We start from the raw sequence: 212077 nt of genomic DNA on the forward strand, positions 1-212077 counted from the left end.
GAGCCGCCTTCGGGGATCTCGGTGCCGGGGGTGCTGGTGGTGCCGGAGGAGGCGGGTACCTCCTGGTCGGCCTCGGGCTCTACGTCGGTGTCGGCGTCGTCCTGGCTGCGGTCGACGTCCTCGCCGGTGTCCTCAGTCGTGGGCTCAGCCGGCTCCTCGGTGGAGTCGTCCTCGTCGACGTCGAACAGCGAGCCGCCGAAGCCGTCGGAGGACTCCTCGTTCTTGGCCTCGGGCTCGGCCTGCGCGTCCTCGGAAGCCTTCGCTTCCTGGGACGGCGCCGGGTCCTCGGAAGGCTCGTCGTCACCGAGGTCGAACAGTGATCCGCCGCTCTTCTCCTCGGTCTTCGCCTCCGGCTCGGCCTTCGCGGCAGGCTCGTCGGAGGAGGACGCGTCGGCGTCGTCGTCACCCACGTCGAACAGTGAGCTGCCGCCCGAGGCCTTGGCGGCCGGGCCGACGTCCTCGGTGTCGGTGACGGTCTCCTCGGTCTGGGTGACGTCGTCGGCGTCGGGCTCGGCCTTGGTGGCCTCGTCGGTGGAGGACTCCTCGCGCTCGATGGTCGCGGTCGCCGTACCACCACCAGCAGCACCGGAGCTCGACGCGGCGGCGGCCTTCTTCGCGGCCGGCTTGGACTCGCCCTTCACGGAGGCGAGCAGCATCTGCGCGACGTCGAGGACCTCGACCTCCTCGCGGGCGTCGCCCTTGCTCTGCGCGGCGGTCAGGCCGTCGGAGAGCATCACCCGGCAGAACGGGCAGCCGACGGCGATCTGGTCGGCGCCGGTCTCGACGGCCTCCATCGTGCGGGTCTCGTTGATCCGCGTGCCGATGGTCTCCTCCATCCACATGCGGGCACCGCCGGCGCCGCAGCAGAAGGACCGCTCGGAGTTGCGCGGCATCTCGGTGAGCTCGGCGTCGGGGATGACGTTGAGCAGCTCGCGCGGCGGGGAGTACACACCGTTGTGGCGGCCGATGTAGCACGGGTCGTGGTAGGTGACCGAGCGCTTGCCGCCGCCGCCGTTGGACGCGACCGGGACGAGCTTCTTCTCGCGCACCAGCCGGTTGAGCAGCTGGGTGTGGTGCACGACCTCGAGCTCGATGCCGAGCTGGCTGTACTCGTTCTTCAGGGTGTTGAAGCAGTGGGCGCAGGTCGAGACGACCTTCTTGACCTTGTGCTCCTTGAAGGTCTCGATGTTCTGCGCCGCGAGGCCCTGGAACACGAACTCGTTGCCGGCGCGGCGAGCGGAGTCACCGGTGCAGGTCTCGCCGTTGCCGAGTACGGCGAACGACACCCCCGCCATGTCGAGCAGCTCGGCCACTGCGCGGGTGGTCTTCTTGGCGCGGTCCTCGTAGGCGCCGGCGCAGCCGACCCAGAACAGCCAGTCGACCTCGTCGAGGTCCTCGACGTCCTCGCCCACGACCTTGACCTCGAACGGGAGGTCCTTGGCCCAGTCCAGCCGGGCGGTGGGCGACATGTTCCAGGGGTTGCCCTTGTTCTCCATGCCCTTGAACAGGCCGTTGAGCTCGCTGGGGAAGTTCGACTCCACCAGCACCTGGTAGCGGCGCATGTCGACGATGTGGTCGACGTGCTCGATGTCGACCGGGCACTGCTGCACGCAGGCACCACAGGTGACGCAGGACCACAGCACGTCCGGGTCGATCACGGCGGCGCCGCTGTCGGGCATGTAGAACCAGTCGTCGCCGGTGTCGCCGACCAGGGGGCGCTCGACCTCGAGCGCGAGCTTCTCGTTGCCCTCGACCATGCTGTCCCGCTTGCCCTCGTCGGCCAGGAGGTACGGCGTCTTGGACAGCGTGTGGTCGCGCAGCGCCATGATCATCAGCTTGGGGGAGAGGGGCTTCTCGGTGTTCCAGGCCGGGCACTGGTCCTGGCAACGGCCGCACTCCGTGCAGCTCGTCATGTCGAGGACGCCCTTCCAGCTGAAGTCCTCGGCCGCACCGACGCCGAGCTTGGCGTCCTCGTCGAGGTCCTCGAGGTCGTCCAGCGTCAGCGGCTTGCCGCCCGACATCATCGGCTTGGCCGCACCGAGCGCCACCGGATCGCGACCGAACATCACGTTGAGCGGGGCCACGAAGATGTGCAGGTGCTTGGAGTTGAGCACGAAGATCAGGAAGACCAGCATCACCCCGATGTGCAGCAGCAGGCCGATGCCGATCAGGGCGGTGCTGTCCGGCAGCACCTTGCCCAGCCCGTAGGAGACGAAGGCCGCCTTGCCGTAGCCGTCGTCGGTCCCCATGTCACGCGCCTGGACGGCTCCGCGGAACAGGAACAGCGTCCAGATGACGTTGAAGATCATGAACAGCGTGAGGTACGCCGGACCGAGGTGCGAGCCGAAGAAGCGAGACTTGCGTCCCTGGTTCTTGGGGTTGTTCACGATCCGGATCCACCAGAAGGTGCCGATGCCGAGCAGGCACATCACCGCGATGAAGTCCTGCAGGAAGCCGAGCACCGCCCAGTTGCCGAAGACGAACCAGCTCCACTCCGGGTCGCGCGAGAGCAGCACGGCGTACGCCTCGAGGTAGACCGTGCCGAGGATCAGAAACGCCCAGAAGACGAAGAAGTGCGCAGCGCCGGGGATCGACCACTTCAGCAGCTTCTTCTGGCCGAGGACCTCGACGAGCTGGCGCTTCACAGTGGTGCCGACGCGGCCGAAGGCGCCGTGGATGCGATCGGGCGCCGGCTGCCCGTGGCTGATCGCGCGGTAGAGGAACAACGCCCGCTGGGCCGCGAGCGACAGGGCGACCACGGTCATCAGCAGGCCGACGATGAGCACCAGAACCACGTGTCACTCCACTCTTGTCGTGCGAAGAGCCGGCCGTCGGGGAGGGTCCGGCGCTCGCAGACTACGGGCAAACCGCCGGGGCGCGGCAGGCGTACTGGGTGTGACAAATGCTACCTACCGGTAACTGTTCGGATCCGGGTGCCCGGGGAAACCCGATGAGCCTGCCCCGGCATGAGGTCGCGTTCTGCGGGAAACGGGATCACGTGCAACAGCCGGTGATCGTCCTCGACGTCAATGAGACCCTCTCCGACCTGCGGCCGCTCGCGGAGCGGTTCGTCGAGGTCGGCGCCGACCCAGGCGCCTCGGACCTGTGGTTCGCCGCCACCCTGCGTGACGGCTTCGCGCTGTCGATCGCCGATGTCCGTCCGGTCTTCGCCGACGTGGCCCGCGAGGCGGCCCGGACGCTGCTCTCGCGCTGGCGGCTCGACCGCCCGCTGGACGACGCGGTCGAGCACGTGATGGCCGGACTGCGCGACCTGTCCCTGCACCCTGACGTCGCCCCGGCACTGCGCCGGCTCTCGGCGCACGGCTTCCGCACGGTCACGCTGAGCAACGGATCGACCAGCCTGGCGCACCGCCTCCTCGAGCGCGCCGGACTCCTCGAGCACGTGCAACAGCTGTTCTCCGTGGAGGAGCAGACGGCCTGGAAGCCGGCGTCCGCGGCCTACGGATATCCCGCGGCGCAGCTGGGAGTGGCGCCGTGGGACATGGTCCTCGCCGCCTGCCACCCCTGGGACGTGGACGGAGCCATCCGGGCCGGGCTGCGCGGAGTCTGGGTCAACCGTGCGGGCGCGGCGTACCCCGGCACCTTCACGTCACCGACCGCCACCGTCACCGATCTCACCCAACTCCTCGACGTCGTCGCCGAGCCCATCCTGGACGACCAGGCTCCAGGGGTCAGGAGCGCACGACCTTGACGACCTTGTCGGCGCTGCTGAACTGCACGGTCACCCGGCCACCGGTCGAGCAGTAGCTGAAGGTGGTGCCGAGGCGCCGGTCGGGCTGGCCCACGGCGGTCAGGGTCTGCCAGGAGGTCATGCCGGGCTTCACCCTGGTGGTGAAGGTCGAAGGCGACAGCTTCGTCCCCGGGTTGGTGCAGGCGTTGGACTTCACGCCGTACGCGCGCTCCCACATCTGCAGGTACGCCTCGGGGCCACGGGACATGTCCTTGACGATGTCGGGGCCGGCCTGCATCTTCAGGTCCTGGATCCAGTCCGGGTAGAGCCCGTAGTGCGCGACGCCGTCCTTGTTGATGTCGTAGACGCGCTGGCCGCTGACCTGCTGGTCGACCTTGACACCGCCCAGCGTGGTGAACGGGTAGGTCACGGGGTTCTTCGCGGCGTCGGGACGCGGGTTGCCCTGGGCGCCGAGGCCGTTGATGTCGGCACCGAAGCCGAAGCCCCAGTAGGTCTTGGGGTTGGTCCAGGTGAGGTGTCGCTTCCACTTCTCGACGAAGCCGTTGCTGTCACCGGCGTACGGCGTGATGAAGCCCTTCTCCTGGTAGATCCGGGGATAGGCGTCCGGCGTCGACCACGAGTGGCTGGACACGACGCCGCTGTAGCCGAGGGCGTCGATCAGGTCGAGCGAGCTCTTGCGGGCCTTCACGCTCATGTGGTCGGGGTCGAAGATCATGTGCCGCTTGGCCAGGCCGCGGATGGTGTGCTCGCCCAGCGAGGAGAGACCCATCGAGTTGCAGTGGTGCTTGGCCGGGTAGACCGGCACTGCCGGGAGCTGGACGCCGGACGCCTTCGCGACGGCACCGAACAGCGCGTCCTGCGCCGGGACCTGGTTGGAGTCGAGCGGCACCGAGTTGTCCTGGTCCTTGTCGTGGACCTCGGGGTCGTTGGGGTTGCAGGTCTGCATCCGCCACGGGGAACCGGTCTCCAGGGCGTTGGCGCTGTTCACCAGGTAGCCGGTCGCGCCGGTGTCACCGGCCACACCCGCGAGCGCGTTGTCGAACTTGTTGACCAGCTCCATCTGGGTGACGCCCATCTTGCGCACCTCGTCGAGCTGCTTGTCGATGGAGGCGTCGGTGCACTTCAGGTCGGGTACGCCGAGCTTCTGGGTGCAGCCGAACGGCACCGAGGTCTCGATGCCCATCACCACGGCCAGCTTGCCGGCGTTGATGACCTTGCGGGCCTGGTCGGGCGTGGTGACGATCCGGTACCAGCCCTGGCCCGGACCGCCGTTCTGGGCGTCGACGTAGTCCTGGAGGGCGTACATGTCCTTGGCCTGCAGGCGGATCGAGTCCATGTCGTCGCAGGAGTTGCGCTTCAGCGGGTAGAGCTCGCACAGCTTGTTGTTCTCGACGAGCAGGTTGACGAGGATCCGCTGGCCGGCGCGCCAGGAGCGTTCCATCCACTTGTAGTAGGTGCCCTCGTGGGTCAGCGAGTCCGGCGCCGGCCAGTCCTTGAAGGTCGGCCAGCCGACCGGGTCGTGGTGGGTGGTCCCGGAGAGGAAGTCCTCCATCACCGCGCCGTAGCCGTTGGTCAGGTAGTGGTCGGGGCAGTCAAGGAGCGCCACCTCCACGCCGTACGGCGACCACGGCCGGCCGCAGTGCACGTCGCCACCGAGGAACTCGAAGGCCATCCCGTGGGTGTGCGCGTCGACGAAGCCGCGGGTCTCCTGCATGCTGCTGACGCCGGCGATCGGGTTGCCCGAGACGTTGGTGCTGACCTCGGGGAAGTCGGTGCAGCCGGTGCGGAGGTGCAGGCGCAGCGGGGTCGGCGTACTCGTGATCGTGGCGTTGGCCGCGCCGTCGGTGAGGTAGCCCTTCCCGGGGATCTGGAAGGTGAACTGGCCGGCCCTGGGCATCTGCACGACCCAGTCGTTGCTCGGTCCGCCCGCGTCGGCGTACGTCGCCGTGGCCGTGCCGCCGTCGAGGTAGCGACGCTCGGGGCTGTACAGCAGGTAGCGGCCGAGCGCGGTCGGCTTGAAGTAGAGCGGGGTGCCGGTGCTCTCCGAGGCAGCAGCGAAGGTGGGGACGTTGGTGTCGGTCAGCCAGCGGCCGGACTTCGTGGACTGCAGGCCGTAGCAGCCGTTGAACATGTTGTAGCGGTTCGTCGGGCTGGCGGCGTGGCCGGCGCTGACTGGCACGTGGGTCAGGGCGGGCTCGGTCTGGTTGCGCTGCGCGGCGGCGTCGTCCTCCGCGAGTCGCGCCTGCGTCGGGGTGGTCGGGTCGGCCGTCTCGGCGTCGGTGGTGGGCGCGGAGCGGGAGACCGAGTTCTTGGTCGCCGGGTCGTTGTGGTTGTGCCCGTCGTCGACCAGGCCGTTGGGGTGGATGTGCGAGCCGTCGGGCAGGTAGACGGTGTCGGCACCCTGGGCGCCGGCCCGGGCCGTCGCCCGGGTGTTCTTCGCCTGCGCGACGTACGCCTTCTTGTAGCCGTCGGCCAGCCCGGAGGAGGGCGAGCCGAAGAACGTGCCGGGCACCACGAACCCCACCACCAGGGCTCCCAGCGTGAGGGCACTGACGACGATGAGCCGGCGGGCAGCGCTCTCGCGCGCGTTCTGTCGGAGCATGGCCGCTCAACGAGCGAACCGCGCAGTCGGTTACTCGGCGCTCGTCGCGTCGCGTCGCGGGACGAGTGGCAGCGCGACCACCGGGCACACCGCGGCCAGGGCGTACGTCGCGGCGTACCCCCAGTGCGTGATGGCCAGACCGGCGATCGGGGCGACCGCAGCCGCGGTGAGGTACTGCGCCGTGTTCTGCACGCCGAGCGCGCGTCCCGACCAGTAGGAGCCGGCCCGCTCGGCCACGCTGGTGAAGGCCAGTCCGTTGTCGGCGACCGTGACCGTCGAGGCGACCACCATCAGCACCACCGCGACCGCCAGCGGCTCGGTCAGCGCCAGCAGCCCCATCGTCACCGCCGCTGCGATGGCGACCCAGCGCAGCGGCCGCACCCGGGACCCGACCATGTCGGAGAGCTGGCCGACACCGATCCGACCCAACGCGCCGAGGACGTGGGTGCCGGCGACGAGCGCGCCGGCTGCGGCGGCCGACCAGTGCCGGTGCTGCACCAGCCAGGTCAGGGAGTAGGTCCACACCAGGAACTGCGGGACCACGAGCAGCACCGAGACGCCGTGCACGCGGGCCAGGAAATGGTCGGCGCGGTACGGGTTCGCGGTGAGCGCGTCGGTCGGCGCCGGCCGGGGCGGGTCGATCACCAGGACCAGCACGGACAGGCACGCCAGCGCGGTCGCGACCACCGGGATCCACAGGGCGGCGGACACGCTCACCCGATCGGCGACGACGGCGATCGTCGCCGCGGCGATGGCCACTCCCAGCGGCTGGGCCATCTGACGGATGCCCATGGCCAGGCCTCGGCGCTGGGGCGGGAACCAGCCGACCACGATCCGCCCGCTGGCCGAGCCGGTGCAGGCAGCGAACATCCCGACGAGGAACAGCACCACCACGAGGGGGAGGGTGCCGTGCACCATCGTTGCGACGATCCCCAGGAGCGTCGTACCCCCCAGGCCGGCGAGGAGCACCGCGCGCTCGCCGATGCGGTCGACGACCAGTCCCCAGAGGAAGAGGGTGAGCATCACCCCGGCGATGGGGGCGGCGGCCACGGTGCCGGCCTGGGCCAGCGAGAGCCCGCGGTCGTCCTGCAGCTGCGGGATCAGGAAGGCCGGTCCGTTGATCGCCACCGAGGCCCCCGCCTGCGCCGCGACGCTGGCCGCGAGCATCGACCACCGCCGCGCCACCGAGATGCTGGAGGCGTCGAGGGAGGTCACCGCCTCACGTTAGAGGGCGACCGAGGCGGCGACTCACGGTGGTCGCGGTGGCGGACACGGCCGCGACCAGCTCGGGCAGGTTGACCTCCTCGTGGCTGTCGTAGGTGGTGGCGATGCCGCCCAGCGGGATGCCGTTGTGGTCGAGGACGGCCACGGCGACCGAGGCGAAACCAGGAGTGATCTCGCCGTCCTCGGTCGCGTAGCCGCGAGCCCGGGCCTCGCTCAGCACGGCGCGCAGCGCCCGGAGGCTCTGCGGCCCCCGACCGTGCCGGTCGACGAACGCGCTCTTGTCGGGGTAGAGGGCGCGTACCTGGTTCTCCGGGAGGGCAGCCATGATCGCCCGGCCGCTCGCGGTCAGGTGCGCGGGCAGGCGTACGCCGACGTCGGTCACCAGTGGTCGCCGGCCCGGGGCTCGCTCCTCGAGCACGTAGAGCACGTCGCGGCCGTGCGGGACGGCGAGGTGGGCCGACTGGCCGATGCGGTCCACCAGCGCGGCCAGGGGCCGGTGCGCGATCCGCTGCAGCGGCGCCTGCCGGGCGTAGCCGATGCCGACCTCGAAGGCGGCCACCCCCAGGCAATAGCGACGGTCCTCGGCGATGTGGGTGACGAAGCCCTGCTCGATCATCGCGTTCACCAGGTGGTACGCCGTGGACCGCGGCAGGTCGAGCGCGGCGGCCAGCCGCTCGAGCGGCACCGGGTCGGGCTGGGCGGCCAGGAAGCGCAGCACCCGGAGCGTGCGGGTGGCGGCCGGGACCTGGCTCATGTCGGAAAACCTAGTCCCACGGGCACCACCAGTGTCAGGATGGCGGGACGAATCGGGCGTACTCGGAGCCCGACCCGATGAGAGGCAGACTTCCCCATGCCCCGACGCGTACTCGCGGCCGCCTTCGTAGCACTGGCCGTGGCCCTGACCCTGGTGGTTCCTTCGACCGCCGATGCGGCCGGACTGCCCAGCAAGAAGCAGTGGGTCTCCGACACCTACAAGGCCCTGAACGGCTCCCGGATCTTCGTGCGCGACCGGGTCGCCCGAGCTGGATCGAACCAGGGTGGCAGGAAGCTCGCGCTCAACCTCGACATCGACAACACCTCGCTGGCGACGTACTACGACACCGGCAAGCCGGTCGCGGCGACGCTGCGCCTGGTGAAGTACGCCAAGAGCAAGGGCGTCTACATCCTGTTCAACACCGGCCGCAACGTGAAGCAGCGCGGGCAGACCATCGCCGCCCTCAAGCGCGCCGGCTACCCGGTCGACGGCCTCTGCGCGCACTACAAGGGTGAGGCCCTACGGCACAGCAAGCAGCGCTGCCGGCAGTCGTTCGTCAACAACGGCTTCACGATCATCGCCAACATCGGCAACCGCAGCACCGACTTCGTGGGCGGCAACTACGAGCGCGCCTACCGCCTCCCCAACTACGGCAACCGGCTCGGCTGAGGCTGCTCTCGGCGTGCGGTGACTGGTCCCGACCATCCGTTCGCTTCGCTCACTGCTCGACCACCTGATGGTCACCGGCCGCGGCAACCGCAAGCTGGTCGAGCAGCGAGCGCCAGCGAGCGATCAGTCGAGACCACCTATGACGTGCTGTCGACCCGGGTCTGGATCTCGCCGACGGGGAGGGTGGTCGCGGCGCTCGGGATCTCCAGGGCGCCGGCCAGGTCCTGACGTCCGCCGCCGGGGATGGTGAAGGACACCGAGATCACGCTGGTGGCGGTGATGGTGTAGCTGCCCTGGGCGGCGTACCCGTGCTCGATCGCGCCGGGCTGGTGGAGCGCGGCGTCCTTGATTCCCGTACCGGTGGCGCCGGCCCCGTCGCCGAAGTCCCAGCGGACGTCGGTGACGGTGAAGGTCACCGGGATCGTCTGGCCGAGCACGACGACCGGGATGGTCTGGCTCGGCGCCTCGGCGTAGTAGTTGTTGGGCAGGTTCACGTACGAGCGGTTCCCCGGCTGTACGACGGCCGTCGGCTTGGGGGCGGCGGCGTACGCCTGGTCGAGCACCATCTCGACGGTGATCTGCGGCTGCTGCTCGACCGGGTCGTCGGCGCCGCGGCACACGTTGCCGACGAAGTCCCAGCCGCCGACCGTCGGCGAGATCTGCTGGCGCCAGTGCTGCATGTACAGGTCACCGTCGTGGCCCTGGGTCTTGCAGACCGACACCGCCGCCATGCACAGGGCGTCGCTACCGCCGTTGGGCGGACCGTTGGTCATGCACGCAGGCGTGTAGTAGTCCTTGTAGACCGGCGGGGGCGGGCCGCTGGAGTGCACGTAGGGCTGCCCGGGGTGGTAGACACCGGGAACGCCGGTCTGCCCCTGGTGCTCACCGCTGATGATCGTCCCGTCACCGGTGTTCTGGCCGCCGATCGGGTCGTCTTTGGCGGCTGCCGGCCCGCCGGCCCACAGCGCCACTGCCAGGACGGCGAGGACGACGAGTATTCGCTTCACTTGTTCTCCCCCGACTTCCAGCCGGTCAGACGGTAGCGGCCGTTCTCCCAGGCGACGCCGACCTCGATCAGGTAGTTCTTCTTCGCGGGGTAGGTCTTCACCGCGTGGCCGGAGGCGTCGACGTCGGCCCGTTTCCCCGCCCGGCTCTGGATGTCGACGACCCAGACGTTGTCCAGGACGCGCGCGGTCTCGAAGGCGCGCTTGACGGGCAGGTCGGCGGGCTCGAGGTGGAGGCCCTTGGCCTGCTGGCCGTCGAGGTAGGTCTTCAGCTCGGTGCACATGGTGCACCTGGTCCGCTTGCCGGTGGCTCCGACCGACGTGATCGGCGTCGCGTCGTTGGTGGCGAAGGCGTAGTTGTAGGCCTTCACGAAGTACGTCGCGAACGCGATCCGCCCGGCCGAGGTGTTGCCGGAGGCCGACGGCAGCTGGGGCGGGGTGGCGGTCGGGCTCGGGCTGGCGCTCGGGGACTCCTCGCGCACCGGGGCGCTGGCCGGTGTCTTGCTGTCGCCGCCACCGCACGCGGAGGTGACGAGCAGGAGCGCGGTCAACGCCGTGACGGCGGTGGCTCGCGCAACGAGTCCGAGACGCACGATCTCCCCCTCGTGGTCGACGTCAGGTCCAGGCAGAGTTCTACTGCCCAGCACGGGGGCGCGCCAAACCAGTCGTTTCGGGCGTGCTGATCCGGGCCGGCCGATCAGTACTGGTGGAACCAGCGCGGCAGCTGGACCGAGGCGCCGGGGCAGGTGACGTTGCGGTCGCGCTGGTCCTCGACCCACTGGCCGAGCACGCCGGCGCCGCCCTGGATCACCCAGTCGCGGCGGCACCGCCGCAGGGCCTCGGCCCGGGAGGTCTGTCCCGCCGCTCGCCACTCCGGCACCCGGAGGGCGAGGTCGCCGACCACCGACTCGTAGAGGTACGGCGTGGAATAGACGCCGACCGCGTAGCCGGCGTCGGTGTAGCCCTGGGCTGCCCCCCGGACGACGGCCGCGTTGGCCTGCTTGTCGGAGCCCCAGTCGAAGTGCGGCACCGACTCGACGTCCAGCCACACGATCGGGGTCTGCAGGCCGGCCTTCTTCAGGCTCGCGATGTTGAACTGCGCCTGTCGACGGCCCAGCTCCTCACCCGTCACCCCGGAGGGGGAGAAGCGGGTCGGCCCGCTGATCACCGAGTACGCCGCCACCAGCAGGTGGTGGCTCTTGGCCCAGGCGACCTGGCTGGCCAGGCACGGGTTGGCCACGAACCCGGGGCCGTTCGTCAGCCCGATCACCACGAAGCGGGCCGAGGAGTCGGGGAGGGGGAGTCCTTCGGACCGCTTCTCCGGGATGCCCATCCCCTTCGGGCACTGCGGCCAGCTGATGTCGCCGCCGAGCAGCGAACCCACGTCGCGCGGAGTGGGCAGCGCCGGGACCTCGATCGACGGGGTCGGCACGGTGGAGGCGGACGGTGTCGCCGCGGTGGGCGTCGGCTCGGAGGCACTGGCGGTTGGCGTCGGTGCAACCGAGGTGGAGGGCGTGGCCGTGGCGTCGGCCTTCTTCGAGTCCGGAGCGAGCGGCGCCTCGCAACCGGCGGTGAGGAGCACGACGAGGGCGAGGACGGCCAGCGGAGTCGGTCCGACGGTCCGTCGTGCTCGACGCATGGTCTCCCTCTGCTGACACGTCTCGGATCCGAGACGAAGCGGTCGGTGCGGGGCTGGCAGCAGGCTCCCGCGCGAGGTTGGATCGTCGCATGAGTACGCCGAGCCCGACCAACTTTCCGGACACCGTCCCGGCCACTGTCGAGGTGGGCATGGGCGCGCTCTCCTTCGACGAGGTCGTCGCGGTCGCCCGCGGAGAGGCCCCGGTCGTGATCGGTGACGAGGCGCTGGCCGCGATCGAGCGGGCTCGCGTCGTCGTCGAGGAGCTCGCCGCGGCCCCCACGCCGGCGTACGGCATCTCCACGGGGTTCGGCGCCCTCGCGACCCGGCACATCCCGACCGAGATGCGCGCCCAGCTGCAGCGCTCCCTGGTCCGCTCGCACGCAGCCGGGTCGGGTCCCGAGGTCGAGCGGGAGGTGGTGCGTGGCCTGATGCTGCTGCGGCTCTCGACGCTGGCCACCGGCCGGACCGGCGTACGGCCCGTGGTGCCGGAGCTGATGGCGGCCATGCTCAACGCCGGGATCACCCCGGTCGTGCACGAGTACGGCTCGCTCGGCTGCTCCGGTGACCTCGCCCCGCTCTCGCACTGTGCCCTCGCGCTGATCGGTGAGGGCGACGTGCGCGACGCATCCGGCGCGCTGCTCCCGGCGGCCGAGGCGCTGGCCGCGGCCGGGCTCAGCCCGGTCGAGCTCGCGGCCAAGGAGGGCCTGGCCCTGATCAACGGCACCGACGGCATGCTCGGCATGCTGGTGCTGGCGCTGAGCGACCTCTCCGTCCTCATGCGTACGGCGGACATCGCGGCCGCCATGTCGGTCGAGGGCCAGCTCGGCACCGACCGGGTCTTCGCCCCCGAGCTGCAGGCCATCCGGCCGCACCCCGGCCAGGCCGCCTCCGCCGCCAACCTGACCGCGATCTTGAAGGACTCGGGCGTGGTCGCCTCGCACCGCGGTCCCGACTGCAACCGCGTGCAGGACGCCTACTCCCTGCGGTGCTCGCCCCAGGTGCACGGTGCCGCCCGCGACACCCTCGAGCACTGCGCGACCGTCGCCGGCCGTGAGCTGGCCAGCGCGGTCGACAACCCGGTGGTCCTGCCCGACGAGGGACGGGTCGAGTCCAACGGCAACTTCCACGGTGCGCCGGTCGCCTACGTGCTCGACTTCGCGGCCATCGTCGCTGCCGACGTCGCATCGATCAGCGAGCGTCGTACCGACCGCTTCCTGGACAAGGCCCGCAGCCACGGCCTGCCGCCGTTCCTGGCCGACGACCCGGGCGTCGACAGTGGGCACATGATCGCGCAGTACACCCAGGCCGCGATCGTCTCCGAGCTCAAGCGCCTCGCCAACCCCGCCAGCGTCGACTCGATCCCGTCGAGCGCGATGCAGGAGGACCACGTCTCGATGGGCTGGTCGGCCGCCCGCAAGCTCCGTCGATCGGTCGACGGGCTGGCGCGCGTCGTCGCCATCGAGGTGCTGACCGCCGCCCGTGCCCTCGACCTGCGTCGTCCGCTGTCGCCCTCACCGGCGACGGGTGCCGTGGTCGACCTGCTGCGCTCGTCGGGGATCCAGGGTCCCGGCCCCGACCGTCATCTCTCGCCCGAGATCGAGACAGCCGTCGAGCTGGTCCGGTCGGGCGCCGTCCTCCATGCCGTCGAAGAAGTGATCGGAGAACTGCAGTGACCACGCCTGTTTCTGGCAACCCCCGTCTCCCCATCCACGCCGCCCACGGCACCCAGCTGACCGCGCGTTCGTGGCAGACCGAGGCGCCGCTGCGGATGCTGATGAACAACCTCGACCCGGAGAACGCCGAGAACCCCGCCGAGCTGGTGGTCTACGGCGGCACCGGCAAGGCGGCGCGCAACTGGGAGTCCTACGACGCCCTGGTGCGCACCCTCACCACCCTGGCCGACGACGAGACGATGCTCGTGCAGAGCGGCAAGCCGGTCGGTGTCTTCCGCACGCACGAGTGGGCGCCGCGGGTGCTGATCGCCAACTCCAACCTCGTCGGCGACTGGGCCAACTGGGAGGAGTTCCGTCGCCTCGAGGACCTCGGGCTGACGATGTACGGCCAGATGACCGCCGGCTCGTGGATCTACATCGGCACCCAGGGCATCCTCCAGGGCACCTTCGAGACCTTCGCCGCCGTCGCGGACAAGCGATTCAACGGAACGCTGGCCGGCACCATCACGCTGACCGCCGGCCTCGGTGGCATGGGCGGCGCCCAGCCGCTGGCCGTGACCATGAACGACGGCGTCGCGATCTGCATCGACGTCGACGAGAGCCGGATCAAGCGCCGCATCGAGCACCGCTACCTCGACGTACAGGCCGACTCGCTGGAGCACGCGGTGGCGCTGGCCGTCGAGGCCCGCGACGCCAGGGAGCCCCTGTCCATCGGGGTGCTCGGCAACGCGGCCGAGATGTTTCCGGCCCTGCTCGAGCAGGACGCGCCGATCGACATCGTCACCGACCAGACGTCAGCGCACGACCCGCTCTCCTACCTGCCGATCGGGGTCTCGTTCGCCGACTGGCACGACGCGGCCAAGCGCGACCCCGAGGGGTTCACCAAGGACGCCCAGGCCTCGATGGCCGCGCACGTCCGGGCGATGGTCGAGTTCCAGGACAAGGGCGCCGAGGTCTTCGACTACGGCAACTCGATCCGCGACGAGGCCCGCAAGGGCGGGTACGCCCGCGCCTTCGAGTTCCCCGGCTTCGTCCCGGCGTACATCCGGCCGCTGTTCTGCGAGGGCAAGGGCCCGTTCCGCTGGGCCGCGCTCTCCGGTGACCCCGCGGACATCGCCGCCACCGACCGCGCCATCCTCGAGCTGTTCCCCGACAACGAGCGGCTGCGCAAGTGGATCACCATGGCCGGCGAGCGGGTCTCCTTCCAGGGACTGCCGGCGCGCATCTGCTGGCTGGGGTACGGCGAGCGCCACTTGGCCGGCCTCAAGTTCAACGAGATGGTGGCCTCCGGTGAGCTGAAGGCCCCGGTCGTGATCGGCCGCGACCACCTCGACGCGGGATCGGTGGCCTCGCCGTACCGCGAGACCGAGTCCATGCTCGACGGCTCCGACGCGATCGCCGACTGGGCGCTTCTCAATGCGCTGGTCAACACCGCCTCGGGCGCCACCTGGGTGTCCATCCACCACGGCGGTGGCGTCGGCATGGGTCGCTCGATCCACGCCGGTCAGGTCTGCGTCGCCGACGGCACCGACCTCGCCGCCCAGAAGATCGAGCGGGTCCTCACCAACGATCCCGGCATGGGCGTCATCCGCCACGTCGACGCCGGCTACGACCGAGCGGTCGAGGTGGCCGCGGAGCGCGGCGTGCGGATCCCGATGCAGGAGGGCTAGGTCCGGCAGCACTACGTAGACCTTCCAGGTGGCAGGTCTAGTTAGTGCCCGGACCCCTGGTCACCCGTCAGCGCCCGGAGAACGCCTCGCGCACAGCTCGCCCGTTCGCGAGCACGCACACGCCGAGCAGGAGCACGCCGCACACAGCCTGCTCGAGCTTCAGCCACAGCGGGAACGGGTCCGGCAGCGACACGATCACCACGATCGCGACCAGCATGATCGCCGAGACGATCCGCAGCCTGACCAGGCCGCCCTTCGAGCCCTGCGCCGCTCGGGTGGCGAAGGCAAACATCAGGATCGAGGTGAGCGCGACGATGCTGCCGCGCACCCAGACCGCGTCGTTGACGGCGGCGTGGTCGCCGTGCAGGAGTGCGACGGCGCCGAGGGTGAGCAGGCTCAGCGCGAGGTAGCAGCCGACGAGCAGCCGAGCCCGGTCGAGGGTCACGTTGGCCTCGGCCGGTAGCGCGGTCGTGGTGTTCATGACGGTCCTTCCGTCGTACGCCGGGCGCGGGAGGGCTTCCCCGGTGGAGACGTGATCATCCGGTCGACCAGGTGCACGAAGTGGTCGATGACGGCGGGCCCGTCGAGCTCGGGGTCCGAGATGAACTGCTCGGCCAGCCCGTCGATGGTGGAGCGGAGCAGCACCGCGAGGGTCCAGGGATCGAAGTCGGCCAGCTCTCCGGCCCGCTGCCCGGTCTCGAGGAGGTCCTGGGCCACTGCGATCAGTGGGTCGTCGTCCTCGGTCTCGAACCACGGGCTCCCGTCGTCGCGACGGAGGTTGCGGGCGACCTCCCGAGCGGCGCGGGCCTCGGTCTGGTGCGACCACGCCCAGCTGACCGCACCTCGCACGTAGGTGAGAACACGCTCGCGCTCGGTCCGTGCCTCCGCGCGCTGGGCTCGCAGGGGCGGGGTGGCATCGGTGTACACCTGCACGACCACGGCCTCCATCAGCTCCGCGCGCGAGGAGAAGTGGTAGAGCACGACGCTCTTGGAGACGCCGGCGCGGCGGGCGACCTCGGCGATCGTGGTCGCCTGGTAGCCGCGCTCGACGAGCGACTCGATCGCGACCTGCACGAACTGCCGACGCCGGGCCTGGTTGACGAAGGTGCCCTGACCATCCGATGGTTTTTTCGACCGCACGGTCGAAATCTATCACGACCGGTCAGGAAGGCCACCGGGTCCCGGCCCCGGAGACTCGGGCATTCGCGAGCGCGACGCGGGGAGCGGCAGGCAGAATGCGCGCCATGTCCGAAACTCCGCTCGGGGAGCAGCTCACGCCTGCGCCGTACCCACCCGGCTGGACGGTGCCTCCCGAGTCGTCGGGCCCGCGGCGTCCCGGCACGGTGCTGGCCGCGGCGATCGTGACCTGGACCGCGTCGGCGGTCACGCTCCTCGGCACCGCCTCGATGTTCACCTTCCTGATGAGCGCGGGCGAACCCATTCTCGACTCGTTCGACGGTTCGCGGCCGCTCCTGGTCGCGGTCGCCGTCGGCATCGCCGTCTGGTCGGTCGCTGCCTGCCTGTTGGCGTGGTGGACACTGACGGGCCGCAACTGGGCCCGGATCCTGCTGGCGCTCTCGGCCGGGGCGACCGTCGTGGTGTCGACCTCGATGTTCTGGCTCGGGGTCCCGTTCGTCTCGCTGTTCGGCGGCATCGCGGTGCTGGTCCTGCTGTTCATCGGCGGTGCCAACGATTGGTACCGCACGCGACCCGCCGCCCGAGAGCCAGAGGGAATGTCATGACCGAGAAGCCCGTCCGCGCCCGTACGCCGCTCCCCGGCATCAGCTCGCGCGCCTGGGAGCATCCCGCCGACAAGGGGGCCCTGGTCGCACTGCGCAAGCTGCGCGGCTTCGACACGGTGCTCAAGGCACTGTCCGGACTGATCAACGAGCGCGCCGTCCGGCTCTCGCTGCTCGGCGACGCGGTGAAGGTCGACGAGCGCCAGTTCACCCGGCTGCACCGACTGCTCACCGACGTCGGGGCGACCCTCGACGCGACCGAGCTGCCCGAGATGTTCGTCAGCGCCAACCCGTTCCTGAACGCCTCCACGATCGGGATGAACAAGCCGACCATCGTGCTGAACAGCGCCCTGGTCGACCTGCTCGACGAGGAGGAGCTGCGCTTCGTGATCGCCCACGAGCTCGGTCACGCGCTCAGCGGGCACGCGGTCTACCAGACCCTGCTCCAGCGACTGCTGGTCCTCAGCGGCGTGCTCGGCACCGTCCCGTTGGGCGGCCTGGGCATCCGTGTGATCGTGGCCGCCCTGTTCGAGTGGTCACGCAAGGCCGAGCTCTCGGCCGACCGCGCCGGACTGCTGGCCACCCAGGACCCGCAGGTGGCCTTCCGGGTGCACATGAAGCTCGCCAGCGGTGGGCACCTCGACGACCTCGACACCACCTCGTTCTTCGCCCAGGGCGCGGAGTACGACGAGTCCGGTGACCTGCGCGAGTCGGTGCTGCGGCTGACGCTGGTCGAGCGGGTGTCCCATCCCTTCGCCGTCGTACGGGCCAAGGAGCTGCGACGCTGGGTCGACAGCGGCGCCTACACCGCGATCCTGGCCGGCACCTACCCGCGCCGCGAGGATGACGCGTCGGCCGACGTGAGCGAGGCAGCGCGCGAGGCGGCGCAGAGCTACACCGAGTCGTTCCGCAACACCTCCGACGCCCTCGGCCGCTTCGTGCAGGAGACCGCCGGCGTGGTGGGCAGCGTCAAGGGCTGGTTCGACGAGACCTTCCGCCGCGGAGAGGCCTAGCGCCTTCGCTGCTCCTCACTACGCCGCCACCAACGACGCCGAGGCTCCTTGGGTGGCACTGGTCGAGGCGAGTCGGCCGTCTTCCGGGTCGGCCGGCGCCGCTCCCGCCAGCGCTCGACCTCGACGTCGACGTCCCGGGTGGGAGTGACCACGGGCGGGCCGCCCTGGAGCTGGCGTCGCGCCTCGACGATGCGCCGGTTGAAGTCCTCGACGATCGTGCGCACTTGCTTCTCGGTGGCCTCCCGGTCGAGCAGGTCGTCGAGCTCGGCGTCGTCCTTGCGCAGCTGAAGAGCAGCCGGGAGGACGCTGATCCGCTCGCGCTCGATCAGCTTCTTCAGCCACCAGTCCCGGTCGTGCGGTGAGCCGAGGTCGCCCAACGGCTTGCCGGCGCCGGGCAGGTTGTCGAACTCGCCGCGCTCCATGGCCCGCTTGACCTGGAGGTCGACCCACTGGGTCTGGTTGCGGATGCGCGCGGCAGCGGAGTCACCGCCGGTGCGCTGGTCTCGCGCACGGTCCGGTCGTCGATCAGGGTCCTCGGCCATGGGAATCACCCCCGCTTCCGGAGGCTAGCCGATGAGTTCGTCTCTCCCCAGAGGTCATAGTGACGACAGGGAGGTACGCACGTGGACGTCTTCGCGACCGGATTGCGGATGGGTGAGTCGCCACGCTGGCACGACGGTCGGCTGTGGGTGTGTGACTGGGTGGCCGGCGAGGTGCTGTCCTACGACGTCGACGGGCAGCGGACCGTCGAGCTGACCATGACGGGCCTGCCGTTCTCCGTCGACTGGCTCCTGGACGGACGCACCGTCCTGACGAGCACCCGAGGTGTGGTGACGGTCGAGGAGGACGGTTCGCTGACGCCGTACGGCGCCATGGACCAGGCCTGGAACGAGATCGTCGTCGACCCGGCCGGAAACACCTTCGTCAACGCGGCCGGCTTCGACCTGATGGGCGGTGAGGAGCCGCGGCCGGGCTTCGTCTGGGTGGTCCGTCCCGACGGGTCCTCGGAGGAGGTGGCCGACGGCGTCTGGTTCCCCAACGGGATGGCCGTCACCCCGGACGGCGGGACGTTGGTCGTGGCCGAGTCCTACGGGCACTGCCTCACGGCCTTCGACATCGGCCCGGGCGGTCGGCTCGACCACCGGCGGGTCTGGGCCGACCTCGGCGACGCCGCTCCCGACGGGATCTGCCTCGATGCGGAGGGAGCGACGTGGTACGCCGACGTGCCGCACCGCCAGTGCGTCCGGGTGGCCGAGGGCGGCGAGGTGCTCGAGGTGGTGCAGGCCGACCGGGGCTGCTTCGCGTGCATGCTCGGCGGCGAGGACGGCCGCACCCTGTATGTGGTCGCCAACGAGTGGGGCGGCACCAGCGGCATCGGCCAGGGCGAGCCGAGCGGGCAGCTGCTGGTGCACCGGGCCCCGGCACCGCACGCGGGACGCCCCTGACCAAGCGGCGTCAGTCGGTGAACGCGTCCTTCGGTACGACGAAGAGACTGAGGGCCGCGACCAGGGCAGTGAGCGAGCAGACGGCCCAGACCGTGATGTAGCCGGACAACGGAGCGTGGCCGGCCTTGGCGTCGGCGATGGACCCGGTGGAGGACAGGGCGATCGCGAAGATGCTCGACGCGATCGCGCCGCCGATCGTCTTGGTGGTGTTGGTCATGCCGGTCACGAAGCCGGTGCGGTCGGCCGGCGCCGCCGCTGCTGCAGCCGCTGGGAGCGCCGCCACCAGCGCGCCCGAACCGAGGCCGGCGATCGCCATGTTGGCCAGCGTCTGCGCGGTCGAGTCGTGCAGCGGGATGAACAGCCCGTAGCCGATCGCCACCAGCACGCACGCACCGAGCATCGCCCCGCGCGTGCCGACGAACCGGGCCACCACCGGTAGCAGCAGGGCGCCCGCCACCAGAGCGATCACGTAGACGCCGATCAACGTGGACACGAAGCTGGCCGAGGCACCGAGGCCGAAGCCCGCCTCGTCTGGATCGGTGCGGGCGAAGGTGGACAGCGGGATCTGCGCGCCCAGCACCGACATGCCGAACAGGAACGCCGTCAGCTGCACCGGCCACTGGGCGGGCGTCGCGAGCAGGCGTACGTCGATCAGCGGCTCCTCGGCCGCCAGCTGGGCGAGCGCGAACGGCCAGAACGCGACGAGGCCCAGCACGAGCACCACCCACGCGAGCGGCGCTCCCGGGCCCTGCAGGCGCACCAGGATCAGACCGCCCATCACCAGCCCGATCGCGACCGAGACCAGCCAGAACCCGCGCATGTCCAGGCGACCCGTCGCGACAGGCGGAGTCGGGGCGACGCCGAACCAGACGACCACGAAGCACAGGCTCACCGCGATCGCCGGGATCATCAGCAGCGCCGTCATCGAAGTGGACTCGACGAGGGCGCCGCTGGTGAGAGCGCCGGCGATCACGCCGAGCTCAAGAGCAGCGACCAGGAACGCGGCGGCCCGCCGGGTCAGGCGTGCCTGCTGGCCGGTGCCGGCCGTGCGGCGGTGGATGATCGAGACCTCGAGCGGCAGCCAGACGACGTAGAAGCCCTGGATCGCCCAGGCGACCAGGAAGGTCGCGAAGGTGGGCGCGAAGGCCACGCCCCACGAGGCGAGGGCGGTGACGGCCGTCGACAGGAGCAGCACCTGTCGGTGCCCGATCAGGTCACCGAGCCTGGCCAGCATCGGCACCGCCAGGGCCGAGACCACCAGTTGCGCCGCCTCGAACCAGTTGACGTCGGCGTCGTGGATGGAGAGGTGGTCGGCGATGTCGCTGAAGATCGGCGTGTAGTAGCCCTGCAGGATCCCGCTCGCGATCTCGACGCAGACCAGGAAGCCGATGATCGTGGCCAGCCCGGGGACGAGGTTGCGTTCGTGGGCGGCGGCGTCCGTGGTGCTCATGCGGGCAACCTCTCGATCAGGCGGGTGTACCAGCGGACACCGTGAAGGAAGTCCTCGACGCCGATGTGCTCGTCGTGGCTGTGGATGCTCTCGCGCTGGGCCTTCGTCATGCGGAACGGCGTGAACCGGTAGACCCGTGGGCAGATGGCGGTGAAGTAGCGGGAGTCCGTGGCCGCCATCACCACGTACGGCGTCGGGACGGCGTCCGCGAAGAGCTCGGTGATCGTGGAGGTGATCAGCTCGAAGGCGGGGTCGTCCGTCGGGCTGACCGGGCTCGGCTCGTTGACGTCGACGAGGTCGAGCTGGATCGAGTCGTCGGCGATGGCCTTGCGCACGTGCTCGGTCGCCGAGGCGACGGTGTCGCCGACCAGGATGCGCAGGTTGACGGCCGCGGTGGCACTCGACGCGATCACGTTGTGGGCCGGTGAACCGGAGAGCATGGTGACCGCCATCGTCGTACGCACCAGGGCGGCGGGTTCGGGGCCGGCCAGCACCAGGGCGCGCTTGACCAGGGGCTGCAACCGCCGGGCGTTGGCGAAGAGCGGGCGCAGCGCCAGTGGGGCGTGCGGCGCGATCCGGGTGAACAGCTCCAGCGTCGGCTCGGGCAGGGACGGGGCGAACGGCCGCTTCTCCAGTCGTACGACGGCCCGGGCGATGCGCGCGGTCGGTCCACCCCGCTCGGGCGTGGAGGAGTGACCCCCACGCCCCTCGGCGCGGAGCTCGATCGTGGTGGTGCCCTTCTCGGAGACACCGACGACCCCGAGCGGCGAGGTCACGCCGGGGAACGCCTCGTGCGCGACGGCTCCACCCTCGTCGAGCACGAACCACGGGGCCACGCCGCGCGAGCGGAGCTCCTCGACCGCGGCGGCCGCGTCGGCTCCGGAGACCTCCTCGCGCGCGCCGAAGGACAGCCAGACGTCACGGGTCGGGACGAACCCCTGCTCGAGAAGCCGCTCGACGGCGGCACAGATGCCGACCAGCGAGCCCTTGTCGTCGAGCGTGCCGCGGCCCCAGATCGCGCCGTCGTGGATCTCGGCCCCGAACGGCGGGTGCTGCCCCGGCGCCGACTCCTCGATCGGGACGACGTCGATGTGAGCCATCAGCACGACCGGGTCGGCCTCGCCGGACCCCTCCCACCGGAACAACAGCGAGTGGTCGCGGACCTGGTGCAGCGCCAGCCGTTCGTGCAGCAGGGGGAACGCCTCGGCCAGAACGCGTCGGAACTCCTCGAACGGAGCCGGGTCGATCAGACTCTCGTCGGTGTGGGAGACGGTGGGGATGCGGACGAGCGCTCGCAGCTTCTCGACGACCTCGCTGTCCCCCACGAGAGCAAAGTAGTGGGTGGAGGTGGGGAGAGGGCCTCGAACCGCGTAGGACGAGGCCCTCTCGAGCGCTGGGGAGGAAAGCACGATAACCCTGCTCGTGCTGGAATGGTCCCTCGATCTCGGATCCGAGACAGCCGCCACCAGGGTCGGCTGGCATCCGACGCCCGGATTGGATGGACTGGTCCCATGTCAGTCGGTCGCACGCCAGTTGCCGCGGTGCACGACCTCGTCGAGGTCCTTGCGTCGCCGCCGGGTGGGGGAGCCCTGGGCGCCCGGTGTCGTGGCGGGGTGGCCGAGCGTGATCGAGCCGACGGGGTCGAACGTCTCGGGGATGGCGAACTCGGCGCGCGCGGCCGGCACCTTCTCGGGCGGGATGCCGAAGAAGCAGGCGCCGAGTCCCTCGTCGACCGCTGTCTGCAGGATCAGCAACGAGGCCATCGCGGCGTCCATGTGCCAGAACGGCACCGGCCACCGAGCCTCGTCGCGGTCGGTCCAACCCTTGTCGGGTTCGGCATAGCGACCGAGGTAGGCCGCCTTGCTCGAGCAGGGCACTATCACGACTGGCGCGCGCATCATCCCGGCCAGCCACTCGTCGGGTTGGTCGAGGTCGTCGGCGGTGGCGGCCCAGTAGCGGCGTACCTCGTCGGGGGTGTCGAGGACCAGGAAGCCCCAGCCCTGGCTGAACCCGGCGCTCGGCGCGCGCACGGCGTTGTCGAGGGCACGGTCGACGACAGCTGGGTCGACGGGCTCGTCGGTGTAGTTGCGGACCATCTTGCGGCGGCGTACGACGTCGGCGAACTCCATGCCGCCCATCATCGTCCGGACCGCGATGCCTGACGACTTCGAGGCCATGTGGTCCGAGCTGGCGCCGCTCGGACGGTCGGCAGCCAGCGGGGGCTACTTCCGGCAACCATTCACCTCGGTGGAGTCCGAGCTGCGCTCGTGGTTCCGCGAGCAGTGCGCCGCCCGCGAGCTGCCCGTCGAGGCCGACGGCAACGGCAACCTGCTGGCCTGGTGGGGCGCAGGTTCTGATGCCGTGCTCGTGGGCTCGCACCTGGACTCGGTGCTCGACGGCGGGGCGTACGACGGCCCGCTCGGTGTGGTCTCGTCGCTCGCGGCGATCGACCTGCTCCGGTCACGCGGTGTGGCGCCGCGCCGACCGGTCGCGGTGGGCGCGTTCGCCGAGGAGGAGGGGTCTCGCTTCGGGCTGGCCTGCCTCGGCTCGCGGCTCGCCTCCGGGACGACGACGCCCGAGTCCGCCCGGGAGCTGCGGGACCGTGACGGCGTACCCCTGCTGGACGCGATGGCAGCGGCCGGCGTGGAACCGTCGCTGGGACGAGCCGACTGGCTGGACCGCATCGGCTGCTTCCTCGAGCTGCACGTCGAGCAGGGTCGCGACCTCGTCGACCGCGAGCGCGTGGTCGGACTGGCCACCGAGATCTGGCCGCACGGGCGCTACCGCTTCGACTTCACCGGCGACGCCAACCATGCCGGCACGACGCGGATGGAGGACCGCCACGACCCGATGCTCAGCTTTGCGATGACCGCTCTGGCCGCCGGCAAGCAGGCCCGCGTCTCCGGCCAGCGAGCGACCTTCGGCCGCGTCGACGTGGCGCCCAACGGCACCAACGCCATCCCCTCGCGCGTGACCGCGTGGCTGGACGCCCGGGGCGAGACCGACGAGTCACTGGTGCGACTGGTCGCGGAGATCAAGCGCCAGGGCACCGAGCGGTCCGGCCGCGATGGCACCCGTCTCGAGGTCACCTCCGAGTCCGTCTCGGGCGCGGTCTCCTTCGACCCCGTCCTCACGGCCGGTGTGCGCTCCCGGCTCGCCGACCGCTGGGGCGACGTACCCGTGATCCCGACGATGGCAGGCCACGACGCCGGCATCCTCGCCGCGGCCGGAGTACCGACCGCGATGATGTTCGTCCGCAACCCGACCGGTGTCTCGCACTCGCCCGAGGAGTTCGCGGAGATGGCCGACTGCCTGGCCGGCGTCGAGGCCCTCGCCGACGCGATCGAGGGGCTGGTCTCGTGAGGCTGCACCTCGAGCACGCCCTGCTCGACGACGGCGTCCACTCCGACGTACTCCTGGAGATCGAGCACGGGCGGATCAAATCGGTCGGGGCTGGCGGGCAATTCTGGAGCCGGGAGGGCGAAGTATCGGACGACCGGCGGCAGTTTCCCCGGGCGCCCGGGGAAACCGCCACCGAAACCGAAACCCTCCCCGGCCTCACCCTCCCCGGCCTCGCCAACTGCCACAGCCACGCGTTCCACCGGGCCCTCCGGGGGCACACCCAGACCGAGCGGGGGTCGTTCTGGACCTGGCGGGAGCAGATGTACGCCGTGGCGGCCGGCCTCACGCCGGACTCCTACTTCGAGCTGGCCCGGGACACCTACGCCGAGATGCGGGCGACGGGGATCACGGCCGTCGGGGAGTTCCACTACCTGCACCACCAGCCGGACGGGACGCCGTACGACGACCCCAACGAGATGGGCAAGACGCTGCTGGCCGCCGCCGACGAGGCCGGCATCCGGATCCGGCTGCTCGACACCTGCTACCTCGCCTCCGGGTTCGGCCGTGCCCCCGAGGGAGTCCAGGTGCGCTACTCCGACGGGCACGCGGAGAAGTGGGCCGAGCGGGTGGCGGCCTTCGACGACCCGCGCGTCGGGATGGCCATCCACTCCGTCCGTGCCGTGCCGCGGGCCCAGATCCCGATCGTGGTCGAGGCGGCGCAGGGCAAGCCGCTGCACGTGCACCTGTCCGAGCAGGTGGCGGAGAACGAGGCCTGTCAGTACGCCACCGGCATGACCCCGACCGAGCTGCTGGCCGAGGCCGGCGCCCTCGGCCCGCTGACCACCACCGTGCACGCCACCCACCTCACCGAGGGGGACATCCGGCTGCTCGGGCGGAGCCGTACCAACGTCTGCTTCTGCCCGACCACCGAGCGTGACCTCGCCGACGGCATCGGTCCTGCGCGCCGGTTGCGCAACTCCGGCGCCACCCTCACGCTGGGCTCCGACAGCCATGCCGTGATCGACCTGTTCGAGGAGATGCGCGCGGTGGAGATGCACGAACGGCTCGCGACCCACAAGCGCGGTCACTGGTCCGCTCGCGAGCTGCTCGCAGCTGCGACGTACGACGGACACCGCTCGCTCGGCTTCGACGACGCCGGTCGGATCGCGGAGGGACAACGCGCCGACCTGGTCACCGTCGATCTCGACACCGTCCGCACGCGCGGGACCGGCGCCAGCCCGGAGACCCTCGTGTTCGCCGCCACCGGCGCCGACGTGGTGCAGCCGTGACCAGCCTGCTGCTGACCGGCATCGCCGAGCTGGTCACCAACGACCCCGCCCACGACGGCACTCCCAGCGGGATCCTCGAGGACGCCGCCGTCGTCGTCGACGGCCACGGGATCGCCTGGGTCGGCCGGCGGGTCGACGCCCCTGCCGCGGACGCTGCCCGCGACCTCGGCGGCCGGGCCGTCATCCCCGGCTTCGTCGACTCCCACTCCCACCTCGTCTTCGCCGGCGACCGGGCGCCCGAGTTCGCCGCCCGGATGGCGGGGGAGAGCTACGCCGCCGGTGGGATCCGTACGACGGTCGCGGCAACCCGGGCCGCCACCGACGAGCAGCTCGCTGCCAACGTGGCCCGGCTCGTCGCCGAGATGCGCCGGCAGGGCACCACGACCGTCGAGATCAAGAGCGGCTACGGCCTGAGCACCCTCGACGAGGCACGCAGCCTGGCGATCGCACAGCAGTACACCGACGAGACCACCTTCCTGGGCGCCCACGTCGTCGCGCCGGAGTACGCCGAGGACCCGGCCGGCTACGTCGAGCTCGTCACGGGACCGATGCTCGAGGCGGCCGCGCCGTACGCGAAGTGGATCGACGTGTTCTGCGAGACCGGCGCCTTCGACGCCGACCAGGCCCGGACGATCCTGGCCGCCGGACACGCGCAGGGCCTCGCCGGACGGCTGCACGCCAACCAGCTCGGTCCGGGTCCCGGCGTGCGCCTCGCCTGCGAGCTCGGCCTGGCCGCGGTCGACCACTGCACCTTCCTCGACGACGCCGACGTCAGCGCCCTGGTCGACTCCGGCACGGTGGCGACGCTGCTGCCCGGCGTCGAGTTCAGCACGCGGTCGCCGTACCCCGATGCCCGCGGACTCCTCGATGCCGGCGTGACCGTGGCGCTGGCCAGCGACTGCAACCCGGGGTCCTGCTACACCTCGTCGATGCCGCTGTGCGTCGCCCTGGCCGTCCGCGAGATGCGGATGACTCCCGCCGAGGCCGTCTGGTCGGCCACCGCAGGTGGTGCCCGGGCACTGGCTCGTGACGACGTCGGCATCCTCGCCCCCGGCAAGCGGGCCCACCTCACCGTGCTCGAGGCGCCGTCGTACGTCCACCTCGCCTACCGCCCCGGCGTCCCCCTGGTGGCCGAGGTGCTGGGCTGACCCCGACTGTCCGTTGCGTCATACGCATGGTGGCCTCGAGGCCTCGATTCGTATGACGCAAGGAGCGGTCGACGGGTCCAACGATGAGTTCGGGCGCGTCGACGGGTCTGACTCCTCGAACAGCTTCCCGCGGAGCTACCTGGCTCCGCGTCAGAGAGGAAACCCGATGAGCGAGCTCACCCTCACCACCCACACCGTCGGCAGCGGTACGGCGACGGTCACCTACGACGTCCGCGGCGATCTCGCCGAGGCCACCGCCGACCGGCCGGTCCTGATGCTCGTCGGCTCCCCGATGGACGCCAGCGGATTCGGCACCCTGGCCAGCCACTTCACCGACCGCCCCGTGGTCACCTACGACCCGCGCGGTGCCGGCCGCAACCCCACGGACGCGACGCCGATCTCGGCCGAGGAGCACGCCGACGACCTCCACCGCGTGATCCAGGACCTGGCCGTCGGGCCCGTCGACCTGTTCGCCAGCAGCGGCGGTGCCGTCAACGCCCTGGCCCTGGTCACGGCCCACCCCGAGGACCTTCGCCGGGTGGTGGCGCACGAGCCCCCGCTCGCCGCACTGCTGGCCGATCGCGACGCGGTCCTGGCCGTCACCCGCGACATGCTCGCCACCTACCAGAGCCAGGGCGCCGGTCCGGCGATGGCCAAGTTCATCCCGTTCGTCATGTACGACGGACCGGTACCCGAGACCTACCTCGACCAGCCGCCGGCCGACCCGGCCATGTTCGGGATGTCGAGCGAGGACGACGGCACCCGCACCGACCCGCTCATGCGCAACATCGCGGGCTGTGTCGGCTACCAGCCGGACCTCGAGGCGCTGGCCGCGTTCGGAGACCGGCTCGTGCTGGCCGTCGGCGTGGAGTCCGGGCAGCAGATGGCCGCGCGAGGCGGACGGTCGGTCGCGGAGGCGCTGGGTCGCCCGGCAACCGATTTCCCCAGCCACCACGGCGGATTCCTCGGTGGCGAGCACGGCCAGAACGGCGACCCCGTCGGCTTCGCCGCCGCGCTACGGACCGTGCTGGACTAAGACGCGCAAGTCCAAGGAGGAGCGCGCTGCGCCCACTCATCACGCACGCTGGACTGCGTTGTCGTCAGTTGCCGTGGCTCCGCCACGGCTCACCTCCTTGGACTTACCGGTCTGGCTCAGCCCGACGCTGCCCTGACCAGTGCGTCGAACAGGCGCTGGTCACGGCCGATCTCCGGGTGCCATTGGACCGCGACGCAGAACCGCTCTCCGGGTGTCTCCATCGCCTCGAGCGTGCCGTCCTCGGCGTGGGCCACGGCGTCGAAGCCCGGGTGCGAGCGCACCGACTGGTGGTGGTGGCAGTGCACGGTCGTCCCCGGACCCAGGATCGAGCGCAGCACGGACGACTCCGCGGTCGACACCTCGACCTCGCCGAACACGTCACCGCCGGGACTGTGCTCCTCGTGCCCGACCACGTCGGGCGTGTGCTGGTCGAGCGTGCCTCCGGCCGCGACCGCCATCACCTGCATCCCCCGGCACACCCCGAGCGTCGGCAGGTTGGCGGCCGCGGCCGACGTCAGGAGGGCGAGCTCCCACGCATCGCGGTCGGGGCGCCACGAGGCCGTCCGCGGATGCGGCTCCTCGCCGTACTGCTGCGGGTCGACGTCCGCGCCGCCGCTGACCACCAGCCCGTCGATGCGGGCGACCACCGAGGCAGCGGCATCGGGGTCGTCAGTGGCCGGCGGCAGCAGCACGGGTACGCCGCCGGCGCGCACGATCGCATCGGCGTACATCACCGGCAGCAGGTCGGCGGGCTGGTCCCACACTCCCCACTTCGCCTGCTCCCGGTACGTCGTGAGCCCGATCAGCGGTCGCATCTCGCGGTCACATCTCAGAGGGGCGTCACGTACGCGCCCGAGATGCCGCCGTCGACCAGGAACGTGCTCGCGGTGATGAAGCTCGACTCGTCGGAGGCCAGGAACAGCACGGCGTTGGCCAGCTCCTCGGGCTCGGCGAACCGACCCATCGGCACGTGCACCAGCCGCCGGGCCGCCCGCTCGGCGTCCTTCGCGAACAGCTCCTTGAGCAAGGGGGTGTTCACCGGTCCGGGGCACAACGCGTTCACCCGGATGCCGTCGCGCGCGAACTGCACGCCGAGCTCGCGGCTCATCGACAGCACGCCACCCTTCGAGGCCGAGTAGGAGATCTGGCTGGTGGCCGCGCCCATCACGGCGACGAACGACGCGGTGTTGATGATCGAGCCGGACTTCTGCTCGAGCATGTAGGGCAGGGCTGCCTTGCAGCACAGGTAGACGCTGGTCAGGTTCACCTCCTGCACCCGCCGCCACGCCTCGAGCTCGGTGTCCAGGATCGAGTCGTCGTCGGGCGGGGAGATCCCCGCGTTGTTGAACGCGATGTCGACCGAGCCCCAGGTGTCCTTGGCCGTCGCGAAGAGCGCGTCGACCTCCTCCTTGCTGGTCACGTCGACGTGGGCGTACGCCGCGAACTCCGCACCGCCGAGCTGACCGACGAGCTCGTGCCCGCGCTGGTCGTCGATGTCGCCGATGAGCACGCGCGCGCCCTCCTCGACGAACCGGTTCACCGTCGCCAACCCGATCCCCGAGCACCCGCCGGTGACCACCGCGACCTTGCCGTCCAGACGTCCTGCCATGTCATGTGCCTTTCTAGGTGGTCGAGCAGCGAGCGAAGCGAGTGGATGGTCGAGACCACCGCTGCTCAGTGGGCGATGAACACGTTCTTCTCCTCGGTGAACGCGTTGGGGGCGTCCGGACCGAGCTCGCGGCCCAGCCCCGACTGCTTGTAGCCGCCGAACGGCGTCCAGTAGCGCACCGCCGAGTGGCTGTTCACGCTGAGGTTGCCGGACTCCACACCACGCGCGACCCGCAGTGCGCGACCGAGGTCGTTGGTGAAAATCGACCCGGACAGCCCGTACTCGGTGTCGTTGGCCAGCGAGATCGCCTCCTCCTCGCTGTCGAACGGCATCACCGCCACGACCGGACCGAACACCTCCTCGCGCCACACAGCCTCGCTCGTGCTCCTCGACTCGACGACGGTCGGCGGCAGCCAGAACCCGTCACCGTCCGGGCGCGAGCCGGTGAACGCGACGTCGGCGCCGTCGATGTAGCGCTGCACCGAGTCGCGCTGCGCGGCCGAGACCATCGGGCCCATCTCGCTGTCGTCCTGACCCGGGTCGATCACCTTGAGTGCTCGGACGGACTGCTCGAGCCCGCTCACGAACTCGTCGTACGCCGAACGCTCGACCAGGATTCGCGACCGGGCGCAGCAGTCCTGGCCGGCGTTGTCGAAGACGGCGTACGGCGCACTGGCCGCGGCTGCTGCGACGTCGGCGTCGGCGAAGACGATGTTGGCGCTCTTGCCGCCGAGCTCGAGGGTCACCCGCTTCACCTGCTCGGCGCAGCCGGCCATGATCTGCTTGCCCACCTCGGTCGACCCGGTGAAGCACACCTTGCGCACCGACGGGTGCGTCACGAAGCGCTGGCCGACCACCGATCCCTTGCCGGGTACGACGGTGAGCACTCCCTCGGGGAGACCGGCCTCGAGCGCGAGCTCGCCGATCCTGATCGCGGTCAGCGGGGTGATCTCGGCCGGCTTGAGCACGACCGTGTTGCCCGCGGCGAGGGCCGGCGCGAAGCCCCAGCCGGCGATCGGCATCGGGAAGTTCCAGGGCACGATGATGCCCACCACGCCGAGGGGCTCGTGGAAGGTGATGTCCACGCCTCCCGGCACCGGGATCTGCCTGCCGAACAGTCGCTCGGGGGCCGCCGAGTAGTAGTTGAGGCAGTCGCGGACGTTGCCCGCCTCCCAGCGGGCGTTGCCGATCGTGTGGCCGGCGTTGGCCACCTCGAGCCGGGCCAGCTCCTCGATGTGCTCGTCGATGACGGCGGCGAAAGCGCGCAGCATCCGCGCCCGCTCGCCGGGTGCCACGTCACGCCAGCCGGGGAAGGCCTCCTGGGCGCGGTCGATCGCCGCGTCGGTCTCCTCCAGGCTCGCCGATCCGACCTCGGCGATCTGCTCGGTGGTGACCGGGTTGATGACGGCAGTCGTCAAGGTTCACATCCTCTCGAAGGTCCGGGCGAGCTCCCAGTCGGTGACAGCGGCGTCGAAGGCCGCGAGCTCGACGTCGGCCATGTTGACGTAGTGGTCCACGACGTCGTCACCCAGGGCTGCCCTGGCCATGTCCGACGCCGCGAACGCCTCGCGTGCGGCCCGCAACGTGTGCGGCACGTGCGGCTTGTCCGAGGCGTAGGCGTTGCCAACCAGCTCGTCCTCGAGCTCCAGCTCGTTCTCGATCCCGTAGAGCCCGCCCGCGAGCATCGCGGCCAGCGCCAGGTAGGGGTTCACGTCGCCGCCGGGCAGCCGGTTCTCCATCCGTCCCGATGCGCCGTGCCCGACCAGCCGGACGGCGCAGGTGCGGTTGTCGGTGCCCCAGGCGACGGCCGTCGGCGCGAACGAGGCGGAGGCGAATCGCTTGTAGGAGTTGATGTTCGGCGCGTAGAGCAGGGTGAAGTCGGTCATCGTGGCGAGTACGCCGGCGACGAACTGGTCGTAGAGCGGCGAGCGCTCGGCGCCCTCCCCGAAGACGATGCTCCCGTCGGCACCGCGCAGCGACAGGTGGATGTGGCAGGAGTTGCCCTCGCGCTCGTCGTACTTCGCCATGAACGTGATCGCCTGACCGTGCTGCGAGGCGATCTCCTTGGCAGCGGTCTTGTAGACGGCGTGGTTGTCGGCGGTGACGAGTGCCTCGGCGTAGAGGAAGCCGATCTCGTGCTGGCCGAAGTTGCACTCGCCCTTCGCGCCCTCGACGTCGAGGCCGGCGGCGTACATCTGGTTGCGGATGTCGCGCAGCAGCGGCTCGACGCGCGAGGTGCCGATGAGGGAGTAGTCGATGTTGTACTGGTTCACCGGTGTCAGGTCGCGCCAGCGCCGGTCGTGCGCGTCCTCGTAGGTGTTGTTGAACGCGATGAACTCCAGCTCGGTGCCGGCCAGCGCCACCATGTCCTTGGCGGCGACCCGCTCGAGCTGGTGCTTGAGGATCGTGCGCGGCGACTGCACGACCGGGGCGTGGTCGAGCCAGACCAGGTCGCACTGCACCATCGCGGTGGCCGGCAGGTGGGGGAGCAGGCGCAGGGTGTCCCAGTCGGGGACGAACTCCATGTCGCCGTACCCCCGCTCCCACGAGGAGATGGAGTAGCCGGCCACCGTGTTCATGTCGATGTCGACGGCCAGCAGGTAGTTGCACCCCTCGGTGCCGTGCTCGAGGGCGAAGTCGAGGAAGTAGCGGCCGTGCAGCCGCTTGCCCTGCAACCGGCCCTGCATGTCGGTGAAGCCGAGCACCACCGTGTCGACCTCGCCCGACTCGATCATCGAGCGCAGCCGGTCGAGGGTGAGATACCGGTCGTTGGGTGTGCTCATCGTGCTCTCCCGTGGGTCTCGCCGTGGTGGGTGTCGTAGCCGTCGTCGTGCCTGGTCATCCGACTGGTCATCCGACTGGTCATCCGAACAGTCATCCGAGCAGTCCTCGCAACAGGGCGGCCGTGTCGTCGCAGTGCTCCTGCATCACCTGGTGCGCGCGGTCCTCCCGACCGCCCAGGATCGCCGCGACGATCCGTGCGTGCTGGGTGTCGGAGTGGGCGATGTTCGCCTCCAGGACCGGGATCGCGCTGAGCATCTCGTGCATCGTCGACTGCACCGACGTCACGGCCTCGATCAGGCGGGAGGAGCCGGTGAGTGCCGCGATGGTGAGGTGGAAGCGAGAGTCGGCCTGCCGGTGCACGGCCGGGCCGCTCGCGGTGGCCACCGCCTCGTGCGCCGCCTCCAGCCGCTCCACCTGCTCCTCGCCGAGCGGGGAGCTGGCGGCCAGGCGCGCGCCGCCGGGCTCCACGATCCGGCGGAAGTCGAGCATGTCCGCCCAGTCGGCCCGCCGTGAGGGAGTACGCCGCGACGCGGCCCGTGCGGACGGGGTGGCCGGCCGCATCGTCACCACGGTGCCCCCGCCGCGACCGCGTGTGGTCTGTACCAGTCCGGCCTGACGCAACGCAGCCATGGCCTCGCGCAACGTCGCGCGGGACACTGCCAGTCGTCCGGCCAGGTCACGCTCCGACGGCAGCACCGACCCTCGGGGGTAGACGCCCAGACGGATGAGCGTCGCCAGCTGCTCCACGCAGGCCTCGAAGGCGTGGTGTCCCCGTACCGGGCGCAGCACCGCCTCGGGCAGCGCAGGGTCGGGAGCGGGGATCACGTCCAACAGTGTTCGAGCCTGCTGACGCGAGTGTCAATGGTCTGGACTCAAACCTTTTACATCCCGGCTATGGACGGGGTCGAGATTTGAGGTCTACCTTGCTGGGCACGGGCCAGATTGTCTTTCCCAGGAGGCGGAACATGGCTACGACCGAACCCGAGCTCAACTCCGACGACCAACTGCTGGCGAAGCTCGGCTACAAGCAGGAACTCAGTCGTTCCTGGTCGAGCTTCTCCAACTTCGCCATCTCGTTCTCGATCATCTCGATCCTCGCCGGCTGCTTCACGACCTTCTACCAGGGCTGGAACAACGGTGGCCCGGTAGCGATCTCGTGGGGCTGGCCGATCATCTCGGCCTTCATCCTGCTCATCGGCTTCACCATGAGCGAGCTGGTCTCGGCGTACCCGACCTCGGGTGGGATCTACTGGTGGGCCTCCAAGATGGGCGGCCCGGCGGCCGGCTTCTTCACCGGCTGGCTGAACCTCATCGGGCTGCTCGCGGTCACCGCCTCCGTGGCGTACGGCGCCGCGACGTTCCTCGACCTCACGATCAGCACGATCAGCGACAGCTGGGCCGGTGACTACTCCCTCACCCGCGTGTTCATCCTCTTCGTGGCGATCATGGTCCTGGCTGCCCTGGCCAACATCTTCAGCGGCCATCTCCTCGCCATCGTCAACAACATCTCGGTGTGGTGGCACGTCGCCGGCGCCACGATCGTGATCCTCATCCTGATCTTCGTCCCCGACCACCACCAGAGCCTCACCTACGTCTACACGGAGCGGATCAACAACTCCGGCTTCAGCAGCGGGTTCTACTGGTTCCTGGTGCTGCCGCTCGGCTTCCTGCTCACGCAGTACACGATCACCGGGTTCGACGCCTCGGCCCACCTCTCGGAGGAGACACAGGGCGCGGCGGAGGGTGCGGCCAAGGGCATCTGGCGGTCGATCTTCTACTCGGCCATCGGTGGCTACGTGCTCCTGCTCTCGTTCGTGTTCGCGGTGCAGGACCCCGACGGCGTCAACAAGGGGTTCGGGAACGTCGACGTGATCTTCACCCAGGCACTGGGCGAGGGTTGGCACTTCACGATCCTGCTGATCTCGACCGCCGGCCAGCTGTTCTGCGCCACGGCCTGCCTGACCAGCGCTTCGCGGATGACGTTCGCGTTCAGCCGTGACGGCGCCATTCCCGGCTCGTCGTGGCTGTCCAAGGTCAACGCCGCCACCAAGATCCCGGCCAACGCGGTGATGTTCGTGGCGACCATCGGGATCCTCATCACGCTGCCCGCGCTGAAGAGCGTCGGTGGAGTGCCGGTCGCCTTCCTGGCGGTTGTCTCAGTGGCCGTGATCGGGCTCTACCTCGCGTTCGCGGTGCCGATCTTCCTGCGGTGGCGGATGGGCGACGCCTTCGAGCCCGGGTCGTGGACCAACGGCAAGAAGTACAAGTGGATGAACCTCGTCGCGGTGATCGAGATCGTGGTCATCTCCATCTACTTCATCATGCCCTTCACCCCGGCAGGCGTACCGGGCAACAAGGACTTCGCCTGGTCGAGCGTCAACTACGCGCCGGTGCTGACCTTCGGGACGCTGATCATCCTGGCCATCTGGTGGAAGGTGTCGGCCAAGAACTGGTTCACCGGCCCGAAGCACACGATCGACCAGGCTGTCCTCGAGGCGTTCGACGAGGGCTGAGTCCCCCCGCGAGTCACAAGCGCGTCACAGCCCCGGCCCGGACCTCGTCGTGAGGCCGGGCCGGTGGCAGGATGCCCCACTATCCCCGTCTCATCATCTGGAAGGACACGCATGCGCAAGACCTCTCGGGTGGCCGCCACCCTGATCGTCGCCTCGATCGCCCTGGCCGGCTGCGGCTCCAACTCGCTGGACAGCGGCAGCGACAAGAAGGGCAGTGACGTCAAGACCTCGGTCGACAAGGCCGCGGCGGCGCTCGTGCCCCAGGAGATCAAGGACAAGGGCACCCTGACCATCGGCACCGACGCCAGCTACGCCCCCAGCGAGTTCTTCGCCGGTGACGGCAAGACCATCGAGGGCTTCGACATCGACCTGTTCACCGCCGTGGCCAAGAAGCTCGGCCTGAAGGTGAAGTTCCAGAACGCCAACTTCGACTCGATCATCACCGGCGTCCAGGGCAAGAAGTACGACCTCGGCATCTCCAGCTTCACGGTCAACGCCGACCGGATGAAGCAGGTCAACATGGTCAGCTACTTCAACGCCGGGACGCAGTGGGCCACGGCCGCGGGCAACCCCAAGAAGGTCGACCCCGCCAAGCCGTGCGGCATCACGGTCGCCGTGCAGAAGGCGACGGTGCAGCAGGAGGAGGACCTGCCGCCGAAGCAGAAGGCCTGCCAGACGGCCGGCAAGCCGCTGAAGGTGCTCGTCTACACCGCCCAGGACCAGGCCACGGCCGCGGTCGTCTCCGGCAAGGCCGACGCGATGCTGGCGGACTCGCCGGTCGTGGCGTACGCCGTCAAGAAGTCCTCCGGAAAGCTGGACGCCGCCGGTGACATCTACGACTCCGCCCCCTACGGCTACGTCGTGCCGAAGGCCGACACCGCCCTCGCCGACGCGATCGTCGCGGGCCTGAAGTCGCTCGACACTGACGGGACCTACGCAAAGGTGCTGAACGACTGGGGCGTCGACCAGGGCGCGATCCACGACTTCACCGTCAACCCCGCGGTGTGATCCCGAGAGACTGACCGAGAGACTGACCGAGAGACTGACGGAGTCCACATGAGTTCTGCTGCCGCCCCCGAGGACACCGGTCCGACCCCGCCCTCGGGGGCGCAGGCAGAACGTCCCGGCACGATCGACGCGGTGCCCGTGCGGCACCCGTGGCGCTGGGTCACCATCGCCGTGATCCTGGCGCTGATCTTCCTGCTCGTTCGTCTGCTGCTCACCAACGACGCCTTCAACTGGTCCTTCGTGTGGCAGGCGATGGTCCAGTCCCCGGTGCTGAACGGACTGATGCTGGGCACCCTGCTGGGCACGGTCGGCGCGATGGTCATCGGCATCACCTTCGGCATCGCACTGGCCGTGATGCGCCTCTCCGACAACCCGGTGCTCTCCGGTGTCGCGTGGATCTACACCTGGTTCTTCCGCGCCATCCCCCGGCTGGTGCTGCTCACGATCATGGGCGCGCTCGGGGTGCTGTTCCCCGACGGGCTGAACCTGATCCCGTTCGGCAACGACCTCGCCCACCTCTTCGGCGCCGACCACCTCGGCTTCGCCACCATCGACGCCAACCGGGTCTTCGTCGGCGTCCTGGGCGGCATCATCGGCCTCGGTCTCTCGGAGGCGGCCTACATGGCCGAGATCGCCCGCGCCGGCATCCTCTCGGTGGATCCCGGGCAACGTGAGGCCGCCTGTGCCCTGGGCATGAGCAACGGCAAGGCGATGCGTCGCATCGTGCTGCCGCAGGCCATGCGCGTGATCGTCCCGCCGACCGGCAACGAGACCATCGCGATGACCAAGGACACCTCCCTGCTCATCGCCATCCCGGTGACCACCGAGCTGTTCTTCCAGCTCAGCTCGATCGGTTCGCGCACCTACCAGACCTTCCCGGTGCTGGTCGCCGCGGTGCTCTGGTACCTCGTCGTGTGCAGCGTGCTGATGGTGGTGCAGTCGCGGCTCGAGGCGTACTTCGGACGGGGCTTCGGCACCTCCGCCCCGGACGAGGGCTTCCGCACGCGGATGCTGTCGATGATCGGAGGCAGCAAGTGAGCGACGTGATGCCCCTCGTGCACGCCGTCAACGTGCACAAGTCCTTCTACGGCGTCGAGGTGCTCAAGGGCATCGACATCGACGTCGCCGCCGGAGAGGTGATCTGCCTCCTGGGGCCCTCCGGATCCGGCAAGACGACCTTCCTGCGCTGCATCAACCAGCTCGAGACGATCCAGGGCGGTCGCATCTGGATCGACGGCGAGCTGGCCGGCTACGAGGAGAAGGGCGGCCGGCTGCACCGGCTCAACGACAAGCGGATCGCCGCCCAGCGTCGCGAGATCGGCATGGTCTTCCAGCGGTTCAACCTGTTCCCCCACAAGACCGCGCTGGCCAACATCATGGAGGCGCCGGTCCACGTGGCCGGCACGGGCAAGGCGGAGGCCGAGAAGCGTGGCCGCGAGCTCCTCGAGCGCGTGGGGCTCGGCGAGCGCTGCGACGCCTACCCGGCCCAGCTCTCCGGAGGCCAGCAGCAGCGGGTCGCGATCGCCCGCGCGCTGGCCATGGACCCCAAGCTGATGCTGTTCGACGAACCCACCTCGGCGCTCGACCCCGAGCTCGTCGGGGAGGTCCTCGCTGTCATGCGCGAGCTGGCCGCCGCGGGCATGACCATGATCGTGGTCACCCACGAGATGGGCTTCGCCCGCGAGGTCGCCGACCGGGTGGTCTTCATGGATGGCGGCGTGGTGGTGGAGCAGGGTCCGCCGGAGGACGTCATCAACAACCCGCAGCACGAGCGCACCCAGGCCTTCTTGTCCCGCATCAAGGAGGAGACCGAGGAGCACGCCGCTGCGCTGAAGGAGCGGGTTGCGGCCGAGGAGCTCTGAGCGCTCGATCTCCTCGAGGACCCCCCGCTGGTGTCCGGCGATTCGATTGGGCAAGATCGGGAACGACAGGCGTACGGCGCGACAGTGCGCCCACCCACCACGAGGAGGCACCAGATGACCAACGACGAGCCCCTGAACGACGACGAGCTGGACACCACGGCAGGCGGTTCCGAGGCCGTTCCGGGCGGCGACGCCGACGGCACTGACGGTGACGGCACCGACGGGACCGACGGCGGCGCCAGCGACGCGGACGGCACCGACGGCGATGGGACCGACGGCACGGACGGCGATGCCACCGACGGCGGCGACGCCGACGGCACCGATGGTGACTCCACCGACAGCACGGACGGCGACGCGAGCGACGGGTGACCGATGCCCTCGAGCTGCTGAGCGGGGACGCCCAGTCCTTCGTCGAGAAGATCTGGGCGTCCCACGTCCACCTGCACCAGACCGACCCCACTGACCTGGTCGGGCTGCTCTCCTTCGACGACGTCGACGAGCTGCTGACGTCGTCGGCCATCCGCACGCCCGCGGTCCGGTTGGCGCAGGACGGCTCGGTGCTGGCCCAGTCGCGCTACACGCGCAGTGGCGCCACCCTGGCCGGCCAGCCCCTGACCGGTCTGGTGGACGCCCGCAAGGTGATCGACCTGTTCGAGGGCGGCGCGACCGTCGTACTCCAGGGACTGCATCGCTACTGGCCCCCGCTGACCCGCCTCGTCGCCGAGCTCGAGCTCGCGCTCGGCCACCCCTGTCAGGCCAACGCCTACCTGACCCCACCCGGGTCGCAGGGCTTCGCCGTGCACAGCGACAGCCACGACGTCTTCGTCTTCCAGACCCACGGAGCCAAGCTGTGGGAGGTCCATCCCGCACCCGGCGAGAGTGCCGAGGTCCGCGAGGTGCTGCTCGAGCCCGGGCTGAGCATGTACCTGCCGACGGGCACCCCGCACGCCGCCCGGGCCCAGGACGCGGTCTCGCTGCACGTCACGATCGGCATCAACCAGGTCACCTGGCGCACCCTGCTCGACCGGGCCGTGGCCCGGGCCATGGATCAGGTGGAGGCCGATGCCCACCTGCCGGCGGGCTACCTCGAGGACCCCGACGCCCTGGTCGCCGGGCTCGACGACCGGCTGACGGCGCTTCGCGAGGCCCTGGCCGAGACCGACCTCTCGCGGGTGGCCGACGAGCAGACCAGGTCGTTCCTGGAGAAGCGCAACGGGCACCTCCGCGGTTCCCTGGTCGACCGGATGGCCCTCGACTCGGTCACCGGCAACACCCGGCTGCGCCGTCGGCCCGGCAAGCCCTGCGTGCTGCGCCCCGACGGCGACCGTCTGCACGTCCTGCTCGGCGACCGCCGGATGACGGTCCCGGCGCGCATCACCGACGCCGTCGAACGCGTCCGCACCCTCGGGGTGTTCACCCCCGACGACCTCGGGCTGGACACCGAGTCCGGCCTGGTCCTGTGCCGCCGGTTGATCCGCGAGGGACTGCTCGAGGTCGTCCGCTGACCCCGTCGGCGCGTGCTGCCGCCCGCGGTGGCGACTTCCGGTGCTCGGTCGCCTCCGAGCAGCGGCAGGACGACCTTGCCGGCACCGCCACCCACGTCACCGCGTTCCTGCTCGTCGAGCACCACGGGCCGTGGGGCACCAGCGCGCCCCGGGACAGCCGGCTGCCCGACACGGTGCGAGCGCACCTGACGACCCACAAGAACATCAAGGTGCTGCTGGCCCGTCGGCACCACCGGGCCCATCGCGGGCCCGACTTCCGCGCCTTCCTGTGCTTCCCGGCGAGGCGGCTGCTGCTCACCTCGACCTTCGTCGACCCCGAGGAGCTGACCCGTCTCGACCTCGACGCTGTCGCGCGCGGTGAGGCACCCGACTGGGACCGGATGGCCGGCCCGCTGTTCGGGGTCTGCACCCACGGACGGCACGACGCGTGCTGTGCCGAGCGCGGGCGTCCGGTCGCGTCCTCGCTGACGGCGAGCCACCCGGCGCAGACCTGGGAGATCTCGCACATCGGCGGCGATCGCTTCGCGGCCAACATGGTGGTCCTGCCCGAGGGGCTCTACTACGGCCGGATGGAGCCGGGGTCGGCCGGCGAGGTCGCTCTGCTGCACGAGGCCGGACGGCTCGACGTCGATCGGCTGCGCGGGCGGTCGTCGTACCCCATGCACGTGCAGTACGCCGAGATCGCGCTGCGCCGACTGCTGGGGGAGGACCGCCTCGACGCCGTACGACTCGTGCGCCGGGAGGGATGGACCGCCGTGTTCGCCCATTCCGACGACTCCGGCTCGCGGGAGTGGGCCGTCACGGTCAGCCGTCGTACGGACGGGGAGGGGCAGCTCACCTGTGGCCTGGAGCGCCTTAGTCCCGTCCCGGTGCACGACGTCGTCTCGATCGAGCAGATCTGAGGCACCTGAGCTCTCCGCCTAAGGCAATGGCCGATGTCCGGTCGGCGTCTTAGCACTGGAATCGAGTCATCGATCCAGTCAAGGAGATGAGCACCATGTACAGCCCCCTCAACGAGGACTACATGTTCCAGGAGATGAAGAACCGGACGGAGAGCCTGCTCCGTCCTCACCGTGAGGACGTCGCCGCACGCGCCGGACGCCGTTGGTGGCGCCGCGCGACGCACCGTGCGGGATGATGACCGATGTGCGGATGGACCGGAGCAGGACCGAGACCCTCGTCGGACGTGACGGGGAGCTCGAGGTCCTGCTCCGCTCTGCCACCGGGACCGAGCACACCCGGATGCTTCTCCTCTCGGGCGACGCAGGCGTCGGCAAGACCCGCCTGCTGACCGAGGCGCTCGACCGCCTCACCGCCGACGGTTGGCGCACCCTCGTCGGCCACTGTCTCGACTTCGGCGAGACCTCCATGCCCTACCTCCCCTTCGCGGAGATGCTCGCCCAGGTGGGCGAGGTCGCCCCCGAGCTCGTCGAGCAGGACCTCCACCCCGCCCTGGCCCGGCTGCGGCACCGCGCGCCGGCCGACGAGCCCACCGAGGGCCTCGACCGGGCCGAGGTGTTCGAGGCGATGTACGTCCTCGTCGAGGACCTCGCCGCGCTCGGCCCCGTCGTCCTCGTCGTCGAGGACGCTCACTGGGCCGATGCCAGCACGCGAGACCTGATCAGCTTCCTGCTCTCCCGTCGGCTCCGGGGCCGCTGCCTGATCGTGGCCACCTTCCGCTCCGACGAGATGCACCGCCGCCACCCGCTGCGCCAGCGGGTGGCCGAGTGGGTGCGCCTCCCCGGCGTCGAGCGGGTCCAGCTCGACCCACTGCCACCGGGCGCCGTGCGCGGCCTGGTCGAGCAGATGATCGGCAGCCAGGGCAACTCCCTCGGCGAGCAGTATGACGACGACATCGAGCGGATCGTCCAGCGTGCCCAGGGCAACGCCTTCTACGTCGAGGAGCTGGTCAGCGCCTTCCTCGGCGGTGGCTGGAGCCTGCCCGAGGACCTCGCCGATCTCCTCCTCGTGCGGCTGGACCGACTCGACGAGTCCGCGCGCGACGTGGTCCGCGTCGCCTCCGCCGCCGGCCAGCGTGTGCCTCACGACCTGCTCGCCCGGGTCGCACCCGTCACCGAGGACGAGCTCGAGGTGGCGCTGCGCACCGCCATCGACGCCAACGTGCTGGTCCGCACCGGCACCTCCGAGTACGCCTTCCGGCACGCCCTCCTCGGCGAGGCCGTCTACGACGACCTGCTGCCCGGCGAGCGGATGCGCCTGCACACGGCGTACGCCGAGGCGGTGCGCGAGCTCCACGGCAGCCGCCAGTCGGCCAACCTGGCCCGGCACGCGCTCGCCTCCCACGACCTGCCCACCGCCCTGCAGGCCAGCGTGGAGGCCGGCGACCAGGCCCTCGCCAGCGGCGGGCCCGACGAGGCGGCCAAGCACTACACGACAGCGCTGGAGATCTACGCGCGCGCCGCACGCCACCTCGACGACCCGCCCGACGAGGCCGAGCTGGTGGCCCGCACGGTCGACGCGCTGTGCAGCTCCGGGCGACCCGAGACGGCGCTCGCGCTGATCGACTCCCACCTGGGCCGGCTCCCCGCCGACGCGCCGCCCATCGCCCGCGCGCGGTTGCTCCTCGCCCGGGTCGAGGCGCTGCGCTCCACCGAGACCGACGCCCAGCCGAGCCTGGTCAGCGGCGAGGCACTCGAGCTGGTCGGCCCCGAGCCCACCCACCTGCGGGCCAGGATCCTGGCGATGCACGCGCAGGCGCTGATCTGGGACGGCCGCTTCGACGAGGCCCGGCACGAGGCCGACGAGGCGATCGAGCTGGCCGACCAGCTGGGGCTGCCGCGCCTGGCCGCCGACGTCGGCGTCACGCTGACCTGGCTCAGCCAGCACCTCGACCTCGGCGAGAAGAGCCGGGCCGAGCTGAAGCGGATCATCGCCGAGGCGCAGGCGCGCGGTGACGTGCTCAGCGAGATGCGCGGCTACCAGCGCTGCGGCGGTCTCGAGTACGACTACGGCGAGCTGGCCGCGGCCCAGGCCAACTTCCTCGAGGCGGCCCGGCTCGCACGCGAGATCGGCCGACCGTGGACGATCCAGGGCATCGCCGGCCGGATGCAGGCCGCCGTGATGGCCTACATGCGCGGCGAGTGGGAGGAAGCCCTGGCCATCGCCGACTACAGCAACGAGGACCCGCCGCCGACCCCGCGCGCCATGCTCGATGCCGTCGCCCTCGCGGTGGCCGCCGGGCGCGGAGACGTCTCCGCGCTGGGCCGGTTCTCCGGCCTGCGCGAGCGGTGGCACCGCGAAGGTCTCGTCGCCGTGGTGGGTGGCGGTGCCGCGATCGAGCTGCAATCCCTCCGCGACGGAGCAGCAGCCGCCGTCGCGACGTACGACGACCTCTGCTGCGTGCTCACCCCGCTCTGGGGCGAGAGCTTCGGTGCTCGTCTCCGGCTGGCGACCCTGGCCCTGTCGGCACTCGCCGACGAGGCGCCGCGCACCTCCACGGCCGCCCGCGACGAGGTGCGCGCGAGCGCAGCCAGGCTGATCGGCGACGCCGACCGGGTGCTGGCCGTGCGCGACGAGGACGAGCGACCGTTCGCGATCGAGGGCCGGGCCTGGGCGGCGCGGCTGCGGGCCGAGGAGCTCCGGCTCGAGTGGCTGCTGGGCGGACGTGTCGACCTCGACGACCTCGTCAGTCGCTGGCAGCGGTCGGTGGAGCTGTTCTCCGACCTCGGCCACGTCTACGAGGAGGCGCGGGCCCGCACCCAGCTCGCTCTCGTCCTTCGGGCCGCCGGCGACGGCGAGGCCAGCCAGGAGCAGGCCGGTGCCGCGCGCACGGTCGCCGCGCGACTCCGCTCCAAGCCGCTGCTCGACGAGCTCGGGTCGACCGGGCGCGCGAGTGGCGCCGACGCGGGTGCGCTCACGCCGCGCGAGCGCGAGATCCTCACCCTCGTCGCCGCCGGACGCAGCAACGGCGAGATCGGCAAGCAACTGTTCATCTCGGCCAAGACCGTGAGCGTGCACGTCTCCAACGTGATGGCCAAGCTCGGCGCCGGCAGCCGCACCGAGGCCAGCGCGCTCGCCCGCCGGGCCGGGCTCATCGACTGACGCTGCTGCCGCTGGTAGCCACCGCCGGGTCCCGTACCTAGGGTCGTCGCATGGTCGTGACCCAGGTGCTGCCGACTCGACTGGGGCCGGTCGAGGTCGCGCACCTGCCCGGTCCGAAGCCGCCGGTCCTGTTCTTCCCGGGCGGACACTGTCCGGCTGCCGGCGACTGTGGCTGGAGCCTCTACACCGATGCCGGGCACGCACTCGTGGCCTTCTCGCGCCCCGGCTACGGCCGCACCGACGTCGGCCGGCTCAACGCCGGCGAGTTCGTCCCGGCCGTGGGTGACTGCTGCGACCTCCTGGGAGTCGAGGAGACGGCTGCGGTCGTCGGAGTCTCGTTCGGGGGACTGCAAGCCATCGAGGTGGCGGTCCAGCTGCCGCAGCTTGCCCCCAGGCTCGTGCTCCACAGCTGCGCACCCTCGACGTACTCCTATCCCGACACCCGCAGGGAGACCCTCGCCGGGCCGGTCGTCTTCGGCCCCACCCTGCAAGGGCTGACCTGGCGTGGCGTTTCGCGACTGGTGGCCACCGAGGCCGGCCTGCGGAGGATGGTCGGCGCCCTGTCGAGGCGGCCCGTCGGCGAGTGGTGGCACACCTGGTCGGAGGATGACAAGCGCCGCAGCCGCGACCTGTTCCTGACCATGGACTCCGGCAGCGGATTCGCCCACGACCTGTGGCAGGGACGGCCGGACCGGTCCGGCCACCGGCGCCTCCTCCAGACCCAGGTGCCGTGCCCCACGCTCGTGACCGCCTCACCATGGGACGGTGGCGTGGGCTTCATCCATGCGCAGGACCTGGCAGCCACCATCCCGGACGCCACCCTCGTGGAGCTCGGCAGCCCCAGCCACCTGTTCTGGGTCGGACCGGAGCGGACCCAGGCGCAGGCGGCCGTCGCCGGTTTCCTGCCCAGCGGCTGAACGGCGGCCTCGTCGCTGCCCCCCGTGCCCGGCATACTCTGCGTATGTCGACCGAGACCGTGACCGCGCGCCGCTTCGCGAAGATGCGGCCCGTCCCGCTGGTGGACGCCCCTCCCGTCGACCGGGCCGAGCTGCCACCCGGGCCCCACCTGCACGGCCTGCTGCAGAGCATCGGTCTGCTGCGCTTCCGGCACCAGTTCGTCCCCTACCTCAGGCGCAGGTACGGCGACGTCTTCTCGATCAAGATCCTGCCGGAGGGTCGGCACCTCGTCGTGTTCAACCGGCCCGAGCACGTCAAGGAGATCTTCGCCGGGGATCCCGAGGTCTTCCACGCCGGCAAGGGCAACGCCATCCTCGGCCCGGTGATGGGGGAGCACTCGCTGCTGCTCGTCGACTCCGCGCAGCACAAGCGGGCCCGCAGGCTGCTGATGCCGGCCTTCAACGGCCACGCGCTGCGTGGCTACGAGGACCTCGTCACCGGCCTGGCCAAGACGGAGGTCGGTCGCTGGCAGGAGGGTGTCGCCTTCGCTTCGCTGGAGCGGATGAATGCGCTCACCCTCGAGGTCATCCTCCAGGTGGTCTTCGGGGTGACCGACGAGGACCGGCTCGGCGAGCTGCGCCCGCTGGTGAACAAGACGGTGAACATCCCGCCGCTGGTCTTCCTGGGCTGGGGCTTCCCGAGGCTGCAGAAGTACGGCCCCTGGCGGCGCACCATCGAGAACCAGGTCGAGCTCGACCGCGTGATGTTCCGGGTGATCTCCGAGCGGCGTGCAGCGTCCGACCTGGCCGACCGGACCGACGTGCTCTCGCGGCTGCTGCTGGTGGAGGACGAGAACGGCGAGGGGCTGACCGACGAGGAGCTGCGCGACCAGCTGGTCACCCTGCTGCTGGCCGGGCACGAGACCACGGCGACCGCACTGGCGTGGACGCTGCACGAGCTCGGCCAGGACCCGGTCCAGGAGCGAAAGGCCCGGGATGCTGCGTCGGCCGGCAACTCGGAGTACCTCGAGGCGGTGCTCAAGGAGTCCATGCGGCTGCATCCCGTGATCCCGATGGTGGTGCGTCACCTGATGGCACCGGCGACGGTCGGCGGGGTCGACCTGCCCCGCGGCGCCAACGTGGCGGCCTCGATCATCCTGGCCCACGAGTCGGAGGAGAGGCATCCCGAGCACCTGCGGTTCCGGCCGGAGCGGTTCCTCGAGGGCGAGGTCGCGATCAACACCTGGATCCCGTTCGGGGGCGGCGTACGACGCTGCATCGGTGCCGGCTTCTCGCTGATGGAGGGCGTGGCCGTGCTGCGCGAGGTGCTCACGACCTACGACGTGGAGCTGCCGCCCGGGACGACCGAGGTGCCCAAGGTCCGCAACATCACGAGCGTCCCGCGCCACGGTGCCCGGATCGTCGTACGTCGACGCGCGGGCGCCTGACCACGGCACCGGCGACCCGGACCTGACGGGTGCGTCGGTCGGGGGAGGGCCGGGCGCCACCCGTCAGGCGACCCGAGGCGCCCCGTCGCCGGGGCCGTCACCAGTCTGCCCCGATTTCCGACATCTGCGGCAGCCCGTCTAGACGGGTGGAATGTGCAAAGAACTCTTTGCAAAGGAATCTTTGCACCCTAGGCTGTCGGCATGAGCAGCACTCCGCACGTGATCGGACCCCCGGCCCTCAAGGGCCTGGCCCACCCGCTGCGACTGCGGCTGCTCGCCGAGCTGAACGCCCGCGGTTCGGCCACCGCCAGCCAGCTCGGCACCGCCCTGGGTGAGTCGAGCGGCTCGACCAGCTATCACCTGCGCCAGCTGCACCGCCACGGGTTCGTCGAGGAGGACGTGGAGCAGGGCACCGGGCGCGAGCGGGTCTGGATCCCCCGCCAGGGCGGCTGGGACCTCCCGGCCCTCGACCTGGCGGAGGACCCTGCCAACGCGGCCGCCGTCGACCTCGTCGTGCAGGCGCAGCTGCAGGGCGACCAGGAGCTGATGCTCGACGTGATGGCTCGTGCGGACTCGTGGCCGCGTGAGTGGCGTGACGCCGCCGTACGTCGCAGCACCTTCATCGCCCTCGACCCCGGGCAGGTCGCGGCCCTGCAGGCCGAGCTCAACGAGGTGATCGACCGCTACCGCGACGGCGAGCCGGGCGCGGGCGCGAGACGCGTCTCGGTGGTCTACCACCTGCTCCCGACCGAGCACGAGGTCGAGGTCGACGGATGAGCACCGAGACCGTGGCGGGCGCGCGACTCGGAGCGCCGTTCTGGCGGTTGTTCACCTCCAGCAGCACCTCCAACCTCTCCGACGGCGTGATGCAGGCAGCCCTCCCCCTGCTGGCGGCGACGCTCACGCGCGATCCGGTCGCCGTCTCGGCGATGGGATCGCTGGCGTTCCTGCCCTGGCTGCTGTTCGCGCTCCCGGCAGGCACCCTCGTCGACCGGGTGAACCGGCGTACGGCGATGGCCGTCGCCAACGTCGGGCGGGCGGCACTGCTCGCCGTCCTGGCCGTGTCGGTCGCGTCCGGCAACGCGTCCCTGCCGCTGCTCTACGTGGTGGCGTTCCTGCTCGGCTGCGCCGAGACCGTCTACGACAGCGCGGCCCGCGCCATGCTCTCCCGCGTCGTCACACGGTCCCAGCTCGAGCGGGGCAACAGCCTGCTCACCACCTCCGAGAGCGTCGGCAACATCTTCCTCGGCGCGCCCATCGGCGCCTGGTTGTTCGCGGTCGCCGCGTCGCTCCCGCTCTGGGCCAACAGCGGTGGCTACCTGTGCGCGGCCCTGCTCGCGCTGACCGTGGGCGGACACTTCGCGGTGGACCGCTCGAGCGGTTCGTCCATGCGGGAGGACATGGGGGAGGGGCTGCGCTGGCTGGCCCACCACCGCCTGCTCCGGGAGCTGATGGCGACCAGCTTCTTCGGCGCAGCGATCCACTCCATGACGCAGGGCATCATCGTGCTGTTCGCGCTGCAGAACCTCGGGCTCGACGTGCACGGCTTCGGCCTGGCCATCGCCGGAGCGGGAGTGGGTGCCGTGATCGGTGCCATGCTCTCGCCGAGGATCACCCGGCTGGTGGGGCGCACCAACGCGATGGGCGCGGCCCAGACCGTCTCCGCGATCGCCCTGCTCCTGATGGCCTTCTGGCAGCACCCGGTGGGCGGGCCGTTGCTGTACGCCGTGTCGGCCGGTGCCATCTCGATGTTCAACGTGCAGATCATGTCGGTGCGCCAGGCCCTCGTCCCCGAGCACCTCTTCGGCCGGGTGCAGGGCGCCTACCGCACCGTGATCTGGGGCGGCATCCCGGTCGGCATGTTCGCGGGCGGGCTGCTCGGCGGGTGGCTCGGCCTGCCCGCGGTCTTCGTGGTCTCGGGCGTGGGCGGCATCGTCGTCGGCACGATCACGTGGGCGGTGCTGCACGCCCACCGCCACGAGATGGCCCGCGCCTTCGACGAGGCCTGAGCCGTTCCGCTGACCGCAATCGGAGCCGACCGCCGGTCTCGACACCGTGTCTAGAGTCGGATCATGACGACCGACGGAGCACGCTTCCTGGACGGGGCCGACTGGGCCGGAAACATCTTCATCGAGGGGACCTGGCGCCCTGGCTCGGCGGGCGAGGCACCGATAGTCGAGCCCGCCACCGGCGAGGAGCTCGGACGCACCGGACGGGCGGGAGTCGACGACGTCGCGACGGCCGCGGGCTCGGCCGCCGACGCCCAGCAGGAGTGGGCGGCCCTGCCGCACCCCGCGCGGGCGGCGGTCCTGCGCAAGGCCGGCGACCTGTTCGGCCAGCACGCCGACGAGCTGGCGGAGTGGAACGTGCGCGAGGTCGGGGCCATCCGCGGCATGGCCGGGTTCGCGCTGCACGTCGCGGCCGAGGAGTGCTACGCCGCCTCGGGGCTGCCGAGTGCGTCGCTGGGTGAGCTGATCCCGAGCGAGGAGCCGCGGCTGTCGATGGTCAAGCGGCTGCCGGTCGGCGTCGTCGGTGTCATCTCGCCGTTCAACGTGCCGCTGATCCTCAGCATCCGGTCGGTGGCGCCGGCGCTGGCCCTGGGCAACGCGGTGCTGCTCAAGCCCGACCCGCGGACGGTGATGACCGGTGGCGTGAACATCGTCCGGGTCTTCGAGGAGGCCGGTCTGCCGCCCGGCGTACTCCAGCTGGTGCCGGGTGGCGCCGACGTCGGCGAGGCGATGGTGACCGATCCGCACGTGCGGGTCATCTCCTTCACCGGTTCCACCGCCGCCGGTCGCGCGGTCGGCGAGCTGGCCGGCCGCCACCTCAAGCGCGCCCACCTCGAGCTGGGCGGGAACTCCGCGATGCTCGTGCTGGACGACGCCGATGTCGAGAAGGCGGTCAACCTCGCGGCGTGGGGGTCGTTCTTCCACCAGGGCCAGATCTGCATGACCACCGGTCGCCACCTCGTGGCCGCACGGATCTACGACGACTTCGTCGAGGCACTCGCCGAGAAGGCCTCGCACCTCCCGGTGGGCAATCCCGCCACCGAGGAGGTCGCCCTCGGTCCGGTCATCGACGAGGGCCAGCGCGACAAGATCCACCACTTGGTCACCTCGACGACCGACGCCGGTGCCACGGCGGCCAGCGGTGCGTCGTACGACGGGCTGTTCTACCGGCCGACCGTGCTCAGTGAGGTGACCCGCGACCACCCGGCCTTCACCGAGGAGATCTTCGGGCCGGTCGCGCCGGTGACCCGGATCAGCAGCGAGGACGAGGCCGTCGAGCTCGCCCGGGCGAGCGAGTACGGCCTCTCGCTCGGCATCATCACCTCTGACGTGATGCACGGACTGGCGCTGGCCGACCGGATCCCGACCGGCATCGTGCACATCAACGACCAGACCGTGAACGACGAGGCCAACGCCCCCTTCGGCGGCCTGGCCGCCTCCGGCACCGGCTCCCGCTTCGGGGGCCTTGCGGCCAACATCGAGGCCTTCACCGAGACCCGCTGGATCACCGCCCGCGCCGAGCCGCCCCAGTTCCCCTTCTGAGTCGCCGGATAGTCCAGAACGTTCGACCGCTTCCGGCGTACGACGCAGCGGCATTTCGTTCTGGACTATCCGCACCCTCAGAACGCCGCCCGCACCTCGTCCTCGGTGAGGCCGTAGTCGGCGAGGTCGTAGGAGTGCTGGGGGCGGCGGCCGCCCTGGCGCGACTCGGCGTCGAGCTTGGTGACGGCCTCGTCGACGGCCGGGGTCCACTCGAGGCCGAAGGCTTCGTAGATGCCCTTGGTCGTGGCGACCGGGTCACCCACGAACTCCTTGTAGTCGATGTCGACGAACTGCTCCGGGGCGTACGCCGCTCGCTCCCGCTCGAACCGGGCGACCGCCTTGCTCAGCATGTCGAGCTGGGTACGGCCGATGGTGTCGCCCACGAAGGTCGTCGACCAGCCCTTGGTCGCCTCGGCCGACAGCGAGCACGCCGACGCGATCGCGACGACCGGCTCGCGGTGGGTGTAGACGATCAGCGCGTCGGGGTAGACCGACATGATCGCGTCCAGCCCGACGAGGTGCGACGGGTTCTTCAGCACCCACTGCTTCTCCGGGTCGTTCAGCCCGATCAGCTGGAGGTTGGCCTTGTGCCGCGCGTAGGCGTCGGTCCAGTCCTGTCGCTCGAGCCAGGCGGAGTACTCCGGCACGTAGGCGAGCGACTCGTAGCCGATCGACTTGCCTGACTGGCGCAGGATCCGCCAGCACTCCTCGACCGACGACGCATCCATGAAGTGGATGCCCATGAACTCCGGGTTGTCGATGTGGTGCTCGGAGAAGGCGGCGTTCAGTGCGCCGAAAATCGGGTTCTCCTCCCAGGTCTCACGCGGCGGACGCGGCTGCGGCACCTCGGTCAGCCACAGCTCCAGTCCCTGGTGCGCCGGGTCGGCGTTGAGCAGGCGGTGCAGTGCGGTGGTCCCGGTCCGCGGCAGGCCGCAGACGAAGATCGGTCGCTCGACCGGCACCTCGGCGTACGACGGGTGCTCCTTGAAGCCGTGCTCGGAGAGCAACCGCCCGACCAGCGCGCTCTTGATGAACGTGCGTTGCATGTAGTTGCCCTCGGGGGTGAGCCCGCCGTTCGTCGCGAGGTCCTCGCACAGCAGGCGCAGGCCCTCCTCGTGCTCGGTGCCCCCGAAGTCCTCCAGGCCGGTCGTCCTGACCGCTGCCGCCAAGATGTCGTCGAAGGAACCGAGATCGGGTCTCGTCCTAGTAGCCATGGAACTCGCCACAGCTGACGTCGAGGGTGATGCCGCTGATCGCCGAGGCAAGGTCGGAGGCCAGGAAGAGAGTCGCGCGGGCGACCTCCTCGGGGGTGGCCAGCCGCTTGAGGTCGGTCAGGTCGGCGGTCTCGCGGTAGATGTCGTCGTGGGTGACACCCCGCTCCTGCGCCATCCAGTCGAAGTAGGCCTTGTTGACGTCCTCGTAGATCCAGCTCGGCGCGACCGAGTTGACGCGGATGCCGCGCGGACCGAGCTCGGTCGCCAGGGCCGACGCGATGTGCACGAGCGTGCCCTTGGTCAGCTTGTAGCCGGCGAACTCGGGCTGCGACTGCCGCAGCACCGCCGAGTTGACCATGATGATGGAGCCCCCCGGCTTGTCGGGCGACTCGGCCAACGCGTCGGCGAACAGCGTCGAGAGCCGCAGGGGCGCGAACGCGTTGGTCTCCAGCGACCCGCGCAGCGCGTCGTGCTTGATGGTGGTCAGCGGCTCCATCGGCGGGATCGCGAAGGCGTTGTTGAGCAGGCAGTCGACGCGGCCGTACTCCTCGAGGGTCGCCTTGACGAGGTTCTCGCACGCCTCCTCGTCGTTGATGTCCGTGGGTACGACGAGCGCGCGGCGCCCGTACGACCGGACCACCTCCGCCATCTTGTCGAGCCGCTTCTGCGTCCTCGAGACGAGCACGAGGTCGGCGCCGAGCTTGGCCGCCTCCTCGCCGAGCGAGCGCCCGAGCCCGGGGCCGACGCCCGACAGGACGACGACCTTCCCCTCGAGCAACTGTGGTGAGTCGGTCACGTCAGGTCTCCTTCAGTTCGCCGGGGGGGTTGTTCTGGTTGGCTGTGGCTCGCCGAGAGGGCGTTTCTGGTTGGGCGTACGCCGCCGAGAGGGCGCTCGTGGTTGGCCGAACCCCACCAGAACTGCCCGGTCGGCGTACTCCTGCCCACCAGAACTGCCCGGTCGGCGTACTCCTGCCCACCAGAACTGCCCGGTCGCGGGTCACGAGATCATCCTTCGGGCGATGCCGACCTGGCGGTCGGCGATGCGGGCGGTGTACTGCTCGGCGGAGATCTGGTTCTCCGCGAAGTGGGGGAGTCGCTCGGCCAGGGAGTCGAACGGCACGACCTCGAACGCGGGTCCGTCGGTGGCGTCCAGCGCACGGGAGAGTCGCTGCCAGCGCAGCATCATCACACCCTGCGGATGTCCACAGGTCTCCAGCCAGTTGGCAATCCCGGGGTTGCGCTCGCTGATGACGTAGCGCAGCCTGCCGTCGGGGTCGGCGTGCGACTGCGCTCTGGTCAGCGAGGTCTGGTGGTGCTCGTAGTCGGTGGAGATGTACCACCGCGAGCCGATCTGGATCGCCTGGTAGTCACAGTCCGACACCGGCACGGTGACCACGAGAGCCTCGTCGTCACCGAGCGAGTAGTGGCCGATCGAGGAGAACTGCGAGGCGAGTCCGCCAGGTGTCGACGCCGGCTGGGTCAGGGTGTTCACCGGCTCCTTGTAGGTGAACCACTCCGGGAAGGCGAACCACGTGTTGATGCGCCCGATGAGCATCTTCGCGGCCACGCCGTACCTCTTGGCGACCCGCTCGGGGGTGAGTGCGGGACGTGGCTGACCGGCCGTGTCGAGGCGCTGGATGCGGATGGTGCCGCGGTCCTCGGCGTTCCAGTCGTCGTACACCTCGCGGATGATCAGCGTCGAGCCCTTCTTCAGCCCGAGCTCGGGTCCGAAGCGCCACTCGAAGCTGCCGTCGTCGGCGATCTCGAGCTCGCGGTCGTCGAACGCGGCGACCGTGCCCGGCGCCCCCTCCGAGGAGTAGGTGCCGTCCATCACCTGGAAGGAGAGGTCGGCGGTGCTGCCGCGCACACCGGAGACGACGTAGGACCCGCCGGCGTCGAGGTAGGCGTTGAAGTAGACGGCGTCGGGGTTGTCGAGGCCCTGGCGGGCGTACTGGTGGGTGGGGTTGATCAGCACCGGGTGTTCGAGGTCGTAGTCGAAGGCCATCTGCAGCGACGACCGGATGCTGCCGGCGAGGTAGTCGAAACCCTCGGCCAGGTCCTGCTCCGAGACCTCGAACGGCGGGTTGGCGACCAGCTTCTCGGCCTCCGCGACTGCCTCGCGGAACGCCGCCGTGTAGTCGGCCGTCACAGGCTCACCTTGCTGATGATCGAGTCGGCGTACTTGTTCAGGTGCTCGATCTTGGTCTCCAGCGGCTCGGTGTCGGGGCCCTTGATGTAGGGCACCCGGAAGCCGACGATGCAGTCGGTCACGCCCTTGTCCTCGAGCCGCTTGATGCCGTCGAGGTCGTAGGCGTCGTAGGAGATGACGTGCACCTCGAAGTCGTCGCGGGTGTCGCCCTCCTCCTTGCGGATCTCGGCCAGTCGCCCGAGCAGGCGGTCGAGCTCCTCGCCGTCACCGCCGGCGTGCATCCACCCGTCCCCCTTGCGTACGGCGCGCCGGAGAGCGGCGTCGGCGTGGCCACCGACCAGCAGCGGCACCTTCTCGGTCGGCGCCGGCGTCTGCTTCAACGGTGGGAACGAGTAGAAGTCGCCGTCGTAGCCGAAGAACTCCCCGGAGGTCAGGCCGCGCAGGATGTCCATGCACTCATCCATCCGCTTGCCACGCTTCTCCCAGGGGACGCCGAGCGCCTGGAAGTCCTCGGGCCAGGGCGAGAGGCCGACACCGAGCCCGAGCCGGTTGTTGCTCAGGTAGGCGACCGAGCTGACCTGCTTGGCGACCAGCACCGGCGGCCGCACCGGCAGCTTGAGCACGAACGGCGTGAACCGCAGCGTGCTCGTGACGGCGGCCAGGTGGGCGCACAGGATCATCGTCTCGATGAACTCCTTGCCCTCGAGGAACTCCCGCTCGCCGGTGTCGGTGTAGGGGTACGTCGAGTCGGACTCCTCGGGGTAGATCAGGGAGTCGGCGACCGTCATCGAGGTGTAGCCCGCTGCCTCGGCGGCCTGGGCCAACGGCGCGTAGAAGTGGGCGTCGGTCATCGCCTCGGCGTAGGTGAAACGCATGCCCGAAGACTAGAACACGTTCCAGTTTTCTGCCAGAGTGAGGCCGTGGACCTCGACCAGATCTCCGACCGCCTCGAGATCGAGGCCCTGCTCGTCCGCTACACCCGCGCCATCGACACCGGCGAGTGGGACCGGCTCGACGAGGTGTTCACCGCCGACGCCGAGATCGACTACACCGCCACGGGCGGCATCGCGGCGTCCTACCCCGAGATCAAGGCCTGGCTGGCCGAGATGCTGCCGATCTTCCCCCGGCGGATGCACTCGCTCGCGCAGGTCGACAGCCACGTCGACGGCGACGCGGCAGAAGTCGCGGCGTACTTCCACAACCCGATGATCCTGCCCGGACGTGACGGCGCGGAGACGATCGTCGAGTTCGGCGGCATCTACCACCACGACCTCGTGCGTACGCCGGACGGCTGGCGCTCCCGACGACTCCTCGAGGAGCTCGTCTGGAAACGCGGGATGTAGCCCCGTGGACAAGAAGCCCGACGGCCTCGACGGTGAGTTCGCCCGTCGCGTGATCAAGGTGATGGCCCGCGTCAACGTGGCCGTCTACAAGCTGACCCGCGGCCGGATCGGCGGGACCTGGCGGGTCGGTGCCGGTTGGAAGGACCCCGTCCCGATCTGCCTGGTCGAGCACCGCGGCCGTCGTACGGGCAAGCTGCGCACCACGCCGCTGGTCTACCTCCGGGACGGCGACAGCGTCGTCGTGGTCGCCTCGCAGGCCGGTCGGCCCCAGCACCCGCTGTGGTTCCGCAACCTGGAGGCCGACCCCGACGTCACCGTGCAGATCAGGGGCGACCGGCGACCGATGAGGGCACGGACCGCAGGGACCTCCGAGCGGGCCGAGCTCTGGCCCAGGCTGGTCGACCTCTACCGCGACTACGACTCCTACCAGTCGTGGACCGACCGCGAGATCCCCGTCGTGATTCTCGAGCCGCGCGCCTGACGCGAGCTCGGCAGCGCCGGAATGTTCCCGTTTTCCACGCTGGACGCGGTCACGATTCGGCAACGGGGCGCATGGTTGCTTGACCAGTGGCAGCCGGTGGACCGAGGTTTGGTCAGATCGCCAGACCGAGGCGGTCTCCAGAGCACCTGACCTGTGACCCGGGGAGGCGATCGACCTGAGCAACCTCGACTCTTCTCCGGCAGAGGCCATGGCCAGTGCCTCGTTGGTCGCCGAGAGTGACAAGGAGATCCAGGGCCGGTCGCTGAGCCAGATCGCCTGGCGGCGGCTGCGCAAGGACAAGGTCGCGCTGGCCGGTGGCTTCTTCATCGTCTTCCTGATCGTGGTCGCGATCTTCGCGCCGCTGATCACCCACATCACCGGCGGGCCGCCCAACGAGTACCACTCCGACCTCGTCGACCCGGCCCTCGGCCCCTACGGCACCTTCGGCGGGATCAGCTGGCAGCACCCGATGGGAGTCGAGCCGATCACCGGCCGCGACATCTTCAGCCGGGTCCTCTACGGAGCCCGCATCTCGCTGCTGATCGCGCTCCTCGCCACGGCGGTCTCCGTGATCATCGGCACGGTCGTCGGCATCACCTCCGGCTTCTTCGGTGGCTGGGTCGACGCGATCCTCAGCCGGATCATGGACATGTTCCTGGCCTTCCCCGTTCTGGTCTTCGCGATCGCGCTCGCGGGCGTCTTTCCGGAGAAGGCGTTCGGGCTCTCCGGCACACCGCTGAAGCTGACGCTGCTCATCTTCGTGATCGGCTTCTTCAGCTGGCCCTACATCGGCCGCATCGTGCGCGGGCAGACGATCTCCCTCCGCGAGCGCGAGTACGTCGAGGCCGCCCGCAGCCTCGGCGCCAAGCGGCCCTACATCCTCCGCACCGAGATCCTGCCGAACCTGATGGCGCCGATCCTGGTGTACGCCACGCTCATCATCCCGACCAACATCCTCTTCGAGGCGGCGTTGTCGTTCCTCGGTGTCGGTCTGCCGCCGCCGACGGCGACGTGGGGCGGGATGCTCTCCGACGCGGTCATCTACTACACGTTGCCGCACTTCATGTTCTGGCCCGGCCTGGCGATCTTCGCCACGGTGATGGCCTTCAATCTCTTCGGGGACGGGCTGCGCGATGCGTTCGACCCCCGGAGCGGCCGGTGATGAGACCGGTTCACCAGCCTGGCCTGGGCTCCCCAGGGCGGTCGAGAAGGAAGGTAAATCAAGATGCGCAGCACGCGTAAGAGAGCAGCGGTGGCGTTGATCGCCGTCGCCGCGCTGGGGCTTGCCGCCGCCTGCGGGACGAGCAAGAGCTCCGACAACGGCGGCAGCTCTGAGCCCAAGCTGGACAACAAGGCCCTCGACTCGGTGGTCAACGCCAGCGACCAGAAGGGCGGCACCCTCAAGATGGGTCTGGGCGGCGCCTGGGGCGACAGCTTCGACCCCGGCGACACCTACTACGGCTACTCCTGGGACCTCGGCCGCAACTACTGGCGCACGCTGGTGATGAACAAGACCGCCCCGGGCAAGCAGGGTCTCGAGCTGGTCCCCGACATCGCCACCGACCTCGGCAAGTCCTCCGACGGCGGCAAGACCTGGACCTACACCATCCAGAGCGGCCTGAAGTTCGAGGACGGCACTCCGTTCACGTCCAAGGACATCGCCTACGCCGTGTCGCGCACCGTCGACCGCGCCGTGCTCAAGCAGGGCCCGAGCTACTTCGCCGACCTGCTGAACTGGCCGGCGAGCTACAAGGGCCCCTACAAGAGCCCGAAGAACGCCGACATCTCCTCGGCGATCGAGACGCCTGACGACACGACGATCGTCTTCCACCTCAAGCAGCCGTTCGCGGAGTTCGACAACCTCGCGTCCCTGCCGGCGACCGCTCCGGTCCCGGCGGCCAAGGACACGGGGGCGAAGTACACCACGCACCCGGTCTCCACGGGTCCCTACATGTGGAAGGGCAACGTCGACGTCGCCACCGGCGGCACGCTGGTGCGCAACCCCAACTGGGACGCCTCGACCGACCCCAACCGCAAGGCGCTGCCGGACCAGATCGACGTCAAGCTCGGCCTGCAGGCCGACGACCTGGACAACCAGATCATCAGTGGTGACCAGGACGTCGACATCGCCGGTACCGGCGTGCAGCCGGCCGCGCTGCCGAAGGTCCTGCAGTCCAAGGAGCTCTCGGCTCGCTCGGACAACCCGGTCATCGCCCGCGAGTGGTACACGCAGATCATCGGCACCGTGAAGCCGCTGGACAACGTCGACTGCCGCAAGGCCGTGATCTACGCGATGAGCCCGACGTCGTACCAGAACGCCTACGGTGGCAAGTTCGCCGGCGGCGAGATCGCGACGACCGTGCTGCCCCCGGCGATCCCTGGCTACAAGGACACCGACGAGTACGGCCTGAAGGCCAACCCGAACGGTCAGGAGTCCAAGGCCAAGGACGCCCTCAAGAAGTGCGGCCAGCCCAACGGCTTCTCGACCACCATCGGCTACCGCTCCTCGCGCGACAAGGAGAAGAAGGTCGCCGAGGCCTTCCAGCAGTCGCTGGGCAAGGTCGGCATCAAGATCAACATCAAGCCGATGCCCGACGACACCTACACCTCCGAGCTGTGCGGCAAGCCGTCGTACCTCGTGGACAACAAGGTGGGCCTGTGCGTCTACGGCTGGGGTGCTGACTGGAACACCGGGTACGGCTACCTGGCCCAGATCGTCGACAGCCGGACCATCAACCCCGAGGGTGGTTCGCCGAACTTCGCGATCCGCGTCCCGGAGGTGGACAAGCTGGTCGACCAGCTCGCTGTGGAGCCTGACGCCGCCAAGCGCGCGGAGATCTCCACGCAGATCGACCAGCTGGTCATGCAGAACGCCTACATCTACCCCGGCATCTACGCCAAGGCTGTTCTGCTCCGCGGGAAGGACCTGACCAACGTGTTCCTCAACGATGCGTTCGGCTACTACGACTACACCGCCCTCGGCAAGAAGCAGTAGTCGCACCATCCCGCTCCAACCACACCGAAGGTAGGTGAAGGCGCGGGTGGCCGGTTCCTCCAGGAGTTCCTGGAGGGGCCGGCCGCCCAGCCGGTGTCTTGGTCAGCTACATCATCCGCCGCCTGCTCGCGGCGATCGGAGTCGTGATCGTGATCAGCATGATCACGTTCGCGATCTTCTACCTGATCCCGAAGCTGGCGGGGGCCACCCCCGAGTCGATGGCGGCACGCTACGTCGGGAAGTCACCGAACCCGGGCCAGCTGAAGGCCGCTGCCGAGTCGCTCGGGTTCAACGACCCGGTGCCGGTGCAGTACTGGCACTGGCTGCACGGCCTGGTCGCCGGGCGCGAGGTCAACAACGGCACCAGCATCGACCACTGCCCAGCACCCTGCCTCGGCTACTCCTTCAGGACCAGCCAGCCGGTCCTTCCCATGATCGAGAAACGCTTCCCGGTCACCCTGTCCCTGGCCGTCGGCGCGGCCATCATCTGGGTGCTGATGGGAGTCACCATCGGCGTGATCTCGGCGCTCAAGCGCGGCAGTGCCTTCGACCGGTTCGCCATGACGCTGGCCCTCGCCGGTGTCTCGCTCCCCATCTTCTGGACCGGCCTGGTCTCGCTGGCCTTCTTCAGCTACAACCTCGGCTGGACACCACCTGGGGCGTCGTACACACCTCTGACGGAGAATCCACTGAAGTGGGCCGATGCCCTGTTGTTGCCGTGGATCACCTTGGCGTTGTTGTTCTCCGCGCAGTACGCACGATTAACGAGAGCAGGCATGCTCGAGACGATGGGTGAGGACTACATCCGCACGGCCCGGGCCAAGGGGCTGCCGGAGAAGACCGTCGTCCTCAAGCACGGCCTGCGCTCGGCCCTGACTCCGATCCTGACGATCTTCGGCCTCGACTTCGGGCTGCTCATCGGTGGCGCCGTGCTGACCGAGACCGTGTTCGGCCTGCCGGGTCTCGGCCAGCTCGCCATCCAGTCCACCAAGAACAACGACCTCCCGCCTGTGCTGGCCGTCGTGCTGATCACGGCCATCTTCGTGGCACTGTGCAACCTGGTCGTCGACCTCTTGTACGCCGTCATCGACCCGAGAGTGCGCACTCGATGAACCACCCCATGAACTCGCGAGCCCGGCTCGCTGCGCTCGATCCCGGCGCGACTCCGCGGGGACCCCGATGAGCACGACGACCTCCGAGCAGCAGCAGCCGTCGTCGCGTGCGGGTGGCGCCTTCCTCGAGGTGCGCGACCTGAAGGTGCACTTCCCCACCGACGACGGGGTGGTGAAGTCGGTCGACGGCCTGTCCTTCCACCTCGAGCGCGGCCAGACGCTCGGGATCGTGGGGGAGTCGGGCTCCGGCAAGTCGGTGACGAGCATGGCGATCATGGGCCTGCACGGGAAGAGCGCCCAGATCAGCGGATCCATCCGGCTCGACGGTGAAGAGCTGGTCGGCGCGCCGCCTGAGAAGGTGCGCCGCCTGCGCGGCAAGAAGATGGCGATGATCTTCCAGGACCCGCTGTCCTCGATGCACCCGTTCTACACGGTGGGCAACCAGATCATCGAGGCCTACCGGATCCACAACGACGTGTCCAAGAAGGCGGCTCGCACCCACGCCATCGAGATGCTCGACCGGGTCGGCATCCCGGAGCCGAACCAGCGTGTCGACGCCTACCCGCACCAGTTCTCCGGTGGCATGCGGCAGCGCGCGATGATCGCGATGTCGCTCTCCTGCGACCCCGACCTGCTCATCGCCGACGAGCCGACCACCGCCCTCGATGTGACGGTGCAGGCGCAGATCCTCGACCTGATGCGCGACCTGCAGAAGGAGTTCAACTCCGCCGTCGTCATCATCACCCACGACCTCGGTGTCGTCGCCGAGCTGGCAGACGACATCCTGGTGATGTACGCCGGCCGGTCGGTCGAGTACGCCAGCGCCAGTCAGCTCTTCAACGAGCCGGAACACCCCTATGCCTGGGGGCTCCTGGGCTCGATGCCGCGCTTCGACAAGCCTCCAACCGAGCGACTGCTGCCGATCAAGGGAGTCCCACCGAGCCTGATCAACGTCCCGGCGGGGTGTCCGTTCAACCCGCGCTGCGACTTCCAGGAGCGGGTCGGCTCTCCGTGCCTGCACGACCGGCCCGAGCTGCTCGACAACGGCGCCGGCCACCGCGTGGCCTGCCACATCCCGTCCGCCGAGCGCCGCAACATCTGGGCGCAGGAGATCACCCCGAGGCTGCAGTGACGACTCCCAGCACCGAGACCACCGCCCCTCGCCACGCGGCCGACGAAGAGCCGCTCCTCAAGGTCGAGGGCCTGGTCAAGCACTTCCCGATCGGCGGTGGCTTCCTGTCGAAGTCGACCAGCGCCGTCCAGGCCGTCGACGGCGTCGACTTCGAGGTCCGCAAGGGCGAGACCTTCTCGATCGTCGGCGAGTCCGGCTGCGGCAAGAGCACCACCGCCCGGCTGGTCACCCGCCTGCTGGAGCCGACCAGCGGTCGGGTCACCTTCGACGGCACCGACATCTCTCACCTGTCGGACGCGAAGATGCGCCCGATGCGCCGCGACATCCAGATGATCTTCCAGGACCCGTACTCCTCGCTGAACCCGAGGCACACCGTCGGCAAGATCGTCGGCGCCCCCTTCAAGCTCCAGGGGGTTGACCCCGAGGGTGGCCGCCGGAAGGCGGTGCAGGAGCTGCTGAAGACCGTGGGCCTGAACCCGGAGCACTACAACCGCTACCCCCATGAGTTCTCCGGCGGGCAGCGCCAGCGCATCGGCATCGCCCGCACGCTGGCTCTCAAGCCGAAGCTGATCGTGGCCGACGAGCCCGTGTCAGCGCTGGACGTCTCGATCCAGGCCCAGGTGGTCAACCTGCTCGAGGATCTCCAGGAGGAGCTCGACCTGACCTACGTGATGATCGCGCACGACCTGTCCGTCGTACGCCACGTGTCTGACCGGGTGGCGGTGATGTACCTCGGCAAGATCGTGGAGATCGGCGAGCGCGACGACCTCTACGACCGCCCCCGCCACCCCTACACGGTCGCGATGCTCTCCGCGGTGCCGGTGCCCGACACCAAGCGTCGCGAGAACCGGGAACGCATCCGCCTCGTCGGCGACGTCCCCAGCCCGATCAACCCGCCCCCCGCCTGCCGGTTCCACACCCGCTGCTGGAAGGCGCAGGAGATCTGCCGCACCGAGGAACCCCCGCTGCTCCAGATCACCTCCGGCCCGGCCGTCACCGGCCCCGGCCACACCGTTGCCTGCCACTTCCCGGTCGAGCCGGGGGAGCTCGCCGAGAAGACCTGACGGAATACCCGGGTAGCCGGGTGCTCCGGCACACTCAGGTTGCGCTTCGGTCTCACCGACAACGAACGGCGCGCGTCAGCCGGCGACTGCTGGGTACATTCGGACCGACAGCCCACCCCGCGACATTTCCGGCCCGACACCACGAAAGACACGTGATGGACGACGACCTGACCGACGAGGAGAGGTCGGACCAGGTGCGCAGCGTGCTGTTCAAGGCACTCGGCGTGCTGGTCGTGATCGGGGTCCTGATCTTCCTCGGTACAACGATCATGGTGCACGCGCTCGGACTGAACGACGACTCCTCGTCGGGGCCGGTCGGCGGCGGGCAGGCCGAGCCACCCAAGGCACTGCCTTCGAGCGCGCTGCCGGTCCCGGAGAAGTCCGACGAACCCAGCGACGAGCCCTCGGCCTCCGACTCGGCCTCTCCCAGCTCCGGCAAGCGCGGGGACATCGAGCTGAGCATCTCGCCGATCATGGCCAAGCCGATGGAGCGGGTGAACCTCACCGGCACCTACAAGGGCGCCGACAACCTGCAGCTCGAGGTGCAGCGTTTCGAGGCCGGCACCTGGAGCAACTTCGGCGTCCAGGCCAACGTGAAGGTCGGCACCTTCGCGACCTACATCACGACCGGCCGTACCGGTGAGAACCGGTTCCGCGTCTTCGACCCGCAGACCAAGAAGGGCAGCAACGTCATCCTGGTGACGATCGACTGAGCTTGCCGCGATTTCACAACACGTGTTGTGAAACTGGGGCTTCGCGAACAAAGCTTCGTTCGCAAAGCCCCAGCTTCGTACGACGTTCCGCGGCTCAGCTCGGGATGTAGTCGAACTCGTCCGGGTTCGGGCCGGTGCGGCCGTCCTCGCCACGGTCGAGGGAGCTGATCGACTCGATCGCCTGGTCGTCGAGCTCGAAGTCGAACAGGGCGGCGTTCTCGGCCATCCGCTCGGGGGTCGAGGACTTCGGGAAGACGATGTCGCCGCGCTGCAGGTGCCAGCGCAGGGTCACCTGGGCCGGCGTACGCCCCACGTGCTCGGCGATCTTGACGATCGTCGGGTCGTCGAGGACGCCACCCTGGGCGATCGGTGACCAGGCCTCGACGAGGATGCCGGCGTCGCGGCTGGCGGCGCGGGCGGTCTCGTTGGTGAAGTACGGGTGCACCTCGATCTGGTTGACCGCGGGCACGACGTCGGTCTCGGCGGCGAGCCGCTCGAGGTGGGCGGGCTGGAAGTTGGAGACGCCGATCGAGCGGGCGCGGCCGTCCTGCTGGAACTCGATCAGGGTCTTCCACGTGGACACGAAGTCGCCGTCGTACTTCGTGGGCAGCGGCCAGTGGATCAGGAACAGGTCGATCTGGTCGAGGCCGAGGTCGCTCATCGTCTGGTCGAAGGCCTTGCGGGCCGCGTCGGGTTCGTGGAAGCCGTTGTTGAGCTTGCTGGTGATGAACAGCTCGTCGCGCGGGATGCCGGAGCTGCGGATCGCCTCGCCGACGCCCTTCTCGTTGCCGTACATCTCGGCGGTGTCGATGTGCCGGTAGCCGGCCTCGAAGGCCTGTCCGGTGATCCGGGCCGTGTCCTCCGGTGGGACCTGGAAGACACCGAAGCCGAGCTGCGGGATGGTGTGTCCGTCGTTCAGGGTCAGGTTCGGAATCTGGGTCATACCCATGCACTACCCGTCGAGCGACCGGGATATTCCCTGCGCCCGGTTCTCAGGCGGCGCAACGCTCCAGCCCGGGTGCCGCCTCCGGCGCAGGAGGTACGACGGGATCCCCGTGGGACCTCTGGCCGTACCGCTGGCCGACCAGCACGCCGCCGAGCACCAGCACCATGCCGAGCGCCTGGACGGGCCCGAACACCTCGTGGGCGAACGCGACCCCGAGCAGGGTCCCGACGGCCGGGTTGACCAGCCCGATGATCGACACCGATCCCGCCGACATCAACCCCAGCCCGCGGAACCAGCACACGTAGGCCAGTCCGGTGCCGACCCCGGCGATCCACAGGAACCCGAGCGCCGCGGGGGCGTCGATCGCGGGCGGCGCGCCTTCGATGAGCAGGGCCACCGGCAGCAGCGCGAGTCCGCCGACGACCAGCTGCCAGGACACCAGCGTGAGCAGGTCGACCGGCGACTTCCAGCGCTTGATGAGCACGAACCCCAGTGCGCTGACCAGCACCGACCCGAACGCACCGACCAGGCCGAGGGTGTCGACGTGGCCCGGGTTGCGGAGCACGAGGAGCATCACCCCGACCAGTCCCACGACGGCGGCCGCGACGCGGACGACGCCGGCGCGCTCGCCGATCACCAGCCAGGCGATGACCATCACGGCCAGCGGTGAGCTGGCCTGGAGGGTGGCGGCCAGGCCACCGGGAAGGTGGTAGGCGGCCAGGAAGATGAGCGGGAAGAACATTCCGATGTTGCACAGCCCGAGCACGATCGCCTTCCACCACCAGTCGCCGTGGGGGAGTCGGCGGCGGTAGGCCAGCAGCACCAGGCCCACGGGCAGGGCGCGAACCGTGGCCGCGAACAGGGGCCGGTCGGGCGGCAGGAACTGCTCGGTGACGAGGTACGTCGAGCCCCAGGCGATCGGGGCCACCGCGGTGACGAAGGGTGTCGACCAGTGAATGCCTTCCATGGAAGACATTTTAGTTTCCAAGGAAGGTAATATCAACTCCATGGGTGACACCAATCGTGACGAGCACGACGCGGTCGACCGGATCCTGGCGCAGTGGGCGCGCGAACGGCCCGAGCTGGACACCGGCCCGATGAGCGTGGTCGGACGCCTGCACCGGGTCGCGGGGCTGCTCGAGGCCGGGCTCCGGCCCGTGTTCGCCGAGGCCGGCCTCGGCAACGGCGACTTCGACGTGCTCGCCAGCCTGCGCCGGGCCGGTCATCCGTTCCGGCTCACGGCCGGCGAGCTCACCGCCAGCACGCTGGTGACCTCGGGCGCGATCAGCAAGCGGATCGACCGGCTCGAGTCGAAGGGCCTGGTCAAGCGGTCGGTCAGCGCCAAGGACGCCCGCGGGCGCGAGATCGAGCTGACCGCGGAGGGGCGGCGACTCACCGACGATCTCGTCGTACGCCACTGGGCCAACGAGGACCGGCTGCTAGCCGCCCTCGACGCCGGCGAGCGCGTCCAGCTGGCCGGGCTCCTGCGCAAGCTGCTGCTCGACGTCGAGGGGCCGGCTGCCGGACCGGTGGACGCTGGTTAGGCGCCGATGATGTTCGGGTCGCGCCAGGTGCGCTCGAACGGCAGCCGCCACAGGTGCGGGGCGATCAGCTGGTGGATCCGGTTGGGTCCCCACGATCCCTGCCCGTAGGGGCGCACCACCGGCGGGTTCTCCAGCAGCGGCGAGGAGAGCTCCCACAGCCGCTCGATGCCCTCGGCCGAGGTGAACAGGGTGCGGTCGCCGCGGGCGGCGTCGTAGATCAGCCGCTCGTAGGCCTCGAGCACCGCCCCGGCCCAACCGGTCTCGTGCATCGCGAACTGCATCGACAGCTTGTCCAGCCGCATGCCGGGTCCGGGGCGCTTGCCGTAGAACGACAGCGACATCTTCGACTGGTCGGCGAGGTCGAAGGTGAGGTGGTCGGGCCCGTTGTCCCCGACGCCGCTCCCCGGCGGGAACATCGAGCGCGGTGGCTCGCGGAACGCGATCGAGATGATCCGTGCCCCTTCCGCCATCCGCTTGCCGGTGCGGAGGTAGAACGGGACGCCGGCCCAGCGCCAGTTGTCGACGTAGCACTTCAGCGCGATGAACGTCTCGGTCTCGGAGTCGTGGGCCACGCCCTCGATGTCGCGGTAGCCGATGTACTGGCCGCGCACCACGTCGTGCGGCTCGATGGGCAGCATCGAGCGGAAGACCTTGTTCTTCTCCTCGCTGATCGCCCGCGGCTCCAGGGCGGTCGGCGGCTCCATGGCGGTGAAGGCCAGCACCTGGAAGAGGTGGGTGACCACCATGTCGCGGTAGGCGCCGGTGGCCTCGTAGAAGTTGGCCCGCTGCGCCAGCCCCAGCTCCTCGGGCACGTCGATCTGGACGTGGCTGATGTGGTTGCGGTGCCAGATCGGCTCGAAGAGCCCGTTGGCGAACCGGAAGGCCAGGATGTTCTGCGCGGCCTCCTTGCCCAGGAAGTGGTCGATCCGGAAGATCTGCTCCTCGTCGAAGACCTGGTGCAGCTCGCCGTTCAGCTTCTGCGCCGATGCCAGGTCGGTGCCGAACGGCTTCTCCATGATGATCCGGCTGTGCTCGACCAGACCGGCGTCGCGCAGCATGTGTACGACGGGGAGGGCGGCCTTCGGCGGCACGCTGAGGTAGTGCAGTCGACGCAGCTCGTCGGTGCCGAACTCGGCCTCGGCCTCGGCGACGGTGCTGCGCAGCGCGTCGACGCCTCCGGCTCCGGGAGCCCAGCGCAGCCGTTTGGAGAACTCGTCCCAGCCCTCGGGGTCCGGTCCCTCACCGCCGTACTCCGCGATCGCCGTGCGGGCGAACTCGACGAACGAGTCCCGGTCGAGATCGTCCAGGGAGGTACCCACGATCTGCACCTCGTTGAGCAGCCCGGACTGGAAGAGGTGCAGCAGGCCGGGAAGGAGCTTGCGCTGGGCGAGGTCGCCGGTCGCACCGAACAGGACGACGGTCGTGGGTGTCGGCATGGGTCCAGACTGCCCGGGTGTGGCACCTCTGACCAGACCCCGCGCAAGGGAGGCGAACGATCGGCGGGCCTCAGCCGTGTGTGCTCGCGCCACCCGCCTCGGCGCGGCGTACCTCCTGTTGGAGCTCGGCGCGACCGCAGAGCAGGTCGCGTCCCATCGACGCGTGCAGCGCTGCAGCGGCCCGAAGGGCGAAGGGCAGGGTCAGCAGCGCGACGACCCCGATGGCGCTGATCACCAGGATGTCGGCCCGCTCACTGGTGCCGAACCCCATCAGCGAGGCGAGCGTGTGGGGGTCCGAGCCGCGGGGAACGGCCTGCTCCCAGATGCCGTACGTCGTGCCGCCGACCGCCGCTGCCCACCAGGTCACGGCGGTCGCCCAGGCGACCGTCGCGGTGAACACCGCGACGACGGTCCAGGCGACGTCGAGCCAGGACTGCGGGTCGCGGGCCGGTGTCGTCACCCGTCGCAGCGCCGACTCACCGGGTGGGGAGGAGAGGTACGTCGGATGGGCCATCGGCGTGCCGAGCAGCCGCCCCAACCGCCGGCGCTCGACGAAGGCGAACCCACGGGCGGTGAGCAGGCCCAGGGCCAGGATGGGCAGGCCGACGAGGAGGACGGCGAGTCCGACGCCGAGCGAGACCAGCACCGCCACCAGGACGACCGCGAGGACGGACAGGGGCAGGCTGGTCAGGGTGTAGGCGCTGTCGCGGCCGAGTCGTCGCCACCAGGCCGGGCCGCCGGCTGCCGGCTGGGTGCCCTCCCCGGACCGACCGCCGTCGGCGCTGTCGATGACCGGGATCGGTGCGGTCGGGGCTGGCGCTCGCGAGGTGTCGATGTCCATGCCTCCACGCTCGCGCCTCGGTCGGCGCCGCCGCGAGGGTGCCAGCACCCCAAGGTGGGGTAGGAATTCTTCCCCCGATCGGGAATCAGTGCGGGGTCGCCTTCGTTGTCACGGGTGAGCGAAGTTGAGTTGATCTGACTCAACTTGTTTGACACAGTCACAGACACTCAACGACGATGCGGTGCGGTCCTGGAGGACCCCAGCAGACGCATCCCAGACGGAGGTAACACAACATGGCACGAGCGGTCGGAATTGACCTCGGAACGACGAACTCCGTCGTCTCCGTCCTCGAGGGTGGCGAACCCACCGTCATCGCCAACGCAGAAGGGGCCCGGACGACACCGTCGGTCGTGGCCTTCGCCAAGTCCGGCGAGGTGCTCGTCGGCGAGGTCGCCAAGCGGCAGGCCGTCACCAACGTCGACCGGACGATCCGGTCGGTCAAGCGCCACATGGGCACCGACTGGACGACGAAGATCGACGACAAGACCTTCACGCCCCAGCAGATCAGCGCCTTCGTGCTGCAGAAGCTCAAGCGCGACGCCGAGGCCTACCTCGGCGAGACGGTCACCGACGCGGTGATCACCGTCCCGGCGTACTTCTCCGACGCACAGCGTCAGGCCACCAAGGAGGCCGGCGAGATCGCGGGCCTCAACGTGAGCCGCATCGTCAACGAGCCGACCGCGGCCGCGCTCGCCTACGGGCTCGACAAGGGTGAGTCCGACCAGACCATCCTCGTCTTCGACCTCGGTGGCGGCACCTTCGATGTGTCCCTGCTCGAGATCGGCGAGGGCGTCGTGGAGGTGAAGGCCACCAGCGGTGACAACCACCTCGGTGGCGACGACTGGGACTCCAAGGTCGTCGACTGGATGGTCAAGAAGTTCCAGGGCAACAACGGCGTCGACCTGAGCAAGGACAAGATCGCGCTGCAGCGCCTCCAGGAGGCCGCTGAGAAGGCGAAGATCGAGCTGTCCTCCTCCAGCGAGACCACGGTGCACCTGCCCTACATCACCCACGGTGAGTCCGGCCCGCTGCACTTCGAGGAGAAGCTGACCCGCAGCGAGTTCCAGAAGCTCACCTCGGACCTGCTCGACCGCACCAAGGCGCCGTTCCAGCAGGTGCTCAAGGACGGCGGCGTGGCCGTCTCCGCGATCGACCACGTGGTCCTCGTCGGCGGTTCCACCCGGATGCCGGCCGTGACCGACCTGGTCAAGCAGCTGCTCGGCGGCAAGGAGCCCAACAAGGGCGTCAACCCCGACGAGGTCGTCGCCATCGGTGCCGCGCTGCAGGCGGGTGTCCTCAAGGGCGAGGTCAAGGACGTGCTCCTGCTCGACGTGACCCCGCTGAGCCTGGGCATCGAGACCAAGGGCGGCGTGATGACCAACCTGATCGAGCGCAACACCACGATCCCGACCAAGCGGTCGGAGATCTTCACCACTGCTGACGACAACCAGCCGTCGGTGGAGATCAAGGTGGCCCAGGGCGAGCGTCAGATGTGGGCGCAGAACCAGCCCCTGGGCAACTTCGAGCTCACCGGCCTGCCGCCGGCTCCGCGCGGAGTGCCGAAGATCGAGGTCACCTTCGACATCGACGCCAACGGCATCGTGCACGTGTCCGCCAAGGACCAGGGCACCGGCAAGGAGCAGTCGATGACGATCTCCGGTGGCAGTGCGCTCGGCAAGGACGAGATCGACCGCATGGTCAAGGACGCCGAGCAGTACGCCGAGGAGGACGCCCGGCGTCGCGAGGCCGTCGAGGCCCGCAACCAGGCCGACTCGCTCGTCTACTCGACCGAGAAGTTCCTCTCCGAGAACGACGAGAAGCTGCCCGAGGACGTCAAGACCGAGGTCCGCGCCGACGTCGACGAGCTGAAGAAGCTGCTCGAGGACGAGAACACCGACAAGGACACGTTCACCGCGGCCATCACCAAGCTGGGCGAGTCCAGCCAGAAGATGGGGGCGGCCATGTACGCCGCCAGCGAGGCGGAGAGCGCCGCCAGCGCCGGTGAGTCGGGCGAGGCGACCAGCGAGGGCGACGACGACGTCGTCGACGCCGAGATCGTGGACGAGGACACCCCGACCGACGGGGAGTCCAAGTGACCTCTGAGGACAAGTTCCCGGACGCGGCGTCGGCTGGGCAGGGAAACCCTGCCCAGCCGGGCCGTCGGCCCGGCGGCGAGCCCGAGGACCACGGACCGGCGCACAGCTTCGGCGACGCGGCCGGCGAGATGGCCAACGAGACCGAGGTCGAGGGGTCGGACCAGGCCGACAGCGACGAGCTGACCCTGGCGCAGACCGCCCTGGCCGAGCGCACGCTGGACCTCCAGCGACTCCAGGCCGAGTTCCTCAACTACAAGAGGCGCGTCGACCGGGACCGCGAGCTGGTCAAGCAGAACGCCGTCTTCGCGGTGCTCAGCGGCCTGCTGCCCGTGCTCGACGACATCGACCGTGCCCGTGAGCACGGCGAGCTCGAGGGCGGCTTCAAGGCGGTCGCCGACTCGCTGGAGCGCACGGTGACCGGGCTGGGGCTGACCAAGTTCGGCGCCAAGGGCGACGAGTTCGACCCCAACGTGCACGAGGCACTCATGCACGGCCACTCGCCCGACGTGACCACCACGACGGTCGACGTCGTGGCCCACGCCGGCTACCGCATCGGTGACCGCGTCGTGCGTGCGGCGAAGGTGACCGTGCTGGATCCTGAGCAGCAGGCACCGGAAGCGGCCGCGGGAGAGCCCGCGGCCTCGGAGCAGGACGAACAGCAGTAACCACCGGACCGACGACCGGACGGGAGGAGGGGTGAACAGATGAGCAACGCAGACTGGGCCAACAGGGACTTCTACAAGGTCCTCGGGGTGGCCAAGGACGCCGACCAGGCGGCCGTCAAGAAGGCCTACCGCAAGCTGGCGCGGGAGAACCACCCCGACTCCAAGCCGGGCGACAAGGCGGCGGAGGAGCGGTTCAAGCAGATCGCCGAGGCCTACGACGTGCTGGGCGACGCCGCGAAGCGCAAGGAGTACGACGACATGCGCTCGATGTTCGCGGGCGCTGGCGGCGGCTTCCCCGGGGGCTTCCCGGGCGGCTTCGGCCAGGGCGGCGGCAGCGCCGGCGGTGGTGGCTTCGACCTCTCCGACCTGTTCGGGGACATGTTCAGCCGTGGCGGAGGCGGTGGCTTCGGCACCCGCACCCGCACCCCCCGCGCCGCCCGAGGGGCCGATGTGGAGGCCGAGGCGACGATCCCGTTCGAGGGGTCCATCGACGGCACCACGATCAGTCTCCGGCTGAGCTCCGACGCCCCCTGCCCGACCTGTTCGGGCACCGGGGGCAAGCCCGGCACCAAGCCGCACATCTGCCCGACCTGCGAGGGCGCCGGCGTCGTGGTGAGCTCGGTGGGCGGCGGCTTCTCGATGAACGAGACCTGCCCGGAGTGCCACGGCCGGCAGCTGGTCTACGACGAGGCCTGCCCGACCTGCCACGGCAGTGGTCGGGGGATGTCGAGCCGCGCGGTGTCGGCCCGCATCCCGGCCGGGGTGAAGGACGGACAGAAGATCCGGCTCAAGGGCAAGGGGGCCGCCGGCGAGAACGGCGGCCCGCCCGGTGATCTGCTGGTGACGGTGCACGTGAAGGGCCACCGGATCTTCGGTCGCAAGGGTGACAACCTGACGCTGGAGGTCCCGGTGACCTTCGACGAGGCCGCCCTCGGCTCCGAGATCAAGGTGCCCACCCTCGGTGGTTCGCCGGTGACGCTCCGCATCCCGCCGGGCACCCCCAACGGCCGGGTGTTCCGGGTCCGGGGGCGTGGAGCACCACGTAAGGACGGCACCAAGGGAGACCTGCTGGTGACTGTCGACGTGCAGGTGCCCGACGCGCTCGATGAGGCCACCAGAGCGGCCGTCACGGCGTACCGTGACGCACGGAGCGGCGCCGACCCCCGGGCCGCACTGTTCCAGGGTGGTGCGTGATGGCCGGTCCTCGCGACGGCGGCACGGGTCGCGGTTCCCGGGTGCCCGGCCCTACCGTCCCGGTCTACGTGATCAGCGTGGCGGCCGAGCTCACCGGCCTGCACCCACAGACGCTCCGGCAGTACGACCGGGTCGGCCTGGTCTCGCCGGGTCGCACCGGTGGTGGTGGGCGACGGTACTCCTTGCGCGACATCGAGCTGCTCCGCGAGATCGCCGAGCTGACGGCCACCGGCATCGGCCTCGAGGGCGTACGCCGCATCCTCGAGCTCGAGAACCAGGTGACCGCACTCCGCAGCCGCAACCGAGAGCTGCGCGCACGCGTCGCCGATCTCCAGAGCGCTCTCGAGTCCACCCTCAGCGCCCTGCAGGAGCAACGGCCCAACCTGCCGGTGCTGCGCCAGAGCGGACCGGTCAGCCCGTTCCGCGACCCGCACTGATCGAGCGCACTGGTCAGCCGGTGCGCGGTCGTGGTCGCGTGCGCAGCATCTCAGTGACCCCCAGGACCACCAGCCGTTAGTGTCAGCGACGGTCCACGGGACCACGCGCTGCCCACAGGACGGTGAGAGATGCTGCTGGAGATCGACTGGTTCTTCCAGCATGCCGACTGGTGGCACGTCCTCTCCATCCCGGTCTTCACCGGGGTCGTCGGCTGGCTGATCAACTGGACCGGCCTGGTCATGCTCTTCTCGCCGGTGCGCTTCCACGGCATCACGATCCCCGGCATGCGACAGCTCTCCCGGGTGCTGCCGCGCAAGATCCAGGAGGTGCCCGGCTTCCTGCAGGGCGGGATCGGCTGGCAGGGGATCGTCCCGGCGCGCGCGGCCAAGATGGGCAGCATCGCGGTGGACAAGGCGATCGCCAAGCTGGGTACGCCGAAGGAGTTCTACCAACAGCTGGAGCCCGACCAGATCGCCGAGCACATCGTGCAGGTCTTCGAGCCCGAGGTCCCGGCGATGGTCGAGCAGATCATCAGGCGCGAGCACCCGAACCTGTGGCGCGACCTTCCCGCCCGCGGTCGCACCGCGGTGATCGCACGGGTACAGGCCCAGCTGCCGGGCGTCGTGCACCAGGTGACCGACGAGATCGGCGAGCACATCGACCAGCTGCTCGACCCGAAGATCATGGTGATCAACCACTTCCAGAGCAACCCGGCGCTGGTGGTGCGCATCTTCCGCGACTTCGGCCAGAAGGAGCTGAACCTGATGGTCGCGTTCGGGTTCGTCTTCGGCTTCGTGCTGGGGATCCCGGTGGCGATCGTCGACCACTGGTTCGGCCAGTGGTGGCTGCTCCCCGTGCTCGGTGTGATCGTCGGCTGGACGACCAACGCCCTCGGCATGTGGCTGATCTTCGAGCCGCCCGAGGAGCACCGGATCCTCGGCATCAAGGTGCACGGGTTGTTCCTGCGTCGCCAGAACGAGGCGGCCGAGGTCTACGCCCAGATCATCGCCGACGACGTGATCACCCTGGAGAACATCGGCGACTTCCTGCTCGACGGCCCCCGCGGTGACCGCACCCGGCAGATGCTCGCCGAGGCGATGCGGCCGGCCATCGACAACGCCGCCGGGCCGGTGCGCGGCGCTGTCCGGATCGCCGTCGGCACCCGTCGCTTCGACAACATCCGCGACGCCGTTGCCGTCGAGGCCGTCGACCGCACCATCAAGCCGTTCAAGGACCCCGAGTTCAGCCGCCGCCAGGCCGAGAAGATCTACGACCTGATCGCCCAGCGCACCAAGGAGCTCCCCCCTCGTGACTTCGTGGAGATGATGCGCTCCGCGATCAAGGAGGACGAGTGGATGCTCTACGCGCACGGCGCGATCATGGGCTTCGCGGGAGGATTGCTCCACCTGGCCATCTTCGGAGTGGGAGGAGCCACGTGAGCGAGCACGACCCGTCACGACGTACGCCGGCCCTGTGGGACGAGGCGGCCGAGGCACTGCCCGGCATGACCCGGATCGCCGCACGGGCCTGGATGCGCTCGGCCGCGTGGGCCGTGGGTTCCGGAGTGCGCTCGGGTCGCCTCTTGGCGCGCTCGCTGACCAATCCCGCGGTGGCCGGTGAGCTGGTCCAGGAGGTGGCTCGTGACGTGGCCGAGGCCTCGCGCGCGGTCAACGACGTCGCCCGGGCGGTGTCGGCCGGCGTACCCATCCCGAAGGCGCTCCTCGACGCGACCGTCTCGCTCTCCTCGGTGGTGCTGGCCGACGTGACACCGAGGGGCACCGAGGCCGAGGAGAGGTCACTGCGCGAGCGAGGGGAGGAGCTGCTCCATCGGTCGCGCGACGTGTGGAGCGAGGAGGGCGAGACCCACCCCGCCTATGCCCGCATGCTCGACGAACTCGCCCCCGACGAGGCCCGGATCCTGCTCCTGCTGCTGCGCGGAGGCCCCCAGCCGTCGGTCGACGTCCGAACCGGTGGACCGATCGGCCTGGTCAGCTCCTCGCTGGTGGCACCGGGCATGTCGATGATCGGCGCCCGCGCCGGGTGCCGTTACCTCGACGAGGTGCCGGCCTACCTGAACAACCTGTTCCGGCTGGGCCTGATCTGGTTCTCCCGCGAGCAGCTCGAGGACCCGATGGAGTACCAGGTCGTCGAGGCTCAGCCCGACGTGCTGGAGGCGATGCACTCGGTGCGCTTCCCCAAGGTGGTACGCCGGTCTATCCACCTGACGCCGTTCGGGGCCGGCTTCTGTCGCGCCTGCCTCGTCGACCCGGAGGAGACCGACGAGCTGCCCGCGCACCAGATCCCCGAGGAGTAGACGCCTCGCCCCGCCCGGGACAGCGATACGCCCACCGGGAACCTGGAGGGGGTCCGGTGGGCGCGACGCTGCAGAACAGTGGGCCTGGTGGCCCGGGGGTCAGCTCAGAGGATGGCCTTGTTCAGGATGGCCTTGTTGAGGATCGCCTTGTTCAGGATGGCCTTGTTGAGGATGGCCTTGTTCAGGATCGCCTTCTGGGTCGGCGCCTTGGCGCTCGCTGCCGTGGCGGCCGGTGCGGCAACGCCGAAGGACAGGGCGGCGATCAGGAGGGCGGCGAAGAGGGTCTTGACCCGGATGCGGATCCTGCTCATTTGTGACTCCTAGTGGTGTTGAAGGGGGTGCGTCCGTTCTATCCGGGGTGCGTTGGTAAGGGCGATGGCTATATCGGGTCATCTATTTCGCCCGAGTCCGAAATATCAGGACAGAGTTGACTGGAACCCCCTCAACTCGGTGTCAGTGGGCTAGACGGATCCGACTCAGGCTTGACGCGCGGCTGGGAGGGTGAGTGTGAATATTGAGCCCTGTGGGTCACGTGGGGCATATGTGACACTCCCTCCCTGTGCTTCGGCCAGGGCCCGGACCACGAAGAGGCCTAGACCAGTTCCGCGTGCGCGGGTCCCCGGAGCCCGCGCGTACTCCTGGAACAGCCGCGGGCGGAACGACTCGGGCACGCCCGGCCCGCTGTCGTGGACGGCGATGCTGACGTGCGAGCCGGTGGCGTCGACGCGCACCTCGAAGGGCGGGTCGCCGTACTTGCGGGCGTTGCTGAGCAGGTTGCCCAACATCTGCTGGAGCCGCATCGGGTCGGTGACGACCATCGGCCGGGCGTCGTTGACCACGGTGAGGTCGAAGGCGTCGTCGATGACCGAGCGCACGATGTCCGCAGGGTCGACGTGCTCGAGCTGGACCGCGAGCACGCCGTGCTGGGCCTGACCGGCGGCGAGGAGGTCGGCCGTGATGTTGTCGAGCAACCGCGTCTGCCGGCTGATGGCGCTGAGCATGCGGGAACGCTCGGCCTCGCTGAGCTCCGGCCCGTGGATGACGAGCGTCTCCGCCACCCCCATCAGCACGCTGACTGGGTTGCGGATCTCGTGCGCTGCCGTGGCGATGGCTCGGCGGAGAAGCTCGGCCTCGTCGCCGCTCTGTGTCTGCAGGTAGACGACCTGGTCGGTGCCGCTGTGCCGGACCGTGACCATCACCCGCCGCGGCGGCTCGCCGAGGTCCAGCAGCGTGGAGGCGTCGTGCTCGGGCTCGTCGACCAGATGCGCGGCCAGCCCCGGGGCGATGAGGGCGAGGTCGGTGTCGGGTGCGGAGAGGTCGCCGAGGAGACGCCCGGCCTCCCGGTTGGCGCGGATCACGTTGCCCCGGCGTACCTGCAGGAACCCGAACGGGGCCAGCTCGAGGTGGTCGAGCACGGCTGGGCGCTCAGCCGGATCGGCCGCACCGTCGTCGCGACCGGCCGACACCGTGGCCACGAGCGTGCGGAGCTGGGCGAGCAGCTTGCTGAGGGGCTGCCCCTTCTGGAGGTAGCCGTCGGCCCCCCCGGCGAGTGCCCGGGTGGTCATCTCCGAGGCGCCGAACCCGGAGAGCATCACCACGATGGCGTCCGGGCGGGCGCTGCGGACCAGGGGCAGCGCCTCGAGCCCGTCCATCACCGGCATGGCGATGTCGAGGAGCACGAGGTCGGGTTCGTGAGCGGCTGCCGCATCGACAGCCTCGCGACCGTTCTCGGCATGGGCCACCACATCGAACTCGCCGGTGCGTTCCAGCGCCATCGTGAGCAGGTCACGCAAGTCAGGGGTGTCGTCGACGATGAGCACCCGCAGTGGTTCGGGGTTCAGCGCGACCCCGCTCACGTGTCCTCACCTGCCCCGGGAGCATCGGTCCGGCCCTCGACCATCCCCTCGACCAACGCCGGGGAGGACCGGAGCGGGCGCTTGCCGAGCTGCCCGCGGTCGTCGCCGAGCAGCTCGGTGATCATCTTGCTGGCCGAGGAGATGCTGCTGTCCAGCGCGTCCATGCCCCGCTGGCGCTCGCCGAGGTCGAGGGCCATCCGGGCGACGACCATGCCCTGGAGCACGGCGTCGTTGAGCTCCAGCGCGCGCTGCTCGCGCTCGACCTGGTCCTTGAACAGCTGGGGGCTGGCGCTGGTGCCGCCGAAGCCACCCCGCAGCGTCCAGTAGTAGACGGCGACGACGGCGCCGACGAGGTCCCAGAGGGCCAGGCCCGGCCCCCACGCCTTGCGCATCGCGAGACCCTGCTCGAGGTCGACCCCGGTGTAGGGCATCAGCATGTGCACGAAGTGGGCGCCGTGGTGGACAGCGCAGGTCAGGAAGATGGCGGCCGTCGCCGCCCCCAGGGCGTTCGTCGTCAGCTGCCGGCTCACCACCAGCGGCCGGGCGATCGCGTAGGAGATCATGAAGTAGGCAATCGAGATCACGGCGTTGCAGGCCGCCCCCAGCGTCCACCACACGGCAGTCCTCCTTCGTCAGTCGTTCAGTGCACCGGGACCGTCAGGGTGAGCACGAGCAGCGTGGCTCCGGACAGGGCTGTCCAGGCCCAGGCCGCGCGTCCCAGGTCGCCCATCACCCGCGCGCGGTCCAGCAGGGGTCGGCGCAGCCCGACGAAACAGGTCGCCGCGACGACCAGCTCCCAGACCGCGCATGCGAGGTCCCACCCGCCGACGGGCTCACGACCCAGGCCGAACGGCAGTCCCGCGGTGCGCGAGACGGTCCACAGCACGATCAGTCCGAGGCTGCCGGCGATGCCGGCCAGGAGCAGTCGGTCGCTGGTCGCGTCGAGGAGCACCAGGACGGCCCAGGCCGCCTGAGAGAGCGTGACCAGCAGAAAGAACAGGCCGAGGTACCACGCCTCTCCGAGGTGGTGGGGGAAGACGGCGGCATGGCCACCGGCGGCGGCGACGCTGCTGCCGACGGCCAGACCCCTCCAGGTGGAGGAGTCCCGGGCGACCCGGCTCGACGCCGCGAGACTCGCCTGGCCGGACGTGGTGAGCCGGCCCCCCAGCAGGGAGGCGCGCAGCTCGGCGACGCGCTGGTCGTGCTCCTGGGCGCTGGCCGGTGGGCGGTGCGTCGTACGCCGGGAGGAACGCGTGGCCGCCTGCACCTGGGGGAACAGGAGGTAGAGGACCCCCGCCAGTCCGAGGACCAGCAGGAGCAGGTGGAAGCCGTGGGCCAGCAGCCCGAGCATCGACGACTCCCCTCCTCTGGACGTACGCCGATCGGTGCGCACAGTCGCGACGGTTCTGACTGTAGGAGGATTCGGGTCCTGGCGCTGGACGACTGGCCACGTCGACCGGTGGCGGGGACCGTGAATTTTCGCCAAAGTTGAGGGGAATGGACTCAACTTTGGCGCCGTTGAGGTAGACAGAACACCAGCCATCCCGGACCTCTGAGGAGAACCACGTGGACGCATCGAAGCTCACCTCGCGCAGCGTCGAGGTGATCAACGCTGCCGGCACTCTCGCCGTCACCGAGGGCAACCCCCAGATCGACCCGGTGCACCTCGCGGTCGCACTGCTGCGCCAGGAGCGCGGCATCACGCCCTCCCTGCTGGCCAAGGCGGGCGCGGACGTCGCGTCGGTGAGCCGGGTGCTCGACCAGGCGCTGTGGAACCTGCCCAAGGCGTCGGGCTCCACCGTGTCCAGCCCCGCGCCGTCACCCGCCTTCACGCGCGTGCTCGCCAAGTCGCTCGACCTGATCAAGGACATGGGCGACGACTACGTCGCCACGGAGCACCTGCTGCTCGCGCTGGCGGTGGTCGACAGCCCGGTGAAGACGCTGCTCAACGAGGTCGGGGCCGACGAGGAGGCCGTGCGGCAGGCGATCACGGCCGTGCGCGGGAACCGGAAGGTCACCAGCCAGGACGCCGAGGCGAACTACGAGGCGCTCGAGAAGTACGCCGTCGACCTGACCGCGCGGGCCGAGGAGGGCAAGCTCGACCCGGTCATCGGCCGTGACGCGGAGATCCGCCGCGTCGTACAGGTGCTGTCGCGTCGTACCAAGAACAACCCGGTGCTGATCGGCGAGCCCGGCGTCGGCAAGACCGCGGTCGTCGAGGGGCTGGCCCAGCGCGTGGTCGCCGGTGACGTTCCCGACTCCCTCAAGGGACGCCGGGTGCTCAGCCTCGACCTGGCTGCGATGGTGGCCGGCGCGAAGTACCGCGGTGAGTTCGAGGAGCGGCTCAAGGCCGTGCTCGAGGAGATCAAGGAGTCGGCCGGCCAGATCATCACCTTCATTGACGAGCTGCACACCGTCGTGGGTGCCGGTGCAGGTGGCGACTCCGCGATGGACGCCGGCAACATGCTCAAGCCGATGCTGGCCCGTGGCGAGCTGCACCTGATCGGTGCCACCACGCTGGACGAGTACCGCGAGCGGATCGAGAAGGACCCCGCTCTCGAGCGCCGTTTCCAGCAGGTCTTCGTGGGTGAGCCGAGTGTCGAGGACACCGTGGCCATCCTGCGCGGGCTGCAGGAGAAGTACGAAGCGCACCACGGCGTGAAGATCACCGACGCCGCGCTGGTGGCCGCGGCGATGCTGTCCGACCGCTACATCACCGGCCGCCAGCTCCCCGACAAGGCCATCGACCTCGTCGACGAGTCGGCCTCGCGGCTGCGCATGGAGATCGAGAGCTCGCCGGTCGAGATCGACCAGCTCCGCCGGGCCGTCGACCGGATGAAGATGGAGGAGCTCGCGCTCGAGCGGGAGACCGACGACGCGTCCCGGGACCGGCTGGAGCGGCTGCGCTCCGACCTCGCCGACAAGGAGGAGGAGCTGCGCGGGCTCGAGGTCCGCTGGGAGCGCGAGAAGGCGGCGCTCGAGGGCTCCGGTGCGCTGCGCAAGGAGATCGACCACCTGCGCGTCGACGCCGAGCGCAAGCTCCGCGAGGGCGACCTCGAGGGTGCCTCGCGCATCAACTACGAGACGATCCCGGCACTGGAGGCGCAGATCGCGCAGGCCGAGTCGGCCGAGCACGCCGACGAGCGGATGGTCAGCGAGGAGGTCGGGCCAGAGGAGATCGCCGAGGTCGTCGAGGCCTGGACCGGCATCCCGACCGGTCGGCTGCTCGAGGGCGAGACCGCCAAGCTGCTCCAGATGGAGGAGATCATCGGCCGGCGCCTGGTGGGCCAGCGGGCCGCGGTCAGTGCCGTCTCCGATGCCGTACGACGCAGCCGGGCCGGCATCTCCGACCCCAACCGACCCACCGGTTCGTTCCTGTTCCTCGGGCCGACCGGTGTCGGCAAGACCGAGCTGGCCAGGTCGCTCGCCGACTTCCTCTTCGACGACGAGCGCGCGATGGTGCGCATCGACATGAGCGAGTACTCCGAGAAGCACTCGGTCTCGCGGCTCGTCGGTGCCCCTCCGGGCTACGTGGGGTACGACGAGGGCGGTCAGCTGACCGAGGCAGTACGCCGTCGCCCCTACTCGGTGGTGCTGCTCGACGAGGTCGAGAAGGCACACCCCGAGGTCTTCGACATCCTGCTGCAGGTGCTCGACGACGGACGGCTGACCGATGGCCAGGGCCGCACCGTCGACTTCCGCAACACCCTGCTCGTCCTGACCAGCAACCTCGGGTCGACCTACCTCGTCGACCCGCTGCTCGACGAGGAGAAGAAGCGCGAGTCGGTGCTGGCCGTGGTCCGGCAGGCGTTCAAGCCGGAGTTCCTCAACCGCCTCGACGAGATCGTGATGTTCGATGCCCTCGGCAAGGAGGAGCTCGCCCACATCGTCGACCTCCAGCTGGCGGCCTTCGACCAGCGGCTGGCCCCGCGCCGGATCACCGTCACGGTGACCGAGGCGGCTCGCCAGTGGCTGACCGACAACGGCTACGACCCGGCGTACGGCGCCCGGCCGCTGCGCCGGCTCGTGCAGACCGCCATCGGCGACCCGCTCGCGCGGATGCTGATCGGTGGTGAGGTGCTCGACGGCCAGGAGATCGCGGTCGACCACGTCGAGGGTGAGGACGAACTGCGGCTGACCGTGGTGTGAAGTTCTCAGACGGCCTTGCTTGAATGAGGCCCATGAGTGACAGCGGATCCACCCGACCTCGCCAGTTGACCCTGGCCGGGTGGTTCGTGGTCGTCGGGTCCGTGATGCTCGTGATCACGGTGTACACCTCCATCGCGACCCTCAACTCGGTCGAGACCCGGGACCGCGTCACCGACTGGCTCTCCACACCGACCGGTCAGGACCTCGGGCTCAGCGTGACCGATGCCCTCTCCGGGCTGCGCGTCGCCCTGATGGTGACCGGACTGTGCGCAGCGGCGTCGGCGGTGCTCGGCTTCTTCGTGCTGCAGCGCCACCGCGGCGCCCGCATCGCGCTCAGCGTGATCGTGGTGCCGATCCTGCTCGCCAACCTGATGACGGCACCGTTGACCGGTGGCCTGCTGGGCGCCCTGATCGCGGCCGCCACCGTCGTGCTGTGGACCGGCCCGGCGCGCGACTGGTTCGCCGGCCGGCCGGTGCGGCAGCCGGCCGCGCCCCAGCCCCCGGGCGAGCGGCCACCGGAGCCGACCCCGCCCGCCTCCCAGCCGCCGGTCGCACCGCCGCCCGCCGACCTCTCCACCCAGCGGCCCTCCGACGCGCCTCCTGCCACCACGGGGTTCGGCGAACGTCCGGCCCACCAGGAGGTGAGCCCGCCCCAGCAGCAGTGGGCCCCGCCGGCCGGGCCGCCGATGGCCTACCAGCAACCAGCTCCCACCTTCGCCGTCCCCACGTCGGTCAAGGTGGCCTGCGTGTTCACCTGGGTCTTCTCGGGCCTGGTCGCGCTGGTGTACGTCGCCCTGCTGTTCGTGCTCGTCGTGGCCAGGGACGACATCGTCGACTACGTGACCGGCCTGCCTGAGTGGCAGCAGTCGAACCTCTCCTCCGACATGCTGACGCCGGTGCTCTGGCTGGGGTCGCTGCTGTTCCTGGCCTGGTCGGTGGGCGCGATGGTGCTGGCGTGGTTCACCTGGCGCCGGCACAACTGGGCGCGCTACCTCCTGGCCGCGAGCGCAGGTGTGTCCCTGCTGGCCTCGGCCTTCGCGTTCCCGGTCTCGCTCCTGCACATCGTCGCGTGCATCGCCACCATCGCCTGCCTGTTCACCGCCCGCGCCCGCGCCTGGTTCGCCATGCCCACGCACGGCTACTGGCCGCCCCAGGGACCACCCCCAGGGCCGCCGCAGGGACCGCCCTTGGGCCCGCCATCAGGACCGTCCTACAGCTCGCCCCCGCCACCCGCGCCGGGACCGCCGCCGGACCAGCAGGGCAAGCCACCGGTGTGGTGACGACCCCGTCGGCCTGAGCCGGTCGTCAGGCCCGTAGGTCGACGCCCCGCAGCCGTCGCACGCCCTCCTCCAGCACGTCCTGCTCCTTGCAGAACGCCCAGCGGATCAGGTGACGGCCCTCGCTCGACTCGTCCTCGTAGAACACCTGGTTGGGGATGGCGACCACGCGCGCCCGCTCGGCCAACGCAGCGCAGAACGCCTTGCCGTCGGCGTGTCCCCACGAGGACACGTCGGTGGTGACGAAGTAGGTGCCCTGCGGCACGTGGACGTCCAGCCCCAACGCAGCGAGCGCGTCGCACAGGTAGTCGCGCTTCTTCTGCAGGTCCTCGCGGAGCTGCTCGTGGAAGGCAGCCTCGTGGTCGAGGGCCTGGGCGATCGCGGGCTGGAAGGGCGCGCCCGAGGAGTACGACAGCCAGTTCTTCGCGCCCTCGACGGCCGCGACGAGGTCGGCCGGACCGGTGGCCCAGCCGATCTTCCAGCCGGTGAACGAGAACGTCTTGCCCGAGCTCGAGATGGTCACCGTCCGCTCGAACATCCCCGGCAGCGTCGCGAACGGCACGTGCTCGTGATCGTCAAAGGTGAGGTGCTCGTAGACCTCGTCGGTCACCACGACCAGGTCGTGGCGGCGGGCCACGTCGGCCACGGTCTCGAGCTCCGCTCGGTCGAAGACGTGCCCGGTCGGGTTGTGCGGGGTGTTCAGCAGCAGCAGCTTGGTCCGGTCGGTGACGGCGGCTTCGAGCTCGTCGGCGGCGAAGCGGTAGTCGGGGGCACGCAGGGTCACCGGACGTCGTACGCCGCCCGCGAACTGGATCATCGCGCGGTAGCTGTCGTAATAGGGCTCCCAGACCACGACCTCGTCGCCGGGGTCGACCAGCCCGAGCAGCGCCCCGGCGATCGCCTCGGTGGCGCCTGTCGTGACCACGACGTTCTCCGGGGCCAGGCCCAGGCCGTAGTGGCGCTGCTGGTGGCGGATGACCGCGTCGACCAGCTCGGGGGTGCCGCGGCCGGGCGGGTACTGGTTGCGGCCGGCCCGCATCGCGTCGTACACCGCCTCGATGACCGTGTCCGGACCACTCTTGTCGGGGAAGCCCTGCCCGAGGTTGACCGACCCCGTGCGTACGGCGAGGGCCGACATCTCCGCGAAGATCGTGCTGCCGACGCCGTCCAACCGGCGGGCTGCCCTGCTGTGCTCAGTCACGCCACGAACCTAACCCCACCGGACGACCCGGCTGGTCTCGGCCACAATGGCCCCCATGGTCACGCGACGGGGGAGCGACGGATGGCAGCGTGCCCGGGTGGCCTTCTGGTCGGGCATCACCCTGATCCTCGCCGGCCTGGTCGTCCTGGGCTACGTCGGCTGGCAGTTCTGGGGCACGACCTGGGTCTCCAAGCGTGACCAGCGCGAGATCACCAGCTCGCTGCAGAAACAGTGGACCGAGGGCGGCGACCGGCTGCAACCGAAGTACGTCCCGAAGGGCAAGGCCTCGGCGTTGATCCGGATCCCGAGGTTCGGCAAGAAGTACGTCGTGCCGGTGCTCGAGGGCACCAGCCCCGGCATCCTGGCCAAGGGCTACGGGCACTTCACGAAGTCGGCCGACCCGGGTGAGGTCGGCAACTACGCGCTGGCCGCCCACCGCGTGACCCATGGCGAGCCGCTGCGTCGGATGCCGGACCTGCGACCGCGCGACGCGGTGGTGGTCGAGACCGTGGACACCACGTTCACCTACCGGCTCGACACCGACCCGCGGAAGCTGGTGATCCCGTTCACCGGCACCTGGGTGCTCGACCCGCTGCCGAGGAATCCCGACGGCGGCCCGCAGCCGGCACAGCGCCAGGGTCAGCGGCTGATCACGCTGACCACCTGCTCGGAGCTCTTCCACACCGACAACCGGATGATCGCCTTCGGGCACCTCGTGAAGGCCACTCCCAAAGCCTCCGGATAGCCTCACGCGCATGGTTGCTGACCACGATCTCGCACGCGACGTCGATGCCTGCTGCCGGTTGACCGGGGAGTTCACCCTCCGGTCCGGGCAGGTGGCGTCGGAGTACTTCGACAAGTACCTCTTCGAGGCCGACCCCGCCCTCCTCGCGCGTGTCGTGGAGCAGATGATCGGGCTGGTCCCCGAGGGCACCGAGCTGCTCGGGGGGCTCGAGCTCGGCGGCGTCCCGATCGCGACCGTGCTCAGCGCTCGCACCGGGCTGCCGGGCCTGTTCGTGCGGAAGAAGGCCAAGGAGTACGGCACCTGCAAGCTCGCCGAGGGCCCGGACGTGGCCGGGCGCCGGGTGACGCTCGTCGAGGACGTCATCACGACCGGTGGCGCCGTACGCGACGCGACCCGGGCACTGCGCGAGGCCGGCGCGATCGTCGAGCACGTGGTGTGCGCGATCGACCGCAGCCCGGAGGGGGAGAACCCGCTCGCGGACGTCGGCCTCGAGGTGCGCCCGGTGCTCACCAAGGCCCAGCTCGACGCAGCGCGCGCCGGCTAGATCGTCCGACTAGGGCGTCCGGGTCTCCTTGCGGATCTCGGGCGTGGCTTCCGGAGTGGCCTGCGTGCCCTCCGCCTCCGCGGTGCGGTGCCGGTTGCGGCGGTGCTTGCGCCACTCGTAGGCGACCGGGATCACCGAGAAGGCCAGGATCACCAGGATCGCCTTGTCGATGTTCGAGCCCAGGCTCGGGAAGGAACGTCCGAGGAAGTAGCCGAGCAGGGTGATGCTGAGCACCCACGCCACCGCGCCGACCAGGCTCCACAGGAAGAACCGGCGGCGGCGCATCCGGGTGACCCCCGCCACCACGGTGATGTAGGTGCGCACGAACGGCACGAACCGCCCGATCACCAGGGCCTTGTTGCCGTGCTGGTCGAAGAACGCCGCGGTCTTCTCGAAGTACTGACGCTTGATGAACCGGCCCTCGCGCTCGTAGAGCGCCGGACCGACCGAGCGGCCTATCTCATAGCCCAGGACGTTGCCGGCGAACGCAGCCAACGAGAGCAGGACCAGCGCCAGGGGCAGGTCGGTGACCGACGGACCGGGGACGATGTTGTCGCGTGAGGAGACGAACAACCCGACCGCGAACAACAGCGTGTCGCCCGGCAGGACGGGGAAGAACAGACCGCACTCGATGAGCACGATCGCCAGGCACACCCACAGGAACCAGGGTCCGAACTGGTCCAGCAGCCAGTTGGGATCCATCCAGGTGATCCCGAACAGCAAGGGGTTGGTCACCCCCCGAGAGTATCGGTCCTCACCTGACCAGAACCTGTCCAGTCCTACCCTGTGCGCTGTGAGTGCTGAGGAGCCACGGGCGCCGTACGACCCGATGCCGCACGGCACGGCCGAAGTCGGGGTCGGGCCGTGGGAGGGCCCGCTGCCCACCGGGGTGGAGTACGACGCCCAGCTGCTGGCCGAGGGTGACCGGCGCAACGTGGTCGACCGCTACCGGTACTGGTCGATGGAGGCGATCGTGGCCGACCTCGACACCCGGCGCCACGACTTCCACGTGGCCATCGAGAACTGGCAGCACGACTTCAACATCGGCACGATCGTGCGCTCCGCCAATGCCTTCCTGGCTCGCGAGGTGCACGTCGTCGGTCGCAAGCGGTGGAACCGGCGCGGGGCGATGGTGACCGACCGCTACCAGCACGTGCGGCACCACGAGGACGTCGAGTCGCTGGCGGCATACCTCCATGGGGAGGGGGTCACCCTGATGGGCATCGACAACCTCCCGGGGTCCGAGCACCTGGAGACCTGGGCGATGCCGCGGTCGGTCTGCTTCCTGTTCGGGCAGGAGGGTCCGGGTCTCTCCGGCGACGCCCGCGAGCGGTGCGACGGCACCTTCTCCATCGCCCAGTTCGGCTCGACCCGCTCGATCAACGCCTCGGCCGCGGCCGCGATCGCCATGCACACCTGGATCACCCGGTACGCCGACCTCGGAGAGGCCTGGCGGGGCTAGGGGGTGGGGGTGGCCGAGGGGGTCGCCATCGGGCTCAGGCACCGGATGAAGCGGTCGCCGGCGTCCCACCCCTGCTGGCTGGGCGGCTGCCAGAAACCGCCGAACGACCCGACGAGCTGGCGGCAGCGCGCCCGGGCGACCGGGGTGTAGGTGGTGGGGTCGGGATAGGCCTTGATGGCTGCCTGGTAGACGGCCTGCACTCGGAAGGCGTGCGGTCTCGCGCAGGAGATGTCGACGCCGGCGTCGCTCTGGCAGATGCGCACCTGCTCGGGCACCCCCTGGGCCAGCATCGGCTTGCCGGTGGGGAGCGGGACCAGCTTGCCCCCGCTGCGCGCGACCACGTCGCAGCGCAGCCACCGGGCGCCGCGCTCGAGCTGTGCCTGGCTGGGGGTGAACAGTGTCCAGGTCACGATCGAGGTCGCCCGGTCGGCGAGCGTGCCGCCGACCGTGCGCTGGTAGGCCGGTCGGCAGAACCTTTTGCCGAGCGTCCTGCGCTGGGCCACGGGAGTCGTCGGCGTCACCGGCTTGCGCAGGTAGCCGACGTAGGCGACCACGCTGGTGTGCTTGCCCCGGCAGCTGGCCTTCCTGCTGGTGTCCACCGAGGCGACCGACTGCTCCGCACTCATCTGGTGGCACTCGCCCACCTTGGCGGCGCCGTACCCGGGATCAGGTGCGGCCTGGTCACCGGACCCGCTGCTCGAGGAGTCGCTCGGCTTGTCGTCGGACTGCTTCTTCTCGGCGTCCTTGCCGCCGCAGCCGCTGACCAGCAGCACGAGCGCGAGCCCCAGCACGGCGAGGACGGTCCGGTGGCGGTGGGCTGGCATCGGCGCGATCCTCCCATGATCTGTCTGGTCTGGTGGGCAGGCAGATCATCTAGGGTTGGGACATGCCGATCGCCACCCCTGAGAAGTACGCCGAGATGCTCGATGCCGCGAAGGCGAAGTCGTTCGCGTTCCCGGCGATCAACGTGTCCTCCTCCCAGACCCTGAACGCTGCGCTCGCGGGGTTCGCCGAGGCCGGCAGCGACGGGATCATCCAGGTCTCGACCGGCGGGGCGGAGTACCTCTCGGGGCCGACCGTCAAGGACATGGTCACCGGCTCGGTCGCCTTCGCGGCGTACGCCGCCGAGGTCGCGAAGAAGTACCCGGTCAACGTCGCGCTGCACACCGACCACTGCCCCAAGGACAAGCTCGACGGGTTCGTCCGCCCGCTGCTCGCGATTTCGGTCGAGCGGGTGCGCGCCGGCCAGGATCCCCTGTTCCAGTCGCACATGTGGGACGGCTCCGCCGTACCCCTCGAGGAGAACCTGCAGATCGCACAGGAGCTCCTCGCCCAGGCCGCCGAGGCCAAGATCGTGCTCGAGGTGGAGATCGGTGTCGTCGGCGGCGAGGAGGACGGCGTCGAGGGCGGCGGGGGCGAGCAGCTCTACAGCACCACCGACGACGCCCTGGCCACCGTCGCGGCGCTCGGCACCGGCGAGAAGGGCCGCTACCTGACCGCGCTCACCTTCGGCAACGTGCACGGCGTCTACAAGCCCGGCAACGTCAAGCTGCGTCCCGAGATCCTCAAGAAGGCGCAGGACGCCGTCGTCGAGAAGCTCGGTCTCGAGGCCGGGTCCAAGCCGTTCGACCTGGTCTTCCACGGAGGCTCCGGATCCACCGCCGAGGAGATCGCTGCCGCGGTGGAGTACGGCGTGATCAAGATGAACGTCGACACCGACACCCAGTACGCCTTCACCCGACCGGTCGCCGGGCACATGTTCAGCAACTACGACGGGGTGCTCAAGATCGACGGCGAGGTCGGCAACAAGAAGGTCTACGACCCGCGTGCGTGGGGCAAGGCCGCCGAGGCAGGCATGGCTGCCCGTGTCGTCGAGGCCTGCACCAACCTGAGCAGCACCGGCCACTCGATCGGCTGACGGTCAGGCCGGTTCGGCCGCCGCTTCGCTGGGCGCCGCGGCCGGCTGCGTCCGGATCTGGTGGACCGGCCGGGCGAAGGAGATGGCGGCCAGGAAACCCAGCACCAGGGCCGCCGCCGGGAGCAGCATCGACTGCGCCATCGCGTCGCTGAACGGCTGGAACACCTGGGCGGGCAGGTTGCCGCCCCCGGCCTCGCTGGGCTCGAAGTTCAGGCCCTGCGCGGCCAGGCGCGAGTCCATGAGTACGGCGATCGCCGCCGAACCCAGCACCGCACCGACCTGTCGCGTGGCGTTGTAGACACCCGCACCCGCACCGGCCTGGCGCATCGGCAGGTTGCGCGTCGCGGTGGCCGACGTCGGGGCCCAGATGAACGCGTTACCGATGCCGAGCAGGGCCATCGGGAGCAGGATCTCCCAGGTCGCCGAGTCGGGTGTCATCACCTGGACGAGCCAGACCAGCGAGACGAAGGCGCTGGCGAAGCCGAAGCCGGTGATCAGGCGCGGGTGCACCGAGTCGGTCAGCTTGCCGACCCAGGGGGCGAGCACGATCGACATGATCGCCATCGGCACGAGCAGCAGGGCCGACTTGGTGGGCGAGAGCCCGCGGACGAGCTGGGCGTAGAGCATGAGGGGGAAGGCCAGGGCCGTGATCGAGAAACCCATCACCGAGATGGCGACGTTGGCGAGGCTGAAGTTGCGGTCGCGGAACAGGGAGAGCGGCACCAACGGCTCGTTGCGGTTGTGGGCCTGCCACCAGATGAAGATGGCGAACACCACGATGCCGCCCACGATGAGAGCAGGCACCGTGACGATCCCGTTGATGGTGCCCCAGTCGTACTGGTGACCCTCCTGGATGCCGAACACGAGCATGAACATGCCGATGCCGGACAGGGCGACCCCGAGCCAGTCGAACTTGTGGGAGTGAGTGGGCAGCCGGGGCACCAGTCGCCAGGCCAGCGCGAAGCCGACGATGCCGACCGGCACGTTGATGAAGAAGATCCACTCCCAGCCGAGGGCGTCGACCAGGACGCCGCCGAGGATCGGCCCGACCAGGGTGGCGACGCCGGCGGTGGCACCCCACAGCGCCATCGCCTGGCCACGACGCTCGGAGGGGAAGATGCGGGTGATGATGGCCATCGTCTGCGGCGTGATCATGGCGGCACCGAGCCCCTGGAAGACCCGCGCGATGATCAGGCCCTCGATGGTGCCGGTCAGCCCGCAGGCCAGCGAGGAGAGGGTGAACACGGTCAGGCCGAGCAGGTAGAGGTTCTTCGGCCCGAACCGGTCGCCGAGCCGACCGGTGATCAGCACCGGCACGGCGTAGGCCAGCAGGTAGGCGCTGGTCACCCAGACCACGGAGTTCACGTCGGCGTCGAGGTCGGCGATGATCGCGGGCGTCGCCACCGAGACGATGGTGGTGTCGACCAGGATCATGAAGAACCCGATGCACAGCGCGAACAGCGCGGGCCACGGGTTGACGTCGGGGACGCCTGGGTCGGCGGGCGCCTGCGGGCGCGCAGAGGTCTCGGCCATGTCAGTAGCCAACACCCGAGGACTGACAGTTCATCCCGCCCGGATGACCTCGACTCCAGCGGTGCGGAGCTCCGCGACACCGCGCTCCGGGGCGTCGGCGTCGGTGAGCACGGCGGTGACCGCGTCGAGCGGCACCACCTCGAAGGCGGAGGCGGCTCCGATCTTCTCCCCGCTGCCGAGCACGTAGGTCTCACCTGCTCGCTGGGTCCAGGCTCGCTTGATGGCGGCCTCGTCGGCGTCGCCGGTCGTCAACCCGGCGGTGGGATGGATGCCGGTGACACCGAGGAAGAACAGGTCGGCGCTGATCCGGCCGATCGCCTCGTGGGCCGCGGCGCCGGCCGCCACGACCGAGTGCTTGAAGAGCCGGCCGCCGACGATGATCACCTCGACCGAGGGGTGGGTGGCGAGCTCCACGGCGATGGTCGGGCTGTGCGTGACCACGGTGGCCCGGAGGTCGGCGGCCAGGTGGCGGACGAGCTGCTGGGCCGTCGTACCGCCATCGACCGCCACCGTCTGTCCCGGCCGGACCAGGCCAGCGGCCAGGCGACCGACCGCGACCTTCGCGTCCTGCCGGATGCCGGTGCGCACGGTGAAGTCGGCGACGGCGGGGGAGGCCGGCAAGGCACCGCCGTGCACCCGGTGCAGCCGGCCGTCGGCGGCGAGCTCCCGCAGGTCGCGGCGGATGGTGTCCTCGGAGAGCTCGAGCTCGGCCGCGAGCTCCTTGGCGACCACGCGTCCCTCGGTGCGCAGGGTGGCGAGGATCAGGTCCTTGCGCTGGGCAGCGAGCACGGCGTCACCTTACATCTGCACGTTTCTTCTTGTCTTTGCACGTTTCTGCACGTTACTGTACCGCCATGACCCCTCCACTGATGATCCTGATCGCCGGTCCCTACCGCTCCGGCACCGGCGACGACCCCGACCTCCTCGCCGCCAACCTTCGTGCCCTCGAGGAGGCGGCCTGGCCGGTCTTCCGCGCCGGCCACGTGCCGATGATCGGGGAGTGGGTCGCCCTGCCGGTGATGCGCGGCGCCGGTTCCGCGGGTGTCGGCGATGCCGTCTCCGAGCAGGTCTTGTACCCGACCGCCGAGCGGCTGCTGCCGCACTGCGACGCCGTCCTCCGCCTGCCCGGCGCCAGCACGGGCGCGGACCAGGACGTGCGCATCGCCCGGGAGCGCGGCCTGCCGGTCTACGAGCGCGTCGAGGACATCCCGGGGTACGCCGCCCCCGTCCTCGAGCAGGCCTGAGGCTGCGTGCGACGATCGGCGCATGACTGACTCGCCCCTCGGCCGCGACCTGATGGCCGGCCCGCCCCCGACGCTGCTTCCCGTCGACCCGGCCGCCGACGAGCTGGCCGCGGGCGACGATCCCCACGACGTCGTACGCCGCCACCCGGAGTCGCCCCTCGCCTGGGCCACCCTCGCCGAGGCAGCACTGGGCGACGGGGCGGTCGACGACGTGACGGCGTACGCCTATGCCCGCGTCGGCTACCACCGCAGCCTCGACCTGCTGCGCCGCAACGGGTGGAAGGGCCACGGTCCGGTGCCGTGGGAGCACGAGCCCAACCGGGGGTTCCTGCGTGCGCTCGCCGCCCTGACCGAGGCCGCCGGTCGCATCGGCGAGGACCACGAGCGCAACCGGTGCGAGCAGTTCCTGCGCGACTCGAGTCCCGAGGCGTACGAGGCGCTGCGCTGACGAGACATTCGCTGCCGCGGATGAGACGGGAGTCACATTCGGTCTAGAGTTGGGTGCCATGTCACACACTCGCTCGGGCGGGGCCGCTGATGGCGTGCCACCGACCAACAAGGGCCTCCTCGTCCTCGCCGGCGTCCTGCTGGCCATCCCGATCGTGGCCCTCTGCTGGGTGAGCAGCTACGCCCGTGAGACGCCCAAGCTCGGCGGGGTCCCGTTCTTCTTCTGGTACCAGTTCCTCTGGGTGTTCATCACCGCCGCGCTCACCTACGCCGCCCACCGCATCGTGCTGGCCGCCCGCAAGCCCCGCGCCGGTACGACGGGCCACGCGCCCGACGCTGACGGGGAGGACGAGCGATGAATCCCCTGCTCGTGCCCCTGGCAGCCGGTGGCGTCGACGGGGTTGCCCTCCTCGTGCTGATCGTGCTGTTCGCCGTGGTGACCGTGCTCGGCTTCATGGCGACCCGGTTCAAGCGAGGCGACAACCTGGACTCGCTCGACGAGTGGGGGCTGGGCGGCCGCAAGTTCGGCACCTGGATCACCTGGTTCCTGCTGGGCGGTGACCTCTACACGGCCTACACGTTCATCGCCGTGCCGGCCGCGATGTTCGCCACCGGCTCGGTCGCCGGCTTCTTCGCTGTGCCGTACACGATCATCCTCTACCCGATCATCTTCATCTTCATGGCGCGGCTGTGGTCGGTCAGCCACCGCCACGGCTACGTGACGACCGCCGACTTCGTGCGCGGGCGCTACGACTCCCGGGTGCTCTCGCTCGCGGTCGCGGTGACCGGGTTCATCGCGACGATGCCCTACATCGCCCTGCAGCTGGTCGGCATCGAGGCAGTCCTCGAGGTGGTCGGGCTCGGGGGCAGCGACAACTGGCTGGCCAAGGACCTGCCGCTGCTGGTCGCGTTCGTGCTGCTGGCGGCGTACACCTACACCTCGGGGCTGCGTGCGCCGGCCGTGATCGCGTTCGTGAAGGACGCGCTGATCTACCTCGTGATCATCGTCGCGATCGTCTACCTGCCTCACAAGTTCGGTGGCTGGGGGCACATCTTCGACGCCGCCCAGGACAAGATGAGCTCGACGAACCCGGCAACGGGCAAGCCCACCGGGACGTTCATCCCCGGTGCCGGCTCGGCGACCGTGCCCGGCTACTGGGCCTACGCCACGCTCGCCCTGGGCTCGGCGATGGCGCTGTTCATGTATCCCCACTCGGTCACGGCGACGCTCTCCTCCGAGAGTCGCAAGACGATCCGGCGCAACTCCGCGATCCTGCCGGCGTACTCCTTCGTCCTAGGGCTCCTCGCCCTGCTGGGCTGGGTCGCCATCGCCGCGGGTACCAAGCCCGTGGGTGCGGACGGCAAGCCCAACCCGCAGCTGGTGATCCCGCAGCTGTTCGAGGACTCCTTCCCGAGCTGGTTCGCCGGCGTGGCCTTCGCCGCGGTCGCGATCGGGGCACTGGTGCCGGCGGCGATCATGTCGATCGCCGCGGCGAACACGTTCACGCGCAACATCTACAAGGAGTGGATCAAACCGAACGCCACCGTCGCGGAAGAGGCGAAGGTCTCCAAGCTCGCCTCTCTGGCAGTCAAGGCGTTCGCGCTGCTCTTCGTGCTGACGCTCGACAACCAGAACGCCATCAACTTCCAGCTGCTCGGCGGCATCTGGATCCTGCAGACGTTCCCGGCCATCGTGTTCAGCCTCTACACGCGGTGGTTCCACCGCTACGCGCTGCTCGCCGGGTGGGCGGTCGGCATGATCTACGGCACCGTTGCGGCGTACCAGGTCGCGAGTCCGGTGACCAAGCACTTCGGTGGCTCGCTGAAGACGATCCCGTCGATCGAGCAGATGGGCTACATCGCGGTCACGGCGTTCGTGCTGAACGTGGCCGTCGCCGTCGTGCTGTCGGCGGTGCTGCGGACGATGAAGTTCTCCAACGGGTCCGACGAGACGACGACGGGCGACTACTTCGCCGACGCCGGCGACCCGCGCGTGGAGAAGGACAAGGCAGCGCGGGAGGTCAACGAGGCTGATCCGACGTCGGCGTAACCGAACGACTACGGGACGAGCAAGGCGTAGGCACCTGGTTCGAGGTGCCAGGAGCGGCGGCGCTCGGGGCCGCTGATCTCGCCGTCGGCGGCGAGGAAGAAGTCCTCACCGGAGATGGTCACCTGCTTGGCCCGCAGGGCGATGACGTCGTCGCGCTCGGTGTGGTCGCCCTCGCGGAGGTGCCAGGCATACCCGAACCGCTCGAGCGGACCGGTCGCCATCGACACCATCACGTCGAGCCGGCCGTCGGAGGGGTCGGCATCCGGGGTGAGCTCGGTGCCGCCGCCCACGCTGGTGCCGTTGCCGATGGCGACCATCAAGATGTGCTTGTCCATGTCCGAGACGACCTCCCCGTCGGCCTCGATCCGCAGCCGGACGAACGGCGGCTTGATCGAGGACAGGGCCGCGCCGATGGGGTAGCCGAGGATCCCGAAGCCGTACGGTCCCAGCCGCTCCTTCCAGCGGGCGCCGCGACGGCTCGCCTGGGCGCTGGCGCCCGCGTGCACGCTGTTGACGACGACCCCGCCCAGCTCGTCGACGATGAGGTCCATCCGGCGTGGTGTGCCGGCCAACAGTGCAGCGGCTGCCTCCGCCGGATCGAGGGGTAGCCCCAGGGCGCGCGCGAAGTCGTTGCCGGTGCCGAGCGGGATCAGCCCGAGGGTGCGCTCGGCGAGCTCGTGGCGCCGGTGCAGGGCACTGACCACGGCGTGCAGGCTGCCGTCGCCCCCGGCCACCACGATCGAGCGGCAGCCGGCGCGGTGCAGCACGCCGTCGAGCTCACCGGGGTTGCTGGTGGTGGCGACCTCGACGTCGGCGTCCTCCCGCAGCACGCCGAGCGCCACCTCGAGGGCGTCGTGCTGAGCGCCACCGGCGTCGGTGTTGGTGATGAGGAGCAGCGGATCCACGCCGTCACCCTAGACGTGCTTCGCCGGATGGAGGTCCAGGCACAGTCCTTGGTAGCGTGTGGTCGCAAGAGCCCGGTGCTGTTGCACCCGGGCTCTCGTCATGGGGGCGCGGGACGTCCGGAATCCATTTGTTGGAGGGCCAGCACTATGCCCGGAATCGTGGTGCTCGGAGCCCAGTGGGGCGACGAGGGCAAGGGCAAGGCGACCGACCTGCTCACCACCGAGGACGCCATCGACTTCTGCGTCCGCACGAGCGGGGGCCACAACGCCGGCCACACGATCGTGGTCGACGGCCAGAAGTTCGCCACCCATCTGCTGCCGAGCGGGATCCTCACGCCCGGCTGCACCTCCGTGATCGGCAACGGGGTGGTGGTCTCGCCGGAGGCGCTGTTCCGCGAGTTCGACGCGCTGATCGAGCGCCAGGTGCCGATGGGCCAGCTCGTGGTCAGCTCGAACGCCCACGTGATCGCGTCGTACCACTCGATCGTCGACAAGGTCACCGAGCGCTTCCTCGGCAAGAACAAGATCGGTACGACGGGTCGCGGCATAGGTCCGGCGTACGCCGACAAGATCAACCGGGTCGGCATCCGGATCGCCGACATCTTCGACGAGGGGATCCTGAGCGAGAAGGTCGAGGCCGCGCTCGAGGTCAAGAACCACCTGCTCACCAAGGTCTACAACCGCCGGGCCATCTCCGTCGACGAGGTGGTCGAGGACCTCCGCGGGTACGCCGAGCGACTGCAGCCGATGGTCGCCGACACCTCGCTGCTGCTCAACCAGGCGCTCGACGACGGCAAGACGGTGCTCTTCGAAGGCGCCCAGGCGACGATGCTCGACGTCGACCACGGCACCTACCCGTTCGTCACCAGCAGCAACCCGGTCTCCGGCGGCGTCTGCGTCGGAGCCGGCGTCGGCCCGACCCGGATCGACCGGATCATCGGCGTCATCAAGGCCTACACGACGCGGGTCGGTTCGGGGCCGTTCCCGACCGAGCTGTTCGACGAGGACGGCGAGAAGCTGTGGCGCATCGGTGGTGAGGTCGGCGTGTCGACCGGCCGCGACCGCCGCTGCGGTTGGTACGACGCCGTGGTCGCGCGTTACTCCGCCCGCGTCAACGGGCTCACCGAGCTGTTCATGACCAAGCTCGACGTGCTCTCCAGCTGGGAGCGGGTGCCGGTCTGCGTGGCCTACGACGTCGACGGGCTCCGGCACGACGAGATGCCGATGACGCAGACCGAGTTCCACCGGGCGACGCCGATCTATGAGTACCTCGACGGCTGGGGCGAGGACATCTCCGGCTGCCGCGCGTTCGACGACCTGCCGAAGAACGCCCAGCGCTACGTGCGCGAGCTCGAGGGCATGTCCGGCGTGCCGTTCTGGGCCGTCGGGGTCGGTCCCGGTCGCGACCAGACCGTCGTGGTCAGCTGACGGCTCAGGGTCGGCGTACGAGGGCGACGAACAGGTCGGCCACCACGTCGGCCAGGCCGTCGGGCTCGAGCTCGACGTCGCCGGAGAGCCACGCGGCGACCAGCTCCGCCAGACCACCGACGAAGATGATCCCCTGCACCCGGGCTCGGTCCGGCTTCCACGCGCGGTCGCCGTAGAGCTCGGCGGCCTCGTGCGCGGCGATCTCCGCGAAGGTGACGACCAGCTCCTTGCGGCGCTGACGCAGGGCCGCGATCGTGCGTGCGTGCATCACCGCGACCACGGCACGGTCGCGGTGGGCCGCCGCCCAGTGGGCGAAGTCGCGGGCCATCGCGAGCACCCGCTCTTCGGTGCTGCCCGGAGTGTCCTGGAGCACCCGGACGGCGTTGCGCGAGATCTCGTCGGTGACCCGCTCGAGTGCGGCGACGAGCGCCGCGTCGCGGTGCGCGAAGCTCTCGTAGAAGTAGCGCTCGGTGAGGCCTGCCTCCTGGCAGATCGCCGTCATGGTGGCCCGTTCGCCCTGGCCGGCCAGCACGGTGATGGCGGCCTCGACCAGCCGGGCGCGGCGGTCCTCGGTGCGCTCCTGGGCCGAGCGACCCCCGTAGCTGCGCTCCACCGAACTCATGGACGGCATCTTGACGCCTCCCGACCGATCCACAAAACTGACAGGGCATTCTGTCAGACGGCTGGGTCGGGAAACGGAGGGCCATGTCGCAGACCGTCCGCCCGGCGCCGTACCGACGCGGCGGCGCGCCGTTCCTGGGCGCCACCCTGGCCTACATCCGTGACCCGCTGCGGCTGATGCGCGAGCAGTACGACGCCTACGGCCCCGTCTCCGAGCTCGAGTTCGTCGGTGGGCGCGCGACGGTGCTGCTCGGTCCCGACGCGTGCGCCGCTGCGCTCCAGAACAAGGACAAGGCCTTCGTCAACGGACCAGGCTGGGGCGAGATCGTCGGACCGTTCTTCCATCGAGGCCTGATGCTGCTCGACTTCGAGGAGCATCACCGGCACCGGATGCTGATGCAGCAGGCGTTCACCCGACCCCGGCTCGAGTCCTACGTGTCGGCGCTCGGCCCGGCGGTCGCCACCGGCCTCGACGCCTGGGAACCACGTCCGGACTTCCGCGTCTACCCGGCCCTGAAGTCGCTCACCCTCGACCTGGCGACGCAGGTGTTCATGGGTGGCGCCGAGCTGGCGTCGCCCGACGAGCTCCAGCGGGTGAACCGCGCATTCGTGGCCTGCGTGCAGGCGGCCACCGGGTTCGTACGCCGCCCACTGCCCGGCACCCGGTGGGGGCGGGCGATGCGCGGACGTCGCCTGCTGGAGGAGTTCTTCGGCCGGCACCTTGCTGCCAAGCGGGAAGGCGGTGGCGACGACCTGTTCTCCGTGCTCGCCTCGCTGCGGGACGACGAGGGGGAAGGGCTCTCCGACAGCGACGTCGTCAACCACATGATCTTCCTGCTGATGGCGGCCCACGACACCTCGACCATCACCGTGACCACGATGATGCGCCAGCTCGGTGCCCACCCGAGGTGGCGCGAGCGCCTCCGCGACGAGGCGGCCTCACTCTCCGACAGCCCGACCCTCGACGAGCTCGACGCGCTGGAGTCGTTCGACCTCGTCATGAAGGAGTGCCTGCGCCTGGTCCCGCCGGTGCCCGTGGTGGCGCGGCGCTCGGTCAAGGAGACCGAGGTGCTCGGCGTACGCATCCCGGCCGACCAGCCGGTCGCGGTGATGCTGCACCTCGGGCACCACATGTCGGAGTACTGGCCGCAGCCGGAGGTCTTCGACCCGATGAGGTTCGCCAGCCACCGGCGTGAGGACAAGGTCCACCGGCACGCCTGGGAGCCGTTCGGTGGGGGCGTGCACAAGTGCCTCGGGATGGCCTTCGCCGGGTCGGAGGTCAAGCTCATCGTGCACCAGCTGCTCCGCCGTTTCGACTGGACAGTGGACGCGGCGTACCGCGACCGGCTGAACTACCACTCACTCCCGTTCCCCTCGGACGGCCAGCCGGTCGCCCTCCGTCGTCTCGAAAGGACAACGCACTCATGAGCAAGCGCGACATCTCCGGACTCACGGTCGTGATCACCGGGGCGGCCCGCGGGATCGGTGAGGCGACGGCCGAGCTGCTGGCCTCCCAGGGCGCCACGGTGGCCCTCGGCGACCTCGACGAGGTCCTGGTCAAGCAGGTCGCGGAGCGGGTGGGGCGGGGTGCCGTCGGCGCCCGGCTCGACGTCACCGACGCGGACTCGTGGCGGGCCTTCCTGGCCGAGATCGGTGAGGTCGGCCCGATCGACGTACTCGTGAACAACGCCGGCATCATGCCCCTCGGCTCGGTCCTCAAGGAGCCCGACGCCGTCACCAAGGCGATCATCGACGTCAACGTGCACGGGCTGATCAACGGCACCAAGGCGGTCGCGCCGGGCATGGTGGAGCGGGGTCGGGGCGCGATCGTCAACGTCGCCTCGGCGGTCGGCCGGGTCGCGGTCGCGGACGGTGCCACCTACTCGGCCTCGAAGTTCGCAGCGGTCGGCTTCAGCGAGGCGACCCGGGCCGAGCTCAGGCCGCACGGCATCGACGTGTCCGTCGTACTCCCCACGATCGTGCAGACCGAGCTGTCCGCCGGCGTCCCGGCCGCCAAGGGCGTCAAGTCCGTCACCGCGCAGGACGTCGCCGAAGTGATCGCCACGACCATCCGTACCGGACTCCCGGAGCTGTGGGTGCCGCGCTGGGTGCTCGGCATGACCAAGGCGACCGGCGTGCTGCCGCGCTGGCTGCAGGACAAGATCGCCGGTGCCTTCGGTGCCGATCGCGTGCTGGCCGACCGTGACGAGTCGAAGCGGGCCGCCTACGAGGCGCGGGTGCGCCCGCCCGCCGGCTGAGTCCGCCCCACGGCCACCGTTAGCATCTGCCAGCGTGAAGGTCCTCGTCATCGGCTCCGGCGGCCGTGAGCACGCGCTCGCGCTGTCCCTCTCCCGCGACCCGGCCGTCGAGGAGGTCCACGCCGCACCCGGCAACCCCGGCATCGCCGCCGTCGCCACCCTGCACGAGGTCGACCAGCTCGACGGCGACGCGGTCGCGACGCTCGCCGAGCAGGTCGGTGCCGACCTCGTCGTCGTCGGTCCCGAGGCGCCCTTGGTCGCGGGGGTCGCCGACGCCGTCCGCGACCGCGGCATCAGCTGCTTCGGCCCCTCGCAGGAGGCGGCCGAGCTCGAGGGCTCGAAGGCGTTCGCCAAGCACGTGATGGCCTCAGCCGGAGTCCCGACCGCCATGGCGCACGTCTGCACCACGACCGACGAGGTGGCCGCGGCCCTCGACGCCTTCGGCCCGCCGTACGTCGTGAAGGACGACGGCCTCGCCGCCGGCAAGGGCGTCGTGGTGACCGACGACCGCGAGGCAGCCGCCGCCCACGCCGCGCAGTGCCTGGGCGACGAAGGTGGCGAAGGTGGCGAAGGTGGCGGGGGCGGCCGGGTGGTGATCGAGGAGTACCTCGACGGCCCCGAGGTCTCCCTGTTCGCGATCACCGACGGCACCACGGTCTACCCGCTCCTGCCGGCCCAGGACTTCAAGCGCATCTCCGACGGCGACGAAGGTCCGAACACCGGCGGCATGGGCGCCTACACCCCGCTCCCGTGGGCGCCGGCGGACCTCGTCGCCGACGTGGACCAGCGGGTCCTCCAACCGACCGTCGACGAGATGGCCCGACGCGGCGCCACCTTCACCGGGTTGCTCTACGCCGGACTCGCGCTCACCTCGCGCGGCGTCCGCGTGGTCGAGTTCAACGCCCGGTTCGGTGACCCCGAGACCCAGCCGCTGCTCGCCCTGCTCGACTCGCCCCTCGCCGCCCTCCTGCTCGCCGCGGCCGAGGGTCGGCTGCACGAGGTCGAGCCCCCCCGGTGGAAGGCGGGTGCTGCCGTCGCGGTGGTGATGGCCAGCGCGGGCTACCCGGAGTCCTCCTCCAAGGGAGACGTCATCACCGGCGCCGAGGCCGTGGACGGGGCGGACGTCATCCACGCGGGAACGGCCCTGCTGGACGGCAACCTGGTGACCGCCGGCGGCCGGGTGCTGGCGGTCACTGCTGTCGGCACGGACATCGCCGACGCGCGGTCCCGCGCCTACGACGGCGTGGGCGCGATCAGCTTCGACGGTGCCCAGTGGCGCACCGACATCGCCGCCGAGGTCTGACCCCTTCGGTGAGCGCTACGTAGTTGGGTCCACGTGGGCCCAACTACGTAGCACTTGTGAAGCAGGCCGTGCTGTCGGTGCCGACGCCTAGCGTCGAGCCATGTTGATGAGCGCTCGGGAAGCCTGCGCGGCGCTGTCTCCCCTCGGGCTCAGCCGCGGTCAAGGGCAGCGGGTCCTGGCAGCGGGTCTAGCGGGCGATCCGCTCCGGACGCGATCTGCCCTGCTCTACGAGGAGCGGCTGGTCCGCGCGCTGGCGGAACGACCGACGATCTCCTGGCCGGAGGTCCATGAGCTGTGTGCCGCTGGAGTGTTCGTCTCCCGACGCACGGTCGACCCGACGCGCTGCCCGGCGGAGCAGATCGAGGCTCTGAGCAGCGGCTGGGGATCGGTCTCGCCCTGGAGCTGGTGGGAGATGGGTTGCCAGATCCGCACGCACGGCAGCATTGCGTTCGTCGCCACGGTGGCCGGTTTCGTCGTGCTCGGCGGCGACATCGTGGGGCTGCGCGACGGCTCCCGGTTGCTGATCGAACCACCCGGTGAGTGGTTCGGGTCCTTCGAGGGGCACCGTCTCCCCAGCGGTCCAGGGCGCCCTTGGGTCCTCCGGCTCGGCACCCTCCGACTGGGGCAGCACGCCGCGACCTGAGAAGATTGCCGGGTGACCGTCCCCAACGTCCTCGCCACGCGCTACGCCGGGGCGGACCTCGCCGAGATCTGGTCGCCGGAGCACAAGATCGTGCTCGAGCGGCGCCTGTGGATCGCCGTGCTCACCGCGCAGAAGGACCTCGGTGTCGACGTGCCCGACGGGGTGATCGAGGACTACGAGGCCGTGGTCGAGAAGGTCGACCTCGCGAGCATCGCCGCGCGCGAGCGCGTGACTCGGCACGACGTGAAGGCGCGCATCGAGGAGTTCAGTGCGTTGGCCGGCCACGAGCACATCCACAAGGGGATGACCTCGCGCGACCTCACCGAGAACGTCGAGCAGCTGCAGATCCGGTCCTCGCTGGTGCTGCTGCGCACCCGGGTGGTGGCGACGCTGGCCCGGCTGGCCCGGCTCGCGACCGAGCACGAGGCGCTGGTGATGGCCGGTCGCTCCCACAACGTCGCGGCCCAGGCGACGACGCTCGGCAAGCGGTTCGCCACCGTCGCCGACGAGATGCTGGTCGCGCTCGACCGGCTCGACGACCTCCTCGCGCGCTATCCGTTGCGCGGCATCAAGGGCCCGATGGGCACCTCCCAGGACATGCTCGACCTGCTCGACGGGTCGACGGCCTCGCTCGGCGAGCTCGAGGAACGGGTGGCCCGCCATCTCGGCTTCGACCGGGTGCTCACGAGCGTCGGACAGGTCTATCCGCGCTCGCTCGACTTCGACGTCGTCTCCGCGCTCGTCCAGCTGGTGGCCGGGCCGTCGAACCTGGCCACCACCATCCGGCTGATGGCCGGCATCGAGCTGGTGACCGAGGGCTTCAAGGAGGGGCAGGTCGGCTCCTCGGCGATGCCGCACAAGATGAACACCCGCTCCTGCGAGCGCGTCAACGGGCTGGCCGTGGTGCTGCGTGGCCAGCTGTCGATGGTCGGCGAGCTGGCCGGTGACCAGTGGAACGAGGGCGACGTCTCCTGCTCCGTCGTACGCCGCGTGGCGCTGCCGGACGCGTTCTTCGCCGCCGACGGCCTGTTCCAGACGTTCCTGACCGTGCTCGACGAGTTCGGAGTCTTTCCAGCGGTCGTGCAGCGCGAGCTCGACCGCTACCTGCCCTTCCTGACCACCACCAAGGTGCTGATGGCTGCGGTCCGCAACGGCGTCGGCCGCGAAGAGGCGCACGAGGCGATCAAGGAGCACGCGGTCGCCGTGGCCCTCGAGATGCGTCAGGGACTGGCCGAGAACGACCTCTTCGCGCGTCTCGGGGCCGACCCGCGGCTGGGCCTCTCCGCACAGCAGCTGGCAGTCCTGGTAGCGGATCCGATCGAGTTCACCGGCGCCGCACGCGAGCAGGTGGCCGCCGTCGTACGACGGGTCGAGGACGTGGTGTCGGGCGATCCGGAGGCGGCTCACTACCGTCCCGGCGAGATCCTCTGACACCACCCGTCCACTGTCCGAAACGTGAGTATTTGGGGCTTGTGACCGGGCTGTCTGTCGCTTAGCGTCGGGGACGTACGAGCCTTGAGTGGACGCGCCGATTCTGCCCGGTGCACCACGCCAGGGACCGCCCCCTTCCGGATCGGGGGTGGTCCCTGTTGGCTGGTTCCATGGACAGCACTGCAGTCGAGGTCGTGGTGACCGGGCACGTCCAGGGCGTCTTCTTCCGGGCCGCGTTGCGCGAGCAGGCCGAGCAGCGGGGTGTGACCGGCTGGGTGCGCAACGAGCCCGACGGCTCCGTGCACGCCCATCTCGAGGGGCCGGTCGATGCCGTTCAGGACCTCGTGAGCTGGTGTGGCCACGGCCCGCCGGCGGCCCGGGTCGAGGCGGTGCGGACCGCCGACGCCGAGCCGATCGGAGCCCCTTCATTCGAGTCCGGCTAGTTCCGATTCCGAATTGTCCGGTTTGTATACTTTAGTCCAAAACGGACGTAGGCTGTCTCACACGTTGGACCATCGGGGTCCAACGATGAGGGGAGGGAACCCATCATCATGAGCTTGAAGAACCGTGGAATCCGTGGAGCGCTCGTAGCTGTCGCCGTGGCATTCGCCGTCGCCTCGATCCCCGCCGGCGGTGGCGCCGCCCAGGCCAAGGCACCGACGAACAAGGCGATCCTGAACCACGCCATCTTGAACCACGCCATCCTCGACAAGGCGATTCTCGACAAGGCGATCCTCTGATCCAACCTGCTCCTCGAGGGGTGTGCCGGCGACCGCCGGTGCACCCCTCGTCGGTTTGTAGGGTGTCGCCGTGCACAACATCCCCGACGCCCCGACCATCGAGGGCGCCACGCACCTCCACTCCGGGAAGGTGCGGGACCTCTACCGTCTCGACGACGGCCACCTGCTGATGGTGGCCAGCGACCGGATCTCGGCCTACGACTTCGTGCTGGACACCAGGATCCCGGACAAGGGCGAGATCCTGACGCGGATGTCGTTGTGGTGGTTCGACCAGCTCGCCGACCTGGTGCCCAACCACGTGGTCTCCACCGACGTGCCCGAGGCCGTCCGCGGTCGCGCGGTCGTCTGCGAGGAGCTCGCGATGTACCCGGTCGAGTGCGTGGCGCGGGGATACCTCACCGGCTCGGGGCTCCTGGACTACCAGTCGACCGGCGAGGTCTGCGGCATCGCGCTCCCACGCGGACTGGTCGACGGCAGCCGGCTCCCGGCGCCGATCTTCACTCCTGCGACCAAGGCCGCGATCGGCGACCACGACGAGAACGTCTCCTACGAGGCGGTCGTCAGCGACATCGGCCGCGACGCCGCCGAGCGGCTGCGCGACCTCACCCTGGAGGTCTATGCCCGGGCCGACGGCCTGGCGCGCGAACGCGGGATCATCCTGGCTGACACGAAGTTCGAGTTCGGCACGCGGCTCCGCGGTGACGCCGCCGGCGACGTCGTGCTGGGCGATGAGGTGCTGACCCCCGACTCCAGCCGCTACTGGCCCGCCGACGAGTGGCAGCCCGGCCGCACCCAGCAGTCCTACGACAAGCAGATCGTGCGCAACTGGCTCACCTCACCCGCGAGCGGCTGGGACCGGGCCTCGGGCGACCGGCCGCCGGCGCTGCCGGCCGAGATCGTCGAGCGGACCCGATCGCGCTACGTCGAGGCCTTCGAGCTCCTGACGGGGGAGACGTTCTGAGGTCGACACGCACCACCACCCTGCGGTACGGCGTCCCGCTCCACGACGCCTTCACCTATCTCGCCGACCCGCGCAACCGGCCTGAGTGGCAGTCCTCGCTGCGACGTGTCGAGCTGATCGACGAGGGCGCCCCGCGGATCGGCTTCCGCTGGCTCGACCACACCGCGGTGGGGATGGCGCCCGAGATGGAGATCACGGAGCTCGAGACCGACGTCCTCTGGGCCGAGTCCGGCCGCTGGCGGGCGATCGAGGCCGACCTCACCCTGCGCTTCGCACGGCACCGGGAGGGGTGCAGCGTCGACGCCGAGTTCGTCGTGCGTGGCGAGGGCTACCTGCGACCGGTCGGGTGGGTGGCGAGCGCGGTCGGGCTGCTCGCCGTACGTTCTGACCTCCGGCGTGCTGGGCGCATCCTCGAGTCGCGGGCGAGCGCCTGACGGCCCGTCGATAGACTGCAGCCGCCTGCATCCCCACTAGAGAGTTGGTGGCCTCCCGTGGCCCGTGTCGTCGTCGACGTCATGCCCAAGCCCGAGATCCTCGACCCCCAGGGCAAGGCCGTGCAGGGTGCGCTGCCGCGCCTCGGCTTCACCGGGGTCAGCGAGGTCCGACAGGGCAAGCGATTCGAGATCGAGCTGGACGGCGACGCCACCGAGGAGCGATTGGCCCAGGTCCGCGAGATGGCCGAGACCCTCCTCTCGAACCCGGTGATCGAGGACTACGCCGTTCGAGTGGTGTCGTGAAGATCGGAGTCGTCACCTTCCCCGGTTCGCTCGACGACGTCGATGCGCGTCGCGCCGTGGCGCTGGGCGGGGCCGAGCCGGTCGCCCTCTGGCACGGCGACCACGACCTCAGGGGAGTCGATGCCGTCGTACTCCCCGGAGGGTTCTCCTACGGCGACTACCTGCGCTGCGGCGCGATCGCCCGCTTCGCGCCGGTGATGACCGAGGTGGTCACCGCGGCCCGCGGCGGCATGCCGGTCCTCGGCATCTGCAACGGTTTCCAGATCCTGTGCGAGTCCCACCTGCTGCCCGGCGCGCTGATCCGCAACGACCACCGCAAGTTCGGCTGCCTCGACCAGCGGATCTCCATCGAGAACAACGCGACGGCCTGGACCTCGGCGTACGCCGCCGGCCAGGAGCTCACCATCGTGCTGAAGAACGGCGAGGGCTCCTACGTCGCCGACCAGCACACCCTCGACCTGCTCGAGGGGGAGGGGCGGGTGGTCGCGCGGTACGCCGGGGCCAACCCCAACGGCTCGCAGCGCGCCATCGCCGGCGTCACCAACGAGGCCGGCAACGTGGTCGGGCTGATGCCGCACCCCGAGCACGCCGTCGAGGACCTGTGCGGTCCCGGCACCGACGGGCTCGGGTTCTTCGCCAGCGTCGTCGCGGCCCTCCAAGCCGCCTAGCTGGTCGAGCAGCGAGCGCCAGCGAGCGATCAGTCGAGACCGCCGTTCACGAGAGCCGGCAGGTCAGGTCCGGCCGCGCTCGAGTGCCGCCCAGGTCGCCGCGGTGACCGTGCCGGTCACGGGGAGACCGACAGCTCGCTGGTAGGCCTTCACGGCGGTCGCCGTCGCGGGTCGGTAGGTGCCCGAGACCGCGAGCCCGCTGGCCAGGGCGGCGTTCATGGCCCGCTGGACCCGCACCGCGTCGGCGTTCTTCATGCCGACCCGCAGCAGGGTGCGGCTGTTGCCGTGGGTGACGAGGGCCGTCCAGACCGGACGCGTCACGACCGCCTTCTTCGGGAAGCCGATGCTGGCCTGGAAGGAGTACAGCGCGGCCGTGGTCTGGCTGTTCCACTTCCCAGTGACCTCGTACTTGTACAGGTGCTGCTGCTTGAGCAGGCACTGGAGCGGGATGACGTACTGCGCCGGCGCCTTGGTGTTGTAGGTCGGGTAGTCCCGGCGGGTGATCGTCGCGGGGGTGCAGTGCGCGTCCGAGGTCGAGCTGCCGGTGTACTTCGGCGCCGTGGGGGCCGGAGTGGGAGCCGGCTGCGGGGCCGGAGTGCTGGCACCCGGGATCTTCGGGGTGCGCAGGTTCAGGTAGTTGCGGTCGATGTTGATCCGTACGCCGCCGTACGTCTCGTTGTGGCCGCCCTGGTACTGCTTCATCCGGCCGTAGGGCAGCCACCCGTCACTGCGGATGTACGACGAGCTGGTGTTGGCCTTGCCGTTCCAGTCCGCGATCCAGACCTGGTCGGGCATGGTCAGCGGGCTGTGCGGAGCCACCCGGTGGTCGTCCATCATCCTGATGCCCGACGCGGCACTCGAGTAGTAGCCCGACGCGTAGCCGAGGTCGTGCAGCTGCCGGGTCCAGGCGGTGAGGTACCACAGCGCCGAGTTCGTGCAGGTCGTGCTCTTGCGGATGTCGAAGGCCTCGAGGTCGTAGAACAGCGTGCTGCCGCGGACGATGCCGAGGCGTTGCGCGGTGGTGACGGCCTTGCGGGCCTCGGCCCGGCCCTGGCTCCGCGCGGCGTAGTAGGTGTTCGCGGCGGTCGGGATGATCGTGGGGTCGATGTTCTTGCCGTAGCGCGGGTAGCGGCTCGAGCAGGCGGCCTGCGGGCCGAGCGTGATCGGCATCAGGCGCCAGCCGGCGGCGAGCTGGTTCTTCACCCAGGTCGGCGTCAGGTTGGCCTGCGTGCGGCAGGCCCGCGAGTTGCCGGAGATGTAGATGCCCGCGGCCCGGAACGGCGACTTCTTGATCCAGGTCGACATCGCGGTCTGGCTCGGGGCGTCGCACTGGTCGAAGCCGTAGCCGGTGAAGTTCCCCGGGGTGACCGGGTTGGCGGCGTACGCCGGCGCGCTGGGCAGGGCGCCGAACAGGGTCGCGATCAGGCCGGCCGCCAACGCGGCGGACAAGGCTCGGGGAAGCATCGGAATCTCCAAGAATGTCGGGAAATGACGATGACTTTAACCCCACTAATCACACCAGTAACAGGGCTTGAATGAATTACAAAGGTGTAATTCAAATTGCTCTGGTGAGGGATAGTCCGATGCGTTCGGACCCTCCGACGGGGCCGCGCCGGGTCCGTGTGCCTCGGACCATCCGTCTCCCAGTAGGTTGATCCCGTGCCCGAGACCAGCACCCTTGCCCACCTCGACACCGTCGCCAACGCCGCCACCGACCCGGGGCACGAGCAGCCGTGGGCCGAGCTGGGCCTGAAAGCCGACGAGTACGCCCGCATCCGCGAGATCCTCGGCCGGCGGCCGACCAGCTCCGAGCTGGCGATGTACTCCGTGATGTGGAGCGAGCACTGCTCCTACAAGTCGAGCAAGGTGCACCTCAAGCAGTTCTCCGAACTGGCCGATCAGCTGGCCCAGGAGGGGCGTACCGGCAAGCTGCTGGCGGGCATCGGCGAGAACGCGGGCGTCATCGACATCGGTCAGGGTTACGCCGTCACCTTCAAGGTCGAGAGCCACAACCACCCGTCGTACGTCGAGCCCTACCAGGGTGCGGCCACCGGGGTCGGTGGCATCGTCCGCGACATCCTCGCCATGGGCGCCCGCCCCGTCGCGGTGATGGACCCGCTGCGCTTCGGACCCCTCGACGCGCCGGACACCCACCGGGTACTGCCCGGGATCGTCGCCGGCGTCGGTGGCTACGGCAACTGCCTCGGCCTGCCGAACATCGGCGGCGAGGCCGTCTTCGACGAGACCTACCTCGGCAACCCCCTGGTCAACGCCCTCTGCGTCGGCGTGCTGCGTCACGAGGACCTCCACCTGGCCAAGGCGAGCGGTGTCGGCAACCAGGTGATCCTCTACGGCGCCAGGACCGGCGGCGACGGCATCGGAGGCGTCAGCGTGCTGGCGAGCGAGACCTTCGACTCGACCGGTCCGGCCAAGCGGCCCAGCGTCCAGGTCGGCGACCCGTTCATGGAGAAGCTGCTCATCGAGTGCACGCTCGAGCTGTTCGCGGCCGGCATCGTCGCCGGCATCCAGGACCTCGGCGGCGCCGGTCTCTCCTGCGCGACCAGCGAGCTGGCCAGCGCCGGTGACGGCGGCATGCACGTCGAGCTCGACCGGGTTCCGCTGCGCGACTCCTCGCTCGCGCCCGAGGAGATCCTGATGAGCGAGAGCCAGGAACGGATGATGGCCGTCGTCGAGCCCGACGATGTCGCCGCCTTCCTCGCCATCTGCGAGAAGTGGGAGGTCGACGCCACCGTCATCGGCGAGGTGACCGACGGTGACCGTCTGCAGATCGACTGGCACGGCGAGCGGGTCGTAGACGTGCCGCCCCGGTCGGTGGCCCACGACGGCCCGACGTACCAGCGGCCCTTTGCCCGCCCCGACTCCCAGGACGTCCTCCAGGCCGACGGCGCCGAGACCCTCCCGCCGCCGTCCTCCGCCGACGAGCTGCGTGACACCCTGCTGCGGCTGGTCGCCAGCCCCAACCTGTGCGACAAGTCCTGGATCACCGACCAGTACGACCGCTACGTGCAGGGCAACACCGTGCTCGCCCAGCCGAGCGACAGCGGCATGATCCGCGTCGACGACGACACCAACCTCGGTGTGGCGGTCTCGACCGACTGCAACGGCCGCTTCGCCCTGCTCGACCCGTACGCCGGGGCCCAGCTCGCGCTCGCCGAGTCCTACCGCAACGTGTCGACCGGTGGCGCCACCCCGCTGGCGATCAGCGACTGCCTCAACTTCGGCTCGCCCGAGGACCCCGCAGTGATGTGGCAGTTCGCCGAGGCCTGCCGGGGCCTGAAGGACGCCTGCCTCGAGCTCGGCATCCCGGTCACCGGCGGCAACGTCAGCCTCTACAACCAGACCGGCGAGACCGCGATCCTGCCGACGCCCGTCGTGGCGGTGCTCGGCGTCATCGAGGACGTCACGAGGCGTACGCCGACCGGCTTCCCGGCGGCCGGCCAGCAGGTGCTGCTGCTCGGCGAGACCCGCGAGGAGCTGTCCGGGTCCGAGTGGGCCCACGTCGTCCACGGCCACCTCGGAGGTACGCCGCCCCGGGTGGACCTCGCCGCCGAACGGGGGCTCAGCGAGCTGCTGGTCGAGGCGACCGGGGTGCTGTCCTCGGCGCACGACCTCTCCGACGGCGGCCTCGCCCAGGCCCTGGCCGAGTCGTGCCTCCGCAACGGTGTCGGTGTCCGGGTCGAGCTCGCCGGTGACCCCTTCGTCGAGCTGTTCAGCGAGTCGGCCGGCCGGGTGCTGGTCACGGTGGACGGCCCCGACGACGAGGAGCGGCTCTTCGACCTGGCCGCCGAGCACGGCGTACCGATCACCTCCCTCGGTCAGACCCGCGGCGACTCGCTGTCGGTGACCGGCCTGTTCGACGTACCCCTCGAGGAGCTGCGCACCGCCTGGACCGTCACGCTCCCCGCCGCCCTGGCCTAGGCAGCTCGCTCGTCCCTCACACGTCTCGGGTGAGGCAGGTCGGCGGTCGGCCTGAGCATGATGCGCCGGGAGGCACTCATGACCACCGGGGCGCAGGGCGGCAACGAGGCGGTGTCGGGCAGTCGCCGGCTGATGCTGCTCCTGGCGGCTGCGATGTTCGTGCTGGTGGTGGACACCTCCTTGATGAACGTGTCCATCTCGGCCGTCATCACCGACCTGGACACGACGGCCAGCGGCGTACAGTCCGCGATCGCACTCGAAGCGCTGGTCTCGGCGGCCTTCATCCTGATCAACAGCAAGGTCGGCGACCTGATCGGCCGCAAGCGGGCCTACGTCCTCGGACTGCTCGCCTACGCCATCGGGGCGCTGGCCATGACGCTCGCCCAGAGCCTCACCGCGATCATCATCTTCTGGGCCATCATCGGCGGCCTCGGCGCCTCGCTGCTCCTGCCGGCCATGCAGTCGCTGATCCACGGCAACTTCTCGGGCTCGGCCCAGACGCAGGCCTATGCGATGGTCGGAGCGGCCGCCGCGATCGCGGCCGCGATCGGGCCCCTGCTGGGCGGGTTCGTCACGACCTACCTGTCGTGGCGGGTCGGGTTCGGGCTCGAGGTGCTCATCATCGCCATCGTGCTGAGCCAGATCGGCCTGGTGAAGGACGTGCCCTACACCGGCGATCGCCAGGTCGACGTGGTCGGCGCGATCCTGTCGGTGATCGGCATGGGCGGCGTGGTGCTCGGGATCCTGGTCTGGCAGGAGGGCGGCGAGTTCGTCGGCCTGCTGATGGTTCTCGGCGCGGTGGCGCTCTGGCTGCTCGCCCGGTGGCTGATCCGGCGCAAGCGGGAGCAGCAGGTGACGCTGCTCGACCCCGACCTGTTCCGGCACCCGACCTTCACCGCCGGGGTCACCGGTCAGATGATGCAGCAGGTCGCCCTGGGCGGGGCGATGATCGCACTCCCGCTGTTCCTCCAGATGACCCTCGAGTACGACGCACTGGAGGCCGGTCTGTCGCTGGCACCGCTGTCCCTGACCATGTTCGCCGCGGCCCTGGTCGCCGGTCGCAGGGCCGGTGGGCGCCGCCCGGCCGCGATCATCCGGATGGGCTTCGTGCTGGTCAGCATCGGGATCGCCGTGATCATCCCGTTCGTGCCTCGGGTGGACAGCGGCTGGTACCTCGTGGTCCCGCTCGCCGTCACCGGCTCCGGCCTGGGCCTGCTCGTCTCGCAGCTGAACAACTACACCCTCGCGCCGGTCGAGGAGGAGCGGGTCAGCGAGGCCGCCGGCGTGAACTCGGCCGCCGGCTCCTTCGGACTCTCCTTCGGCCTGGCCATGGCAGGCGGCCTGATGCTGGCCGCCCTGTCGTTCAGCTTCACCCACATGACCGAGAACAGCGAGGTCATTCCCGCGGCCGAGCAGCAGCAGATCGCCAAGGTGCTGGAGCACGACGCCGAGGTGATGAGCAACTCCCAGCTCGAGAAGAGGATCACCGGACAGCCCGCAGCAGTGGAGGCGGAGGTCGTCTCCATCAACAACGACGCCCGCAACCGCTCGCTGCAGATCGCCCTGCTGGTGCCCCTCCTCGCCGGCCTGATCGGGATCGGCAACTCCCTCCGGATGTTGCGCCTGCCCGACCGGAAACCCTCCGCCCCGCTGGAGGGCATGGACCTCGGCTGACCTGTCGCCCCGGGCGGATAGCCTGCGGGGGTGCCTCGCCTCCAGCCCCAGGACCCGGCTGCGGTCGCCGAGGCCATCTCCCGTGACGAGCGCACCAAGGCCGATCTCAGGCTGCTGACCAAGCACTTCCTCGCCGTGCTCAGCGAGCAGGCTCCGGGTAAGTCGGTCGAGGTCCGGGTGCCGCCGTACGCCGCCGCGCAGGTCGTCGCCGGCGTCCGCCACACGAGGGGTACGCCGCCCGCGGTGATCGAGCTCGACGCGACCACCTGGATCGCCCTGGCCACCGGCGAGACCACCTGGCAGCAGGCCGTCGAAGCCGGCCGCGTCCGGGCCTCCGGCGAGCGCGCCGACCTGACCCCCTACCTGCCTCTCACCGGTCGAGACGGCCCCACTTAGGTTGAACCCATGGACATCGACGAGCTGCGTGCGCGGGTGACCGCCGAGCTGCCCCGCATCCGCCAGGACCTCGAGGACCTGGTGCGGATCGAGTCGGTCAGCGCCGACCCTGCCCGCGCCGCCGAGGTGCAGCGCAGTGCGGAGGCGGTGGCCACCCTGTTCAGCGCAGAAGGCTTCGAGGACGTGCAGGTCGTCAGCGCCCGCGACGACGGGCGAGCCCCGGCCGTGATCGCCCGCAAGCCCGCGCCCGACGGGAAGCCGACGGTGCTGCTCTACGCCCACCACGACGTCCAGCCCGAGAACGACCACGCCGAGTGGGACTCTCCTCCGTTCGAGCCGACCGAGCGCGACGGCCGTCTCTACGGTCGTGGCGCGGCCGACGACAAGGCCGGGATCGTCGCCCACCTCGGCGCCGTCCGGGCGCTGGGCGAGGACCTCGGCGTCGGGGTGACGATGTTCATCGAGGGCGAGGAGGAGGTCGGCAGCGACACCCTGGCCGACCTGCTGGCCGAGCACCGCGAGACCCTGGCCGCCGACGTCATCGTGATCGCCGACAGCGGCAACTGGGACATCGGCGTACCCGCCCTCACCACCAGCCTCCGCGGGCTGGTGCGCGTCGACGTCGGCGTGCGGACACTGACCCACGCCGTGCACTCCGGCATGTGGGGCGGGCTGGTGCCGGATGCCCTGATGACGCTCACCCGCCTGCTCACCACGTTGTACGACGAGGACGGGTCGGTGGCCGTCGCCGGGCTGCACACCGGCACTGCAGCCGACGTCGACTACCCGGCCGACCGACTTCGGGCCGAGTCCGGCATCGCCCCGGGGGTCGGCTTCATCGGCCACGGCTCGGTCGTCGAGCGGCTCTGGGCCCAGCCCTCGCTGACCATCACCGGTCTCGACGCCCCCAAGGTCGACGGCGCCAGCAACACCCTGACCGCCTCCGCCCGCGCCAAGCTCTCCCTCCGGATCGCTCCGGGCGACACCACCGAGAACGCCCTCGACTGCCTGCGAGCCCACCTCGAGCAGCACGTCCCGTTCGGGGCCGAGCTCAGCTTCGAGCTCGTCGACACCGGTGAGGCGACCCAGATCGACGCCACCGGTCCGGCGTACGACGCGGCCCGCAAGGCCTTCACCGACGCCTGGGACGGCGTCCAGCCGATCGACATGGGAGTCGGCGGGTCCATCCCGTTCATCGCCGAGTTTCTGGAGAGCTTCCCCCGGGCGAGCGTGCTGGTCACCGGGGTCGAGGATCCCGACACCCGCGCCCACGGCGCCAACGAGGGCCTGCATCTCGCGGAGTTCGAACGTGTCTGTCTGGCCGAGGCCTTCCTCCTGTCCAACCTCGCGGACTGAGCGGAGGACGACATGCCGCTCTCCACCGACGAGGTCCTCGAGCTGATGCAGTCCGTCGCGGCCGAGGTCATCACGCCACGGTTCCGGTCGCTCGCGGCGTCGGAGATCGACGAGAAGCGACCGGGCGACCTCGTCACGGTGGCCGACCACGAGGCCGAGGAGCTGATCACCAAGGCGCTGCTCGAGGCCTACCCGGACGCCGTCGTGCTCGGCGAGGAGGCCTTCGCGACGGCACCCGAGCTGATGGAGCAGTTCCGCGCTGCCGACCACGGCTTCACCGTCGACCCGGTCGACGGCACCAAGAACTTCGTCAACGGGTCGAAGGACCACGCCGTGATGATCGCGGAGGTGATCGACGGCGAGACGGTGCGCGGCTGGATCTGGCAGCCGGAGCACGAGATGGCCTGGGTGGCCGAGCAGGGTGGCGGCGTACGACGCAACGGCGAGGTGGTGCGTCGCGAACCCGCCGGCGACCAGCCGCAGGGAGCCACCTCGATCTGGTCACGTCGCGGCCGCCAGCCGGTCGGCCTGCCGAAGCTGATCGGCACCTGGGTCTGCTGCGGGGTCGACTACCCGAAGCTGATCGAGGGCGAGGCCGACTACGTCCTCTACGGCCACACCAATCCCTGGGACCACCTGCCCGGCACCCTGATGGTGCGCGAGGCCGGAGGCGCGGCCTCGCACCGCGACGGGACGCCCTACACCGCCAGGTCGGGTGCCCCCGGCCTGGTCGTCGCCGCCGACCCGGTCACCGTGGAGCGTGCCCGCGAGGCCTGCGCCGACCTCTGGCCGCGCTGAGGGAAGCGCCAGTCCGACAAATCTGGACGTCTCAGGTGGTTTCGGGTTCAACGTCGCCCGGGTAACGTCTCCGGTGGCGGTGGTCGACCCTCGGGAGCGGGTGGATCGGCGTCGGGGGAGGGAGGCTCGGGAGCCTCCCGGGCCGCAGCACATCGAGAGGACGCTGCGTGACCCTCACCCCATCGACCCCGGACACGTCCGGGGACGTCTCCGGTCGGCCCGACCAGCCCCGCCAGGGCTCCGGAGTCAGTCGCCGCGGCTTCCTCGGCTACGTCATCGGCGCCTCGACCCTCGTCGTGGCCGTCGACCTCGGCAGCATGGCCCCTGCCTTCGGTGCCGTGCCCTCCCCGCCGCAGATCGCCGAGGGCTACGACCTCGAGGACGCGCAGACCGACGCCGCGCGTCCGACGGCGCAGCTGATCACCATCACGGTCAACAAGGACGGCACCGCCTCGTTCGCGCTGCCGCGCATGGAGGTCGGCCAGGGCATCACCACCTCGACCGCGATGATCATCGCCGAGGAGCTCGACCTGCCGGTCGAGAAGGTGCACGTCACCCTGGCGCCGGCCCGTCCCGAGCTGATGCTCAACCAGCTCACCGGCGGCTCCAACACCACCGTCTCGACGTACACCCCGATCCGGGTGGCCGCGGCCATCGCGAAGGGCGCCCTGCTCGAGGCCGCGGCCATCGAGCTGGGCTCGGCGGTCGCGCTGTTGAAGTCGAAGAACGGTGTCGTCACCGCACCCGACGGCTCCTCGGCGACGTACGGCGACCTCGCCGAGAAGGCAGCCTCCCCGACCACCAGGACGGTCGACGTCCAGCTCAAGGGCCGGGACTCCTTCGCCGTCATCGGCACGTCGCACAACCGGGTCGACGCCCGCGACATCGTGACGGGGCAGAAGAAGTTCGCCATGGACCTCCAGGTCCCCGACGCGATGCCGACGATGGTGTGCCGCGCGCCCACCCTGAACGGCACCCCGAAGCGCCTGCGCAACGAGGCCGCTGTGCTCGCGATGCCCGGCGTCACCGACGTCGCCCTGATCGCGACCGGCATCGCGGTCCGGGCCCGGACCTTCGGCCAGTGCATCGACGCCATCCGCGCCATGGACGTCGACTGGAACCCGGGGACCGTCGAGGGCGAGTCCGACGACACCATCCTGGCCAAGGTGCGCAAGGCGGAGCTGCCGCTGGCGGTGCCCAAGGTGCCGGTGCTGGCCAAGACGGTCGAGGCCGACTTCACCTTCATGTTCCGCAGCAGTGCCGCGCTCGAGCCCTACTGCGCCGTCGCCGACGTGCGTGCCGACCACGCCACCGTGTGGGCCGGGCTGAAGGTCCCGATCGTGGCCCAGATGGACATCGCCCAGGCCGTCGGCCTGCCCAAGGAGAAGGTGACCGTCAACGTCGTCACCGGCGGCGGGTCGTTCGGTCACAAGCTGTTCCCCGACCACGCGGTCGAGGCGGCCCGGGCCTCGAAGGCGATCGGCAAGCCGGTCCGGCTGATGTGGCACCGTGCCGACGAGCCGCGCCAGGGCCGGGTGCACCCGATGTGCACCTCACGCATCCGGGCGACGTACCTCGCCGGTCAGGTGCTCAGCTTCGAGCAGCGCCACACCAGCGTCGCCACCGACTTCAGCCACGGCTTCGGCGAGATGATCACCGCGCTGGGTGGGCGGCTGCCCGGCGGACTCGGCAACCAGACCTACGCCGAGGTGATCTTCAACCTCACCCAGGAGCTGCCCTACAACTTCGGCGCGGTCACCCAGGTGATCAACGAGACCGAGCGCCGGTTCAACACCGGCAGCATGCGCAACATCTACTCACCCGACGTACGCGTGGCCAACGAGCTCGTCATCGACCAGCTGGCCCGGGCGATGGGCAAGGACCCCCTCGCGTTCCGGCTGGCGTTCCTGAAGGACGAGCGGGTGAAGGCGGTGCTCCGCAAGGCGGCCGAGGTCGGCGACTGGGGCAAGACGATGGCCCCGGGCACGTCCCAGGGGATCTCGTTGCACAAGGAGTACAAGGGCGCCACGGCCTGCGTCGTGGAGATCGACTGCCGGCCGGAGACGGTCAATCGCAAGGTCCGCGACGGCGTCACCGGCCCGCGGGTCACCCGGGCCACGGTCGCAGTGGACGCGGGTCTGGTGATCAACCCGAACGGTTTGAAGGCCCAGATGATGGGTGGCTTCTCCGACGGGATGGCGCTCACCCTGACCAGCAGCGTGCACCTCCGCGACGGCCACTTCCTCGAGGCCAGCTGGGACAACTACTTCTACACACGGCAGTGGAACGTCCCGCACGACTTCGAGGCCGTCATCGTCGACTCGGGCTCCGACCAGCCCGGCGGCGCCGGAGAGGCAGGCGTGGCGGCTTCGGCCGCAGCGGTCGCCTGCGCGTTCGCCCGGGCCACCGGGAAGGTGCCGACCAGGTTCCCGATCAACCACGACGACCCGTTGGCCTTCGAGGTCAAGAGCTTCGTGCCCCCCGTACCCGCGTCCCCCACCGACGGCCTGAGCCACACCTACTGAGGACACGACATGCCGAAGCACACCTTCATCCTCAACGGGAAGTCGACGACCGTCGACGTGGACGACGACGTCCGCCTGCTCTGGGTCATCCGCGACATCGTCGGGCTCACCGGCCCGAAGTACGGCTGCGGCATCAACGTCTGCAAGGCCTGTACGTCGCACCTCAACGGCAAGGCCTTCAACCCCTGCTCGGTGCGCGTGGCCGACATCTCGGAGACCGACGAGGTCACCACGATCGAGGGGCTGGCCGACACCGCCGACGGTGACCTGCACCCGATGCAACAGGCGTGGCTGGAGTACGACGTGGCCCAGTGCGGCTACTGCCAGCCCGGCCAGATCATGGCTGCTGTCGCCACCGTCAGGAAGGCCCGGGCCGAGGGGCACGAGGTCAGCGACGCCGATCTCGACGAGATCCGCAACGTCTGCCGGTGCGGCACCTACTCCCGGATCCGTGAGGCGATCAAGGCAGGGGCCAAGGACATGTGAGTCGGGGGCGGGTGACCACCAGGGCAACCGGGGGGACCCTGGTCGGACCCGCCCCCGACTCACAGGAGCGACACCCCGGACGGCGGTACGTCGCTCCTTCAGCGGCACGTACACTCGGCCGCGTGGCCAGCAACGCTCGCCGTCCCGGAGACGGCCGCCTGACGCATGACCTCGACCCCCACGACCGCGGACCCCAGGACGCCTGTGGCGTCTTCGGTGTCTGGGCCCCCGGCGAAGACGTCGCCAAGCTCACCTACTTCGGTCTCTACGCCCTCCAGCACCGTGGCCAGGAGTCGGCCGGCATCTCGGTCAGCAACGGCCGCCAGATCCTGGTCTACAAGGACATGGGCCTGGTCTCTCAGGTGTTCGACGAGTCCACCCTGGAGGCCCTCAAGGGCCACCTCGCGGTGGGTCACTCGCGCTACTCCACGACCGGGGCCAGTACCTGGCACAACGCCCAGCCGACCTTCCGGCCCACCGCCGACGGCTCGATCGCGCTGGCCCACAACGGCAACCTGACCAACACCCGCGACCTCCAGCAGATGGTCGCCGACCTCCCGGTGGACACCGAGCTCGACTTCGGCGCCCGCAAGCTCGAGACCAGCACCAACGACACCTCCCTGGTCACCGCCCTCCTGGCCGTGCATCCCGACACCTCGCTCGAGGAGCGCGCCGTCGAGCTGCTTCCCAGGCTGCAGGGTGCCTACTCCTTCGTCTGGATGGACGAGTCCACGCTGTACGCCGCCCGCGACCCCCAGGGCATCCGGCCGCTCGTGCTCGGCCGACTCGAGCGGGGCTGGGTGGTGGCGAGCGAGACGGCTGCCCTCGACATCGTGGGTGCGTCGTACATCCGTGAGATCGAGCCGGGCGAGATGATCGCCGTCGACGAGCAGGGCCTGCGCAGCCGCATCTTCGCCAAGCCCGAGCCCAAGGGCTGCCTGTTCGAGTTCGTCTACCTCGCCCGGCCCGACACCCTGATCTCCGGCCAGCGCATCCACAGCGTGCGCGTGGAGATCGGGCGACGCCTGGCCAAGGACTACCCCGCCGACGCCGATCTCGTCATCCCTGTGCCGGAGTCCGGCACCCCCGCCGCCATCGGGTACGCCGAGGCCAGCGGCATCCCCTACGGCACCGGCCTGGTGAAGAACTCCTACGTCGGGCGCACCTTCATCCAGCCCAGCCAGACGATCCGCCAGCTCGGCATCCGGCTCAAGCTCAACCCGCTGCGTGACGTGATCGAGGGCAAGCGGCTGGTCGTCGTCGACGACTCGATCGTGCGCGGCAACACCCAGCGCGCCCTGGTCCGGATGCTCCGTGAGGCAGGTGCCCGCGAGGTCCACGTGCGCATCTCCAGCCCCCCGGTGAAGTGGCCCTGCTTCTACGGCATCGACTTCGCCACCCGCGCCGAGCTGATCGCCAACGGCCTGTCCACCGAGGAGATCTGCAACTCCATCGGCGCCGACTCCCTGGCCTACATCTCCCTGGAGCAGCTGGTCGAGGCGACCTCGGTGCCCTCCGACAGCCTGTGCCGCGCCTGCTTCGACGGCGTCTACCCGGTCAAGCTGCCCGAGCCGGAGTTCCTCGGCAAGCACCTGCTCGAGATGGCACCGCTGATCGAGGCCGAGGGCCTGGCGACCTCGCTGGCCGGCGGCGGCGCCGTCGACGCGCTCGACCGCCCATGAGCCAGCCCAGCTCCGGAGCCACCTACGAGGCGGCCGGCGTCTCGATCGAGGCCGGCGACAAGGCCGTCGAGCTGATGCGCGTCTGGGTCGACAAGGCCCGGCGCCCCGAGATGGTCGGCGGCATCGGCGGCTTCGCCGGGCTGTTCGACGCCAGTGCGCTCAAGGCCTACGAGCGCCCGCTGCTGGCCAGCTCGGCCGACGGCGTCGGCACCAAGGTGGCGATCGCGCAGGCGCTCGACAAGCACGACACGATCGGGTTCGACCTCGTCGGCATGCTCGTCGACGACCTCGTCGTCTGCGGTGCCGAGCCGCTCTTCCTGACCGACTACATCGCCACCGGCCGCGTCGTCCCCGAACGGATCGCGGCCATCGTCAAGGGCATCGCCGAGGCGTGCGTCACCGCCGGGTGCGCGCTCGTGGGCGGCGAGACCGCCGAGCACCCCGGACTGCTGGAGCCCGACGAGTACGACGTGGCCGGCTCCACCACCGGTGTGGTCGAGGCCAGCCAGCTCCTAGGCCCCGGTCGCGTCCGCCCCGGGGACGTGGTGATCGCGATGGCCTCGAGCGGGCTGCACGCCAACGGCTACTCCCTGGTGCGCCACGTCCTGCTCGAGCAGGGGGGGCGGCGGCTCGACGAGCACGTCGACGACCTCGGCCGCACGCTCGGGGAGGAGCTCCTCGAGCCGACCCGGATCTATGCCAAGGCCTGCCTCGACCTGGCCAAGCACACCGAGACGCACGCGATGTCGCACATCACCGGAGGTGGTCTGGCGGCGAACCTCGAGCGGGTGCTTCCGGTCGAGCTCACCGCCTCCATCGACCGGTCCAGCTGGTCGCTGCCACCCGTCTTCGGCCTCGTAGCCGAGACCGGAGGGGTGGCCCGCGAGGACCTCGAGAAGACCCTGAACTGCGGCGTCGGGATGGTCTCCCTGACCGCGGCCGCCGATGCCGATCGAGCGGTCTCGGTGCTCGCCGGCTTCGGCATCGACGCCTGGGTGGCCGGCCTCGTCACCGAGGCGACCGCGGGCGACGGCGGGCGGGTCACGCTGCACGGCGATCACTCCCGGCACTGACCCGTAGATCAGCGCGGATCCGGCGCGTCCAAGTTGGCGGGCCGACGTGCGGGAATCACCACTCGCCAGTTAGGGTTGACCCACGAACAGTTAACTCAGACCGGCAGGCCAAGCGCTGCCGGCCAAACGTGCGAGGGGGCCACCCATGGGGCGCGGCCGTGCAAAGGCGAAGCAGACCAAGGTTGCTCGCGATCTGAAGTACCGCACTCACGAGACGGACTTCGCATCGCTGGCCCAGGAGCTGCACGGAGACGAGTCGACCCAGGCCGAGAAGCCTGAGCCAGTCGACGACTCTGACGAGTACGACAAGTGGTCGGACTACTCCGACTCCTCCTCACGCGACTGATCCTGGTCGCGACGGCTGACTGACCCGGCCCCCACGTGGGCCTGCTCAGGGCAGCCAGATCCCGCGGTCGCCGTCGGCGCGCGCGGCGTCTGCCATCCGCTGCTCGGCGATCCGGTCGGCGGCCACCGCAGGCGGCACGCCCTCGGCGTCGGCGAGCGCGAAGACCTCGCGCGTGGTGTCCAGGATGAGTGTCGCGCGGGCGTGAGCCCGCTCGAAGTCGAAGCCGTGCAGCTCGTCGGCGACCTGGATCAGCCCGCCGGCGTTGACCACGTAGTCGGGGGCGTACAGGATGCCGGCGTCGGCCAGCTGCTTCTCCACGCCGGGGTGCGCGAGCTGGTTGTTCGCCGCCCCGCACACGACCCTGGCCCGCAGCGTCGCCACGACGTCGTCGGTGAGGGCGTCGCCGAGCGCGCACGGCGAGTAGACGTCGATCGGCTCGGCGACCAGCGCGTCGGTGTCGGCCACCGCCCGGACCTCGGGGTGCTCCTCCAGGATCCGCGCCACGGCCGGTGAGTAGACGTCGGAGATGACGACCCGGGCGCCGTCCTCGAGCAGGTGGCCCACGAGGTGCCGCCCGACCTTGCCGACGCCGGCGACGCCGACGGTCCGCCCGGCGAGCGTGGGTGCGCCCCAGGTGGCTTCCGCGGCGGCGCGCATGCCCTGGAACACGCCGTACGCCGTGAGCACTGAGCTGTCGCCGGCGCCACCCTGCGCGACCGTGCGACCGGTCACGAAGCGGCTCTCCTCGGCGATGACGTCCATGTCCTCGGAGTAGGTCCCCACGTCGCAGGCGGTGTAGTAGCGCCCGTTCAGCGACTGCACGAACCGCCCGTAGGCGTGCAGCAGGGCGGGGCTCTTGTCGGTGAGCGGGTCACCGAGGATGACGGCCTTGCCGCCGCCGAGGTCGAGCCCGGCCATCGCGGCCTTGTAGGACATGCCGCGGGAGAGGTTCAGCACGTCGCGCAGGGCGTCGGCGTCGCTGGCGTAGGAGTGGAAGCGGGTGCCACCCAGTGCGGGGCCGCGGGCGGTGGAGTGGATGGCGATGTAGGCGCGGAGTCCGCTGCGCTCGTCCGAGCAGGCGACGACCTGCTCGTGCCCGTCGAGATCGTCGAACGAGGGGTACTGCTCTGGGGCCACGGTGGTGGACCTTTCTGTTTTGTCGCACTTGGGGTGATTGCACGACTTTGTCGTCCTGGCAAGGGTGGACCTGGACTGGTCTAGACTACAACGACCGTTTTACGGCCGTTTTCAAGAATCCGGACATATCAGGTTTCGGGCGATCAAGCCCGGTGGCACACTTCCAGAAGAGCAAAGAGCTCCGAGTCACAGCATCACTTAAGGGGAGCGCCGTGGTAACGCGACCGACCGAAACAGAATCACTCCTCACGCCCGCTGAGGTAGCCGCCATGTTCCGTGTGGACCCGAAGACGGTCACGCGCTGGGCCAAGGCCGGCAAGCTGTCCGCCATCCGCACTCTCGGTGGCCACCGTCGCTACCGCGAGTCCGAAGTCAAGGAACTCCTGGGCGACGTCATCCCCGCCCAGCGCAGCGCCCGAGACTGACACGACCGGGGCGTCGCACCCCCTCGGCGACGACCCGAGTCCAGCACGACCCGCAAGGCCCTCCGTCATTGCGGCGGAGGGTCTTGAACGTTCTCTGGTGACTCACCCACCGGGACCGGGACCCTCAGGCGCACCGTGCCGCCCCGCTCCGGCGGCGAAGCGAGTCGCGCCGGCCAGGGCGTCTGCCTGCAACGACACCAGGCCGTGCGCGAGCTCGCTGTCCAGGGCCTCCTGCTCGGACAGGCCCCACTGGCCCAGCACGCTGAGCCGGTCCTGGCGCGTGCAGGTCTGGGGGAACGCAGCGATGTCCGCGGCGAGGCGCTGGGCCACGGCCAACGCCTCTCCCGGTGCGCACAGCCGGTTCACCAGCCCCATCTCGTAGGCCTCCGGGCCGGGGACCGCGCGCCCGGTGAGCACGAGGTCCATCGCCCGTGACTCGCCGATCAGTCGTGGCAGGCGCACCGTCCCGCCATCGATCAGCGGCACGCCCCAACGGCGGCAGAAGACCCCGAGGACGGCATCGGTCGAGGCCACCCGCAGATCGGCCCAGATCGCCAGCTCCAGGCCACCGGCGACGGCGTACCCCTCGATCGCGGCCACCACCGGCTTGGACAGACGCATCCGGCTCGGGCCCATCGGCCCGTCCCCGTCGGCCTCGACCCGGTTGCCGCGACCCTCACCGACCGCCTTCAGGTCGGCGCCGGCGCAGAAGTGGCCGCCGGCACCAGTCAGCACGGCCACGGCAGCCGTCTCGTCGGCGTCGAAGGCCCGGAAGGCGTCCGCCAGCGCCTCCGCGGTGGGCCGGTCGACGGCGTTGCGTGCCTCGGGTCGGTCGATGGTGACGGTCGTGACGGGTCCGTCCTGGTCCACGCGCACCTGCATGGACTCAGGCTAGGCCTGAGGCGCAGATGGGCGACACTGGTGCGCGTGAGCACCGACGCCGTGGCCGAGTCAGGCAGCTCCCTGTCCCTGTGGTCCGAGGACTCGTTCCTGAGCATCTCCTCGGAGGGTTCGGTGCTCTCGATCGGGAGCGTCTGGTCGTGTGCGTCGGTCGGAAGCGTGTGCTCGTTCGGGTCACTGTTCTCGATCGGCTCGTTCCTGAGCGTGGCCTCGGTGCTGTCCTCCACCTCAGGCGGTTCCGCGCTCTCACACCTGTCGGTGGGCGGGGTGCTGGCCGAGCACGCACGGTCCGAGGACCGCGCGGTCGGGGTCTCGACGGCGCTGGCGGCCATCGCCCTAGTCGGCGCCGGACGAGCGATCCGGCGCCGACTCGGGAGCTGAGGGGCCTCAGATGGGCAAGGCCGAGTGGGGCGCAGCGTGCTGCCGCTCGGACTTGGGCATCTCAGGAGGCGCGGTTGCGCCGGTCCCAGAGGCGGATGGTGCTGCGTCGAGCCGGGACGGGTGCGAGGACCTCGGTCTCCTCGCTCCCACGGGAGGCGAGCTCCTGCTCGCGCTGGGCGATCAGCTGGTCGATGAGCTGCTCCGCGGCGACCCGGCCGTCGGCGATGTGCCGGGCGGTGCTGGAGAAGTCGGTCATCCGGATGTCAAGGTCGGGAGTGCGCAGCCGGTGTACGGCGACGCCCGGCCCCAGGTCCGGTTCGGGACGCACCCGGGTCGCCACCCCGAGACTGGCGACCAGGACGTCGATCGGCGTACGGCCGCGCGGCAGGCGCGACGGCACGCTGGCGTCGAGGACGAACACCCGGGTGGGGGCGAAGTCCGCTGCGCCGCTGATGGGCACGAGGTCGGCGATGCCGCCGTCGACGTGCAGGCCGGGGTGACCGCAGCTGGCCGGGAGCTCGACCGGCGGGAAGACCGCTGGGACCGCTGCGGAGGCCAGGAGCAGCTGCGCGAGGTTGCCGTGCCGGTGGTAGGCCGCCGAGTCGCCGGTCAGCGGGGTGGTGACCACCCGGACGGGGGTCGGCAGGTCCTCGAGGTTCTCGGCCGGCAGCCAGTCGGCCACCAGGCGGGTCAGCGCTGCGGGGGAGAACAGGTAGGGGCGCTGGCGGAGCAGGTGGCCCATGCGGGACAGGGTGCCGCCGGGGAAGATGTCGCGGGTGCTCAGTCGCATCCAGCGGGCACGCAGCTCGCGCACCCGGGCACGGTCGGGGCGCAGGCCCATGAAGGCGGCGTTGAGGGCTCCGACCGAGGTGCCGACGAGGGCGTCGGGCACGATGCCGTGCTCGAGCAGCACCTCCATCATGCCGACCTGGACGGCGCCGCGGTTGGCGCCACCGGACAGCACGAACACGTCGCGGTGCGGTTCCCGAGAAGCTGACTTGAGATCCATGGCGCCCTCCCGCGCTAGGGAAGCCCTCTTCTGACCTCGATGGTGCTCCTCAAATGTCCGGTTTGCAGGGAAATAGAAATAAACGCCCCATGAAGGTCTCGATAACCCTCGGGGTAGCGTGACCCGGTGCTCGAACCCGTGGTGCTCGTCGGCATGTCGGCCCGTGAGGTGCAGGCCCGTGAGCGGCTCGATGCGTGGGCCGCCGAGCACGACGCCACCGTCGCCTTCCTCCAGCTCGGTGACCCGTCGCTGTCCCGTGAGCTGACCCGGTTGGCCGACCTCGGCGCCGAGCGTGTCGTCGTCGTAGGGGTGAGCCTGGGCAGCCTGGCCCCGGCCGTGTCCTGGCTGCGCCGGATCGCGGCGTACTGGTGGCGGGAGCGTGCCGGCCACCGCCCCGAGGTGCTGATCGGCGCCTCGCTGGCCGAGGACGCCGAGGAGGTCCGTGCGCTCGTGGGACGCACCCGCCCGGTCACCGGGTCCGAGCCCGGGCTCACGTCGGCCGCCTGGGAGGACGTCACCGAGCACCGGCACCAGGTGCTGGTCTGCCGGGGTCCGCGGTGCACGGCGATGGGCTCCGACCTGACCGCCGAGGCGCTGATCATCGAGCTCATGCGGCAGGGCCAGGGCGACGACGACGTGCTGATCACGCACACCGGGTGTCAGTTCCCGTGCAACCAGGCGCCGGTGGTCAGCGTGCAGCCCGACGACGTCTGGTACGGCGCGGTCGACCCCGATGCGGCCCGCCGGATCGCCAAGGAGCACCTCGTGGAGGGAACCCCCGTCGAGACGCACCGGCTCCCTCGCACCCGTCGTCCCTTAGTCTGATCGGACACGTCTCGTGGACAGGAACTCCGGTGCGACCCAGCGTCAATTCCGGGGCGGTTCCGCCACTGTGACGCCCGGTCCTCCCGCGTGGTCGAAGGGGACCGGGCGCAGCCAGACACTGGTCACGGGACCTCCACCGACGAGGGGCGAGAACCCCCAGGGAGAACCATGAAGATCGCACTGCTCTCCACCTCCGACACCGACCTGCTCTCCGCGCGTGCCTCGGGCGCCGACTACGTCTGGGCCAACCCGTCGCGGCCCAGCCACGAGGGCATGGCCGCCGCGCTGGAGGGCTGCGACCTGGTGGTCGGCCGCATTCTCGGCTCCCCACAGGACCTGTGCAGCGGGTTCGAGCGGATCCGCGAGACGGGTATGCCGATGGTGATGCTCGGGGGTGAGCAGTCGCCGAACGCCGAGCTGATGGAGATGTCCTCGGTGCCGATCGGGGTGGCCGCCGAGGCGCACCGCTACCTGGCCGAGGGCGGACCCGCCAACCTCGCCCAGCTGCACGCCTTCCTCTCCGACACCGTGCTGCTGACCGGCGAGGGCTTCGAGCCGCCGGCAGAGATCCCGGCGTGGGGGTGGCTGGAGCGAGCGGAGAGTGGTCTCGACTATCCGCTCGCTTCGCTCGCTGCTCGACCACCTAAGCCCAAGGTAGGCGTGCTGTTCTACCGGGCCCACCACGCGAGCGGGAACACCGACTTCGCGCACGCGCTCGCCGATGCGATCGACGCCACCGGTGAGGCGGTCGGCGTACCGATCTTCTCCTCCTCGCTGCGCTCCGCGCCCGACGACCTGTACGACGCCCTCGGCACCCTGGACGCCCTCGTCGTCACCGTGCTCGCCGCGGGCGGGAGCCAGCCGGCCACTGCGTCGGCCGGGGGCGAGGACGAGGCCTGGGACGTGGAGCGGATGGCCGCCCTGGACATCCCGATCCTCCAGGGCCTGTGCCTGACGAGCAGCCGCGAGGAGTGGGAAGCCTCCGACGACGGCGTGACGCCGCTGGACTCGGCGACCCAGATCGCCATCCCCGAATTCGACGGACGCATCATCACCGCCCCCTTCTCCTTCAAGGAGATCGACGCGGACGGGCTGCCGCGCTACGTCGCCGACCCCGAGCGGTGCGCCCGGGTCGCCGGCATCGCGACCAAGCACGCGCGGCTGCGGCACCTGCCGACGAGCGAGCGCAAGATCGCGCTGATGCTGTCGGCCTACCCGACCAAGCACTCCCGCGTCGGCAACGCCGTCGGACTGGACACCCCGGTCTCGACGGTGCGGCTGCTGCGCCGGATGCGCGACGAGGGATACGACCTCGGCGAGGACAACATCGTCACGCGCATCCTCGATGGTGGTTTCGAGACGCTCGCTGGCGCTCGCTCCTCAACCACCGGATGGGAGGCCGACACCGAGGCGGGGGACGCGCTGATCCATGCCCTGATCGCCGCCGGTGGCCAGGACGAGGAGTGGCTGACCAGCGCCCAGCTCACCGACGCGCACGTGCGCATCCCGGTGGCCGACTACCAGCGCTGGACCTCCTCACTGCCGGACGAGCTGATGGATGCCATCACCGAGGCGTGGGGACCGGCGCCCGGGAAGCTGTTCGTCAACGACACCGACGAGATCGTGCTGGCCACGATCACCGCCGGCAACGTCGTGCTCCTGATCCAGCCGCCGCGGGGCTTCGGGGAGAACCCGGTCGCGATCTACCACGACCCCGACCTCGCGCCGTCGCACCACTACCTCGCGGCGTACCGCTGGCTGGAGGAGGGCTTCGGGGCGGACGCCGTCGTACACCTCGGCAAGCACGGGTCGATGGAGTGGCTGCCGGGCAAGAACGCCGCACTGTCGGCGTCCTGCGCGACCGACGCCGCGATCGGCAACCTGCCGCTGGTCTACCCGTTCCTGGTCAACGACCCCGGCGAGGGCGCGCAGGCCAAGCGCCGCGCCCACGCCACCATCGTCGACCACCTGATCCCGCCGATGGCGCGGGCGGAGTCGTACGGCGACATCGCCCGTCTCGAGCAGCTGCTCGACGAGCACGCCAACATCGCGGCGATGGACCCGGCCAAGCTGCCGGCGATCCGCGGCGAGATCTGGCAGCTGATGCACGCCGCCGAGATGCATCGCGACCTCGGGCTCGACGAGCGACCGGACGACGAGGAGTTCGACGACTTCATCCTGCACGTGGACGGCTGGCTGTGCGAGATCAAGGACGCGCAGATCCGCGACGGCCTGCACGTGCTCGGACAGGCGCCCGCGGGCGAGGCCAGGGTCAACCTGGTGCTCGCCATCCTGCGTGCCTCGCAGGTGTGGGGTGGCCAGTCCGCCGCGGTGCCCGGCCTGCGTGCGGCGCTCGGCCTCAAGGAGAACGCAGAGGCGACCAACGCCGTCGACCTCATCGAGGAGCAGGCGCGCGACCTGGTGCAGCGGATGGAGGACTCGGGCTGGGACCCGGCTGCGGCAGCGTCGCTGCACGACGAGCCGGAGGTGCAGAAGGTGCTGGCGTTCGCGGCCACCCAGGTGGTGCCGCGGCTGGCGCACACCACCGACGAGCTGGACGCGGTGCTGCATGCCCTCGACGGCGGCTTCATCCCGGCCGGGCCGTCGGGCTCGCCGCTGCGCGGGCTGGTCAACGTGCTGCCGACCGGTCGCAACTTCTACACCGTCGACCCGCGGGCCGTGCCGTCGCGACTGGCGTGGGACACGGGCGTCGCGATGGCCGAGTCGCTGGTGCAGCGCTACCTCGACGAGACCGGGACCTATCCCGAGTCGGTCGGCCTGAGCGTGTGGGGCACCAGCGCGATGCGCACGTCCGGGGACGACATCGCCGAGGTGCTCGCACTGATGGGCGTCCGGCCGACCTGGGACGAGGCGTCGCGACGGGTGAGCGACCTGCACGTCGTACCGCTCGAGGAGCTGGGGCGCCCCCGCATCGACGTGACCGTGCGCATCTCGGGCTTCTTCCGCGACGCCTTCCCGCACGTCGTGGCGATGCTCGACGACGCCGTACAGCTGGTCGCGGCGCTCGAGGAGCCGCTGGACCAGAACTACGTGCGGGCACACGCCCAGGCCGACCTGGCCGAGCACGGCGACGAGCGGCGCGCCACCACGCGCATCTTCGGCTCCAAGCCGGGGTCGTACGGCGCCGGCATCCTGCAGCTGGTCGAGTCGGGCAGCTGGCGCGACGACAACGACCTCGCCGAGGTCTACACGAGCTGGGGCGGTTTCGCCTACGGCCGTGGATTGGAGGGGGCTCCGGCGGCCGACGACATGCGCGCCAACTACCGCCGGATCAAGGTCGCGGCCAAGAACATCGACACCCGCGAGCACGACATCGCCGACTCCGACGACTACTTCCAGTACCACGGCGGCATGGTCGCCACCGTGCGTGCGCTGACCGGCGCCGACCCGAAGGCGTACGTCGGCGACTCGACCACGCCCGACGCGGTCCGCACCCGCACACTTCAGGAGGAGACCAACCGCGTCTTCCGGGCCCGGGTCGTGAACCCGCGCTGGATCGGGGCGATGCAGCGGCACGGCTACAAGGGCGCCTTCGAGCTGGCCGCGACCGTCGACTACCTGTTCGGCTTCGACGCGACGGCCGGCGTGGTGCACGACTGGATGTACGACGCGCTCGCCAAGGAGTACGTCCTCGACGAGACCAACCAGGAGTTCATGCGCAAGTCGAACCCGTGGGCCCTGCGCGGCATCGTCGAAAAGCTGCACGAGGCGGCCGACCGCGGGCTCTGGGAGGAGCCCGACCCCGAGGTCGTCGCGGCCATGCAGCAGGTCTACCTCGAGCTCGAAGGTGACCTGGAGGACCGGTGAGGCGCATCCGGGTCCTCGGCGTCGGCATGGGGCCGCAGCATGTCACCCCCGAGGTGGCGGAGGCGCTGCGCTCGGTCGACTACGTGCTGGCTGCCCAGAAGTCGTCGCAGGACGGGCTCCTCGAGGCCCGGCGCGAGATCTGCCGCGTGCACGGAGACGTGCCGTTGGTCGCCGTACCCGACCCGGAGCGCGACCGGGACGCCCCGCGCGACTACCCGCGCGCGGTCGCGGACTGGCACGAAGCACGGGTGGCGGCGTACGAGCAGGTGCTCCTCGAGCGGCCCGGTGACGTCGCCTTCCTGGTGTGGGGTGATCCCTCGCTCTACGACTCGACCATCCGGATCGTCGAGTCGATCCACGCGCGTGGGCGGGCACAGGTCGAGTACGACGTGCTGCCCGGCATCAGCGCCGTACAGCTGCTCGCCGCGCGTCACCGGATCGTGCTGCACGAGGTCGGTCGACCGCTGCACGTCACCACCAGCCGGCTGCTCCGTGAGGCGCTGGAGACCGGCCAGGACAACATCGCGGTGCTGCTCAACGCCCGGCTGGAGCTCGACGGCCTCGAGGACTGGCAGATCTGGTGGGGCGCCAACCTCGGTACGCCGGACGAGGCACTCGTCGCGGGTCGGGTCGGCGACGTCCTCGCCGAGATCGACACCGCCCGCGCGAAGGCGAAGGAAGCGGCCGGCTGGGTGATGGACATCTACCTGCTCAGGCGGGTGTCGTGACCCGCGCGCTGCTCGTCGCCGGCACCACGTCAGACGCCGGCAAGAGCATCGTCACCACCGGCCTGTGCCGAGCCTTCGCCCGTCGAGGCCTGAAGGTCGCCCCGTTCAAGTCGCAGAACATGTCCAACAACTCGATGGTGTGCATCGGTCCCGACGGCGCCGGTGCCGAGATCGGCCGCGCCCAGTGGATCCAGGCGATCGCGGCCGGCGCCGAGCCCGAGGCGGCGATGAACCCGGTGCTGCTCAAGCCAGGCAGCGACCGCCGCAGCCACGTCGTGGTGATGGGTCGTCCCGCCGGCGAGGTCGACGCCCGCGACTTCGTCGACGGTCGGCGGCGGCTCGCTCGTGCGGCGTACGACGCCTTCGACGACCTGACCTCGCGCTACGAGGTAGTCGTCGCAGAGGGGGCCGGCAGTCCCGCGGAGATCAACCTGCGGGAGAGCGACTACGTGAACATGGGGCTGGCCCGGCACGCCGACATCCCGACCGTCGTGGTCGGGGACATCGACCGCGGGGGAGTGTTCGCGGCCATGTTCGGCACCGTCGCGCTGCTCTCGCCCGCCGACCAGGCGCTGGTCGCCGGCTTCGTGGTCAACAAGTTCCGCGGCGATGTCTCGCTGCTGGCACCGGGGCTCCGTGAGCTGTCGGAGCTCACCGGTCGACGCGTCTTCGGGACGCTGCCGTGGGACCCGTCGCTGTGGCTGGACTCCGAGGACGCGCTGGAGCTCGAGGGACGACGGTCCGGCGGTGGCGCCCGCAAGGTGGCGGTGATCCGGTTCCCGCGGATCAGCAACTTCACCGACGTGGACGCCCTCGGCCTGGAGCCCGACCTCGACGTGGTCTTCGTGTCCGACCCGCGCGCCCTCTCCGACGCCGACCTGGTGGTGCTGCCCGGGACGCGGGCGACCATCGCCGACCTCGACTGGATGCGGACGCGAGGGCTGGACCGGGCCGTCCTCGAGCACGCCGCCTCCGGTCGCCCGGTGCTGGGGATCTGTGGTGGCTGCCAGATGCTCGGACGCGCCATCGCCGACCGCGACGGCGTCGAGGGCAGGCCCGGGACCCAGGTCGAGGGGCTGGGGCTGCTCGACCTCGACACCAGCTTCCGCGGCGAGAAGGTGCTGCGCGTGCACCGCCCGGCCGGCTACGAGATCCATCACGGCCGCGTGGTCGGCTCGACGTCGGCGGGCGCCGTACGCGGGACGATGGTGCACGGCAGCCTGGAGGACGACGGCATCCGCGCGCTCTACCTCGCCGACGCCCTCGGTGTGGAGTCGAAGGCATCGTTCCCGGAGGCGCGGGAACGGCGGTTGGACCGGCTGGCCGAGCTCGTCGAGGAGCACCTCGACGTCGAGGCGCTGCTCGACCTCGCCACCCACGGCGCCCCGCGTGGGTTGCCGGTGCTGCCGCCGGGAGCGGATCGGTGAAGGTCCTGATCCTCGGCGGCACCGCTGAGGCCCGCGCCCTGGCCGCCGCCCTCGACGACCGGGGCATCGCCGTGTTGTCGTCGCTGGCCGGGCGGGTCGCGCGCCCCCGGCTACCGGTCGGTGAGGTGCGGATCGGTGGCTTCGGCGGCGTCGCCGGCCTGCGGGCGTGCGCCCTCGGGTTCGACGCGGTGGTCGACGCCACCCACCCGTTCTCGGCCCGCATCTCCGCCAACGCTGCCGCCGCCTGCCATGACCTCCCGTTGCTCCGCCTGGCCCGGCCGGGGTGGTCAGGCGCGCCGTCGTGGACCTGGGCCGACTCGCACGAAGAGGCTGCTCTCGCAGCCGCACGCCTCGGCCGGCACCCGTTCCTGACCGTCGGCCGACAGGAGCTGGGTCGCTTCGTGAAGACGCTCGGCGACACCCCGACATTGGCCCGGGTGGTCGACCCACCCGACCTGACGTTGCCCCCGGCGTGGACGGTCGTGCTGAGCCGGGGCCCCTACGTCCGCGAGGACGAGCTCGCCCTGATGCGCTGTCACGACGTCGACGTCCTGGTCACCAAGGACTCCGGCGGTACGCACACGCAGGCCAAGCTCGAGGCCGCCGCCGAGCTGGACCTCCCGGTGGTCGTCGTACGTCGTCCGCCGGCGCCCGACGGGGTCGAGACCGTGACCGACGTGGAGTCGGCCGTCGAGTGGGTGGAGGCGCGCCGATGAAGGTCCTGGTCACCGGTGGTGTCAGGTCCGGCAAATCGCGGCACGCGGAGTCCTTGTTGGCCACCCGCCCGGACGTCACCTACGTCGCCCCCGGACCGACCGTCGCCGAGGACCCCGACCCGGACTGGGCAGCCCGCATCGCCGCCCACCAATCACGTCGCCCGGCCGGCTGGACGACACTGGAGTCGCGCGACCTGGTGGCTGCTCTCGCGACTCCCGGTCCGGTCCTGGTCGACTGCCTCGGCACCTGGCTGACCGCCCTCCTCGACGCCGCTGCGGCCTGGGACCTGCCCTCCCGCGAGGTGCACGACCTGCTCGACTCCGCGCTGGCTCCCGCCGCGTCGGCGCTGGCGGTGCATCCCGGGCCGGTCGTGCTGGTCACCAACGAGGTCGGGCTCGGCGTGGTGCCCGAGCACCGGTCCGGCCGCCTCTTCCGCGACCTGCTCGGCACCGTCAACCAGCGGCTCGCCGCCGAGTGCGACGAGGTGCACCTGGTCGTGGCCGGGCGGGTGCTCCAGCTCTGAGGCCCGAACGCTACGTAGTCGGGTCCACGTGGACCCAACTACGTAGCACTCGTCGGGTGTGCCAGTGCCGACACACGGTCGCGGGTGTCAGCTGCAGTCGGCGCTGCGGCACGCCCGACAACACCAGCACCGCCGTCGCGCCGCCGCGACGTGCACGAGGGCTGGCGAACCGGTCGCAGTACCTCGAGCCGGAGTACGCCCCGCGTCTGATCGGTCCGGGAGCCGGCGGCGTCGGCTATCTGCTCAAGGAGTCGGTCGCGGTCGCCGACGAGCTGGTGGACGCCGCTCGTCGCGTCGCCGGAGGGGGGCGGCCGGGGCGCTCGAACCTGGAGCAGACGCAGTGGAGCAAGGAACCCGACGCTACGTAGACCTGCCAGGTGGAACGTCTACGTAGTGCTCCTCGACGAGCGCGCGCGGCTGCCGGCCACCAGCACGGCCACCAGCACGGCGACCAGCGCGGCACCGACGTCGACACGGCGGGCGAGCTCGACGGATCGCTGGATGTCGCGTGGCTCGGCCGCCCGGCCGGAGCCGAGGACGGCGCGGTGCTCGGTGCGGTCGCCGTAGGTGTTCTGCCCGCCGAGGCGGATGCCCAGGGCGCCAGCGAAGGAGGCCTCGACCGGGCCGGCGTTGGGGGAGGGGTGGGCGGAGGCGTCTCGTGCCCACGTGGCCAGGGCCGATCGGGGAGAGGGACCGAGCAGGGCAGCGAGCACGGCAGTGACGCGCGCGCCGGGCAGGTTGAGCAGGTCGTCGAGCCGGGCGGAGGCCCAGCCGAACTCGAGGTAGCGCGAGCTGCGGTGGCCGACCATGGCGTCGAGGGTGTTGGTGGCGCGGTAGGCAAGCAGCCCGGGTACGCCGAACAGCGCCCCGACGACCAGCGGAGAGACCACCGCGTCGGAGGTGTTCTCGGCGACCGACTCCACGACCGCACGTGCGACCTCTCCCTCGTCCAGCGACGTGGTGTCGCGGCCGACGAGGTGGGTGAGTCGTTGTCGCGCCCCCGGGAGGTCACCCGAGGCGAGCAGCTCGGAGACGGCCAGGGCTTCTCGCTCGAGCGAGGCACCGCCGAGGACGGCCCAGGTGGCGAGGGCGGTGCCGAGCACCGGGCGGCGGCGCTCGAGAAGAAGGCCGGCGACCGCAGCCCCACCGACCAGGGTGGCGGTGTAGGCAACGCCGCGTTGCCGCGTCGGTGCGTAGCCCAGCCTCTCCAGCGACGCTGCGAGCCGACCGAAGCCCGCGACCGGGTGATAGCTCGCGGGATCGGGGATGACGCGGTCGGCCACGAACCCGACGAGGAGCCCGAGCACGCGGCTCATGTCGGTGCTCATGTGAGGACCATCATGTGAGCGCCAGCAGCAACGTGGCGAGGGCTAGCTCGATCGCCGCGCCGTACACGTCACCGGTGACCCCGCCGAAACGGCGCAGGGCGCGACGTACGAGCAGCACGACGACGAGCCCGGCGACCACGACGGCGAGGAGGCCGCGCCAGGCCTCGAGGTGGGCCCAGTCCGCGACGAGGGCGACGAGCACCGCGGTGACCAGCCAGGACACGACCGCGGCGAGGGGCGCAACGGTGCCGCTGTGCGGCTGCCCCAACCCGTCGGGCCGGGCCGCGCGGACCCCCCGCAGGCAGGTGATCGAGAGCGCGACCCGGGAGGCGCAGACGAGGAGGCCGGCGAGCGTGGCGCCTCGCGGCGTCTGGAACAGGGTGGCCAGTGAGGCTGCCTGGACCCCGGCCACGACGACGGTGGCGATGACGCCGGCCGGTCCGGACGTGCCGGACTTCATCACCGCCAGCGACCGTTCGGCGTCGTAGGACGCGGTCAGGCCGTCGGCGGTGTCGGACAGGCCGTCCCAGTGGATCGCTCGGCTGCCCGCGGCCAGGGCGCCGACGGCCAGGATGCCGACTGCGAGCAGGTTGAGCCCGGCCCGTTCACCGACCCAGCCGACGAGACCGACCAGGATCCCGAGCGGCAGCACCGCGACCGGTGCCAGCAGCATGGCCCGGCCGGCGGTGCGGGCATCGACGACCCGAGGAGCCGCGACCGGGATCGCCGTGAGGGTCCCGACTGCGAGTCGCCAGGCGTCACGCATCCGGCATGAGGTCGGCGAGCAGCGCGACGTCGCGCAGCACGCTGATCGCGCTGCGGACGACGGGTACGGCGGCGACCGCACCGCTGCCCTCGCCCAGGCGCATGCCGAGGTCGAGGATCGGCGCGAGGCCGAGCTTGTCGAGGGCCAGCGACTGGGCCGGCTCGGTGGAGCGGTGCCCGGCAGCGAACCAGGCGGCCGCACCGGGCGCGATGCGGTCGGCGGTGAGGGCGCAGGCGACCGAGATGACGCCGTCGAGCAGCACCGGCACACCCGCCTCCGCGGCAGCCACGAGGTAGCCGGTGGCAGCCGCCAGGTCGGCGCTGCCCAGGGCGGTCAGGCACTCGATCGGGTCAGCGGTGCGGTCGCCCGCACGCGCCAGCGCCTGCTCGATGACGGACTCCTTGTGCGCGAGCGCAGCCTCGTCGATGCCGGTCCCGCGGCCGGTGACCTCGCGAGCGGGCAGCCCGAGGCCGGCTGCGATCAGTGCGGCTGCCGGGGTGGTGTTGCCGATGCCCATGTCACCGCCGAGCAGCAGCTGTGCACCGGCGTCGATCTCCTCACGAGCGACCCGGCGACCGACCTCGAGCGCCTGCGTGGTCTCGTCGGCGCTCAGGGCATCCTCGAGGTGAATGGCCCCACTGCTGCGGCGTACCTTGTGCGCCCGCACGTCCTCGGGGACATCGATCAGGTCCTCGTCGACACCGATGTCGAGCACCCGCACGTGCACGTCGTGCGCGGAGGCCAGGGCGTTGACGCCCGCCAGGCCGGCAACGAAGGTGCGCACCATCGCGCCGGTGATGGCCGGGGGGTACGCCGAGACGCCGTGGGCCGCGACGCCGTGGTCGCCGGCGAAGATCACCAGCCGCACGTTGGTCAACGGCTCGGGCGGCACCACGCCCTGGGCACCAGCGATCCAGACAGCGAGGTCGCCGAGCCGTCCCAGGGCTCCGGCCGGAGTGGCCAGCCCGGCCAGTCGCGCTGCTGCCGCCGCGACCACGTCGGGGTCGGGCGGCCGGAGGACCGGGCTCACAGGCTGGCCGCCAGAGCGCGACGCGCGGCGATGCTCTGCTCGCGGCTGTAGAGGCGCCCGACGAGCCCGGACAGGACCGCGCCCAGCACCGCCCACATGGTGGCGCTGGTGATCAGCGAGGCGCGGCGGAAGTACCACAGCGTGTCCGCCGGGAAGTCGCCGACCTCGTTGACGGTCGGCATCAGCTGGCCGGCGATGACCATCACCACGACGAACAGCCCGACGCCGGCGAGGAGGCCGGTGTAGGTGCCGTAGTGGTCGCGCACGCGCAGCGCGAGCATCGTCGAGAGGACGGTGACGACGATCGAGATCACCATGAAGACGAAGTACTCCGTCGTACGCGACCCGATGGTGTCGGCATTGCCGATGGCCGGTGGGTTGGCGGGGTACTTCAGGAACGGCACCAGGATGACCGCGACCCAGCCCAGGAGCGCGACCAGGGCGGTCGACTGGCCAGGTGACAGGGCGCCGATGCGACCCAGGACACCGGCGGCGACCAGGGCGACGATGCCGCCGAGGGCGATCCCGATGGCGAGGGTGCCGGTGAGCAGACCCCAGGTGCGCTGGTTGTGGCGGGAGACGACCGTGCCGCCCTCGTCGTGGTGGTGCCCCGCCTCGGCCCCGGCGTCACCGGAGTGGGTGTGCGTGGCAGGTGCGTCCTCGTGGGACTCCTCGTAGTTGATCGCCGTCTGGATCTGGGGTTCGGCGACGAAGTAACCGACCGCGAAGGCGGCGATGCCGGCGAACAGGCCGGCGAGGAGGCCACGGACCAGGAAAGCCCGGGCAGTCATCGGGTGCTCAGTGGCAGGGGTAGCCGAGGAGGTGGCGTCCGTCGTGGACCCACTCGTGGATGGCGTTGCCCGACGGGATCGAGAAGGCTCCCTGGTCGGCGCTCACGAAGACGATCGCCAGGACGGCCAGCAGACCGAAGAAGAGCGCCCACGGGGCGAGCTCGGCGAGCGGGATCGAGGGGACCTCGACGGTGGGTGCTGCTGCTGTCGTCTGCGACATGTGTGTCCTCCTCAGGGATTCGTGCGTCCCTGCTTGTTGGGTTGAAGTGCGGACCCTCGGGTCTGACTTCACCGCTCCTGGTCGGAGGCGGTGTCACAGTAGCGCGACTGTGCCGGAGTCCCACCGGCTTCCTCGTGCCCGCGTCGTCAGCCTAGGGCATCCGGTGGCCCGGCGGACAGGCCGTCGAGCCACGATTTCACGGCGGTCAGCAGCCGCTGCGTCTGCTCGCCCGGTCGTACGGCGATCCGAACCCACGACCCGTCGAGTCCCGGGAAGGTGTCGGCCCGTCGTACGGCGATTCCGGCCCGGCGCAGCGCGGCATGCCCACCCTCCCCGAGGCGGGCCAGCACGAAGGACGTGCTCGAGGCCACGGTGGGGATGCCGAGGCCGTCGAGGGCGTCGACCAGCTCGCTCCGCCAGCCCGCGACCGCCTCGGCTCGACGCTCCGACTCGGCCCGGGCGGCGTCGGAGGCGCAGGCGCGGATCGCCGCGGCGGCCGTCGTCGACACCGACCACGGCGACTGCTCGCGGCGCAGGTCGGCGATCACGTCGGCCGGCCCGACGGCGTACCCGGCGCGGATCCCCGGGATCGACCAGTGCTTGGTCAGGCTGCGGATCACCAGGAAGCCGGGTGTGCCGATGACGGTCTCGGTCTCGCCCGGGACCGTGTCCATGAACGCCTCGTCGACGACGACCAGCCGTCCGGGTCGCGCGAGCCGTCGGAGCGTCTCGACAGGGTGCAGCACGCCCGTGGGGTTGGTCGGATTACCGAGCACGACCAGGTCGGCGTCGTTCGGGACGGCCGTGGGATCCAGACCGAACGGATGGGCGAGCACCACCTCGGTGACGGGGTGCCCGGCCTGCTCGAGGGCGGCGTGCGGTTCGGTGAACTGCGGATGCACCACCACCGGCCGGCGCCACGGTCGGGCCCGCGCGACCAGCGTGAACGCCTCGGCCGCCCCGGCAGTGGCGATGACCTCCGCGCGAGGTCGTCCATGCCTGGCGGCGACCGCGTCCTCGGCTGCCGCTGGCGACGGGTAGTCACCGACGGCGTCGAGGCTGTCCCGCAGCGTCTGCTCCAGCCACAGCGGCCGCGGTCCGGGGTAGACGTTGACGGCGAAGTCGAGCAGCCCCGCGTCCCGGACCTCGGCGTCACCGTGGTGCCGCAACGGGTCACTCACAGTAGGTGGTCGAGCAGCCAGCGCCAGCGAGCGGTCAGTCGAGACCACCGGCCGCGTGCGTGGTCTCGACTGATCACTCGCTTCGCTCGCTGCTCGACCACCCAGGAAGGCGTGCGCTGCATCGGCGAACCGTTGAGCGAGCTGCGGGTGGCCGGCCCAGTGCACGTGGAGGTACGACGCATGCAGGCTCGGGCCGGCGAACCCCACCGGCACGTCGTCGACCGACCAGGCGGGGACGGCACCGGCACGCGGCTCGACGTGCGTGCGGTGGAACTCGTGACCGGTGACCGTCTCACCCTCGCGGGTCAGCAGCGAGTCGGCCGGCGCCGTCACCGAGGGGTAGGACAGCGTCAGCCGTGGGGTCATCCGGGCCGTCGCGGGCAACGAGCCGACCATCACGGCGTCGTCCACCGACCGGCACAGGTACAACAGTCCGGCGCACTCGGCCACCGTCGGCACGCCGGCCTCGATGGCAGCGTGCAGCTCGGCGCGCAGGGGAGCGTTCTCGCTGAGTCCCGGCGCGTGCACCTCGGGGAAGCCACCGCCGAGGTAGATGCCCGAGGTGCCCGGCGGCAGGGCCGTGTCCTCCAACGGGTCGAAGGTCGTGACCTCGCAGCCGGCCGCCCTCAGCAGCTCCTCGGTCTCGGTGTAGCGGAAGGTGAAGGCGCGCCCGCCCGCCATCGCGACGACCGGTCGCTCGGCATCGGTGGTTGAGGAGGGCCGCCAGACCCGTCTCGAAACCACGACTTCACGTTCCGGGTCCCACGGCTCGCTCTCGAGGTCGGGAGCGGTCGAGGCCAGCTTGAGCACCGCCTCGAGGTCGATCGCCTCGGCCACCAGGTCGGCCAGGGCGTCGAGGGCGTGGGCGGCCTCGCCTCGTTCGGCGGCAGGCACCAGGCCGAGGTGGCGTGACGGTGCGCTGACCGCCTGGTCGCGACCGAGGGTGCCGAGCACCGGCAGGCTGATCGAGTCGGCCACCTCGGCGGCGTGACGCGGGGAGCCGGCCTTGTTGAGGATCACGCCCGCGATCTCGACCGAGGGGTCGAAGGTCGCCATGCCGTGCACGACGGCGCCGACGGAGCGGGAGGCGCGGGAGATGTCCACGACGAGGACGACCGGGGTCCTCGTGAGGGCGGCGACGTGGGCGGTGGAGGCGTAGCCCTGGGTACCGATGCGTCCGTCGTACAGGCCCATCACGCCTTCGACGACGGCGACGTCGGCGCCCCGGGCGCCGTGCAGCAGCAGCGGGACGATGCGCTCCTCGCCCACCAGGTGGGGGTCGAGGTTGCGGCCGGGACGGCGGCAGGCGAGGGCGTGGTAGCCGGGGTCGATGTAGTCGGGCCCGACCTTGTGGCCGCTGACGACGTGCCCGGTGCGGGTGAGAGACGCCATCAGCCCGGTCGCGATCGTGGTCTTGCCCTGCCCGGTGGCGGGGGCAGCGACGACGATCCGGGGCAGGCTGGTCATGAGGAGGGGGCTACCACTCGATGCCCCGCTGGCCCTTCTGCCCGGCGTCCATGGGGTGCTTGACCTTGGTCATCTCGGTGACCAGGTCGGCCACCTCGATGAGGCGGGGGTCGGCGTTGCGGCCGGTGATCACGACGTACTGCCGGCCCGGACGGTCACGCAGGGTCTGTACGACGTCCTCGACGTCGACCCAGCCCCACTTCATCGGGTAGGTGAACTCGTCGAGCACGTAGAGGTCGTGGGTCTCCTCGGCCAGCCGCCGCTTGATCTCGGCCCAGCCCTCGGCCGCCTCGGCTTCGTGGTCCGCCTCGTCGCCGGCTTTGCGCGACCACGACCAGCCGGCGCCCATCTTGTGCCACTCGACCGGGCCGCCCTCGCCGTTCTCCTTGTGCAGCTCGCCGAGACGTTCGAGCACGGTCTGCTCGCCGATGCGCCACTTGGCCGACTTCACGAACTGGAAGACGCCGACGTTCCAGCCCTGGTTCCAGCTGCGGATCGCCAGCCCGAACGCGGCGGTCGACTTCCCCTTGCCGTCGCCGGTGTGCACCATCAGCAACGGCCGGTTGCGGCGCTGGCGCGTGGTCAGTCCGTCGTCGGGCACGACGAGCGGTTGTCCCTTGGGCATGTCAGTGGCTTCCGTACTTCTCGTGGTGGATGGCCTCGGCGAGGGGTCGTTTCTGCCGCCAGCCGTGGCGCTCGAGGTCGGGGACCTCCTCGAGGTGGGTCACCGGGCCGACGCACAGCCAGGCGATCGGCCGCACTCGTTCAGGGATGGCGAGCAGGTCGCGCAGGAACTCCTCGCGGTAGAAGGACACCCAGCCGACGCCCAGTCCCTCGGCGGTGGCGGCCAGCCAGAGGTTCTGGATCGCCAGGACGGCGGAGTAGAGCCCGGCGTCATCGATGGCGTGCCGGCCGAGCACCTGGGTGCCGCCGCGGTCGGGGTCGTAGGTGACCACCACCGCGAGGGCGGACTCCAGGACGCCCTCGACCTTGATGCGTCCGAAGGTCTGCTGGCGCTCCTCCGGCAGCGACGCGGCGTACGACGCCCGCTCGGTCGCGACGTGCTCCTGGAACCGCTCACGCGTCGCGGTGTCGCGGACCAGGACGAAGTCCCACGGCTGGCTGTGCCCGACGCTGGGAGCCGAGTGGGCCGCCTGCAGGACCCGCTCGAGCACGTCGGGGTCGAGGGGGTCGCTGCTGAACTCGGCGCGTACGTCGCGCCGCCGGGCGATGACGTCGTAGAGGTCGGCGCTGAGCGTGCTGGGTGGCGCGTTCATGCGACGCGCTCGTGGACCGCGCCGGTGAGAGCGGTGGCGCTGACCTCGGTCACCGCGACGTGCTCGGCGTGCAGGTGCCGCGCGAGCTCGCCGGCCAGCCCCATCCGGAACGACCCCGACTCGCAGTCGACGACGAGCGCGGCGATGTCGCGACGGGCCAGGTGGTCGGCGGCGAGACGCGAGCGGCGTACGGCATCGGCGCCGGCGGTCGCGCGACCGTCGGTGACGAGCACCAGCAGCGGACGACGACGCGGGTCGCGGACCCGCTCGACCTCGAGGACACGGGCGGACTCGAGCAGGCCCTCGGCCAGCGGCGTACGTCCTCCGGCAGGGAGCTCGCCCAGGCGGGCCGCGGCGATCTCGACCGAATGGGTCGGTGGCAGCACCAGGTCGGCGCGGTCGCCGCGGAAGGTGACCAGGCCGACCTTGTCGCGCCGCTGGTAGGCGTCGAGGAGCAACGAGAGGATGGCGGTCTTGACCTGCTCCATGCGCTTGCGGGCGGCCATCGAGCCGGACGCGTCGACGCAGAACAGGATCAGGTTGGCCTCGTGGCCCTCGCGGGTCGCGACCCGGAGATCGTCGCCGCGGAACCGCATCGGGCCGCCGCGACGGCCGCGCTCGTGCTGGTGAGCGGCAGCCGCACGGAGGGTCTCGGTCAGGTCGATGGACCCGGTGCCGTCGACCGGGCGGTGGGCACCGACCCGGCGACCCCACTCGGTGATCGCCCGGCTGCGCTTCCCGGCCGCACCACCGCCCGTGCCGCGGACCGTGAACAGCCTGGTGCGGTAGGGATCTCCCGCCCCGACCGTCGTCGACTGGTCACTGCCCTGGGGGAGACCTGCGGACGACTTCTCCTCCTGCGGTGCGTCATACGAATCGTGGTCTTGAGGCCCCGATTCGTATGACGCATCGTCCGGTGTCTCGCGGGTGTCGCTGCTCGAGGGGTCCGGGCCGTCGTCGTCCTCGAGCGGCTGGTCACCCGGGTCGTCGCTGGGTGGCGGATCGGTCGGTTCCGGGGGTTCGGGCTCGTCGTCGCCGAGGATCTGGTCGAGCAGGTCCTCGTCGAGACCGGGGGCGTCGAACGGGTTGCGGCGACGACGGTGGGGGAGCGCGAGGCGGGCGGCGGCCCGGATGTCGGCGCGGGTCACCTCGGCCCGGTCGTTCCAGGCCGCGTGGGCCATCGCGGCCCGGGCGGTGACGATGTCGGCGCGCATCCCGTCGACCTCGAACGCGGCGCACACCTCGGCGATCTTGAGCAGCGCCTCGTCGCTCAGTCGCACCTTCCCGACCAGCGACTGGGCCGCGAGGATGCGCTCGGTGAGCAGCTTCTCCGGCTCGGCGTACTCCGCTGCGAACGCGTCCGGGTCGTTGTCGTAGGCCATTCGCCGTCGTACGACCTCGACGCGCAGGGCCGGCTCACGCGGGGCGGAGACCTCGACCGTCAGGCCGAACCGGTCGAGCAGCTGGGGGCGGAGCTCGCCCTCCTCGGGGTTCATGGTGCCGACCAGGACGAAGCGGGCGGCGTGCTCGACCGAGACCCCGTCGCGCTCGACGGTCGACCGTCCCATGGCGGCGGCGTCGAGCAGGAGGTCGACGAGGTGGTCGTGCAGCAGGTTGACCTCGTCGACGTACAGGATCCCGCGGTGGGCACGGGCCAGCAGGCCGGGCTCGTACTCCGTGCGGCCCTCGGACAGCGCCCGCTCGAGGTGCAGCGACCCGAGCACGCGGTCCTCGGTGGCGCCGACCGGCAGCTCCACGAGACGCACCGGTCGGGTCTCGGTCGAGGCGTCGGCCCCGAACGGACCGTCGGGCGAGAGCGGGGAGGACTCGCGGGGGTCGGTGGAGAAGCGGTCGCCGGCGATCACCTCGATCGGGGGGAGTACGGCGGCCAGGGCGCGCACGATCGTCGACTTCGCGGTGCCCTTCTCGCCGCGCACGAGCACCCCGCCGACCTCGGGCGAGATCGTCGTCAGCACAAGGGCGAGCGCCATGTCGTCGGATCCGACAACGGCACTGAAAGGAAACTGCTGTGGCATGGAGGCTCCCGCTCGTCACCAGCTAACACGGCGGCGCGAGGCCGGTCTTCGGACTTCCGTGACTCCCGATCGTCACGGTCACCGCAGCGGGCCTGTGCCGGAGTTTCACCGGCTTCCCGATTCTCCCCTCACGGGGCACCTCGTGCCTGTCGTCAGTCACGATAGCGTCAACCGTCGTGGCCCAGACCATGGGTGAGTCCCTCCCCTCGTCCCTGCTCGTCGTCGGCATCGGTGCCGATGGCTGGAGCGGGCTGTCCGAGGTCGCCCGCGAGCGGATCGGCGCCGCCGAGGTGCTGGTCGCCGGCCCCCGGGTGCAGGCGCTGGTCCCCGAGGTCGCGGGACAGGTGCGCGAGGAGCTGCCCTCGCCGCTGCGGCCCGGGTTGCGCGAGCTGATGGCGTCGTACGCCGCACGCAGCGTGGTCGTCGTCGCCAGTGGCGACCCGATGGTCTCGGGCATCGGCAGCACGCTGGTCGACCTGTTCGGGCCCGAGGCGGTGGAGGTCCTGCCGGGCGTCTCGTCGGTGGCCCTCGCCCGGGCGCGGATGCGCTGGTCGGCGGAGTCGAGCCAGGTGGTCTCGCTCGTCGCCCGTGACCCGCACCTGTTGCTGCGCCAGCTCGCGCCGGGACATCGCGTGCTGCTGCTGTCCTCCGACGAGACCACCCCGGCCTTCGTGGCGGCGCTGTTGACCTCCTACGGCTACGGTGCCTCTCGCGTGGTCGTGCTCGGTGACCTCGGCTCGGCCGAGGAGTCGCGCATCGAGGGGATCGCCTCGACGTGGTCGGCGTCGTCCCCGCGACTCAACGTCCTGGCGCTGGAGCTGGACGGACCCGTCATCGGCTCGTGGGCGGCCGGGCTGCCCGACGACGCCTACGGCAACGACGGCCAGCTGACCAAGCGCGACCTGCGGGCCGGTGCCCTGGCGCGGCTGGCTCCGCAACCGGGCCAGCTGCTCTGGGACGTCGGTGCGGGCGCCGGGTCCGTCGGCATCGAGTGGATGCGCGCGCACCCGCGGTGCCGGGCCATCGCCGTCGAGGGAGACGAGGACCGCGCCACGCAGATCGGGTTCAACGCGCGGCACCTGGGTGTCCCGCACCTCGAGGTCGTGCACGGCCGCGCACCCGCCGTTCTGGCCGACCTGCCCGACCCGGACGCCATCTTCGTCGGTGGCGGTGCGACCGAGCCCGGCCTCCTCGAGACCTGCCTGGCGCGGCTCGGTCCCGGCGGGCGGTTGGTGGTGCACGGCGTCACCCTGGAGACCGAGACGCTGCTGGCCGAGCTGTACGCCGAGCACGGCGGTGAGCTCACCCGCCACTCCGTCGAGCGGGCAGCACCGATCGGGTCGTTCACCGGCTGGACCCCGGCGCGAGCCGTGACGATGTGGGCGGTCTCGACGTGACCGTGCACTTCGTGGGGGCCGGCCCGGGCGCGGCCGACCTGCTGACCCTGCGCGCGGCCGACCTGCTCGCGAACGCCGACGTGGTGCTCTACCCCGGCACCTATCTCGACGAGGGGTTCCTCGTGCACGTCAGCCCGGACGCCGAGCTGGTCGACACCCAGGACCTCGACCTCGACCAGATCATGGCGCGCCTCGTCGGTGCCTCCCGTGACGGACTCGAGGTGGTGCGACTGGTCTCAGGCGACCCGTCGGTGTACTCCGCGCTGACCGAGCAGACCCACCGGCTCGACCAGGCCGGCGTGGAGTGGGACGTGACACCCGGCGTCCCGGCGTACGCCGCTGCGGCTGCCCTGGTCGGTCGGGAGCTGACCGTCCCGCTGGTCGCCCAGTCCGTCGTACTCACCCGGGCGCAGGCGCGCTCGACCGCCATGCCGGCGGGCGAGGAGCTGGCCAGCTTCGCCGCGACCGGCGCCACGCTCGTGGTACACCTCGCGATCACCCGGACCCGCGAGCTGATGGACGAGCTGGCCGGACACTACGGAGTCGACTGCCCCGTGGTCGTCGTACACCGCGCCAGCCAGCCCGGACAGCTGGTCCTGCGCGGCACCGTCGGCGACATCGCCGAGCAGGTCGAGCTCGCCGGCCTCCGCCAGGCCGCCGTCATCCTGGTCGGCCGCGCCCTCGAGCCCGACGACCCCGCCCAGTCGTTCCTCTACGACCCCGCGCGCGACCGCTCCCAGAAACGCTGACCGGGCACTTCTGGTTGGCCGTACGTCGCTGACCGGGCAGAAATGGTGAGCCCGACCAACCAGAAGTGCCCTCTCGGCGCACTGCACGCAACCAGAAGTGCCCTCTCGGCGGGGCTTCAGCGGACGTAGCGGGGGGTCCACACCTGGCCGGAGGGCGTACGACGGGTCGAGGTCGCGCCCACGATCAGCAGACACTTCATGTCGATCGACTCTGCGTCCAGCTCCGCCAGCGTGGTGACCGTGAGCGACTCCTCCTCGCGGCCGACGTCACGACCGACCACCACCACGGTGTCGGCCGGCCGGTGCTCGAGCAGCAGCTTCTGGGCCGCCACCATCTGCTCGGTCCGCGATCGCGAGGCCGGGTTGTAGATCGCCAGCACGAGGTCGGCCTCGGCCACCGCCCGCAGCCGCTTCTCGACCACCGCCCACGGCTTGAGCCGGTCGGACAGCGAGACCACCGCGAAGTCGGCACCGATGGGGGCGCCGGCCCGCGCCGCCACCGCCTGCACCGCGCTGAGGCCGGGCAGCACCCGCACGCTCACCGAGGAGTACGCCGGTTCGGCAGCCGCCTCGAACACCGCGGACGCCATCCCGAAGACACCGGCGTCACCGCCCGAGACCACCGCCACCTTCTCGCCCCGGCTCGCCAGGTCGAGGGCGAACCGCGCCCGGTCGACCTCGACGGTGTTGCCCGAGGCGTGTCGGGTCAGACCGGCCCGTTGCGGGACGCGGTTGACGTAGGGGCCGTAGCCGACGACGTGGTCGACCTGCTCGAGCGCCGCCGAGACCTCGGGGGTGATCCACTCGTCCGGACCGGGGCCGAGGCCCACGACGAGGAGCTCGGCGACCTGGCTGGCGGGAGCGGCTTCCGGCAGCGATGCCCGACGTCCGCCCGGCTCCTCGTGCACCGAGTCGCCCGGCACCACTATCAGCGAGAAGTACGGCACCGTCGCCGGATCGACCTCGGCCACCGGCAGCCACCGCTCCGAGGGCATCGAGGCCCGCTCGACGTACATCGCGTGCTCCAGACGACCGGCCTGCTCCAGCGCCGAACGTACGGCGGGGAAGGTGCGGCCCAGCTTCATGATGATCGCCCCGTCGGTGTCGGCCAGCCGGCGCGCGAGCTCGGGCTCGGGGAGCGTGCCGGGCAGCACCGTCAGCACGTCGGTCTGCCGCACCAGCGGCGACGCCACGGCGGCTGTCGCTGCGGTGAAGGCCGGCACGCCGGGAACGACCTCGGTGGGGAAGCGCGGGGCGAGCCGGTCGTGCATGTACATGAACGACCCGTAGAACAGCGGGTCCCCCTCGGCCAGGAGTACGACGGTCCGACCGGCCTCGAGGTGCACCGCGAGCCGCGATGCCGACTCCTCGTAGAACTCGGCCATCGCACCGGCGTAGCCACCCGGATGGTCGGTCGCACCGGTCGTCACCGGGTAGCGCAGCTCCTCCTCGACCACCCCGGAGGGGATCAGCGAGGCAGCGATGCGACGCGCGTTCGACTCCTTGCCCACCCCGGCGTGGTAGGCGATCACGTCGGCCGAAGCGATCAGCCGCGCGGCCTTGAGGGTGACCAGCTCGGGGTCGCCGGGACCGAGGCCGACGCCGTAGAACCGTCCGTTCATTCCGCCTCCTGGGCGAGCGCGTTCACGGCCGACGATGCCATTGCCGAGCCGCCGCGGCGACCCCTGACGGTGACGAAGGGGACGTCGACGCCGTGCTCGTCCGCGAGTGCGACCAAGGCGTCCTTCGACTCGGCGGCGCCGATGAACCCGACCGGGCAGCCGATGATCGCTGCCGGCCGGGGAGCGCCAGCGATCAGCATCTCCATCAGGTGGAACAGTGCGGTCGGGGCGTTGCCGATCGCGACGACGGCCCCCTCGAGGTGCGGCTCCCACAGCGAGACGGCGGCAGCCGTGCGCGTCGTACCCCACGCCTTCGCGAGGTCGGGCACCCGCTCGTCCCGCAGGAAGCAGCGCACCTCGTTGTCGGCCGGGAGCCGTCCGGCGGTGATTCCCATCGCGACCATGTGGGCGTCGCACAGGATGTCGGCACCACTCCTCAGCGCAACGCGCGCGGCCGGGACGAGCCGGGGGTGGAAGACGAGGTCGGGCACGAGGTCGACCTGTCCACTGCCGTGCACCATCCGCACGGCGACCTTCTCGGCGTCGGCCGGCACGAGGTCGAGCGACGCCTCACGACGGATGGTGGCGAACGACTCGACGTAGATGGCCGGGCCGTCCGCGATGTAGTCGTAGCGCCGCGCCGGCTGCTCGATCCCCGTCACTGGTCCTCCTCACCCTCCGGAACGAGGACACCGTGCCACGGCGTCACCACCAGCTCGGCGTGCGGGGCCAGTCGTCGCAGTGCCGGGGGGTCGAGGACACCGCGGGGTACGGCGACGTGGGTGCCGCCCTCGACGACGCCGTGGGGCAACGGGGGGCAGCCGTCCGGCGTCCGCGGATCGGCGTCGACAGCGGGGACCAACGGCTCGGCGAGCTCCTCGACGTGCCACGGCGCATCGGCCCCGCCCCCACGTACGACGAGGAACCGGCGGGCCAGCTCGACCAGCGCGCCGGCCGCCTCGTCGAGGGGTACGACGGGACCCCGGCCCTCTCCGACCCGCAGCTGGGCCGACGTGTTGTCGAGGGCGACGAGTCCGAGGTCGCAGCTGCGCTCGACCAGGTCGCCGCGGCCGTCGTCGAGCACGAACAGGAAGCGCCCGGGCAGCGACGCCAGCGCCTCGTCGTCGCACAGCAACCGGTCGAGCTCGCTCGCCACCGTCCTCAGGTCGGTGCGTCCACCGGCCAACCCGGTCTGCGGGGAGACCATCACGTTGCGGACCAGCTCGTGGCTCCGCGAGGGCAGCAGCCCGGTGGCGGCGATCGCCTCGACGACCTCGCTGGGGAGCCCGTCGCCGTGGGTCGGCATCGCGCGCAGCTGCAGGTTGGCCCGCCTGGTCAGGTGCACGTCGCCGTCGCCGAACCTGCCGGCCACCTCGCCGAGCGCTGCCAGCGACGTACCCGGGATCCGGCCGCCGACCAGTCGCAGGCGCACCAGTCCGCCGTCGCCGGCCGGCCACGGCCGGAAGACGCCGGGGCAGCGGTCGCGGCGGGAGCGCAGCGGATGAACGGTGGAGGACGGCACGATCGCCTTCTACGGCTGGGAGACCGCCGCAGGCTACCAAGCAGCTTCGCGCTGCACGGCACGGAGGACGCTCAGAGGTCGCGCCAGCCGACCGCGTCGTCGTGCCCGTGAGCCGCCATCAGGCTGAGGCCGCCGTCCACGGTCAGCGACGCCCCGGTGACGTACGCCGACCGCGGTGAGGCCAGGAAGCCGACGAGCGCGGCCACCTCGTGCACGTGACCGGGGCGGCCGAGCGGGTTCCCGGGGCGGTCCTCGTGGTAGGCCGCCGACTCGTCCATGCCGGTCATCTCGGTGGAGATCTCGCCGGGCGCGACCGAGTTGACGGTGATGGAGTGCTCACCGAGCTCGAGAGCCAGCACCTTGGTCAGCATGCCGAGACCGGCCTTGGCCGAGCAGTACGCCGAAGCCCCGAGCCGGGGCACGTGCTCGTGGACGCTGGTGATGTTGATGATCCGGCCACCCTGGCCGGCCGCGATCATCCGCCGCGCTGCCTGCCGGGCACACAGGAACGGCCCGTCGAGGTCGGTCGCCAGGACCTCGCGCCACCTCTCGAAGGAGAGCTCCGTGGCGCGCTCGCTGTGACCTGTGCCGGCCACGTTGACGAGGACACCGAGTCCGCCGAGCTGGTCGGCCAGCCGGTCGACGACGTCGCCCGCGTCGGGAGCGGATGCGTCGAACGGCTCGACGTACGCCCGCTGGCCGCGCTCCTCGACGGCGGTCGCGGTCTCACTCACCCCTTCGGCATCGCTGTGCCGGGTCAGGCCGACGTCGAAGCCCTCGGTGGCCAGCAAGGTCGCCACCGCCTGCCCGATGCCGGAGTCGCTGCCGGTCACCACCGCCAGTCGTGGGAACGCGCCAGTCATGTGGTCCTCCTCGTCGTCGCCGCTGCGTCCTCGTACCCGCTCGCGCCGTGATGATGAGGCTGCGTCAGCGCTGCTCGCGCGGGCACCACCACGTCGTACGGCTCCCGACCGTGGCGCGCCGCAGCTCGCTCCCGCAGCGCGGGCAGTGGCCATCCGGGCGCCGGTGCTCGACGATCTCTCCTGCGCCGACGCCGCCGTGCCGGATCGCACGCCTGATCGCCCGGCGCAGCTGGCGGCGCAGCGCGTCGAGCTCGTCGGGGGACAGCTCGCGCGCCGGGCGACGCGGGTCGAGCCCGCTCTGCCAGAGTGCCTCGTCGGCGAGCAGGTTGCCCACGCCGGCCAGGGTCGACTGGTCGAGGAGCCTGGCCTTCACCGGGGCCGTGCCCCGGCCGACCCGCTCCCGGAACTCGCCGCGGTCGATCTCACCGGCGTCCGGTCCCAGCGCGTCGAGATCGGGGTCGAGCCGGATCCGGCCGAGCCGACGTGGGTCGAGGAGTCGCAGCTGCCCACCGTCGGCGAACTGCAGGGCGAACCGGGACCAGGTGTCGCGGCGTGACGCCGACCCAGGTCGTCCGGGCAGGGCGTCCCCGCCCTCGTCGGGCTCGGCGTCGTGAGGCCCGTCGACCACGATGCGCCCGCTCATGCCGAGGTGGATCGACAGCAGCGGGCCTTCACCCCGTCGCGACCTGATGCCGGAGGTCTCGCACCACATCAGCTTGCCCCGTCGGTGGACGGCCAGCAGCCGGCGCTCCCGGAGTGCGTCCTCGATCTCACCCGGCCGGTGCGGGCGGCACACGTAGGTGTCGGAGTCGTCGACGGCGACGATGCGTCGGTCGAGCGCGGACCGCTCGATCACCTGGCGGGCTGACTCAACCTCGGGCAGCTCCGGCATTGGCCCACTGTGCCCAGTGGCACCCGTGGCATGCCTGTGCCCGGTTCCTCGCCCGATTGGGGTGAGGAAGGCCGTCGTACGCCCGACCACGATGGCGGGTACGACGAGAGGAGCCATCGTGATCAAGGTCGTCGAGGACATGCCCCTCGGCACGATCGGGCTCGAGGCGAGCGGGAAGGTCACCGACGACGACTACCGCGACGTGCTCGTGCCGGCCGTCGAGGCGGCGCTCGAGCACGGCAAGGTCAGGTTGCTCTACGTGCTCGACGAGAAGTCGTCCTACTCGCCGGGTGCGATGTGGGCGGACAGCAAGCTGTGGTTCAAGGACCTCAAGGGCTGGGAGCGCGTCGCGATCGTCTCCGACGCCGACTGGCTCGAGCACGCCGTCAAGGCCTTCGGCTGGATGATGCCGGGCGAGGTCAGGGTGTTCGAGTCCGACGACGTGCGGGACGCCAAGGCGTGGCTGGTCGGGATCGACGATGACTGACCGAGGGCACGGGATCGTCGGTCAGCGGTAGCGGAACCCGTCCATGAACCGTCGGAAGAGCCCGCCCTTGATCGGCAGGGCCGGCGCGGGTGGCGGCGCGGTGGACTTCTGCGTCGCGATCGGCTGGTCGTAGTCGGTGCGCACGATGGCGTCGATGATCTGTTCCTCGGTGTAGCTGTCCGAGCCGGGGATCTCGGGGACGAATCCCACGAGCATGCCGTTGCGCATCACCTGCGCCTCGAGCGAGGCGGTGTCGTCGGAGTCCCACGTCGCCTCTCGCCCGTCGGGGAGCGTGATGTTGATCCCGAACTGGTGCACGCCCACCCGGGCCAGGTCGGCTTCGGTGCCGCGCTCGCGCAGGGCATCGACGACGCGGCGAGCCTTCATCTCCTCCATGCCTCTGGAGCGTACCGACCGTGCGGTCAGCGACCCTTGCTCCTCGACCACCGGACAAGCAGAGAACCCGCCGGCCCGGACACGGGCCAACGGGTTCTCTCGCGGTGGGCAGGGGCGGGGTCGAACCGCCGACCTTCCACTTTTCAGGCGGACGCTCGTACCAACTGAGCTACCTGCCCGCACCGCTCTCCGGATCCCTCCGGAGACGTCGCGGAACTCTACCGGATGCACCGAGGGCCACGAAAACGCGGATGGTCACGCAATCGTCGAGCTGATCTCGACCAGGTGGGATCCCCACTCGCGGGCACGCTCGAGCTCGCCGGGCACGAGCGGCCCGGCCGTCCCGGAGACGTAGAAGTCCTCGGTCGCGACGAGGTGTCCGAGGTCGTGCCGCTGGACAGACTTCGCGGCGGCCTTGGCGGCTGAACCCGCGAACCGCCGTCCCTTCAGCACCTTGGTGTCGAACGTCGCGACGTCGATGGCCTCCCCGACGGCGGCCTCACCGAGCCACTCACGGAGGCCGCGAGCGGAGTGACCGGCGGGAGCGCCCTGCTCCACCGCACCCTCGCGTGTCCGCTGCCGGGACATGGACAGGGCATGCGTCGGACCTCCGAGCACCACCAGGCTCACGCCGTCGGGCACGGTCGACGGCGCGTCCTGCACGTCCAGGACCGTGCACTCCGCGCCGATCCCGGCGGCCACGGCTTCTGCCACCGCGCGCGTGTTGCCCCACATCGACTCGACGATCACCAGTGCGTTCGTGTTCATGGTCCCAGCGTGGCGCTGCCTGTTCGCCCGGGTGCAGGGTCGATGGTCACCGAGCGAAAGGAACAACGGCACTTCTGGTCCGTGAGCTCACACCGCATCGTGTGGACATGGCCGACGTGCGGATCGAGCTGTACTGGCTGCCGGTGGGAGCCGGTGAGCCGACGGGACTCGTGCGACTCTCCGGCCGCGCCTACGAGGCAGCCAGTGCGCGACTGGAGAGACGTCCGTCCCGCCCGCTGTTCCACTCGGCGCTCCGGGTGTTCGTCGACGACGCCGAGTTCGTGGTCGAGATGGCACCGGTGTGGGCATCGGACCTGCGTGATCGCGGCGTCGTGGCCGAGGGAGCCGTCGGCCGGCCGTGGCTCGGTCGCTCCCGCTGGTTTCGCTACGAGATCCGCTGTTGGCGAGGCGGCGTGATCCCCGATCGGGCGTACGCCGTCGGAGGCCCGGTCCGGATCGACACCGACCCGGCGCGGGTCGAGCGCTTCCTGCGGGCCGTCCGGCGATTCCCCACCGCGACCTGGGGCCGGGACGAGCAACGCGCGGGCGAGATGTGGAACTCCAACTCGCTGGTGTCCTGGGCCCTGTCGGTCAGCGGGCACGACCTGTCCGACGTCGTGCCGCCCATGGGCGGCCGGGCACCGGGTTGGGCCGCCGGGATGGCCGTGGCCGCGAGGGACGTGGCCGCTAGGGACGTGGCCGCTAGGGACGTGGGGTCCGCTCCCGCAGCCAGCTGAGTGTCCCGGCCTCGACCCCGCGCAGCTTCGGAGTGGCCGCCACCGGGGCGACGAACAGCTTGGCGTCCTCCGACAGCGCCCACTTCAGCTCGTGGAAGACCCGCGACAACGTGTCGCTGCTGTCGATGAGGAGCAGGCCGGGTGCGGCGACCCGGACCTCCGTCCACGGACCGGGGAGGTGGGGCTCGGGGAGCTCGGAGACCCAGGCGACGTAGACCGTCACCCACGCCTCCCGGTCAGTCGTCGGACCCGGTGATGGGCCAGCGCGGCGCGGGCAGCGTTCATGCCCGCGGCGCCGTGCACCCCGCCGCCGGGGTGGGCCGAGGCGCCACCGAGGTAGAGGCCGGGTACGCCGGTCTCGGCCCGTCCCAGACCCGGGACCGGGCGGAGCACCAGCTCCTGACGCAGCCGGGAGGTGCCGCCGTTGATGGCACCGCCGATGAGGTTGGCGTCACGGCTCTCCAGCTCGTGGGGGCCCAGGATGCGCCGCTGAGACACCAGCGAGCCGAACCCGGGCGCGAGCCTCTCGAACCGCGCCTGCATCCGGTCGGCGAACCGTTCGAGGTCGTCCTGGTCCCAGGCTCCGCGGATGCCGCCGTCACCGGCGTCGCTGCGGGTCTTCTGCGGCACGTGGGTGTAGGCCCACATCGACTCGGTACCGGGAGGCGATCGCGTCGGGTCGCTCGTCGTCATCTGACCGGCCAGCATGAACGGCCGCGCGGGGATGTAGCCGTCGGAGACCTGGCTGGTCGCCTCGACCATGTCGGCGACGCTGTCCGCGATGTGCACGGTGCCCGGTGCCTTGGCAGGCGCACTGGCCCAGGGGACCGGTCCGCTCAGAGCCCAGTCGACCTTCACCGTCGACGGGTCGAGCTGGAAGCGGCGCATCCCGTGACGGACGCGTGCGGGTACGACGGAGGGGTCCAGCAGGTCACCGTACAGCCTGGGCGCGACGACCGTCGCCACCACGGCCCGCTCGGCGGTGAAGGTCTCACCGCCCGCGTGCACGGTGCGGGCGCGTCCGTGCGAGGTACCGATGTGGTCGACCGGCGAGGAGCACCGCACCTCCCCACCCAACGACCGCAGTCGCCGGGCCAGGGCCTGGGTCAGCTCTCCTGCCCCGCCCTCGGGCACCGGGAAGCCACCCGTCTGGCCCATCATGCTCATCAGGAGTGCCATCAGCCCGGACCCGCGCTCGTCGAGCGGGATGTCGGCGTGGCCGGCGTTGCCGGCGAGCAGAACCTGCGGTGCCTCTCCACCGAACCACGCTCGCCCGAGCTCGTCGGCGGGAGTCAGCAGGTCCTTGACCAGCGAGGGACCACCGGCGCGGGGGAGCCGGAGCAACCCACCGATCGAGGCTCGCACGGGCGGAAACGGGGTCAGCAGTCCCTGGATCAGCTGCTCGCCGATGACGTCCCACCGGTCGCACAGCTCCAGCCAGGCGCTGCCGTCCCCGGGGTGCCGGTCGTCGAACCAGCCGGCGGTGACCTGACGGTCGCGGTCGAGCAGGGCCCAGGACCCGTCGGGGAGGGGATGGCCCAGCACGGCGGGTGCGTGTCGCCAGACCAGGCCGTGCTCCTCGAGACGGAAGGAGTGGATCGTCGGCGACGCGGCTGCGAGCGGGTAGAACGCGCTGAAGGTGTCGTGCACGAAGTCCGGATGCACGTCGTTGTCACTCCGGACCGCGCCGCCGAGGTCGGGTTGTTCCTCCAGCACGAGCACCGACCAGCCGGCGTCGACGAGGTGGTTGGCGGCGACCAGGCCGTTGGGTCCCGAGCCGATGACGATCGCGTCGTACCGGTTCACGGCTGGATCACTTCTGAGTCACTTCTGGGTCACGGTCGGCGTTCGGCCAGGAAGGCCAGGCGACGCAGGCTCTCGGTGTTGCGCCACTGGATGCCAGGTGCGCGCACCGGTTTGGGCACCAGCTTGCCGGGCCCGCTCGCGGCGTCCTCGCTCATCACGACTCGGGTGCCGGCGCCCTGGACGCTGAGGTCGAGCGTCACGTCGGCCTCGCCGAGGAACGGCCAGGCCTTGGCACGCAAGGACAGCTTCTGGAGCGGCTCGCACGCGGTGATCTCGGTGTCGTCGTCGAGCACCGCCGGCCAGACGCCGACCGAGTGGTGGATCCGCGACCCGACAGCCGGCCAGTCCTCGTCGACGTCTCGCATGCGCGTGGCTCCGACGACCCAGAGGGGGTAGAGCCAGCCGTCGGCCAACACCTCCCAGACGCGCTGCGGGGTGGTGTTGATGACGCGCTCGACGGTGGTCATGTGCGTGAAGGTACCCGGCAATCGGACCGGCACACTCCGGGGACAGGACCAGCCCCGGTCGACTGACCGGAGCTGGTGGTGTGTCGCGATGATGGCGACCCCGACGGGACTCGAACCCGCGGCCTCCGCCGTGACAGGGCGGCGCGCTAACCAACTGCGCTACGGGGCCTGGATGGTGCTGTGCAACGTGCGGTTCGCTCTGGAAGCGAAGCCACGGAATGCTAACCCATACGGGGGGTCGCTTCCGAATCGAGCACCCCCAACGGGATTCGAACCCGTGCTACCGCCGTTGGCGGAGCCGGGGTCGGGACCCCGCACCCGCACCCCCAACGGGATTCGAACCCGTGCTACCGCCGTGAAAGGGCGGGGTCCTGGGCCGCTAGACGATGGGGGCCCGATGCGCCCGGCGGGCCGAGCGCAACGGAGGAAAGTGTAGGGGACCGCCCGGTCAGGCGTAGCCGAGGTCGTGGAGCTCGTCGTCGTCGATGCCGAAGTGGTGCGCGATCTCGTGTACGACGGTGATGCGGACCTCCTCGACGAGCTCCTCGGCCGACTCGCACATCCGCAGCAACGGCCCGCGGTAGACGAAGATCCGGTCGGGCGGCAGGAAGGTGTAGCTGCTGTCGCGCTCGGTGAGCGGGATGCCGTCGTACAGGCCGAGCAGGTCGGGGTCGTCAGCGGGCGGCTCCGGCTCGACGAGTACGACGCAGTTGTCGATCAGGCTGGTCAGCTCGGCAGGGATCCCGTCGAGCGCCTCGGCCACCAGCGCGTCGAACTCGTCCTCGCCGACCTGCATGCCGCTCACGCCACGCGGTCGCCGGACGGGACGAGGCGCGCCGGGAGCCGCTCGTAGCCACGCAGGATGCGGGTCGGTCTCCGGGTTGCGCCGGCTTCGAGCCGGAGGTCGGGGAAGCGCTCGAGCAGGGTCCGCAGACCGACCTCGCCCTCCATGCGTGCGAGGGCGGCGCCGAGGCAGTAGTGGCGACCGGCGGAGAAGGAGACGTGGTCGCGGGCGTTGGGCCGGCCGACGAGGAAGGTGTCCGGGTCGTCGAAGACACCGGGATCGCGGTTGGCCCCGGCGAGCAGGGTGGTGACGACCTCGCCCCGTCGTACGGGCACACCGGCGACGACCGTGTCCGCGGTGCACAGCCGGCCGGTCAGCAGCACCGGGGGATCGACGCGGAGGACCTCGTCGACGGCGTTGGGCCACAGCGACGGGTCCTCGCGCAGCCGCTGGAGCTGGTCGGGGTGCTGCAGCAGCAGCGCGATGCCGTTGCCCAGCAGGTTGACGGTGGTCTCGAAGCCGGCCGCCAGCACGAGCCCGGCCGTGGCCTTGAGCTCGGCGTCGTCGAGCCCGACGCCCTCCTCCTGGACGCGTACGAGCTGGCTCATCAGGTCGTCGCCCGACTCGCGCCGCAGGTGGTTCAGGTGCGCGTCGAGCCAGGTCTCGAACTCCTTCAGGCCTCGCTCGACGCGACGGAACTCGCGGAACCCCAGACCGAGGTCGAGGCTGGGCGCCGCGGCGTTGCCGAACTCGAGCACCCGCTCGCGGTCCTCCGGCGGTACGCCGAGGATCTCGGCGATCACGGTCACCGGTAGCTGGCTGCAGTACGCCGCGACGAGGTCGACCGGGCTGCTCGGGTCGAGGGAGTCGAGCAGCTCGTCGGCGATCTGCTGGGTGCGACCACGGAGGTTCTCCACCGCCCTGGCCGTGAACACCCGCGTGACCAGCTTGCGGTAGCGGGTGTGGTCGGGCGGCTCGCTGACCAGCAGCGAGGGGGGCACCAGAGGCCCGAGCTGGTCGGGATCCTCGGCCCACACGCCGATGCGACCGAGCAACCCCTCTCCGGGCTCGAAGATGCCGGACCGGAAGTCGCTGCTGGTGAGCACGTCCTTCACGGTCGGGAGCGTGGCGGTGATCAGGGCGTACTTCGACCGGTGCAACGGCCCGCTGGCGCGGATCTCGTCAGCGAGGTCGTAGAGCCCCTCGCTGTCCTCGACCACCCCGCCGGCGATCAGGCGGCCCTGTACGTCGCCCTGGCGCGCGGCCCGGCGCATCAGCACCTTGGGCAGTCCGTGGCCCAGGGCCCACCGCACCGTGGGCTTCACCGGCTCGAGCAACGACATCCCTGCTCCTGTCCTCGGGTACGGCACCGAGTCTGCCGGACCCGCGGTGAGGTCGGGGCGGGCTGTGTCGGAGGTCTCCTCCAGCGAGCTCCCCCGGACATGCGAATGTGGCGGGTGAGCCGGAAGTCCGGCTCGCCCGCCACATCAGTGACACTCGCATGTCCGCGGGCGGCCCCCCGGCCCGCCCGAGGTCCTCAGGCGGCGACCGGGCGCTCCTCGCGCTGCGGGAGCGGCGTCGGGGTCGCGTTGGTGCCCATGAAGTTGTTGGGCAGCGACAGGCGGATCACCTTGTGCCAGGCCGAGGCGACCTGGCTCACCAGCGAGCCGGTCGTGTACTCGAGGCCGTAGCGCTCGAAGACGTCCTTCACGTGGGGCGCGATCTCCTTGTAGCGGTTGCTGGGGAGGTCGGGGAACAGGTGGTGCTCGATCTGGAAGGACAGGTTGCCGGTCATCATGTGCATCGCGTTGGAGCCGGAGACGTTGGCCGAGCCGAGCATCTGACGGACGTACCACTCGCCCTTGCTCTCGCCCTCGATGGAGTGCTTCTCGAAGGTCTGCACGCCCTCGGGGAAGTGGCCGCACATGATCACCGAGTGGGTCCACAGGTTGCGGACCAGGTTGGCGGTGAAGTTTGCGGTGATGGTGTGCAGGAACGACGGGCCCGACAGGATCGGGTGGACGACGTAGTCCTTGGTCACCTGGCGACGGATCTTGCGGCCGGTGGCGCGGAGCTTGGCCTTGAACGCCGGGGTCTTCGTGAGCTTCTTCTTGATCGCGCGACCGAGCTCGAGGTCGTAGGCCGCGATGCCGTACTCGAAGAAGCAGGCGTTGATGAAGTTCCACAGCGGCTGCGCGAGGTAGACGGGGTGCCAGCGCTGGTCCTCGTCGACGCGCATGATGCCGTAGCCGAGGTCGTTGTCCTTGCCGACGACGTTGGTGAAGTTGTGGTGCAGCTCGTTGTGCGAGTGCTTCCACTGCTCGGCCGGCGAGGCGTTGTCCCACTCCCACGTCGTGGAGTGGATCTTCGGGTCACGCATCCAGTCCCACTGGCCGTGCATGACGTTGTGGCCGATCTCCATGTTCTCGAGGATCTTGGCGACCGAGAGGCCCGCCGTACCCACGAACCAGGCCGGCGGGAACAGCGAGAACAGGAGTACGGCGCGCGAGCCGAGCTCGAGCTTGCGCTGGGTGTCGATGACCTTGCGGATGTACGCCGCGTCGCTGGCCCCGCGCTTCTCGATGAACTCGGCGCGGATCGCGTCGAGCTCGCGACCGATCTCCTCGATGTCCTCGGGGGACAGGTGGTCGATGGGGCTGGTGGGCTTCTTCTGCAGGACGGTCATGGGCTCTCCTTGTGGTTGAGCTTGTCGAAACCGGTCAGTGGTCGATCTGGCAGCTGCCGGCGGCAGCGTTGATGCAGGTCTGGATGCGGACGCCGTCACCCTCGACGGCGGTGGTGATCTCGCCGGTGCGCAGGTCTCGCACGGAGCCCTCGCGCATCGGCAGCACGCAGCCGTAGCAGATGCCCATGCGGCACCCGCTCGGCATGAGTACGCCGGCCTCCTCGGCCTGCTCGAGGATGGGCCGATCGCCGGTCGCCTCGAGGGTGGTGCCGTTCTTCAGGAAGCTGACGGTGCCGCCCTCGCCGACGACCAGGGGCGTGACGCGGAACTGCTCGGTGAGCAGCGTCATCCCGCGCTCGGCGTGGTGGGTCTCGAGGGCGTCGAGCAGGCCGGCGGGACCGCACGCGAAGGTGGTGCGCTCCTGCAGGTCGGGCACGAGCTCGTCGAGGTCGTCGACGTCGAGGATGCCGTGCTCGTCGTCGTACCGCGCGACCAGGCGGATCATCCCGGCCTCGTCGAGCGAGCGCAGGTTGTCGATGAAGATCGAGTGCGGCTCGCTGGGTGCGACGTGCACGACGGTGACGTCGAAGTCGGCGCTCCGCTCGAGGCGCACCGCGCCGGAGTCGGCGACCGGGAACAGGTTGCGCAGCATCCCGATGACCGGGGTGATGCCGGACCCGGCGGTGACGAACAGGAACTTGCCGCCCTCGGGCGGGAGCACGAACTCGCCGGCAGCCTGCTCGAGGTGGACGAGGGTGCCGGGACGGCAGTCGCGGACGATGTGGTTGCTGACCTTGCCCTCCGGCACCGCCTTGACGGTGATGGAGATGTGGCCGTCGGCCCGCGGACCGTGGGTCAGCGAGTAGGCCCGCCACAGGCGGACGCCGTCGACGTCGATGCCGACGCGGACGTACTGCCCGGGGATGTGTCCCGCCCAGTCGGCGCCGGGCTTGATCACCAGGGTCGCGGCGTCCTCGGTCTCGGGCGTCACCGAGACGACCCGGCCGCGGAGGTCGGCGCCGCGGCGCAACGGGTTGAACACGTCGAGGTAGTCGGCCGGCACCAGCGGTGTCGCGGCCAGCTCGGCGAGGCGGCGGGCGCCGTCGCGGATCGAACGGCCCAGCGCCAGGGGACGCCAGGCGTCGCCGGTGGGGAAGGTCGTCGTGGCCATGTATCCAGAGTGGTGTGAAAACCGGTTAAAGTCATGACCAGAGCGCGTGAATCAACCCTGCTCGATTGTTCGCGGAGGACAAAAGATGGTCGATGAAGTGACGCCCACCACGCTCAGGCTCAGTCGAGACACCGTCACGGAGCTGCAACGCATCCTGCCCGACGTCGCCGAGGGCACCGTCTCGGCCATCATCGACGACGTTCCGAGCTACTCCGACGCCCTCAGTGGGGCGATGGGCGAGACCATCCGGATGGCCGTGGAGACGGCGCTCGGCGGGTTCGTGCAGCTGGCCGCCCGGTCCCAGGGTGAGCGAGCCCCACAACCGACGGCGGTCGCGGTCGACGGCGCCTACCAGCTCGGTCGTGGGGAGGCGCGCAGCGGCCGGACGGTCGACGCCCTGCTCTCGGCGTACCGGATCGGCGCGCGGGTCTCCTGGCGCGAGCTGTCCTCCGCAGCGGTGCGCACGGGAGTCGACGCCGAGACGCTCGTGCTGTTCGCGGAGCTGGTCTTCGCCTACATCGAGCAGCTCTCGGCCGCCAGCCTGGCCGGGCACAACGACGAGCTGGAGACCACCGGGCGCGTGCGCCAGCGCCTGCTCGAGCGCCTGGCCCAGAACCTCGTCGACGGATCGCCCGCCGAGGCGGTGGAGGCCGCGATTGCCCGCGCCGACTGGACGCCGCCGCGCACGCTCACGGCGGTGATCGTGCCGGAGTCGCAGGTCCGCGGCGTGCTCGGCCTGGTCTCTTCGGAGACCCTGCGCGCGACCGATGCGCTGTCCGCCGAGGAGGGCGAGGGCGTCGCCCTGCTGCTCGTCCCCGACGTGCACGGCCGCGCCCGTCGATCGCTGCTGCGGACGCTCGAGGGCCGCGGCGCCGTCGCCGGACCGGCTCGGCCCTGGGCCCAGGTGCGCGAGTCGCACGAGCGCGCCCTGCGCGTACGCCGTCTCGGGCTCGGCACCGACACCGAGGAGCACCTCGCCGAGCTGGTCCTCAGCGCCGACCCCGCGGCGTACGCCGACCTGCGCGCCCGCGTGCTCGCCCCGCTCGACAAGCTGCGCGACTCCAGCGCCGAGAAGCTGACCGAGACCCTGCGCTCCTGGCTGCTCCACCACGGCCGCCGCGACGCCGTGGCCGCCGAGCTGTTCGTGCACCCCCAGACCGTCCGCTACCGCATGGGCCAGCTCCGCGAGGTCTTCGGCGACCGTCTCGAGGACCCCCACGCCATCCTCGAGCTCACCATCGCGCTCGGGCTGGTCGACCAGGACGGATAGTCCAGAACGAAAGGCCGCTCCACGAAGGCTGGCGACCGGTCATGTGTTCTGGACTATCCGGCTTCAGAGCTGGACCAGGCGGAGTCTCCACCAGCGGGCGTCGGCGAGCACGAGGCCGAGGACGACGAGGGCGGCGCCGGCGAGTGCGGCCCAGGCGAGGGTGCTGTGCTCCCACCCGGCCGGGGTGGTGGTGGCGTAGGGAAAGGCCGACACGTGGTGGCCAAGCGGGCGGAGCAACGCCCACGCCGTGGTTGCCGGCACGACCGCGGTGGCGAACCTCAGCCCCGGCGACGCCTCCCCGAGCGAACGTCGCCAACCGGTGTACGCCGCACCAGCCAGGCATGCCGCGACCCCCTGCAACCAGATCTCGTCGCGGTGCCCGAACATGGTCTGTGCGCCCGCGTGGAGCACGACCGCCGTCCAGGTGACGAGGAGAAGCAGCGCGCCGGGGCTGCGCGCCATCGTGCGCCAGGCGAGGCCGCGAGGTGCCGAGTCGACGACGGCGGCGGACGTCTCGTCGAAGCACCAGGCGGTCGCGCCCGCCAGCAGCCCGACCGCCGTCCCCTCCAAAGGCCACAGCACCCACGGGTTCCAGCGCACGAGCTCCATCAGTACGACGACCAGCCCTGCCGCCAGGGCGACCCGCGTCCACGGGACCGCCCTGGCGACGTAGCTGGTCATCAGCAGGTGGAGCAGGGGATGGGGTTCACGAGCACATCGGTGTAGCCGACGTACATCGTCAGCACACCGAGCACCAGCGCGAGCCCGACCAGTCCGAGTGCGACCTTGCGCAGCCGGGTCCGGTCCGACTCGGGGTCGTGGAGCACGGCGACCACGAGTCCGAGGGCGCACACGACCACCAGGTAGAGCACCCAGATGAACGGATTGCCGGGTGCCGTCCTGAAGTGGATGGACCCGTCGGCGTCGGCACCCCAGCCGAGCTGGCCGAGGAAGTAGGTCCACACCCAGAACACCCGGTAGGGCTGCCCGCCGCCGAAGTTGCCCTGCAGCATGATCGTGACCAGGACCAGCAGCACCGAGGCGATCGCGGCCACACCGCGCTTGGGCAGGTAGCGCGCGAGCAGGAGCCCGAGCAACGGTCCGCCCACCGCGCAGATGACGCCGTCGCCGAACATCTGGGCGTGGACGAACAGGTCGCTCACGCCCGGAGGGACGATCCACTCCCGTGCCGGCCGGACGTACCACGCGACGACCGCGGCGACGTAGGCCACCATCGCGGCCGTGAACGGCACCACGATGGCGCAGGCCAGCGCCAGCGTGCGGGTGCGTTCTGGCACGGCGACCGCGCCGGCTGCCTCGGCCGCCCGGTCGGAGCGACGGGTCAGCCCGAACATGACCACGAGACCGAGGACACCGAGCATGACCCCGGGGCCGATCATGTAGGCAGCGGCGGAGCCGGGCTCGTCCCACGCGAACATCGAGACGACCACGAGTGCCGTCATCGCGGCGCCGAACCAGAACAGCTTGTGCGTGAGGTAGTTGCGGATCTCCTGACGGGCGAGGACGCCCAGCGTGGAGCTCGTCGTGTAGGTGGTGCTCATGGGTTGACTCCTTGTGGTGTGTGCCGCTCCGAGCGGAGCAGCAGGTACGCGTCCTCGACCGACGGGTCGACGACAGAGGAGTCGGGAGCGGGCTGCCCTCCGACGGACCGGACCAGCCCGGTTCCGGTCTTCCAGGTCTGGACGGCGCCGCTGGTGGCGGCGGGTCCGAGGTGGACACGGCCGGCTGCCGTGGCCAGGAGCTCGGTCACGGTGCCGTCGAAGCGGATGGCTCCGGCGTCGATGACGAGCACTCGGTCGCACAGGGCCGAGACGTCCTCGGTCTGGTGCGTCGAGATCAGCACCGTCCCTGCCAGGCCGGAGAGGAGGCCACGGAGGGAGGCGCGTTGTTCGGGGTCGAGCCCGGTGGTGGGCTCGTCCAGGATGAGCAGGTCGGGGGACCCGACGAGGGCCTGGGCGATGGCGAGCCGTCGGCGCTGTCCGCCCGACAGCTTGGCGATCTTCATGGCGCCTCGGTCGCCGAGATGGACGAGGTCGAGCACCCGCTCCACCTCGGCGTGCCGTCTGCCCTTGTCCGTCCATTCCTTGAGCACCGCGAGGTAGTCCAGGAAGGCGAAGGCCGTCATCCCTCGCGGGAAGGTGACCTCCTGCGGGCAGTAGCCGATCCGCCGGCGGGCCTCGACGCGATCGGCGTGGGACTCGGTGACATCGAAGCCGCAGACCACGATGCGCCCGCTGCTCGGAGGCAGCGCCGTCGAGAGGAGGCGCAGCATCGTGGTCTTGCCCGCACCGTTCGGCCCCAGCAGGCCCACCACTCCTCGGTGCAGGTTGAGAGACGTGGCCCGGAGCGCCGGGGCGCGGCCGTACTTCTTGGAGACCGAGTCGAATGACGCGATGGCGCTCACAGCTCTCCTCCCTGCAGGCGAAGGGTCGACGTCCGCAGGACCAGGGCGAGCACGAGACCGCCCGCCGCGACCACGAAGGCGACCTGCCCGAGGGGCGTCGTCAGCGCATCGACCCGGTCCCCGACGCGAAGCAGCGCGACCACCGTGACCCAGGCCGATGCGACCAGCACGGCGGTCACCCACGCCTCGAGCCAGGTGAGCAGCACCAGCGCGGCGAGGGTCAGCCCGAGCGCCGGCGCCAGCCAGGCCAGGGCGAGGTCGTCCATGTGCGGTACGACGAGCCCGATCATCATCGTGGCCGGCACGGCGACCGCGAGGGCGGCGGCCGCCCGGAGAAGGGCGAGCCGCAGCTTGCTGTATGGCGTGGGTGCCATCAGCTCGCGCAGCGGGTCGAGTGCGTCGTACGACGTGACCACCGCCAGCACGGGGACCAGCGGAGCGAGCGCGAGGAACGCCGCGTCGCGGCTGGCCGGGCCGAGACCCGCCAGCCCGACGACGCAGGCGGACACGACGGCGAAGCCGACGGCGACTGCCCAGGGGACCAGGAACGCGTCCGCGGCAGAGATGACCACGGCGTCGTCCGGTGCGACACCGAGCCGCTGCATGGCCCGCTGCGGGAGCGAGGGGCTCGGAGCGGAGATGGTGAGGCGTACGTCGGACCACACTGCATCCGCGGTGCGGGCCGGGACCTGCGACCTCGCCGCCGAGCGGCACTCCGGGCATCCGACGAGGTGGGACTCGACGCTCAGCTCGGCGGCCGGCTCGAGTCGTCCCTCGGCGTACGCCTCCCAGACGGGTGCATCGATGTGCCAGGTCATGACCGTGCCTCCAACGAGATCAGCTGCTCGCGCAGCTTGGACTTCGCGATGCGGGCACGGCTCTTGACCGTGCCCTGCGGGATGCCGAGGAGATGGGCCGCCTCCCGCGTGGACAGCCCGTCGATCACCGTCGCCTGCAGCACCTGCCGCAGCTCGGGCGAGAGCGAGCGCAGGGCGTCGCCGACCGAGCCGTGCTCGACCGCGACCAGCAGCTCGTCCTCCGCGCTGCGTACGGTCGGCGACAGGGCCGACAGCATCCGGCTCTCCATCGGCACCGGCTGCGCCCGCTTCCGCAGCCGGGAGACGAGCTGCCGGATCGCGATCCCCCACAGCCAGGCACCCACGTCCCCGTCGCCCCGGAACGAGCGCGGGCTCCGCCAGACCGCGACGAAGGCGTCGTGCAGCGCCTCGGCCGCCAGGTCCTGGTCGGGGGTACGCCGACGCAGCCGCAGCAGCAACCAGGCCGAGTGCCGCTCCACCAGCTCCCGCAGGGCGGCCTCGTCACCCTGGGCGATCGCACCCAGGAGCTCGGAGTCGGAGAACTGCTGCACGAACACACTGTCGCGCCTGGGGGGCACATCGGATCACGATGCGCAGGACAATCTTGGAGCCGTCGGTCGACAAACCGGATAGTCCAGAACGAATAGCCGCTTCGCGGCCGCGATTGGCCGGTCGAGCGTTCTGGACTATCCGGTTTCAGAGCTCCGAGTGGACGAGGGAGCCGGCGACCCAGGTGGCAGCGACATGCATCGAGCGCAGGGCCGTCGCCTGCTCAAGGGACGACCCGGGGGCCAGGGGGTCGGCGTCGAGGAGGGCGAGGTCGGCGGGGTGGCCGGGGGCGACGGTGCCGCGACCGTCGGTGCTCGCCCCGAGGGCCTCGGCCGGCGTGAGCGACTGCTCGGGGTGCCAGGGATCGCGGTCGTCGGCGCTCCGGTGCACGGCGGCGGCGATCGCGAGCCACGGGTCGAGGGGAGACACGGGGGCGTCACTGCCCAGGGCCAGCTCCACGCCGTCGTCGTGGAGCCAGCGCAGCGCGAAGCAGCGGTCGGTGCGGTCGGGCCAGAAGCTCTCGGTGAGGTCGCGGTCGTCGAGCAGGTGTGCCGGCTGCACACTCGCGCGTACGCCGAGCCGCGCCATCGTGCGGGAGTCCTCGCGACTGATCAGCTGGGCGTGCTCGATCGACCCGCGCGCCCCGGTGGCCTCGAACTCCTTGAGCGCCTGCTCGACGGCGGCGTCGCCGATCGCGTGGATGGCGACCTCGAGGTGGTGCCGGTTGCCCGCCTCCATCACGTTGCGCAGGCCCTCGCTGGTGATGTTCGGGGCTCCGGTGCCGCCACCGCGGGAGTACTCCGAGCAGCACCACGCCGTGCGGGTGTTCAGCGACCCGTCCGAGATGACCTTCAGCGGTCCCATCGTCACGAGAGGGCCGCACCCGGGCAGCGAGGCGCCTGTCGGGACACCGGCGCGCAGGAAGTCGTCCAGCGTGTCGACGTACGCCCCGACCCGGACCCGCAACAGCTCGGCGCCGGCCGCCTCCCGCTCGGGCCAGTCCCGCACGCCCTGGTCGAACTCGAGGTCGACCAGGCCCGTCACGCCCTTGGCGGCGGCCTGCTGCATGGTGTGCAGGTAGGCGTCGGGCGAGGTGCCGTCGGCGCCGACCACCTCCGCCAGCCGCGGGTAGACCTTGAACCACTCGCTCTCGCTGACCACCCCGTCACGCTCGGGCAGCCGGAGGCCGCGCAGCGCCACGGTGTTGATCCAGGCGTGGTGGCCGTCGCCGCTGATGAGTACGACGGGCCGGATGCCGCTGACCTCGTCGAGCTCACGCACCGTCGGCTGCCGGTCCCAGCCGGCCGACCGGTGTCCCCAGCCGACGATCGGCACGTCGGGGAGCTCGGCCAGCCGCGTGCTCACGCGGGCCAGCGCCTCCTCGACCGAGCGGGTGCCGGTCAGGTCGAGCCGGAGTGACGCCAGCGCCCACTGGCCGAGGTGCACGTGCTGGTCCCAGAGACCCGGGACCAGCCAGCGGCCCTCGGCACGGACCTCGGCCCCGCCGACCGCGAGGGACGGCCCCACCTCGGTGACGTGTCCGTCGGCGACCCGGACGTCCACCGGCTCGGCGGGAGCCGGGTCTCCGCGCAGCGGCACCAGCCGCACGTCACGGAGCACGAAATCGGACATGGGCCCACGCTAGGGGAGGGCGTTGGCGAGCAGGTGGCCGAGGGTCGCCATCAGCAGACACCCCGCCACCGAGACCACGACGTACGCCGTCCCCTGGCGAGGACCGCCGCGCACCGACTGCACGGCGAACGCGGAGTACGTCGTCAGCCCGCCGCAGAATCCCGTCCCGAGCAGCGCAAAGGCGTTGCCCTCGACCGCGCCGCCCACCAGCGCTCCCAGCACGAACGAGCCCGCGAGGTTGACGGCCAGCGTGCCCCAGTGGAGGCGCCGGTCCAGGAAGTGGCCGGCGAGGAAGCGCAACGGTGCGCCCACGGCAGCGCCGGCGGCCACCAGCAGGGCGGTCACTCGTCCCACTCCTCGTCCATGGCCGCCTGTTGCTGCTCGGCCGAGGTCCACCGGCTCACGAGGAGTACGGCGGACAGCGCGGCCCCCACCGTGCCCAGGCAGTACGCCGACCCGAGCGCGACGTGGCCTCCGTCGAGCAGCGTGAAGGTGTCCACCGAGGCGGTCGACATCGTCGTGAACCCACCCAGCACACCGGCACCGAGCAGCACCCCGGCCCACGCGTGCCGCCGCACGACCGGCAGGAGAGGTAGCGCAGCGAGCAGCGCGGAACCCGCGATGTTGATCAGGAAGGTGACCCAGGGGAAGCCGCCGTGCCCGGTGGGGAAGGCGCTCTCCAACCCCCATCGCGCCAGTGCGCCGAGGGCTCCGCCGATCGCGGTTGCCGCACAGCCCACGAGCGGGGTGACGTGGTGCGGGCCGGACATGCTCCTCCTACGTTGACAGGGTCCAGTGCAACGTAGGGACTGTTGGCAGCGATGCTGCGGTTGTCGGCGAGCCCCACCGCCATCGCGGGAGATCCTAGTGGCTCAGGTCCGTCAGCGAGGTGGGACCGTCCCAGGGCGCTGGTTCCTCGCCCCGGCCCTGGCGCTCGAACTCGGTGAAGTACCAGTCCTGCAGGTCGACGAGCACGTCGGGCGGCCGTAGTGCCAGCAGGTGCTCGCTCGAGAAGGCCTGGTAGACCTCGTTGAGCAGGTCGCGGATCCGGGTCATGGTCTTCGGCGTGCTCAACGGCACCTGGTACTCGAGGTCCACGCTCTCCTCGCCGCTCGCGATCGCCTGGTCGAGCCGGGAGATGCCGGCGCTCGACCGTCGCTCGCGATCGGCCTGCACGAAGATCTCGGTGACCTTGGTCGCGAGGGGGTAGTCCTCGGGTGCGGTCATGGCGAGCAGGCGCAGCTCGCGGCGTACCTCGAAGTGGAACCGGCGCATCTCGCCGAACAGCCGGGCCGGAACGCGGAGGAGCTGCAACGGCATCCGGTCGCCGTCGAGGATCTCGGGGCCTTCGGCGAGGTCGGGGTCGAAGATGAAGATCTCGCCGTCGAGGTGCTCCTCGACGCGGGCATCGCGGCTCGGCTCGAACCACACCGACTTGCTCCGTCCGTCATGGGCCAGGTCGGAGCCCCACCGGCTCGACATCATCGCCACGAGGTCGAGCCCGCGACCGAACGTGGTCACGTTGAGGTCGTCGACCTCCTCGGGCTCGGGTGCGTTCGGTGCGCGCTGCGGAGGCACCGGCGAGGAGTCCACCACCTCGATGCGCGGGTGGTCGACAGTGCCGCGGACCCGCACCGACAGCGGCGGCTGGGAGTGGATGAGCGCGTTGGTCACCAGCTCCGAGACCCCCAGCTGGGCAGCGTCCACCAGGTCCTCGCGGCCGATCTCCGCCAGGATCTTGGAGACCCACGACCGCGCGAGCTTCACCGACGGGGGACTCGCGGGGAGCACGAGTGAGCGCTTCGTCAGTGGCACCGTCCCTCGCTCCTGTGACGGGATCAGCCGGACGGGAGTCGGGCGACACTCCCGCATTCAGCAAAAGATTAGGGGAATGACACCGGTTCGGCACTCATGTGCGATCAATTTCAATCGACCAGTTTCAACAGCGCATTTTCCACGACCTCGGCCATCGAGGGGTGTATCCAGTATTGATTTCGTGCCATTTCGGCCGTGGGAGTGCCGAGACTGATCGCCTGCACGAGCGGCTGGAGCAGCAGGCTGGCCTGCGGTCCGATGACGTGCGCGCCGAGCAGCTGGTGGCCGTCGGGTGTGGCCAGCAGCTTGACGTACTGCTCGCCCGGCGGGCTCTCCATCGCCCAGCCATAGGCGATCGAGGCGTAGTCGTGGGTCACCGAGCGGTGCTCGATGCCCTGCTCCCGGGCCGCCTGGCTGGTCAGTCCGACCTGCGCGATCTGCGGTGAGGTGAACACCGCGGCCGGCACGAACCGGTGGTCGCTGGTGACGAGGTCGTCGGGGTGCAGCAGGTTGTGGCGTACGACGTCGGCCTCGTGGTTGGCGACGTGCTTGAGCTGGTACTCGCTGCTGACGTCGCCCAGGGCCCAGATGCCCTCGACCGTCGTGCGCTGGTGGTTGTCGACGACGACACGCCCGTCCCGGACCTCGACCGAGGTGTGCTCGAGACCGAGCCGGTCGGCGTTGGGGACGCGACCGGTCGCCATCAGGAGTACGTCGGTCTCGAGCTCGCTCCCGTCGGAGAGGTGCACAGCGGTCGCCGGTCCACTCTTCTCGACCCGGGTCGCGGTGGTGTCGAGCCGGACGTCCCACTGCCGGGCGGCCAGCTCGGTGAAGGTGCGGGAGATGTCCTCGTCCTGGTGGCGCAGCAGGCGCGGTCCGCGCTCGAGCTGGGTCACCTCGGTGCCGAGCGCGGAGAACACGTGCGCGAACTCGGCGGCCACGTAGCCTCCGCCCACGATGGTCATCCGGCGCGGCAGGTCCGACAGCCGCATCACGGTGTCGCTGGTGTGGAACTCGACCTCGTCGAGACCGGGGATCTCCGCGACGTGCACGCGGCTGCCGGCGGCGATGACGATCTGGTCGGCCGTGATCCGCCCACGACTGCCCGTGTCCAGGGTGTGGTCGTCGACGAAGGTGCAGTGCTCGTCGTAGACGTCGATGTTGGGCAGCCGGCGGCGGTAGGCCTCGCCGTCCCGGGCCATCGGGTCGATCCGGCCGAAGATGCGGTCGCGGATCTCCGGCCAGCGGGCTCCGTCGTACGACGTCTCCACGCCCAGTGCCGGACCATGCCTGGCGTTGCGGGCCAGGTCGGCCGGATAGACGAACATCTTGGTCGGGATGCAGCCCACGTTGAGACAGGTGCCGCCGAAGAGGTTCTCCTCGATGATCGCGATGCGTCCCCAGTCCTTGAACAGGTGGGTGACGACGGTGTTGCCCGAGCCGGTTCCGATCACGGCGAGGTCGTAGTGGGTCACCCCGCAATCGTGCCGTACGGCCGGTGCCACGCCCGGGTGTGACCGAGAGAACGGCCCAGGACTGGCACCTGACGGACGATGTTGGGAACTATGGACGTTATGGCTGACGTGAACACACTGAGCACGAAGACTGGGGGCCCCGCCCCCCGGCACCGCGTGGTCATCATCGGGTCCGGCTTCGGCGGCCTGTTCGGTACCAAGGCGCTGCGCCACGCTGACGTCGACGTCACGGTGATCGCGAGAACCACCCATCACCTCTTCCAGCCCCTGCTCTACCAGGTGGCGACCGGCATCCTCTCCGAGGGCGAGATCGCGCCCTCCACCCGCGAGGTGCTGGCCAAGCAGAAGAACGCGCGGGTCGTTCTCGGCGAGGTCACCGACATCGACCTCGAGCACCGACTGGTCAAGCACCACCTGCTCGGCCGCGAGACCGTCACCCCCTACGACTCCTTGATCGTGGCCGCGGGTGCCGGGCAGTCCTACTTCGGCAACGACCGCTTCGCCGAGTTCGCGCCCGGCATGAAGAGCATCGACGACGCCCTCGAGCTGCGCGGCCGCATCTTCGGTGCCTTCGAGCTCGCCGAGCTGGCGGCCGCCAAGGGGGAGCCGGTCGACCACCTGCTCACCTTCGTGGTCGTCGGCGCCGGTCCGACCGGTGTGGAGATGGCCGGTCAGATCGCCGAGCTGTCGAGACACACGCTCAAGCGCGACTTCCGCGCCATCAACAGCAAGCAGGCGCGGGTGATCCTGATCGACGCTGCCGGGCAGGTGCTGCCGCCGTTCGGCAAGAAGCTCGGTGCGAAGACGAAGGCCGCCCTCGAGAACCTCGGGGTCGAGGTGCAGCTGGGTGCGATGGTCAGCGACGTGGACGAGCGCGGGCTCGTCGTACGCGACAAGGACGGCACCGAGCGCCGCATCGAGGCGGTCACCAAGATCTGGGCGGCCGGTGTGCAGGCCAGCTCGCTGGGGCAGACGCTCGCTGAGCAGTCCGGCGCCAGCATCGACCGGGCCGGGCGGATCGGCGTCAATCCCGACCTCACCCTGCCGGGCTACCCGGAGGTCTTCGTGGTCGGCGACATGATCGCGCTGAACAACCTGCCCGGAGTTGCCCAGGTCGCCATCCAGGGAGCGAAGTACGCCGCCAAGGAGATCAAGGGACGGCTCAACGGCAAGCCGCAGCAGCGCCCGTTCAAGTACTTCGACAAGGGCAACCTGGCCACGATCTCGCGCTTCGATGCAGTGGCGGCGATCGGCAAGCTGCGCCTCAGCGGCTTCATCGCGTGGCTGATCTGGCTCGGCGTGCACCTGATCTACCTGACCGGCTTCAAGAACCAGGTCACGGCGTTGCTGCACTGGACGGTCACGTTCCTGTCCAACGACCGCTCGCAGCGCACCGCCACCGAGCAGCAGATCTTCGCGCGGCAGGCTCTCAAGCGGCTCCCGCGCGGTGCCTCCGAGCTGGTCAGCGATCCCGGTCACTTCGAGGAGCGCCGGGCCGAGCTCGAGGCCACGGCGGCGGAGGAGGCCCGGCTCACCGACTCCGGCGAGCGGGGACGCGTGGCGCCCGAGCGGGTCTGACCCGGCTCACTCGAAGCGCGGCGGCTTGCGGTGGTCGCGTTCCAGGGCCTCGCGAGCCCATCGCGGCAGGATGAAGACGCCCTCGGCACGGACCGTCGTCTGCCCGTCGGCGTCGCGCATCTCGCCCTTGACGATGGTCTTCACACCCTCGACCCGGTCGATCCATCCCTCGGCGCTCACGTCGCCGAGCGGGGTGTTCCTCTCGTAGCGCAGAGTCAGGGTGCCGGTCATGCCCGGCGATCCACCGGCGGCCGCGGCCTCGCCGAGGATCTGGTCGAGCACCAGGGCGACGACGCCGCCGTGCACCGTGTCGGGCGGTCCTTCGTAGAGGGCGTTGAGGTGGAAGGACGCCCAGGCGCGGCCCTCCTCGGAGCGCTGCATGTCGAGGGGTACGGCGATCGGGTTGCGCATCCCGACCACGGCATTGCCGTGCCCGCGGACGACACCCGACGAGGTGAGGCCGACCCCGAAGGCGCCCGGGATCTGCTGCTCCCGCAGACGAGCGGTGAGGCGCTCGATCTCCTCCCGCACCTCGGTGGCCACCTCGGCGGGGACCGTCGTACGCAGGGAGGCCTCGGCGAGTTCCCGGACGCTCTGGGCCAGTCCGCCGAAGGCGACACGCTCCTGCTCGAGCTCGTCCTCGGACATCTCCACGACGGTGTACTTGATCGGCACACCGGAAGGTTAGTGGGGCGGCGGGGTCAGCGCTGGAGGCGGGGGACGGGCGCCCGGCTGAGCCAGATCCGCACCCCGAAGGCAGCCACCGCGGCCACGGCGAACAGGGCCACCACCGCGAGCACGACGGTCGCGCCGGTCAGGAGGAAGGCGACGAGGGCCAGCCCGGCCAGACCGGTCGCCACCCAGTGGAGGCGGGTCATCGTGCGGCTGAGGTCGGAGCGGCGGATGACGCCGGCGAAGTCGATGTCCTGGCTCGGCGGACGGACGAAGGCGACCGGGGAAATGGCCGGGGGGACGGTCTCCGGCTCGGGAGCGACGGCGTCGAGCCCGGGCGTCACCGTCGCCTCCGCCGCCGGCTCGGGATCGTCGTCGTGACGACGGACGGGTTGGCTCGGCACGTCACTCGCCTCCGGCTGGGTGAGTGGCAGCACGAAGGAGCGCTCGAGCCACTCGGGAGTCTGGTAGCGATCGGAGACAGGAGTCTGGACGGAGTGCTGGGACCGGGCCAGCTCGCGCATCCGCCAGCGGCGACTGTGCGCGCCCTGGCGCCGCGTGTCACGAGCCGAGACGTGGTCCATCTGCCCTCCCGGTGCCTCTGATACGAGTGTGCACCTGTTGAGGTCCTACCCAACAGCATCTGCGTCCGAATCCTTTGCGACATCAACGACGGGCTGGCGGACAAGATATGGCCAACCGGCACAAATTTGTCCAGAAAACGGCAAGCTCGGTGTGGCTCAGGGCACGAGCACGAGCCGCCCGTCGACCTCTCCGGCGGCCTGCCGTGTCCACGCCTCGCCGGCGGCTGCGAGTGGACAGACCTCGTGGGCGACCCGGATCCGTCCCACGGCGGCGTGCCCGAGGACGGCGGTCAGTGCCTCGCGTCGCTGGTCGGGCGAGATCGCGTTGTTGGTGTAGCCGAGGATCTGCAGCGACCGGCTGCGCAGCACCGCGGAGGAGTACGTCGTCGCATCGGCCATCGAACCGCCGAGGTTGACCAGCCGCCCCTCGAGCCCGAGCACCTGCAGGGCGGCGGTGGCCGCGGCACCCCCGACCGGGTCGACGACGATGTCGACGCCGGTGCCCAGCTGGCTGCTCAGCAGCGAGGTCATGGCGACCGGGTCGTCATGCAGTGCGACCACCTCGTCGGCGCCTGCTGCGCGGGCGCGTTCGGTGCTGGGTCCGGGGCGGCACACGCCCACCACCCGGCCGGCGCCCAGCGCCCTGGCCGCCCCGATCACCGACTGCCCCACCGCACCGCCGGCGCCGAGGGCGAGCACCGTCTCGCCCGGGCGGAGCCGGCCCTTCCAGGTCAGGCTCATCCAGGCGGCGATGGCCGAGGTGCCGAGGGCTGCGACAGCCGCGTCGTCCGGGCGGTCCTCGATCGGCACCACGTCGTCATCGCGTACGACGCACCAGTCCGCCATGCCGCCGTCACCCGGAGCCATGCCGGCACTGGTCGCGAACCACACCCGCGTGCCGACCGGCACCGAGCCCGACTCCTCGACGACACCGACGCCCTGGACACCGGGGACGTAGGGGACGGCCGGCTCCCCGAAGTACGACGTGCCGGAGGCGCACAGCAGATCCAGGGGTACGACGGGCACGGCCGTCACGCGCACGAGGGTGTGCCCCGGCTCGACCACCGGATCGGGATGGTCACCGACCTGCGGGGGTTGTCCCGGCGTGTGGATGACGACCGCGCGCATCAGGTGGCGATGTCGGGATAGGGGAGCGTGAGGTGCTCCATCGCCTTGCCGTAGGCGATCTGGTACTCCAACGGACCGTGGTCGCGCTCGAACATCGCGATGAACAGCGTCAGTGTCAGGAACGGGTGGGCGCCCATCTCGAACAGGGTGACGTGGTCGTGCTCGCGCAGCGCCGTACGCTCCTCGTCGGTGAAGGCCAGCCAGGTCGACCGCTCGTCGCCGTGGCAGTTGAGGATCGAGTTGGCCATCTCGGACTCCCACCAGGTCACCAGGCCCGCGGGGTCCTCGCGGTAGCGCTCGACCAGCTCCGGGTCGCGGTCGACGGTGTAGAGGAACTTGTCGAGGAGGTACTTGCTCACGGTGTCGGCACCCCTTCCGGATACCAGGTGAAGTAGGCCTCCATCGTGTGGAACAGGTCGAGGCTGTCGACGTGGTCGGCCTTCTGGCCCTCGCCGGCGACGCCCATCATCAGCATGAAGTCCATGAACCCGTGGGTGGCGTTGCCGGGCAGGTGCAGGCTGTCGAGCGTCACGTCGCCGCAGCAGCCCTCGAGGTCGCCGTTGGCGATCCACTCCACGGCCTTGCGGTCGAACTCCGGGTCCGGGCCGTGCTCGCCGAACTGACGAGGACCGCCGAGCTCGAGGGACAGGTGGCCGGTGCCGATGATCGCGACCCGCTTGTCCGACGGCCACGACTCGACCATCGCGCGGATCGCCTTGCCGAGGTCGACGAACCGCTGGGGTCGCGGCAGGGGTGGCGCGAAGATGTTGGTGTAGATCGGCACGATCGGCAGGTCGGCCTCGGGGCGCAGCGTGATGATCGGGCAGGTGATGCTGTGGTCGATGCGCAGCTCGTTGCTGAAGGCGAGGTCGAAGTCGGCGTCGAGCCCGTTGCGCAGGATGTGCGTGGCCAGCTCCTCGTCGCCCGCCAGGGTCATCCGCGGCAGCCCGAACTCGCGTTCCTCGTTGTACCAGTTGGCGTCGAAGTACGGCGCCTTGCCGACCAGGAACTGCGGCATGTTGTCCAGCCACAGCTGGTGGAAGTGGTCGCTCCCGACCATGACGAGCACGTCGGGGCGGGCCTTGGTGAGGGTCTCCCGGAAGGTCTCGATCTTGGCGACCCACTCGTCCGCGAACGGTGGTCGGTCAGCGCCCGTGGACGTGCTCGCCCGGTAGTAGAACGGGTGGTGCGTCGAGGCGATGACGGCACAGACGGTCGCCATCAGCGGTCTCCTTCCTGGGGCGGGTCGTGCGGGTCGACGTAGACGGCGTTGCGGTCGACGGTCAGGTAGGCGTCCATGCCGATCGGCCGACGGCGCTCCTCCGCGATCTGGCCGAGCAGCCCGGCAGCGCGGGCCAGCAGGGCGAAGCCCCGCAGCAGCTCGACGGGCAGGTCGAGGTCGGCGAGTGCCGCGCCGCAGACGCCGGCGCCGTTGAGCGGGAGACGGCGACCGAGGACCTGCTCGTGGACCCGACCGATCGCCTCGAACAGCCGCAGGTGCGGTCCGCGCAGCCCCTCCTCCTCGGCGATGCCGATGAGCACCGGCGTACGCGGATCGGTGACCTTGTGCACCGGGTGCCCGAGCCCGGGCACGAACCGCCCGGCCGCCTTCGTGGCCCGCACGGCCTCGAGCGCGAGCACGTCCCAGCCGGCCTCGTCGTCGGGCAGGTCGCCGTCGTGCCCTCGGAGTACGTCGTGCAGGTAGCTGCCGCAGTCCTCGGTGACGCCGAGGAAGCGTGACCCGCCACCGAGCAGGCCGGCTGCCAGCGCGCCCTGGAGGGAGTCGGGTGCCGAGAGGTACGTCAACCGCGCGGCGATGGCGGTGGGGGTGAAGCCGTGGTCGGCGAGGGCCACGAGGACCGCCTCGAAGACCCGAGTCTCCGACGGGGTCGGTCGACGCATCGCGACCAGCCAGAAGGCGAGCTCGCCGAAGCCGACCTTGCCCATCAGGTCGGCGGTGAGGTCCTGGCCGAGCAGCCGGATCTGGTCGGCGTCGGAAGTGCCGAGTGACGTCGGAAAGCTGAGCTCGTCGGTCATGGGGTCTCCTCGCTGAGCCATTGTCGGATCTCGTCGCCGTGCTCGTCGAGACCAGGTGGCGGGAGCACGTAGTCGGCGGGCGTCTCGGAGAACCTGATCGGGTTGCGGACCGACGGCACGGCGGCATCGCCCTCGCCGGCCAGGATGACCGGGTCGAGGCCGACCTCCTCGGCGAAGGCCACCCCACCCTCGACGGTGTTGATCGGCCCGCACGGGACACCGGCCGCGATGATGTCGTGGAACCAGTCGTCCTTGCTCCGCGTGCGCAGCCGCTCCACGAGCAAGGGCCGGAGCAGCTCGCGGTTGGCGGTGCGGTCCTCGTTGCGCGCGAAGCGGGGGTCGTCGGCCAGCTCGGGGACTCCGAGCACGGTGACCAGCTTGCGGAACTGGCCGTTGTTGCCGGCGGTGATGATCAGGTCACCGTCGGCACACGGCAGGGGTTCGTAGGGGAAGAGGCTCGGATGGCTGTTGCCCATCCGGGTCGGGACGGTCCCCCCGGCGACGTACGCACTGGACTGGTTGACGAGCCCCGACAGGGCCGAGGACATCAGGTTGACCTCGACGTGCTGGCCACGACCGGTCTCGTGACGCAGGTTGACCGCCGCCAGGACGCCGATCGTGGCGTGCAGGCCGGCCATCACGTCGAAGACCGAGATGCCGGCGCGGTAGGGCTCGCTGTCGGGCGCACCGGTCAGGCTCATCAGCCCGGAGATGGCCTGCACGATCAGGTCGTAGCCGGGCAGCGCCGCGCCCTGGGGCCCGGAGCCGAAGCCGCTGATCGACGCGTAGACGATGCGCGGGTTGGTGGCCGAGACGGACGGATAGTCCAGGCCGAAGCGGGCCAGGCCGCCGGGCCGGAAGTTCTCGATGAGCACGTCGGCGCGACGGGCCAGCTCCTGCGCCGCGGCCGCGTCGTCGGCGTCCTTGAGGTCGAGCGCCACCGAGCGCTTGTTGCGGTTGACGCCGAGGTAGTAGGTGGAGACACCGTCGCGGACCGGCGGGCTCCAGGTGCGGGTGTCGTCACCGTTCGGTCCCTCGACCTTGACGACCTCGGCCCCGAGGTCGGCGAGCAGCATCGTCGCGTATGGCCCCGCGAGGATCCGGGAGAAGTCCGCCACCAGCAGGCCGGCCAGGGGTCCGCTCCGGGGGCGGGCGCCAGGTGCATCTCGGGGCGTCGGACCGCTCGTCATCGATGGATTGCCTCCAACTGTCGCGATACGGACATTCGTACGCATCGACCGTCGCTCGAGTCTCACCAGCGCTGGATGAGCCTGTCAAGGGGGCTGGGCACTCACCCTTGACAGGCTCGGAGGCAGGGTACGACAGTGGCTCAACTGGGAGTGTGACCGGTATGCGGATAGACGTCCGCGACACTGGTCGGAACTGGAGGAGCGCGATGTCCACGTCTGATGTTGGGGCCCCGATCGTCTTCCGCGGCGGCACCGTCGTGACCATGGACGATGCCCACACCGTGCTCCCGGGCGGCGACGTGCTCGTCGTGGACGGCTTGATCGCCGCCGTGGGCCAGTCCCTCGACGTGCCCGAGGGCACGCGTGAGATCGACGCCTCCGACGGCATCGTGATGCCGGGGATGGTCGACACCCATCGACACATGTGGCAGACCGCGATGCGGGGGTACGGCGCCGACTGGACGCTGACCCAGTACTTCGTCTGGTACTACCTCGAGCACGGCAGCAAGTTCCGTCCCGAGGACGTCCGCGCCGGCAACCTGCTCTCCGCGTGGGACGCGCTCGAGGCCGGCGTCACCACCACCGTCGACTGGTCGCACGGGCTGCAGACCGTCGAGCACGCCGAGGCTGCCGCCGACGCCCTCGAGGCGGTGCCCGGCAGGTTCGTGCTGGCCTACGGCAACATCCAGGCCGGTCCCTGGGAGTGGACGGCCGATCCGGACGTGCAGGCGTTCCTCGAGCGCCGGGCCAGGGCGAGCGACCGGTTCGACGTACAGCTGGCCTTCGACGTGACCGGCGACCCGGCGTTCCCCGAGAAGGCGGCCTTCGAGGTGGCCCGCGAGCTGGGGCTGCCGGTGAGCACCCACGCCGGCGTCTGGGGCGCCACCAACGACGACGGCATCCGGCTGATGCACGAGAACGGGTTCGCCACGCCGGAGACGGTCTACGTGCACGCGGCCACGCTGAGCCCCGACTCCTACTACCGCATCGCCGCGTCGGGAGGCTCGGTCTCGGTGTCGACCGAGTCCGAGCAGAGCGCCGGGCAGGGCTACCCGCCCACCTGGCAGCTGCGGAAGTACGGCATCCCGGTGTCGATGTCGATGGACACCAGCGTGTGGTGGAGCAGCGACCTGTTCTCCGCGATGCGGTCGACGCTGGGTGCCGACCGGTCACGCGAGCACATGGAGGCGCACGCCAAGGGCGACACGGTCACCCACCACCGGCTGCGGGCCGAGCAGGTCGTCGAGTGGGCGACCCGCGGTGGTGCCGAGGTGCTCGGTCGTTCCGACATCGGCAGTCTCGAGCCCGGCAAGCAGGCCGACGTCGTACTCATCAAGAACGACGCGTCGCCGGTGTCCTTCCCGATGCTCAACCCCTACGGGCAGATCGCCTTCCAGGCCCAGCGCGGAGACGTGCACACGGTGCTCGTCGGCGGCACGGTCGTGAAGGAGGACCACCGGCTGGTCGGGGTCGACCTGGCCGATGTACGCCGCCAGATCGATGCGACCGTCGACCACCTGCGGTCCACGCTCGGTGAGGAGGTCTGGGTGCAGGGCATGAACCCCGACCTCCCGGACGACGAGCTGTTCGACAACCCCTACCAGTACACCGACTACGCGGCCGACACGACGCCGGGGGAGTGAGGTGGCCGGACGCGGTGCGGGACCGGACTTCGTCGAGTCGCTCGCCCGCGGCCTCGACATCCTGGCCTGCTTCGGGACCGACCACCGCACCATGACGCTCACCGAGGTGGCGACGGCTGCCGACCTGGCCAGGCCGACCGCGCGTCGGCTGCTGCTCACCCTGGAGGAGCTCGGCTACGTCACCTCCTCCGACGGATCGTTTGCCCTCACGCCGAAGGTGCTCGGTCTCGGGATCGCCTACGTCAGTGGCCTCGGTCTGTGGGACATCGCGCGGCCACACATGGAGCGCCTGGTCGCGCAGACGGGTGAGTCGTCGTCGATGGCCCAGCTCGACGGGTCCGACATCGTCTACGTCGCCCGGGTCTCGGTGCCGAAGATCATCGCCCTCCGGGTCGAGATCGGCACCAGGTTCCCGTCGCTGCAGACCTCCCAGGGCAAGGTGCTGCTCGCCGCCCTGTCCGTCGAGGAGCTGGAGCGGACCCTCGAGCAACCGAGCCGCGCCGGGCTGCCGCGCTACATCGGCCGCAGCCGGGCTCAGCTCGACGCGGAGCTGGTCGAGGTGCGTGCCCGCGGCTGGGCCCTGGCCGACGAGGAGCTGGCGCCGGGTGTCCGGTCGGTCGCGGTGCCGGTGCGCGACGGCACCGGCACCGTCCGGGCCGCGATGAACGTGACCGTGCACGCCGCCGAGACCACCACCGAGCACCTGCTGCAGCACCACCTGCCCCTGCTGATGCGCAGCGCCGGCGACGTCAGTGCCGAGTGGGCCCTCTGGCAGGCCCGGCCGCACGTCGAGGTCGAGCGACCGGCCGAGGGTTCCGGCTAGCGGCTGCTCGGTGCGGCACCGGTCTACCCCGACCAGGGCGCGGGGTATCTGGGCCCTCATCGCTTGCTCCGGAACTTGAAAGGAGCACGTCGATCGAGGAGGACTCATGCGATTTTCCATCCCATCCTTTGCCGCGGGGGTGTTGGCAACCACCGTCCTGGTGGCAGTACCGGCAACCGCGCTGGTGAGGACCACGGCTACCGACAGTCACCCGAACACCTACGACGGCACCTCGCCGTCGTTCACGATGAACCCCGTCCAGTTCCGGATCGGGACGAGCATCGACGACGCCGAGGCGCCGACCGCGACGCTGTGCGAGACCAGCCCCTGGAACACCAACATCCCCCTGCGGCTGAGCTGGTCCGGCAGCGACGCGACCAGCGGTCTCGCGGGGTATGACGTGTGGGGTGCCGGCCCCGCGTTCGGCGGCGTGAACAAGGAGGTCGCCGGGACCACGGCCACGTCGTACAACCTGGCCGGCTACAACTACGGCGGCGACTGCGGCGAAGGGCCGCTCTGGGACCGCTCGTACTGGGTGGTCTCCACCGACAACCGCGGCAACACCGCGAGCTCGAACGAGGTGCGCCCGGACGTCCAGGTCTGGCAGGAGACCGGGCGCGACCAGTTCGGCGATCCCGGCATCACCATGGCCCGCACCGGCACCTGGACGGCTTCGAGCTGCACCTGCTTCAACAACGGCAAGACGCTGTACTCCACGGCTGCCGGTGCTTCGCTGAGCTACACCGTCTCGGCTGACCGGCCGGGACAGACGGTCGCGATCGTGGTCGAGAAGAACGCCAACCGGGGCACGGCGAACATCAGTGTCGATGGAGGTACGGCGACCGCGGTGAACACCCAGGCCTCCTCGCCCACCCACCGGGTGATCGTGTGGCAGAAGACCCTCGGTGTGGGCACCCACACCGTCAAGGTGACCAACGCCGGCACCGCCGGACACTCGCGGGTCGACGTCGACGCGGTGATGCTGACGGTCGGCCAGGGCAACAGCTCTCCGCCCGAGCCCTCAGGCGACTGATCGGCTCGAGGAGAACCCCGCCGCGTATCTGAACAGCGGCGGGGTTCTCCTCGTTCACAGGACACAATCAGCCGGCAGCAGGCCGACTGGCTCCAGGAAGAAGCCACCGATGGACCTCACCACTTGCCCCGAATGCGGGAACGCTGCCGAGATCGTGTGGCGCGACGTCCTCGAGAGCACCGACGGACCGACCGAGCACGCCAAGGTGGTCTGCGTCGACCGACACTGGTTCCTGATGCCCGTCGCCTCGCTCGCCAGCCCGCGGCTGCCCGCGCGTGGGGGACGTCACGTCTCGACCGACGTGCCTGGACGCGACGCTCCTCGTTGATCGCTTCGTGGACCTGACGACCTGCCCCCAGTGCGGCAACGCCGCCGAGATCACGTCGCGCGACGTCCTCGAGAGCACCGACGGCCCCATCGAGCACGCCAAGGTCGTCTGCGTCTCGCAGCACTGGTTCGTGCTGCCGGTCGCCTCGCTCGCGGCCCCGCTCCGCCACCCGACGAGGCCTCAGACACCAGCGATCTAGACCGGATCGACCATGTCGATCGAGGTGGTGGCCCTGCGCGCTACTCGGTCGTAGTCTGAGCGCGCAAACGGGGGACAAGCCAGGACCGCAAGGCCTGGACGAGGATTGCAGCCCGTGCTCCTCACGAGGGGCACGGGCATATCCCCCGCCACTTTTCTGACACTCGGGTCGCGGGCGCCCTCACGTCGTCGGTCCACATCTGAGTGCGACGCACGCCGTCCGTGGCCCCTACCCCCCCGATGGGGCCGCGGACGGTCCACGTGCGCGTTGACCTCAGATCTCCGGCTGCGGTGCCGAGCTCAGCGCGACGTCGAGGTCCTGGGCCACCTCGTCGAGGTCGAGGGCCCAGGTGTCGTGCGGAGCCACCACGGTCAGGGAGTCCAGCCGCTGGCTGGCCCTGCGGACGGCATCGCGCAAGGTCTGCGCGCGCGCTCCGTCGGTCTCGCTCGGCGCCGACGACTCCAGCACCGTCAGCCGATCCTCGGCCGCCCCGACCCGGGGCGAACCGACCTCCCACCCGCCGACGACCTGGTCGAGGGACCTGGACTGCCGCAGCTCGGGCAGCAGCACGTGGGCGAACCACGCCACCTCGTCCTCGGCGCGCTGCAAGTCCTCGCGCCAATGCTTCCCGCGCCGGGCATGAGCCCACGCGACCGCCGATCCCGCCAGCACGGCGAGCACGAGAGCGGCGAGGACCCACCACACCCACGACGGTGTCTCGCCACCCTCGTCCGGGGAGGCCGCGGACGTCGTCGAGGTCTCCGGCTCCACCGACGCCGTAGGTGACGGCGGTGCCGTCTCGGTCGCAGTCGCTGTTGCCGTGGCTGTCGCTGTGGCTGTCGCTGTGGCTGTCGCTGTGGCTGTCGCTGTCTCGGTGGCTGTCGCTGTGGCTGTCTCCGTGGCCGTGACGGGGGTCCTGTCGGGCGGCTCGCTGGTCTGCTCGGGCTTCGCGTCAGCGGTCTCGGTTTCCCGCGTGCGTTCAGGTCGGGAGGGCCAGGCGTCGCTGGTCGTTCTGGTCGCGGTCGGTGATGGCACGTCGACGGACCGCGACGGCGAGGGCCTGGGTGTCTCGGCGCTGCCGCCCCCACCTGCGCCTCCGCAGCCCGTGAGCAGGACGGCGAGCACCACGCACACAGCAGATCGAGTAGCACGGTGTTGCATCGCGCTGCCTCCCCGCCGGTCAGATAGGTGGCCCTGTGCGAACACTCAGCGAAGTGCCTCACCCACGCTGCGTTTCGTCCGCCTTCTCGACGACCTGTGGAGACGCTAGGGAGCGGGCGGCGCATGCGGTTCGCCCGAGAAGGGTGAGTGACCGGTGGGCCCCGTGGGACTCGAACCCACAACCCGCGGATTAAAAGTCCGCTGCTCTGCCAATTGAGCTAGAGGCCCGGGCGAACAGGAGACTAGTCGGGTTGAGCGGCGCGGACACGGTCCGGGTGGCCTACTGACGCGCCATGGCGACGCGCAACCGTCCCTCCGGGGAGATGAAGTGGTCGTTGTCGTCCTGGGCCAGATCGATCTGCACCCACGAGATCTTGCCGGTGAACTTGCTGGTCTCGGCCGAGTAGTCGGGGGTCACGGTCGTGCCGGACTCGTAGCCGATGTCGGTGGTCTCGTCGGCGGAGAAGACCATCGGCTGGGTCATGCCGATGCGTCCTGAGCCCGCGGAGTCGCCGTCGTAGTACAGGGTTGCCTCGCCGCCCTTGGCGAGCCCGCCTCCGTCGTACGCGAACTCCATCCGCACCTGATGGGTTCCTGCGGGCACCGGCGAGGCGGCCTCGACGGGGAACTCGTGGATGCCGAGCACGTTGTAGACGAACTTCGCCCTGCCCGCCTTCAGGTAGAGGGCCCAGCCGCCGAAACGGCCACCCTGGGCGATGATCACGCCTTCGGCGCCACCCTCCGGGACCTCGATCTCGGCGGTCACCGAGAACGACTTGTTCTTGATGCTGACCACGCTGTTCTCCGAGAGACGACCCATGCCCGGGAAGAAGAGCTGCGAGGTTCCCCGGATCAGGGTCGGGCGTCCGGCAAGCCCGGGTTCGAGCCGCTCGGCACCGCGGTCGTCGATCGGCAGCACGTTGTACTTCGTGGCTTCGATGATCCACAGTCTCTGCAACTTGGCCAGCAGGTCCGGATGCTCGGCGGACAGGTCGCGCGCCTGGCTGTGGTCGCTCGAACCGTCATAGAGCTCCCAGACATCGTCGTCGAACGGAGGCAGCTGGCCGACCAGGACCCACGGGGTGCGGTGCTTGGTCACCGCGCTCCAGCCCTTGTAGTAGAGACCACGGTTGCCGAACATCTCGAAGTACTGCAGGTCGTGCTGCTCCGGTGCGCCCTCCTCGTTGAAGGTGTAGAGCATGGAGGTGCCCTCCATCGGCGACTGCATCACGCCGTTGACCATGGTCGGCTCGGGCAGCCCGGCCGCCTCCAGCACGGTGGGTGCCAGGTCGATGACGTGGGTGAACTGCGAACGCAAGCCACCCTTCTCCTCGATGCCGGCCGGCCAGTGCAGGATGGTGCCGTTGCGGGTGCCGCCCCAGTGAGAGGCCACCTGCTTGGTCCACTGGTACGGCGTGCACATCGCGTGTGCCCAGCCCACCGCGTAGTGGTTGTACGACGTGGGCGATCCGAGCTCGTCGATCTTGCTGCGCAGGAACTCGGGTGTCTCCAGAGCCGCCATCCCGTTGAAGTTCGCCATCTCGTTGAAGGCGCCGTTCAGGGTTCCTTCGCCGGAGGCGCCGTTGTCTCCGATGATGTAGTAGACCAGTGAGTTCTCCAGGACACCGAGGTCGTCGATCGCATCGATGACCCGGCCGACGTGGTGGTCGGTGTGTTCCAGGAACCCGGCGTACACCTCCATCTGGCGAGCGAGCACCGGTTTGAGCTCTGCAGGCATCTCGTCCCACGCCGTGATCTCGTCGTGCCGGACGGTGAGCTCGGCATCCTCCGGGATCACTCCCAGCTCCTTCTGCCGGGCGAAGGTGCGCTCGCGCAGGACGTCCCAGCCGTCGTCGAACTGTCCGGCGTACTTGTCGGCCCACTCCTTCGGCACGTGGTGGGGCGCGTGGGTGGCGCCGGGCGCGAAGTAGACGAAGAACGGCTTGTCCGGCATCAACGCCTTCTGCTGGCGGATCCAGTTGCAGGCGTGGTCGGCCAGGTCCTCGGTGAGGTGGTAGCCCTCCTCGGCCGTCGCCGGCGGCTCGACCGGCGTGGTGCCGTCGTACAGCGCGGGGTCCCACTGGTTGTTCTCGCCGCCGATGAACCCGTAAAAGGTCTCGAACCCGCCACCCGCGGACGGCCAGGCGTCGAAGGGGCCCATCGGCGAGGACTGCCAGACCGGCACCTCGTGGCACTTGCCGAACTGGGCGGTCGAGTACCCGTTGAGCTTGAGGGTCGTGGCCAGCGGCGCTTTGGTGTTCGGCCGCAGCGAGTTGTTCCCGGGCGCCGAGGTGGCGGTCTCGGTGATGCTGCCCATGCCGACCGAGTGGTGGTTACGGCCGGTCAGGAGGGCCTGGCGGGTCGGGGCGCACAACGCCGTGGTGTGAAACCGGTTGTAGCGCAAGCCGCCGGCCGCGAGCCGCTCCGCCGTCGGCGTCTGGCACGGTCCCCCGAAGGCGCTCGAGGCACCGAAACCGACGTCGTCGAGCACCACCACCAACACGTTGGGCGCGCCCTCCGGCGGAAGCAGCGGCTCGATCGGCGGGTACGACGTGTCGGGGTCCTTCGCGTCGTACGTCGTCAACCCGGGCGACGGGCGATCCGGGATGGGCAGGATGCTGCGTGCGTGTCGATCAACGCTCATGACGCCGGACCGTACGGAGTCGGGGGAGCTCGCGACTCGTCAGATTCGGGTGAGCCATCGCTGGCAGCGCGGGGGCAGGATGGATCATCTCCAACGTGCACAGGGGAGTGGAGCATGTCCAAGAATCGTCAGCGGCACCTGGGCAGGTGGGCGGCCGCGATCGTCGGAGCGCTGGTGGCCCTCAAGGCGTTGATCTTCTGTGTCTCGCGGTTGTTCCGCTTCACCAGACATGAGGTCGAGACCCGTGGAGGTGACGTGGCGTTCGTGCTCGGTATCGCCGAGCGCCGCCGCAGCCGTTAGTCGTCGTCTGGCCGTGACTCATTCGTGCGCGCCCCGACGTGAGCGGGGGCCGTTGGCTGGCTCCTCCATGGCCGCCTCGGTGACGGCGTACCGGCTCACCAGCGGGCCGGCCGAAACGCCGTGCAGCACCACGCTCGCGAGCACCGTGAAGGTGATCGCGGCCAGGGCCGGTGCCACTGCCGACGTCTCGCCCAGCTCCTCGACCGCTAGCAGGAGGAACACGACCGACGCCAGGCCTCTCGGCCCGAACCAGCCGACGAAGAGCACGGTTTGACGGTCCAGCCCCGTCCCCACCAGGGCCAGGGCCACGGGGACCACGCGTACGACCGTCAGGCTCAGCAACGCGTAGACGACCAGCGTCACGTCGAGGTGCTCGAAGGCCGCGGGTATCAGCACGGCACCGAACAGGAACCAGACCGCGAGCGCCGTCACCTCACCCAGGAGCTCCGGCAGCTCGGACGCGGCCTCGACGTCGACGATCGCCTCGTCGGTGGCGGCTGCGAAGGCGATGCCGGCCACGAAGGCCGCCACGAACCCGTTGCCGTCGACCGCGATCGCGAGCGTGAAGCTGCTCAGAGCCGTGGCCAGGGTGGCGAGCCGCTGCCCGCCGACCACGATCCAGTGTCGTCGGGCGCCGAAGGCCATCAGCACCGCGCTGCCCCAGCCGAGTGCGACGCCGACCGCCAGCCCCACGGCGAGATCGACCAGGGCATGACCCTCGGCTCGGGTGCTGTGGCCCGCGACCCCGAGCTGGCTGGCGGCGACGGCCAGGGTGAAGACCACGATCGGCGTGGCGATGCCGTCGTTGAGGCCGCTCTCCACGTTGAGCAGCCTGCGCAGCCGCAGCGGCACACGTTTGTCGTTGATCACCTGCGCGCTGAGCGAGGCGTCGGTCGGAGCCAGGGTGGCACCCACGAAACCGGCGAGCGCCCAGGAGAGGTCGCTGAACAGCCAGGCAGCCAGCACCGAGCCCAGGACGATCGAGAGCGGGAGCCCGATCCCGAGCAGTCGCGCGGGCAGGCGTACGTCGCGTCGGAGCCGCGCCACATTGATCCGCGAGGCGTCGGCGAACAGCAACAGGGCGAGCGTCAGCTCCGCGATCAGGTGGATCGAGGGCGTTTCGAGGTTGACCGGGAGAGGTCCCCAGTCGGGGTTGGCGAGCAGGTAGCCGGCCACGAGGAAGACGAGTGGACCGTTGATGTTGAACCGGCCCAGCAGGTTGGACACGACGGCCCAGCCGAGGACCAGCAGCGCGATGACGGCGAAGGTGGGTTCGCTCACTGGCCATCCGCCTCCGATCGGTGCGGACGGCGTACGCCGGTCCCCGCTCGTCGAACCTAGGGTTCACCAACCCCGCGGACTTCGTCCGATGTGGGTGAGTGCGGGCAGCACCGAGCGTCGCGGTCGATCTGCCCGGTCAGCTCGTGGAGGTCTCGTCGGAGCGCGCGGTGTCGCCCGCCGTGCGGTAGTGACGCACGATGCGTTCGAACTGGCGTGGCTTCACGTGGCTGGAGCGCAGCACCGTGCGGGGACCGTTGCCGTTGCGCACCGTTGCGGCCCACGAGGGGGAGGCCGGACGGCCGCTGAAGGTGACCGTCGTCGCCGGGTCGGTCAGCTCGAACCGGTCCGTGTGCCCGCCGCGATCGACCTCGAGCACACCTTCCTCGAGGGTGACGACGGTGGGCTTCCAGCCGAGCAGTGCCCACCACGCCACCAGCGCCAGCACGATGCACCCGCCGGCGACGACGAGCGCTGCCGAGGAGTCGTCACTGACCGCGACGAACAGGGTGATCACGGCGGTGACCGCCGCGATCACGAAGACGCCGCCGAGCAGGTAGCCGCGCAGGTGGGTCGGGCTGTACTCCACGAAGCGGGGGACGTCCGGGGGACGAGGGGCGGGCTCGGACGAGGGTGTCGCCTCCGGCTGTTCGGCGACGGGCTCAGGCTCGGGCTGCTGCTCGGGCTCCGGTTCCGGCTCCGGTTCCGGCTCGGCTTCCGCTTCCGCGTCGGCTTCGGTGTCGGCTTCGGCCGGTGGTTGCACGACGGAGAGGTGCGGCTCGGGCTGTGCCTCGGGCTCCGGTTCGGGTTCGGGTTCGGGCTCGGGCTCAGGCGCCTGCTCGCCCGCGGGCTCGGGGGTCGGTTCGGGGGTCGGTTCGGGTGCGGCGGGAGTGGGGTCCGGTACGGCGTACTCGACCCCGTCGGCGTCGACCATCGTCCCGTCGGCGTAGTGGTAGAGCCAGCCGTCGAAGGCCTCGGGGCCCTCGCCCTCGTGGAAGACCCAGCCCTCGTCGACGGCGTCCGGCTCCGCGTCGCCCTCGGCCCAGCCGGACTGCTCCGAGAGCCGGGAGAGGCCCGGGATCCGGGAGAGGATCCGGCGTCCGCGGTGCAGCTCGTCCTCGGCAGACGACTCGTGCGGGGCGTCGACCACGTCGGAGGACCCGGGCGCGACCCAGGAGTTGCGGGGGCGGTCTTCGGACGCGTTCGTGGGCTCCGACATCTCGTCGGGGTCGGGTAGCGCTGCGGGGTGGGAGTCGCCCATCTGCGCACCCTACGACCGCGGCGTACCGGTGCGGGCGGATCGTTCCCATTCGCCCCAATCGATGTCCCACGATGTAGACCTGTCCGGCCCCGGAGGCGCCGCCACCCGGTTCCAGGTGTGACCTCGCACTCCTTCCCATGACGAGATGACGCGCCGGACGCCGCGATCGGTGGCTCGTCGTACGCCTGCAGGGGCGTGGTGGGAGGCGGCCGGAAGGGACATCCGGGGCGAAGGTTCGGCACACGCCGTGGGTGCCGGCTCGCGTTTACGTCAAGGGTTGGTACGCTCAGCATGCAGGGTGCAAGTTCCAGCGGTTACACAACGCTTGTTGGAGTTTGTGATCCAACGGCGTTTCTTCTCTTTGCTACAAGGCTTGTGAGGCGGGACGGCGTATCACCCGCACCTTGCAGAGGCCGCTGAAGTGGCGGTCTCAAGCCTCAGTAACAGGAGAACACCAGCATGGCTCAGGGCACCGTCAAGTGGTTCAACGCCGAGAAGGGCTTCGGCTTCATCGCTCAGGAGAACGGCGGCGATGACGTCTTCGTTCACTACTCGGCAATCCAGTCGCAGGGCTACAAGTCCCTCGACGAGAACCAGAAGGTCGAGTTCGACGTCACGCAGGGCCCCAAGGGTCCGCAGGCGGAGAACGTTCGTCCCATCTGATCGCAACTCAGACGTTGGCCCCGACCGTTTCGGTCGGGGCCTTCGTGCGTTCAGGACGTCTCAGCGGGGGACCCGCTGTACCGGTCGTCAGACAAATCGGCGACCATGGTGTCCACATAGTGGTTTCCGGGGGCTCGAGCCCGGGTAGGACTTGGTCGTCACCATCCAAGGGGGACCGAGGGAAAGGGACTTGGAGCGTGGACCCGTTCGACGTGCGCCTGCAGGACGATGAGCTGCTCGACGAGGTGGAGCTGACCGCCAACCTCATCGTGGCCGCCAACCAGTCCGACGCGCACATGTCCCTCTCCGAGATCGACCAGATCCTCGGCGTACCCCCGCCCAAGCCGCGCGAAGGCGAGTGAGCTCTCCTCAGGAGTCGGCCCGGAACCCTCGCAGCCGCAGCGAGTTCGACACCACGCACACGCTCGAGGCCGCCATCGCCGCACCGGCGATCATCGGATTCAGCAACCCCAGCGCAGCAATCGGGATCCCGACCAGGTTGTAGGCAAACGCCCAGAACAGGTTCTGCCGGATCGTGCGGAGCGTACGACGGGCCAGCCTGACCGACGTGCCGACCAGGGCCGGATCGCCGTTCACCAGGGTCAGGTCACCGGCCTCGATCGCCGCGTCGGTCCCGCTGCCCATCGCGATGCCGAGGTCGGCCTGGACGAGGGCAGCGGCGTCGTTGACCCCGTCGCCCACCATGGCAACCACCTCGCCCGACGCCTGAAGCCGGGCCACCTCGGAGACCTTGTCCTGGGGCAGCACTCCGGCAACCACGCTCTCGATGCCGAGCTCGTCGGCGACCTGGCGCGCGGCTGCCTCGTTGTCACCCGTGAGCAGCACCGTCCGCAGGCCGAGACGCTGGAGATCCTCGATCGATGCTCGTGCGGCGGGCTTCACGGTGTCGCCGACGGCGATGAGCGCCCGGGGCTCGTCATCGACCCGGACGAGCACCGTCGTACGTCCGGCCGCGTGCGCGGCAACCCCGGCGTCGGCCAGCCCGGCCGGCAACGCGCTCGGCTCCGGCGTACGCCCGACGTGCACGCGATGGCCCTCGACCCGGCCGCGGACACCGATGCCGGGCTCGTTGCTGAACTCCTCGACCGCGGCCTGCCCGTCGGCGTGGGCGACGATGGCCCGGGCGACGGGGTGCTCGCTGGCAGCCTCCAGGGCGGCTGCGAGCCGGATGGCGTCCGGGTCCCCGGCCGTCTCGTGCACCCGCATCGCACCGGTCGTCAGGGTGCCGGTCTTGTCGAGCACGACGGTGGTGATCGCGCGCGAGGACTCCAGGGCCTCGGCGCCGCGGATCACGATGCCGAGCTGCGCCGCCCGCCCGGTGCCGACGAGCAGCGCCGTGGGCGTGGCCAGGCCGAGCGCGCACGGGCAGGCGATCACCAGCACGCTCACGGCGGCGGTCATCGCGGCGTCTGCGCCGTGACCGGTCACCAGCCACGCGAGGAAGGTGGCGACCGCGACGAGCAGCACCACGGGGACGAACACCGCCGAGATCCGGTCCGCGAGGCGCTGGATGGGGGCCTTGCCGGCCTGGGCGTCCACCACCGACTGCCGGATCCGGGCCAGCAGGGTGTCGCGACCGATGCGGGTGACCTCGACCACCAGCCGGCCGTCGGCGTTGAGGGTGCCGCCGACGACCTCGTCGCCCGCGGCCTTCTCCACCGGGAGGCTCTCACCGGTGATCATCGACTCGTCGACGGCACTGGCCCCGTCGGTCACGACGCCGTCCGTGGGTACCTGGGCGCCGGGCCGCACCAGCACGCGCATCCCTGGTCGCAGCTCGGCGACGTCGACCTCGCGCTCGCGACCCTCCTCGAAGACCACCGCCCGCTTGGCGCCGAGCTCGAGCAGGGCGTGCAGGGCCGACCCGGCGCGGGACTTCGCCCGCGCCTCGAGGTAGCGCCCGAGCAACAGGAAGGTGGTGACGGTGGCGGCCACCTCGAAGTACAGGTGCATCTCCCCGCGCAGCAGCTGGACCACCGACCAGGCAAGCGCGACCAGGGTGCCCAAGGAGACCAGGGTGTCCATCGTGGAGGCCCCGTGACGGGCGTTGACCGCTGCGGCGCGGTGGAACGGCCATCCGGCGTACAGCACGACCGGGACGGTGAGCACCAGCTGCAGCCACGGCAGCCGGGGCACGCCCGGGACCATCGACAGCACCAGGACGGCCACGGTGAGGGGCACGGCCAGCAGCAGCCGACGGAACAGGCCCGCGGCGTACGCCGCCTCCTCCGCCTGGGGGTCCGACTCGCCACCGGAGGGGAGTGCCGCGGAGTAGCCGGTGCGTTCGACGGTCTCGACCAACGTGGCCTCGTCGACCAGGGCCGGGTCGAAGCGGACCCGCGCCGACGCCGTCGCGAGGTTGACGCTGGCCGCGACCCCCTCCAGCCGGTTCAGCTTCTTCTCCACGCGGGCGACGCAGGACGCGCACGTCATCCCGCCGACCAGGAGGTCGACGGAACGGGTCTGCCCGTGGGTCTCGGTCATGTGGTCTCCCGCGCCGGACATGCGAATGTTGCTCGTGGGTCTCGGGCGAGCATCAGGCGCCACGTCCGTGACATTCGCATGTCAGGCGAGCGCGTACCCGGCCTCATCGACGGCGGCGGCGACCTGCTCGTCGGTGAAGCCGTCGCCCTCGACGGTCAGGGTGCCGGTCTCGACGTCGACGCTGACGACGTGCACGCCCTCGATCGCCTCGACCTCGCTCGTGACGGCCGCGGCGCAGTGGCTGCAGGTCATGCCGGTGACGGTGTAGGTGCTCATCGTTCTCCTCCGTACATGGTCGTGGTCAGCTCTTCAGCAGGCGGGTGATGGCCGCGCTCGCCTCGGCGACCTTCTCCTCGGCCCGGACGCGCCCGTCCTCGTCGCCCGCGGCGGCGCCGGCGACGGCGTCCTGGACGCAGTGGCCCAGGTGGTCCTCGACCAGGCCGACCGAGACGCTCTGCAGCGCGCTCTTCACCGCCGAGACCTGGGTGAGGATGTCGATGCAGTAGACGTCCTCGTCGACCATCCGCTGCAGGCCGCGGACCTGTCCCTCGATGCGTCGCAGCCGCTTGAGATAGTCGGCCTTGTGGTCGTGGTAGCCGGGCGTGTCCATGCCGTGAGGTTATATACCCCTAGGGGGTATTGCAAGCGGGCGAGTTGCATGCCGGAGCGCCCCAGCACCTAGCATGTGCATCGTTCTTGTCCTCCTCTTCAGGAGTTAATGGTGGCGCTGCGCTTCAAGCCCGTGGACAACACGTTCTACACATTGCTCACCGAGTCGGCCACCCGCCTGGTGGAGGGCGCCGCCATCCTTGCGGAGCTCCTGGGCGAATCGGCCGACCGGGACGACATCGCGGCACGCATGCGCGACGCCGAGCACGAGGCCGACGAGACCACCCACGAGATCGCCAAGCGGGTGAACTCCACCTTCGTGACGCCCTTCGACCGGGAGGACATCTACGCCCTGGCCTCCACGCTCGACGACGTCATGGACTTCATGGAGGAAGCGGTCGACATGACCATGCTCTACGAGGTCGAGAAGCTGCCTGGTCGGATCGCCGACCAGGTCGACGTACTCCAGAGGTGTGCGGAGCTGACGGCCGAGGCGATGCCCAAGCTGAAGTCGATGAAGGGTCTCGAGGAGTACTGGATCGAGATCAACCGCCTCGAGAACGCCGGCGACAAGAGCTACCGACGCATCCTCGCCAAGCTTTTCAGCGGTCAGTACGAGGCGCTCGAGGTGCTCAAGCTCAAGGACATCGTGGACTCCCTCGAGCACGCGGTCGACGCCTTCGAGAAGGTCGCGAACATCATCGAGCAGATCTACGCCAAGGAGTCCTGACCGGTGGACCTCATCGTCGTGGCGGTGGTCCTCGTCGCTCTCGTCTTCGACTACACCAACGGGTTCCACGACGCGGCGAACGCCATCGCCACCTCGGTCTCCACCCGGGCCCTGACCCCGCGGATCGCCCTGGTCCTCGCCGCGGTGATGAACTTCGTGGGTGCACTGCTGGGCCAGGAAGTCGCACACACCGTGAGCGACGTGATCTCCCCGCCCTCGGGGAACGCCGGCCTCGTGATCGTGCTGGCCGGTCTGCTGGGCGCCATCACCTGGAACCTGATCACGTGGTACTTCGGACTGCCGTCGTCGTCCTCGCACGCCCTGATCGGGGGCCTCGTCGGTGCGGCTCTGGTGGCCGGCGCCATCGTCCACTGGCCGACGATCGTGGACAAGGTGCTGATCCCGATGGTGGCCTCGCCACTCGTCGGGTTCGCCGGCGCCTTCGCGCTGATGCTGGCGATCATGTGGATCTTCCGGCGCCGCTCACCGCACAAGGTCTTCCGCGGGTTCCGCCTCTCCCAAACCGTGTCGGCGGCCGCGCTGGCGCTGGGCCACGGGCTGCAGGACGCCCAGAAGACCATGGGTGTGATCTTCCTGGCCCTCGTGGCGAGCGGCCACGCCCAGGCCGGCGACCCGTTGCCGCTCTGGGTGATCATCTCCGCCGCGTCCGCGATCTCCCTGGGCACCTACTCCGGCGGCTGGCGGATCATGCGCACCCTGGGTCGGCGGATCATCCACCTCGACCCCGCGCGGGGATTCGCGGCCGAGTCCGTCGGGGCGACCATCCTGTACACCACGGCGTTCGTCTGGCACGCGCCGATCTCCACCACTCACCTGATCACCTCGGCCATCATGGGCGCCGGCGCAACCAAGCGCTTCTCCGCGGTGCGCTGGGGCGTCGCGCGCTCGATCCTCGTGGCGTGGGTGTTGACGTTCCCGGCCGCCGGTGTGGTGGCAGCGGGCGTCTACATGGTCCTGACGGCCGTCTTCCAGATGCCCTAGCCGACTCACCCAGCTGTGTGCCTCAGCTGCTGATCGGGATGCGGAGCTTCCAGCCGGTCTGGATGACGTCGGGGTCCTTGATCTGGGAGTTGGCCGCCACGATCTGGGCCACCGTCGTCTTGCCGAAGCCACGCGCCTTGCGGACGATGCCGGTCAGCGTGTCGCCCTTCTCGACCCGGTAGAGCAGGAACCCCATCAGGTCGGGGAACATGACCAGCTCGACCTCGCGCAGGTCACTGCCCGGTCCGGGGCCGGGTCCGGGGTTGTCCCCGAAGACCTGCAGCTTCACCGTCGTACCGGCTCGCGGTGGGTTCTTCACCTTCAGTACGGCGCTGAACTCACCGATCAGGGCCATCCCGCCCGTGCTCGTCGCGAACCCGGTGGCGATGACCTTCCCGGCGCGGTTGAGCAGCCCCATGCCGATCGTCCCCTCGAAGCCGGTCCCGATCCCGGCGACCGTGAACTGCCGCCCGACCAGGTCGTCCCTCGCCGGCTCCCGGACCCGGATGTCACTGAGGATCCCCATGATGCGCCTCCCGTTGGCTGGTTGCTCGCCAACCTAGGCCGTCGTACGGGGTGCGGCATAGGGCGGTGTAGACGGATGGGGGGTGTGGGGTGGGCGCCGCCGAACATGCGAATGTGGCAAGCGGGTCGCGAGTGGCGTTCATTCGGCGCTCACGCCACATTCGCATGTTCGGGGAGAGTCGCATGTCGTGAGAGCAGTCCGACGGCCTCGACCAGCACTTTCTGGACGTACGCCGGGTCGAACATCACGTGCCACCAGCTGAACCGGATCACGTACCAGAACAGCAGGGTCAGGGTGTTGTAGCGCCGACAGTCCCGGGTCAGCTGAGCCGTCTTGCCGTGCCACGCGAAGCTCTCCGCCTCGATCACGATGCCGCGCCCGGGGTCGGCCAGGTCGGGGTGGAGCGTCTGGGTCGTGTCGGGGACCGGGACCGCGAACTGGGGACGTACGTTCAGTCCCGGGATCAGGAGTGCCTGCGCGTAGAGGACCGCCTCGAACGGGTTGGCGCACTGGCCGGTGACCGCCGCGGCGACCTCGCAGATGCGGCGACGGCCGCGGCCCTTGGTCTGCTCGGCGACCTGTTGGACCTCCGCCTGGGTGAAGTCATCGGCGCGGATGGCGCTGTTGACGATCGCCACGGCCTCGTCCCACGGCAGGTTGCGCATGCAGTCGACGAGCGTGCGCACCTGCGACGTCACCGCCCCCTCGACATCGTCGGCCGGCAGATCGCTCCAGTGCGGGACCAGGATCTTGCGCAGGCTCCGGTCCACCCGCCTGGTCCGCGGGAACGTGACCTCGGGCAGCGGCGGCGGGGCCTTCTGCGCCCACCCCCAGTAGTGAGCCGCGCTGCGGTGCGAGAGGACGCCGGCGACCCGGTTGGCCGTGCGGAGCGACGGCCTGGTGCTGGGCAGGGCGTAGCGGCCGCGGGCGTCCCGCTCGAGTACGCCGGCCCGCAGCGCCTGGTCGACCTCGGCCCTCGATCGCAGCCGGACGAGCGTTGCTCGCTCACACACACCGCCCAGCGCGGTCACCTGGCTGATCAGATCCATGCCGGGAGCGTCGGGCAGTCAGCAGCTCCGTGCGCGACCCGTTTGGTCTGGCTGTGGATCAGGACCCGATCGGTCGGCCTGTGGACGCGAGCTGGGCCGGTGGTGGTGCGGTGGGCCGGCGTGGGACATGCGAATGTTGCCGGAGCGACGAGCGACCGCTACAGCGGTCGCTCGCGCAACATTCGCATGTTCGGAGCGCGCGGCCCCGAGCATCACGGGCGCCTGCGCGGCCGACCTGCCCGGCCGACCAGCCCGACCGACCAGCCCGACCGAGCAGAGTACGACGGGTCAGCCGAAGCGGCCCGAGATGTAGGCCTCGGTGGCGGGCTCGTCCGGGACACTGAAGATCTTCTTGGTCGGGTTCATCTCGATGAGCTTGCCGGGCTTGTTGGCTCCGGCGATGTTGAAGAAGGCGGTGTCCTCGCTGACCCGGGCGGCCTGCTGCATGTTGTGGGTGACGATGACGATCGTGTACTCGGTCTTCAGCTCGTGGATGAGGTCCTCGATGGCCGAGGTGGAGATCGGGTCGAGGGCCGAGCAGGGCTCGTCCATCAGCAGCACCTGCGGCTCGACGGCGATGGCGCGGGCGATGCAGAGGCGCTGCTGCTGGCCACCGGAGAGGCCCATGCCGGGCTTGCCGAGGCGGTCCTTGACCTCCTCCCACAGGTTGGCCGAGCGCAGCGACTTCTCCACCACGGCATCGGCCTCGGCGCGGCCGAGGCGCTTGTTGTTCAGTCGCAGACCGGCGAGCACGTTCTCGTAGATCGACATCGTCGGGAACGGGTTGGGGCGCTGGAAGACCATGCCGATCATCCGGCGTACCTCCACCGGGTCGACGCTGGGGTCGTAGAGCGACTGGCCGTCCACGACGACCTTGCCCTCGACGCGGGCACCGGGGATCACCTCGTGCATCCGGTTCAGCGAGCGCAGGAAGGTGGACTTGCCGCAGCCGGACGGGCCGATGAACGCGGTGACCGAACGAGCGGGGATGGACAGGGAGACACCCTCCACGGCGAGGAAGTCGCCGTAGTAGATGTTCAGGTCTGAGATGTCGATGCTCTTGGCCATCGTGTTCCTTTCGAAAGGCCCCTGGGCAGGGGGTCAGTGCCCCGTCTTGGGGGCGAAGATCTTGCCGAGCACACGCGCCAGCAGGTTGAGCACCAGGACGATCAATATCAGCACGAGCGCCGCCCCCCACGCCATCGGGCGAGCGATCTCCGGGTGGTTCCCGGGCTGCGTGTAGCTGTAGTAGATGAAGACCGGGAGGGTCATCATCTGGTCCTTGAACAGGTTGAAGTTCGTCGAGTCCGTCGACCCCGCGATGATCAGCAGCGGCGCCGTCTCGCCGATGACGCGCGCGATGGCCAGCGTGACGCCGGTGATGATGCCGGCCAGCGCGGTCGGCAGCACGACCTTGACGATCGTCTTCCACTTCGGCACGCCCAGGGCGTACGCCGCCTCGCGCAGATCTGTCGGGACGAGCTTGAGCATCTCCTCCGAGGAGCGCACCACGATCGGGATCATCAAGAGGGACAGTGCGACGCCACCGCCGAGGCCCATGTGCACGCCGGGTCCGAAGAACACCACGAACAGTGCGTAGGCGAAGAGACCGGCGACGATCGAGGGGATGCCGGTCATCACGTCGACCAGGAACCGGATCGAGGAGGCCATCCGCGACTTCGCGCCGTACTCGACGAGGTAGATGGCGGTCAGCAGGCCGATGGGCACCGAGATCACGGCGGCGCAGGCGGTGATCAGCAGGGTGCCGATGATCGCGTGGTAGATGCCGCCCTTCTCCCCGACGATGTTGCGCATCGACCAGGTGAAGAACTTGGCATCGAGCACGGGCGCGCCCTCGCGGATCACCGTCCAGAGCAGCGAGACCAGCGGCACGAAGGCCAGGCCGAGGGCCACCCAGACCAGGGCGGTGACGAAGCGGTCCACGGCGGAGCGACGGTTCTCGACCACGCGCGACCAGGTGGGCAGCACGACCAGGTAGATCAGCAGCGCCACCACCACGATCGCCACCGGACCCCAGCCCAGCAGGAGCGCGAGCAGGCCGGAGGCCGCGAACGCGATCACCAGCACCAGGACGGGCGCCCAGCGGGGGAGGCGGGCGTGCTTGAGGGAGACGTGGTCCAGCGCGTCGGACGGCTTGTCCATCAGCGTGGTCATACCGACACCTCACTGCGGGAGACGATCCAGCGGGCCGCGAAGTTGACCACGAAGGTGATCACGAACAGCACCAGACCGCTGGCGATCAGGGCGTTGACCTGGATTCCGGTCGCGTCCGCGAACGTGAGCGCGATGTTGGCCGCGATCGTCGACGGGTTGGTCGAGGAGATCAGGTTGAAGGTGACCACCCCGCTGGCGGAGAGCACCATCGCTACGGCCATCGTCTCGCCGAGCGCGCGGCCGAGGCCGAGCATGGCGGCCGAGACGATGCCCGAACGGGCGTAGGGGAAGACGGAGAGGCGGATCATCTCCCAGCGGGTCGCGCCGAGGGCGAGCGCCGCTTCCTCGTTGAGGCGCGGCGTCTGGGCGAAGATCTCGCGCGAGATCGCGGTGACGATCGGCAGCACCATGATCGCCAGCACGATGGAGGCGGTCAGGATGGTGCGTCCGGTGGTGGACGCGGGACCGGCGAAGAAGGGAATGAACGAGAGGTGGTCGGCCAGCCACTCGTAGAGCGGCACCAGCTTGGGCCCGAGGAACAGGCCGCCCCAGAGGCCGTACACGACGCTGGGTACGGCGGCCAGCAGGTCGATCAGGTAGCCGATCAGGGTGGCGATCCGCCGGGGGGCGTAGTGCGAGACGGTCAGCGCGACCCCGATGGCCAGCGGCACCGCGATGGCCAACGCCAGCGCGGCGGCCAGCAGCGTGCCGAAGAGCAGCGGCCAGACGTAGACGACGAAGCTCGACGCGCCCTTGAGGTCCTCAGGGCCGGCCGTGAAGGCGGGGATCCCCTCGATGGTGAGGAAGACCGCGACGCCGGCCAGGGCGAGGAGGATCGTCAGGCCGGCGGCGCGGGTGAGGTTGGCGAAGACCAGGTCGCCCAAGCGTCGCTTGGGAGACCCGGCCTTCGCCTCGATGGTGCTCACGGTGTGGTGTGCTCTCGATTCACTTCGCGGAGATCGAGTCGACGATCGTCTTGGCCTTCTCGGCGAAGGACGCCGGGATCGGGGCCGAGCCGGCGTTGTCCGCCGCCTCCTGCTGGCCCTCTTCGCTGATCACATAGGTCAGGAAGCCCTTGACGAGCGCGGCCTTGGCCTTGTCGTCGTAGGTCGGGCAGGCGATCAGGTACGACGTCAGCATCAGCGGGTAGGCCCCGGCCGCGGTGGTGGTGCGGTCGATCTTGACGGCCATGTCGCCCTCGGGGCGGCTGTCGTCGAGCGGGGAGGCTTCGACGGCCTTGGCAGCACCCTCGGCAGAGGGCGGGGTCCAGGCGTCGCCGACCTTGATCGAGGCCGCCTTCAGGTCGCCCACCTGGCTGAGGTCGGCGTACCCGACGGTGCCCTTGCCGCCACCGACCGCGGAGATCATGCCGGAGGTCTGGTTGGCGCCCTCGCCGGACTTGATCGGCCACACCTTGTCGGCCGGGTAGGTCCAGGCGCCGTCGCCGGCCTTCTCGAGGTAGTCGGTGAAGTTCTTGGTGGTGCCCGACTCGTCGGAGCGGTGGACCGGGTCGATCTTGGTCGACGGGAGCTTGGCGTCGGGGTTGTCGGCCTTGATGGCCGCGTCGTCCCACGTCTTGATCTTGCCGGCGAAGATCCCGGCGATGGTCTTGGGGGCGAGGTTGAGCTTGTCGACGCCTTCGACGTTGAAGACGACGGCGATCGGGCTCACGTAGTTGGGGACCTCGATGGCGTCGGCGCCGCAGCGCTTCTTCGCGGCGTCGACCTCACCCTTCTCGGGGTCGAGCGCGGCGTCGGACCCGGCGAAGTCGACGCCACCGGCGTTGAACTTCTCGACACCGGCACCAGAGCCGGCCGGGTCGTAGTTGATGGTGACGCCGCTGTTCGCCTTCTGGAAGCCGGCTCGCCAGGCGTCCATGGCGGACTCCTGGGCGCTGGACCCGGAGCCGTCGAGCTTGCCGGAGAGGTCGCTGGAGCCACTGCTGGCGTTGTCGGTCTCGTTGCCGGCCCCACAGGCGGAAAGAGCGAAGCCGAGGGCAAGGGCCGCTGCGCTGGGAGCAGCGATGCGGCGAAGGGAAGTGCGGTTCACTTCTACTCCTGAGTTCAGGTGTCAGTTCACAGTTGTCGGACATTGCAGAAACTAGGAATGTGAAGTGACTGGGTACGTCGGCGTGGGTGAACGCGAGGTGAACGCTGACCGCCGGGTTGGCGACGGTCGGACTGGTTGAAGGCAGCCGGTATCTGAACAGCCGCAGGTCAGCGGCGTTTTGCCCCGATCAGAGCGGTAGGTGCCGCTCGGTGACGACCACCTTGTGCTTGCGGTGGTGCACCACCACCAGCTCTGCCGGTGAGAGCGGTTCCTCGTGGATGCCGAGGAGGGTGAACAGGTCGGGCAGCACCGGTCGGTGGCTGCACAGCACGCTCGATCCGGGGGCGGCCATCAGCAGGTCGAGCAACGTTCGCGCACTGGCCTCGTCGTACTCCTCCTCGGAGAGCTCCTCGACCTGCTCCAGCGGTACCACGTGCTCGACGGCGAACGGTTCGACGGTCTGCACGCAGCGGGTGCTGGAGGAGCTGAGCACCCGGGAGATGCCGAACGCGTGCAGGATCGGCGACAGCGCGACGCCCTGGGCCTCACCCTCCGGGGCGAGCGGGCGCCTGGGGTCGGGGCCGTCCCAGCTGCCGCGCTTCACCGCCTTGGCATGCCGTACGACGATCAGCGCGGCGGTCTTCTTGCGGGCTGCGCGGTACTGCTCGAGGAGGTCGATGTCGTCGAGGTAGGTCAGCCGCTCCTTGGCCGCGTCGAGGTCGAACCAGGCGAGCTCGTCGACCTCCTCGTTGATCTGGTACGACGAGACGTCGTCGTCCCCGACCACGTGGCCGACCCAGTAGTGCACCGTCTTGGCGCGACCACCGCTCACGGCGTACAGCTGGGGCAGCAGTGGCCGGCCGAGGCGGATCTCGACACCGGTCTCCTCGAGGACCTCGCGGACGGCGGTCGCGGTCACGTGCTCGCCCGGATCCTGCTTGCCCTTGGGGAAGGACCAGTCGTCGTACTTGGGGCGATGGACCAGCAACACCTCGCGACCCCGGGGGCCCTTGCGGGCAACCACGGCACCCGCGGCAACGACGTCAGGACCGCTCGCCGGGGTGGGGGCTGCCATGGCCCACATCCTCACACGGTCGGGTGAATTCCGAGCGGCTACCCTCGGCCCGTGCGCAGGTTCCTGGTCTTCGGTCTTGCGCTCGTCCTCGTGGCCGGTCTGCTGGTGGTGGGTCTGGTGGTCTGGCAGCGGTTGCACCGGACTCCGCTCGAGGAGGCGCTGCACGCCGTACCAGCCTCGTCCGAGCGGGTCAGCTTCACCGACTGGAGCGTCGTACGGCGCCAGGTGGACGTGGGCCTGGGCCGCACACCGAGCGATGCGCGCATCCAGATCTTCATCGAGAAGGCCTACGACCGCGACTTCACCGCTGCCTCGAGCATCGACTCCGCGGCCGTGGCGATGAACGACAAGTTCGGCTTCGGCCCCGCGAACGCGCAGTGGGAGGCCTACGGCCAGGGACACCAAGGGGCCACGATGGTGGTGAAGGTCGCGGACGGTGCCGACTTCGACGTGCTCGCCGGCAACCTGCGCTCCGATGGCTACAAGTCGCCGAAGGACGACGACGGTGTCTGGCGGGGTGGTGAGGACCTGGTGGCCCAGCTCGACCCGACGCTGACTCCGGAGGTGCAGTACGTCGTACTGCTCGCCGACCAGGGTCTGGTGGTGACCAGCGACAACGCCGAGTACGCAGCCAGCGCGGCCAAGGTGGCGAAGGGCGACGGTGACTCGGTTGCCTCGAAGGACGGCGTCGGCGACATGGCCGACCAGCTCGGTGAGCCGGCCAACGCCATGCTGTGGGCTGGTGACTTCGCCTGCGCCGACCTCGCGATGTCGCAGGCCGACCAGGACGAGCAGGACGAGGCCAAGCAGCTGGTCCGCGCGGCCGGGGGAGTGACGCCGCTGAACGGCTTCGCGATGGGGATGCTGCCCGGCCGCACCCTCCGCGTCGTCGCCCACTTCGAGGACTCCGAGCGTGCGAAGAAGAACCTCCGCTCACGCGCGAGGCTGGCCGTGGGCGACGCGCCGGGCCGCGGCGTGGCGTTCACCGACGACTTCAAGCTCACCACCTCGAAGGCCAGCGGCAGCGAGGTCGTGCTCGACCTGGAGCCGAAGCAGTCGACCGGCTACGTGCTGTCCGCGCTGTATGACGGGCCGCTTGTGTTCGCCACGTGCTGAGGAGTCTCTGCCTGCGCTTCGACCGCCTCGCCGCCGACCGCTTGAGTCAACCCCGCTCGACCCCGGGCATGCGAATGTGACTGGCGTGGCCGAAGTGGCCTTCCTTCGTCCCTGGCGTCACATTCGCATGTTCTGGGCAGGGGAGGGTCCGGGCATCCGTCCGGCGGGCGCTGCGAACATGCGAATGTGACTCGCGTGATCTGAATGGCGCCCATCAGTCCCTCGCGCCACATTCGCATGTTCGGCGCGCCCCCACCCCCGCGCAGCCCCCTCAGCGAGCTCGGCGCCGCCGGTGGGTGGCGATGAGCTGCTCCTGGAGGTTCAGGAGGGGCTTCCCGTCGGGGGAGGTGGCCTGGGTCCAGGTGCCCTCCGAATCGAGCTCCCAGCCGGCGGTGTGCTCGTCGAAGGCGAGGTCGAGGACGTTGGCGACCTCCTGCACCTCGGCCGTCGAGGGCAGCTTGACCAGGACTTCGACGCGGCGGTCGAGGTTGCGGTGCATCAGGTCGGCCGAGCCGATCCAGGCGACCGGCTCGTCGCCGTTCTCGAAGTACATGATCCGGCTGTGCTCGAGGTAGCGGCCCAGCACCGAGCGCACGCGGATCGTCTCCGACAGGCCGGGTACGCCGGGGCGTACGGCGCAGATGCCGCGGATCAACAGCTCGACGGGTACGCCGGCCCGCGAGGCCGTGTAGAGCGCGTCGATGATCGCCTCGTCCACGATCGAGTTGGCCTTGATCCGGATGCGTGCCGGTCGACCCTCGCGCTGGTGGGCGATCTCGGTGTTGATGGCCTCGATCAGCCCGCTGCGCACGTCGTCGGGGGCGACCAGGAGCTCGGCGTAGGTGGCGTTGCGCGAGAAGCCGCTCAGGTTGTTGAACAGGTGCGCGACGTCCTCGCCGATGGCCTCGTCGGTGGTGAGCAGGCCGAAGTCCTCGTAGAGCCGGGCGGTCTTCGGGTTGTAGTTGCCGGTGCCGATGTGGGTGTAGCGGCGGATGCCCTCCGGCTCGTCGCGCACGACCATGGCCAGCTTGCAGTGGGTCTTCAGCCCGACCAGGCCGTAGACGACGTGGCAGCCGGCGTGCTCGAGCTTGCGGGCCCAGCGGATGTTGGCCTGCTCGTCGAAGCGGGCCTTGATCTCGACGATCACCAGCACCTGCTTGCCGGCCTCGGCGGCGTCGACCAGGGCGTCGATGATCGGCGAGTCACCCGAGGTCCGGTAGAGCGTCTGCTTGATCGCGAGCACGTGCGGGTCGGCGGCTGCCTGCTCGATGAAGCGCTGCACCGAGGTGCTGAACGAGTCGTACGGGTGGTGCAGGAGTACGTCGCCGCGCTGCAGCGCCTTGAACACGTCGACCGGCGACGCCGACTCGACCGGGGCCAGCCGGGAGTGCGTGGCCGGGATGAAGTTCGGGTACTTCAGGTCCTCGCGGTCCAGGTCGGCGATGTCGTGCAGCCCGCGCAGGTCCAGCGGTCCGGGCAGCCGGAACACCTCGGCCTCGCTGACGTCGAGCTCGCTGATCAGCAGCTCCAGCACGTGCTCGTCGATGTTCTCCTCGACCTCGAGCCGCACCGGAGGCCCGAACCGGCGCCGCAGGAGCTCCTTCTCGAGCGCCTTCAGCAGGTTCTCGGCGTCGTCCTCTTCGACCTCGAGGTCCTCGTTGCGTGTCACCCGGAAGGTGTTCACGCTGAGGATCTCCATGCCGGGGAAGAGGCGCTTGAGGTGCTCGCCGATGACGTCCTCGAGCGGCACGAAGCGCTGGTTGCCCAACGCCACGAAGCGGTCGAAGATCGGCGGCACCTTGACCCGCGCGAAGTGTTCCTTGTCGGTCTTGGGGTTGCGCACCAGCACCGCGAGGTTGAGCGAGAGCCCGGAGATGTAGGGGAACGGGTGGGCCGGGTCGACCGCAAGGGGTGTCAGCACCGGAAAGACCCGATCCTTGAACAGCCGCTTGCAGCTGCGCTGCTCGTCGCGGTCGAGGTCGGACCAGCGGACCAGCTCGATGTGCTCCTTGGCCAATGCCGGGACGATCTCCTCGCGGAAGACGCGGGCGTGCCGCTCCATCAGCTCCGCGGTGCCGTCCCAGATCTGGTCCAGCACCTCGCGCGGCATCAGGCCCGACGCCGCGCGTACGGCGACCCCGGCGGCGATGCGTCGCTTGAGTCCGGCCACGCGAACCATGAAGAACTCGTCGAGGTTGCTGGCGAAGATGGCCAGGAACCGCACCCGCTCCAGCAACGGCAGGTTGTCGTTCTCGGCCAGCTCCAGCACCCGCTGGTTGAAGCGCAGCCACGACAGCTCGCGGTCGAGGAAGCGGTCCTGGAACTCCGCCGGTTCGAAGTCGACCTCGTCCGGGTCGTAGGGCGGGTCGACGTCGAAGATGTCGGCTGGCACGACGCGCAGGCTCGGGTCGAGTGGGCCGGCCTCCGTGTCAGAACCCACTGCGGTCTGGAAGCTCTCGGTCGACATGGCCGAAGTCTGACACCGGAACGTGAACAGTGGGTATCTGTCATAGGTTGACGCCCGTGCCCCGACTCCTCGACCAGGCCCAGGCGCTCGTCATCCGCACCGCGATGAACCTGCCGGCACGCGTGCAGCGCGCCCTCAACCGTCGGCCGGTGCTGGTCGACGGGCTCGAGCTCTCGCCCGAGGTCCAGCTGATGCTCACCCTGAAGCGGCTGGCCCGGGTGCCCGCCGCCGAGACCCTTCCCGTGGCGCAGGCGCGGATCGAGCTGTCGCGCCAGCAGTGGATGGTCGGCGGTCGGCAGACGGTCGGCGCCCTGCGCGACCTCGAGGTCGACGGAGCCGAGGGGCCGCTGCGGGCAAGGCTCTACATCCCGACCGAGCGGACCGGCCCCGACCCCGCGCCGACGATGTTGTTCATCCACGGCGGCGGCTGGATGTACGGCGACCTCGAGAGCCACGACCCCACCTGCCGGTTCCTGGCCGAGCGCTCCGGCGTACAGATCCTCGCGATCGACTACCGACTGGCGCCCGAGCACAAGTTCCCGGCGGCTGTCGAGGACTGCCAGGCGGCCTACCGCTGGCTGGTCGACCACGCCGACGACGTCAATGCCGACCCCGCGCGACTGGCGGTGGGCGGCGACTCGGCCGGCGGATCGCTCTCCCTGTCGACCGCGGTGTGGGCGGCCGAGAAGGGCCTGCCGCTCGCCTTCCAGCTGCTCATCTACCCCGGCGCCGACTTCGTCGAACGCACCGAGAGCCGGCGCCTGTTCGGTGAAGGATTCGTGCTGACCGAGGCGTTCATGTCCGGTGCCGAGGAGGCCTACTTCACGCCTGACGCCGACAAGGGCCACCCGGACGCATCGGGCCTGCGACGCGTGGACTTCCCGGCGGGACTCGCCCCGGCCCACGTGGTCACCGCGGGCTACGACCCGCTGCGCGACGAGGGCGAGGCCCTGGTCCGGCTGCTGGCCGAGAACGGCGTGACGGTCGACCACAAGCGCTACCCGTCGATGATCCACGGGTTCGTCCACCTGGTCGGCGCCGGCCACGAGGGTCCGGCGTACAACCAGGAGATCGCCGAGCGTCTACGTCGCGCCTTGGCCTGAGGTCGAGTTCAGCTCTCGTAGCTGGCTCCGCCGAGCTTGACGGCACCGTCGCCGATCTCCAGGTCGATCCGGTCGCAGCTGCCGTCCTGGGGGTCGCACACGGTGATGCGGTCCTTCTTGGCATCGACGCTCAGGGTGTGCCCGTCGGGCGTCCAGCCGTAGACCTGACCCGGGAGCTCGGTCGTCTGGCCGGTCTGGAGGTCGAGGAACTCTGACGGGGCGGGCTTGATGGCCAGCTCACCCTTCTCGTTGTAGGCGAGGTAGCCGGAGATGCGCAGGAAACGGCCGTCCGGGGAGAAGGTGGCGAAGGTCTCCTCACCCCGCGACGGCGTCGTGCGGACCGTGGCGCCGGTGGCGAAGTCCGCGACCGTCAGCGACGGCCCGTTGTCGCCGGTTGAGAGGTAACGCCCGTGGGCCGCCTCGAAGACGGCTCCCCTCGTGCCGGGGACGAGCCGCGTCTTGCCCGTGCTCCAGTCGAACTCGCGCCATCCCTCGTCGAAGAGTCCCCAGACGCGGGTGCCGGACATCGACGCCGGCGGCGCCTCCCAGCCGCCCCACGTGAACCGACCGTCGACCACCTTGCGCGCGACCTCCCGGCCGGTGCGCAGGTCGACGACGACGAAGGACCAGCGCGAGCCGGTGGGCTCGAGGTAGGCGATGTCAGGGCTCTGCGGGTCCGTCGCGGGGACGCGATCACCCATGCGGAGGTCGATCTGCCGGGTGGTCCCGTCAGGGTGGATGAGCGTGTACTGCGAGGGACCGGGCTCGTCGAGGTAGGAGCGCTTTCCCATCCGGATGAGGACACCCTCGGAGGTGTAGTAGATCGACTTGATCTTCTCCTCGAAGTGGACCTTGTGATTACCGATGTAGATCGTGCTGCCTGCGGCGAAGGCGCCGTAGGTGCCGTACGCCGGGACAGCCGCTGCGTTCTCGAAGCGAGCCTGCGCCGAGGCAACCGTGCCGGAGTCGTCGAGGTGCACGAGTCCCACGCCGGCGGCGACGATGGCAGCCGCGGCGACGCCGACGACTCCACGGGTGGCCCGACGTCGGAGGCGGAAGGAGCGAGCGCGACGGATGATCAGGTCGGGCCGTGCCTCGGGGACGTCCACGGCGTCCGCCTCGGTGGCGAGGAGGGTGCTGAGCCGTTCAGTCATGGTGGGCTCCTTCGGGGAGGATGTCGGTGGCCAGCAAAGTGCGCAGCTTGGCGAGGGCGTGGGAGGTCTGGCTCTTGACCGTCCCGGTGCTGAGGTTGAGCAGGCGTGCGGTCTCGTTGACGCTGAGGTCCTCGTGGAAGCGGAGCACGACCACGGCCCGCTGCCCCGGAGGCAGCTGTTCGAGGGCCTCCATCACCGAGGACTCGGCGTCGCCGTCGCGATGTGGTTGCTCGGGGAGGGTGCCGGTCGCGAGCTCGTTCTTCCAGCCCCGGCGCCGGAACCACGAGCTCGCGGTGTTGACGAGGGTCGCCCGGACATAGCCGCGGGGAGACTCCGAGTCGCGCACGCGGCTCCACACGATGAAGGTCTTGGCCAGCGCGCTCTGCACGAGGTCCTCGGCCAGCCCGTGGTCGCCCAGCATCAGATAGGCCGTGCGGTACAGCGACGGCCACTCCTTCTGCACGAAGGCGGTGAACTCGTCCTCGGGTTTCGCCATCAGCCCTCCAGTGCTCGGCTCACCCACACAGACGCTGTGAGTGCCCGGATCGGTTGCACGAGGGCTCGGGAGCTGTGGGACTACGCCCCGCCGTTGGAGGTGCCGCGGTACTGCACCTCGGTGCGGTCCACGCCGAAGCCCTGCCCGGTGTACACGGCGATCGCCGGGTCGTTGTCGCCGTCGACGTACAGCAGCACCGAGTCGAGGCCGCGGTCCTTGAGGTAGGCCAGGCCGGCGGCGGTCAGCACCGTGCCCAGCCCGCGACCGGCCGCCTTGGGGTTGACCGCGACCACGTAGACCTCGCCGTACGGCGGGTCCTCGTCGGTGTGCACCTTGGTCCAGTGGAAGCCCAGCAGGGGTGGGAGGTCGCTGTCGCTGTCGGTGGGTACGGCGAGCAGCAACCCGGCCGGGTCGAACCAGGACTCGCTGGTGCGCTCGCGGAAGTCCTCGTGCGTCATGTGGCCCTGCTCGGGGTGGTGGGCAAACGCGCTCGCGTTCACCTCCAGCAGTGCCTTCTCGTCGTCGGGCTGGAAGCCTCGGATCGTGATCCCGTCGGGTGCCTGGACGGGCGCCAGGTCGTCGAGCAGCGACTTGCGCATGATCTTCAGCTCGCGCTGGCGGGGGATCCCGAACTTCTCGGCCAGTGCGGCGGCACCGGGGTGGTCCGCGTGCGACCAGGCCTCGACCTTGCGGCCCGCGGGCAGTGCCTCGGCCGCCAGGGCGGTACCGACTCCCTGTCCACGCGACTCGGGGTGCACGGCGAGGTCGAGGATGTCACCGTGGCGCAGCGCGAAACCGCCTCCACCGACCCACAGGTCCGCGTCGCGCAGGCCGCGGTGCTTGAGCTGGAGGACCGCCTGCTCATTGAGGGTGGTGGCGCCGTCGTTCGCGGTCGAGGCACGCGCGATGCGGCGTACCTCCGCGGCGGGGCCGTCCTCGGCCGCCCAGTCGAAGTCGTCCGAGCTGATCCGGTCGATCTGCACCATGGCAGGAGGCTATGCCACGGTGTCGCTGCTGGGGGCCGTTGCCTGCTCCGCATCGTCCGCGACAGCGCCTGTCCTGCTCGCGCCACCCTGGTCGCGCGGAGGCAGCACGAACCGGTAGCCCACGTTGCGCACGGTGCCGATCAGCGACTCGTGCTCCGTGCCGAGCTTGGCGCGCAGCCGGCGCACGTGGACGTCGACGGTGCGGGTGCCGCCGAAGTAGTCGTAGCCCCAGACCTCCTGCAGCAGCTGGTCACGCGTGAAGACGCGGCCCGGGTGCTGGGCGATGTACTTGAGCAGCTCGAACTCCTTGAAGGTGAGGTCGAGCACGCGGCCGCTGAGCTTGGCGGTGTACGTCGCCTCGTCCACCACCACCTCGCCGGAGCGGATGATGTGGGAGTCGGGGTCCGAGTCGTTGTTGCGCGCTGCCAGCTTGCCGATGGCGACCCGGATGCGGGCGTCGATCTCGGCCGGGCCGGCGCTCTCGAGGATGACGTCGTCCATCCCCCAGTCGGCCGCGACGACGGCCAGGCCGCCCTCGGTGACGATCAGGACGACCGGCTGGTCGGACCCGGTGGTCCGGATCAACCGGCACAGATCGCGTGCGTGGGCCAGCTCGCGCCGGCCGTCGACCATCAGCAGGTCGTGGTCGGGAGCCTCCAGGAGGGCGCTGCCCTCGGCGGGCAGGATCTTGACCTGGTGGCTGAGGAGCGCCAGGCCCGGGAGCACGTCAGCCGAGGGCTGCAGCGCTTTCGTCAGCAGGAGCACGGTGCCCATGGCACCTCCTGGGTGAGTGCTTGCGTCGGTCGGTGGGTCATCGACGCTGATGAACTTCCCCACCACAGATGCGTCAGGATATCCAACATGACGGCCGACGCTCACCGAGATCCCGGCACCGGACGTGTGATCTTGCGCTACTGGGCCTCCGCGCGCGCTGCAGCGGGCACCGACAGCGACGCCCTGGAGGTGTCCGGAGCGGTCACCCTGGCCGAGCTGGTAGGGCGGGCCCGCGAGGCCCACGCCGACTCCCCGCGGTTCTCCGAGGTGCTCTCCTGCTGCTCGATGATGGTGGGCGATCGTCCCGTCACCACCGAGGACCCGGCCGAGGTACTGGTCCAGCCCGGCGCCACCGTGGAGTTCCTGCCGCCCTTCGCCGGCGGCTGAGTCGAGACCGGGAAGCCTTTTGCCCGGTCCGTCGTTGGGCCAGTCATGAGCGCAGGAGTGTGGGTCCTGGCCGTGGCCGTCGTCGGCGCGATCGCGTTCGGGCTGTTCCGGGCCGCGACCGACGGCCGGTTCCGTGGCACCCACCGGGTCCTCGGGGCAGCGTCACCCTCACCGGCCGGGGCACCGGCCGAAGCTCCGCCCGCCGAGTCAGTGCTGGCCGGCACGCCGTGGGTCGGCGACCTGGGCGAACGGGCCACCCTGCTGCAGTTCTCCTCGGCGTTCTGCGCTCCCTGCCGGGCCGCCCGGCGGGTCCTCGGGGACGTGGCCGCCGCGACGCCGGGCGTCGCGCACATCGAGGTCGACGCCGAGCACCATCTCGACGTCGTACGCCGCCTCGGCATCCTGCGCACGCCGACCACGATCGTGCTCTCCGCCGACGGCGCCGAGGTCACCCGGGCGAGTGGTGCTCCGACGCGACAGCAGGTGCTCACCGCCCTGGGCCCGATGGTCGAGCAGCCGTGATGTCCATGATGTGGATGGTCTGCCCGAATGGTGAGACGGTCGATAGGTACCGTCCCCGCCCCTGCCTAGGCTTCCCCTCATGAGCTCGACCTTGCTGACCCGTCGCCGCGCAGTGGACCACTGCCGCGTGCGCTCGTCGCTGTGTCGAATGTCCTGACGGTCACCCCCGACCAACTTCCCCTTAGTCGATGAACTTGGTCGACTAAACTCGAGGGAGCGGCGACCGTCCGCGCATGCCACCGGACACCCCGGACACCAAGGAGAGCCATGAGCACACCCGAGCGAGCGAGCACCGGCCGCGGGCAGGACCACGGACAGATCGACCCGCGCGGTCCGCAGTTCAACGCGATGCTGACCAGCGTGGTGCTGGCGCTCACCCTGGTCACGGCACCCGACGCCGTGGGCGTGGTCCTGCTGGGCATCCAGACGGCCCTGTTCGCGACGGCGGTGGTCCTCGGCGTGCAGCGCACCCCGGCGGCGTACCTCTTCAAGACGCTGGTCCGGCCGCGCCTGGCGGCGCCGGCGCACCTCGAGGACCCGCAGCCGCCGCGGTTCGCGCAGGGCGTCGGTCTCGTCTTCGCGCTGGTCGGGCTCGTCGGATACCTCTCCGGCGTGACCGTGCTGGGCGCGGTGGCCACCGGGTTCGCCCTGGCGGCGGCCCTGCTGAACGCGGTCTTCGGCTACTGCCTGGGCTGTGAGCTGTACCTGCTGATCCGCCGTGTCGCACCCGCGCACAGCGCACCCGTCCACACGAACGCCTGATCCACACCACCCGAGAAACAGACCCGAGAAAAAAAGGAAGAAGAGGCACCACATGAGCCGCGAAACCGCACTGGTCACCGCTGACTGGGTGGAGGAGCATCTCGACGACCCCAGCATCGTGCTGATCGAGGTCGACGAGGACACCACCTCCTACGACAAGGGCCACATCCGCGGGGCCATCAAGCTCGACTGGACCACCGATCTGCAGGACCAGGTCCGTCGCGACTTCGTCAACAAGGAGCAGTTCGAGGCCCTTCTCTCCGACCGTGGCGTCGGCAACGACCACACCGTCGTGCTCTACGGCGGCAACAACAACTGGTTCGCCGCCTACGCCTACTGGTACTTCAAGCTCTACGGCCACGAGGACGTCAAGCTCCTCGACGGTGGTCGCAAGAAGTGGGAGCTCGACAGCCGCGAGCTGACCGACGAGGCCCCCACCCGCGAGAAGACCTCCTACACCGCGAAGGACCAGGACACCTCGATCCGCGCGTTCCGTGACGAGACGGTCGAGGCGATCGGCGTGAAGAACCTCGTCGACGTACGCAGCCCTGACGAGTACGCCGGCCGGCTGCTCGCCCCGGCCCACCTCCCGCAGGAGCAGGCCCAGCGTGCCGGTCACATCCCCACGGCCGCCAACGTGCCGTGGAGCAAGGCGGCCAACGACGACGGCACCTTCCGCTCCGACGACGAGCTGAAGGAGATCTACACCGAGGCCGGCGTCGACTGGAGCAAGGACACCATCGCCTACTGCCGCATCGGCGAGCGTTCCAGCCACACCTGGTTCGTGCTCAAGGAGCTGCTCGGCCAGCAGAACGTCAAGAACTACGACGGCTCCTGGACCGAGTACGGCTCCCTGGTCGGCGTACCCGTGACCCTCGGCGACGAGGCCGGTGAGGCCTGATGTGCGGAGCCACTGAGGGCGGTCTCTCGCTCGACGGCATCGACGTCGCCAAGGAGGCCATCATCCAGGGCCAGGTCGTGCGTGCCAACGTGAACGGGCAGGGTGACCCTGTCGGCAACGCCTACGTCCGGCTGCTCGACCGCACCGGTGAGTTCACAGCCGAGGTCCCGACCTCGGCGACCGGGCACTTCCGGTTCTTCGCCGGTCCGGGTGAGTGGACGCTGCGCACCCTGGCGCCGCGCATCCAGCCGGTGGACACCAAGGTGACCGCCGAGGTGGGCGCGATCCAGGAAGTCGCCGTCTCCGTCTAGACGACCAGCAGCGCTCGGCCACCGGCTCGCCGGAGGCCGGGCGCTGCTGCGTGTGTAGACCACTGGTCCGCGATCTTGGCCCGAGAGGATTTACTGGCCCCAGTGACCGAACAGCTGCAGCGCACGAGGGCACGGGGGGCAGGGCTCGCGGGGCGAGCCGGCCTTCCGCTGCTGCTCTACGTCCTGGTGCTGGCCGTGGTGCTGTTCTCGCCGACCTCGCACCTGCAGACCGCCCTCGTGAACGACCTGGTCCGGGTGCTGCAGGCCGTGCTTCCCGACTCGTGGGTCACCTTCACGCGGGTCGAGGTGCTGATGAACGCCGTGATCATCGCGCCGGTGAGCCTCCTCGGCTCGCGCGTCTGGCCCCGCCTGCGCTGGCAGGACTGGACGGCGTACGGCTTCGTCGGCGCCAGCACCGTCGAGCTGATCCAGGGAGTGCTGCTGCCCGGCCGCCACGCCAGCTTCAGCGACATCGTGGCCAACACGATCGGCGCCCTGCTCGGAGCCGTGCTCTACCGCCGTCTGCGCTGAGGCCCTCGACCGTTCGGCTGCTCGCCGCCTCGGCGACGCACGCACCTCTCCGTGCGGTCGCCGGCTGCTCACCTTCGCGCCGCATGGTGAGGGTCGTGAAGGTCTCCGTCTTCGGTTGCGGCTACCTGGGAGCGGTGCATGCCGCGTGCATGGCCAGCCTCGGGCACGACGTCGTGGGGGTGGACGTCCTTCCCGAGAAGGTCGACGCCCTGTCAGCGGGACGACCGCCGTTCCACGAGCCGGACTTCGCCGAGCTGCTGCAACGCGCGCTGGGCACCGGCCGGCTGGTGTTCACCAGCGATTCCGCTGCGGCCGCCGACGCGACGGTGCACTTCGTCTGCGTGGGTACGCCGCAGCGCAGGGGCGAGAACGCGGCCGACGTCTCCCACGTCGACGCCGCCGTCGGCAGCATCGTGCAGGTGCTGAAGCCGGGTGACCTGGTCGTCGGCAAGTCCACGGTGCCGGTGGGGACGGCAAGCCGGCTGGCCGACACTGTGCACGCTGCCTGCCCGGGGGCGCACCTGGTCTGGAACCCGGAGTTCCTGCGCGAAGGCCACGCCGTCGCCGACACCCTCGAGCCCGACCGCCTCGTCTACGGCGTGGGCACCGGCGATGCCCACGAGGAGACCGTCGTGGTGCTCGACGAGCTCTACGCGACAGTCCTCGCGAGCGGCGTACCCCGGCTGGTCACCGATCTCGCCACCGCCGAGCTGGTCAAGGCAGCCGCCAACTCCTTCCTCGCCACCAAGATCTCCTTCATCAACGCAATGGCCGAGGTGTGTGAGTCGGCGGGCGGCGACGTCACCGCGCTCGCCGACGCGATCGGGATGGACCAGCGGATCGGCCGCAGCTTCCTCAACGCGGGGCTGGGCTTCGGCGGCGGCTGCCTGCCCAAGGACATCCGGGCCTTCATGGCCCGCGCCGGCGAGCTGGGCGCCGACCAGGCCCTGACCTTCCTGCGGGAGGTCGACGCCATCAACATGCGGCGCAGGGTGCGGATGGTCGACCTGGCCCGTGAGGAGTGCGGCGGCTCCATCGCCGGCCGACGGATCGCGGTGCTCGGGGCCGCCTTCAAGCCGCACAGCGACGACGTACGGGACTCGCCCGCCCTCAACGTCGCCGCGCAGATGCAGCTCCAGGGCGCCTCGGTCGTGGTCACCGACCCCAAGGCGATCGCGAACGCGGCGCAGAGGTGGCCCGACCTCCAGTTCGCCGACACCGTCGAGGAGGCGCTGGCCGGTGCCGAGCTGGTGCTGGTGCTCACCGAGTGGCCGGAGTACGTCGAGCTCGACCCGGCCGAGGCCAAGAGGATGGTGGGGGAGGCTCGCGTGCTCGACGGACGCAACTGCCTCGACGCGGACGCCTGGCGGTCCGCTGGTTGGCACTACCGCGCGCTCGGTCGTCCCCGCGCCTGACGGAGGCGACATTTCCGGACGCGGCGCCCCCGATAGGCTCGGAAGCGTGTCTGGACCCACCCCGCCGGGCTCGTTGCCCCCCGAGGTGCCCGAGGAGTTCGCCGCTGCCTACCGGGCCGCCTACGAGCGCGCCCTCGCGGCCCAGAGCGAGGGGCCCGAGGACGAGGAGGAGCCGTCGACCGACAGCTCCGACACCGACGAGCTGCCACTGCGCCGCGGTCGGCTGGTCGTCGGCACCCACCGCACCGAGACCTACGACGACGAGCCGACCATGGTCGAGAAGGTCACCGACTCCCCGTGGTTCGTGCCCGTGCTGCTCGCGATGCTGGCCCTGCTGCTGGTGCTCGGGGCGTACGCCGTCGGCCGCGCCTTCGCCGGCAAGGTCAACAGCGACGACAAGCCCAGCTCCGAGCCCAGCGTGGTGATGAGCGAGGGCGGGAAGAACCAGGCACAGCAGCCCGTCTCCACCCAGGCACCCGGCAAGGGCGCCTGGGACGGCAAGGTCGAGCGGGTCGGCGGCGTACGCGCCAAGGCGACCTGCACCTCGCCGCCGGGCCAGGACGCGAGTGGTGCCAAGGTCAGCTATGCCGCGGCCAACCTCACCGACGGCGTGGCCGACACGACCTGGCGCTGCGACGGCACCGGGATCGGCAAGAAGATCACCCTCAGGCTGCCCGACACGATGCCCATCGGCGAGGTCGGCCTGATCCCCGGCTACGCCAAGACCGACGACGCCACCGGTGACGACCGCTACGCCGAGAACAACCGGGTCACGCGGGTGCGCTGGACGATCGGCGATGTGGTGGTGGACCAGAAGGTGAACGGCTCGACCAGCGACCGCAGCCTGCGGCTGCTGCGGGTGCCGAGGAGCGAGACCGACCAGGTGCAGCTGGAGATCCTGGCGGTGGACAAGGGTCCGCGCAACACGACCGCGATCAGCGAGGTCCAGCTCGGCCGGGCCAGCTAGCCGTTCTGGCCGGGCGAGTCGAGCACCATCGTGATCGGCCCGTCGTTGGTCAGCTGCACCAGCATCTGGGCGCCGAACACGCCCCGCTCGACGTGGGTCCCGGCGTCCTCGAGGCCGCTGCACACGGCCTCGTAGAGCGGTTCGGAGACCTCTCCGGGAGCGGCTGCCTGCCAGGTCGGTCGGCGACCCTTGCGGGCGTCGCCGTACAACGTGAACTGGCTGACCACCAGCACCGGTCCGCCCAGCTCGGCGACCGACCGCTCGTCGCGCATGATCCGCAGGTCCCTGATCTTGCGCACCATCCAGGCCACCTGGTCGGGACCGTCATCGTGGGTGATCCCGAGGAGCACGACGAGTCCGGGCTCGTCGATCCGGCCCACCACCTCACCGTCGACGGTGACGGAGGCGGACGTGGCTCTCTGGAGGACGGCGCGCATCGCGGTCAGATCATGCCGAGCAGCGCGCGGGCCTCGGCCGGCGTCATCGGGGTGCGCTGTGCCATCCGGCCCAGCTCGGCGGCGCGGCTCACCAGCTGGTCGTTGTGCTCGACCGGGACGCCCTTGGCGAGGGTGAGCACGTCCTCCATGCCGACCCGGAGGTGGCCGCCCTTGGACAGCGAGGCGAGCGCCACCGCGAGGGTCGACCGGCCGATCCCGGTGGCCGACCAGCTCGTCGTCTCGGCCGGCAGGGCGGCCACGGCCGCGACGAGTGCGTCCGCCGTACCCGGCATGCCACCGGGCACGCCCATCACCAGGTCGGCGTGCACCTTGCCGCCGTGGGGCAGGCCGTACTTCGCAAGCAGCCGGTGCAGGGCCGCGACCTGGCCGAGGTCGAACAGCTCGAACTCCGGCACCACGCCGCGCTCCTGGCTCAGCTGGTAGAGGTCGCAGACGAACGGCCACGGGTTGAGGAAGACGTCGTTGCCGAAGTTTGTGGTCCCCATCGTCAGGCTGCAGGAGTCCGGCTCCGCATCCAGCACCTTGAGCCGGTCGTCCAGCGGGTCGTGCACCGAGCCGCCGGTCGACAGCTGTACGACGAGGTCGGTGTGCTCGTGCAACGCGACGACGGTGTCTCGCAGCCTGCCCTGGTCGAGGGTGGGTCGATGCTCTCCGTCTCGGATGTGGACGTGGATCATCGCTGCTCCGGCCGCCTCGCACCGCTGTGCGGTCTCGACGAGCTCGTCGAGCGTGGTCGGCAGCTGCGGGCAGTCGCTCTTCGCCGTCTCGGCCCCCGTCGGGGCGACGGTGATCAGTAGGTCTCCCATGGCGGCGACGCTATCGCTGGCAGGCGATAGCCCGGACGGCCGTCCTCCCTGGCCCTACTGTTCTCACGTGGACGACCTCCAGCGACCGCCGACCGACGGTGACCGTGAGCAGGTGGTCGCGCGCGTCAACCGGGCTCACGACCAGGGTCGGATCAGCACGGCCGACCGCGACATCCGGCTCGGCAACGTGCGGTCGGCGCAGAGCATGGCCGAGCTGGACCTGATGAGCCGAGACCTCGACCAGCTCGAGGCCGCCCTGCCGTACAGCACGTTCGACCCCGCTGCCGGGGTCGGTCCCCAGGCGGTCAGCGTCTCTGCCCCTCCACGTCGGATCGTTCTGGCCGTGACGCTCGTCGTGGTGCTCGTCGTGATCGCGGTCGCCGCCCTCGTCGTGGTCGGCTTCCGGGTCTCCCGCTCCTCCGACGAGGCATCGCCGCCGTCTCCGGCGGGGCCGGTCGACCCGGCGTCCGAGGAGCCGGCCACGGCACCGGACACCGATCCCGGGGTCGACCCACCGGCCGCACCGGCGTACTCCCTCAGCGCGAGCGGCGTCCGCAGCTTCCTGGCCACCTACCGCAAGAGGTTCGGCACCAGCCGGGTCGTGGACATCACCTTCTACGGCGACTACGTCATCGTGAACGTGCCGGTGCCCGGCAAGGCCCGTCAGGAGGGCTGGCTCTACCGGAAGGGCACCTGGACCGGCTTCGGCGGCATCCGCGCCACCTTCCCCGGGACCCAGGTGGTCGACACCAACCGCCTCGACATCGCGGCCCTGGCCCGCAACATCGCCCGCGCCAAGCGCACCCTCAACGTCGAGCAACCCCAGGCCTACGTGATCATCCGGTTCATGCCGCAGATCGACCAGACCCCGAGCGTCGACGTACACGTCAGCAACACGTTCCAGGAGTCCGGCTACCTCGCCACCACCCTCGACGGCAAGGTCCAGCGCGCCTACCCCTACACCCGCTGACTCTCTCCCCGGTGGGCGGTTAGTGGACTAGGTGGGCGATCAGTCGAGACCACCCCCGGCAACTAGGTGGTCGAGCAGCGAGCGTCAGCGAGCGATCAGTCGAGACCACCCCCGGCAACTAGGTGGTCGAGCAGCGAGCGTCAGCGAGCGATCAGTCGAGACCACCCCCGGCACCCCTCATCCCTCACCACGCTTCATCCAGCCGGTCCGGCCGCGGCTCAGCAGGGGCAGATCGTCGAACCGGCCCTCGATGAGTGCCTCGCGCTTGCCCGCGACCAGTTCTGGATCTTCTTCTCCAGCGCGAAGGCCTCGGCGACGTTGTGGTACTCGGCTGCCCACGCCACCGTCACCGGGCGTCGCCACTTCGTGTACGCCGCGCCGATGCCCTCGTTGTGCTGCCACAGCCGGCGTTCCATGTCGAGGGTGCTGCCGACGTAGTAGGAGCCGTCGGCGCAGCGGAGGATGTAGACCCAGGCCATTCGAGCAGCGTGCTTGCCAGCTGATCTGATGGCCAGCCGATCTGGCTCGCCTGTGGAGAACTGGGTGGTGGCGGCTCGTTGTGGCTCAGGTGGTCTCGACTATCCGCTCGCTGGCGCTCGCTGCTCGACCACCTTGGGTTGGGGGTGGTCTCGACTATCCGCTCGCTGGCGCTCGCTGCTCGA

At 70.3% G+C, this 212077-nt stretch carries 211 protein-coding genes, 4 tRNA genes and 2 riboswitches; of the genes, 108 read left to right on the plus strand and 107 right to left on the minus strand.

Annotated features, from left to right (window positions below; genetic code table 11):
- On the minus strand, window positions 1–2795 hold a 2795-nt coding region (locus H976_RS26015), incomplete at its 3' end, for a heterodisulfide reductase-related iron-sulfur binding cluster (protein WP_027861761.1).
- 203 nt (window positions 2796–2998) lie between these two features.
- Here H976_RS26015 and H976_RS26020 point away from each other — a divergent pair.
- Window positions 2999–3712, plus strand: a complete 714-nt coding sequence (locus tag H976_RS26020; protein WP_051276748.1) for a haloacid dehalogenase type II — start codon at window positions 2999–3001, stop codon at window positions 3710–3712.
- Here the strand turns inward: H976_RS26020 and H976_RS28815 are convergent.
- Genes H976_RS28815 through H976_RS0112175 form a run of 3 tightly spaced genes read right to left on the minus strand, consistent with a single transcriptional unit; the run spans window position 3693 to window position 8292 of the window.
- Window positions 3693–6314: a hypothetical protein gene (locus H976_RS28815; RefSeq protein ID WP_051276749.1), complete on the minus strand. Its 2622-nt coding sequence runs from the start codon at window positions 6312–6314 to the stop codon at window positions 3693–3695. The two genes, H976_RS26020 and H976_RS28815, sit on opposite strands and share 20 nt — an antisense overlap.
- A 30-nt stretch (window positions 6315–6344) precedes the next feature.
- Window positions 6345–7529, minus strand: coding sequence for an MFS transporter (locus tag H976_RS0112170; RefSeq protein WP_036226164.1), 1185 nt, complete (start codon window positions 7527–7529; stop codon window positions 6345–6347).
- Between the two features lie 4 nt (window positions 7530–7533).
- Complete coding sequence (locus H976_RS0112175; RefSeq protein ID WP_027861763.1) at window positions 7534–8292, minus strand: IclR family transcriptional regulator; 759 nt, start codon at window positions 8290–8292, stop codon at window positions 7534–7536.
- A 96-nt stretch (window positions 8293–8388) separates the two neighbouring features.
- Here H976_RS0112175 and H976_RS0112180 point away from each other — a divergent pair, with 96 nt between their 5' ends.
- Window positions 8389–8961, plus strand: coding sequence for an HAD family acid phosphatase (locus tag H976_RS0112180; RefSeq protein WP_027861764.1), 573 nt, complete (start codon window positions 8389–8391; stop codon window positions 8959–8961).
- A gap of 137 nt (window positions 8962–9098) precedes the next feature.
- On the opposite strand, the gene H976_RS0112185 is transcribed toward H976_RS0112180, so the two are convergent.
- The 3 genes from H976_RS0112185 to H976_RS0112195 all read right to left on the minus strand — a co-directional run bounded on the left by H976_RS0112185 (window position 9099) and on the right by H976_RS0112195 (window position 11604).
- A complete protein-coding gene (locus tag H976_RS0112185) occupies window positions 9099–9968 on the minus strand; it encodes a hypothetical protein (protein ID WP_027861765.1) in 870 nt (289 codons plus the stop codon).
- Window positions 9965–10558, minus strand: a complete 594-nt coding sequence (locus tag H976_RS0112190; protein WP_027861766.1) for a DUF6318 family protein — start codon at window positions 10556–10558, stop codon at window positions 9965–9967. Before H976_RS0112190 ends, H976_RS0112185 begins: the two co-directional genes overlap by 4 nt.
- A gap of 104 nt (window positions 10559–10662) precedes the next feature.
- Window positions 10663–11604, minus strand: a complete 942-nt coding sequence (locus H976_RS0112195) for a hypothetical protein (protein WP_027861767.1) — start codon at window positions 11602–11604, stop codon at window positions 10663–10665.
- A gap of 89 nt (window positions 11605–11693) precedes the next feature.
- Here H976_RS0112195 and hutH point away from each other — a divergent pair, with 89 nt between their 5' ends.
- The gene (gene hutH, locus H976_RS0112200) at window positions 11694–13277 is read left to right on the plus strand and encodes a histidine ammonia-lyase (protein WP_051276750.1); all 1584 of its coding nucleotides are present in this window, start codon (window positions 11694–11696) and stop codon (window positions 13275–13277) included.
- Window positions 13274–14947 (plus strand): urocanate hydratase, encoded by a 1674-nt coding sequence (hutU, locus tag H976_RS0112205; RefSeq protein ID WP_027861769.1) that lies wholly within the window; start codon window positions 13274–13276, stop codon window positions 14945–14947. The genes hutH and hutU overlap by 4 nt, the downstream gene beginning before the upstream one ends.
- A gap of 67 nt (window positions 14948–15014) precedes the next feature.
- On the opposite strand, the gene H976_RS0112210 is transcribed toward hutU, so the two are convergent.
- Both H976_RS0112210 and H976_RS26030 read right to left on the minus strand, forming a co-directional pair.
- Entirely contained in the window at window positions 15015–15428 is a 414-nt protein-coding gene (locus H976_RS0112210; protein WP_027861770.1) for a hypothetical protein, read from the minus strand.
- Window positions 15425–16087 (minus strand): TetR/AcrR family transcriptional regulator, encoded by a 663-nt coding sequence (locus tag H976_RS26030; RefSeq protein WP_155918209.1) that lies wholly within the window; start codon window positions 16085–16087, stop codon window positions 15425–15427. Before H976_RS26030 ends, H976_RS0112210 begins: the two co-directional genes overlap by 4 nt.
- A 104-nt stretch (window positions 16088–16191) precedes the next feature.
- Between H976_RS26030 and H976_RS0112220 the strand changes: the two genes are divergently transcribed.
- The gene (locus H976_RS0112220) at window positions 16192–16689 is read left to right on the plus strand and encodes a hypothetical protein (protein WP_027861771.1); all 498 of its coding nucleotides are present in this window, start codon (window positions 16192–16194) and stop codon (window positions 16687–16689) included.
- Entirely contained in the window at window positions 16686–17699 is a 1014-nt protein-coding gene (locus H976_RS0112225) for a M48 family metallopeptidase (protein ID WP_027861772.1), read from the plus strand. Before H976_RS0112220 ends, H976_RS0112225 begins: the two co-directional genes overlap by 4 nt.
- Here the strand turns inward: H976_RS0112225 and H976_RS0112230 are convergent.
- On the minus strand, window positions 17696–18241 hold the full coding sequence (locus H976_RS0112230; RefSeq protein ID WP_027861773.1) for a DUF1992 domain-containing protein: 546 nt from the start codon (window positions 18239–18241) through the stop codon (window positions 17696–17698). The genes H976_RS0112225 and H976_RS0112230 overlap by 4 nt on opposite strands.
- An 81-nt stretch (window positions 18242–18322) precedes the next feature.
- Here H976_RS0112230 and H976_RS0112235 point away from each other — a divergent pair, with 81 nt between their 5' ends.
- Window positions 18323–19144: an SMP-30/gluconolactonase/LRE family protein gene (locus H976_RS0112235; RefSeq protein WP_027861774.1), complete on the plus strand. Its 822-nt coding sequence runs from the start codon at window positions 18323–18325 to the stop codon at window positions 19142–19144.
- A 10-nt stretch (window positions 19145–19154) separates the two neighbouring features.
- Here the strand turns inward: H976_RS0112235 and H976_RS0112240 are convergent, their stop codons facing one another.
- From H976_RS0112240 to H976_RS0112250, 3 genes are all read right to left on the minus strand, one after another.
- On the minus strand, window positions 19155–20594 hold the full coding sequence (locus tag H976_RS0112240; RefSeq protein ID WP_027861775.1) for an MFS transporter: 1440 nt from the start codon (window positions 20592–20594) through the stop codon (window positions 19155–19157).
- On the minus strand, window positions 20591–21919 hold the full coding sequence (locus H976_RS0112245; protein ID WP_027861776.1) for a M20/M25/M40 family metallo-hydrolase: 1329 nt from the start codon (window positions 21917–21919) through the stop codon (window positions 20591–20593). The genes H976_RS0112240 and H976_RS0112245 overlap by 4 nt, the downstream gene beginning before the upstream one ends.
- Window positions 21920–22108: 189 nt before the next feature.
- On the minus strand, window positions 22109–22723 hold the full coding sequence (locus H976_RS0112250; RefSeq protein ID WP_027861777.1) for a nitroreductase family protein: 615 nt from the start codon (window positions 22721–22723) through the stop codon (window positions 22109–22111).
- A 25-nt stretch (window positions 22724–22748) separates the two neighbouring features.
- On the opposite strand from H976_RS0112250, the gene H976_RS0112255 reads away from it, so the two are divergent.
- The 4 genes from H976_RS0112255 (at window position 22749) to H976_RS0112270 (ending at window position 27409) form a co-directional block, all read left to right on the plus strand.
- The gene (locus H976_RS0112255; protein ID WP_027861778.1) at window positions 22749–23957 is read left to right on the plus strand and encodes an allantoate amidohydrolase; all 1209 of its coding nucleotides are present in this window, start codon (window positions 22749–22751) and stop codon (window positions 23955–23957) included.
- Entirely contained in the window at window positions 23954–25225 is a 1272-nt protein-coding gene (locus H976_RS26035; protein ID WP_051276752.1) for a formimidoylglutamate deiminase, read from the plus strand. Before H976_RS0112255 ends, H976_RS26035 begins: the two co-directional genes overlap by 4 nt.
- Window positions 25222–26373, plus strand: coding sequence for an imidazolonepropionase (gene hutI / locus H976_RS0112265; protein WP_027861779.1), 1152 nt, complete (start codon window positions 25222–25224; stop codon window positions 26371–26373). Before H976_RS26035 ends, hutI begins: the two co-directional genes overlap by 4 nt.
- A 166-nt stretch (window positions 26374–26539) precedes the next feature.
- Entirely contained in the window at window positions 26540–27409 is an 870-nt protein-coding gene (locus tag H976_RS0112270) for an alpha/beta fold hydrolase (protein WP_027861780.1), read from the plus strand.
- A gap of 116 nt (window positions 27410–27525) precedes the next feature.
- Here H976_RS0112270 and H976_RS0112275 read toward each other — a convergent pair whose 3' ends face one another.
- The 5 genes from H976_RS0112275 to H976_RS0112295 all read right to left on the minus strand — a co-directional run bounded on the left by H976_RS0112275 (window position 27526) and on the right by H976_RS0112295 (window position 32627).
- Window positions 27526–28224, minus strand: coding sequence for a gamma-glutamyl-gamma-aminobutyrate hydrolase family protein (locus tag H976_RS0112275; protein WP_027861781.1), 699 nt, complete (start codon window positions 28222–28224; stop codon window positions 27526–27528).
- Window positions 28225–28238: 14 nt separating this feature from the next.
- Entirely contained in the window at window positions 28239–29018 is a 780-nt protein-coding gene (locus tag H976_RS0112280) for a 3-oxoacyl-ACP reductase (protein WP_027861782.1), read from the minus strand.
- A gap of 65 nt (window positions 29019–29083) precedes the next feature.
- Window positions 29084–30436 carry an aldehyde dehydrogenase gene (locus H976_RS0112285; protein WP_027861783.1) on the minus strand — a complete coding sequence of 451 codons (1353 nt, stop codon included), beginning with the start codon at window positions 30434–30436 and terminating at the stop codon, window positions 29084–29086.
- A gap of 3 nt (window positions 30437–30439) precedes the next feature.
- Window positions 30440–31801: a glutamine synthetase family protein gene (locus H976_RS0112290; RefSeq protein ID WP_027861784.1), complete on the minus strand. Its 1362-nt coding sequence runs from the start codon at window positions 31799–31801 to the stop codon at window positions 30440–30442.
- Between the two features lie 91 nt (window positions 31802–31892).
- Window positions 31893–32627 (minus strand): FadR/GntR family transcriptional regulator, encoded by a 735-nt coding sequence (locus H976_RS0112295; protein ID WP_231388902.1) that lies wholly within the window; start codon window positions 32625–32627, stop codon window positions 31893–31895.
- A 140-nt stretch (window positions 32628–32767) separates the two neighbouring features.
- On the opposite strand from H976_RS0112295, the gene H976_RS0112300 reads away from it, so the two are divergent.
- The 14 genes from H976_RS0112300 to H976_RS0112365 all read left to right on the plus strand — a co-directional run bounded on the left by H976_RS0112300 (window position 32768) and on the right by H976_RS0112365 (window position 48647).
- Window positions 32768–34315: an amino acid permease gene (locus H976_RS0112300; protein WP_027861786.1), complete on the plus strand. Its 1548-nt coding sequence runs from the start codon at window positions 32768–32770 to the stop codon at window positions 34313–34315.
- 111 nt (window positions 34316–34426) lie between these two features.
- Entirely contained in the window at window positions 34427–35323 is an 897-nt protein-coding gene (locus H976_RS0112305) for an ABC transporter substrate-binding protein (protein ID WP_027861787.1), read from the plus strand.
- Between the two features lie 48 nt (window positions 35324–35371).
- On the plus strand, window positions 35372–36361 hold the full coding sequence (locus H976_RS26040; protein WP_051276754.1) for an amino acid ABC transporter permease: 990 nt from the start codon (window positions 35372–35374) through the stop codon (window positions 36359–36361).
- An 8-nt stretch (window positions 36362–36369) separates the two neighbouring features.
- Window positions 36370–37185, plus strand: coding sequence for an amino acid ABC transporter ATP-binding protein (locus H976_RS26045; RefSeq protein ID WP_036226251.1), 816 nt, complete (start codon window positions 36370–36372; stop codon window positions 37183–37185).
- A 114-nt stretch (window positions 37186–37299) separates the two neighbouring features.
- Window positions 37300–37554, plus strand: a complete 255-nt coding sequence (locus H976_RS0112320; protein ID WP_027861788.1) for a hypothetical protein — start codon at window positions 37300–37302, stop codon at window positions 37552–37554.
- On the plus strand, window positions 37551–38690 hold the full coding sequence (locus H976_RS0112325) for a cupin domain-containing protein (protein WP_027861789.1): 1140 nt from the start codon (window positions 37551–37553) through the stop codon (window positions 38688–38690). Before H976_RS0112320 ends, H976_RS0112325 begins: the two co-directional genes overlap by 4 nt.
- Window positions 38645–39592: a sucrase ferredoxin gene (locus tag H976_RS26050; protein ID WP_051276755.1), complete on the plus strand. Its 948-nt coding sequence runs from the start codon at window positions 38645–38647 to the stop codon at window positions 39590–39592. Before H976_RS0112325 ends, H976_RS26050 begins: the two co-directional genes overlap by 46 nt.
- A gap of 86 nt (window positions 39593–39678) precedes the next feature.
- Window positions 39679–39828 (plus strand): hypothetical protein, encoded by a 150-nt coding sequence (locus H976_RS29990; protein WP_155918211.1) that lies wholly within the window; start codon window positions 39679–39681, stop codon window positions 39826–39828.
- Window positions 39828–42752 (plus strand): helix-turn-helix transcriptional regulator, encoded by a 2925-nt coding sequence (locus H976_RS31010; protein ID WP_027861790.1) that lies wholly within the window; start codon window positions 39828–39830, stop codon window positions 42750–42752. Before H976_RS29990 ends, H976_RS31010 begins: the two co-directional genes overlap by 1 nt.
- Before the next feature lie 50 nt (window positions 42753–42802).
- Window positions 42803–43669: an alpha/beta fold hydrolase gene (locus H976_RS0112345; protein ID WP_027861791.1), complete on the plus strand. Its 867-nt coding sequence runs from the start codon at window positions 42803–42805 to the stop codon at window positions 43667–43669.
- A gap of 44 nt (window positions 43670–43713) precedes the next feature.
- Window positions 43714–45096 carry a cytochrome P450 gene (locus H976_RS0112350; RefSeq protein ID WP_081682862.1) on the plus strand — a complete coding sequence of 461 codons (1383 nt, stop codon included), beginning with the start codon at window positions 43714–43716 and terminating at the stop codon, window positions 45094–45096.
- A gap of 201 nt (window positions 45097–45297) precedes the next feature.
- Window positions 45298–45873: a helix-turn-helix domain-containing protein gene (locus tag H976_RS30355; RefSeq protein ID WP_036226173.1), complete on the plus strand. Its 576-nt coding sequence runs from the start codon at window positions 45298–45300 to the stop codon at window positions 45871–45873.
- Complete coding sequence (locus H976_RS0112360; protein ID WP_051276757.1) at window positions 45870–47105, plus strand: MFS transporter; 1236 nt, start codon at window positions 45870–45872, stop codon at window positions 47103–47105. Before H976_RS30355 ends, H976_RS0112360 begins: the two co-directional genes overlap by 4 nt.
- A 63-nt stretch (window positions 47106–47168) precedes the next feature.
- Window positions 47169–48647 (plus strand): benzaldehyde dehydrogenase, encoded by a 1479-nt coding sequence (locus H976_RS0112365; protein WP_036226176.1) that lies wholly within the window; start codon window positions 47169–47171, stop codon window positions 48645–48647.
- 77 nt (window positions 48648–48724) lie between these two features.
- Here H976_RS0112365 and H976_RS0112370 read toward each other — a convergent pair whose 3' ends face one another.
- The 4 genes from H976_RS0112370 to H976_RS0112385 form a co-directional block, all read right to left on the minus strand.
- Window positions 48725–49861 (minus strand): sulfotransferase, encoded by a 1137-nt coding sequence (locus H976_RS0112370; protein WP_036226179.1) that lies wholly within the window; start codon window positions 49859–49861, stop codon window positions 48725–48727.
- The gene (locus H976_RS0112375) at window positions 49851–50657 is read right to left on the minus strand and encodes an SDR family oxidoreductase (RefSeq protein WP_051276758.1); all 807 of its coding nucleotides are present in this window, start codon (window positions 50655–50657) and stop codon (window positions 49851–49853) included. Before H976_RS0112375 ends, H976_RS0112370 begins: the two co-directional genes overlap by 11 nt.
- 201 nt (window positions 50658–50858) lie before the next feature.
- Window positions 50859–52010 (minus strand): hypothetical protein, encoded by a 1152-nt coding sequence (locus tag H976_RS0112380; RefSeq protein ID WP_027861797.1) that lies wholly within the window; start codon window positions 52008–52010, stop codon window positions 50859–50861.
- Window positions 52007–52885: a TIGR03619 family F420-dependent LLM class oxidoreductase gene (locus tag H976_RS0112385; protein WP_027861798.1), complete on the minus strand. Its 879-nt coding sequence runs from the start codon at window positions 52883–52885 to the stop codon at window positions 52007–52009. Before H976_RS0112385 ends, H976_RS0112380 begins: the two co-directional genes overlap by 4 nt.
- 45 nt (window positions 52886–52930) lie before the next feature.
- Between H976_RS0112385 and H976_RS0112390 the strand changes: the two genes are divergently transcribed.
- The 8 genes from H976_RS0112390 (at window position 52931) to H976_RS0112425 (ending at window position 60850) form a co-directional block, all read left to right on the plus strand.
- On the plus strand, window positions 52931–53353 hold the full coding sequence (locus H976_RS0112390; protein WP_027861799.1) for a nuclear transport factor 2 family protein: 423 nt from the start codon (window positions 52931–52933) through the stop codon (window positions 53351–53353).
- A 4-nt stretch (window positions 53354–53357) separates the two neighbouring features.
- Window positions 53358–53834, plus strand: coding sequence for a nitroreductase family deazaflavin-dependent oxidoreductase (locus tag H976_RS0112395; protein WP_027861800.1), 477 nt, complete (start codon window positions 53358–53360; stop codon window positions 53832–53834).
- 208 nt (window positions 53835–54042) lie between these two features.
- On the plus strand, window positions 54043–54996 hold the full coding sequence (locus tag H976_RS0112400; protein WP_051276759.1) for an ABC transporter permease: 954 nt from the start codon (window positions 54043–54045) through the stop codon (window positions 54994–54996).
- A gap of 63 nt (window positions 54997–55059) precedes the next feature.
- A complete protein-coding gene (locus tag H976_RS0112405) occupies window positions 55060–56829 on the plus strand; it encodes an ABC transporter substrate-binding protein (RefSeq protein ID WP_027861802.1) in 1770 nt (589 codons plus the stop codon).
- Window positions 56830–56927: 98 nt separating this feature from the next.
- Window positions 56928–57941 carry an ABC transporter permease gene (locus H976_RS0112410; protein ID WP_027861803.1) on the plus strand — a complete coding sequence of 338 codons (1014 nt, stop codon included), beginning with the start codon at window positions 56928–56930 and terminating at the stop codon, window positions 57939–57941.
- 67 nt (window positions 57942–58008) lie between these two features.
- A complete protein-coding gene (locus H976_RS0112415; protein WP_051276760.1) occupies window positions 58009–59073 on the plus strand; it encodes an ABC transporter ATP-binding protein in 1065 nt (354 codons plus the stop codon).
- The gene (locus H976_RS0112420) at window positions 59070–60137 is read left to right on the plus strand and encodes an ABC transporter ATP-binding protein (RefSeq protein WP_027861805.1); all 1068 of its coding nucleotides are present in this window, start codon (window positions 59070–59072) and stop codon (window positions 60135–60137) included. The genes H976_RS0112415 and H976_RS0112420 overlap by 4 nt, the downstream gene beginning before the upstream one ends.
- Before the next feature lie 155 nt (window positions 60138–60292).
- On the plus strand, window positions 60293–60850 hold the full coding sequence (locus tag H976_RS0112425) for a hypothetical protein (RefSeq protein ID WP_027861806.1): 558 nt from the start codon (window positions 60293–60295) through the stop codon (window positions 60848–60850).
- Between the two features lie 94 nt (window positions 60851–60944).
- Here H976_RS0112425 and H976_RS0112430 read toward each other — a convergent pair whose 3' ends face one another.
- Both H976_RS0112430 and H976_RS0112435 read right to left on the minus strand, forming a co-directional pair.
- Window positions 60945–61793, minus strand: coding sequence for an aldo/keto reductase (locus tag H976_RS0112430; protein ID WP_027861807.1), 849 nt, complete (start codon window positions 61791–61793; stop codon window positions 60945–60947).
- A gap of 49 nt (window positions 61794–61842) precedes the next feature.
- Window positions 61843–62763 (minus strand): EamA family transporter, encoded by a 921-nt coding sequence (locus H976_RS0112435; protein WP_027861808.1) that lies wholly within the window; start codon window positions 62761–62763, stop codon window positions 61843–61845.
- 40 nt (window positions 62764–62803) lie between these two features.
- Between H976_RS0112435 and H976_RS0112440 the strand changes: the two genes are divergently transcribed.
- Window positions 62804–63340, plus strand: a complete 537-nt coding sequence (locus tag H976_RS0112440; protein ID WP_027861809.1) for a MarR family winged helix-turn-helix transcriptional regulator — start codon at window positions 62804–62806, stop codon at window positions 63338–63340.
- Here H976_RS0112440 and zwf read toward each other — a convergent pair.
- Together zwf and H976_RS26060 are read right to left on the minus strand one after the other, a co-directional pair.
- Complete coding sequence (zwf, locus tag H976_RS0112445; protein ID WP_027861810.1) at window positions 63337–64776, minus strand: glucose-6-phosphate dehydrogenase; 1440 nt, start codon at window positions 64774–64776, stop codon at window positions 63337–63339. The two genes, H976_RS0112440 and zwf, sit on opposite strands and share 4 nt — an antisense overlap.
- 70 nt (window positions 64777–64846) lie before the next feature.
- Window positions 64847–65617 carry a sensor domain-containing protein gene (locus H976_RS26060; RefSeq protein ID WP_051276761.1) on the minus strand — a complete coding sequence of 257 codons (771 nt, stop codon included), beginning with the start codon at window positions 65615–65617 and terminating at the stop codon, window positions 64847–64849.
- 233 nt (window positions 65618–65850) lie between these two features.
- Between H976_RS26060 and dnaK the strand changes: the two genes are divergently transcribed.
- The 6 genes from dnaK to H976_RS29520 all read left to right on the plus strand — a co-directional run bounded on the left by dnaK (window position 65851) and on the right by H976_RS29520 (window position 72324).
- Complete coding sequence (gene dnaK / locus H976_RS0112455) at window positions 65851–67713, plus strand: molecular chaperone DnaK (RefSeq protein WP_027861811.1); 1863 nt, start codon at window positions 65851–65853, stop codon at window positions 67711–67713.
- Window positions 67710–68378 (plus strand): nucleotide exchange factor GrpE, encoded by a 669-nt coding sequence (grpE, locus tag H976_RS26065; RefSeq protein WP_036226182.1) that lies wholly within the window; start codon window positions 67710–67712, stop codon window positions 68376–68378. Before dnaK ends, grpE begins: the two co-directional genes overlap by 4 nt.
- A gap of 39 nt (window positions 68379–68417) precedes the next feature.
- Window positions 68418–69572, plus strand: coding sequence for a molecular chaperone DnaJ (dnaJ, locus tag H976_RS0112465; RefSeq protein WP_027861812.1), 1155 nt, complete (start codon window positions 68418–68420; stop codon window positions 69570–69572).
- Window positions 69572–70009: a heat shock protein transcriptional repressor HspR gene (locus tag H976_RS0112470; RefSeq protein WP_051276762.1), complete on the plus strand. Its 438-nt coding sequence runs from the start codon at window positions 69572–69574 to the stop codon at window positions 70007–70009. The genes dnaJ and H976_RS0112470 overlap by 1 nt, the downstream gene beginning before the upstream one ends.
- Before the next feature lie 129 nt (window positions 70010–70138).
- Complete coding sequence (locus H976_RS26070) at window positions 70139–71449, plus strand: hypothetical protein (RefSeq protein WP_051276763.1); 1311 nt, start codon at window positions 70139–70141, stop codon at window positions 71447–71449.
- Window positions 71446–72324, plus strand: coding sequence for an Abi-alpha family protein (locus tag H976_RS29520; protein ID WP_036226185.1), 879 nt, complete (start codon window positions 71446–71448; stop codon window positions 72322–72324). Before H976_RS26070 ends, H976_RS29520 begins: the two co-directional genes overlap by 4 nt.
- A 104-nt stretch (window positions 72325–72428) precedes the next feature.
- Here the strand turns inward: H976_RS29520 and H976_RS0112485 are convergent, their stop codons facing one another.
- From H976_RS0112485 to H976_RS29995, 4 genes are all read right to left on the minus strand, one after another.
- Complete coding sequence (locus H976_RS0112485; protein WP_027861815.1) at window positions 72429–72635, minus strand: pentapeptide repeat-containing protein; 207 nt, start codon at window positions 72633–72635, stop codon at window positions 72429–72431.
- A gap of 165 nt (window positions 72636–72800) precedes the next feature.
- Window positions 72801–74180 (minus strand): response regulator, encoded by a 1380-nt coding sequence (locus tag H976_RS0112490; RefSeq protein ID WP_027861816.1) that lies wholly within the window; start codon window positions 74178–74180, stop codon window positions 72801–72803.
- On the minus strand, window positions 74177–74797 hold the full coding sequence (locus H976_RS0112495) for a hypothetical protein (protein WP_027861817.1): 621 nt from the start codon (window positions 74795–74797) through the stop codon (window positions 74177–74179). Before H976_RS0112495 ends, H976_RS0112490 begins: the two co-directional genes overlap by 4 nt.
- 23 nt (window positions 74798–74820) lie before the next feature.
- Window positions 74821–75531 (minus strand): hypothetical protein, encoded by a 711-nt coding sequence (locus H976_RS29995; RefSeq protein WP_051276764.1) that lies wholly within the window; start codon window positions 75529–75531, stop codon window positions 74821–74823.
- A gap of 215 nt (window positions 75532–75746) precedes the next feature.
- Between H976_RS29995 and clpB the strand changes: the two genes are divergently transcribed.
- Together clpB and H976_RS0112510 are read left to right on the plus strand one after the other, a co-directional pair.
- Window positions 75747–78329, plus strand: coding sequence for an ATP-dependent chaperone ClpB (gene clpB, locus H976_RS0112505; protein ID WP_027861818.1), 2583 nt, complete (start codon window positions 75747–75749; stop codon window positions 78327–78329).
- A 32-nt stretch (window positions 78330–78361) separates the two neighbouring features.
- The gene (locus H976_RS0112510; RefSeq protein ID WP_027861819.1) at window positions 78362–79609 is read left to right on the plus strand and encodes a hypothetical protein; all 1248 of its coding nucleotides are present in this window, start codon (window positions 78362–78364) and stop codon (window positions 79607–79609) included.
- Between the two features lie 25 nt (window positions 79610–79634).
- Here H976_RS0112510 and H976_RS0112515 read toward each other — a convergent pair whose 3' ends face one another.
- Window positions 79635–80807 carry a pyridoxal phosphate-dependent aminotransferase gene (locus H976_RS0112515; RefSeq protein WP_027861820.1) on the minus strand — a complete coding sequence of 391 codons (1173 nt, stop codon included), beginning with the start codon at window positions 80805–80807 and terminating at the stop codon, window positions 79635–79637.
- Between the two features lie 55 nt (window positions 80808–80862).
- Here H976_RS0112515 and H976_RS26085 point away from each other — a divergent pair, with 55 nt between their 5' ends.
- Both H976_RS26085 and pyrE read left to right on the plus strand, forming a co-directional pair.
- Complete coding sequence (locus H976_RS26085; RefSeq protein ID WP_036226188.1) at window positions 80863–81552, plus strand: class E sortase; 690 nt, start codon at window positions 80863–80865, stop codon at window positions 81550–81552.
- A 10-nt stretch (window positions 81553–81562) separates the two neighbouring features.
- On the plus strand, window positions 81563–82096 hold the full coding sequence (gene pyrE, locus H976_RS0112525; RefSeq protein ID WP_027861821.1) for an orotate phosphoribosyltransferase: 534 nt from the start codon (window positions 81563–81565) through the stop codon (window positions 82094–82096).
- 9 nt (window positions 82097–82105) lie between these two features.
- Here pyrE and H976_RS0112530 read toward each other — a convergent pair whose 3' ends face one another.
- Complete coding sequence (locus H976_RS0112530; protein WP_027861822.1) at window positions 82106–82831, minus strand: DedA family protein; 726 nt, start codon at window positions 82829–82831, stop codon at window positions 82106–82108.
- A 94-nt stretch (window positions 82832–82925) separates the two neighbouring features.
- Here H976_RS0112530 and H976_RS0112535 point away from each other — a divergent pair, with 94 nt between their 5' ends.
- Window positions 82926–83558, plus strand: a complete 633-nt coding sequence (locus H976_RS0112535; RefSeq protein WP_027861823.1) for a TrmH family RNA methyltransferase — start codon at window positions 82926–82928, stop codon at window positions 83556–83558.
- Here H976_RS0112535 and H976_RS0112540 read toward each other — a convergent pair.
- On the minus strand, window positions 83555–84382 hold the full coding sequence (locus H976_RS0112540; RefSeq protein WP_027861824.1) for a septum formation family protein: 828 nt from the start codon (window positions 84380–84382) through the stop codon (window positions 83555–83557). The two genes, H976_RS0112535 and H976_RS0112540, sit on opposite strands and share 4 nt — an antisense overlap.
- 62 nt (window positions 84383–84444) lie before the next feature.
- Between H976_RS0112540 and fbaA the strand changes: the two genes are divergently transcribed.
- On the plus strand, window positions 84445–85476 hold the full coding sequence (fbaA, locus tag H976_RS0112545; RefSeq protein ID WP_027861825.1) for a class II fructose-bisphosphate aldolase: 1032 nt from the start codon (window positions 84445–84447) through the stop codon (window positions 85474–85476).
- 3 nt (window positions 85477–85479) lie between these two features.
- Here the strand turns inward: fbaA and H976_RS0112550 are convergent, their stop codons facing one another.
- Both H976_RS0112550 and H976_RS0112555 read right to left on the minus strand, forming a co-directional pair.
- Window positions 85480–87009, minus strand: coding sequence for a DHA2 family efflux MFS transporter permease subunit (locus tag H976_RS0112550; protein WP_027861826.1), 1530 nt, complete (start codon window positions 87007–87009; stop codon window positions 85480–85482).
- A 30-nt stretch (window positions 87010–87039) separates the two neighbouring features.
- Window positions 87040–87798: a DeoR/GlpR family DNA-binding transcription regulator gene (locus H976_RS0112555; RefSeq protein ID WP_027861827.1), complete on the minus strand. Its 759-nt coding sequence runs from the start codon at window positions 87796–87798 to the stop codon at window positions 87040–87042.
- A 65-nt stretch (window positions 87799–87863) separates the two neighbouring features.
- Here H976_RS0112555 and H976_RS0112560 point away from each other — a divergent pair, with 65 nt between their 5' ends.
- Genes H976_RS0112560 through mctP form a run of 4 tightly spaced genes read left to right on the plus strand, consistent with a single transcriptional unit; the run spans window position 87864 to window position 90750 of the window.
- A complete protein-coding gene (locus H976_RS0112560) occupies window positions 87864–88253 on the plus strand; it encodes a DUF4406 domain-containing protein (protein ID WP_196804055.1) in 390 nt (129 codons plus the stop codon).
- Between the two features lie 22 nt (window positions 88254–88275).
- Window positions 88276–88701, plus strand: coding sequence for a DUF3151 domain-containing protein (locus H976_RS0112565; RefSeq protein WP_027861829.1), 426 nt, complete (start codon window positions 88276–88278; stop codon window positions 88699–88701).
- Between the two features lie 58 nt (window positions 88702–88759).
- Entirely contained in the window at window positions 88760–89059 is a 300-nt protein-coding gene (locus tag H976_RS26090; RefSeq protein ID WP_081682866.1) for a DUF3311 domain-containing protein, read from the plus strand.
- Complete coding sequence (gene mctP, locus H976_RS0112575; RefSeq protein WP_027861830.1) at window positions 89056–90750, plus strand: monocarboxylate uptake permease MctP; 1695 nt, start codon at window positions 89056–89058, stop codon at window positions 90748–90750. The genes H976_RS26090 and mctP overlap by 4 nt, the downstream gene beginning before the upstream one ends.
- Before the next feature lie 8 nt (window positions 90751–90758).
- On the opposite strand, the gene H976_RS0112580 is transcribed toward mctP, so the two are convergent.
- Complete coding sequence (locus H976_RS0112580; RefSeq protein WP_155918215.1) at window positions 90759–91655, minus strand: diacylglycerol kinase family protein; 897 nt, start codon at window positions 91653–91655, stop codon at window positions 90759–90761.
- 147 nt (window positions 91656–91802) lie between these two features.
- Between H976_RS0112580 and H976_RS0112585 the strand changes: the two genes are divergently transcribed.
- On the plus strand, window positions 91803–93083 hold the full coding sequence (locus tag H976_RS0112585) for an adenylosuccinate synthase (RefSeq protein ID WP_027861832.1): 1281 nt from the start codon (window positions 91803–91805) through the stop codon (window positions 93081–93083).
- A gap of 4 nt (window positions 93084–93087) precedes the next feature.
- On the opposite strand, the gene H976_RS26095 is transcribed toward H976_RS0112585, so the two are convergent.
- Window positions 93088–93705, minus strand: coding sequence for a TetR/AcrR family transcriptional regulator (locus H976_RS26095; protein ID WP_155918217.1), 618 nt, complete (start codon window positions 93703–93705; stop codon window positions 93088–93090).
- A gap of 83 nt (window positions 93706–93788) precedes the next feature.
- Here H976_RS26095 and H976_RS0112595 point away from each other — a divergent pair, with 83 nt between their 5' ends.
- The 11 genes from H976_RS0112595 to purQ all read left to right on the plus strand — a co-directional run bounded on the left by H976_RS0112595 (window position 93789) and on the right by purQ (window position 102445).
- Window positions 93789–95132, plus strand: coding sequence for a cytochrome P450 (locus H976_RS0112595; protein WP_027861833.1), 1344 nt, complete (start codon window positions 93789–93791; stop codon window positions 95130–95132).
- Window positions 95129–95962, plus strand: a complete 834-nt coding sequence (locus tag H976_RS0112600; protein WP_027861834.1) for an SDR family oxidoreductase — start codon at window positions 95129–95131, stop codon at window positions 95960–95962. The genes H976_RS0112595 and H976_RS0112600 overlap by 4 nt, the downstream gene beginning before the upstream one ends.
- Window positions 95963–95996: 34 nt before the next feature.
- Window positions 95997–97265 carry a phosphoribosylamine--glycine ligase gene (gene purD, locus H976_RS0112605; RefSeq protein ID WP_027861835.1) on the plus strand — a complete coding sequence of 423 codons (1269 nt, stop codon included), beginning with the start codon at window positions 95997–95999 and terminating at the stop codon, window positions 97263–97265.
- Window positions 97266–97365: 100 nt separating this feature from the next.
- The gene (locus H976_RS30000) at window positions 97366–97908 is read left to right on the plus strand and encodes a hypothetical protein (protein WP_155918219.1); all 543 of its coding nucleotides are present in this window, start codon (window positions 97366–97368) and stop codon (window positions 97906–97908) included.
- A 12-nt stretch (window positions 97909–97920) separates the two neighbouring features.
- Window positions 97921–99339 (plus strand): adenylosuccinate lyase, encoded by a 1419-nt coding sequence (gene purB / locus H976_RS0112615; RefSeq protein WP_027861837.1) that lies wholly within the window; start codon window positions 97921–97923, stop codon window positions 99337–99339.
- Window positions 99340–99509: 170 nt separating this feature from the next.
- A complete protein-coding gene (locus tag H976_RS0112620; protein ID WP_027861838.1) occupies window positions 99510–99782 on the plus strand; it encodes an acylphosphatase in 273 nt (90 codons plus the stop codon).
- A 156-nt stretch (window positions 99783–99938) separates the two neighbouring features.
- Window positions 99939–100079 carry a hypothetical protein gene (locus tag H976_RS30005; RefSeq protein ID WP_155918220.1) on the plus strand — a complete coding sequence of 47 codons (141 nt, stop codon included), beginning with the start codon at window positions 99939–99941 and terminating at the stop codon, window positions 100077–100079.
- Window positions 100080–100149: 70 nt separating this feature from the next.
- Window positions 100150–101040, plus strand: a complete 891-nt coding sequence (locus tag H976_RS0112630) for a phosphoribosylaminoimidazolesuccinocarboxamide synthase (protein WP_027861839.1) — start codon at window positions 100150–100152, stop codon at window positions 101038–101040.
- Between the two features lie 20 nt (window positions 101041–101060).
- The gene (locus tag H976_RS31135) at window positions 101061–101474 is read left to right on the plus strand and encodes an SRPBCC family protein (protein ID WP_369759030.1); all 414 of its coding nucleotides are present in this window, start codon (window positions 101061–101063) and stop codon (window positions 101472–101474) included.
- A 57-nt stretch (window positions 101475–101531) separates the two neighbouring features.
- Window positions 101532–101777, plus strand: a complete 246-nt coding sequence (gene purS / locus H976_RS0112640) for a phosphoribosylformylglycinamidine synthase subunit PurS (RefSeq protein ID WP_027861841.1) — start codon at window positions 101532–101534, stop codon at window positions 101775–101777.
- Window positions 101774–102445, plus strand: a complete 672-nt coding sequence (purQ, locus tag H976_RS0112645; protein ID WP_027861842.1) for a phosphoribosylformylglycinamidine synthase subunit PurQ — start codon at window positions 101774–101776, stop codon at window positions 102443–102445. Before purS ends, purQ begins: the two co-directional genes overlap by 4 nt.
- A 63-nt stretch (window positions 102446–102508) precedes the next feature.
- On the opposite strand, the gene H976_RS30685 is transcribed toward purQ, so the two are convergent.
- Entirely contained in the window at window positions 102509–103909 is a 1401-nt protein-coding gene (locus tag H976_RS30685) for a glycoside hydrolase domain-containing protein (RefSeq protein ID WP_081682867.1), read from the minus strand.
- 195 nt (window positions 103910–104104) lie between these two features.
- On the opposite strand from H976_RS30685, the gene purL reads away from it, so the two are divergent.
- The 10 genes from purL (at window position 104105) to H976_RS0112700 (ending at window position 116720) form a co-directional block, all read left to right on the plus strand.
- The gene (gene purL, locus H976_RS26105; protein WP_036226194.1) at window positions 104105–106384 is read left to right on the plus strand and encodes a phosphoribosylformylglycinamidine synthase subunit PurL; all 2280 of its coding nucleotides are present in this window, start codon (window positions 104105–104107) and stop codon (window positions 106382–106384) included.
- Window positions 106385–106462: 78 nt separating this feature from the next.
- Window positions 106463–108058 carry an MFS transporter gene (locus H976_RS0112660; protein WP_027861843.1) on the plus strand — a complete coding sequence of 532 codons (1596 nt, stop codon included), beginning with the start codon at window positions 106463–106465 and terminating at the stop codon, window positions 108056–108058.
- A 30-nt stretch (window positions 108059–108088) separates the two neighbouring features.
- Complete coding sequence (locus tag H976_RS0112665) at window positions 108089–108454, plus strand: sterol carrier family protein (protein ID WP_027861844.1); 366 nt, start codon at window positions 108089–108091, stop codon at window positions 108452–108454.
- Between the two features lie 9 nt (window positions 108455–108463).
- Window positions 108464–109810, plus strand: a complete 1347-nt coding sequence (locus H976_RS0112670) for a dipeptidase (RefSeq protein WP_036226198.1) — start codon at window positions 108464–108466, stop codon at window positions 109808–109810.
- Between the two features lie 12 nt (window positions 109811–109822).
- Window positions 109823–110608 (plus strand): inositol monophosphatase, encoded by a 786-nt coding sequence (locus H976_RS26110; protein WP_196804056.1) that lies wholly within the window; start codon window positions 109823–109825, stop codon window positions 110606–110608.
- 167 nt (window positions 110609–110775) lie between these two features.
- Complete coding sequence (locus H976_RS0112680) at window positions 110776–113133, plus strand: molybdopterin cofactor-binding domain-containing protein (RefSeq protein WP_027861846.1); 2358 nt, start codon at window positions 110776–110778, stop codon at window positions 113131–113133.
- A 9-nt stretch (window positions 113134–113142) separates the two neighbouring features.
- Window positions 113143–113619, plus strand: a complete 477-nt coding sequence (locus H976_RS0112685) for a (2Fe-2S)-binding protein (protein WP_027861847.1) — start codon at window positions 113143–113145, stop codon at window positions 113617–113619.
- A 122-nt stretch (window positions 113620–113741) separates the two neighbouring features.
- Window positions 113742–115301 (plus strand): amidophosphoribosyltransferase, encoded by a 1560-nt coding sequence (gene purF / locus H976_RS0112690; RefSeq protein ID WP_027861848.1) that lies wholly within the window; start codon window positions 113742–113744, stop codon window positions 115299–115301.
- Complete coding sequence (gene purM, locus H976_RS0112695; protein ID WP_027861849.1) at window positions 115298–116374, plus strand: phosphoribosylformylglycinamidine cyclo-ligase; 1077 nt, start codon at window positions 115298–115300, stop codon at window positions 116372–116374. The genes purF and purM overlap by 4 nt, the downstream gene beginning before the upstream one ends.
- Window positions 116375–116519: 145 nt before the next feature.
- Entirely contained in the window at window positions 116520–116720 is a 201-nt protein-coding gene (locus H976_RS0112700; protein ID WP_027861850.1) for a DUF3073 domain-containing protein, read from the plus strand.
- A 45-nt stretch (window positions 116721–116765) separates the two neighbouring features.
- Here the strand turns inward: H976_RS0112700 and H976_RS26115 are convergent, their stop codons facing one another.
- On the minus strand, window positions 116766–117857 hold the full coding sequence (locus tag H976_RS26115; RefSeq protein ID WP_051276769.1) for a Glu/Leu/Phe/Val dehydrogenase: 1092 nt from the start codon (window positions 117855–117857) through the stop codon (window positions 116766–116768).
- Between the two features lie 212 nt (window positions 117858–118069).
- Here H976_RS26115 and H976_RS0112710 point away from each other — a divergent pair, with 212 nt between their 5' ends.
- Window positions 118070–118282, plus strand: coding sequence for a BldC family transcriptional regulator (locus tag H976_RS0112710; protein WP_027861851.1), 213 nt, complete (start codon window positions 118070–118072; stop codon window positions 118280–118282).
- A 102-nt stretch (window positions 118283–118384) separates the two neighbouring features.
- On the opposite strand, the gene H976_RS0112715 is transcribed toward H976_RS0112710, so the two are convergent.
- Window positions 118385–119164, minus strand: a complete 780-nt coding sequence (locus H976_RS0112715; RefSeq protein ID WP_027861852.1) for a crotonase/enoyl-CoA hydratase family protein — start codon at window positions 119162–119164, stop codon at window positions 118385–118387.
- A 45-nt stretch (window positions 119165–119209) separates the two neighbouring features.
- On the opposite strand from H976_RS0112715, the gene H976_RS26120 reads away from it, so the two are divergent.
- Window positions 119210–119563 carry a hypothetical protein gene (locus H976_RS26120; protein ID WP_196804057.1) on the plus strand — a complete coding sequence of 118 codons (354 nt, stop codon included), beginning with the start codon at window positions 119210–119212 and terminating at the stop codon, window positions 119561–119563.
- 61 nt (window positions 119564–119624) lie between these two features.
- Here H976_RS26120 and H976_RS26125 read toward each other — a convergent pair whose 3' ends face one another.
- On the minus strand, window positions 119625–120572 hold the full coding sequence (locus tag H976_RS26125) for a patatin-like phospholipase family protein (protein WP_081682868.1): 948 nt from the start codon (window positions 120570–120572) through the stop codon (window positions 119625–119627).
- Window positions 120573–120698: 126 nt separating this feature from the next.
- Between H976_RS26125 and H976_RS26130 the strand changes: the two genes are divergently transcribed.
- The 7 genes from H976_RS26130 (at window position 120699) to H976_RS0112760 (ending at window position 128988) form a co-directional block, all read left to right on the plus strand.
- Window positions 120699–121397, plus strand: coding sequence for a ferredoxin (locus tag H976_RS26130; RefSeq protein WP_231388903.1), 699 nt, complete (start codon window positions 120699–120701; stop codon window positions 121395–121397).
- A 168-nt stretch (window positions 121398–121565) separates the two neighbouring features.
- A complete protein-coding gene (gene cobN / locus H976_RS0112735) occupies window positions 121566–125225 on the plus strand; it encodes a cobaltochelatase subunit CobN (protein WP_027861853.1) in 3660 nt (1219 codons plus the stop codon).
- Complete coding sequence (gene cobF, locus H976_RS0112740) at window positions 125222–125953, plus strand: precorrin-6A synthase (deacetylating) (RefSeq protein WP_027861854.1); 732 nt, start codon at window positions 125222–125224, stop codon at window positions 125951–125953. Before cobN ends, cobF begins: the two co-directional genes overlap by 4 nt.
- Window positions 125950–127380: a cobyric acid synthase gene (locus H976_RS0112745; RefSeq protein ID WP_027861855.1), complete on the plus strand. Its 1431-nt coding sequence runs from the start codon at window positions 125950–125952 to the stop codon at window positions 127378–127380. The genes cobF and H976_RS0112745 overlap by 4 nt, the downstream gene beginning before the upstream one ends.
- Window positions 127377–128096 (plus strand): cobalt-precorrin-6A reductase, encoded by a 720-nt coding sequence (locus tag H976_RS0112750; RefSeq protein ID WP_027861856.1) that lies wholly within the window; start codon window positions 127377–127379, stop codon window positions 128094–128096. Before H976_RS0112745 ends, H976_RS0112750 begins: the two co-directional genes overlap by 4 nt.
- Complete coding sequence (locus H976_RS0112755; RefSeq protein ID WP_027861857.1) at window positions 128093–128620, plus strand: bifunctional adenosylcobinamide kinase/adenosylcobinamide-phosphate guanylyltransferase; 528 nt, start codon at window positions 128093–128095, stop codon at window positions 128618–128620. The genes H976_RS0112750 and H976_RS0112755 overlap by 4 nt, the downstream gene beginning before the upstream one ends.
- 56 nt (window positions 128621–128676) lie before the next feature.
- Complete coding sequence (locus H976_RS0112760; RefSeq protein WP_027861858.1) at window positions 128677–128988, plus strand: hypothetical protein; 312 nt, start codon at window positions 128677–128679, stop codon at window positions 128986–128988.
- Window positions 128989–129006: 18 nt separating this feature from the next.
- On the opposite strand, the gene H976_RS0112765 is transcribed toward H976_RS0112760, so the two are convergent.
- From H976_RS0112765 to H976_RS0112805, 9 genes are all read right to left on the minus strand, one after another.
- Window positions 129007–129948, minus strand: coding sequence for a cobalamin biosynthesis protein (locus tag H976_RS0112765; RefSeq protein WP_036226202.1), 942 nt, complete (start codon window positions 129946–129948; stop codon window positions 129007–129009).
- Window positions 129949–129958: 10 nt separating this feature from the next.
- Window positions 129959–130714 (minus strand): adenosylcobinamide-GDP ribazoletransferase, encoded by a 756-nt coding sequence (locus H976_RS0112770; RefSeq protein WP_027861860.1) that lies wholly within the window; start codon window positions 130712–130714, stop codon window positions 129959–129961.
- A complete protein-coding gene (gene cobT, locus H976_RS0112775) occupies window positions 130707–131744 on the minus strand; it encodes a nicotinate-nucleotide--dimethylbenzimidazole phosphoribosyltransferase (protein ID WP_051276771.1) in 1038 nt (345 codons plus the stop codon). Before cobT ends, H976_RS0112770 begins: the two co-directional genes overlap by 8 nt.
- On the minus strand, window positions 131741–132535 hold the full coding sequence (locus tag H976_RS0112780) for a CbtA family protein (protein WP_027861862.1): 795 nt from the start codon (window positions 132533–132535) through the stop codon (window positions 131741–131743). The genes cobT and H976_RS0112780 overlap by 4 nt, the downstream gene beginning before the upstream one ends.
- Window positions 132536–132542: 7 nt before the next feature.
- Complete coding sequence (locus H976_RS0112785; protein ID WP_027861863.1) at window positions 132543–132755, minus strand: CbtB-domain containing protein; 213 nt, start codon at window positions 132753–132755, stop codon at window positions 132543–132545.
- A gap of 60 nt (window positions 132756–132815) precedes the next feature.
- A riboswitch (cobalamin riboswitch) is annotated at window positions 132816–132887 on the minus strand.
- Window positions 132888–132901: 14 nt separating this feature from the next.
- Entirely contained in the window at window positions 132902–135403 is a 2502-nt protein-coding gene (locus tag H976_RS0112790; RefSeq protein ID WP_027861864.1) for a cobyrinate a,c-diamide synthase, read from the minus strand.
- A gap of 10 nt (window positions 135404–135413) precedes the next feature.
- Window positions 135414–136028: a cob(I)yrinic acid a,c-diamide adenosyltransferase gene (cobO, locus tag H976_RS0112795; protein WP_027861865.1), complete on the minus strand. Its 615-nt coding sequence runs from the start codon at window positions 136026–136028 to the stop codon at window positions 135414–135416.
- 1 nt (window position 136029) lies between these two features.
- A complete protein-coding gene (bluB, locus tag H976_RS0112800; protein ID WP_027861866.1) occupies window positions 136030–136680 on the minus strand; it encodes a 5,6-dimethylbenzimidazole synthase in 651 nt (216 codons plus the stop codon).
- The gene (locus H976_RS0112805; protein WP_155918224.1) at window positions 136677–138671 is read right to left on the minus strand and encodes a VWA domain-containing protein; all 1995 of its coding nucleotides are present in this window, start codon (window positions 138669–138671) and stop codon (window positions 136677–136679) included. Before H976_RS0112805 ends, bluB begins: the two co-directional genes overlap by 4 nt.
- Window positions 138672–138737: 66 nt before the next feature.
- A riboswitch (cobalamin riboswitch) is annotated at window positions 138738–138874 on the minus strand.
- An 18-nt stretch (window positions 138875–138892) separates the two neighbouring features.
- Between H976_RS0112805 and cbiE the strand changes: the two genes are divergently transcribed.
- Both cbiE and H976_RS0112815 read left to right on the plus strand, forming a co-directional pair.
- Window positions 138893–140113: a precorrin-6y C5,15-methyltransferase (decarboxylating) subunit CbiE gene (gene cbiE, locus H976_RS0112810; RefSeq protein WP_231388905.1), complete on the plus strand. Its 1221-nt coding sequence runs from the start codon at window positions 138893–138895 to the stop codon at window positions 140111–140113.
- Window positions 140110–140862 (plus strand): cobalt-precorrin-4/precorrin-4 C(11)-methyltransferase, encoded by a 753-nt coding sequence (locus H976_RS0112815; RefSeq protein WP_027861869.1) that lies wholly within the window; start codon window positions 140110–140112, stop codon window positions 140860–140862. Before cbiE ends, H976_RS0112815 begins: the two co-directional genes overlap by 4 nt.
- Before the next feature lie 116 nt (window positions 140863–140978).
- Here H976_RS0112815 and H976_RS0112820 read toward each other — a convergent pair whose 3' ends face one another.
- The 5 genes from H976_RS0112820 to H976_RS0112840 form a co-directional block, all read right to left on the minus strand.
- Window positions 140979–142484, minus strand: coding sequence for a precorrin-2 C(20)-methyltransferase (locus H976_RS0112820; RefSeq protein WP_027861870.1), 1506 nt, complete (start codon window positions 142482–142484; stop codon window positions 140979–140981).
- Entirely contained in the window at window positions 142481–143137 is a 657-nt protein-coding gene (locus H976_RS0112825; RefSeq protein WP_196804066.1) for a precorrin-8X methylmutase, read from the minus strand. The genes H976_RS0112820 and H976_RS0112825 overlap by 4 nt, the downstream gene beginning before the upstream one ends.
- Window positions 143138–143142: 5 nt before the next feature.
- Window positions 143143–144006 carry a nitrite reductase gene (locus H976_RS0112830; protein WP_051276772.1) on the minus strand — a complete coding sequence of 288 codons (864 nt, stop codon included), beginning with the start codon at window positions 144004–144006 and terminating at the stop codon, window positions 143143–143145.
- Window positions 144007–144077: 71 nt separating this feature from the next.
- A complete protein-coding gene (locus H976_RS0112835; protein WP_027861873.1) occupies window positions 144078–144869 on the minus strand; it encodes an SDR family oxidoreductase in 792 nt (263 codons plus the stop codon).
- A gap of 64 nt (window positions 144870–144933) precedes the next feature.
- Entirely contained in the window at window positions 144934–145761 is an 828-nt protein-coding gene (locus tag H976_RS0112840) for a DNA-formamidopyrimidine glycosylase family protein (RefSeq protein WP_027861874.1), read from the minus strand.
- Window positions 145762–145822: 61 nt separating this feature from the next.
- Here H976_RS0112840 and H976_RS29535 point away from each other — a divergent pair, with 61 nt between their 5' ends.
- Entirely contained in the window at window positions 145823–146248 is a 426-nt protein-coding gene (locus H976_RS29535) for an STAS/SEC14 domain-containing protein (protein WP_196804058.1), read from the plus strand.
- A 21-nt stretch (window positions 146249–146269) separates the two neighbouring features.
- Here H976_RS29535 and H976_RS0112850 read toward each other — a convergent pair whose 3' ends face one another.
- From H976_RS0112850 to H976_RS0112860, 3 genes are all read right to left on the minus strand, one after another.
- Window positions 146270–146644 (minus strand): hypothetical protein, encoded by a 375-nt coding sequence (locus H976_RS0112850; RefSeq protein WP_027861876.1) that lies wholly within the window; start codon window positions 146642–146644, stop codon window positions 146270–146272.
- 105 nt (window positions 146645–146749) lie between these two features.
- Window positions 146750–146823 (minus strand) — tRNA-Phe (locus H976_RS0112855).
- Between the two features lie 76 nt (window positions 146824–146899).
- The gene (locus H976_RS0112860; protein ID WP_027861877.1) at window positions 146900–147412 is read right to left on the minus strand and encodes a flavodoxin family protein; all 513 of its coding nucleotides are present in this window, start codon (window positions 147410–147412) and stop codon (window positions 146900–146902) included.
- A gap of 107 nt (window positions 147413–147519) precedes the next feature.
- On the opposite strand from H976_RS0112860, the gene H976_RS26135 reads away from it, so the two are divergent.
- Complete coding sequence (locus tag H976_RS26135; RefSeq protein WP_051276773.1) at window positions 147520–148149, plus strand: hypothetical protein; 630 nt, start codon at window positions 147520–147522, stop codon at window positions 148147–148149.
- On the opposite strand, the gene H976_RS0112870 is transcribed toward H976_RS26135, so the two are convergent.
- The 9 genes from H976_RS0112870 to H976_RS0112910 form a co-directional block, all read right to left on the minus strand.
- Window positions 148115–148372 (minus strand): hypothetical protein, encoded by a 258-nt coding sequence (locus H976_RS0112870; RefSeq protein WP_027861878.1) that lies wholly within the window; start codon window positions 148370–148372, stop codon window positions 148115–148117. The genes H976_RS26135 and H976_RS0112870 overlap by 35 nt on opposite strands.
- Window positions 148369–149955 (minus strand): NAD(P)/FAD-dependent oxidoreductase, encoded by a 1587-nt coding sequence (locus tag H976_RS0112875; RefSeq protein WP_036226213.1) that lies wholly within the window; start codon window positions 149953–149955, stop codon window positions 148369–148371. The genes H976_RS0112870 and H976_RS0112875 overlap by 4 nt, the downstream gene beginning before the upstream one ends.
- A 29-nt stretch (window positions 149956–149984) precedes the next feature.
- Complete coding sequence (locus H976_RS0112880) at window positions 149985–150422, minus strand: SRPBCC family protein (protein ID WP_027861880.1); 438 nt, start codon at window positions 150420–150422, stop codon at window positions 149985–149987.
- Between the two features lie 92 nt (window positions 150423–150514).
- Window positions 150515–150591, minus strand: a tRNA-Asp gene (locus tag H976_RS0112885).
- Between the two features lie 152 nt (window positions 150592–150743).
- A tRNA-Glu gene (locus tag H976_RS0112890) sits at window positions 150744–150816 on the minus strand.
- Window positions 150817–150870: 54 nt separating this feature from the next.
- Complete coding sequence (locus H976_RS0112895; RefSeq protein ID WP_036226216.1) at window positions 150871–151218, minus strand: metallopeptidase family protein; 348 nt, start codon at window positions 151216–151218, stop codon at window positions 150871–150873.
- Window positions 151219–151223: 5 nt separating this feature from the next.
- Entirely contained in the window at window positions 151224–152549 is a 1326-nt protein-coding gene (locus H976_RS0112900) for a cytochrome P450 (RefSeq protein ID WP_027861882.1), read from the minus strand.
- Between the two features lie 194 nt (window positions 152550–152743).
- Window positions 152744–153892 carry an acyl-CoA desaturase gene (locus H976_RS26140; RefSeq protein WP_081682870.1) on the minus strand — a complete coding sequence of 383 codons (1149 nt, stop codon included), beginning with the start codon at window positions 153890–153892 and terminating at the stop codon, window positions 152744–152746.
- Window positions 153893–153926: 34 nt separating this feature from the next.
- Window positions 153927–155063, minus strand: coding sequence for a ferredoxin reductase (locus H976_RS0112910; protein WP_027861883.1), 1137 nt, complete (start codon window positions 155061–155063; stop codon window positions 153927–153929).
- Window positions 155064–155148: 85 nt separating this feature from the next.
- Between H976_RS0112910 and H976_RS0112915 the strand changes: the two genes are divergently transcribed.
- Entirely contained in the window at window positions 155149–156333 is a 1185-nt protein-coding gene (locus H976_RS0112915) for a CdaR family transcriptional regulator (RefSeq protein WP_027861884.1), read from the plus strand.
- A gap of 63 nt (window positions 156334–156396) precedes the next feature.
- Here the strand turns inward: H976_RS0112915 and H976_RS0112920 are convergent, their stop codons facing one another.
- The 10 genes from H976_RS0112920 to H976_RS0112965 all read right to left on the minus strand — a co-directional run bounded on the left by H976_RS0112920 (window position 156397) and on the right by H976_RS0112965 (window position 165047).
- Window positions 156397–157014, minus strand: coding sequence for a hypothetical protein (locus H976_RS0112920; RefSeq protein WP_027861885.1), 618 nt, complete (start codon window positions 157012–157014; stop codon window positions 156397–156399).
- Window positions 157014–157895, minus strand: a complete 882-nt coding sequence (locus H976_RS0112925; protein ID WP_027861886.1) for a hypothetical protein — start codon at window positions 157893–157895, stop codon at window positions 157014–157016. The genes H976_RS0112920 and H976_RS0112925 overlap by 1 nt, the downstream gene beginning before the upstream one ends.
- Window positions 157892–158758 (minus strand): ATP-binding cassette domain-containing protein, encoded by an 867-nt coding sequence (locus H976_RS30015; protein ID WP_027861887.1) that lies wholly within the window; start codon window positions 158756–158758, stop codon window positions 157892–157894. The genes H976_RS0112925 and H976_RS30015 overlap by 4 nt, the downstream gene beginning before the upstream one ends.
- The gene (locus H976_RS30020; protein WP_027861888.1) at window positions 158755–159576 is read right to left on the minus strand and encodes a zf-HC2 domain-containing protein; all 822 of its coding nucleotides are present in this window, start codon (window positions 159574–159576) and stop codon (window positions 158755–158757) included. Before H976_RS30020 ends, H976_RS30015 begins: the two co-directional genes overlap by 4 nt.
- Complete coding sequence (locus tag H976_RS0112940) at window positions 159573–160127, minus strand: RNA polymerase sigma factor (RefSeq protein WP_231388907.1); 555 nt, start codon at window positions 160125–160127, stop codon at window positions 159573–159575. Before H976_RS0112940 ends, H976_RS30020 begins: the two co-directional genes overlap by 4 nt.
- A gap of 145 nt (window positions 160128–160272) precedes the next feature.
- On the minus strand, window positions 160273–161757 hold the full coding sequence (locus H976_RS0112945; protein WP_027861890.1) for an amidohydrolase: 1485 nt from the start codon (window positions 161755–161757) through the stop codon (window positions 160273–160275).
- Window positions 161758–161766: 9 nt separating this feature from the next.
- Window positions 161767–162102: a CrcB family protein gene (locus H976_RS0112950; protein ID WP_027861891.1), complete on the minus strand. Its 336-nt coding sequence runs from the start codon at window positions 162100–162102 to the stop codon at window positions 161767–161769.
- Window positions 162099–162527, minus strand: a complete 429-nt coding sequence (locus tag H976_RS26145) for a CrcB family protein (RefSeq protein WP_051276775.1) — start codon at window positions 162525–162527, stop codon at window positions 162099–162101. The genes H976_RS0112950 and H976_RS26145 overlap by 4 nt, the downstream gene beginning before the upstream one ends.
- Window positions 162528–162621: 94 nt before the next feature.
- Complete coding sequence (locus tag H976_RS28840) at window positions 162622–163572, minus strand: ATP-binding protein (protein WP_051276776.1); 951 nt, start codon at window positions 163570–163572, stop codon at window positions 162622–162624.
- A gap of 110 nt (window positions 163573–163682) precedes the next feature.
- Window positions 163683–165047 carry a mycothione reductase gene (locus H976_RS0112965; protein WP_027861892.1) on the minus strand — a complete coding sequence of 455 codons (1365 nt, stop codon included), beginning with the start codon at window positions 165045–165047 and terminating at the stop codon, window positions 163683–163685.
- Between the two features lie 99 nt (window positions 165048–165146).
- Between H976_RS0112965 and H976_RS26155 the strand changes: the two genes are divergently transcribed.
- Window positions 165147–166625: an NAD(P)/FAD-dependent oxidoreductase gene (locus H976_RS26155; RefSeq protein WP_196804059.1), complete on the plus strand. Its 1479-nt coding sequence runs from the start codon at window positions 165147–165149 to the stop codon at window positions 166623–166625.
- A 6-nt stretch (window positions 166626–166631) separates the two neighbouring features.
- Here H976_RS26155 and H976_RS0112975 read toward each other — a convergent pair whose 3' ends face one another.
- The 7 genes from H976_RS0112975 to H976_RS0113005 form a co-directional block, all read right to left on the minus strand.
- Window positions 166632–167300 (minus strand): PaaI family thioesterase, encoded by a 669-nt coding sequence (locus tag H976_RS0112975; RefSeq protein WP_231388908.1) that lies wholly within the window; start codon window positions 167298–167300, stop codon window positions 166632–166634.
- A 26-nt stretch (window positions 167301–167326) separates the two neighbouring features.
- Window positions 167327–167881 carry a hypothetical protein gene (locus tag H976_RS0112980; protein ID WP_027861894.1) on the minus strand — a complete coding sequence of 185 codons (555 nt, stop codon included), beginning with the start codon at window positions 167879–167881 and terminating at the stop codon, window positions 167327–167329.
- Between the two features lie 156 nt (window positions 167882–168037).
- Window positions 168038–169009, minus strand: a complete 972-nt coding sequence (locus H976_RS0112985) for a zinc-binding alcohol dehydrogenase family protein (protein WP_027861895.1) — start codon at window positions 169007–169009, stop codon at window positions 168038–168040.
- A complete protein-coding gene (locus H976_RS0112990) occupies window positions 169009–169368 on the minus strand; it encodes a hypothetical protein (protein WP_027861896.1) in 360 nt (119 codons plus the stop codon). The genes H976_RS0112985 and H976_RS0112990 overlap by 1 nt, the downstream gene beginning before the upstream one ends.
- On the minus strand, window positions 169365–170231 hold the full coding sequence (locus tag H976_RS0112995; protein ID WP_027861897.1) for an extradiol ring-cleavage dioxygenase: 867 nt from the start codon (window positions 170229–170231) through the stop codon (window positions 169365–169367). Before H976_RS0112995 ends, H976_RS0112990 begins: the two co-directional genes overlap by 4 nt.
- Window positions 170231–171046, minus strand: a complete 816-nt coding sequence (locus H976_RS0113000) for a citryl-CoA lyase (protein WP_027861898.1) — start codon at window positions 171044–171046, stop codon at window positions 170231–170233. Before H976_RS0113000 ends, H976_RS0112995 begins: the two co-directional genes overlap by 1 nt.
- Entirely contained in the window at window positions 171043–172236 is a 1194-nt protein-coding gene (locus H976_RS0113005) for a CaiB/BaiF CoA-transferase family protein (RefSeq protein ID WP_027861899.1), read from the minus strand. The genes H976_RS0113000 and H976_RS0113005 overlap by 4 nt, the downstream gene beginning before the upstream one ends.
- Window positions 172237–172442: 206 nt before the next feature.
- Here H976_RS0113005 and H976_RS0113010 point away from each other — a divergent pair, with 206 nt between their 5' ends.
- The 5 genes from H976_RS0113010 to H976_RS0113030 all read left to right on the plus strand — a co-directional run bounded on the left by H976_RS0113010 (window position 172443) and on the right by H976_RS0113030 (window position 176262).
- Window positions 172443–173879, plus strand: coding sequence for an amidohydrolase family protein (locus H976_RS0113010; protein WP_027861900.1), 1437 nt, complete (start codon window positions 172443–172445; stop codon window positions 173877–173879).
- A gap of 1 nt (window position 173880) precedes the next feature.
- On the plus strand, window positions 173881–174702 hold the full coding sequence (locus tag H976_RS0113015; RefSeq protein WP_027861901.1) for an IclR family transcriptional regulator C-terminal domain-containing protein: 822 nt from the start codon (window positions 173881–173883) through the stop codon (window positions 174700–174702).
- Window positions 174703–174886: 184 nt separating this feature from the next.
- Complete coding sequence (locus H976_RS0113020) at window positions 174887–175735, plus strand: hypothetical protein (RefSeq protein ID WP_027861902.1); 849 nt, start codon at window positions 174887–174889, stop codon at window positions 175733–175735.
- Window positions 175736–175844: 109 nt separating this feature from the next.
- Window positions 175845–176063 carry a hypothetical protein gene (locus tag H976_RS0113025; protein ID WP_027861903.1) on the plus strand — a complete coding sequence of 73 codons (219 nt, stop codon included), beginning with the start codon at window positions 175845–175847 and terminating at the stop codon, window positions 176061–176063.
- Between the two features lie 7 nt (window positions 176064–176070).
- Window positions 176071–176262, plus strand: a complete 192-nt coding sequence (locus tag H976_RS0113030) for a hypothetical protein (protein WP_027861904.1) — start codon at window positions 176071–176073, stop codon at window positions 176260–176262.
- A 273-nt stretch (window positions 176263–176535) separates the two neighbouring features.
- Here H976_RS0113030 and H976_RS0113035 read toward each other — a convergent pair whose 3' ends face one another.
- The 3 genes from H976_RS0113035 to H976_RS0113050 form a co-directional block, all read right to left on the minus strand.
- Entirely contained in the window at window positions 176536–177033 is a 498-nt protein-coding gene (locus H976_RS0113035) for a hypothetical protein (RefSeq protein ID WP_027861905.1), read from the minus strand.
- 545 nt (window positions 177034–177578) lie between these two features.
- Window positions 177579–177651: transfer RNA gene (locus tag H976_RS0113045), tRNA-Lys, on the minus strand.
- 52 nt (window positions 177652–177703) lie between these two features.
- Window positions 177704–180067 carry an arylsulfatase gene (locus H976_RS0113050; RefSeq protein ID WP_027861906.1) on the minus strand — a complete coding sequence of 788 codons (2364 nt, stop codon included), beginning with the start codon at window positions 180065–180067 and terminating at the stop codon, window positions 177704–177706.
- 114 nt (window positions 180068–180181) lie between these two features.
- Between H976_RS0113050 and H976_RS0113055 the strand changes: the two genes are divergently transcribed.
- Complete coding sequence (locus H976_RS0113055) at window positions 180182–180367, plus strand: hypothetical protein (RefSeq protein ID WP_027861907.1); 186 nt, start codon at window positions 180182–180184, stop codon at window positions 180365–180367.
- Window positions 180368–180385: 18 nt separating this feature from the next.
- Here H976_RS0113055 and H976_RS26160 read toward each other — a convergent pair whose 3' ends face one another.
- Entirely contained in the window at window positions 180386–181648 is a 1263-nt protein-coding gene (locus H976_RS26160; RefSeq protein ID WP_051276778.1) for a sodium:proton antiporter, read from the minus strand.
- A gap of 136 nt (window positions 181649–181784) precedes the next feature.
- Window positions 181785–182906, minus strand: coding sequence for a phage holin family protein (locus tag H976_RS26165; RefSeq protein WP_036226222.1), 1122 nt, complete (start codon window positions 182904–182906; stop codon window positions 181785–181787).
- A gap of 459 nt (window positions 182907–183365) precedes the next feature.
- Between H976_RS26165 and H976_RS0113070 the strand changes: the two genes are divergently transcribed.
- A complete protein-coding gene (locus H976_RS0113070) occupies window positions 183366–183569 on the plus strand; it encodes a cold-shock protein (protein WP_027861908.1) in 204 nt (67 codons plus the stop codon).
- A gap of 197 nt (window positions 183570–183766) precedes the next feature.
- Window positions 183767–183931, plus strand: a complete 165-nt coding sequence (locus H976_RS30370) for a hypothetical protein (RefSeq protein ID WP_196804060.1) — start codon at window positions 183767–183769, stop codon at window positions 183929–183931.
- Between the two features lie 7 nt (window positions 183932–183938).
- Here the strand turns inward: H976_RS30370 and H976_RS0113080 are convergent, their stop codons facing one another.
- The 3 genes from H976_RS0113080 to H976_RS0113090 all read right to left on the minus strand — a co-directional run bounded on the left by H976_RS0113080 (window position 183939) and on the right by H976_RS0113090 (window position 186684).
- Window positions 183939–186074, minus strand: a complete 2136-nt coding sequence (locus H976_RS0113080) for a cation-translocating P-type ATPase (RefSeq protein ID WP_027861909.1) — start codon at window positions 186072–186074, stop codon at window positions 183939–183941.
- Window positions 186075–186155: 81 nt separating this feature from the next.
- Window positions 186156–186350 (minus strand): heavy-metal-associated domain-containing protein, encoded by a 195-nt coding sequence (locus tag H976_RS0113085; RefSeq protein WP_027861910.1) that lies wholly within the window; start codon window positions 186348–186350, stop codon window positions 186156–186158.
- Between the two features lie 25 nt (window positions 186351–186375).
- Window positions 186376–186684, minus strand: coding sequence for a metal-sensitive transcriptional regulator (locus tag H976_RS0113090; protein ID WP_027861911.1), 309 nt, complete (start codon window positions 186682–186684; stop codon window positions 186376–186378).
- 111 nt (window positions 186685–186795) lie between these two features.
- Between H976_RS0113090 and H976_RS0113095 the strand changes: the two genes are divergently transcribed.
- Both H976_RS0113095 and H976_RS0113100 read left to right on the plus strand, forming a co-directional pair.
- Window positions 186796–187413 carry a DUF47 domain-containing protein gene (locus tag H976_RS0113095; protein ID WP_027861912.1) on the plus strand — a complete coding sequence of 206 codons (618 nt, stop codon included), beginning with the start codon at window positions 186796–186798 and terminating at the stop codon, window positions 187411–187413.
- Window positions 187414–187416: 3 nt separating this feature from the next.
- Window positions 187417–188415: an inorganic phosphate transporter gene (locus H976_RS0113100; protein WP_027861913.1), complete on the plus strand. Its 999-nt coding sequence runs from the start codon at window positions 187417–187419 to the stop codon at window positions 188413–188415.
- A gap of 22 nt (window positions 188416–188437) precedes the next feature.
- Here the strand turns inward: H976_RS0113100 and H976_RS0113105 are convergent, their stop codons facing one another.
- The 7 genes from H976_RS0113105 to H976_RS0113135 form a co-directional block, all read right to left on the minus strand.
- Window positions 188438–188941: a Gmad2 immunoglobulin-like domain-containing protein gene (locus H976_RS0113105; protein WP_027861914.1), complete on the minus strand. Its 504-nt coding sequence runs from the start codon at window positions 188939–188941 to the stop codon at window positions 188438–188440.
- A 149-nt stretch (window positions 188942–189090) separates the two neighbouring features.
- Window positions 189091–189990 carry a hypothetical protein gene (locus H976_RS26170; protein WP_051276779.1) on the minus strand — a complete coding sequence of 300 codons (900 nt, stop codon included), beginning with the start codon at window positions 189988–189990 and terminating at the stop codon, window positions 189091–189093.
- A gap of 288 nt (window positions 189991–190278) precedes the next feature.
- Entirely contained in the window at window positions 190279–191058 is a 780-nt protein-coding gene (gene pstB, locus H976_RS0113115; protein ID WP_027861915.1) for a phosphate ABC transporter ATP-binding protein PstB, read from the minus strand.
- Between the two features lie 33 nt (window positions 191059–191091).
- Window positions 191092–192165: a phosphate ABC transporter permease PstA gene (gene pstA, locus H976_RS0113120; RefSeq protein WP_051276780.1), complete on the minus strand. Its 1074-nt coding sequence runs from the start codon at window positions 192163–192165 to the stop codon at window positions 191092–191094.
- The gene (gene pstC, locus H976_RS0113125; RefSeq protein ID WP_027861917.1) at window positions 192162–193091 is read right to left on the minus strand and encodes a phosphate ABC transporter permease subunit PstC; all 930 of its coding nucleotides are present in this window, start codon (window positions 193089–193091) and stop codon (window positions 192162–192164) included. The genes pstA and pstC overlap by 4 nt, the downstream gene beginning before the upstream one ends.
- 19 nt (window positions 193092–193110) lie before the next feature.
- A complete protein-coding gene (gene pstS / locus H976_RS0113130; RefSeq protein WP_027861918.1) occupies window positions 193111–194214 on the minus strand; it encodes a phosphate ABC transporter substrate-binding protein PstS in 1104 nt (367 codons plus the stop codon).
- A 187-nt stretch (window positions 194215–194401) separates the two neighbouring features.
- Entirely contained in the window at window positions 194402–195289 is an 888-nt protein-coding gene (locus H976_RS0113135) for an NUDIX domain-containing protein (protein ID WP_027861919.1), read from the minus strand.
- A 51-nt stretch (window positions 195290–195340) separates the two neighbouring features.
- Here H976_RS0113135 and H976_RS0113140 point away from each other — a divergent pair, with 51 nt between their 5' ends.
- The gene (locus H976_RS0113140; protein ID WP_027861920.1) at window positions 195341–196405 is read left to right on the plus strand and encodes a hypothetical protein; all 1065 of its coding nucleotides are present in this window, start codon (window positions 195341–195343) and stop codon (window positions 196403–196405) included.
- A gap of 271 nt (window positions 196406–196676) precedes the next feature.
- Here H976_RS0113140 and H976_RS0113145 read toward each other — a convergent pair whose 3' ends face one another.
- Window positions 196677–198872 carry an RNA degradosome polyphosphate kinase gene (locus H976_RS0113145; protein ID WP_081682875.1) on the minus strand — a complete coding sequence of 732 codons (2196 nt, stop codon included), beginning with the start codon at window positions 198870–198872 and terminating at the stop codon, window positions 196677–196679.
- A gap of 56 nt (window positions 198873–198928) precedes the next feature.
- On the opposite strand from H976_RS0113145, the gene H976_RS0113150 reads away from it, so the two are divergent.
- Window positions 198929–199975, plus strand: coding sequence for an alpha/beta hydrolase (locus H976_RS0113150; RefSeq protein WP_036226224.1), 1047 nt, complete (start codon window positions 198929–198931; stop codon window positions 199973–199975).
- An 8-nt stretch (window positions 199976–199983) separates the two neighbouring features.
- On the opposite strand, the gene H976_RS0113155 is transcribed toward H976_RS0113150, so the two are convergent.
- The 4 genes from H976_RS0113155 to H976_RS0113170 form a co-directional block, all read right to left on the minus strand.
- Window positions 199984–201129, minus strand: a complete 1146-nt coding sequence (locus H976_RS0113155; RefSeq protein WP_027861923.1) for a hypothetical protein — start codon at window positions 201127–201129, stop codon at window positions 199984–199986.
- Entirely contained in the window at window positions 201122–201625 is a 504-nt protein-coding gene (locus tag H976_RS0113160) for a SigE family RNA polymerase sigma factor (RefSeq protein ID WP_027861924.1), read from the minus strand. The genes H976_RS0113155 and H976_RS0113160 overlap by 8 nt, the downstream gene beginning before the upstream one ends.
- An 80-nt stretch (window positions 201626–201705) precedes the next feature.
- Complete coding sequence (gene mshD, locus H976_RS0113165; RefSeq protein WP_051276781.1) at window positions 201706–202611, minus strand: mycothiol synthase; 906 nt, start codon at window positions 202609–202611, stop codon at window positions 201706–201708.
- Window positions 202612–202620: 9 nt separating this feature from the next.
- Window positions 202621–203385, minus strand: a complete 765-nt coding sequence (locus tag H976_RS0113170) for a response regulator transcription factor (protein WP_027861926.1) — start codon at window positions 203383–203385, stop codon at window positions 202621–202623.
- An 87-nt stretch (window positions 203386–203472) separates the two neighbouring features.
- On the opposite strand from H976_RS0113170, the gene H976_RS0113175 reads away from it, so the two are divergent.
- The 8 genes from H976_RS0113175 to H976_RS0113210 all read left to right on the plus strand — a co-directional run bounded on the left by H976_RS0113175 (window position 203473) and on the right by H976_RS0113210 (window position 209181).
- Window positions 203473–203772, plus strand: coding sequence for a MoaD/ThiS family protein (locus H976_RS0113175; RefSeq protein ID WP_051276782.1), 300 nt, complete (start codon window positions 203473–203475; stop codon window positions 203770–203772).
- A 45-nt stretch (window positions 203773–203817) separates the two neighbouring features.
- Window positions 203818–204294 carry a thioredoxin family protein gene (locus H976_RS0113180; protein ID WP_027861928.1) on the plus strand — a complete coding sequence of 159 codons (477 nt, stop codon included), beginning with the start codon at window positions 203818–203820 and terminating at the stop codon, window positions 204292–204294.
- 267 nt (window positions 204295–204561) lie between these two features.
- Window positions 204562–205056 (plus strand): DUF4395 domain-containing protein, encoded by a 495-nt coding sequence (locus H976_RS26175; RefSeq protein WP_051276783.1) that lies wholly within the window; start codon window positions 204562–204564, stop codon window positions 205054–205056.
- 52 nt (window positions 205057–205108) lie between these two features.
- Window positions 205109–205957 (plus strand): sulfurtransferase, encoded by an 849-nt coding sequence (locus tag H976_RS0113190; RefSeq protein ID WP_027861929.1) that lies wholly within the window; start codon window positions 205109–205111, stop codon window positions 205955–205957.
- Window positions 205957–206268: a DUF1416 domain-containing protein gene (locus tag H976_RS0113195; protein ID WP_027861930.1), complete on the plus strand. Its 312-nt coding sequence runs from the start codon at window positions 205957–205959 to the stop codon at window positions 206266–206268. Before H976_RS0113190 ends, H976_RS0113195 begins: the two co-directional genes overlap by 1 nt.
- 102 nt (window positions 206269–206370) lie before the next feature.
- Window positions 206371–206799 carry a VanZ family protein gene (locus tag H976_RS28845; RefSeq protein ID WP_051276784.1) on the plus strand — a complete coding sequence of 143 codons (429 nt, stop codon included), beginning with the start codon at window positions 206371–206373 and terminating at the stop codon, window positions 206797–206799.
- A gap of 95 nt (window positions 206800–206894) precedes the next feature.
- Window positions 206895–208214 carry a UDP-glucose/GDP-mannose dehydrogenase family protein gene (locus tag H976_RS0113205; protein WP_027861931.1) on the plus strand — a complete coding sequence of 440 codons (1320 nt, stop codon included), beginning with the start codon at window positions 206895–206897 and terminating at the stop codon, window positions 208212–208214.
- A gap of 46 nt (window positions 208215–208260) precedes the next feature.
- On the plus strand, window positions 208261–209181 hold the full coding sequence (locus H976_RS0113210) for a hypothetical protein (RefSeq protein ID WP_155918230.1): 921 nt from the start codon (window positions 208261–208263) through the stop codon (window positions 209179–209181).
- Here H976_RS0113210 and dtd read toward each other — a convergent pair.
- Window positions 209178–209618, minus strand: a complete 441-nt coding sequence (dtd, locus tag H976_RS0113215) for a D-aminoacyl-tRNA deacylase (RefSeq protein ID WP_027861933.1) — start codon at window positions 209616–209618, stop codon at window positions 209178–209180. The two genes, H976_RS0113210 and dtd, sit on opposite strands and share 4 nt — an antisense overlap.
- 5 nt (window positions 209619–209623) lie before the next feature.
- The gene (locus H976_RS0113220; RefSeq protein ID WP_027861934.1) at window positions 209624–210445 is read right to left on the minus strand and encodes a 3-keto-5-aminohexanoate cleavage protein; all 822 of its coding nucleotides are present in this window, start codon (window positions 210443–210445) and stop codon (window positions 209624–209626) included.
- A gap of 67 nt (window positions 210446–210512) precedes the next feature.
- On the opposite strand from H976_RS0113220, the gene H976_RS0113225 reads away from it, so the two are divergent.
- On the plus strand, window positions 210513–211415 hold the full coding sequence (locus H976_RS0113225; protein ID WP_027861935.1) for a DUF1707 domain-containing protein: 903 nt from the start codon (window positions 210513–210515) through the stop codon (window positions 211413–211415).
- Window positions 211416–211633: 218 nt separating this feature from the next.
- On the opposite strand, the gene H976_RS26185 is transcribed toward H976_RS0113225, so the two are convergent.
- Window positions 211634–211894: a GIY-YIG nuclease family protein gene (locus tag H976_RS26185; RefSeq protein WP_231388910.1), complete on the minus strand. Its 261-nt coding sequence runs from the start codon at window positions 211892–211894 to the stop codon at window positions 211634–211636.
- Between the last annotated feature and the right edge of the window lie 183 nt (window positions 211895–212077).

It is taken from the genome of Marmoricola sp. URHB0036 (assembly GCF_000426045.1).
Classification (GTDB): domain Bacteria; phylum Actinomycetota; class Actinomycetes; order Propionibacteriales; family Nocardioidaceae; genus Marmoricola.

Bases quoted from the DNA above. Each gene is read 5' to 3' on its own strand.
- H976_RS28815 (WP_051276749.1), bottom strand. From the start codon at position 6,314: ATGCTCCGACAGAACGCGCGCGAGAGCGCTGCCCGCCGGCTCATCGTC.
- H976_RS0112175 (WP_027861763.1), bottom strand. From the start codon at position 8,292: ATGAGCCAGGTCCCGGCCGCCACCCGCACGCTCCGGGTGCTGCGCTTC.
- H976_RS0112180 (WP_027861764.1), top strand. From the start codon at position 8,389: ATGCCCCGACGCGTACTCGCGGCCGCCTTCGTAGCACTGGCCGTGGCC.
- H976_RS0112195 (WP_027861767.1), bottom strand. From the start codon at position 11,604: ATGCGTCGAGCACGACGGACCGTCGGACCGACTCCGCTGGCCGTCCTC.
- hutH (WP_051276750.1), top strand. From the start codon at position 11,694: ATGAGTACGCCGAGCCCGACCAACTTTCCGGACACCGTCCCGGCCACT.
- H976_RS0112210 (WP_027861770.1), bottom strand. From the start codon at position 15,428: ATGAACACCACGACCGCGCTACCGGCCGAGGCCAACGTGACCCTCGAC.
- H976_RS0112220 (WP_027861771.1), top strand. From the start codon at position 16,192: ATGTCCGAAACTCCGCTCGGGGAGCAGCTCACGCCTGCGCCGTACCCA.
- H976_RS0112225 (WP_027861772.1), top strand. From the start codon at position 16,686: ATGACCGAGAAGCCCGTCCGCGCCCGTACGCCGCTCCCCGGCATCAGC.
- H976_RS0112230 (WP_027861773.1), bottom strand. From the start codon at position 18,241: ATGGCCGAGGACCCTGATCGACGACCGGACCGTGCGCGAGACCAGCGC.
- H976_RS0112240 (WP_027861775.1), bottom strand. From the start codon at position 20,594: ATGAGCACCACGGACGCCGCCGCCCACGAACGCAACCTCGTCCCCGGG.
- H976_RS0112250 (WP_027861777.1), bottom strand. From the start codon at position 22,723: ATGGAGTTCGCCGACGTCGTACGCCGCCGCAAGATGGTCCGCAACTAC.
- H976_RS0112255 (WP_027861778.1), top strand. From the start codon at position 22,749: ATGCCTGACGACTTCGAGGCCATGTGGTCCGAGCTGGCGCCGCTCGGA.
- H976_RS0112270 (WP_027861780.1), top strand. From the start codon at position 26,540: ATGAGCGAGCTCACCCTCACCACCCACACCGTCGGCAGCGGTACGGCG.
- H976_RS0112275 (WP_027861781.1), bottom strand. From the start codon at position 28,224: ATGCGACCGCTGATCGGGCTCACGACGTACCGGGAGCAGGCGAAGTGG.
- H976_RS0112280 (WP_027861782.1), bottom strand. From the start codon at position 29,018: ATGGCAGGACGTCTGGACGGCAAGGTCGCGGTGGTCACCGGCGGGTGC.
- H976_RS0112290 (WP_027861784.1), bottom strand. From the start codon at position 31,801: ATGAGCACACCCAACGACCGGTATCTCACCCTCGACCGGCTGCGCTCG.
- H976_RS0112300 (WP_027861786.1), top strand. From the start codon at position 32,768: ATGGCTACGACCGAACCCGAGCTCAACTCCGACGACCAACTGCTGGCG.
- H976_RS0112305 (WP_027861787.1), top strand. From the start codon at position 34,427: ATGCGCAAGACCTCTCGGGTGGCCGCCACCCTGATCGTCGCCTCGATC.
- H976_RS26040 (WP_051276754.1), top strand. From the start codon at position 35,372: ATGAGTTCTGCTGCCGCCCCCGAGGACACCGGTCCGACCCCGCCCTCG.
- H976_RS26045 (WP_036226251.1), top strand. From the start codon at position 36,370: ATGCCCCTCGTGCACGCCGTCAACGTGCACAAGTCCTTCTACGGCGTC.
- H976_RS0112320 (WP_027861788.1), top strand. From the start codon at position 37,300: ATGACCAACGACGAGCCCCTGAACGACGACGAGCTGGACACCACGGCA.
- H976_RS29990 (WP_155918211.1), top strand. From the start codon at position 39,679: ATGAGCACCATGTACAGCCCCCTCAACGAGGACTACATGTTCCAGGAG.
- H976_RS31010 (WP_027861790.1), top strand. From the start codon at position 39,828: ATGACCGATGTGCGGATGGACCGGAGCAGGACCGAGACCCTCGTCGGA.
- H976_RS0112345 (WP_027861791.1), top strand. From the start codon at position 42,803: ATGGTCGTGACCCAGGTGCTGCCGACTCGACTGGGGCCGGTCGAGGTC.
- H976_RS0112350 (WP_081682862.1), top strand. From the start codon at position 43,714: ATGTCGACCGAGACCGTGACCGCGCGCCGCTTCGCGAAGATGCGGCCC.
- H976_RS30355 (WP_036226173.1), top strand. From the start codon at position 45,298: ATGAGCAGCACTCCGCACGTGATCGGACCCCCGGCCCTCAAGGGCCTG.
- H976_RS0112360 (WP_051276757.1), top strand. From the start codon at position 45,870: ATGAGCACCGAGACCGTGGCGGGCGCGCGACTCGGAGCGCCGTTCTGG.
- H976_RS0112365 (WP_036226176.1), top strand. From the start codon at position 47,169: ATGACGACCGACGGAGCACGCTTCCTGGACGGGGCCGACTGGGCCGGA.
- H976_RS0112370 (WP_036226179.1), bottom strand. From the start codon at position 49,861: ATGGCTACTAGGACGAGACCCGATCTCGGTTCCTTCGACGACATCTTG.
- H976_RS0112385 (WP_027861798.1), bottom strand. From the start codon at position 52,885: ATGCGTTTCACCTACGCCGAGGCGATGACCGACGCCCACTTCTACGCG.
- H976_RS0112400 (WP_051276759.1), top strand. From the start codon at position 54,043: ATGGCCAGTGCCTCGTTGGTCGCCGAGAGTGACAAGGAGATCCAGGGC.
- H976_RS0112405 (WP_027861802.1), top strand. From the start codon at position 55,060: ATGCGCAGCACGCGTAAGAGAGCAGCGGTGGCGTTGATCGCCGTCGCC.
- H976_RS0112415 (WP_051276760.1), top strand. From the start codon at position 58,009: ATGAGCACGACGACCTCCGAGCAGCAGCAGCCGTCGTCGCGTGCGGGT.
- H976_RS0112425 (WP_027861806.1), top strand. From the start codon at position 60,293: ATGGACGACGACCTGACCGACGAGGAGAGGTCGGACCAGGTGCGCAGC.
- H976_RS0112430 (WP_027861807.1), bottom strand. From the start codon at position 61,793: ATGACCCAGATTCCGAACCTGACCCTGAACGACGGACACACCATCCCG.
- H976_RS0112435 (WP_027861808.1), bottom strand. From the start codon at position 62,763: ATGGAAGGCATTCACTGGTCGACACCCTTCGTCACCGCGGTGGCCCCG.
- H976_RS0112440 (WP_027861809.1), top strand. From the start codon at position 62,804: ATGGGTGACACCAATCGTGACGAGCACGACGCGGTCGACCGGATCCTG.
- zwf (WP_027861810.1), bottom strand. From the start codon at position 64,776: ATGCCGACACCCACGACCGTCGTCCTGTTCGGTGCGACCGGCGACCTC.
- H976_RS26060 (WP_051276761.1), bottom strand. From the start codon at position 65,617: ATGGACATCGACACCTCGCGAGCGCCAGCCCCGACCGCACCGATCCCG.
- dnaK (WP_027861811.1), top strand. From the start codon at position 65,851: ATGGCACGAGCGGTCGGAATTGACCTCGGAACGACGAACTCCGTCGTC.
- dnaJ (WP_027861812.1), top strand. From the start codon at position 68,418: ATGAGCAACGCAGACTGGGCCAACAGGGACTTCTACAAGGTCCTCGGG.
- H976_RS0112470 (WP_051276762.1), top strand. From the start codon at position 69,572: ATGGCCGGTCCTCGCGACGGCGGCACGGGTCGCGGTTCCCGGGTGCCC.
- H976_RS26070 (WP_051276763.1), top strand. From the start codon at position 70,139: ATGCTGCTGGAGATCGACTGGTTCTTCCAGCATGCCGACTGGTGGCAC.
- H976_RS0112485 (WP_027861815.1), bottom strand. From the start codon at position 72,635: ATGAGCAGGATCCGCATCCGGGTCAAGACCCTCTTCGCCGCCCTCCTG.
- H976_RS29995 (WP_051276764.1), bottom strand. From the start codon at position 75,531: ATGCTCGGGCTGCTGGCCCACGGCTTCCACCTGCTCCTGCTGGTCCTC.
- H976_RS0112510 (WP_027861819.1), top strand. From the start codon at position 78,362: ATGAGTGACAGCGGATCCACCCGACCTCGCCAGTTGACCCTGGCCGGG.
- H976_RS26085 (WP_036226188.1), top strand. From the start codon at position 80,863: ATGGTCACGCGACGGGGGAGCGACGGATGGCAGCGTGCCCGGGTGGCC.
- pyrE (WP_027861821.1), top strand. From the start codon at position 81,563: ATGGTTGCTGACCACGATCTCGCACGCGACGTCGATGCCTGCTGCCGG.
- H976_RS0112535 (WP_027861823.1), top strand. From the start codon at position 82,926: ATGCCGCACGGCACGGCCGAAGTCGGGGTCGGGCCGTGGGAGGGCCCG.
- H976_RS0112540 (WP_027861824.1), bottom strand. From the start codon at position 84,382: ATGCCAGCCCACCGCCACCGGACCGTCCTCGCCGTGCTGGGGCTCGCG.
- fbaA (WP_027861825.1), top strand. From the start codon at position 84,445: ATGCCGATCGCCACCCCTGAGAAGTACGCCGAGATGCTCGATGCCGCG.
- H976_RS0112550 (WP_027861826.1), bottom strand. From the start codon at position 87,009: ATGGCCGAGACCTCTGCGCGCCCGCAGGCGCCCGCCGACCCAGGCGTC.
- H976_RS0112560 (WP_196804055.1), top strand. From the start codon at position 87,864: ATGACCCCTCCACTGATGATCCTGATCGCCGGTCCCTACCGCTCCGGC.
- H976_RS0112565 (WP_027861829.1), top strand. From the start codon at position 88,276: ATGACTGACTCGCCCCTCGGCCGCGACCTGATGGCCGGCCCGCCCCCG.
- H976_RS26090 (WP_081682866.1), top strand. From the start codon at position 88,760: ATGTCACACACTCGCTCGGGCGGGGCCGCTGATGGCGTGCCACCGACC.
- mctP (WP_027861830.1), top strand. From the start codon at position 89,056: ATGAATCCCCTGCTCGTGCCCCTGGCAGCCGGTGGCGTCGACGGGGTT.
- H976_RS0112585 (WP_027861832.1), top strand. From the start codon at position 91,803: ATGCCCGGAATCGTGGTGCTCGGAGCCCAGTGGGGCGACGAGGGCAAG.
- H976_RS26095 (WP_155918217.1), bottom strand. From the start codon at position 93,705: ATGAGTTCGGTGGAGCGCAGCTACGGGGGTCGCTCGGCCCAGGAGCGC.
- H976_RS0112595 (WP_027861833.1), top strand. From the start codon at position 93,789: ATGTCGCAGACCGTCCGCCCGGCGCCGTACCGACGCGGCGGCGCGCCG.
- H976_RS0112600 (WP_027861834.1), top strand. From the start codon at position 95,129: ATGAGCAAGCGCGACATCTCCGGACTCACGGTCGTGATCACCGGGGCG.
- H976_RS30000 (WP_155918219.1), top strand. From the start codon at position 97,366: ATGTTGATGAGCGCTCGGGAAGCCTGCGCGGCGCTGTCTCCCCTCGGG.
- H976_RS0112620 (WP_027861838.1), top strand. From the start codon at position 99,510: ATGGACAGCACTGCAGTCGAGGTCGTGGTGACCGGGCACGTCCAGGGC.
- H976_RS30685 (WP_081682867.1), bottom strand. From the start codon at position 103,909: ATGCTTCCCCGAGCCTTGTCCGCCGCGTTGGCGGCCGGCCTGATCGCG.
- H976_RS0112660 (WP_027861843.1), top strand. From the start codon at position 106,463: ATGACCACCGGGGCGCAGGGCGGCAACGAGGCGGTGTCGGGCAGTCGC.
- H976_RS0112670 (WP_036226198.1), top strand. From the start codon at position 108,464: ATGGACATCGACGAGCTGCGTGCGCGGGTGACCGCCGAGCTGCCCCGC.
- H976_RS26110 (WP_196804056.1), top strand. From the start codon at position 109,823: ATGCCGCTCTCCACCGACGAGGTCCTCGAGCTGATGCAGTCCGTCGCG.
- H976_RS0112685 (WP_027861847.1), top strand. From the start codon at position 113,143: ATGCCGAAGCACACCTTCATCCTCAACGGGAAGTCGACGACCGTCGAC.
- purM (WP_027861849.1), top strand. From the start codon at position 115,298: ATGAGCCAGCCCAGCTCCGGAGCCACCTACGAGGCGGCCGGCGTCTCG.
- H976_RS0112700 (WP_027861850.1), top strand. From the start codon at position 116,520: ATGGGGCGCGGCCGTGCAAAGGCGAAGCAGACCAAGGTTGCTCGCGAT.
- H976_RS0112715 (WP_027861852.1), bottom strand. From the start codon at position 119,164: ATGCAGGTGCGCGTGGACCAGGACGGACCCGTCACGACCGTCACCATC.
- H976_RS26125 (WP_081682868.1), bottom strand. From the start codon at position 120,572: ATGGATCTCAAGTCAGCTTCTCGGGAACCGCACCGCGACGTGTTCGTG.
- cobN (WP_027861853.1), top strand. From the start codon at position 121,566: ATGAAGATCGCACTGCTCTCCACCTCCGACACCGACCTGCTCTCCGCG.
- H976_RS0112755 (WP_027861857.1), top strand. From the start codon at position 128,093: ATGAAGGTCCTGGTCACCGGTGGTGTCAGGTCCGGCAAATCGCGGCAC.
- H976_RS0112765 (WP_036226202.1), bottom strand. From the start codon at position 129,948: ATGAGCACCGACATGAGCCGCGTGCTCGGGCTCCTCGTCGGGTTCGTG.
- H976_RS0112770 (WP_027861860.1), bottom strand. From the start codon at position 130,714: ATGCGTGACGCCTGGCGACTCGCAGTCGGGACCCTCACGGCGATCCCG.
- H976_RS0112780 (WP_027861862.1), bottom strand. From the start codon at position 132,535: ATGACTGCCCGGGCTTTCCTGGTCCGTGGCCTCCTCGCCGGCCTGTTC.
- H976_RS0112785 (WP_027861863.1), bottom strand. From the start codon at position 132,755: ATGTCGCAGACGACAGCAGCAGCACCCACCGTCGAGGTCCCCTCGATC.
- H976_RS0112790 (WP_027861864.1), bottom strand. From the start codon at position 135,403: ATGACCAGCCTGCCCCGGATCGTCGTCGCTGCCCCCGCCACCGGGCAG.
- cobO (WP_027861865.1), bottom strand. From the start codon at position 136,028: ATGCCCAAGGGACAACCGCTCGTCGTGCCCGACGACGGACTGACCACG.
- bluB (WP_027861866.1), bottom strand. From the start codon at position 136,680: ATGAACGCGCCACCCAGCACGCTCAGCGCCGACCTCTACGACGTCATC.
- H976_RS0112805 (WP_155918224.1), bottom strand. From the start codon at position 138,671: ATGGCGCTCGCCCTTGTGCTGACGACGATCTCGCCCGAGGTCGGCGGG.
- H976_RS0112820 (WP_027861870.1), bottom strand. From the start codon at position 142,484: ATGAACGGACGGTTCTACGGCGTCGGCCTCGGTCCCGGCGACCCCGAG.
- H976_RS0112835 (WP_027861873.1), bottom strand. From the start codon at position 144,869: ATGACTGGCGCGTTCCCACGACTGGCGGTGGTGACCGGCAGCGACTCC.
- H976_RS0112840 (WP_027861874.1), bottom strand. From the start codon at position 145,761: ATGCCGGAGCTGCCCGAGGTTGAGTCAGCCCGCCAGGTGATCGAGCGG.
- H976_RS0112850 (WP_027861876.1), bottom strand. From the start codon at position 146,644: ATGGAGGAGATGAAGGCTCGCCGCGTCGTCGATGCCCTGCGCGAGCGC.
- H976_RS0112860 (WP_027861877.1), bottom strand. From the start codon at position 147,412: ATGAACACGAACGCACTGGTGATCGTCGAGTCGATGTGGGGCAACACG.
- H976_RS26135 (WP_051276773.1), top strand. From the start codon at position 147,520: ATGGCCGACGTGCGGATCGAGCTGTACTGGCTGCCGGTGGGAGCCGGT.
- H976_RS0112880 (WP_027861880.1), bottom strand. From the start codon at position 150,422: ATGACCACCGTCGAGCGCGTCATCAACACCACCCCGCAGCGCGTCTGG.
- H976_RS0112895 (WP_036226216.1), bottom strand. From the start codon at position 151,218: ATGCAGGTCGGCGAGGACGAGTTCGACGCGCTGGTGGCCGAGGCGCTC.
- H976_RS0112900 (WP_027861882.1), bottom strand. From the start codon at position 152,549: ATGTCGTTGCTCGAGCCGGTGAAGCCCACGGTGCGGTGGGCCCTGGGC.
- H976_RS26140 (WP_081682870.1), bottom strand. From the start codon at position 153,892: ATGACCGTCCTGCAGAAGAAGCCCACCAGCCCCATCGACCACCTGTCC.
- H976_RS0112910 (WP_027861883.1), bottom strand. From the start codon at position 155,063: ATGGCCACGACGACCTTCCCCACCGGCGACGCCTGGCGTCCCCTGGCG.
- H976_RS0112915 (WP_027861884.1), top strand. From the start codon at position 155,149: ATGGTCGATGAAGTGACGCCCACCACGCTCAGGCTCAGTCGAGACACC.
- H976_RS0112920 (WP_027861885.1), bottom strand. From the start codon at position 157,014: ATGACCAGCTACGTCGCCAGGGCGGTCCCGTGGACGCGGGTCGCCCTG.
- H976_RS0112925 (WP_027861886.1), bottom strand. From the start codon at position 157,895: ATGAGCACCACCTACACGACGAGCTCCACGCTGGGCGTCCTCGCCCGT.
- H976_RS30020 (WP_027861888.1), bottom strand. From the start codon at position 159,576: ATGACCTGGCACATCGATGCACCCGTCTGGGAGGCGTACGCCGAGGGA.
- H976_RS0112945 (WP_027861890.1), bottom strand. From the start codon at position 161,757: ATGTCCGATTTCGTGCTCCGTGACGTGCGGCTGGTGCCGCTGCGCGGA.
- H976_RS26145 (WP_051276775.1), bottom strand. From the start codon at position 162,527: ATGTCCGGCCCGCACCACGTCACCCCGCTCGTGGGCTGTGCGGCAACC.
- H976_RS26155 (WP_196804059.1), top strand. From the start codon at position 165,147: ATGGCTGACGTGAACACACTGAGCACGAAGACTGGGGGCCCCGCCCCC.
- H976_RS0112980 (WP_027861894.1), bottom strand. From the start codon at position 167,881: ATGGACCACGTCTCGGCTCGTGACACGCGGCGCCAGGGCGCGCACAGT.
- H976_RS0112985 (WP_027861895.1), bottom strand. From the start codon at position 169,009: ATGCGCGCGGTCGTCATCCACACGCCGGGACAACCCCCGCAGGTCGGT.
- H976_RS0112995 (WP_027861897.1), bottom strand. From the start codon at position 170,231: ATGGCGACCGTCTGTGCCGTCATCGCCTCGACGCACCACCCGTTCTAC.
- H976_RS0113000 (WP_027861898.1), bottom strand. From the start codon at position 171,046: ATGACCGACGAGCTCAGCTTTCCGACGTCACTCGGCACTTCCGACGCC.
- H976_RS0113005 (WP_027861899.1), bottom strand. From the start codon at position 172,236: ATGACGAGCGGTCCGACGCCCCGAGATGCACCTGGCGCCCGCCCCCGG.
- H976_RS0113010 (WP_027861900.1), top strand. From the start codon at position 172,443: ATGTCCACGTCTGATGTTGGGGCCCCGATCGTCTTCCGCGGCGGCACC.
- H976_RS0113025 (WP_027861903.1), top strand. From the start codon at position 175,845: ATGGACCTCACCACTTGCCCCGAATGCGGGAACGCTGCCGAGATCGTG.
- H976_RS0113050 (WP_027861906.1), bottom strand. From the start codon at position 180,067: ATGAGCGTTGATCGACACGCACGCAGCATCCTGCCCATCCCGGATCGC.
- H976_RS0113055 (WP_027861907.1), top strand. From the start codon at position 180,182: ATGTCCAAGAATCGTCAGCGGCACCTGGGCAGGTGGGCGGCCGCGATC.
- H976_RS26165 (WP_036226222.1), bottom strand. From the start codon at position 182,906: ATGGGCGACTCCCACCCCGCAGCGCTACCCGACCCCGACGAGATGTCG.
- H976_RS0113070 (WP_027861908.1), top strand. From the start codon at position 183,366: ATGGCTCAGGGCACCGTCAAGTGGTTCAACGCCGAGAAGGGCTTCGGC.
- H976_RS0113080 (WP_027861909.1), bottom strand. From the start codon at position 186,074: ATGACCGAGACCCACGGGCAGACCCGTTCCGTCGACCTCCTGGTCGGC.
- H976_RS0113085 (WP_027861910.1), bottom strand. From the start codon at position 186,350: ATGAGCACCTACACCGTCACCGGCATGACCTGCAGCCACTGCGCCGCG.
- H976_RS0113090 (WP_027861911.1), bottom strand. From the start codon at position 186,684: ATGGACACGCCCGGCTACCACGACCACAAGGCCGACTATCTCAAGCGG.
- H976_RS0113105 (WP_027861914.1), bottom strand. From the start codon at position 188,941: ATGGGGATCCTCAGTGACATCCGGGTCCGGGAGCCGGCGAGGGACGAC.
- H976_RS26170 (WP_051276779.1), bottom strand. From the start codon at position 189,990: ATGGATCTGATCAGCCAGGTGACCGCGCTGGGCGGTGTGTGTGAGCGA.
- pstB (WP_027861915.1), bottom strand. From the start codon at position 191,058: ATGGCCAAGAGCATCGACATCTCAGACCTGAACATCTACTACGGCGAC.
- pstA (WP_051276780.1), bottom strand. From the start codon at position 192,165: ATGACCACGCTGATGGACAAGCCGTCCGACGCGCTGGACCACGTCTCC.
- H976_RS0113135 (WP_027861919.1), bottom strand. From the start codon at position 195,289: ATGGCAGCCCCCACCCCGGCGAGCGGTCCTGACGTCGTTGCCGCGGGT.
- H976_RS0113145 (WP_081682875.1), bottom strand. From the start codon at position 198,872: ATGTCGACCGAGAGCTTCCAGACCGCAGTGGGTTCTGACACGGAGGCC.
- H976_RS0113155 (WP_027861923.1), bottom strand. From the start codon at position 201,129: ATGACTGAACGGCTCAGCACCCTCCTCGCCACCGAGGCGGACGCCGTG.
- H976_RS0113160 (WP_027861924.1), bottom strand. From the start codon at position 201,625: ATGGCGAAACCCGAGGACGAGTTCACCGCCTTCGTGCAGAAGGAGTGG.
- mshD (WP_051276781.1), bottom strand. From the start codon at position 202,611: ATGGTGCAGATCGACCGGATCAGCTCGGACGACTTCGACTGGGCGGCC.
- H976_RS0113170 (WP_027861926.1), bottom strand. From the start codon at position 203,385: ATGGGCACCGTGCTCCTGCTGACGAAAGCGCTGCAGCCCTCGGCTGAC.
- H976_RS0113175 (WP_051276782.1), top strand. From the start codon at position 203,473: ATGACGGCCGACGCTCACCGAGATCCCGGCACCGGACGTGTGATCTTG.
- H976_RS0113180 (WP_027861928.1), top strand. From the start codon at position 203,818: ATGAGCGCAGGAGTGTGGGTCCTGGCCGTGGCCGTCGTCGGCGCGATC.
- H976_RS26175 (WP_051276783.1), top strand. From the start codon at position 204,562: ATGAGCACACCCGAGCGAGCGAGCACCGGCCGCGGGCAGGACCACGGA.
- H976_RS0113190 (WP_027861929.1), top strand. From the start codon at position 205,109: ATGAGCCGCGAAACCGCACTGGTCACCGCTGACTGGGTGGAGGAGCAT.
- H976_RS0113195 (WP_027861930.1), top strand. From the start codon at position 205,957: ATGTGCGGAGCCACTGAGGGCGGTCTCTCGCTCGACGGCATCGACGTC.
- dtd (WP_027861933.1), bottom strand. From the start codon at position 209,618: ATGCGCGCCGTCCTCCAGAGAGCCACGTCCGCCTCCGTCACCGTCGAC.
- H976_RS0113220 (WP_027861934.1), bottom strand. From the start codon at position 210,445: ATGGGAGACCTACTGATCACCGTCGCCCCGACGGGGGCCGAGACGGCG.
- H976_RS26185 (WP_231388910.1), bottom strand. From the start codon at position 211,894: ATGGCCTGGGTCTACATCCTCCGCTGCGCCGACGGCTCCTACTACGTC.